Source organism: Pseudomonas sp. DSV-1, assembly GCF_035830915.1.
Classification (GTDB): domain Bacteria; phylum Pseudomonadota; class Gammaproteobacteria; order Pseudomonadales; family Pseudomonadaceae; genus Aquipseudomonas.
On sequence record NZ_JAYMYG010000001.1, the window covers coordinates 735253 to 963537 of the forward strand.

Here is a 228285-nt window from a genome sequence, read left to right on the forward strand (position 1 = left end):
GCTTATGGCATCGAGATAGCCAAGCAAGGTGCTGGCGCATTGCTGGGGTTGGGGCAGGACAGCCTGGGGCTGGCCGACACGGTGGTGAACTACAGCCTGACCTTGCCCAACAGTCGCAGCAATGAAAACGAAGCAGACCTGATCGGCCTGGAGCTGGCAGCACGTGCGGGTTACAACCCGAATGCGGCGATCACCCTGTGGCAGAAAATGGCTCAGCAATCACAGGATGCACCGCCTGAATTCATGAGCACTCACCCGGCCTCCAGCAGCCGGATTGCAGCGCTGCAAGGGGCGATTCCGAAGGTGATGCCGCTTTACCAGCAAGCCCCGAAAACCCAGTAACTTCGGGCGTTGCGCACTCCTGTAGTCGCTGCCGCAGGCTGCGATAAGGGCCAAAGGACCTTCAGGGTCGCTTCGCACCCCATCGCCGCCTGCGGCAGCGACTACAAGTCATTAAACCCAGCCGCTGATCTGCATCGCCTTGTACACAGCCACGATGGCCAGTACGACAAACGCGGTGGCTGCCAGGCGGCGGATCAGGGTCAGCGGCAGTTTGTCAGCGGCAAAGTTACCCGCCAGAACCACCGGCACGTTGGCAATCAGCATGCCCAGGGTGGTGCCGATAATGACCAGCCACAAGTCCGGGTATTGGGCCGCGAGCATCACGGTCGCCACTTGGGTCTTGTCGCCGATTTCGGCAATGAAGAATGTAATCAGGGTGGTAACGAAAGGCCCGTACTTGCGCGCGGTGCTGGCTTCGTCGTCGTCCATCTTGTCGGGCACCAGGGTCCACAACGCAGTAGCGGTAAAGCTAGCCGCGAGGATCCAGTGCAGCATGGCGTCACTGAAGAAGGTGCTGAACCAGGCGCCTACGGCACCGGCCGCGGCATGGTTGGCCAGGGTCGCGACCACGATGCCGGCGATAATCGGCCAGGGTTTGCGAAAGCGAGCGGCAAGAATGAGGGCGAGCAGCTGCGTCTTGTCGCCGATTTCGGCCAAGGCAACAATTGCGGTAGGAACGAGTAAGGAGTCGAGCATCATCAGGTGGCTTCCAGGGGCGGGTCGACACGGCTATGACACGTACAGCCTTCCCGCCCCGGGTAAGGTGTTCGTGTCATAGGTCTTGTCAAACCCCGGTCCGTCTGTGCGGACACCTGGGTCGCATACGCCATGGTCTGTTGACCAAGTATGTTGACGTATGCCGGACGAGCATGGCGCTCGTGGGAGACTACTCCCCTAGGACGGAGCGGATTCTGCCTAGGCAAATCCGATCCGGCAAGCCCTTATTTCACAATGTGTTTAACGGCGCTTGGCGCTGTAAATCCGGAAACCCTGACCTTCAGCCTTGACCGCACAGGCACCGAAATGCTCTTCGATCAGCGGTTGATAGCGCAGGAAGCTGTTGGCCACAATCCGAAGTTCGCCACCTGTTTTCAGATGTTTGACCGCTTTTTGCAGCAGGTTTTCGGTGGCGTGGTAATCGGTGTGCACCCCGACATGGAACGGCGGGTTGCTCAGGATCGAGTTCAAGCCCATGGGCGCTGCGTCGATACCGTTACCTGTAATCACGTCGCCTTCCAGGCCGTTGGCCGCAAGGGTCAGGCGGCTGCTGGCAGTGGCGAAAGCATCCACGTCGAGCAAGGTGACGGTGTTGTGCGGGTAACGCCGCTTGACTGCAGCGCCGAGCACGCCCGCGCCGCAGCCGAAGTCCAGCACGTGGCCGCTGGGCAGTTTGTCCAGATGCTCAAGCAGCAAGGCGCTGCCGCGATCCAGGCGCCCGTGGCTGAACACGCCAGGCAGGCTGACGACTTTCAGCGGGCCTTCGGCGAAGGGCAGTTCGTAATGTTGCGCCAGCTCTTGCAGCACGGGCACTGGCGGAGCGTTGTCCACCGTCACTTGCCACAGCTGGCAGTGCCGTGCGCTGTCGAGTTTGCGCGGCTTGCCGAACGGGATCAGTTGTTTGGAGGCACCTTCAATGCCGCCCTTTTTTTCGCCAACCAGAAACACATCGGCATTGGGCAAGCGAGCGGCCACGGCCTTGAGCACGTAGTCGCTCAGTTCCTTGGACTTGGGCAGAAAGACCACGGCGGTGTCGAATGCCCGTTCAGGGATTTCGACACCAAACTGCACACGGCCTTCAAAACGGGCGTCGAGCACGGCCTGGTCACCGGCATGCCAGCACCAGCCGTGGGCATCGGGCAATTCGCCGAGTAGTTCGTCAGCCGGCAAGCCGACCAACAGCACCGAACCTTGAAAGTATTCAGGCTGACGAAGCAGTACTTCACTGCGCGGATCCATAATCTGCTCCTCAAAAAGGGGCGCAGTCTATCAACTGACGACCCGCAGCGCTGTACCGTTGAAGAACGCTTCGGCGTTTTGTGCCAGTTGGCCGACGATGCGCTGGCGCGCCTCGCGGCTGCCCCACGCGCTGTGCGGGGTAATGATCAGGCGCGGGATGTCGGCTGACAGCAACACGTTGCCGTCGCGGGGAGGTTCGACGCTCAGCACGTCGGTCGCCGCACCACCCAGATGGCCGCTGCGCAGGGCGTCGGCCAGTGCCTGTTCGTCGATGATGCCGCCGCGTGCGGTGTTGACCACAAAGGCACCGGGCTTGAGCAGTGCCAGCTCGCGGGCACCGATAAAGTTGCGCGTGTGTTCAGTGAGCGGGCAGTGGAAGGTCAGGGCGTCGACCTGGGGCAGCAGTTCGTCCAGCGTAAGGCGGTCGGCATGGGCCGGGCGGCCCGGGATCTGGCCGATCAATACGCGCATGCCGAAGGCTTCGGCCAGCCTGGCCACCGCACTGCCCAGCTCGCCATGGCCGAACAGGCCCAGGGTCTTGCCTTCCAGCTCCACAATCGGGAAGTCCAGCAGGCAGAACTGTTTGGCTTGCTGCCACTGGCCGTCGGCCACGGCCTTGTTGTAGTCGACCAGGCGTGTCGCCAGTGCCAGCAGCAGGCCCAGGGTGTGCTGTGCCACCGAGGGCGTGCCGTATCCCTGGCAGTTGGCGACGGTAATCCCCTGGGCGCGGGCGGCTTCAAGGTCGACGTTGTTGGTGCCGGTGGCGGCTACCAGAATCAGCTTCAGCTCCGGGCACGCGGCGAGGGTGTGGGCGTTGAGCTGGACTTTGTTGCTGATGGCTACACTGGCGCCTTGCAGACGCTCGATCACATTCCCGGAGGTGGTGTCCGACCACACCTGCAGATCGCCGAAGCTTCGGCGCAGCGGGTCAAGATCGAGGTCGCCCAGATCCAGTGAGGTGTAATCAAGGAATACGGCGCGCTGAGTGTTAGTCATCAACTGTACCTTTTGTGCTGTGAAATGAAGGCGTAATGTGGCGAGCCTAACAGAAGAAACAATTTGTAATGGAGCCGTGCATGTACTGGACAGAATTTTTGACCGTTGCCCTGATTCACCTGTTGGCTGTGGCCAGCCCCGGGCCGGATTTTGCTGTGGTGGTTCGCGAGAGCGTGACCCACGGTCGCCGCGCCGGCATCTTTACCGCCTTTGGTGTAGGCACGGCGATTTTCGTCCATGTCGGTTATTCGCTATTGGGCATCGGGATCATTGTGTCGCAATCCATTGTGCTGTTTAACGCCCTGAAGTGGCTGGCGGCGGCTTACCTGCTGTACATCGGCTTCAAGGCGCTGCGGGCCAAGCCGGCCGATCCGGCAGCACTGGCCGCCGCCTTGCCGGTGGGCGAGCGTACGGCTCGCGGGGCGTTCACTTCGGGTTTTGTCACCAATGGCCTGAACCCCAAGGCGACACTGTTTTTCCTGTCGTTGTTCACCGTGGTGATCAACCCGCATACGCCGCTGTCGATCCAGGCGGGCTATGGCGTGTACCTCGCGGTTGCCACCGGGCTGTGGTTTTGCATGGTCGCCATGCTGTTCAGCCATCAGCGCGTACGCACCGGCTTTGCCCGCATGGGCCACTGGTTTGATCGCACCATGGGCGCAGTGCTGGTGGCGCTGGGCGTGAAGCTGGCGTTTACCGAGATGCACTGATCGCTATGCGTAGTCGCTGCCGAAGGCTGCGAGCTTTTGATCTGATAGCGATTAATTAAAAGCTCGCAGCCTTCGGCAGCGACTACGGGGGCGGGAGTGTTCTTGTCAAAATCTGGATTTGCTTCATCCTTGCGGGCTAATTGCAGTGTGCCCACGGAGAAGTATCGATGTCCTCAGTCAACCGGTCCTGGCGCCGCGCCAAGCTGGCGCTGGCAGTCAGCCTCGCGTCGACGTCCGCCTGGGGCGTAAGCTTCAATATCGGCCCGGTCGAGGGCCAGATCGATTCCGAGTTGTCCATCGGTGCCAGTTGGTCCACCGCCAAGGCCGACCGTAACTTGATTGGCGCCAACAATGGCGGCAAGGGGCAATCCGAAATCTCGGATGATGGCCGCCTCAACTTCAAGCGCGGCGAAACCTTCTCAAAGATTTTTACCGGCATGCACGCGCTGGAGCTGAAGTACGGTGACAGTGGCCTGTACGTGCGCGGCAAGTATTGGTACGACTTCGAACTGCAAGACGACAGTCGCCCCTTCAAAGCCATCAGTGACCGCGGACGAAAAGCCAGTGCCCAATCTGCCGGTACACAACTGCTGGATGCCTTCGTGTATCACAACTACGCGATTGCCGATCAGCCTGGCGCGGTGCGTCTGGGCAAGCAGGTGGTCAGTTGGGGCGAAAGCGAATTTATCGGTGGCGGGATCAATGGGATCAACCCCACTGACGCGTCTGCCTATCGGCGTCCCGGTACTGAATACAAAGACGGTCTGGTGCCGGTCAACCTGTTCTATATCTCGCAAAACCTGACCGACAATCTGTCGGCCGACGCTTTTTATCAACTGGATTGGGAGCAATCGGAAGCGGATAACTGCGGGACGTTTTTCTCCCGGTCCGACGTGATGGCTGACGGTTGCAGCGGCAACTATCGCGTGATGAGCAAGCGCTCAGCGCTCGATGTGGCGGACCTCGCGGCCCTCACCGGCGCGGGTGTCGACGTGAACGGCGAGGGCGTTCTGGTGCGTCGCGGAGCCGATCGCAATGCGCGCAACAGCGGCCAGTTTGGCGTGGCCATGCACTATGTGTTTGAGCCGCTGGACACCGAGTTTGGTGCCTACTTCATGAATTACCACAGCCGCGACCCGATCCTCAGCGCGGGCGCTGCGCCGCAGTCGGCCTACAACGCGGCATCAGGTGCAGGGGCGCTGGCGCCGATGATCGTCGCCGGTAACTCCAGCTACTACGTTGAATACCCCGAAGATATCCGTCTGTATGGTTTGAGCTTCGCCACGACGTTATCCACAGGCACGCGCTGGAAAGGCGAGTTGAGCTATCGCCCCAATGCGCCGGTGCAACTCAACAGCAATGACCTGCTGTATGCGAATGTCACGCTGCTGCCCGGGCTTGCAGGCGCATCGCCATTGACCGTGACTCCCGGCGCGGATGTGCAGGGCTATCGGCGCAAGGAAATTACCCGGTTCCAGACCTCGCTCAGCCATGTTTTCGACAACGCCATGGGGGCCAATCGCCTGACCGTGACCGGTGAAGTGGGTGTGACGTATGTGGGCGGACTGGATAGCCCCTCAGACCTGCGTTATGGCCGGGACCCGGTGTTCGGTTCAGGCGGCAACGACGGCTTCACCACTGCCACTTCCTGGGGCTACCGTGGCCTGGCGGTGTGGGAATACAACAGCGTCCTGCCCGGTGTGAACCTCAAGCCCAATCTGGGCTGGTCCCATGACATCAGCGGCTATTCCCCTGGCCCCAATGCCAACTTCGAAGAGGGTCGCAAAGCCATCACCTTCGGTCTGGACGGCGAATACCAAAGCACCTACACCAGCAGCCTGTCGTACACCAATTTCTTTGGCGGGCGCTACAACACCCTCAGTGACCGGGATTTTGTAGCGTTGACGCTGGGCGTGAAGTTCTGACACCCCCTCTCTTTTTTGTGTGAGCGGGCTTGCTCGTGATTCAGACGACGCGGTCTGCCTGCATGACTGCGTGATGCCATCGCGAGCAAGCCCGCTCCCACAAGGAGAGATGTTGTCTGCAGGTGATATATTTATTTTCACGATATTGATTTATGAAATAATACGTGTCACTTATAGGCGCACACCCTCATGGGTTTTAACCACCGAGCCAGCCCGGATGGCGCCCCTTCAGGAGTCAATAATTTGAAAAAGACAGAACTTCTAGGTGTATTGGCACTTTGCGCTGCGAGCCTTATGGCTCACGCCGATGAAGCGCCGCTGCGCATCGGCATCGAGGCGGCCTATCCGCCATTCTCCTTCAGAACCCCTGAGGGTGAAGTCAGTGGTTTTGACTACGACATCGGCAATGCGCTGTGTGAAGAAATGAAGGCCAAATGCACCTGGGTCGTCCAGGAGTTCGACGGCATGATCCCTTCACTTAAGGTGCGCAAGGTTGATGCGGTGCTGTCTTCGATGTCGATTACCGAAGACCGCCTCAAGTCGGTGGACTTCAGCAAAAAGTACTACCACACCCCCGGCAAGTTCGCGATGAAGGCGGGCAATGTGCTCACCGACCCCAAGGTCGACCTCAAGGGCAAGCGTCTCGGCGTGCAGCGTTCTTCGACGTATGACCGCTTTGCAACCGAACAGCTGGAGCCGGCGGGCGTCGTGGTCGTGCGCTACTCCACCCAGAATGAAGCCTTCCTCGACCTGGCCTCGGGCCGTCTGGACGCCACCCTGGCGGACATCGTCTACACCGACGAGAGTTTTATCAAAACCCCGGCTGGCAAGGATTACGCCCTGGTTGGCCCGGACATCAACGACCCGAAATACTTCGGACGTGGCGCCGGTATTGCGGTGCGCAAAGGCGACACCGCCAACGCTGCACGCCTGAGCGCAGCCATTGATGCGATTCGTGCCAACGGTAAATACGACCAGGTCATGGCCAAGTACTTTACGTACGACATCTACGGCCAACGCTAAGTAACCCCGCAACCTTCAAGTCGCCTCCTTTCAGGGGGCGGCAGGGGTTGGTCTCGCGCTTTTTTTGGCGCTCGCCTGAGGAATTTCATCATGCTCCACGGCTACGGATCGAGCATTCTCGATGGTGCCTGGCTGACCGTGAACCTTGCCCTGACGTCCATGGCCCTGGCGATTGCCCTGGGTCTGGTGGGTGCGGCCTTTCGCCTGTCTCCGGTCAAATGGCTGGCGCGGCTGGGGGAGGGCTATACCACGGTGATTCGGGGTATCCCTGATCTGGTGCTGATCCTGCTGATCTTTTATGGCGGCCAGGACCTGATCAACCGCATCGCGCTGGCGCTGGGCTACACCGGCTACATCGATATCAATCCCTTTATCGCCGGTGTCTGCACGATGGGCTTCATTTTCGGCGCCTATCTGTCGGAAACCTTTCGGGGTGCCTTCATGGCCATCCCCGCAGGTCAGGCCGAGGCGGGACAGGCGTATGGCATGAGCCGTTCACAGGTGTTCTGGCGAATTCTGGTGCCGCAGATGATCCGCTTCGCCCTGCCGGGGTTCACCAACAACTGGCTGGTGCTGACCAAGTCCACGGCGTTGATTTCGGTTATCGGCTTGCAGGACATGATGTTCAAAGCCAAGAACGCAGCGGATGCGACCCACGAACCGTTTACGTTTTTCCTCGCCGTGGCGGTGTTGTATCTGATGCTGACCAGCGTGTCCTTGCTGGTGCTGCGTTATCTGGAAAAACACTTTTCGGTCGGCATAAAAGCCGCCGAACTGTGATTGGGAGTCCCTCATGATGCTCGACTACAACCTGATCTGGGAAAGCCTGCCGCTGTACTTCAGTGGCGCCCTGGTGACTCTCAAAGTTCTGCTGATTTCACTGTTCTTCGGGCTGATGCTGGCCATTCCGCTGGCCTTGATGCGGGTTTCGCGCTCGCCCCTGATCAACTTTCCGGCCTGGGTTTACACCTACGTTATCCGTGGCACGCCGATGCTGGTGCAGTTGTTTTTGATCTATTTCGGACTGGCGCAGTTTGAGGCGGTACGCCAAAGCGTGCTGTGGCCCTACCTTTCCAGTGCCACCTTTTGCGCGTGCCTGGCCTTTGCAATCAATACCAGTGCCTACAGCGCGGAACTGTTGGCGGGCAGCTTGAAATCAACCCCCCACGGCGAGATCGAGGCCGGTAAAGCAATGGGCATGTCACGGGCGACCCTGTTTCGCAGGATTCTCCTGCCGTCGGCCCTGCGCCGTGTGTTGCCGCAGTACAGCAACGAAGTGCTGATGATGCTGCAGACCACCAGCCTGGCGTCGATTGTCACCCTGGTCGACATCACCGGCGCCGCGCGTACGGTCAGTGCGCGCTACTACCTGCCGTTTGAGGCCTTTGTGACCGCGGCCATTTTTTATCTGGTCCTGACGTTCATTCTGGTTCGTCTGTTCAAGCTCGCCGAGCGCCGCTGGTTGGCGTATCTGGCACCGCGCAAGCACTAAGGAATATTCATGGAACACATCAAGTACCTTTTGCCGTGGACTGCTTCGGGCACCGAACGCCATTTGTCCCTGTTTCGTTTTGGCCAGGGGCAGCGCAAGGCTTATATCCAGGCCTCTTTGCATGCCGACGAGTTGCCGGGGATGCGGGTTGCCGTTGAGCTCAAGCGCCGTCTGCTCGAGCTTGAAGGGCAGGGCCGTCTGAATGGGGTGGTCGAATTGGTGCCCATGGCCAATCCCATCGGTATTGGCCAGATGTTCCAGGCCACCCATCAGGGGCGTTTCGAGTTTTCCAGCGGCAAGAATTTCAATCGTGACTTTCCGGCCCTGGCCGACGCAGTGGCAGACAGGCTGGAGGGGCAGTTAGGTGCGGATGCTGGCACCAATATCGCGCGGGTGCGCAGCGCCATGCTCGCTGTCCTGGATGAGTTGCCGGCTCCGGCTTCTGAGCTGGATGCCTTGCGTTGCCTGCTGATGCGCCATGCCTGTGACGCTGATGTGGTGCTGGACCTGCACTGTGACTTCGAGTCGATCATGCTGCTGTACGCCATGCCGCAAAACTGGCCGCGCCTGCAGTCACTGGCTGCCCGGCTGCAGGCCGGTGCCGCATTGCTGGCGGAAGATGCAGGCGGCAGCGCGTTTGATGAGGCGTGTGCGATCCCCTGGCTGCAGCTCGCCGGGCGCTTTCCCGAAGCGGATATTCCGTTGGCGTGTGTGGCTGCAACCATTGAGTTGCGCGGCATGGCGGATACCGAGGCCGAGCCGTGTGCACAGAGCGCCGAGGCAATTTTGGGGTATCTCGCCGATCAGGGTTTGATCAATGGTGATTGGTCGACGGCTCCAACCGACTGTTGCGAGGCGACGCCGTTTGCAGGCGCGCAGTACGCCTATGCACCCCATCCAGGGGTGGTGAGTTTTATTCAGCCACTGGGGGCTCGGGTCACGGTGGGCGATCCACTGTTTGAAGTGATCGACCCGATCACTGACCGTCACAGCGTGGTGCGTGCCGACACTGACGGCATCCTCTATGCCCGCGAGCGCCTGCGCTTTGCCCAGCCCGGGTTGTGGCTGGCCAAAGTCGCTGGCAGCACCCTTATTCGCCAAGGCCGCCTGCTGAGCGACTGATCCTGGAGAGTGGACATCATGTACAAACTTGAAGTGCGCGATTTGCACAAAAGCTACGGTTCCCATGAAGTGCTCAAGGGCGTGTCTCTGGAGGCAAAGGCGGGGGATGTGATCAGCATCATCGGCCCCGGCTTGCGGGCTGCGCACCCGGGGTGGGCTTGGGATACACTCGGTCGGCCCACGCAAGCCCGCTCGCACCATTGATTGGGCACAGCCCCTTCTTTTATCCACAGGAAATGTTGAGCCGGACATGCCAAGCCCATCCAAAAACACCACTATTTATGCGGCTCCGGTCATGCGCAAGCTGGCAGAGGTCGCGCCCCACTTGCAGCCTTCATTGCGCAAGGTCGCGGACTTTATCCTGCGTCACCCGCTGCGGGCCGCAACGCTGACGATTGAGGAAATGGCCCAGGAAACGGCCACATCCCCGGCCGCGGTCAACCGGTTGGCCAAGGCCATGAACCTGGGGGGGTACACCGGCATGAAGGCCGAGCTGGTGGCGACGTTGCAGCAAGTGGTGTCGCCGGTAGACAAGCTTCGCAACGAACTGGCCCATCGTCCTGACGGCGCATTTGGCCTGCATGAGCAAATCCAGAGCGCCAGCAGCAACCTCGCCACCGCGGCGACCAACAATCATCCGGATACGTTTGAAGCCTTTGTCACGAGCCTGATCAAGGCGCGCAAGATCTACATCCTGGGCTTTGGCAATAGCGTCTACTTCGCGGGCCTGGCAGCTTCGACCCTGATGCCGTTCTGTGCCGATGCGACGGCCATCAGCATGGAGGGCGGTAATGAAAACGCCGCGTATCGCCTGGCTGCGATCACCGATCAGGACGTCATGCTGGCTATTTCCCTGCCGCGCTACTCCATCGACACCCTGCAGCTTTCACGCTTTGCCAGGGAGCGGGGCGCCTGTGTGCTGGCGATCACCGACTCACCGGCCTCGCCGTTGGCCAGTATTGCCGAGCACGTACTGTTTGCGCCTGCCGATCATCCGGTGATGACCAGCTCCAGCATTGCGGTGCTCGCTTTGATCGAAGGGCTGGTTGCAGGGGTGATGGCGCGTAATAAAGAAGCCGTCAAACTGGCAACCGAACTGACCGAAAGCGTGATGTCTTACCTGCATATTCCGGTGAGCAGCAAAGCGTCGAAAAAGTAACTGCAAGAGCGGGTACATGGATTTGTGAGGTGGCGTTCGGGCGGCTATTGTTCGTTGAGTGCGAATGTTTGCGGCCAAAGGAATTTTTACCGTTGGTCGTGTTCCAAGGCTTATAAAGGTCTAACGCCAATGGCCTTTGCCCCCTCAGAAAGTTTGATCAGGAGCGTCACCATGTTCATCTCGCGTCGTTTGATTGTTGCAGCAAGCGCTGTTGCCTTGCTGGCCGGCTGCGCTACGCCTAACCCGTATGACAATCAGGGCCAGGCCTCTTCGGGGACGGGCTTGAGCAAAACGGCCACCTACGGCGGCCTGGGGGCCTTGGCCGGTGCTGTGGCCGGTGCTGCCATCGACCACAACAACCGTGGCAAGGGTGCGCTGATCGGCGCCGCCGTGGCGGGTCTGGGTGCTGCGGGTTATGGCTATTACGCTGACAAGCAAGAAGCGGCACTGCGTGCAAGCATGGCCAACACGGGCGTAGAAGTTCAGCGTCAGGGTGACAACATCACACTGGTGATGCCGGGCAACATTACCTTCGCCACCAACTCCGCCAACATCGCCCCAAGTTTCTATCAGCCGCTGAACAACCTGGCGAACTCGTTGAAGCAGTTCAACAACCAGAACCAGATTCAGATCGTGGGCTATACCGACAGCACCGGTAACTACAACTACAACATGCAGCTTTCGCAGCAGCGTGCGCAAAGCGTGGCGAGCTACCTGACGTCCCAGGGTGTCAGCGGCCAGTACCTGTCGGTACGTGGCGCAGGCCCTGCCGACCCGATTGCCAGCAACGCAACGGCTGACGGCCGTGCGCAAAACCGCCGCGTTCAAGTCACCCTGGCGCCGATCCCGGGCATGCAATACCAGCAGCCAGGCCAGGTGCAGCAGTACCCGTAAAGGCAAGGCACTTCGTAGCAGCTGCTACGGGTTAGTCGCAAGCCGTACAAAAAAAGCCCCGCGATCCTTGCAGATCGCGGGGCTTTTTATTGAGCGCACTGTTTACTTTTTCAGACCGTAATGCTCATCGAGCATGCCCGGGCCGTTGGGGCTTTTTGGGGCGTAATCCAATGGCGGCTCGGTGCTGTGCGGCGGGGTGATGCGCTCGCGATGCGGTTGTGGCACATCGGAGTGCAAAGCAGCCAGCAGGCGTTGGCGAGTTTGCTCGTCCAGGGCCAGACGGTTGGCGCCCTCGGCGAGGTGTTCTTGCACTTCCTGATAGCTCTGGGTGAGCTTTTTCACCAGATTGGCGGTGGTGTTGAAGTGGGTAACCACTTCACTTTGGTAACTGTCAAAACGTTCCTGGATGTCGTCCAGCTGACGCTGCGTGCGGTTAGGCACGGCATTTGGCAACAGACGGGCAACCAGAAAACCAATGGCGACACCGGCAACCAGGGCTAGAGTCGGCAACAACCAAATCAAGAGCGAGTGTTCCACGAGTCCTTCCTCTATAAACGGCTTTGCTTTACGTTAACGGCTCGGACCTGCGCTGTATACCGCGATGCACTCGCAAATATGTCAGACAGAATCTATCAGCTAGACGAGTCGACCCAATTTGAGGTCACGGAGTTCCTTCTTGCTTACCCGCGAAACCCCCGTAGTAATTGATGGCCCGGTCGGCCAACTGGAAGCCTTGTACCTTGATTCTGCTGAGCCACGGGGCCTTGCGCTGCTGTGCCACCCTAATCCGGTGCAGGGCGGAACGATGATGAATAAAGTGGTTTCGACCCTGCAACGCACTGCCCGTGATGCTGGCCTGATTACCTTGCGATTTAATTACCGTGGTGTCGGCGCGAGCGCTGGCAGTCACGATATGGGCACTGGCGAAATCGACGACGCACTGGCTGCGGCTCATTGGTTGCGCGCCAAACACCCTGAATTACCCATCACCCTGATCGGTTTTTCGTTTGGCGGCTTTGTCGCGGCCAGCCTGGGCGGGCGACTTGAGGCCGAGGGCGAAAAGCTGTCGCATCTGTTCATGATCGCTACAGCGGTCTCGCGTTTGCGTGACGACTACCCCTTGCCGCAAGGGTGTCCCTTGACGGTTATCCAGCCTGAAGCCGACGAAGTGATTGATCCGCAGTTGGTCTATAACTGGTCAAACCACCTGTCGCGCCCCCATGAGCTGCTGAAAGTGGCAGAATGCGGACACTTTTTTCACGGCAAGCTGCCCGAGCTCAAAGAGTTGGTAGCGCCACGCCTTTCGAATTGATTGCAGCCTGATAAGCGATTACCCATGACCTCTCGTACTCGTATCCTCACCGGTATCACCACCACCGGTACGCCGCACCTGGGCAACTACGCCGGGGCCATTCGCCCTGCGATCGTGGCCAGCCGCGATCTCAATGCCGACTCGTTCTACTTTCTGGCCGACTACCACGCCCTGATCAAATGCGATGACCCGCTGCGCATCCAGCGCTCGCGTCAGGAAATCGCTGCGACCTGGCTGGCTGCCGGTCTTGATGTTGATCGTGTAACGTTCTATCGCCAGTCAGATATCCCGGAAATCCCGGAGCTGACCTGGCTGCTGACCTGCGTCGCTGCCAAAGGCCTGCTCAACCGTGCCCATGCCTACAAGGCTTCGGTCGACAAGAACCTGGAAAATGGCGAAGACCCGGATGCGGGCATCACCATGGGGCTGTACAGCTATCCGGTGTTGATGGCGGCGGACATCCTGATGTTCAACGCCAACAAGGTGCCGGTCGGTCGTGATCAGATCCAGCACGTTGAAATGGCCCGTGACATTGGCCAGCGCTTTAACCATCTTTTCGGCAATGGCAAAGAGTTTTTCGCCATGCCTGAAGCGCTGATCGAAGAAAGCGTGGCCACCTTGCCGGGCCTTGATGGTCGCAAGATGTCCAAAAGCTACGACAACACCATTCCGTTGTTCAGCAGCGCCAAAGACATGAAAAGCGCTATTTCGCGCATCGTTACCGACTCCCGTGCGCCGGGCGAGCCGAAAGATCCGGACAACTCGCACCTGTTCACCCTGTACCAGGCATTCTCCACGCCTGAGCAGGCGGCAGAGTTGCGCAGCGAGCTGTTGCAGGGGCTGGGCTGGGGCGAGGCGAAAGAGCGCCTGTTCAAGCAGCTGGACGCCGAACTGGGTGAGTCCCGCGAGCGTTATCATGACTTGATGTCGCGACCTGCCGATATGGAAGACATTCTTCTGGCTGGCGCGCAAAAAGCCCGTAAAACCGCGAGTCCATTCCTTGAGCAACTGCGTGAGGCGGTGGGTCTGCGTTCATTTGTCAGCGTGGCTCAGACCGCCACCGCCAGCAAAAAGAAAGCCGTCAAGGGCCCGCGCTTTGTAAGCTTTCGCGACGAAGACGGCAGTTTCCGTTTCCGCTTGCTGGCCGCAGATGGCGAGCAATTGTTGCTGTCACGCAGTTTTGCCGATGGCAAAGCCGCAGGTCAGGTGACCAAGCAGTTGCAATCCGGTGAACCGCTGGATGTGCGCACTGATGAGCTGAGCTTCAGCGTCTGGCTGGACGACGCCTGTGTGGCCGACAGCCCGGCGTTTGCCGACAGTTCGTCACGTGATGGGGCAATCGAAGCACTGCGAGTGGCACTGCTGCCCGCGCAAGACTGAGAAAGTGCGACGTTTCGTCTCAGGTTTGATTGCCATTCCCAAGGGCCGTCGCTACAGTGTCGGCCCGTTTTTGTTGCCTTGCTAACGAATTATGACGCCTCTAGAACGATATCAAGTTGATCTGAAACGCCCGGACTTCTTTCACGATGCCGCACAGGAAAACGCCGTGCGCCATCTGCAGCGCCTGTACGACGACCTGGTGGCGGCTTCCCAAAGCAAGCCGGGCCTGTTCGGCAAGCTGTTCGGCAAAAAAGAGCTGACGCCGGTCAAGGGCATCTACTTCTGGGGTGGCGTAGGCCGGGGCAAGACGTATCTGGTCGACACGTTCTTCGACGCGTTGCCGTTCAAGCAGAAGATGCGTACTCACTTCCACCGCTTCATGAAGCGCGTGCACGAAGAGATGCGTACCCTCAATGGCGAAAAGAACCCGTTGACCATCATTGCCAAGCGCTTCTCGGATGAAGCACGGGTGATCTGCTTTGACGAATTCTTTGTGTCGGACATTACCGATGCAATGATTCTGGGCACCTTGATGGAAGAGCTGTTCAAAAACGGCGTTACCCTGGTTGCGACGTCGAACATCGTGCCGGACGGTTTGTACAAGGACGGCTTGCAGCGCGCGCGCTTCTTGCCTGCCATTGCACTGATCAAGCAGAACACCGAGATCGTCAACGTCGACAGCGGCGTCGACTACCGTCTGCGTCATCTGGAGCAGGCCGAACTGTTCCACTTCCCACTGGACGAGGCTTCCGAGAAAAGTTTGCGCGAGAGCTTCAAAGCGCTGACGCACAACTCTACCCGGGCGATTGAAGGCGATGACCTGATCATCGAAAATCGTACCATTCGCGCCCTTCGCACTTGCGATGACGTTGCCTGGTTCGATTTTCGCGAGTTGTGCGACGGCCCGCGTAGCCAGAATGACTACATCGAGCTGGGTAAAATCTTCAACGCTGTGATCATCAGCGGTGTGGAGCAGATGGACGTTAAAACCGACGACATCGCCCGACGCTTTATCAACATGGTCGACGAGTTCTATGACCGCAACGTCAAGCTGATCATCTCGGCTGAAGTCGAACTCAAGGACTTGTACACCGGCGGGCGCCTGAACTTCGAGTTCCAGCGTACCCTCAGCCGTTTGCTGGAAATGCAGTCTCACGAATACCTGACCAGGGCGCACAAACCCTAGTCGAAAAAAAGGCCTGCATTGCAGGCCTTTTTTTTGCTCTCAAGAACCCGGAAGGCGTCTTCAGCATCGGGCTATCAAGCCCGTCACCTGGAATTCAAGCCACCTGTTTTACGCCCGCCTGCAGGAACTGTTGCCGATATTGGTTCGGTGACAACTCAGTGTGCTGGCGAAACAGTCGCGCAAAGAAACTCGCGTCGTCATAGCCCACGTCGTAGCTGATGGTCTTGATGCTTTTGCGCGAGGCCGAAAGCAGTCCCTTGGCCGTTTCTATACGCAGGCGTTGCAGGTAGTGCAGGGGTTTGTCACCCGTGGCCAACTGAAAGCGACGCATGAAGTTGCGGATGCTCATGCCATGATCGCGAGCGACGTCTTCAAAGCGAAACTTGTCGGCAAAGTGGTCTTCGAGCCATTGCTGGATTTGCAGAATGATCACGTCCTGGTGCAGCTTCTGGCCGCCAAAGCCAATGCGTCCGGGGGTGTAGTTGCGCTGCACCTCGTAAAGAATGTCGCGGGCCACGGCCTGGGCAATGTTGGCACCGCAGAAACGTTCGATCATGTAGATGTAGAGGTCGCAGGCAGAGGTCGGCCCGCCGGCGCAGTAGAGATTGTCTGCGTCAGTGAGGTGCTTGTCCTGATTGAGGTGAACCTCAGGGTAGCGCTGGGCAAACGTGTCGAAAAAGCGCCAGTACGTGGTTGCTTCCTTGCCATCCAGCAGCCCGGCTTCTGCGAGCCAGAATACCCCGGTGGCTTCCGCGCACAGGACTGCGCCGCGAGCATGCTGCTCGCGCAGCCACGGCAGGACTTGCGGGTAACGCTGGCAGATTGTGTCGAAGTCTTCCCCGAAAGCCGGGAGGATGATGATGTCGGAGTCCTCCAGGCCGCCATCGACGGGGAGCACTACATTGCTGAAGCTGACTGCGGGTTTGCCGTCGGGGCTCACCAGCCGCGTCTCGAAGGTGGGGGTAAGGCCGCGGCCCAATTGCTTGCCATGACGCAGGCTGGCGAGATGAAAAAAGTCCTTGGCATGCATCAGGGTCGAGGCGAATACCCGATCGATGGCCAGGATGCTGACGCGCCGCAAGGGCGTTGAGAGTTGATTAGACATAGACATATTTTGATTATTCTTATAGGTGAAATTGGTCAACTTACGGCTGGATCGTCTTATTTTTTTTCCTGTGTGTCTAGGGGGGAGGTCAAGGAAGAAACCTGTAGCCGCTGCCGTAGGCTGCGATAAGGCCCGAAGGGCCTTCATTTGGGGCTGCTGCGCAACCCATCGCAGCCTGCGGCAGCGGCTACAGGATATTTTTTGATCAAGGCGCCGGGTTTGGCTGGTCCTTGTGAATCGCTTCGATGCCCGCCAGCACCTCATCCGACAATTTCAGGTCGTGGCTGGCGATATTGCTTCGCAACTGCTCCAGCGTCGTCGCCCCAATGATGTTGCTGGTGACGAACGGTTGCTGGGTGACGTAGGCCAGTGCCATTTGTGCCGGATCCAGACCGTGTTCGCGGGCCAGAGCCACGTAGCGCTCACTGGCAGCCACCGCTTGCGGGTTTGAATAGCGCGAGAAGCGGCTGTAGAGGCTCAGGCGACCTTTTGGCGGTTGGGCGCCGCCACTGTACTTGCCCGACAGCATGCCGAACGCCAGGGGCGAGTAGGCAAGCAGGCCGCACTGTTCGCGAATGGCAATTTCCGCCAGGCCCACTTCAAAGCTGCGGTTGAGCAGGTTGTAGGGGTTCTGGATCGATACCGCACGTGGCCAGCCACGGCTCTCGGCCAGTTGCAGGAACTTCATGGTGGCCCACGGCGTTTCGTTGGACAGGCCTATGTGGCGGATCTTGCCGGCCTTGACCTGCTCGTCCAGCGCCTGGAGGGTGTCCTCCAGCGGTGTGAAATCCTCGTCGGCGTTGTGCTTGTAGCCAAGCTGGCCGAAAAAGTTGGTGCTGCGCTCGGGCCAGTGCAACTGGTAGAGGTCTATCCAGTCGGTTTGCAGGCGTTTGAGGCTGGCGTCCAGGGCTTGCACGATGTGGGTGCGGTTGTGTTTGAGGTTGCCGTCGCGGATGTAATCGATACCGTTGCCGGGACCGGCGATCTTGCTTGCCAGCACCCAGTCGGCGCGATCCCCGCGTTCCTTGAACCAGTTGCCGATGTAGCGCTCGGTGCTGGCGTAGGTTTCGGCCTTTGGCGGCACCGGATACATCTCGGCGGTGTCGATGAAATTGATGCCGGCATTTTTTGCGTATTCGATTTGCTCGAAGGCTTCAGCCTGGGTGTTCTGCTCGCCCCAGGTCATGGTTCCGAGGGCGATTTCGCTTACTTTCAGATCGGTTCGGCCTAGCTTGCGGTAGTCCATCGGGTGCTCCTTCGGGTAAACAAACATAAAAGCAGGTTGTAATTTTTTGCGCAATCTGGATAATTGCCGACCTCTTTCTGCAGTGGAAGTGATGCGCCGCCTGCCGAAGAATCTTGCCGTTGAACGGACGCGCTGACCCGAGCCCCCGATAGCGTCTGTATCCGGCTGCCTTTGACTTGTCAAAGTACGCACTATTCAGTAAGATCTGCCGTCTAATTTACAGGGCGGCCCCTGAGGCTATAAAGAATGAAAACTTTTACTGCTAAACCAGAAACAGTAAAGCGCGACTGGTTTGTCGTCGACGCTGCTGGTCAGACCCTGGGTCGTCTGGCCACCGAGATCGCGAGCCGTCTGCGTGGCAAGCACAAGCCGGAATACACTCCGCACGTTGACACCGGTGACTACATCGTTGTTATCAATGCTGAGCAGATCCGTGTCACTGGTGCTAAAACCACTGACAAAATGTACTACTCTCACTCCGGTTTCCCGGGCGGGATTAAGTCGATCAACTTCGAAAAGCTGATCGCCAAAGCTCCTGAGCGCGTGATCGAGACCGCGGTTAAAGGCATGCTGCCTAAAAACCCACTGGGTCGCGACATGTACCGTAAGCTGAAAGTCTATGCGGGCGCTGCTCACCCTCATACTGCTCAGCAGCCCCAAGAACTGAAGTTTTAACGGAATAGTTCATTATGTCGGCGACTCAAAACTACGGCACTGGCCGTCGTAAAACCGCAACTGCACGCGTTTTCCTGCGTCCAGGTACCGGTAACATCTCGATCAACAACCGCACTCTGGAGAATTTCTTCGGTCGCGAAACTGCCCGCATGGTAGTTCGTCAGCCGTTGGAACTGACTGAGACTGTCGAGAAATTCGACATCTACGTCACCGTGATCGGTGGTGGTGTAAGTGGTCAAGCTGGCGCAATCCGCCACGGTATCACTCGCGCACTGATGCAGTACGACGAAACCCTGCGTGGCGCTCTGCGCAAAGCTGGCTTCGTAACTCGCGATGCTCGTGAAGTTGAACGTAAGAAAGTCGGTCTGCGTAAAGCGCGTAAGCGTCCGCAGTACTCGAAGCGTTAATTCGCAGCTTCGTTCAAAAAAGCCCAGTCTCCTTCGGAGCTGGGCTTTTTTTATGGGTGATGAATTATTGGTGTGACAACTTGCCACATCCAGCAAACGCCTATACTACAAGGCTTGTAGCCGCCCGAGAGCGGTAATTACCTTGTCAGAGTAGGGGCTTTTCATTACCATTCTGCAAAATTTTTATAAGTTCAGATGCAAATTTAGTAGATGCCTGATTTAACAGGCCACAAAGCTGATGGGAGAGGACTGAATGAGCAATGACGGCGTAAATGTCGGCCGGCGTCGCTTCCTCGTAGCAGCCACATCCGTGGTGGGTGCTGCAGGAGCGGTGGGGGCGGCGGTCCCGTTCGTGGGGTCGTGGTTTCCCAGTGCCAAGGCGAAAGCCGCTGGCGCACCGGTGAAAGTGAATATTGCAAAGGTCGAGCCAGGTCAGCAAATGATTGCTGAATGGCGTGGTCAGCCAGTATTCATCGTACGTCGCACCGAGGAAATCCTGGCAAATCTGAAGAAGATTGAAGGGCAGCTTGCTGACCCTGATTCCAAGCAATCTGATCAGCCTGCTTATGTGAATCCGGAGTTGCGGTCGATCAAACCAGAAATTCTGTTGTTGATCGGTATTTGCACCCACTTGGGTTGCTCGCCTACGTTCCGTCCTGAGGTCGCGCCTGTTGATCTTGGCAAGGATTGGGTAGGTGGATATTTCTGCCCTTGTCATGGTTCGCACTATGATCTGGCCGGCCGCGTTTACAAGTCGCAGCCAGCCCCGCTGAACCTGCCAGTACCGCCCTACTATTATGAGTCGGACAACATTGTTGTCGTTGGCCTCGATGGGGAGAACGCGTAATGAGCAAGTTCATGGATTGGGTAGATGCCCGCTTCCCTGCCACCAAGATGTGGGAAGACCACCTCAGCAAGTATTACGCCCCGAAGAACTTCAACTTCTTCTATTTCTTTGGCTCCCTCGCATTGCTCGTTCTGGTTAACCAGATCGTGACCGGCGTGTGGCTGACCATGAGTTACACGCCGTCGGCAGAAGAGGCCTTTGCTTCTGTCGAATACATCATGCGTGACGTCGAATACGGCTCCATCTTGCGTTATTTGCACTCAACAGGTGCATCGGCGTTCTTTGTTGTCGTCTATCTGCACATGTTCCGCGGCTTGCTCTACGGCTCGTATCAGAAGCCCCGTGAGCTGGTGTGGCTGTTCGGCATGATGATTTACCTGGCCCTGATGGCAGAAGCCTTCATGGGTTATTTGTTGCCTTGGGGTCAAATGTCCTACTGGGGCGCCCAGGTGATCATTTCGCTGTTTGGTGCGATTCCGGTTATCGGCAACGACCTGACTCAGTGGATTCGTGGTGACTACCTGATCTCCGGGATTACCCTGAACCGCTTCTTCGCCTTGCACGTAGTGGCCTTGCCGATCGTGATTCTGGGGCTGGTGGTACTGCACATTCTGGCGTTGCACGAAGTCGGGTCCAACAACCCGGACGGTGTGGACATCAAGAAGCACAAAGACGAAAACGGCATACCGCTGGACGGCATTCCCTTCCATCCGTACTACACCGTGAAAGATATCGTCGGCGTCGTGGTGTTCCTGTTCATCTTCTGCTCGATTGTGTTCTTCTTCCCGGAAATGGGTGGTTACTTCCTGGAAAAACCGAACTTTGAACAGGCTAACGCCTTTAAAACGCCGGAGCACATTGCCCCTGTCTGGTACTTCACACCGTTCTACGCGATCTTGCGTGCAATTCCGGACAAGCTGCTTGGCGTGATTGCCATGGGCGCCGCGATTGCAATGCTGTTCGTGCTGCCGTGGCTTGACCGCAGCCCTGTTAAATCCATGCGCTACAAGGGCTGGATGAGCAAGGTGTGGCTGTGGGTGTTCTGCATCTCCTTCGTGATTCTGGGTGTGCTGGGTGTATTGGCACCGACCCCGGGTCGCACGCTGCTGTCGCAGGTGTGTACGTTCCTGTACTTCGCCTACTTCATTCTGATGCCGTTCTACACCAGGCTTGAGAAGACCAAACCGGTTCCGGAAAGGGTGACTGGCTGATGAAAAAGCTATTTGCTGTATTGATGCTCGCAGTTATGCCTGTGTTCTCCTTTGCGGCTGAACAAGGTGTGCAGCTCGACAAGGTCGACATCGATGTTTCTGACAAGGCTGCCATGCAGGATGGCGCGCGCACGTTCGCCAACTACTGCATGGGCTGTCACAGTGCCAAGTTCCAGCGTTACGAGCGCGTGGCGGACGACCTGGGGATTCCCCATGACGTCATGCTCGACAATCTGGTGTTTACCGGTGCCAAGATTGGCGACCACATGAACATCGGCATGCAGCCTGCTGATGCCAAGGCCTGGTTCGGTGCTGCACCGCCAGACCTGACGCTCGTAGCCCGTGTCCGTGGTACTGACTGGCTTTACAGCTACCTGCGCGCTTTCTACGAAGACCCGTCTCGCCCTTGGGGTGTGAACAACAAGGTCTTCCCGAACGTGGGTATGCCTAACGTTCTGGCGCCGCTGCAAGGTCGTCAGGTTGTGGGTTGCAAGCAAGTACAGATCGTCGAAGACGGCAAGAAGCAGTATGATCCGCTCACCGGTACGCCTTTGACGCATGAAGCGTGCGACCAACTGACAGTGCTGCCAAAAACCGGCGCACTGACTGAAGAGCAGTTCGATGAGAAGATCAAGAACCTTGTGACCTTCCTGGCCTACTCGGCCAACCCGGTGAAGCTGGAGCATCAGCGCATCGGTACTTACGTGCTGATCTACCTGGCCTTCCTCTTTGTGTTCGCTTATCTGCTCAAGCGCGAATACTGGAAGGATGTGCACTGATATAGTTACACGCAATGCTGTTAATCGTGCGCGCCCGAGGGTGTCTCTGAAAAGGTAACAGTGCAGGACGGGTGGCAAGCGGGGTCCAACGACCCGGCTTGCCCAGGTTCTGCGGTTATCAGAGGCGTTCCTTGGGCGCGTTCGTTTTTCCGCTCCCGATAATTTCAACAAGCGAGGAGGACCGCCATGGGCGTGACCAATCGGTTGGCCTGTTACTCCGACCCCGCCGACCACTATTCCCATCGAGTACGCATTGTGCTCGCAGAGAAAGGTGTCAGCGCCGAGATCATCAGTGTGGAGGCGGGCCGTCAGCCGCCGAAGCTGATCGAAGTGAACCCTTACGGCAGCCTGCCAACCCTGGTCGATCGTGATCTGGCGTTGTGGGAGTCGACTGTGGTGATGGAATATCTGGATGAGCGTTACCCGCATCCGCCGCTGTTGCCGGTTTATCCGGTGGCGCGGGCCAATAGCCGTCTGCTGATTCATCGTATTCAGCGTGACTGGTGTGCGTTGGTTGATTTGATCCTTGATTCACGGACCAAGGAGCCTGCGCGTGTACAGGCCCGCAAGGAATTGCGCGAGAGCTTGACGGGTGTTTCTGCATTGTTTGCCGACAAACCTTTTTTCCTCAGCGATGAGCAAAGTCTGGTCGACTGCTGCCTATTGCCGATACTCTGGCGCTTGCCTGTTTTGGGTATTGAATTGCCGCGGCCAGCCAAGCCGCTGCTCGACTATATGGAGCGCCAATTTGCGCGTGAGGCTTTCCAGGCGAGTTTGTCTGGTGTCGAACGCGACATGCGCTAAGGCTTTAGGAGCCCTCGATGAATTCAAGTCGACCTTATCTGGTGCGTGCGCTCTATGAGTGGATCGTTGATAACGACTGCACTCCGCACATGCTGGTTAACTCTGACTACCCGAAGGTGCAAGTGCCTGCGGGTTTTGCCAGTGACGGGCAGATTGTCCTGAATGTTTCGCCAACCGCCGTGCGTCAATTGCACATGGACAACGAAGCAGTAAGCTTTGAAGGGCGTTTTGGTGGTGTACCTCACACGTTGTACGTGCCTATTGCAGCAATCCTGGGCGTTTACGCCCGCGAGAACGGCCAGGGCATGGTGTTCGACCTGGAAGAGCCTCTTGAGGCTGATGACGAGGTTGAGCCGGATGACGATGGGCCGCCGCCAGGCACCGAGCCGCCGCGTCCTACGGGCCGGCCAAGCCTGAAAGTGGTGAAGTGATAAAAAAGGCGACCTGAGAAGGTCGCCTTTTTTGTGTCTGGCAGTTGGGAGCTGTCAGTCGATGTACTCGAACAGTTTGACGATTTTCTGCACCCCGGAAACCCCTTGCACCAAGCTGGTGGCGCGGGCGGCTTCCTGCTTGGTCACGAGGCCGAGCATGTAGACGATGCCGTTTTCCGTGACGATTTTGATCCGTGAGCCAGGGATCGCGTTGTCGGTCAGCATCTGGGTCTTGATCTTGGTGGTCAGCCAGGCGTCGTTGTTGCGCGCAAGGATCGATGACGGTGCCATGACTTGCAGTTCGTTGTTGACCTTCTTCACGCGTTGAACGGCGGCGGCAGCTTGTTCGGCCTGGGCCTTGAGGTCTGCGCGCGGGGTCTGGCCGGCCAGCAGCACGATGCCGTTGTAGCTGGTGACAACGATATGCGAGCCGGTGTCCAGGTCCGGGTTGGCCTTGGCCACGTTCACGGCGACTTTGGTTTCAATCAGGGAGTCATCGATTTTGCTGCCGAAGGTGCGGGTGCCGCGATCATCCTCAATGGGCTTGTCGCGGGTGGCGGTCAGTACCGAACTGCAACCGGCAGTCAGACCAAGACACAGGGTCAGGGCTATCAGGCCAAGGCGATTAAAAGTCATTCTTCACTCCCGAACAGTTGGCTGTCGATCAGATCGCACAAGCAGTGGATCGCCAGCAGGTGGACTTCTTGAATTCGTGCTGTGACATTGGAAGGTACGCGAATCTCCACGTCCTCGGGCAGCAGCAGTGAGGCCATGCCGCCGCCATCACGGCCAGTCATTGCGACGACGATCATCTCGCGATCGTGGGCGGCTTGAATGGCCTGGATGATATTGGCCGAGTTGCCGCTGGTGGAAATGGCCAGCAGCACATCGCCAGGTTGGCCGAGTGCGCGGATCTGCTTGGAGAAAATCTCGTTGAAGCTGTAATCGTTGGCGATCGAGGTGATCGTCGACGAGTCGGTGGTCAGTGCAATGGCCGGCAGGCTCGGGCGCTCTCGCTCGAAGCGGTTGAGCAGTTCGGACGAAAAGTGCTGGGCGTCACCTGCCGATCCGCCATTGCCGCACGAAAGCATTTTGCCCTCATTGAGCAGGGCATTGACCATTACCTGGCTGGCTTGCTCGATGTGGGGGGCAAGCACTTCCATCGCCTGCTGCTTGGTGTCGATGCTGGCTTGGAAAAGCTGGCGAATACGGGATTGCATGTCCATCTATGTGACCTTAAGTAGGGCGGCTGGTCGGGCGTGATCCAGGTGTTCCTGAGTGACTTCCCGGCACAAGAATGTGCAGCCAGCAAAGCAAAGCAAAATCGTTTAAAAAAGGGTGCTGGAATCGGTCTGGCAGCGTTATTGGCTGTCAAAGGCATTCCGTAGCCAGTTCAATTGGGGTGTTGCGCTGTCCATTGTCACCACGTCAAACCGGCACGGGTGATCAGCCCAGCGTGCCTGGCGCTGCAAAAAATGCTGGGCGGCAAGTATCAGCTTTTGACGTTTGCGTGCGTCAATGCTGGCCAGTGCGCCACCCCATTGCGCGTGTTGTCGGTAACGAACTTCGACGAATACTACTGTATCGCCGTCAAGCATGACCAGATCCAGCTCGCCGCGCTTGCATGACCAGTTTTGCGCCAGCAGGCGCAAACCCTGTTGCTCAAGATGCCGTAGCGCCATGCGCTCGGCATCCTTGCCAATGTCCTGGCTTGAGCGCTCGGGCATCAGTTGGGAGTAGCAGGCAGGCGTTGAGGCTGGCCATTGACGAACTCGGCCCACGGCAGCCGACGCTCGACACGCTGTGCCGGGCTCATGCTCAGGCTGCCGGACAAGCCGTCAATCCGGGTGTCGGGCAGTGCTTTCAACTGACCCAGGCTCGGTGCCAGGCGATAGGCGTCGATGCCCATCGCGTACAGGCGCCCCAGGCTGCCACCCGCTTGTGGCCATTGTGCGGTGACTTGTTGGCGCAGCGGGTTGGTTGTATCGAGCAACCAGGGTGTTTCACAAAAACGGATGCCGTTCATGTCGTTGTACTGGTTCTGGTCGCCACTGGCGCTGAATACATGGGAAGTCGCGTAAACCGGGAGGTCGCCGGCGTACTGGTAGTTCAGGGTCGGTTTGATCTGCTGTGCCTGCTGAGGGGTCGCGGCCAGGAAGATGAACTCCATGTCCTGGCGGCGCGTCGGTTGCGCGGAGCCGCCGCCTTTGCGCAATTGCACCAGGTCGGCGACTTGCTGGGCCAGTGCTACGGGCTTGTCGATGTGTTCCGTGCCGACAATGGTGCCGCCGTGTGCTTCCCACTCCTGGCGGAATGCCTTGAGCACCCGGTCGCCCCATTCGCCGACTGGCACCATGGCGCCAGCACGGGTCAGGCCGTCGGCGCGTGCGCGTCGAGCCACTTCGCGGGCTTCATCTTCCGCTGCCAGACCAAACTGGAACAGTTGCGCCGGGCCTTGAGCGCCCTCGTTATAGTTCAGGGCCAGCGTCGTGATCGGTAATTGCGGGCGAGCACTGAGTTGTTTGACCAGGTTTTTTTCCAGTGGTCCAACGACCAGTTGCACGCCGTCGGCTTGTGCCTGGCGATAGAACTCGTCCAGGGACGTCAGGCGCGAGCTGTTGTAGAACTGAATGCTTGGCGGGTTTTGCCCTGCTTGCTGGGCCTGATAGTGCGCAGCCATAAAGCCGTCGCGCAGCGCTTTGCTCACGGAGGCCAGCTGGCCGTCCTGCGGCAGTAGCAAGGCAATTTTGGTCAGGGGTTGGCTGGCCAGTTCCTTGAGCTTGATCAGGGGGGCTGGCAACTGGATGGCGGCAGGGTGAGCTGGGTTCTGCGCGCGCCACTGATCAATGGCGTTCTGCTGATCCTGCAGGGTGCCCGCGCTCTTGATGGCCAGGGCCAGGGACATCCAGCCACCCAGCACGTCGTTGTTTTGCGCGTGCAACTGATCGACCGGCAAGGCGGCCACCAGTGCCCAAATGGCTTCATTGTTGCTATTGGCAGCGTCGCCGGTCAGGTTCGGGCTCATTGCTGTACGTTCGCGTGCGGCCGCCAGCGTTTGGCCGTCAGCTTCGAGGGCAAGGGCATGGACGGTATGCGTGCGCACCTGCAGGTCGGCTGGCAGTTGGCCCAGGATCGACAGGCTTGGGTGGTTCAAGGCGGCCAGCGCGGACTTGTGGTCATTGCGGCTCATCGCCAGCTCGGCTGCCAGCGTGCTGGCAAACACTTGCTGGGCAGGCTTGAGTTGATCCATTGGTACCAGAGCCAAAATTTGCGCTGCACGCGCAGTATTCTGCTGGCGCTGGGCGAGGTCGGCTGCCGAAAGGCGCAACAGGGCGGCCTTTTCCGGATTGGTGGTTTCGGATGCCTGCTGGAGCAACTGCTCGAGACTGGCGTCCGGGGTCCGTGGAAGTTCGCCAAGGCTGGACGAGGGCGAGCTGGCGCAAGCCGCCAACAGGGCAGCGAGGCAGAGGGCAGTGAACAGCCGCAGGCAAGCGATCATGTAGTGTTCCTGATACTCGATCAAATGAGTGGGGAAGTGTACCCAAGCACTGGCCGGGGCGCGATGTTAGAGGCAATAAAGCCTGAATTTAGATGTGATCTGTACGTTGTGCAGGTGAAAGTTTGCCTGCATGGCGTTCTGCGGCCTGCAGGGTGGGTGCGTTCAAGAGGGCTCTACGCGCTACAATGGCGCCTTTAACTCTTATGAGGTGTGCGTTTTGACTGCTCCAGGTGATTTGAATTCCGTTCTTGGCTCACTTTATGTGGTGGCCACGCCCATCGGTAACCTGGACGACATCAGTGCGCGTGCGCTCAAGGTATTGCGTGACGTGTCACTGATTGCGGCCGAAGACACGCGCCACTCCCTGCGCCTGCTGCAGCATTTTGGTATTTCAACGCCGCTGGGCGCCTGTCACGAGCACAACGAACGTGATGAGGGCAGCCGCTTTATCCAGCGTTTGCTGGCCGGTGAAGATGTTGCACTGATTTCTGATGCGGGTACGCCGCTGATCTCCGACCCGGGTTATCACCTGGTGCGTCAGGCGCGAGCGGCGGGGGTCAAGGTTGTGCCTGTACCGGGTGCCTGCGCCTTGATCGCGGCCCTGTCTGCGGCAGGGCTGCCTTCTGATCGCTTTATTTTCGAAGGGTTCCTGCCTGCCAAGGCTGTCGGACGTCGTTCGCGTCTGGAGTTGCTGAAGGAAGAACCCCGCACGCTGATCTTTTACGAGGCGCCGCACCGCATTCTTGAATGCCTGCAAGATCTTGAGCTGGTATTCGGGCCAGAGCGCCCGGCATTGCTGGCGCGCGAGTTGACTAAAACGTTCGAAACACTCAAGGGTTTGCCCCTGTCCGAGTTGCGTGCATTTGTTGAAGGCGACACTAATCAGCAGCGCGGCGAGTGCGTAGTTCTGGTTGCCGGCTGGACTGCGCCAGAAACAGATGAAGTGGTCAGTAGCGAGGCGATGCGTATTCTCGACTTGCTGCTTAAAGAAATGCCACTCAAGCGTGCGGCTGCACTTGCCGCTGAAATAACCGGTGAACGCAAAAACGTCTTGTACCAAGTTGCACTTGAAAAGCAGAAAGCGGAGTAACAATTGATATCGGGTGATGGCGTTTTGATATCTTTGTATGTATTGCCCCGTGACTAAAGGCCGCAACTCAGGCAATTCAACCTGCCTTGCGGCGTTTAACGCTTGTTCTATACGCTCTGTACAGTTAATCTTCGCGCCGGAGAGTCGATTGGACAGTCGCTGCCCTCTATGAAAATTAGGGGGGGGAGGAAAGTCCGGGCTCCATAGGGCGAAGTGCCAGGTAATGCCTGGGAGGCGTGAGCCTACGGAAAGTGCCACAGAAAATAACCGCCTAAGCGCTTCGGCGCCGGTAAGGGTGAAAAGGTGCGGTAAGAGCGCACCGCACGACTGGCAACAGTTCGTGGCTAGGTAAACCCCACTTGGAGCAAGACCAAATAGGGTCCCAAGGTGTGGCCCGCGCTGGGACCGGGTAGGTTGCTAAAGATGTCCAGTGATGGCCATCGTAGACGAATGACTGTTCACGACAGAACCCGGCTTACAGATCGACTCTCCACCTTTTTTCTCTTCTGCTTGCCCTGCAAGCAGATTGCTACACTCGCAATCGGTTTATCCCCCGCTATTTTTCGTAAGACAATTTTCCGACGTAATGCAGAAAAGCTCTTGCTCTTAACAAACTACTTTAAGTTTGAAGTCCAGGGCTTTGAATTTGCAGCGCGTCGCTAGTCAAAATACCTCTCCGCTTACTGTTCTACGTCTATTTACCCTCCTAAATCTCAGTTATGTAAGGCTTTTCCTGTGGACCGCTCCTTGACGGTGTGGTGGGCGCATTCCTATAGTGTGCATAAGTGGTGGAAAGTGGCATAAAGTGGGTTTTCTAGACGTAAAACGCTAATATTTGGAGATGCGATCAGTGTTTCGCGGAGCCAACGCAATCAGTCTCGATGCCAAGGGCCGTCTCGCAATGCCGAGTCGGTACCGTGACGAGCTGATTTCGCGAAGTTCCGGGCAATTGATCGTGACCATTGATGCGGTAGATCCCTGCTTGTGTGTGTACCCGCTTGATGAGTGGGAATTGATTGAAACCAAGCTTCGGGCGCTGCCTTCGTTGCGTGAAGAAAACCGCCGTTTGCAACGTCTGTTGATTGGTAACGCCGTCGATCTTGAGCTCGATGGCAGCGGTCGTTTTCTGGTGCCACCACGTTTGCGTGAATATGCCAAGTTGGATAAGCGCGCGATGTTGGTAGGCCAGCTAAACAAGTTTCAACTGTGGGACGAGGATGCCTGGGAAGCTGTTTCTGCCGCTGACCTTGCAGCCATTCAACAACCGGGCGCGATGCCTGACGAACTGCGTGATTTAATCCTGTGACTATAGATAGCGGCTTCAACCACATCACCGTACTGCTTGACGAAGCCGTAGAGGCTCTCGCCGTACGTCCTGATGGATGCTATCTGGATGGCACCTTCGGTCGCGGCGGACATAGCCGCCTGATACTCCAGAAGCTGGGCCCCGAGGGGCAATTGCTCGGGTTCGATAAAGATCCACAGGCGATTGCCACAGGGCAAGCGCTAGCGGCCGAAGACGGCCGCTTTGTTATTGTGCAGCGTAGTTTTGCTGAAATGGGATCCGAAATTGCCGATCGCGGTCTGGCCGGCAAGGTCGACGGTGTACTGCTCGACCTGGGCGTGTCTTCGCCTCAGCTTGATGATCCGGAGCGCGGTTTCAGCTTCATGAATGACGGCCCGCTGGACATGCGTATGGACCCGGACCGCGGCATCAGCGCTGCCGAGTTCGTCAACACGGCATCCCAGGAAGAAATTGCCCGCGTATTCAAGGAATATGGCGAAGAGCGCTTTTCCGGTCGTATGGCTCGCGCGGTGGTAGAGCGTCGAGACATCAAGCCGTTTGAGCGCACCGGTGATCTGGCTGAAGTCTTGAAAGTGGCCAATCCGGCCTGGGAAAAGGGCAAGCACCCTGCAACCCGTACCTTCCAGGGTTTGCGTATTCACGTGAACAACGAACTGGGTGACCTTGAGGCTGGCCTTGAGGCTGCATTGGAGTCCCTGGCAATCGGCGGCCGTCTGGTGGTGATCAGCTTTCACTCCCTGGAAGACCGTATCGTCAAATTGTTCATGCGCAAACTGGTCAAGGGCGAGCCTGACAACCTGCCGCGCGGCTTGCCCGTTCAGCACGTCGCTTTTGTTCCGAAAATCAAAATTCACGGCAAGGCCCAGACCGCGTCCGATGCCGAACTCAAAGCCAATCCACGTTCGCGCAGCGCTGTAATGCGCGTCGCGGAGAAGCTTCGTTGAACAAGCTCTTCGCCAAACCACTTCCCGGCGGAAGTTTTTTCATGCTGCTGCTATTTCTTGGCGTGCTGGTTTCGGCTGTGGGCGTTTCTTACAGTGCCCACTGGAACCGTCAGTTGCTCAACACCCTGTACGGGGAGCTGAGTGTGCGGGACAAGGCGCAGGCAGAATGGGGGCGTTTGATTCTCGAACAAAGCACCTGGACCGCCCATAGCCGTATCGAGTCATTGGCCAGCGAACAACTGAAAATGCGCATTCCAGGCGCAGCAGAAGTTCGAATGGTGGCGCCATGATCAAACTCGAAGGCGCGCTCTACCCGTGGCGTTTTCGTGTGGTGCTGGCATTGCTGGCACTGCTGGTAGGCGCGATCGCGTGCCAGATCGTTTACCTGCAAGTGATCGACCATGACTTCCTCAAGGGGCAGGGCGATGCTCGCAGCCTGCGGCATATCCCGATTCCTGCACACCGTGGCCTGATTACCGACCGCAATGGTGAGCCGCTGGCCGTGAGTACGCCGGTGACGACCCTGTGGGCCAACGCCAAGGAAATGCAGGTTGCCAAAGACCGTTGGCCAGCCTTGGCGCACGCGCTTGGGCAAGACCCCAAAGTGCTGACGGCGCGCCTGGAGCAGCAAGCCAATAAAGAATTTATCTATCTGGTTCGGGGCCTGACCCCAGAGCAGGGCCAGGTTGTGCTCGACCTCAAGGTGCCGGGTGTTTATGGCATTGAAGAGTTCCGCCGCTTTTACCCTGCCGGTGAAGTGACGGCGCACATGGTCGGCTTTACCGATATCGACGATAAAGGTCGTGAAGGCGTCGAGCTGGCCTATGACGAGTGGCTGGCCGGGGTTCCGGGCAAGCGGCAAGTGATCAAGGACAGGCGCGGGCGTCTGATCAAAGACGTGCAAGTGACTAAAAACGCCAAGGCAGGTAAGACCTTGGCGTTGTCGATTGACCTGCGCCTGCAGTATCTGGCCAACCGCGAACTGCGCAATGCGCTGGTCGAGAACGGCGCCAAGGCTGGCAGCCTGGTGATCATGGATGTGAAGACCGGCGAGATTCTGGCCATGGTCAACCAGCCCACCTACAACCCCAACAACCGTCGCAACCTGCAACCGGCGATGATGCGTAACCGCGCCATGATCGATGTGTTCGAGCCGGGCTCGACGGTCAAGCCGATCTCCATGAGTGCTGCGCTGGAAACCGGGCGCTGGAAGCCTACCGACAAGGTAGAGGTTTATCCGGGCACCCTGCAGTTGGGCAAGTACACCATTCGTGACGTATCCCGTTCCGAAGGTCCGGTCCTCGACCTGACCGGCATCCTGATCAACTCCAGTAACGTGGGCATGAGTAAGGTTGCCTTCGATATCGGTGGCGAAGCGATCTTCCGCCAGATGGCCAAGATGGGCCTGGGGCAAGACACCGGCCTGGGTTTCCCGGGTGAGCGTGTCGGCAACCTGCCCAACTACCGCGAGTGGCGCAAGGCTGAAACCGCGACCCTGTCTTACGGCTACGGCGTGTCCGTCACCGCTATCCAGCTGGTTCACGCGTTTTCGGCATTGGCCAACAACGGCAAGCTTGCCCCGCTGACCCTGCTCAAGACTGACAAGGACAAGCCTGTAGATGCGACTCAAGTCATGCCCGAACAAGTCGCCAAAACGGTGCAGGGCATGCTCCAGGAAGTGATCGAAAACCCTCGCGGTGTATGGCGTGCCAAGGTGCCGGCGTATCACGTTGGCGGCAAGTCGGGTACAGCGCGTAAAACATCTTCCGGCGGCGTCAAAGGCTACGCAGTGAACTCTTATCGTTCCCTGTTCGCCGGCTTCGGCCCCATGAGCGACCCGCGTTACGCGATCGTTGTAGTGATCGATGAACCGAGCAAGGCGGGCTACTTCGGTGGTCTGGTTTCCGCTCCGGTATTCAGCAAAGTCATGTCCGGCACTCTGCGTCTGATGAACGTGACCCCGGATAACCTGCCGACGGCAGCGGAGCAACAAGCAGCCGCTGCTGCGGCAGCAGCCAAAGGAGGGCGCGGCTAATGTCCCTGAGCCTGAACAAGATTTTTCCTCACGCCGGCCACGATCTGCTGATTCGTGAATTGACTCTCGACAGTCGCAATGTACGCGCAGGTGATCTGTTCCTTGCGGTACCCGGCGGCAAGCTCGATGGTCGTGAACATATCGCTGACGCGTTGAAACGCGGCGCAGCTGCGGTTGCCTATGAAGTAGAGGGGGCAGATGTACTGCCAATCACTTCTGTTCCACTGATTCCGGTCAAAGGTCTGGCGGCTCAGCTATCTGATATCGCCGGGCGCTTTTATGGTGAGCCGAGCCGTCACCTCAATCTGGTTGGCGTGACCGGCACCAACGGTAAAACCAGCGTCACCCAGTTGGTAGCGCAAGCACTGGACCTGCTGGGCCAGCACTGCGGCATCGTCGGTACGCTGGGCACGGGTTTTTATGGCGCGCTGCAAAGCGGTCGCCACACCACGCCAGACCCTATTGCCGTTCAGGCCATGTTGGCCGACCTGAAAAAGGCCGGTGCCAAGGCTGTCGCGATGGAAGTTTCCTCCCATGGCCTGGATCAGGGGCGTGTCAGCGCATTGGCGTTCGACGTTGCCGTGCTGACCAACCTGTCCCGTGATCACCTGGATTACCACGGCACAATGGAGGCTTATGCCGCTGCCAAGGCCAAGCTGTTTGCCTGGTCGGACCTGCGTTGCCGCGTACTGAACCTGGATGATGAGTTCGGTCGCCAGCTGGCCGCTGAAAAGCACGGTTCGCGCCTGATCACTTATAGCCTTGAAGACAGCAGTGCCACGCTGTATTGCCGCGATGCGACCTTCGATGACGACGGCGTTCGCGCCACCGTGGTGACGGCCCAAGGCGAGCACCTACTGCGCAGTTCCTTGCTCGGGCGCTTCAACCTGAGCAACGTACTGGCCGCTGTAGGTGCCTTGCTGGGTCTGGATTACGCGCTGGATGAAATTCTGGCCGTGCTGCCGAAACTTGAAGGTCCGGTCGGGCGCATGCAGCGCCTGGGCGGCGGCACCAAACCGCTGGTGGTGGTCGACTACGCCCATACCCCGGATGCTCTGGAAAAAGTATTGCTGGCTCTGCGCCCACACGCCAAAGGCAAATTGCTGTGCCTGTTCGGCTGCGGCGGCGATCGAGATCGCGGCAAGCGTCCATTGATGGCGCAAGTGGTTGAGCGTCTGGCTGACGGTGTGTTGGTCACAGACGACAACCCGCGCTCAGAAGCGCCCGCGCAGATCTTTGATGACATTCGTGTTGGTTTTACCGCGCCACAAAGCGTCACCTTTGTCGCTGGTCGCGATGATGCCATTGCTCAATTGATCGCCGCTGCCAGCGCCGAAGACGTGATTGTGCTGGCCGGTAAAGGCCATGAGGACTATCAGGAAATCAACGGCGAACGCCATGATTTTTCTGACCTGGTAGAAGCCGAGAAAGCCCTGAATACCTGGGAGGCTGCCCATGCTTAAGCCTCTGTTGCTGAGTGAAGTGGCTACTGCCCTGCAGGGGCGCCTGGTTGAAGCGGACTGCCGCTTCAATGGCGTCAGCATCGACAGTCGTGCAATTACCAAGGGGCAGCTGTTTATTGCCCTGACCGGTCCACGCTTTGATGGCCACGATTATTTGAATGAAGTGGCTGCCAAGGGCGCCGTTGCCGCCCTGGTCGAGCGCGAAGTGCCTGAGTCGGCACTGCCTCAGCTGGTGGTCAAAGACACGCGAGAAGCGCTGGGTCAGTTGGGCGCGCTCAATCGTGCCGGCTTTGACAAACCGGTTGCGGCCATTACCGGCTCCAGTGGCAAGACCACCGTCAAGGAAATGCTCGCCTGCATTCTGCGTACCCGTGGTCCGGTACTGGCGACCAAAGGTAACCTGAACAACGATCTGGGTGTGCCGCTGACGCTGCTTGAACTGAGCACCGAACATACGGCTGCAGTCATTGAGCTGGGCGCTTCGCGTGTTGGCGAAATCGCCTACAGCGTGGCCTTGACCAAACCTCATGTTGCCGTGCTCAACAATGCCGGCACAGCCCATGTGGGCGAGTTTGGCGGTCCGGAAAAAATCGTTGAAGCCAAGGGCGAGATCATTGAAGGCCTGGATGCTGACGGTATCGCTGTACTGAACCTGGATGACAAGGCATTCGCCATCTGGAAGAACCGTGCAGCGGGGCGCAAAGTGCTGAGCTTTGCCCTGGAAAACCCCCAGGCCGACTTCCATGCCAGCGATCTGACCCGTGACCCACGGGGTTGCCCGGGCTTCAAGTTGCACAGTCCACTGGGGGTCGAACCGGTTCAACTCAACCTGCTGGGCAACCATAACGTGGCCAACGCATTGGCGGCCGCAGCGGCTGCCCATGCCCTGGGTATCTCGTTGTTTGGCATCAAAACCGGCCTTGAAGCCGTGTTGCCGGTCAAAGGTCGCGCGGTTGCGCAACTGACCGCTGATGGCCTGCGAATTATTGATGACACTTACAACGCAAACCCCACCTCAATGTGCGCTGCCGTTGATATACTCGCCGCCTTTTCCGGCCGCACCGTCCTGGTGCTCGGAGATATTGGCGAACTGGGTGAGTGGGCGGAGCAAGGACATCGTGAAGTAGGCGCTTATGCCGCCGACAAAGTTTCAGCGCTCTATGCGGTGGGACCCATGATGGCTCATGCCGTCACAGCATTTGGACACCAGGCTCGTCACTTCGCCAATCAGGCTGACCTGATCAAGGCGCTTCGCGCTGAGCACGAAACAAACACCACTATTTTGATCAAGGGCTCGCGCAGCGCTGCGATGGAAAACGTCGTTGCGGCTTTGTGCGGTTCCAGCGGGGAGAAACATTAATGCTGCTGCTGCTAGCGGAGTATCTGCAACAGTTCTACAAAGGCTTCGCGGTCTTCCAGTACCTGTCCCTGCGGGGGATTTTCGGGGTGCTGACCGCGCTGACCTTGTCGCTGTGCCTGGGGCCGTGGATGATCCGCACCCTGCAAAACCGTCAGATCGGCCAATCGGTCCGTAACGACGGCCCGCAATCCCATTTGTCCAAATCCGGCACCCCGACCATGGGTGGCGCGTTGATTCTGTCTGCGATCACTGTCAGTACCCTGTTGTGGGCTGACCTGAGCAACCGTTATGTGTGGGTCGTGATGATCGTGACCCTGCTGTTCGGCGCCATTGGCTGGGTCGATGACTATCGCAAGGTCATCGAGAAAAACTCCCGGGGCCTTCCGAGCCGCTGGAAGTATTTCTGGCAGTCGGTGTTTGGTCTGGGTGCAGCGATCTTCCTGTACGTGACGGCACCAAGCGCAGTCGAAACCACCCTGATCCTGCCCATCCTCAAGGACGCCAGTATCCCGCTGGGTATCGGCTTTGTTGTACTGACCTACTTCGTGATCGTCGGGTCCAGCAACGCGGTCAACCTGACTGACGGCCTGGATGGCCTGGCGATCATGCCGACCGTGATGGTGGGCGGTGCGCTGGGTATCTTCTGCTACCTGTCGGGCAACGTGAAATTTGCCGACTACCTGCTGATCCCGTATGTCCCGGGCGCCGGTGAGTTGATCGTATTCTGCGGTGCGCTGATTGGCGCCGGTCTCGGATTTCTGTGGTTCAACACCTACCCGGCACAAGTGTTCATGGGTGACGTCGGCGCACTGGCGCTGGGCGCGGCACTGGGCACCATCGCGGTGATCGTGCGTCAGGAAATCGTGCTGTTCATCATGGGCGGTGTGTTCGTGATGGAAACCCTGTCCGTGGTGATCCAGGTAGCGTCCTTCAAGTTGACCGGCAAGCGGGTGTTCCGCATGGCGCCGATTCATCACCACTTTGAACTCAAGGGCTGGCCCGAGCCTCGCGTGATCGTCCGCTTCTGGATTATCACCGTGATCCTCGTGTTGATCGGTCTTGCCACGTTGAAGCTGAGGTAGAACCTGTGTCTCTGATCGCTTCTGACCACTTCCGCATCGTTGTCGGCCTCGGCAAGAGCGGCATGTCCCTGGTGCGCTTTCTAGCGCAGCGGGGCGTGTCGTTTGCCGTGGCAGACACGCGGGAAAATCCACCGGAGCTGGCCACGCTGCGCCGTGACTACCCGCAAGTGGAAGTGCGTTGTGGCGAACTGGATGTCGAATTCCTGTGCCGTGCCGACGAGCTTTACGTGAGTCCCGGCCTGGCACTGGCAACCCCGGCCCTGCAAGCAGCGGCGGCCCGTGGCGTGAAACTGTCGGGTGACATCGACCTGTTCGCGCGTAACGCAAAGGCGCCTATCGTTGCAATCAGTGGCTCCAACGCCAAAAGTACAGTGACCACGCTGGTCGGTGAGATGGCTGCAGCAGCCGGCAAGCGCGTGGCGGTCGGTGGCAACCTCGGCACGCCGGCACTGGATCTTCTGAGCGATGACATCGAGCTGTACGTGATGGAGCTGTCGAGCTTCCAGCTGGAAACCACCAACCAGCTGGGCGCTGAAGTGGCCACCGTGCTCAACGTCAGCGAAGACCACATGGACCGCTACAGCGGCCTGCCTGCCTATCACCTGGCCAAGCACCGGATTTTTCGTGGTGCCAGGCAAGTGGTGGTCAATCGTCAGGATGCGTTGACGCGCCCACTGATGAGTGAAGGTCAGCCGTGCTGGACCTTCGGCCTCAGTGCGCCGGATTTCAAGGCTTTTGGCCTGCGTGAAGAAAACGGCGAAAAATACCTCGCCTTTGAATTTCAGAACCTGATGCCGGTTCGCGAACTGAAGGTGCGTGGCGCTCACAACCAGGCCAATGCACTCGCGGCATTGGCACTGGGTCACGCCGTGGGCTTGCCGTTCGATGCCATGCTGGAAAGCCTGCGCAATTTCACCGGCCTTGAACACCGCTGCCAGTGGGTACGCGAGCTCGATGGCGTGAGCTACTACAACGACTCCAAGGCCACCAACGTCGGTGCAGCACTGGCTGCCATCGATGGCTTGGGCATGGACATGGACGGCAAGCTGATCCTGATCGCTGGCGGTGACGGCAAGGGTGCCGACTTCAGCGGCCTGCGTGATTCGGTCGCCAAGTACTGCCGTGCCGTCGTGCTGATGGGCCGTGATGCCGACTTGATCGCAGAGGCGGTGGGCGACTCGGTGCCACAAGTGCGGGTCAGTTCCCTCGACGAAGCGATCGAGCAAAGCCGTGCGCTGGCCCAGCCTGGCGATGCGGTACTGCTGTCGCCTGCCTGCGCCAGTTTTGACATGTTCAAGAACTATGAAGAGCGCGGCCATTTGTTTGCCCGTGCCGTGGAGGTGTTGGCATGATTTTCGGCATCCTCAAGCCTTATCCTTCGCCGCTGATCACGGGCCGTGGCATCGATCTCGACTTTCCGTTGCTGGCCGGTTGCCTGACCCTGCTCGGTCTTGGGCTGGTGATGATTACTTCGGCGTCGTCCGAAGTTGCCGCCTTGCAGTCGGGCAACACGCTGTACCACATGATCCGCCACCTGTTTTACATCGTCCTCGGTCTGGGCGCGTGCATCATGACCATGATGGTGCCGATTGCGACCTGGCAACGCCTGGGCTGGTTGTTGCTGATCGGTGCGTTTGGCTTGCTGGTGATGGTGCTTATTCCAGGTATCGGGCGTGAAGTGAACGGCTCCATGCGCTGGATCGGGTTCAGCTTCTTTAACGTGCAGCCTTCCGAAATCGCCAAAGTTTTCGTGGTGATCTACCTCGCGGGCTACCTGGTGCGCCAGCAGAAAGAAGTTCGCGAGAGCTGGATGGGCTTCTTCAAGCCTTTCATCGTTTTACTGCCTATGGCTGGCCTGCTGCTCATGGAGCCGGACTTCGGTGCCACGGTTGTAATGATGGGCGCGGCGGCTGCCATGTTGTTCCTGGGTGGTGTCGGCCTGTTCCGCTTCGCCCTGATGGTGGCGCTGGCGGTGGGTGCGGTGTTTGTTCTGGTCCAGGCGCAGCCTTACCGGATGGCGCGCTTGATCACGTTCACCGACCCGTGGTCCGACCAGTTCGGTTCCGGCTACCAACTGACCCAGGCCCTGATCGCGTTCGGTCGCGGGGAGTGGCTTGGCGTCGGTTTGGGTAACAGCGTGCAAAAACAGTTCTACCTGCCTGAAGCGCACACCGACTTCGTGTTCTCGGTGCTGGCTGAAGAGCTGGGCGTAGTCGGCTCGTTGCTGACCGTGGGCCTGTTTGTATTCGTCTGTGTTCGCGGCATGTACATCGGCTTGTGGGCCGAGCGCGCCAAACAGTATTTCGCGGCCTATATGGCGTACGGCTTGTCGTTCCTGTGGATCGGCCAGTTCCTGATCAATATCGGGGTAAACGTCGGTTTGCTGCCCACCAAGGGCCTGACCCTGCCATTCCTCAGTTATGGCGGCAGCTCGCTGGTGATTTGCTGTGTGTGCATGGGCTTGTTGCTGCGCATCGAGTGGGAGAGTCGAACCCACCTGGGTAGCGAAGAGACCGATTTCAAAGAAAGCGACTTCGATGAGGAGCCGACCCATGGGCGCTAATGTGCTGATCATGGCGGGCGGCACCGGCGGCCACGTGTTCCCGGCGCTGGCCTGCGCCCGCGAGTTCGAAGCTCGGGGCTACACCGTGCACTGGCTCGGTACTCCCCGTGGCATCGAGAACGAACTGGTTGAACCTGCTGGTTTCAAACTGCACCTGATCAATGTCGCGGGCTTGCGGGGCAAGAGCAAACTGTCGCTGATCAAAGCGCCCTTTGTGCTGCTCAATGCGCTGTTTCAGGCGCGCAAGATCATTCGCCAGCTCAAGCCGGTGTGTGTGCTGGGCTTTGGTGGCTACGTGACCGGACCTGGCGGTCTGGCAGCCAAAATCTGCGGTGTGCCGGTGATCATTCACGAGCAGAACGCGGTAGCCGGCACGGCCAATCGTCTGCTTGTGCCCATGACCCGTCGCGTGTGCGAAGCCTTCCCTGAAACCTTCGCGGCCTGCGACAAACTGCGTACCACCGGCAACCCGGTACGTCCTGAACTGTTCTCCCTTGCGCCACGGGCCGCACTGGAAGGGCGCAAGGCGCGCCTGCTGGTGCTGGGTGGCAGCCTGGGCGCTGAGCCGCTGAACAAATTGTTGCCTGAAGCCTTGGCCAAAGTGCCGGCTGACGTTCGTCCTGACGTGTTCCATCAGGCAGGCAAGCAGCATGACCAGATTACAGCCGAGCGCTACACCGCGGTCGGTGTCGAGGCTGATGTGCAGCCTTTTATCAAAGACATGGCCCATGCCTATGGCTGGGCCGACCTGGTGGTTTGTCGCGCAGGCGCGCTGACCGTCAGTGAACTGGCTGCGGCCGGTCTGCCTTCGCTGCTGGTGCCTTTGCCCCACGCGATTGACGACCATCAGAGCCGTAATGCCGACTTTTTGGCACGCGAGGGCGCAGCCTTCCTGATGCCGCAAGCGACAACTGGCGCAGCCGAACTGGCTGCACGCCTGACAGAGGTTTTGATGCAACCGGAACGACTGAACAGCATGGCGGCCAATGCCCGCCACCTGGCCAAACCTGATGCGACCCGCAACGTTGTAGATATCTGCCTGGAGGTGGCCAATGGTTGAGAATCAAAAAGCTATGCCACAACCCGAGATGCGTCGCATCCGTCGTATCCACTTTGTCGGTATCGGCGGTGTGGGCATGTGCGGCATTGCCGAGGTGTTGCTGAACCTGGGTTATGACGTGTCGGGTTCGGACTTGAATGCATCACCTGTGACCGAGCGTCTTGAGTCGTTCGGTGCGCAAATTTTTATCGGTCACCGCGCCGAAAACGCCGCCAACGCCGATGTGCTGGTGGTGTCGAGTGCCGTTAATACCTCCAACCCTGAGGTCGCGACTGCCCTGGAGCGCCGTATTCCGGTAGTGCCTCGGGCCGAGATGCTGGCTGAGCTGATGCGCTATCGCCACGGCATCGCCGTTGCCGGTACACACGGTAAAACCACCACGACCAGCCTGCTGGCTTCGGTGTTCGCGGCCGGTGGCCTGGACCCGACGTTCGTGATCGGTGGTCGCCTGAATGCAGCTGGCACCAATGCACAGCTGGGCACCAGCCGTTACCTGATTGCCGAAGCTGACGAGAGCGATGCCAGCTTCCTGCACCTGCAGCCAATGGTTGCAGTGGTCACCAACATCGACGCCGACCACATGGCGACCTATGAAGGTGACTTCAACAAGCTGAAGAAGACCTTCGTAGAGTTCCTGCACAACCTGCCGTTCTACGGTTTGGCCGTGCTGTGCCTGGACGATCCGGTGGTGCGTGAAATCCTGCCGCTGGTCAAGCGTCCGACCGTCACCTACGGCTTCAGTGAAGCGGCTGACGTGCGCGCGATCAATGTTCGCCAGCAAGGCATGCAGACGTTCTTCACTGTGCTGCGCCCGGACCGCGAGCCGCTGGACGTGTCGGTGAACATGCCGGGTAACCACAACGTACTCAATGCCCTGGCAACCATCTGCATTGCCAGCGATGAAGGCATCAGCGATGAAGCCATCGTTCAGGGCTTGTCGGGTTTTGAGGGTGTGGGTCGTCGCTTCCAGGTGTACGGCGAGCTGCCTGTTGAAGGCGGCAGCGTGATGCTGGTCGATGATTACGGTCATCACCCGACGGAAGTCGCAGCGGTCATCAAGGCCGTACGCGGTGGCTGGCCGGAGCGCCGTCTGGTGATGGTTTACCAGCCGCACCGTTTCAGCCGTACCCGTGACCTGTACGACGATTTCGTCCAGGTGCTGGCCGATGCCAACGTATTGCTGTTGATGGAAGTCTACCCGGCCGGCGAAGAGCCGATTCCGGGCGCTGACAGCCGCCAGCTGTGCCACAGCATCCGCCAGCGCGGTCAGTTGGACCCGATCTACATCGAGCGCGGCGTTGAGCTGGCGCCGATCGTCAAGCCGCTGCTGCGCGCCGGCGACATCCTGTTGTGCCAAGGGGCAGGCGATATAGGCCGTCTGGCACCGCAACTTATCAAGAGCCCGCTGTTCGCCGGTGCTGTTGTTGCTACCAGTGAAGGAAAGTTGAAATGACTGCTGCCTACGCCAACCTGTTCTCGACCATTGCCCCTGCCGATTTTGGCCGCGTGGCGGTGCTGTTCGGCGGCAAAAGCGCTGAGCGTGAAGTCTCGTTGAAATCGGGCAATGCCGTACTGGGTGCGCTGCAAAGCGCCGGTGTGGATGCCTTCGGTATCGATGTGGGCGATGACTTCATCACCCGCATCACCCACGAAAAGATCGACCGTGCGTTCATCATCCTTCACGGCCGTGGCGGTGAAGACGGCAGCATGCAAGGCCTGCTGGAGTGCCTGGGCATCCCCTACACCGGCAGTGGCATCCTCGCGTCGGCCCTGGCCATGGACAAGCTGCGTACCAAGCAGGTGTGGCACAGCCTGGGTATTCCAACGCCGCGTCACGCCGTGTTGAGCAGCGAAGCCGACTGTATTTGTGCAGCCAAGGAACTGAGCTTCCCTTTGATCGTCAAACCGGCACATGAAGGTTCAAGTATCGGTATGGCCAAGGTGAATAATGTTGACGAGTTGATCGTCGCCTGGGCCGATGCCAGCAAGTACGACTCGCAAGTGTTGGTTGAACAATGGATCTCGGGTCCTGAGTTCACCATCGCCACCCTGCGTGACCAGGTGTTGCCTCCTATTGCCCTGGGTACGCCGCACACCTTTTACGACTACGACGCCAAGTACGTGGCCAACGATACCCAGTATCGAATCCCGTGCGGCCTCGACAGTGCCAAGGAACAAGAGCTCATGGACCTCACGGCGAAAGCCTGCGAGGCGATCGGCATTGCCGGTTGGGGCCGCCTGGACGTGATGCAGGACACCGCAGGCCAGTTCTGGCTGCTGGAAGTCAACACCGCGCCGGGCATGACCGATCACAGCCTGGTGCCGATGGCGGCCAAGGCGGCGGGTCTGGACTTTCAACAGTTGGTGCTGTCGATTCTGGCGGCAAGCTTAGAGGCGCGGGGTTAAGTCCATGCAAGGTGCATCGCTTCGTCATCAACCACCTGCTCCCGGCCGCAAGCCGGTGCCGCGTGGCGCCAGCCGGATGGTGGCGAAAGAGCCGATGTCGGTGCGTTTGCCAAAAGCCAATTTTGGTTTTTTGAAAGCCTTGTTCTGGCCGGTACTGCTGGTGGCTCTGGGTTATGGCACCTACGAAGGTGCACAGCGTTTGATGCCGTATGCAGATCGGCCGATCACCAATGTCAACGTGCAGGGTGATTTGACTTACATCAGCCAGCAAGCCGTGCAGCAGCGTATCGCTCCGTATGTGGCGGCGAGCTTCTTCACAGTAGACCTGGCAGGCATGCGCACCGAGCTTGAGCAAATGCCCTGGATCGCCCACGCCGAAGTTCGTCGTGTATGGCCCGACCAGGTGGTGATTCGCCTTGAAGAGCAACTGCCGGTCGCTCGCTGGGGTGATGAAGCACTGCTCAACAACCAGGGCCAGGCGTTCACCCCGCGTGAGCTGGCCAACTATGAGCATTTGCCGCAGCTGTTTGGTCCACAACGGGCTCAGCAGCAAGTGATGCAGCAGTATCAGGTGTTGAGCCAGATGCTGCGTCCGATGGGTTTTTCAATTGCCCGGCTGGAATTGCGTGAGCGCGGTAGCTGGTTCCTGACCACCGGAGCCGGCAGTGCAGGGCCAGGGATCGAGTTGCTGTTGGGGCGCGATCATCTGGTAGAAAAAATGCGTCGCTTCATAGCCATCTATGAAAAAACGCTGAAAGAACAGATTACAAACATAGCGCGCATCGATTTGCGTTATGCCAACGGATTGGCCGTCGGCTGGCGGGAACCTGTGGCACCCACGATAGCCCAACCCGCTGTCGCGAAGAATTAAGAAGAGGCAGGACCCATGGCAAATGTGCAAAGCGGAAAAATGATCGTCGGCCTCGATATCGGCACCTCCAAGGTGGTTGCGCTGGTGGGCGAGGTCGGTGAAGACGGCGTTATCGAGATCGTCGGTATTGGCACGCATCCGTCCCGGGGCCTGAAGAAAGGCGTGGTGGTGAACATCGAGTCCACCGTGCAATCGATCCAGCGCGCCATCGAAGAAGCGCAGCTGATGGCCGGTTGCCGGATTCACTCGGCGTTTGTCGGCGTTGCCGGCAACCACATCCGCAGCCTGAACTCCCACGGCATCGTGGCGATTCGGGATCGCGAAGTCAGCTCGGCCGACCTTGAACGCGTACTCGACGCTGCCCAGGCCGTCGCGATTCCGGCTGACCAGCGCGTGCTGCATACCCTGGCGCAGGACTACGTGATCGACAACCAGGAAGGCGTTCGTGAGCCACTGGGCATGTCGGGCGTGCGTCTGGAAGCCAAGGTTCACGTAGTGACGTGCGCCGTGAATGCTGCACAGAACATCGAGAAATGCGTGCGCCGCTGTGGCCTTGAGGTGGACGACATCATCCTCGAGCAACTGGCGTCGGCTTACTCGGTGCTGACCGATGACGAAAAAGAACTGGGCGTTTGCCTGGTCGATATCGGTGGCGGTACCACCGACATCGCGATCTTCACCGAAGGCGCGATTCGCCACACGGCAGTGATCCCGATTGCGGGTGATCAGGTGACCAACGACATCGCGATGGCGCTGCGTACACCGACCCAATATGCCGAAGAAATCAAGATTCGTTACGCCTGTGCACTGGCCAAGCTGGCTGGCGCCGGCGAAACCATCAAGGTGCCGAGCGTAGGCGATCGTCCACCGCGCGAGCTGTCGCGTCAGGCGTTGGCCGAGGTGGTCGAACCGCGTTACGACGAACTGTTCACCCTGATCCAGGCGGAGCTGCGTCGCAGCGGCTACGAAGACCTGATCCCTGCAGGCATCGTTTTGACCGGTGGTACTTCAAAGATGGAAGGCGCGGTCGAACTGGCCGAAGAGATCTTCCACATGCCGGTTCGCCTGGGCGTGCCGCACAGCTTCAAGGGCTTGACCGACGTTGTGCGCAATCCGATTTACTCCACCGCTGTGGGCTTGTTGCTGTACGGACTGCAAAAGCAGTCAGACGGTATTTCCATATCGGGTATCAGCAACCGCGACAACTACAGCAGTGACGAACAAAAAGCCCCTGTGCTTGAGCGCCTGAAGCGCTGGGTGCAGGGCAACTTTTAAAGCTTGAGCTGTAAAAAGATTCAAAGCGGTAGAAGTAGGCGAAAAAAACTAGAGAACTGAAAGGAGAGGGACCATGTTCGAACTCGTAGACAACATCCCGCAAAGCCCGGTAATCAAGGTTATCGGTGTTGGTGGTGGCGGTGGCAATGCTGTTAACCATATGGTTAAGAGCAACATCGAAGGCGTGGAATTCATCTGCGCCAACACTGACGCGCAAGCGCTGAAAAGCATTGGCGCTCGTACCATCCTGCAACTGGGCACTGGCGTGACCAAGGGCCTGGGTGCCGGCGCGAATCCAGAGGTGGGTCGTCAGGCTGCTCTGGAAGACCGTGAGCGCATCGCTGAAGTGTTGCAGGGCACCAACATGGTGTTCATCACCACGGGCATGGGCGGTGGTACCGGTACCGGTGCTGCGCCGATCATTGCCGAAGTGGCCAAGGAAATGGGCATTCTCACCGTTGCGGTGGTGACTCGTCCGTTCCCGTTCGAAGGTCGCAAGCGCATGCAGATCGCTGACGAAGGTATTCGTCTACTGTCCGAAAGCGTCGATTCGTTGATCACGATTCCGAACGAAAAACTGCTCACCATCCTGGGCAAGGACGCAAGCCTGCTGTCGGCTTTCGCCAAGGCCGATGACGTGTTGGCCGGTGCCGTGCGCGGTATCTCCGACATCATCAAGCGTCCGGGCATGATCAACGTCGACTTTGCCGACGTGCGTACCGTGATGAGCGAAATGGGCATGGCAATGATGGGCACTGGCTGCGCCAGCGGTCCGAACCGTGCACGTGAAGCGACCGAAGCGGCTATCCGCAACCCGTTGCTTGAAGACGTAAACCTGGAAGGCGCTCGCGGCATCCTGGTCAACATCACCGCCGGTCCTGACCTGTCCCTGGGTGAGTACTCCGACGTGGGTAGCATCATCGAAGCCTTTGCTTCCGAGCACGCGATGGTGAAGGTCGGTACCGTTATCGATCCGGACATGCGCGACGAACTGCATGTGACCGTGGTTGCTACCGGTCTGGGCGCAAAAATCGAGAAGCCGGTCAAGGTCATCGACAACAGCGTTCAAGCCTCGTACGCAGCTTCTGCGGCACACAACGCACCTGCTCGTCAGGAAGCGCGTACCGAGCGTCAGGAACAGCCGGTAGTCAACTACCGTGACCTGGACCGTCCGACCGTGATGCGTAACCAGGCACAGCAAGGCGCGACGACCGCTGCCAAGCTCAATCCTCAAGACGATCTGGATTACCTGGACATCCCGGCTTTCCTGCGTCGACAGGCTGATTAATGAAATCAATCAGGGCTATTAAGGTGATTGGTGTTCAGCAAAGGCTCGGTCTGCTATTATCGCCAGCCTTTGTTGATACCAGTTCGCAATTTGCGCTGAAGCGGCCAATGCCATGATTAAACAACGCACCCTGAAAAATATTATCCGTGCCACAGGTGTCGGCCTGCACTCCGGTGAGAAGGTCTACCTGACCCTCAAGCCTGCGCCTGTGGATACCGGCATCGTGTTTTGTCGTGCAGACCTTGACCCTGTTGTGCAGATCCCTGCGCGCGCGGAAAACGTCGGCGAGACGACGATGTCGACCACGTTGGTCAACGGCGATGTAAAAGTAGACACGGTAGAGCACTTGCTCTCGGCCATGGCTGGCCTGGGGATCGATAACGCCTACGTCGAACTCTCCGCGTCTGAAGTCCCGATTATGGACGGTAGCGCCGGGCCTTTCGTGTTTCTGATTCAATCTGCCGGCCTGGAAGAACAGGACGCGCCGAAGAAGTTCATCCGTATCCTGCGTGAAGTGACAGTGGAAGATGGCGACAAGCGCGCCACTTTCGTCCCTTTCGAAGGGTTCAAGGTGAGCTTCGAGATCGATTTCGATCACCCGGTTTTCCGTAACCGCACCCAAAGTGCAACCGTGGATTTCTCAAGTACTTCGTTCGTAAAAGAAGTCAGCCGCGCACGTACCTTTGGTTTCATGAGTGACATCGAGTACCTGCGCAAGCACAACCTCGCACTCGGCGGTAGCGTAGAAAACGCGATCGTGGTCGACGCGGATGGTGTACTGAACGAAGACGGCCTTCGCTATGAAGACGAATTCGTGAAGCACAAGATCCTCGACGCCATTGGCGACCTTTACCTGTTGGGCAACAGCCTGATCGGTGAATTCAAGGGCTTCAAGTCTGGCCATGCACTGAACAACCAGCTGATTCGCAAGCTGCTTGAGCAGACCGATGCGTGGGAAGTCGTGACCTTTGAAGATGCCAGCACTGCACCGATCTCGTACATGCGTCCGGTTGCGGCAGTTTAAGTAAAACTTCTTTCTCTAGTTTTTGAAGGCCACCCTCGGGTGGCCTTTTTTTTGGTTGCGATTACGTCGTGTACCGGTGTTATTCCGTGGTTTTAGGCTTCAGGGCATTGAGCCCGGTTTCATTGATATCCATGACCCGGTTTCTGCCGCGCTTCTTGGCTTGATAGAGGGCTTTATCGGCAGTGCTGATCAGTTGGTCCTGAGCGTCACCCGGTTTTGCGTAGCGGGTGCAGGCACCCAGGCTGACAGTGAGCTTGTGGGTTGCCAGGTTGGCAGGCTCCATGTGCTCCACCGCGCTGCGAATCTTTTCAGCCAGCAGGCGAGTACCCGCGGCGTCGGTCTCGGTCAGGACAACGGCAAATTCCTCGCCGCCATAGCGGGCAGCCAGATCGGCTGGGCGGCGCACGTGGGCCTTGATTGCCTGTGCGACCTGGCGCAAGGCTTCATCACCGGCCTGATGACCATAGCTGTCGTTGAAGGCCTTGAAATGATCGATATCAATCATGATCAGTGACAGCGGCGCGCCCGTGCGTTGCGCCCGTCGCCATTCCATATCCAGTGTTTTGTCCAGCATGCGCCGATTGGCCAGCCCGGTAAGCGGGTCGGTGGAGGCCAGGGTTGCAAGCTCCAGCTCGGCGCGTTGGCGCAGGCGCAGTTCGCGGACCAGGAGCCAGGTGAGCCATAGCAGGCCCATGCAGAGCAGCAGGGTGGCGCTGCCGATCAACAGGGCCGTGTGCTGCCAGTTACTGAAAATGTGCTCGGTCGACAAGGCAACCACGACCACCATGGGCAGTTCGTTGACCTGTGCGAAGTTGTACAGGCGTTTCAGGTTGTAGGCACCGGACATGGCGGTAAAGCTGCCGTAGCGTTCGGTGAGAAAGCGCAGAAAGGTTGGCGACTGGCTCAGGTCCTGGCCGGTGTAAAACTTGGTCGCCGCCGGAGACTGGCTCAGCAGGATACCGTCCGTGCTGATCAGGCTGATGTTTCCTGTCGGTCCAAGGTCCAGCCCGCGAAACAGATTCTGAAAGTAGCTTATTTTCATCTGGGCGACGGCAACGCCGCCAAAACGCCCGTCGGGGGCTGTAATTCTACGGCTCAAAATCAGGTTCCAGTCATTGGGGCTCTCGCTGACAAGCAGGGGGCGACTGATGTAGAGCTCATCATTTTTTGCAGTGAGGTGGACCTTGAACCAGGGCTGCTGGCGGGCGTCGTCCAGCGAGGCCACCGGAGGGCGAGAGCTGGCAATCAGTTTGCCTTCGGCATCGAGTACAAAGAACCCGGCGTTGGAGGGCGCCTCAATAGCCCTGTCGAAGAGCACCGACTTTTGAGTCTGTGGCGAAAGAGGGGCCAATGCCTGGCTTTGCATCAAGTTGATCAGGTTGCTCAGGGAGGTGTCGTAGATCGAGAGCGTGTTGCGAATATCCCGGCTGATCAGTTGCACAATGTTCAGCGCAGCGCGTGCAGCGTCTTGCTCGGTGTTGCGGTACTCCCTGACCAGCAAATAGCCAACGATGCTGAGGATGGCCAGCACCGAGAGGGCGCTGGCCCCGACCAGCATGCGTCGGGTGATGATGTGTGAACGCGGGGAAAAAGGAATGGGCTTACCCTCACAGATACGATTTTTGCCCTGCCGTAAGGGGATGCCTTACAGAGATAAGGCCAGCTAAAAAGCTGGCCTTATGGTCAAGGATTAAAACACATCAATAGGATAGTCGATGATTACCCGGTACTCATCGACATCATTGTCGACGCTCTGGTAAGCCGTGTTGCCGCGGTTGGTTGCCCAGCGCAGGCTCACTGCCAGATCCTTGGCCTTGCCTTCCTGAAGCACATACTTGAGCCCCAGGTCGCGCTCCCAGTGGTGGGCATTCTTGCCTTCGGGGTTGTACCAGTTGCTGTAGCCGATGCTGTTGGCGTCAGCCTTGGTCAAATCCAGTTCGCCGCGAGAGTACGAGGCGCTGGCCGTCAGCCCGGCAAGGCCAAGCCCGGCGAAGTCATATTCGTATTGCAGCTTCCAGGAGCGCTCATTCGGGCCGTTGAAGTCCGAGTACTGCTGCGAGTTGTCGAGGTATACGCTGTCACCTTGATAGAGATAGTCAAAAGGTGTGTTGCCGTTGACCCGCTGGTAGACCGCCGTCACCTTGTGTCCGTCTACTCCGACTGCAAAGTGCAGGCTGAAGGTGTTGTTGTCGATATCACCCAGCAGCGCCTTGCCGGTGTCCTGGGTGTGATAGAAGTGCAGGCCGGGATTGAGGCTGATGCTCTCGGTCAGTGCATAGGTGTAATCCAGGTCGTAGTAGTACTGGTTCCAGATGTCCTGCAACTGCGCCGCATATAAATTGCTGGTAACGCCGGGCACGCCGCTCCAGGAAGTACCGGCCCAGGTGATGTGCTTGCTGCTCTGATCGCCAAGGTTGCCGTAGGTGGTAGTCAGGCGGCGCATGCCGCTCTGGTTGTAGGGCTTTTCAAAACTGACCTGGCCGCCTTCGAACATCCAGCCATCGACACTGTTGTTGGTCAGGCTGACACCGCGAAAGGTCTGGGGCAGCATGCGGGTTTCGCCGCCGGCAATCACCGGGTTGGTCAAAAACAGGTCGCCTGCCTTGAGCTCGGTATCAAAGGCACGGATTTTCAGTGCCGCTCCGGCAGACGAGAAAGAGGTGGGCGCTTTGCCATTGCCATCACTGACCGGCAGGATGCTGCTGCCATCCGTTCCGCCACCGCCATCGAGCTTGAGCCCAAGCAGGGCGTAGGCATCCAGGCCGAAACCGACCGTGCCCTGGGTGAAGCCCGACTCAAATTTGCCAATAAAACCCTGGCCCCATTCCTTGCTGTCTTCAGCATGGGGGCTGCGGATATCGTGGTTCATGTAGTAGTTGCGAGTGTTGATTTTCAGGCTTGAGCCTTCGATAAAACCGTCTTTTGCGGCGTCGTCACCTGCATGGGCGAAAGGGGGGATCGTTGCAGCCAGGGCAATGAATAACGGACTGAGTTTGAGTGAGTACTTCACCAGTGAGTTGCTCCTTGAAAGTGGCGGCAGTTGTTATTTTGATCAAAAAACAGGTTGTCCCTGATCGCACTCCAGAGAGGCAGTGCTTTTTTTTAAAACAAAAAAAAGCCGCTATGGTAGCGGCTTTTGAAACAATCAGTCATATGCTTGGCAAATGACTGACTGGGTCGGGAAGTCTGGAGGGGGGGAGTCAGCTGTCTTTGGCTTCATCCGAAACGCTGGTTTTGGCTTGTGTTTGCGAGTGGTCGGCGTCGTTTTGATGGCGTGCCGTCAGCTCTGCCTGGTTCTGTTCAAAAGAAGCTGCACGTGCCGCATTTTGTGCGACGAATGCCGGTGATTCTTCCGCCATGGCCAAAGGCGACAACAACAAAGACGACAAAACGAAAACGCTGGCCATACCCATACTGCTGGACATTTCAAAGACCTTCTTGCTTAGCAAGTGCTGTGTGATGGGCTAAATCTATAGTGGCAGGCGGGGTCGAAAAAGCCTTGTTTTAGACAAGGACTTTTGCGTTTTAGGTAACAAATGTGAGGAGTGCGGGCTAGACGCTTTGCCACTGTTGGAGCGGGCTTGCTCGCGATGGCATCACCTTGATTGACCTGGTTGACCTAGGCGTTTGCATCGCGAGCAAGCCCGCTCCCACAAGGTTAAATCGGTAGATAAATCCCGAACGTATTGCGTCCACCGCCGCTGCGTACAAACACTTCGCCACCGTGCATTTGCGCAATGGCTTTGACGATGGCCAGCCCCAGGCCGTGGTTGGCACCACTGTTATAGCGGGCCGCATCTACCCGATAAAAACGCTCGAACAGCCGTGGTAAATGTTCTGGCGCAATCGGCTCCCCAGGATTGCTGACACTGATGGTCACCTGATCCGCCGTGTGGCTGATCTGAACGTCAATCGATTGCCCGGCTTCGGTATGTTGCACGGCATTGTTCAGCAAGTTGATCAGCGCCCGACGCAGGTGGGCTTTTTCGATATTGACCTGGGCATCGCCGCTGACCTTCACCTCAACCTGCGCATCCTCAAGAATGAACTCCAGGTAATCCAGGGTCGTGGCCACTTCGTCTGCCAGGGAGGCGTGGATCAGTTTGTTCGCTTTGCTCCCTTGGTCGGCGCTGGCCAGAAACAGCATGTCATTGATGATGCTGCGCAGGCGCTCCAGTTCCTCGAGGTTGGATTGCAGCACCTCGAAGTAGTGCTCGGCCGAACGTCCCCGCGTCAGTGCGACCTGGGTCTGGCCAATCAGGTTGGTCAGCGGGGAGCGCAGTTCATGGGCCACGTCGGCATTGAATGACTCCAGGCGGGTGTAGGCCTGCTCGACCCGGTCCAGGGTGGCATTGAAGGCACTCACCAGTTGGTCCAGCTCCGGCGCCAGCGGCGCAAGGTGCAAGCGCCCGGACAAGCGCGGCGGAGCCAGTTTTTGCGCTTCCTGGGATAAATCGTTCAACGGTTTGAGACCAATGCGCGCCACCCAATAGCCGAGCAGCGAGGCCAGAAGCACGCCAACAGCCGCCAGGCTGACCAGCGCGATGAGCAGGTGGTGCTGGGTCTGGCGAAAGGTGTGCGTATCGATGGCAATCAAAAAGCGCAGTGCCGGGCGCTGTTCCTTGGCTGCAATCTCGCTGATGAGTACCTTGAACGGGTCAGCCTGGCCAGGCAGCCGCAAGTCCCGCACGCCGATCGGGCCTTGGGCGAATTCGCGCACTGTGGCCTCGGGGTTGCCGTATTCATAGGACGGGTCAGCGCTGATGGCCCAGAACCGGATGCGTTTGTCCTCTTCACTGAGCAGCTTGAGCTTGGCGCTGATCTTGGCCCAGTGTTCGGGCGTGCCGTAACGATTGACGGACGATTCCAGCACGCTGTATCGCGCATCCAGTTCCGCTTCGGGCAGGCGCCCGATGCTTTTGTCGACCTGCTGGTAAAGCGCTCCGCCAATCAACACAAACACCAGCAGTGCGACGAGGGCGAACATCGCACTCAAGCGCATGGCGATGGAGTCCAGGGCTTTGATCCGCTTAATCACCGCGCCGCTCCAGCACATACCCCATGCCACGGATGGTGTGCAGCAACTTGTGCTCGAACGGTCCGTCGAGCTTGGCGCGCAAGCGCTTGATCGCCACTTCGACCACGTTGGCATCGCTGTCGAAATTGATGTCCCAGACCATCTCGGCAATGGCCGTCTTGGACAGGATTTCACCCTGGCGCCGCGCCAGTACGCTAAGCAACGAAAACTCCTTGGCGGTCAGGTCCAGGCGGGTTCCGGCGCGACTGGCCTTGCGGCTGATCAGATCTATCCACAGGTCGTCGACAGTGACCTGCACCGGTTCGTGACCACCACCGCTGCGACGGGTCAGGGCTTGCAGGCGGGCCACCAGTTCCAGAAATGAAAACGGTTTGCCCAGATAGTCGTCGGCGCCTTCACGCAATCCGCGAATCCGGTCTTCGACCCGCTCCCGTGCCGTCAGCATGATCACCGGGGTTTGCTTGCGCCCGCGCAGGGCCCTCAGTACCCCGAAGCCATCGAGGCCGGGCAGCATGACATCGAGCACGATCACCGCGTAATCGCTCTCCATCGCCAGGTGCAGACCTTCGATGCCGTCGCGGGCAACATCCACCGTATAACCTTGCTCGGTCAGCCCGCGGTGCAGGTAGTCGGCGGTTTTCTCTTCATCTTCAACGATCAGAACGCGCATAACCTGCCTCAGTGATCGGTTTGGAACGATGGAACAGCCGCTCAAGCCACAAGTATATGACCGGCGTGGTAAACAGGGTCAGGGCCTGGCTCACCAGCAGCCCGCCAACCACGGCAATCCCCAGGGGCTGGCGCAGTTCTGCGCCGGTGCCATAGCCGAGCATCAGCGGCAAGGCGCCGAGGAGGGCGGCGAGGGTGGTCATGATGATCGGCCGGAACCGGGTGATACAGGCTTCATAGATGGCATCTTCCGGGCTCAGGCCGCGATTGCGCTGGGCATCCAGGGCAAAGTCGATCATCAGGATGCCGTTTTTCTTGACGATACCGATCAGCAGCACCAGCCCGATCAACGCCATGATTGAAAAGTCCTGCCCGCATATCCACAGCATCAGCAGCGCACCGAGCCCGGCTGATGGCAGGGTCGAAATGATCGTCAACGGGTGTACAAAGCTTTCATAGAGCACCCCCAGAATGATGTACACCGCCACCAGCGCCGCCAGGATCAGCCACGGCTGGCTGGCCAGCGAGCTCTGGAACGCCTGTGCGGCGCCCTGGAAGTTGCCGCTGATGGTGCTCGGCATGCCGATTTCGTTTTTCGCCTGATTGAGCATCAGCACGGCATCGCCCAAGGCCACGCCGGGCGCGAGGTTGAACGACAGGTTGGCTGCCGGGAACATGCCGTCATGACTGATCGAAAGCGGCCCGCTGGCAGGCGCGTCTACCTTGGCCACGGCAGACAGGGGCACCATGTCCCCGGTCAGCGGCGAGCGCAGGTAGAAGTAGCCCAGGCTTTCGGCTTTGCCTCGCTGCTGCGCGTCCACCTCCAGAATGACGTTGTACTGGTTGGTCTCGGTCTGGAATTCATTGACCTGGCGTTGGCCGAACGCGTCGTACAGCGCTTCATCGACATCGGTGGCGGTCAGGCCGAAGCGGGCTGCAGCGTTCCGGTCGATGCTGATGTGGGTGATGCTGCCGCCCAGTTGCAGGTCGTTGGACAAGTCGCGAAAGGCCGGGTTGGCGCGCAGTTTTTCGGTCAGGCGCTGGGTCCAGGTGGTGAGCGTCGGGCCGTCGTTGCTTTTGAGCACGTATTGATACTGGCTGCGGCTTGGCCCCGAACTGAGGTTGATGTCCTGGCCTGCGCGCAGATACAGCACGATGCCCGGCACCTTGGCCAGTTGCGGGCGAATCCGGTCGATAAATTCGCTGGCCGACACATCGCGCTGGCTCCGGTCCTTGAGGGCAATCCAGAAGCGGCCGTTGGCGATGGTCTGGTTGCTGCCGGTGACGCCCACGGAGTGGGAAAAAGCCTGGACCGCAGGGTCGTTGCTGATGATGTTGGCCAGCGCCAGATGCTTTTGTGTCATGTCAGGGAACGAAATGTCGGACGCCGCTTCGCTGGTGCCGAGCACGAAGCCGGTGTCCTGTACCGGGAAGAAACCCTTGGGGATCAGCACGTACCCGGCGATGGCCATGGCCAGCGTCACGCCAAAAATGCCGAGCATCAACCGCTGGTGCGCCAGGGCGCGCTTCAAGATCTTTTCGTACCCCGCCAGCAAGCGTTCGCCAAAGCCCGGCCTGGCATCTGGCTTGTGCACCGGCGAGCGCATAAACAGGGCCGCCAGCGTCGGAGCGAGGGTCAGTGACACCAGTACCGAAATCAGGATGGTCGAGGTCGCTGTCAGGGCGAACTCCTTGAACAGCCGCCCGACCACGCCGCCCATAAACAGCAATGGAATAAACGCGGCCACCAGCGAAAAGCTGATGGAGACCACGGTAAAACCAATCTCGCTGGAGCCCTTGATCGCGGCGTCGCGCATGCTTTCGCCTGCTTCCAGATGGCGGTGAATGTTCTCCACCACCACGATCGCATCGTCGACCACAAACCCCACGGCGACCACAATCGCCACCAGTGTCAGGTTGTTGAGACTGAAGCCCAGCACATACATCAGGGCAAAGCTTGCGATCAGCGAAACCCCGAGCACCGCCGACACAATCAGGGTGGCGGACCACTGGCGCAAAAACAGCGCCATCACCGCAACCACCAGCAGCACGGCAATCAGCAGGGTGATTTCAACCTCATGCAAGGACGCGCGAATGGTCTTGGTGCGGTCACTCAGCACGGTCACTTCGACGGAGGCGGGGAGCATGGCTTGCAGGCCGGGCAGGGCGGCCTGGATGCGGTCTACGGTTTCAACGATGTTCGCCCCCGGCTGGCGGGAGATCACCAGATTCAGGCCCGGCTGGTGCCCGGACCAGGCTTGTACGTAATCGTTTTCTGCACCGTTGACCACTCGCGCCACGTCGCGCAGTTGCACGGGCGCGCCGTCCTTGTACGAGACGATCAATTGGCCGTATTCGTCCGCATCAAACAACTGATCGTTGGTCGACAGGGTGGAGATGCTCGACGGGCCGTACAGCGCGCCCTTGGCCAGATTGAGGCTGGTTTGCTGGATAGCCAGGCGAATATCGGCCAGGGTCAGGCCAATGGCAGCCAGCTTGTCGGCCGAGGCCTGGACCCGGATCGCCGGGCGTTGCTGGCCGGTGATGTTGATCAGGCCCACGCCATCAATCTGGCTGATCTGGCGTGCCAGCAGGGTTTCGACGTAATCGCTGAGTTCTGTGCCGGGCATGTTCAATGAACTGATGCTCAGTATCAGCACCGGGCTGTCGGCCGGGTTGACCTTCTTCCAGGTCGGCAGGGTCGGCATGTCCTTGGGTAACTTGCCGGACGCGGTGTTGATGGCCGCCTGAACCTCTTGCGCGGCGGTGTCGATGCTTTTGTCGAGGGTGAATTGCAGGGTCAGGGTGGTCGAGCCCAGCGCGCTGCTGGAGGTCATCTGGGTCATGCCGGGGATGGCGCTGAACTGCACTTCCAGCGGCGTGGCCACGGACGATGCCATCGTGTCCGGGCTGGCGCCCGGCAGCTGTGCCGACACCTGGATGGTCGGAAACTCGGCTTCGGGCAATGGCGCGATTGGCAGGCGTGGAAAGGCAATCAGCCCCACGAGCACCAGTGCAAACGTCAGCAGCACCGTGGCGACGGGGTGGTCGACGCACCAGGCGGACAGCGAGCGGCTGTTGGTCATGGCTGCACCTGAGCGGGCGTTGGCTCACTCAATATTTCAACCCGCGAGCCTGGCTTGAGCCGCGACTGGCCATCGCTGACCAGTGTGTCCCCGGGATTGACGCCGGTGATGATGCTCTGCTCGGTGTCTTGATAGACCAGCAGCACAGGCACCGTTTCGACCTTGTCGGCCTGGACCCTGTACACGAAGTAGTTGTCCAGCCCGCGCTGCACCACCTGAGGCGGGACCACCAGCGCATTTTTTGCCAGCCCTGACTGGATCTGGACATTGACCAGCTGGCCGGGCCAGAGGGTTTGTTTGGGGTTGTCGAACTGGGCTTTGACCTTGATCGTGCCAGTGGTTGCCGAGACCTGATTGTCGATCAGGCTCAAGCGGCCCTCACCCAGCGGCGTGCCGGTGCTGTCGGCGTTGCCGATAAAGGCTTTGACCCGGGCCGGGTCTTTGGCCGTGAGCAAGTCGTGCAACAGGGGGAGCTGTTGTTGGGGCAGCGAAAACTCTACGGCGATGGGGTCGATCTGGGTGACGGAAAACAGCCCCTGAGAATCACTGACCCGCAGGAAGTTGCCCGCGTCTACCGTTCGAATCCCCACGCGGCCGGTGACGGGTGATTGAATTTGCGTGTACGACAACTGCACCTGCGCCGCCGTAATAGCCGCCTGATTACCTTGCGCCGACGCCTTGAGCTGGTTGACCAGCGCTTGTTGCTGATCGAGGGTTTGCCTGGATACGCCGTTGTCCACGCTCAACAACTGGTAGCGCTTGAGGTCGACCAATGCCACTTGCAGCTGCGCCTGATTCTGTCCCAGTTGGGCCCTGGCCTGGTCGAGGCTGGCCTTGATCGAGCGGTCATCCAGGGTTGCCAGAAGATCGCCAGCCTTGACCTCCTGGCCTTCCTTGACCCGTATCTCGGTGAGAATGCCGTCGATTTGCGGGCGGATCATCACGCTGTGCAGTGACAACACTGCGCCAATCCCGCTGATATAGCGCGGTACGTCTTGTTGCAGCACTTGAACAACCCGTACCGGCACTGGAGCTGCGCCCGCGGACTTGCCGGGTGTGGGGCGGTTGAGCCAAAAGAGTGAAGCACCGATCAGGGCTACAACGAGGGTGCCCAGCAAGATTTTTCTAGTTGTGGTCGGCATGCCGGATAGACGCCATGTGCGTGGAGTGGGGGCTGATCATTCAGTTATAGCGCGTCGACCCGGTCAGCACGGTGACGGCAAACTGACAGTGCTGACAGTTAGCCCTGGGTAAAACACCCTGCTGGTCATTTTGGTGGGAGCAGATTGATGATTTTTACGACCAGTGAGTGCAACGCACAGGGGGCGCGCAGGTATACTGCGCGGCATTGCGCCACTTGGCCTGACTTTTTACCGCATTTCGGAGCTTTCATGACTACTCCTACACAATCGACGGCTCCTGATGCCTTGGACGCTGAACTGGTTGAGAATGAAACCACTGTGGAGACCCCGAAAAAACCGGTCATCCCGGCGTTCACTTTCCCGTTCAAGCCTTCCGAGTTTGCCAAGGCCAAGTCCCAGGGCAAGGCGTACTACCAGAAAAGCGGCCTCGGCGGCCACGACACAACCCCGGGCGCACCGCCACACGGCACCCGTAAAACCATGGGCAAGCGCTGATTTATAGCTCGATGCGCTGTACCTGAATCATCCCGGCCCGTTCGTACAAACGGCGGGCCCTGGTGTTGCCCTCCATGACCTTCAGGTCAACCCAGGGCTCACCGCGATGTGCGTACACCGCAAACACCTTCGCCAGCAGCGCCTGGCCAATGCCTTGCCCTTGATGCCGGGCATGCACCACCAAATCCTTCAGATAAGCGCTGGTCCAGCCTTGCGCAACCCCCACCACAACGCCTGAACGCAGTGCGATCAAGCACAGCTGCGGGTCGAATTCGGCGTCGTGCAGCAGGCTATGGCTCCACTCCCCGAACGAATCAACATGGCCACTGCCGTCGCTGTAGCCCTGGCTAAGCAAGGCATGCACCGGTTGCAACAGGTCATCGCTCAGGGGCACAAGGCTTACATCTTCAGGTCCGGGCGCGGCTGCCAGCGGGCGGGTCAGGTCTTTGCGCAACAGCAGGCAGTAATCGCTCATGTCCCTCAGTAACCTTGCTCGGCAACGGTGCGCGCCGCCAGGATCAGGCACTGTGTCAACTCGGGTGACGAGAACTTGGTCAGCACCGCATTGGCCCCGGCCAGACGGGCTTTTTCGCTGTTCATCGAGCTGTTGAGCGAGGTGTGCAGCAGCACATAAAGGTGTGCAAAGTCCGGGGTGTCGCGCACGGTGCGGGTAAAGGCATAACCGTCCATTTCCGACATCTCGATATCGGACACCAGCACATTGATCTGGTCCGGTGTGCCTTGCAGTTCCAGCAGGCGTTCGATGGCTTCCTTGGCGCTGCGCGCCGTGTGGCAATGCAGGCCAAGATTGCGCAGGGTAATGACCGATTGTTGCAAGGCCACCTGACTGTCATCGACGACCAGGATCCGGGCGTTGGCCAGCAGTCTGGAGTCTTCCTTGCTGAGGTCCTGGTCGGCGTCTTCGACTTTTGCCGGAGCGATGCCGTGGATCACCTTTTCGATATCCAGCACCTGCACCAGCACGCCGTCGACCTGGGTGACACCGGTGATGTACGAGCGTTTGCCGGAGCCATAGGGCGGCGGGCGAATGTCCGTGCTCAGGCAATGCACGATTTTGCTCACGGCTTGAACATGCAGGCCCTGCTTGGAGCGGCTGACATCGGTCACGATCAGGCAGCCGCCATCCGGGTCGAGCAGCGGTTGCTCGCCGATGGCCCGGCTTAGATCAATCACCGACAACGCCGTGCCACGCAACACCGCAATGCCTTTCACGTTGGGGTGCGACTCGGGCATTTTGGTCAGCGGCGGGCAGGGAATGATTTCACTGACCTTGAGCAGGTTGATCGCCAACAACTTGCCGCTGCGCAGAGTGAAGAGCAGAAGGGAAAGTGAGTCTGCGCGGGCATTGTTCGATGACATAAAAACCTTCTGTGGTGGGAGCGATACAGGGTTATCGACCTTAACGCAGTTTCCTGTAGCCGCTGACGAGGTACGAGGCTGCGATGTGGGCCGCAGGACCACCGCTTAGGGCCGCTGCGCAGCCCATCGCAGCCTCGTGCCTCGTCAGCGACTACAGGTTCAGCGGCTTACTTGAGGCCCAGTCGTTTGGCCATGCGCCCCAGATTCGCCCGGTCCAGGCCCAATTCCCGCGCAGCACTGGCCCAGTTGTGTTGATGGCGTTCAAGGCAGGCGCTGATCAGCTGGCGCTGGTAGTTCTCTGTCGCCAGGCGCAAGTCGCCAATGGTCTGCAGTGCGCCCTGAGGCTCAATCACCGCAGCGCTTGGCGGGGTGGTTGGCAAGTCCAGGTCGGCGGCGGTCAGGGTCAGAATGCGTGGTCGCGTGCTGCAACTGCCCAGGGCTTTAAGGGCGCTGCGGCCAATCAAGTGCTCCAGCTCGCGCACATTGCCAGGCCAGGAATACTGCACCAGTGCAGCTTGCGCGTCCGGGCTCAGGCGCAGGCTGCCAAGGCCCATGCGCGAACGGTTTTGTTCCAGGAAAAAACCGCTCAACAACAGCACATCCCGCCCGCGCTCACGCAATGCCGGCACCCTGATCGGGTAAACACTCAGGCGGTGATAAAAGTCCGCCCGCAGGCGCCCGCTGCGCACTTCTTCGGCCAGGTCGCGGTTGGTTGCCGCGATCAGCCTCACGTCGACCTGGTGCTCCTGATCCGAGCCCAGGCGCTGCAACTGCCCGCTTTGCAGCACCCGCAGCAACTTGGCCTGCACGGTCAGTGACAGCTCGCCCACTTCATCCAGAAACAGGGTGCCACCGTTGGCCAGTTCGAATTTTCCGCGCCGGTCATTGGTTGCCCCGGTGAAGGCGCCGCGCACATGACCGAACAGTTCGCTTTCAACCAGGGTGTCGGGCAGGGCGGCGCAGTTCAGGCTGATCAGCGGTTTATCCGCCCGTGGCGAGGCGGCGTGAATGGCCTGTGCCACCAGCTCCTTGCCGACACCGGTTTCGCCGGTGATCAGCACCGTCAGGTCACTGCCGCCCACCAGCGCGATTTCTTCAAGCAGGCGTTTGTGAATCTTGCTCTGGCCGATCAGTTCTTTATTGGGTGAACCGTTGGCCTGTCGATAGAGTTCGGCTTTCTGTTGTTCATCTTCCACCCGCAATGCCAGGCGCTCGATGCGTTGAGCTACGTTGACCGTGGCTGCGGCCAGACTGGCAAAGGCCTGCAGGTCGTCCAGCTCGATCGGCTCAAAGCGTTTTGGGTCCAGGGCATCAAGCGTCAGCAGTCCCCAGGGACGCTCGTCCACGAACAGCGGGCAGCCCATGCAGTCGTGAACCTCCAGGTGCTCCGCCAACCCGTCTACCAGCCCGTCATAGGGATCTGGCAGTTCGCAATTACTGGGGAAGCGTGTCGGGCCAGGGCTGGCGAGCAGTGCTTCAAAGCGCGGGTGCTCGCTCACTTTAAAGCGCCGCCCCAGGGTGTCCAGGCTCAAGCCGTCGACCGCCAGCGGCACCAGCCATTCACCGTCCAGGCGCAGCAGTGCCGCCGCATCGCAGGGGAGCAGGGCGCGCAAGGCTTGCAGCAGGCGTCTATAGCGTTCGCTTTCGGGCAGATCGCGGGACAAGTCGGCCACAAGCGGTAGCAAGGTGGTGAGTAGCAGTTTTGCAGTCATTTTGACCTCGTATAGTCGTTATGACTATAAATCAGATTGAGTCAAAATGACTATATGTGTTCTAACTCATTGATTTTAAACGGTTTAAATGTTGGCACGAAAGCTGATAGGTAAAGGGTAATTGCTAAAGCCTACGTGCCCAGGAGTTACCTTATGCTTACTGCTCAGGATCGTGCCATCGTTAAATCCACCGTGCCATTGCTGGAAAGCGGCGGTGAGGGGCTGATCACTCATTTCTATCGCATGATGCTGTCGGAGTACCCGCAGGTGCGCTCGCTGTTCAACCAGGCCAACCAGGCCAGTGGCGACCAGCCCCGTGCATTGGCCAACGGCGTATTGATGTATGCACGGCACATCGACCAGCTCGACCAGTTGGGCGATCTGGTGGCCAAGATCATCAACAAGCATGTTGCGCTGCAAATCCTTCCTGAGCATTACCCGATTGTCGGCAGTTGCTTGCTGCGGGCGATTGAGGAAGTTCTGGGCAGCGATATCGCGACCCCTCAAGTATTGAGTGCCTGGGGCGCGGCCTATAACCAGTTGGCCGATATCCTGATCGGTGCGGAAGCCGCCATCTACGACGAAAAAGCGGCTGCCCCCGGCGGCTGGCGCGGCGGGCGAGCGTTCAAGCTGGCGGCCAAGATCCAGGAAAGCGCTGAGATCACCTCGTTTTACTTCCGTCCGGTCGATCAGCAGCCAATCCTTGAATTTGCTCCGGGTCAGTACATCGGCCTCAAGCTGATGATTGATGGTCAGGAAGTGCGCCGCAATTACTCACTTTCTGCGCTGGCCCAGGTCGGTCGCTACCGCATCAGCGTCAAGCGCGAGAGCGGCGGGGTCGTCTCCAGCTTCCTGCATGACCGGATGAACGTAGGCGACACCCTGGAACTGTTCCCGCCTGCGGGCGACTTCACCCTGACCGACAGCGAAAAACCGCTGGTGCTGATCAGCGGTGGCGTGGGTATTACGCCGACCCTGACGATGCTTGAGGCTGCGTTGGCGACTCAGCGTCCGATTCACTTTATCCACTGTGCCCGCAATGCCGATGTGCACGCCTTCCGCACCTGGGTAGATGAACTGGCCGATCAGCACCCTCAATTGAAGCGTTTTTACTGCTACGACGAGCAGGGCGATTCTGCAAATCATGTAGGGCTTTTGACTGAGGAAGTGCTGGCGCAATGGTTACCGCAAGAGCGCGACCTGGATGCATATTTCCTGGGGCCCAAAGGCTTCATGGGGGCGGTCAAGCGTCACCTCAAAGCACTGGGTGTGCCTGAGAAGCAAAGCCGCTACGAGTTCTTCGGCCCGGCGGCAGAGCTGAAGTAACCTTAATCCCCCATTAATCCCCTTGCGCGACCTTTCCGGTAACGTTCAGATACATCCAGGCATCAGGTCTGGGTGTAAACTGCGCGGCTTACACACAATCAGGCTAAGGGACGCGGGATGACGAATGACATGTTGCAACTGGGCCGGGAGAAGCGCTTCCTGGTTCTGCTCGGGCTGATTTGCCTGGCGCTGATCGGCGGCGCCCTCTATATGCAGATCGTGCTCGGCGAGGCGCCTTGCCCGCTGTGTATCCTGCAGCGCTATGCCCTGCTGCTGATCGCGATCTTTGCCTTTATCGGCGCCGCGATGCCTACCCGGCGCAGCCTTACGGTGCTGGAAGTGCTGGTGGTGTTGAGCGCCATTGGTGGAATCGCCGCTGCCGGACGTCACGTCTACATCCTGGCCAACCCGGCAGTCAGCTGCGGTCTTGACGCGCTGCAGCCGATTGTCGATGGCTTGCCGCTGGCGGCGATCTTCCCGCTGGGGTTTCAGGTGGACGGCTTTTGCTCAACCCCTTACCCCCCAGTGCTCGGCCTGTCGCTGGCGCAGTGGGCACTTGTGGCCTTTGTGATGACTGCCGTGTTGGTGCCTCTGGGCATTTACCGCAACCGTCAAAAAGCCAGCTAAGCAAAGCGTTAAATTTGGCATGAGGCGCCTCGTTCTTCCTCTGGATGTGCGGGGCGTTTTTTTGTCCGCGCACAAATGTAAAGAGGGTGTTATCCGGGGGGCGAAAATGGGTGCGCAGCACTGCGACATATTGTCACGGAGAGTTTGTCGCAGGGCGTGTCTTCGTCTGACAGACGGTCTTTTAAACGTATGACTTCGTGTAACGGCTCTGAGGCGTTTTGACGCTGATGACGGGGTTGAAAAGTACGTGGCGAGACTCAACGCAAATCGGCTGTAGCCCTTTTTATTTGGGCGTTCAGGAGGGGTAGGGGGGTGGTTGTCGTGCGCTAAAAAGGGGCGTTGAAATCGAGGGGTAATGGCGTGCTACAGCCGCGAGTAAGGGGGGTGTCAAAGCGCGGGGCGTAATAATAGGTAGGGATTGTTACCGGTGCCGAGATGAATTATTTCCGGATGAGACATGGTTTATAGAGAGCTACCTAACTACAATCGCCCGCACTGAACGTCCAGCCTGCTCATCCCTGAGCCAAAGCGGGAAGTTGAAGGCCGACTGGGTTGTTCAATACAGGCGTCCCATGCGACTCCCAGGTACTGGCAACCCTTCTAAGTTCCGCACCAAATGGAATTGGTCGACAAGGCCATTGACCACGTATCGAATAAGAAATCACTGCTAACCCGGAATTTGCCCGTTCGCCTGATGGTGATAGAGCAGGCTTTTATTCAATTCCGGAAAAGAGCCAACCCTTGGCAGGGCGAAGTGTTGGCGAAAAAAACCAACTGCATTGTGCAAGCTGTTTTAGAGGTCGTGAGATGACTAAAAAAAGGTACCCCAGACTCCTTGGCTTTTTGCCACTTTTCGGCATGTTGCTGCTGGGAGGTTGCAAATGGACACTACTGGATCCGGTGGGGCAGGTCGGGGTCGAAGAACGTAATCTGATCATCACTGCAACATTGCTGATGCTTCTGGTCGTAGTGCCGGTCATCATTATGACCCTGGTTTTCGCATGGAAATACCGTGCGTCGAACACCAGCGCTACCTACACACCGAAGTGGTCGCACTCCACCAAGATCGAAGTTGTGATCTGGACCGTGCCGATTTTGATCATCATCGCCCTGGGCGTGATCACCTACAAATCGACCCACGCGCTGGACCCGTATCGTCCGCTCGAATCTGACGTCAAGCCGATTACCATCGAAGTGGTGGCAATGGACTGGAAGTGGATGTTCATCTACCCGGAACAGGGTATCGCCACCGTCAACAAGATCGTGTTCCCGGCCAATACCCCGGTCAATTTCCGTATCACCTCTGACACGGTCATGAACTCGTTCTTCATTCCGGGCCTGGGCGGTCAGATCTACGCCATGGCCGGTATGACGACCAAGTTGCATCTGATTGCCAACCGCAACGCTGAAATGGAAGGCATCTCTGCCAACTACAGCGGCGCTGGTTTCACCGGCATGAAATTCAAAGCGATCGCGACTACTCAGGCTGACTTTGATGCCTGGGTCAGTGAAGTCAAAGCATCACCTAAACAGCTTGACCAAGCTGAATACGAAGCCTTGAGCAAACCAAGCCAGAACAACCCGGTTGAGCTGTTCTCCTCGTACACACCGAACCTGTTTCAGAAAATCGTCGACAAGTACGAAGGTATGACGCCAGGCAAGCCGGTCAAGCACGAGAAGAAAGAAGTAGCCGTGATCGATGGCGTGGACACAAGTTCGCATTCAGCTGCCGGGGCAGAGGAGTAAACGATGTTTGGTAAATTAAGTTGGGAAGCGGTCCCGTTCCACGAGCCGATTGTCATGGTCACCATTGCCATGATCGCGCTCGGTGGTCTGGCGCTGTTTGCGGGAATCACCTACTTCAAGAAGTGGACTTACCTGTGGACCGAATGGCTAACGTCAGTCGACCACAAGAAAATCGGCGTGATGTACATCATCGTTGCCATGATCATGCTGCTGCGCGGCTTTGCCGATGCCGTCATGATGCGTACCCAGCTGGCCATGGCCACCGAGGGTTCACCTGGCTACCTGCCACCTGAACACTATGACCAGATCTTCACCGCTCACGGTGTGATCATGATCATCTTCATGGCGATGCCATTCTTCACCGGCCTGATGAACCTTGCAGTGCCGCTGCAGATCGGCGCCCGTGACGTGGCCTACCCGTTCCTGAACTCCCTGAGCTTCTGGCTGCTGGTGTCCGGCGTTGTACTGATCAACCTGTCCCTGGGCGTCGGCGAATTCGCCAAGACCGGCTGGGTTGCTTATCCGCCGCTGTCGGGCTTGCAGTACAGCCCTGGCGTGGGGATGGACTACTACATCTGGGCACTCCAGCTATCGGGGCTAGGTACGACGTTAACCGGGGTTAACTTCCTGGCGACCGTACTGAAAATGCGTGCTCCTGGCATGAAGCTGATGGACATGCCGATCTTCACCTGGACCTGCACCTGGGCAAACGTTCTGATCGTGGCTTCGTTCCCGATCCTGACCGCTACCCTGGCGCTGCTGACACTTGACCGCTACATGGATTTCCACATTTTCACCAATGAACTTGGTGGCAATCCAATGATGTACGTCAACCTGTTCTGGGCGTGGGGTCACCCTGAGGTATACATCCTCATTCTGCCGGCGTTCGGTATCTTCTCCGAAGTTATCTCCACGTTCACCGGCAAGCGTCTGTTCGGTCACCACTCGATGGTCTACGCCTCCGGCGCGATCTCGGTACTGGGCTTCATGGTTTGGCTGCACCACTTCTTCACCATGGGTTCGGGTGCAAGCGTCAACGCCTTCTTCGGTCTGGCGACGATGCTGATTTCGATCCCGACAGGGGTCAAGCTATTCAACTGGCTGTTCACCATCTACCAGGGCCGTCTGCGCTTCACCAGCCAGGTTCTGTGGACCCTGGGCTTTATGGTGACCTTCGCTATCGGCGGCATGACCGGCGTACTGCTGGCCATCCCGGGTGCTGACTTCGTACTGCACAACAGCCTGTTCGTAATTGCTCACTTCCATAACGTGATCATCGGCGGCGCGGTATTCGGTTACATCGCAGGCTTCAGCTTCTACTTCCCTAAAGCGTTCGGCTTCAAACTGAACGAGAAGTGGGGCAAGGCAGCGTTCTGGTTCTGGTGCGTCGGCTTCTTCGTAGCCTTCATGCCGCTCTACGCGCTGGGCTTCATGGGCATGACCCGTCGTCTGAACGCCAGCACCAACCCTGAGTGGGTGCCTTACCTGTACGTTGCCCTGTTCGGCGCAGCACTGATTGCTATCGGTATTGCCTGCCAGCTGATCCAGCTGTACGTCAGCGTGCGTGACCGCAAGCTGCCAGAGAACGCCTGCGAGCACGGCGATCCGTGGAATGGCCACACCCTGGAATGGTCGACTTCGTCGCCACCTCCGTTCTACAACTTCGCTGTAGTGCCACGAGTCGACACCATCGACGCGTTCACCGAAGCCAAGGAAAACGGTACTGCGTACAAGGCCCCGGCCAAGTACTCGCCGATCCACATGCCTAACAACACCGCAACCGGTGTGTACATGGGTGCTTTGCTGACCGTGTTCGGTTTCGCAATGATCTGGCACATCTGGTGGTTGGCTATCGTGGGTCTGGTCGGCACTGTCGTGGTCTTCGTTGCCCACGCTGCCCGTGATGACCAAGGCTACATGGTGCCGGTTGAGACCATCGAGCGTATCGAGGCTGAGCAGCACAAGCGTCTGGTAGCCGCAAAAGCAATCCCGGCTTCCCGTGTTGAAACCAAGTTGGAACAGGCTTAAACCATGTCGAACTTAGCGACCACTGCTGGACACGCTCATGGTCACGACCATGAGCACGAGGAACACCACGACGCGGGCGAGACAACCATATTTGGTTTCTGGCTCTACCTGATGACCGACTGCATTTTGTTCGCGTCGATCTTCGCGGTATATGCAGTTCTGGTTAACAACGTAGCGGGTGGCCCGTCGGGCCACGACATCTTCGAGCTGCCATACGTACTGGGTGAAACCGCCCTGTTGCTGTTCAGCTCGATCACCTACGGCTTCGCCATGCTGGCGTTGTTCAAGGGCAAAAAGCAGCAAGTGCTGTTCTGGCTGGGCATGACCTTCCTGCTCGGTGCAGGCTTCATCGCCATGGAAATCAACGAGTTCCACCTGTTGATCTCCGAAGGCTACGGCCCTAGCCGTTCGGGCTTCCTGTCCGGGTTCTTCACCCTGGTAGGTACCCACGGTCTGCACGTGACCAGCGGTCTGATCTGGATGGCGATCATGATGTATCAGGTGCAGAAAAATGGCCTGACTTCGACCAACAAGACCCGTCTGAGCTGCCTGAGCCTGTTCTGGCACTTCCTGGACGTGGTCTGGATCTGCGTATTCACCGTTGTTTACCTGATGGGGACTTTGTAATGGCTAACGCACATTCCGACGGCGCCAATCATGGCAGCGTGAAGTCCTATGCAATCGGCTTCATCCTGTCGGTGATCCTGACCGTTATTCCGTTTGGGCTGGTGATGTATCCATCGCTGCCAAAATTCACCACGCTGGCGATCGTACTGTTGTTCGCCGTGGTGCAAGTAGTTGTTCACCTGGTGTACTTCCTGCACCTGGACCGTTCGCCTGCTCAACGCAACAACGTCACGGCGCTGGTATTCGCGGCCCTGGTTATTGTGCTGCTGGTGGGCTTGTCCCTGTGGATCATGTTCAGCATCCACACTGAAATGATGGCGAAGTGAGGTAAGACCCGATGTCCTTTAAGCACTTTATCCAAATCACCAAACCGGGGATCATTTTCGGTAACGTGCTTTCTGTGGCAGGCGGGTTTTTCCTGGCCTCGAAGGGGCATTTCGATCTTGCCCTCTTCCTGGCCGCGGTAATCGGCACCTCCCTGGTGGTAGCGTCCGGTTGTGTGTTCAACAACTGCATCGACCGCGACATTGACATCAAGATGGACCGCACCAAGAACCGCGTACTGGTCCAGGGTCTGATCTCCCTCAAGGTGGCACTGGTGTACGCCACCTTGCTGGGGGTCGCCGGCCTTGCCCTGCTGTATCGCGTAGCCAACCCGCTGGCGGCTCTGTTCGCAGCGATCGGCTTTGTGATCTACGTCGGTTTGTACAGCCTGTACTTCAAGCGCAAGTCGGTTCACGGCACGCTGATTGGCAGTCTGTCGGGTGCGATGCCACCGGTTATCGGCTACGTCGCAGTGAGCAACAGCTTCGACATGGCCGCACTGACCCTGCTGGTGATGTTCAGCCTGTGGCAGATGCCGCATTCCTACGCCATTGCGATCTTCCGCTTCAACGATTACCTGGCTGCATCGATTCCGGTGTTGCCAGTGAAGCGCGGGATCAAAGTTGCCAAGAAGCACATCCTGCTCTACATCCTCGCGTTCCTGATCGCGACCCTGATGCTCACCCTCGGCGGATACGCCGGCATGAGCTACATGGCCGTGGCTGCTGCGATGGGCATGTACTGGCTGTACATGGCGTGGACGGGCTACAAGGCCGTCGACGACAAGGTCTGGGCACGCAAGCTGTTCGTGTTCTCGATCTTCACCATTACCGCACTGAGCGTCATGATGTCCCTGGATTTCAAAGCGCCCGCCGAGTTGCTGCTGACTTACGCGCACTAAGATAGCCAGACTGAAAAACCCCCGCCTTCGAGAGGAGCGCGGGGGTTTTTTTATGCGTGCAAATGATCTGCGTGAAATTCGTTGTGGTGGCTATGCAGTTTCTGAGTGAGGTGTTTAATAATAGTCGGTAGCAAGTAGTTTGCTGTGTTATGCGCTAATTAGGAATAATCCTACTTCGCCAAGTAATTTATCCTGTGTTTTGTAATGTCAGCGGCATGTATTAATTGCGGCGCTTAGATTTACTGATAAGCCAAATTTAGATATTTACTTATGAGGGTGAGCGTCATGTTTAAACTTCCAGTGCGGATTGGCTTGATTGCATTGTCTGTGATGAGTTTTTCTGCAGTTGCAGCTCCGTTAAAAGAGATCCCCTTTCAATTGTCCTGCAAGCCTTCCTCAGGCAAGTTTCTGGGCGAAGTGAGAGGTCATTACTACATGGGCGCTGGTGGGCCTGAAAGTATTTATGCAATGGACTACAAGATCACAAAGCTCAATGGTCAGAGTGGCGGTAATAAAGCCAATTTGAAAATGGGGCATAGCAAGGTGCCCATGCTGGGTTGGGAAAATCAAATCAAATCCAACGATGACTTGAAGCAGGACGGTCAGTGGCATCAGTTGTCCAAGATTTTGGCCAAATACTTTAATGGTCGGGACAACATAGAAGTCGGGTTCGAGTTTGTATTCGACAAATCCGGTGCGGACCCTAGCTGTAATGTGTACAAGGTTTTGAATCCTTAAGTATCTGGACTTACACCTGCACACAGGCATTGCAGTGTAATGCCTGTGTGCTTTTAGTTCTGTGCGCAGACCGGGTGTGTTTTACGGTTGCCTGTGTGGATGAACAGATGAAAGTTATCGGTGAGGGCTATTTATGGGGGTGATACTCAACCCTTGCATCTCTTTAAAAGGCATCGGTAAAAGTTATGTTCATGATGGGCAACCAAGTCGCGTTATAAGTGGCATTGATTTCAGTGTCGATGTTGGAGATGCCTGTGCCGTCGTCGGGGCATCCGGGTCCGGTAAAAGTACGTTGTTGAATATTATCGGCCTGCTGGATTTTGCCGATGAGGGTGAATACCTGTTTATGGGACGCCCGGTCACACAAGCACAGAGTGACGAACTGGCAAGCCTTCGGAAGATGAACATTGGTTTTATCTTTCAGAACTTCAATCTGATCCCCCGTTTGAACGTGATCGAAAATGTAGCCTTGGCGCTTCGATATCGCTGGTTCGACCGCGCACGCTCTTTGGAGCAGGCGATGGTGATGTTGCAACGCGTCGGGATGGCGCATCGTGCTTGCTACAAGCCTGCAGATTTGTCCGGAGGGCAAAAGCAGCGCGTGGCGATTGCCCGGGCCCTGGTAGGGCAACCCACCTTGATCTTGGCCGATGAGCCAACCGGCAGCCTGGATGGCCAGACGGCCAGCGAAATTCTTGAACTGCTGTTGTCGATCCAGAAAGAACAGGGCGTCACGTTATTGATCGTCACCCATGACCCCTTGGTTGCGCGCCTCATGCGCCGACAAGTCAGGGTACACAGCGGCCGGGTTGAAGAGGTTGGCCAGTGCGACCTTTGATCTCCTTGATCGCCCCCTCACTGGTTAACGCGGCCGGGGACGCAATTGACAGCTTTCGTACTCTGGGCAAGCGCTCGACGCTGGCGTTGCTGGGCATCGTCATAGGCAGTGCTTCGATTATCGCGGTCATCAATATTGGGCATAACGCCCGGGAGGATGTGGCCAAGGTCTTCCATGACATGGGCGTCGATACAATGGCGGTCAGATTGCAAGTCAAACAGGGGGGGCAAGCCTCACCTTTGTCCATTGAGGCTGAAACCATCAAGGGGCTGGGATTTGAGGGGCTGCTGATCGCCCCCACCGCCATGTCTGTTGCCCAGGCCGGATTCAATCGTCAGAGCAGCGATATCCGCCTTGTCGGCACCGAACCTGTTCTGCTTGACGTGATGAAGCTGTCGTTGGCGCACGGACGCTTTTTGCACCCCTTTGATCAGGACGAGAATGTGGTGGTACTCGGCCATGAAGTCGCGGCATCACTGAGCCGCAGTGGGGCCATGATCCAGACCGGTGACTGGCTCAAGATCAACCACTATCTGTTCAAGGTGATCGGGGTGCTGCAACCGCGAACCGAATCACTGATCAGCCCGGTCTACGCCAACCTGTCGGTATTTGTGCCCCTGCAGGGCATGGCTCGTGTGTCGGGTAACGCGAGGATCGATGACCTGGTTGTTCGCTTCCCCCTCTACAACACGAGTGAACGCGTAGCGTCGAGGTTGCGCGAAGTATTGGCCCGTGCCTTCAAGTCCCGCACCGTTGAGGTGGTGACTCCGCTGCAAATGATCGAGGGCATGAACCGGCAAACCCGTACTTTCCATAGCCTCTTGCTGGCCTTGGGCGTTATCACCCTGGTCGGTGGCGGTGTGGCGGTGATGAATGTCATGTACATGAATGTTTCTGAACGCCGTACGGAGATCGGGCTGCGCCTGGCCATTGGCGCCCGCCGCCAGGACATCCGCAATCTGTTTCTGATCGAAGCCGTGACGCTCAGTTTTTTTGGGGCTGTGCTGGGTGCAGGCCTGGGCATGGCGCTGGCTTACCTCTATGCCCGATTCTCGGATTGGGCGTTTACCCTGGCCGTGAACGCTATCCCTTTGGGGATCACCAGTACTGTTCTGGTGGGCGTGTTCTTTGGTTTGAAACCTGCCATCACGGCTTCTCGCCTGACCCCGGTGGAGGCCCTGCGTGAATATTAAAACAGCGGTGATGCTAGGTGCTGCATGTGCGATTTCCATTCCGTCATCGCTGACGCTTGCACAGGCAGGCGTCCCGCACAGTGAGGCGCAAGGCGCAGTCTTGAAGAGCCAGCATTCAATCGATCTGTCCTTGGCCGAAGCCGTCGCGCTGGGGCTGCGGCGCAACTACAGCATCCGCAGCCTCAAGCTCCAGCGCGTGCGGGAAAAGTTTGAGTTGCGGGTGGTGGACAACATGTTCAACCCCAAACTCAAGCTCACGGGGACTTATACGTTTGCGAGGGGCAGCAGCGATCGTAGCCGCGCTTCGGACCTTACGCCTTCGGTGAGTGTGCAGGGGGAGTACGGGACCAGTCTGGATCTGAGCTGGAACCAGCAACTCAATGCCACGAAGAACTCAGGTGATCTGAGCCGTGAGGGCCTGGGGCTGACATTGACCCAGCCGTTGCTAAGGGGGGCAGGCAAAGAGGTCACGACGGCGCCCCTGCGCCTGGCCAAATTGACCGAGCAAGTCAACCAGCTGAATGTGCAGGCGAGTGTGTCGCAAACCATTTACGAGATCATCGCGGCCTATCGCACGCTGATGAAATCCCAAAACCAGGTGACCCTTGCCACGGAGGCACTCAAACGGGCCGTAGCATTACTTGAGGTCAACCAGTTGCTGATCGTTGCAGGGCGAGTGGCGCAATTTGACGTGATTCAGATCGAGGCGGATATCGCGACCCAGGAATTGGCCGTAGAAGAGGCGAAAAATCAGCTGCAGGCCAGTCGATTGCAACTGCTCAAGTTGCTGGCCCTCGACCTGGCGACCCCCGTGCTGGCCAGTGACACTCTGCACGTGACCCCGCTTGAGATTGACCAGGGGACAGCGTTGCAGATGGCGCAGGCCAAGCAGCCGCAATACCTGGCAACATTGCTACAAAGCGAGCAGGCGGCCATCAACCTGTTGGTCGCGCAAGACCGCGCTCGGTGGGATGTATCGTGGGTGGCGGGGGTCAATCAGCAGCGGGACCAGCACAGCATCAATGGCTCCAGTCGGGCGTGGGACAGTTACACCGGTCTGAAACTGGAGATCCCCATTGGCGACATGAGCATCCGACAAGGCCAGGTCAACGCCCGGAGCATGCTGGAGCAACAGCAGTTGCTCCAGGAAGAGGCGCGCATTGATTTGCAGCGCCAGATCACCGATGCGGTTCGCGGCCTGAACACCCTGTGGCGTCAGCTTGGAATTTCGCAGCGGGTCATGGATCTGTCCAGGCGCAAGCTGGCCATCGAGCACGACAAGCTGAACGCCGGCCGATCCAGCAACTTTCAAATCATCAGTTTTGAAGCCGACCTGCGTGCGGCTGAAGATGCCGATTTGAGTGCGCAGATTTCATATCTGGACGCCCGAGCCCAGCTTGATCTGCTGCTGGGTGTCATGCTGGAAAACTGGGAGATTTCACTTGAGCGTTTTTGATCCCGTCAAGGCCATGACCGCTCGCAGTAAATGTCTGGCCGCAGGAGGGCTGGTGCTGGCCTTGGTGTTGCTGACAGGCCTGCCCCGTACGCCGGACGAAGCGGTTGACTGGGTGGCTGTGCGCAGCCAGAAACTGGAACATGAAATCGGCCTGGTCGGCAAAATCGAGCCGCTTGAGACCGTCATTGTCAGTGCGCCTTTTGAGGGGGTTGTGTCCGCCAATGACTTGAGCCCGGGCATGCCGGTAGAAAAGGGCCAGGCTTTGCTCGCGCTCGATACGGCCCTTCTTGAAATCAAGGTCAGGGACGCCTTGGCCAGCAAGTTGAAAGCGCAGCAGGTAGTTGAAACCTATCGCACCTGGGCAACGGGCCAGGAAGCGATGCAAGCACGGCAGATGCTCAGGCTGGCAGAACTGTCCATGCAGACTCTTGACCTTGAGTTATCTCAGGTCGAAGCGTTGTATCAAAAAGGTATTGTTGCGCGTAACGAACTCGATGCCTTGAAGCAGCAACGCCAGTTGCAATCCCTGGAACTGGCGTCTACACGGGCGCAGCTCAAGTATGTGCTGGCTTCGGGCAAGAGAGAGGCCCGCACCATTGCCGAGATGGAATATCAGAATGCATCAATCGTTCACCAACAGCTCAGTGCCTTGCTGGAGCACAAGACGCTTGCGGCTCCGTTTTCGGGGGTTGTGTTGTCAATGGGGGGGCCGCAGCCGGCAGGAGGGGAAGTGAGCGCGCTGCATAAGGGCGTGCTTGTTGCCAAGGGCCAGCAACTGATGAAACTGGCTGATATGGGTGGGCTCAAGGTTGTCGCTCAGGTTTCGGAGGCAGACGTGAACACGTTCTCCCTGAAGCAGAAGGTCGCTTTGTCCGCAGGAGGCTTTTCGGGGCTTCAGCTAAGCGGTCAGGTGAGTGCTATCAGTCAGATCGCCACACCGGATGAAAGTGTCGAGAGTGCGGCGACATTCCCGATCACCATCACCGTGAATGCCCCCGAGAACGGGGACTTCAAGAACGTCCGGTTGGGCATGAGTGTCCACATGACCATCGTGACATACCGCAACGAGAACAGTTTCATCATCCCCCACGCAGCCGTGGAACAGGCCGGTGATGCCATGTTCGTGGAGCACCGTGAAAACCTGGGCGCGCCAGTGGTGCGGCGGGAGGTCACGATTGGCCAATCCACTGCCCAGGGGGTTGAGGTGTTCGGGCTGAACTCCGGGTTTGTGAGTGTGAGAAGCCTGTGAGAACACAGCGCTTCACACGGCCCCTTTTGGGAGCGGGCTTGCTCGCGATGGCATCACTCGGAATCTGACGTCGCAGGGGGCTTGAGTCCGGCTTTCCAGGGCGAGTACTCGATTCTATGGAATGCGCTGCCTATCCCTCTGGCGTTCGCTTCAAAGCCCGGCATGGTGCTCAGGTTCATTTGCTTGCAGCGCTGGACCAGGCTGGCAAGCAAGGTATCGTCCTGCTTGAACTCAGCGGGACGCAGGGCATGGGGATCCAGACTGGCCGCACATTCAAGCACCTTGCCTGTGCTGTCGCTCATCATCATGAGCGTGGCGACACCGATGCTGTCGATGGGCAGCGGGGCAAGCAAGTGCTTGAACAGAAAGTTATTTTGCGCCTTGTCCAGCAACGCTGCCGCACGTTGTTCGCGGTCTTCGGCACTGAGCCCGGTGAGGGGATAAACCGCGACCGGAGCGACGACTTTAGCCGTCCTGGTCCTGGTACTGATCAGTGATGAAGGCAACTCGGGGAACACCGCGGTCCAGCAGATTGACACCAGATCGGTCGCCAGTGTGCGGTTGTAGGGGTAGATCCGGTTATCCAGTTTCGTGTTGGGTTGAGTGTCGCAACCGATGATGCGGTTCTTGTCGTCAACGGTCATTACCAGGTTGAAGCTGCCATTGCGGCCCTGGGCGTTAGCCAGATCAGCCTCTCGGGCAAGCACCTTGCTGATCAGCTTTTCATAAACCCCGCGTTGCAGGGCCTGCTCCTTTTCCTGGGCTGGGGTGAGCCTGGACGGTTTGTCCGGGGTGCGGGTGCTGGATTGGCAGCCGGCCACCAGCAGGGCGGCAAGGACGAGGGGGAATGAGGGTTTTAACATGACGATCCTTGTGCGAGAGGCAGGCCGGGTAGAGTCCTTGCCGACTTTTAAACGGCGGGCAGTTTATCGCATTCAAGGAGCTTGTTGCAGTTGTGTTTTATTCGCGTTAGAGGCAAGTGCTGCACTTTCCTGCGCAGCGCTGCAGCCCCTTGCTTCACCCTTACGGATGCCAGCCCAACTGACTTGAAACCTGCTGCGAAGCCACCATCAGCTGTTTCACATAGTCCTGTTTCAGTTCTTCGCGAAAGCGAAAGCACGGGAACGACACGCTCATGCCGCCAATCACATGGCCGAAACGGTCGCGGATGGGGGCTGCTAGACAACGCATGTTGTCTTCGAATTCTTCATGGTCTTCGCCATAACCCTGCTCGCGAACCAGCGCCAGTTCCTGCAGGTAGGCGTCGATGCTGGTGAGGGTGTTGGCGGTGCGTCGCTCGAAGCTTTCTTCACGCAGGAGCGCAAGCAGTTCGTCTTCTTCCAGCCAGGCCAGCAGTACCTTGCCGATGCCGGTGCAGTACAACGGCGCCCGGCGCCCGATGCGCGAGTACATGCGCAAGTTGTATTTGGAGTCGATCTTGTGCACGTAGACGATGCTGCCTTCGTCGAGGATGCCCAGGTGCACGGTCTCGCCAGTCAGTTCGTTGATGCGGCGCATGCCAGGTTCGGCTTCACGCACGATATCCAGATGGGGCAGGGCCTGGGCCCCCAGCTCGAACAGCCGCACGCTCAGGCGGTAGCGGTCTTCCGCATCCTGAACCACATAACCACGCGCCTTGAGTGACTGCAAAAAGCGATAGACCGTGCTCTTTGACATGTCCAGCTTCTGTGCAATTTCGGAAACGCCACTCTCTTCCGGGTGTTCGGCCAGGGCTTCAAGCACAGCCATGGTCCGGCCGACGGCAGAGACGAGATCGTTGTTCTGGGTGGTGCTGTTGTCCATGAAGGCTCCAACGCAATTTAAAAAAACAAGGATATACCGTAGAGAATCGAAACGCTGTTTCATTTTTCTTGACGGTGTTCGGATTTTGATTAAACTCGGCCTCAAGCGAAAAAATGAAACGCCGTTCCAAAAATAATAATCAGCTCGACGCACTGTCACCCTCCGGTGCCTGTGTCGACGCAAAGCGACCCATAAAAACAAGGCGCGCAGAGATGACGGTAACCCTCGGGCATTGCCCACAGGCCAATTTGACCCAGCCCCTGCGGGTGGCACTGGTGGGCGAGTGCATGATTGAGATGCGCGGCCAGCCGGGTGCCGTGTTCAGCCAGACCTTCGGTGGCGATACGCTCAATGCGGCGGTGTACTTGTCCCGCCTGGGCGCCGGTAACGGAATTGTTGCCGACTATGTAACCGCCATTGGCGCGGACGCTTTCAGCACGGCCATGCGTCAGTTGTGGCGCGATGAAGGTGTCGGCGATCAGCATGTGCGGGTGATCAAGGATGCGCTGCCGGGCCTGTACTTCATTCAGACCGATGACCAGGGTGAACGCCGTTTTGCCTACTGGCGTGGCGAAGCCGCCGCCCGGCGGGTTTTCGACGGGCCTGAGGCGGATGCCGTTCTGCGTGCTCTGGCCGATTACGACTATGTCTACCTGAGCGGCATCAGCCTGGCGATCCTTACCCCCGGCGGCCGCGAACGCCTGATGCTGGCCCTGCGTCTGGCCCGCGAGAGCGGCACGCGCATCGTCTTCGACAACAATTACCGCCCCCATTTATGGTCCGATGCGCCTTCAGCGCGCCAGGCATACAGCGACATGCTGCGCCTGACCGATCTGGCCCTGATCACCTGGGAAGATGACGCCGCGTTGTTCGGTTATGCCGATCACGAGGCCTTGTTTCGCGCTTATGCCCAGTTTGGGGTGGGCGAAGTGGCACTCAAGCGTGGTCCGGATTCGTGCTTGATCCAGTGCGCCGCCGGCCGTTACGAGGTGCCCGCCGAGAAGGTGCAGCGAATCGTTGATACCACGGCGGCAGGCGACTCATTCAGTGCGGCTTACCTTGCCTGCCGCTTGCAAGGCGGTACGCCACAACTGGCCGCGCGCTGGGGGCACCAACTGGCGGCGGAGGTGGTGCAGCACCCCGGCGCACTGATCCCGGCAGGCGCCATGCCGAACCTGCACATGCCTGTCTTTTCTTCTGTCGCCGAGGCCTGAACCCATGAAGATTGTTGAAGCGCGCGTGATTGTTACCTGCCCGGGTCGCAACCTGATCACCCTGAAAATTGTCACCGATTCCGGGGTCTACGGCATCGGCGATGCCACCCTCAATGGCCGCGAAATGGCAGTCGTTGCCTACCTCGAAGAACACGTGCTGCCTGCGCTGATCGGGCGGGATGCCCAACGCATCGAAGATATCTGGCAATACCTGTATCGCGGTGCCTACTGGCGCCGTGGCCCGGTCACCATGACCGCGATTGCCGCTGTCGACGTGGCGCTGTGGGATATCAAGGCCAAGGCCGCCAATATGCCCCTGTACCAGTTGCTTGGCGGCAAGAGCCGCGAGCGGGTCATGGTGTACGGGCATGCCACCGGCAAGGACATCGAAGGTTGCCTGGACGAAGTCGCCCGTCATGTTGAACTGGGCTACAAGGCGGTGCGTGTGCAATGCGGTATACCCGGCATTGCCACCACCTATGGCGTAGCCAAGCGCAGCGGCGAACGCTATGAACCAGCCGACAGCGACCTGCCAGCAGAGCATGTGTGGGACACCGCCAAATACCTCAACCATGTGCCCAAGCTGTTTGCCGCCGTGCGCGAGCGCTTTGGTGACGACCTGCACATCCTGCATGACGTCCACCATCGCCTCACGCCGATTGAAGCGGGGCGCTTGGGCAAGGCGGTGGAGCCGTTCAATCTGTTCTGGCTCGAAGACTGTACGCCGGCCGAGAACCAGGAAGCCTTCCGTTTGATCCGCCAGCACACCACCACACCGCTGGCGGTGGGCGAGGTGTTCAACTCGATCCACGACTGCCGCGAGCTGATTCAGGAGCAGTTGATCGACTATATCCGCGCCACCCTGGTGCACGCGGGTGGCATCACTCATGTACGGCGGATCGCTGATTTTGCCGCGCTGTATCAGGTGCGTACCGGCTTTCATGGCGCCACCGACCTGTCGCCGGTGACCATGGGCGCGGCGCTGCATTTCGATACCTGGGTGCCCAATTTCGGCATCCAGGAGCACATGCCTCACGACCCGCTGACCGATGAAGTCTTCCCCCATGCCTATCGCTTTGAGGACGGTCATTTCACGCCAGGTGAAACACCGGGCCATGGCGTCGACATCAACGAAGAACTGGCTGCCAGATACCCCTACAAACGCGCCAGCCTGCCGGTCAATCGTCTGGAAGACGGCACGCTCTGGCACTGGTAATACCGCTTAAAAGCTTATTGCTCGACTGTTTAATAACTATAAAAAACGGGGCGTCATGCCCTGGCAGGAGTTACCCGATGAAAGCGTTTCAAGTAAGAGCTCCCTTTGAGTTCGGCCTGGCCCAGGTCGACGCCCCGCAACTGGCGCGCAATGAGGTCAAGGTCGATGTGGCCTATGCCGGTATCTGCGGCTCTGACCTGCATATCATCCACGGCCAGAACGCTTTTGTGCGCTTCCCGCGGGTAACCGGCCATGAGTTCTCCGGAGTGGTCAGCGACGTGGGTGCGGATGTGGCCCAGATCAAGGTCGGTGATCGCGTGTGCATCGACCCGGTGATCAGCTGCGGCACCTGCTACCCCTGCCGGATCAATCGCCCCAACGTCTGTACCAAGCTGCAAGTGATCGGCGTACACCGTGACGGCGGTTTCAGTGAGCAGGTCTGCGTGCCGGCGAGCAATGTTCATCGCTTGCCGGACGGCATGTCACTCAGCCATGCGGCTTTAGTGGAGCCGTACTCCATCGCCCTTAACGTGCTTGACCGTATGCAGCCGCAGCCGGGTGACAGCCTGCTGATTTACGGCGCTGGTGTGATCGGCCTGACCCTGGTGCAAATGGCGCGGGCACTGGGCCTGACCGACATCACCGTGACCGATGTGATTGACGAACGCCTTGAAACCGCCCGTGCCTTTGGGGCCAGCCGCACCCTGAACGGCAAGGACGTGGACGTCGAAGCGACGATGCGCGAATTGACCGCTGGCGAAGGTGTGCCGCTGATTGTCGACGCCGCTTGCATTCCCGCATTGATGCCGCAAATGGTGCGCATTGCCTCAGCGGCGGGGCGTATCGGGCTGCTGGGGTTCAGCACCACGCCAACCGATCTGGTGCAGTTGGAAATGATCAAGAAAGAATTGACCCTGGTGGGTTCGCGGCTGAACAACCGCAAGTTCGCCCGGGTGATCGAGTTGATCGCCAGCGGCAAATTGCAGGTTCAGGAAATGATCAGCCACCGCATCCATTTCGATGAAATGCCGCAGGCGATTGCCTTGATCGAGAACCATCCCGAGCAGACGCGCAAGGTGCTGGTGCAACTCAACCCCAAGGAGATCTTGTAGCAGTTGCCGCAGGCTAAGTCCGATCGCGCAGCCATCGTAAACCCGGCGTTTCAGGTTTGCCTGGCACACCGAAGAACCTGACCTTACGACAGCTTCGCTGCCGGACGCAGTCTTCGGCAACTGCTACGAGTTTTGCGTACCGCACACAGTTTCACGTGCTCCCAGCGAGCACCCTCACCGAATAAAACAACAAGCGGGAGGTTCCAATGTTTGGTCAAGGTCGTACCTTAGTCATCATCATGCTGTTCCTGGCAGGCGTCATTAACTACCTGGATCGCTCGGCATTGTCCGTCGCCGCCCCCTTCATCCAGAAAGACTACGGTCTGACCACGGGTGAGATGGGCATGATCTTCAGTAGTTTCTTTGTCGGTTATGCGGCATTCAACTTTATCGGCGGCTGGGCGGCCGACCGCTACGGCGCAAAAACCACGCTGCTGCTGGCCATGGTGCTGTGGTCGCTGTTCAGTGGCCTTACGGTGCTGACCGTGGGCTTTATGTCGCTGGTGTTTATCCGCATCCTGTTCGGCATGGGTGAAGGCCCGCTCAGCGTGACCACCAGCAAGATGGTCAACAACTGGTACACCCCCAAGCAGCGGGCGCGGGCACTAGGCTCGTCCATGTCCGGTACCCCTTTGGGTGGTGCGATTTCCGGGCCGGTAGTGGGCTTTATCGCCATCAGCTACGGCTGGAAAGTGTCGTTTATCATCATCATGCTGATTGGTCTGGTATGGGCCGCGGTCTGGTACAAGTTCGTCAAGGACAAGCCAACCGGCAAAATCGCTGAAGAGATCGCTCAGGGCGAAGGCCAGAGCGAGTTGGCGGCCCAGCCGGTTCATCCATTGCGCTACTACCTCAAGCAACCGACAGTACTGTTCACTTCGCTGGCGTTCTTCTCGTACAACTACACGCTGTTTTTCTTCCTCACCTGGTTCCCCAGCTACCTGACCATGGCTCACGGCCTTAACGTCAAGGAGATGAGTATCGCCACGGTTATTCCTTGGGTACTGGGCTTCCTTGGCCTGGCGTTGGGCGGCTTTATCTCCGACTTCGTGTTCAAGAAAACCGGGCGCATGATGTTTTCGCGCAAGGTAGTGCTGGTGACCTGTCTGTTGGCGTGTGCCGTGTGCATCGGCTTTGCCGGGATCGTCAAAACCCTGTATCCGGCGGTCGCTCTGGTGGCGCTGGCGGTGTTCTTCCTGTACCTCACCGGTGCCATTTACTGGGCAATCATCCAGGACACGGTGCCTGCCGCCCGCGTCGGTGGTGTCAGCGGCTTCATGCACTTCCTGGCCAATACCTCGGGCATCATCGGCCCGACCCTGACCGGTTTTCTGGTGCAGTTCACCGGCTCGTTCACCAGCGCCTTCCTGCTGGCGGGGTTGCTGACCATCATCGGTGCAGTGTGTGTGGCGCGCTATGTCAAACCGCTTCCGGTCATCGATGAAGCCCTGCCGCCAGCAGGCAGCGTCTTGCCTGCTTCGGCGTGAGGAGAAGGTCGATGCCTGTCGTTGAACGAGTACCTTCGGTGGCCACAGCGGCTGATATCGGGATTGTGCACCTGGGCCTGGGGGCGTTTCATCGCGCCCACCAAGCGGTCTATTTGCAGCGCCATCTCAATCGCCACGGTGCAAGCCCGTGGGGGGTGTGCAGTGCCAACTTGCGCTCCAATCGCACGCTGGTGGAGCAACTGCGCGAACAGCAATGCCGCTATACGGTGGCTGAATACCGTGACCGCGAACAGGTGACATTGCGCGATATCAGGGTAATGCGCGAAGCCCTGTATGTCGGTGATGGCGGTGAGGAGCTGCAGCAACTGTTGCAGCGTATGGCCGACCCGCGCACGCGGATTGTCACCCTCACTGTCACCGAAAAAGGCTACTGCCTGAACCCGGCTACGGGGCAGTTGCGCCTGCAGGATCCGGCGATTGTCCATGACCTTGCCCACCCGCAGACACCGCGTACGGCACCGGGAATTGTGCTGGAGGCCTTGCGCCGCCGACATGCGGCAGGCATCCCGGCTTTTACTGTGCTGTGTTGCGACAACATGCCGGATAACGGTCAGCGTACCCGTCAGGCCGTTATGGGGCTGGAGGAGCCAGGCAGCGAGCTGGCACAGTGGATCGAGCAGCAGGTGGCGTTTCCCGGTTGCATGGTCGACCGCATCGTTCCGGCCATGGACGCGCAGGCGTTCAGCGGTCTGCAGCAGCTCGGTTGCCAGGACCCCGCGGCAGTGGTGTGCGAAAGCTTCAGCCAGTGGGTGATCGAGGACCACTTCCCTCAGGGCCGCCCCGACTGGGAAGTGGAGGGCGTGCAGATGGTCGCTGATGTGCGGCCGTTCGAAACCATGAAGCTGCGCATGCTCAACGGCAGTCACTCGTTGCTGGCCTATATCGGCTTGCTTGCGGGGTACGAGACGGTGTTCGATGCGATCAGCGATCCTGATCTGCTGCGGTTTATCCAGTGTTACATGGGCGAGGAAGCAGCGCCGACCCTGTCCATGCCCGTGGGTATTGATACCGCAGGTTACGCCCGTGATCTTTGCGCGAGGTTTGCCAACGACAGCCTGCAACATCGCCTGCGCCAGATCGCCATGGATGGCTCGCAAAAACTGCCGCAGCGGTGGTTGCAAGGCGCGCAGCAGCTGCTTGATGCCGGGCGTGACATTGACTGCATCGCATTGGGGATTGCGGCCTGGATCCACTACTGCACGCAGCCTTTGCCGCATGTCGTTGATGACCCGTTAAACGCCGTTTTCGCCGACTTGGCGGGCAGCCTGGAAGGTGCTCAGCGAGTCGACGGGTTTCTTGATCTGCAGCAGGTATTTGCGGCCGAACTGTCGGCGCGTCCAGCCTTTCGTGATGCGGTTCACCGCGCGTACAGCGCCATTGAACACACCGGCATGGCTGGCCACTTAAAAAACTTTGCAGCACACAACTAACAAGAAGGGAGATAGACATGGAACAGACTTGGCGCTGGTTTGGCCCCCAGGACCCGATTTCGCTGGCAGATGTGCGCCAGACCGGAGCGACCGGTATTGTCACTGCATTGCACGACATCCCCAATGGTCAGGTATGGCCAGTGGCAGCGATTGCCGCACGCAAGCAAATGATTGAAGACGCCGGCCTGACCTGGTCGGTGGTGGAAAGCATTCCGGTGCATGAGGACATCAAGCGCGGTTGTGGCCGTCGTGACGAGTACATCGCCAACTACCAGCAGAGCGTGCGCAATCTGGCGAGCTGCGGCATCGATATTGTCTGCTACAACTTTATGCCCGTGCTGGACTGGACCCGTACCGACCTGGCCTGGGAGATGGAAGATGGCGGCTGGGCGCTGCGTTTCGACCAGACCGCCTTTGCCGCTTTCGACCTGTTTATCCTCCAGCGCCCGGGAGCACAGGCCGAGTACAGCACTGAAGATATCCAGCAAGCCCAGGCCTATTTCGACGCACTCACCCCCGAGCAGAGCGAGAAGCTGGTCAACACCCTGATTGCAGGCCTTCCGGGTGCCGAAGAGCATTACACCCTGGAAGATTTCCGCGCCTTACTGCGCACCTACGCCGATATTGACGAAGCGAAATTGCGCGAGCATCTGGGGCATTTCTTGCGTGAAGTGATCCCGGTCGCGGAAGAGGCGGGAGTGCGCATGGCCATTCACCCGGACGATCCACCGCGGGCGCTGCTGGGCCTGCCGCGTATCCTGTCCACCGCGGCAGACGCGCAATGGCTGCTGGATGCTGCGCCAAGCCCGGCCAACGGTCTGACCTTCTGCACCGGCTCCTATGGCGTGCGTGAAGACAATGATCTGGTGGCGATGGCCAAACAGTTTGCGCCCTTCATTTACTTCACCCACCTGCGCTCGACCCGCCGCGAAGCGGATCCGCGCAGCTTCCACGAAGCTCATCACCTGGGTGGCGATGTGGACATGGTCGGGGTGATTGGTGCGCTGGTTGCTGAGGACCTGCGCCGTGAACGTGAAGGCGGCCCGCGCTTGCCACTACGCCCGGACCACGGCCACCAGTTGCTCGATGACCAGCACCGCAAGAGCAACCCCGGTTATTCGCTGATCGGTCGCCTCAAAGGCCTGGCCGAGATTCGCGGGGTTGAACTGGCGATGCGTCAGCAACTGGCGTAACGCCCTGCGGCCTGCATCACAGACCCTTTAGCCACTGCCTGTGGCAGCGGCTAAAGGGCTGTATCAATAGGCAAAAACCTTGCGGTGCTTTTGCACAAAGTCTTCCCAGCGCACCGGCTGGCGGCCCGTGATTTCGAAGAAGTTGTCAAAGGTCTCGTCGGCCCCGGGAATCTTCCCGGCAGCCATCCGTGCGAAGTTGTCTTTTACGCACGTCATGTAGGCCATTTCGGCTCCGGCTGCGCGCATGTTGTCCAAAAATACGTCCGGTGACTGGGCGTTGTAGCTGAACGGCTGCTCCAGCACCCGGGTCATGATGGCCGCGATATTGCCATAGGATTGCACGTCGTAGCCCAGGCGGTAGGTCTTGCCCCCATGTCTGGCCGGGTTGAGCAGTGCTTGTGCCGCTACTCGGGCAACGTCTTCGCCATCTACCCAACTGAATGGCGTATCACCGGTGTATTGCTCGATGACCCCGGCTTTTACGGCCTGGGTGCCATCGTAGCTGAGCAGGTTTTGCATGAAACACTCGGGCCGCAAGTGGGTGAACGAAAAGCCCGACCATTCAATATAGCGCTCCACGAACTGGTGCCAGGCCCAATGGCCGATGGTGGTGTCGTCACGCCCGCAGGCGCCCAGATGCACCATGTGCTGCACCCCGGCTTGTTTTGCCTGATCGAGAAACGCCTTGCTCTGGCGCAGCATGTCCACGGTATAGCCGGTCACGAGCAGGGCGCGATCGATGCCTTGCAGCGCCGGGGCCAGGGTCTCTTCTTTATCGAAGTCCAGGATCACGGTGCGAATGCCCTGGTCTTCAAAGGGCTTGGCCTTGGCGGGGGAGCGTACTGCCGCGACCAGCGTGATGGTGTCGTCGGCCATGAGGTTGCGCAGGGTGTCGCCGCCGATCTGGCCCGTGGCGCCGGTGATTAAAACGGTGGGTTTGTGCGAGGTCATAAAAAGTGCCTGATGCTTGGGTAAGGGCTTGGTGTCAAGCTTACTGGGGAAGTGCAGGCGTATTTGCGATACATTTTATCGAATGAGATGAACTGAATTCACTAATGGCGGGGCGTGCATGTTTTCTTCCGAGCGCTTGAAGGGTATCGATGTCTTTGTCTGTGTTGCGGATTCAGGCAGTTTTAGGGCGGCTGCCGAGCGCTTGAACCTGACCGCTTCGGCGATCAGCAAGGCCATCGCACGCCTGGAAAACAGGCTTGGGGTACGTGTGTTTCAGCGCTCTACCCGGCGCTTGGCATTGACTGATGCCGGGGCGGCATTCTATCGCACGTGCACCGGGGTGCTGGCCGAGCTGGAAGAAGCCGAGCTGGCCATGCAGGCCGATAATGCCGAGCCGCAAGGCAGGATCCGCATCGACTTGCCTGCAGCCTTTGGGCGGTTGCAGGCGTTGCCGGTCATTTTGCAGTGTGTCCAGAAACATGCCCTGTTGCTGCCGCACATTTCGTTCTCAGACCGCTTTATCGATCCGGTCGAAGAGGGTGTGGATATCGTCGTGCGGGTGGGTGGGCCGGATATTTGGCCTGCTGCGCTGGAACACCGTTTTCTGGGCCGTGAGCGCCATGTGTTCTGTGCCGCGCCAGCTTATCTGAGCATTCACGGCACGCCTTTGACCGACCGCGATCTGGAGCATCACCAGTGTGTGGCCTATGGGCGGGCCGACGGCACGGTCAGCCCCTGGAACTTTGCAGGCAGCCGCCCCGGAGACATAGAGCGCCGGGTGATGCCCGCCAGGTACATCGTAGGAGATGGGGAAGGGCAAGTGATGACGGTGCTGGCGGGGTGCGGCATCGCCCAGTTGCCCACCTGGCTGATCAAGCAGCATTTGGCCGATGGTTCATTGGTCGAAGTGCTGCCCCACCTGGCGAGCGAAGGTTTGGCGATCAATCTGGTGTGGCCAAAAAGCCGTCAGGCATTGCCCAAGGTCCGTGTTTTGCTGGATGCCCTGGCAGCAGGGTTGATGCCGTTGGCGGATTAATGTTCGGGTTGCACTCGCCCTGTGGGAGCGGGCTTGCTCGCGATTGGATCACTGCGGTTTTGCAGTGACAGCGCATCGTCTGCATCGCAGGCAAGCCAGCTCCCGCATGTTTTTATGCGGCCTCACAGCGGCAGCATGCGGTCCTGAATGACCCGCTTCATCACCAGCGTTGAGGTCAGTCGCTGGACGTTGGGCAGCGAGGTCAGGCGCTCGTCGTAAAGCTGCTGAAAGGCTGGCAGATCGGCTGCGACCACATGCAGCAGATAATCCGGGTCGCCGAACAGCCGTTGGGCATCGACGATTTGTGAGGTTTCGATGACCGCCGTTTCAAAGTCAGCAATCGCCTGACGGGTCACTTCACGCAGGGTAACGAACACCATCGCGGAAAAATTCAGGCCCAACTCGCTGGGGGCCAGCAGGGCCCGATAGCCCAGGATCACGCCTGAGTCTTCCAGCGCCCGCACGCGGCGATGGCAGGGCGAGAGGCTAAGGCCAACCCGTTCTGCCAGTTCGGTAACCGAAAGTCGGCCGTCGGCTTGTAGCTGCGCAAGAATCTTTCTGTCTATTCGGTCCACGTGGAAGAACCTTCCCTTGTGATGGCTATAGGTTGGGATAAACGAAAGATAATCCTACCAGCATTTCCTTATTCTTCTTTTACTCGCTGGCGCTTTTAACGCTGGCAGAGGCAGGGGGCTGCGGCGCCTGAAAAACCATCACGATTCCAGCGTAGAAAGGAAATCCCTTTGACTCTCAGCGTCTTGGCCGCTTTTTGGGCGGTGTCATTTTTGTTCATCATTACTCCCGGCGCCGATTGGGCTTACGCCATTTCTGCGGGCATGCGAGGACGGTTGGTGACGCCTGCGGTGGCGGGGATGTTGTCGGGGCATCTGCTGGCCACGGTGATTGTAGCGGCGGGTGTGGGGGGCCTGGTGGCGCGCAATCCGATGATTCTTACCGGGCTGACAGTTGCCGGGGCCGTGTATTTGCTGTGGTTGGGGGTTTGCATGCTCAGAGACCCCGCGACACCTCAGTCGGGGCAGGGGCAGGTATCCGACTCGTGGTCGCGCTGGGCCTGGAAAGGTTTGTGCGTGAGCGGCCTGAACCCCAAGGTGCTGTTGTTGTTTCTTGCCCTTTTGCCGCAATTTACCGACCCGCTGTCGACCTGGCCAATACCCACGCAAATCATTGCCCTGGGTGCATTGCATGCGGTCAGTTGCGCGGTGGTGTATCTCATGGTCGGCTTCAGCGCCCGGGCCGTGTTGCAGACCCGGCCTGCTGCTGCGAAAAACGTCAGCCGGGTGTCCGGCGCGGTGATGGTCCTGATTGCAGTGGTGTTGCTGGCGGAGCAGACCTACAGTTGAGGCTTGGTCAACTACTGAGGATAAGACCGTGGCAACCACCGAAAACAATGGGCAAACAACGCCGGGTGCGGTGATTGAATTCTGGAAGCAGGCAGGGCCAAAGCACTGGTTCGCCAAGGATGAGGCGTTCGATGCTGTATTTCGCGAGACCTTCTACCGGGCTCATTTTCAAGCCGCCAGGCGCGAGCTTGAGCACTGGATGGCGCAGCCCGAAGGCGCGCTGGCCTTGCTGTTGTTGCTGGACCAGTATCCGCGGAATTCATTTCGCGGCACCGCGCACATGTTTGCCACCGACCCGCTGGCACGCTTTTACGCCCGGCACATGATCGATGGCGGCATGGACAAGGCGCTTGAAGCAGACTTGCGGCTGTTCTGTTATTTGCCGTTCGAGCACTCCGAAGACGCTGCCGACCAGCAGCTGTCGTTGCAACTGCATCACAGCCTTGGCCCGCAAGCCAGCGTATGGGCGCAAGAGCACGCCGAGATCATCCGCCAATTCGGGCGCTTTCCCCATCGCAATGATGTGCTTGGGCGCGAGACCACCGGGCAGGAGCGCACGTTTCTGGATGAAGGCGGATTTGCGGGGTAAGAGCAGATTTTGACCGCCAGCAAGGTGTCGGCGCAGCCGTACAGGCATAATTGCCGCCTGAGCCTGAACACCCTCACCTGATGGAGCTGCCGATGAAGTACCCAGCCGTGTTGACCCTGAGCTTCTGTGCCGTTTTTTTGAGTAACGGTGCGATAGCCGCGGGGGATGCTGAAGCGGGGGGCAAGCTGTTCACTAAAACCTGTGGCGGTTGCCACAGCATCGGGCTTAACGCGCGCAATGGTTTTGGCCCGCAGCTTAATGGCGTGATCGGACGTCAGGCGGGCACCAGCGAGGGCTACCTGTACTCCGACGCCATGAAAAATTCAGGCGTGGTGTGGAGCCGGGAAAAACTGGCCGCCTACATAGAAGCCCCGAAAAAAGTGGTGAGCGGCACGCGGATGATCTTCTGGGGCATCAGCGACCAGGAGAAGATCGACAACCTGCTGGCCTATATTGAGTCCGTCCAGGGGCAATTCCATCGGCAAGATCCTCCACATTGATGCCGGGCCGCGATCATCGCTTTTCTGCTGGCTAAAAAAAGGCCAAGGGGCAGCACGAGAGGCTTTCAGCATTTATGTTGATGCGGTGATACCCTCCGGTTTTTTCAGGGAAGGAAGATGAACATGCGCAAGACAGCGTCAGCCCTGGTAGCTGCAATGGGCTTGCTCGTAGCGGGCGGAGCCGGGGCCTGGACCATGAAGGACGGCGTTATCCAGTTCAGTAACGGCGAAGTGTCTTATTGCGACGGCTGGGCACTTGATGCGGCCTCAATCATGTTGAGTCGACAGGAGGGCAGGCCCGTTGATTATGTTTACGATGCCTACCATGAGCCTTCGGACATCACCAGGAAAATGCGCGTGCGATTTTTACGCGAAGCCCAGGCATACCCGGTAGAAGATACAAAAGAAAAACAATGGGCTGCTGCAGAAAAGTTCAGCAACAAGGTGAAGGGGCAGTGTTTCAAGTCTTATATCGAGCGCGTTCCGCAATCTTGAACGCCATACCTGTGGTGGTTGTCACAGCATCGGGGAAAACGCCCGGAACGGTTTTGGCCCGCAACTCAATGGCGTGATCGGGCGGTTGGCGGGCACGAGCGCGGGCTATCAGTATTCTGATGCCATGAAGAACTCCGGCGTGGTGTGGACGCGGGAAAAACTGGCGGCGTATATCGAGGCACCCAAAAAGGTGGTGAGCGGTACACGGATGATCTTCTGGGGGATCAGTGACTCCGAGAAAATCGAGAACCTGCTGGCCTACATTGAGACACTCCAGGGGCAGTGATCACTGCACCTCTTTCAGGTAACCCTTGAGCGTCAGCAGCGCGGGGTGCATCTGTTCCAGGGTTTGGGCCTGTGTGAAATCGCCGGACAGCTTGAGCAGCTCTCGTCCCATGGCCGTATGCGCACCGCCCAGCGCCTCAAGCGCCAGGTTCAGGCATCGCTCGACTTTAAGCTGGATGGCGTCGAAGTTGCCCTTGTTCAGCTCAAAGGCAAAGACGTCCCGCTGGTAGTCGCTCATGGCCGGATCGTCGCGCAAAATCGGGCTGCCACCGTCTGTCTCATGCATCAGTTTGAGAGAGAAAAGGGCGACTGCCTCCAGCGTCAATTCCATAGTCCGGGTCCTTTAGTCAGTTCAGTGTTTGATCAGGGGAGTGTGGGCTGGCGCGATTGTACAGGGCACCACACGAGCCGGGATACACGGCTCCAGACGCAGTTCGGCGCACAGGCCACCCTGGGGGCGATTATAGAGTTGCAGGCTGGCGCCTATTTTACGGGCAATCATTTCCACTATGGCCAGCCCCAGACCTGCGCCGTTGGCGTGGCCCTGACTGTAAAAGCGTTCGAACAGCCGCTCGACGCACTGTTCCTCGATACCCGGGCCGCAATCTTCAACCCGCAAATGGATGCCCCCGCAGGGTTGTGCGCAGACCAGGACCTTGACCTCGCTACCCGCTGGCGAGAAGTTCAGCGCATTGGTGACCAGGTTCTGCAACGCAATGGCCAGGGCCACAGGGTCGGTTTCAACCCGGCACTCCTCATCACCTTCCAGTATCAGCTCAACGCCTTTTTCCATCGCCAGGGGTGTCAGTTCTGCCAGCTCTTCGCGCACCAATACGGTCAACTGCACGGTACTGCGAGTCGTGGTGTTCAGGCTCGGCTCAATGCGTGCCATGGTCAGCAACTGGCTGCCAATTCGTGTGGCCCGGTCAACGCCGCTCACCAGGAAATCAAGGGCTTCCTGGCGCTGTTCCAGGGTGGCGGCGCCTTGGGCGTTCTGGGCATGTATGCGCAGTATGGCCAGTGGTGTACGCAGCTCATGAGCGGCATCGGCAATGAATCGCCGTTCTCGCTCCAGCAGGTTGTCCATCTGCACCAGCAACTGGTTCAGCGCGGTTTGCATCGGCTCCAGGTCCCTTGGCAACGGCTTGAGATTCAGTGCTTGCAAGGTGTTGGTATTGCGCCCTCGAATGGCGCTGGCCATCGCGCGCAGTGGGGTGAGGCCCCAGCCGATGGTCAGCCAGATAAAGATGGTCAGCAGGGGAACGCCAATGAGGGTGGGCCACAGGGTGTGGCGCACGATGCGCTGGATCAGGTCCTGGCGAATGTCATCGCGCTCGCCCACCCAGATCAGCAAGCCCTGTTGCGGGTCGGCAAGCAGAAAGGCGCACCAGTCATTGCCGTTTTCGATGATGTCGTGGGAGCCCAGCGTGGTGGGCGGTGACTCCAGGACTGGCGCTTGGGCAGAACGCACGAGCAGTTGGCCGTCGCTACGCCAGACCTGGAAGGTCAGGCGAGTTTCGTAAGGATGGGCCGGACCGTCCTCGCCTACCCGACTCATGGCGTCGTCAAAAGCCCGATAGAGGCGGTCCCAGTTGTTTTCGCCCGGCTCGTGCTGGTTCAGTACGCCTTGCAGCAGACGGGCGGTTTGGGCGAGCTGGGCGTCATAGACTTCTTCGATTTCATGGTGGCTGTCGCGCAACACCAGCCAGCTGATCAGGGCATCGCCCAGCAGGATCAGGATCAGTACCGGGATGAGAATGCGCGCACGCACCGAGTTCATGGCTTGAGCTCCATCACATAACCGACACCACGCACGGTGCGGATCAGTTCGACGGACAGCTTTTTGCGCAGGTTATGAATCAGCACTTCCAGGGTGTTGCTTTCGACCCGGTCCTGCCAGCCATAAAGGGCGCGGGACAAGCGTTCGCGGGTGATCACTTTGCCGGGGCGCACCATCAGTTGATGAAGCAACTGGTATTCCATCGGGGTGACGATGATGTCCAGGCCCAGGTAGCTGACTTGCTGGGTCGCCGGGTCGAGGCTGATACCGGTGTGCTCGAGCAGCGGTTGTGCCCGACCCTGGCTGCGGCGCAACAGGGCGCGGACACGGGCCTTCAGCTCTTCAACGTCGAAGGGTTTGATCAGGTAATCGTCTGCGCCTGCATCGAGGCCGGCGATACGTTCCCCGGTACCGTCGCGGGCCGTGAGGATCAGCACCGGAATGTCGTGTTGCTCGGCGCGCAGTTGTTGCAGCAGCGTCAAGCCATCGAGGCGCGGCAAGCCCAGGTCGAGCAGCAGCAAATCGAAGCTTTCGCTGCGCAGGGCATGCAGGGCACTGACGCCGTCTTGCAGCCAGTCCAGGGTATAGCCTTCGGCGCTGAGCGCCACGCGAATGCCTTGGCCCAAGGCGCGATCATCTTCGACGAGGAGCAGGCGCATAGCACAATCTCTGTAGGAAACGGCGGCATCATGCCGTGTTCAGGCCGGGGCTATTCCCGGAAAGATGTTACAGCTCGTTGCCAACTAAGCTTTTCCTAAGGTTGGTTTTGCACAGTGGATTTCCTACGTCTACTGAGGGTATTTCCATGCGCAAAATTCTCCTGCTGTCCTTGGTGATTACCAGCCCCCTGGCAATCGCCGGCCCGCAATGTACCTCTGCCGAGCGCTCGCAATGGCAGGACCCGAAGGCTTTTCAGGAACAACTGAAAGCCCAGGGTTACGAGATCAGCAAGTTCAAGATCACCGATGGCAATTGCTACGAGATCTACGGTTTTGACAAAGGTAAACGCAAGGTCGAGATCTATCACGACCCTGTGACGGGTAAAGCCGTGAAGACCGAGATCAAGGGCTGATGCCGGAGCAATTCCTGCGCCTCTGGGACCCGCTGGTGAGGGTGTTTCATCTCTCCATCGCGGCAGTCTTTGTCGCCAATTACTTCTTCAGTGAAGCGGGTGACGACTGGCACGTCTGGCTGGGCTATTACGCCGTGGCCTGGCTGCTGGTGCGGCTGGTGTGGGGATTTGTTGGCCCGCGCAGTGCGCGTTGGGCTGACTTTTGGCCAACACCTGCGCGATTGAGTGGCCATGTGCGTTCGCTGCTCAATGGCCGTGCGCAGCATCGCCTTGGCCATTCGCCCTTGGGGGCGCTGGTGATGATCCTGATGTTGCTGGCCCTGCTGACCCTGGGTGTCAGCGGTTTTCTGATGCAGGAAGTCGACGCCTTGTGGGGCGTCGACTGGCCGCTGCTTTTGCATGAAGCCACGGCCAATGTGCTGCTGGCCCTGGTGATCATTCATGTGCTGGCGGCGTTGTTTGAAAGTATCCAGGTGCGGGACAACCTGCCGTTATCCATGCTCACCGGCCGCAGGAGGCGATTGCCGGATGACCCTGTTCAGTAACTCTCTTTTCAACAGGTTTTCTATGCGCCCGTTTTTACTGATCAGCTGCCTGCTACTGGTGTTTTCTGCCGCATGGCTCAGCCATCCGCCCCATGTGCTGGCGCCTTTTGCCCTGGTCGACAAGGAAGGGGGGTCCACTACGGACGCCCCGCAATTCAACAGTCGCTTTGTATCCTCCCATCTCAATGACTTTGTCCATTCGTCCTCCGTCACGGCCCTGCCAGGCGGCGACCTGATGGCGGTATGGTTTGCCGGTTCCCGGGAGGGCGCTGCCGACGTGCAGGTACGCATTGCACGTTTTGATGCCAAAACCACCGAGTGGGGCCCGGAGCAAATACTGGTTACCCGTGAGACAACCCGCGACGGCACCCGGCGTTATATACGCAAGCTGGGCAACCCGGTCATCGCCCTGGGACCTGACAATCGACTGTGGATGTTTTATGTCTCGGTGTCGGTGGGCGGCTGGGCCACCAGCGCGATCAATGTGATGGTCTCGCAAGACATGGGCGCGAACTGGTCGGCGCCCCGGCAGTTGGTGACGTCACCGTTCTTCAACATCAGCACCCTGGTGCGTGCTGCCCCTGTGTTTCATGCCGATGGCTCGATTGGCCTGCCGGTGTACCACGAGTTCATGGGCAAGTTTGCCGAGTACCTGTACTTGAGCGCCGACGGTGCAGTCATCGATAAATTCCGCATCAGCCGTGGCAAGCACTCACTGCAACCGACCATCGTTGCTCAGGATGGCCAGCGTGCAATCGCCATGTTGCGCTACGCCGGTGAAACCCATCACCGGGTGCTCGCCAGCCGCACGCAAGACGCCGGGCAGACCTGGAGTGAGCCGTATCCGCTGGAACCTTCCAACCCCAATTCGTCGTTGTCGGCAATCGGTACGGCGGACGACGGTTTGCTGGTGGCCCTCAATGACCTTGAGGACGGGCGCTTCAAACTCAGCCTTTACGGCACCGATGCGCAGCTTGATCAGTGGCGCACCCTGGTGGAACTGGACCAGTCCCCCGACCCGCTGGGTCAACCGTTCTCCCCTGAGGCTTACAAGGAAATCATCGGCGAAGGGTTTCGTGCGTCCAGCGGCGCCCGCCGTTTGGGCCTGGCGCAGCGTTTTCTGAGCAACCTGGATTACCGCGTGTGTAAACCCCGTGGCTGTGAATTCGAATACGAGTATCCGTACTTCAGTCGCAGCCCGGATGGCATGTACCACCTGGTGTACTCGTGGAATAACACGTTTATCAAACATGTCAGCTTCAATGAGGCCTGGCTGGCGGAGCGACTGTGATGTTTTCAATGTGGCAAGCCCATTTGAGTTTTGTCCTGCTGGGTTTTGTACTGATAAGTACTGTGCGCTTCGGTGCGCGCTGGCGTCCCTGGTTGCTGCCGGTACTGGTGGTGGTGAGTTTCATTCCGGTCAATGAGCTGGCGCTGGCGGGTTATGTGCGCAGCTTTACCGATGACCTGGCAATCACCACCCTGGTGTTATTGGCGTGGGTCTGCTTGCACCGCCTGGGTGTGGTGCAGCCACTCAAGAGCGCGCAGCGACTGCAGGTGGTGCTGCTGTTTGGCGCCCTGAGTCTGGTTCTGTATCCGGCCACTCTGGGGCTGACTTATTTCGATCCTTACCGCTGGGGCTTCAACCCCCGGCCGATGATTGTGCTGGTGGGGGCGGTGGCCCTGCTGATGCTGGCGCTGCGCAATAGCCTGGCGGTGTGGATGCTGGCGGCGGCAACCGTGGCTTTTACCCTGCGGCTCAAGGCTTCGGAAAACTACTGGGACTATCTGATCGACCCGTTGCTGACAGGCTACTGCCTGGTGGTCGGGTTATGGATGCTGGTGATGGCTGGCTGGCGTCCTCTTTTAAAACTGCAGCGAGGTCAATGATGGGAGGGTTGTACTCACGGCGCCTGCGTTACGGCATATGCGCCATCGGGTTGGTATTTGCGTTGCTGGTCTGCCTGCGGCTGATTTTTGTGCTGGGCTTTTCCGGTGTGGACCTGCAAGAGGCCGCGCTGCTGGAAACCCTGGGCATTGGCCTGCGTTTCGACCTGCGCCTGGCCGTACTGATGTTGCTGCCGCTGGCTCTGCTGGCATGGCTGCCGCGCTGGAACCTGCTGAACACGCGAGCATTGCGCTGGCTGGCGCGCGGCTACTTGTTGCTGGTGTTGGGCGTAGTCGGATTGGTGTACATCATCGACTTTGGTCATTACGCCTACCTGGGCGTACGTCTTAATGCCACAGTGCTGCGTTACCTGGAGGACGCGCAGATTTCACGGCAGATGGTCTGGGAAACCTACCCGGTGCTGTGGATAACCCTGAGCTGGCTGATGGCCGTTGTGCTGTGGACCTACGCGCTGATTCGTCTTGAGCGGATCACCCTGGATCGTGAAAAGCAGTCTGCAGGCGTCGTTGCCATAGCGTCCGTGGCCGTGATCGGCGTCGTTGCCATCCTGCTTTCACTGTTGGGACGCGTGGCCAATCTCAACCTGGAAAACCCGGTGCCTCTGCGCTGGAGCGATGCTTTCTTTTCCGGCAATAACCAGACCGCCGCCGTCGGCCTTAACCCGGTGCTGTTTTTGTTCGACACCCTCAGGGTCGGGCAGTCGCAATTCGATGAAGCCAAAGTCCGAGAGCATTACCCCCAAGTGGCGCACTACCTGGGTGTAACGCGGCCCGATGCCGAGCAATTGAGCTTTGTGCGTGAGCAAGCCGTGCAGCCTTACCGATTTGCCGGTGAGCGTGCGCCCAACGTCATGTTCGTCATGCTTGAATCCCTGGGAACCAGCGCCGTGGGTGCTTACGGCAACCCCCTCAACCCCACGCCGAATCTGGACCGGCTGGCCAGTCAGAGCTGGTTCTTCAAACACTTCTACGTGCCGGTCACCGGCACTGCGAAAACGGTCTGGGGCAGCATTACCGGTGTGCCTGACGTCACCCGCCAGGAAACCGCAACCCGTAACCCCCTGATTACCCGCCAACACACATTGATCAATGCCTTCGAGGCGTACCAGAAGTTCTACATGATCGGCGGCAATGCCGGTTGGGCCAATATCAATGGATTGATCCGGCAGAGTATCGAGGGTGTGAAGCTTTATGATGAGCGTCACTGGCGCTCGCCGCGGGTGGATGTGTGGGGCATCTCCGACCTGGACCTGTTCAAGGAGAGTGACGACATCTTGCGCGCCGTAGCCAGGGACCAGCCGTTCTTTGCTTACGTGCAGACTTCCGGCAATCACCGGCCATTTACCATACCCGCCAGCAACGACAATTTCGTGGTCAAAGATCTTTCCCTGGAACAGGTCCAGGCCGCTGGTTCGCGCAGTGTCGAGCAATACAACGCCGTGCGTCTGCTGGACTACAACATTGGTCGGCTGATGGAAATTGCCAAGGCGGGGGGTTACCACGACAACACCATTTTTGTGTTCTTCGGCGACCATAACACCCGCATCAGCCAGATACCGTACATGGCGCCGGCCTTTGAACAGCTGGGGCTTGAAAGTAACAACGTGCCGCTGTTGATCTACGCGCCAGGCAGGTTGCAGCCCAAAGTGATCGAAGAAGCGGTTGGTCTGTCGGACCTGCTGCCGACCGTGGCGGGCATGGCCGGTATTCCCTTTCTCAATGGTGCGATGGGCAGGGATATCCAGCAGCCTGTGCCGGAGGGAGAGCGAATGGTGCCGTTGGTACTGAGCGAAGGGACCTTTCCGGTGATCGGAGGGGTGACCAAGGACTTCCTGCTGCAAATGCAGCACGACGGCAGCTCACCGACGCTGCATGACCTGGCGTCGCAAACTCCCAGGGAGGATGTGGCGCAGCAGCACCCTGAAGAGTTTCAACGTCTGCAAGCCTTGACCCTGGGATTGCATGAAAGTGCGCGCCTGATGCTTTACCGCAATGTTCGCGAGCGTTGATGTCCTGGAGGCGATCGTGCGCAACAAAGGTCACTCGTCACCGTAAGCCCCGAGGGGCGGGTGGTCTTCTAAACTATAGAGCCGAGATATCCGATAACTTCAGGAGTTGTCATGGCCACGCATGTGATCCGGCTTCACCGCGTCATCAAAGCAACACCAGAGCGCGTCTACCGTGCATTTCTGGATGCCGATGCCCTGGTCAAATGGCTGCCCCCGAACGGATTCACGGGCAAGGTCCACCACCTGGAAGCAAAGGTGGGCGGGACGTACAAAATGTCGTTTACCAACTTCAACAGCGGTCAGGTCCACTCGTTTGGCGGGGAGTACGTTGAATTGGTGCCCCATGAAATGATCCGCTACACGGACACCTTTGATGATCCTGACCTGCCGGGAGTGATGCAGACAACGGTAACTTTGCGAGAGGTCTTTTGCGGAGTTGAATTGAGCGTGGTGCAAGAGGGCATCCCCGGGATCATTCCACCCGAGGCGTGCTATCTCGGGTGGCAGGAATCCCTGGTATTGCTGGCCAGGCTAGTCGAGCCAGAGATCCCGTAACGCTGGTTGGTGCGGTTGCTTGTATCCCGAATTCAATGGGTTTGTTTGGGATACAGGCCGGGGTGCCCGAGGTGTTTTTCAGGCACAAAAAAACCGGCTCGGGGGCCGGTTTCTCTGTGCTGCAAGTCCTGGTAGAGACTTGCAGGTACTGCTATATGGTGCCCCGAGGGAGACTCGAACTCCCACTCCTTTCGAAAACGGATTTTGAATCCGCCGCGTCTACCAATTCCGCCATCAGGGCTCAATGGCGGCGAAGTATAGAGATGAGGTTTAGGTCGGTCAACAACTTATTGGTCTATTTTTACTAAGTCCGTTAAACTCCCCGGCCCTGCTAGACGAAACCTATCATGCGCGTTGCTGACTTTACTTTCGAACTCCCTGATTCGCTCATCGCACGCCATCCTTTGGCGGAGCGCCGCAACAGTCGCCTGCTGACCCTTGATGGGGAGAGCGGAGCACTGGCACATCGTCAATTCACTGATTTGCTTGAGCATTTACGCCCGGGCGACTTGATGGTGTTTAACAATACCCGGGTGATTCCGGCTCGCTTGTTTGGCCAAAAGGCGTCGGGCGGCAAGCTGGAAATTCTGGTTGAGCGGGTGCTCGACAGCCACCGCGTGCTGGCCCATGTGCGCTCCAGCAAGTCGCCAAAACCAGGGTCGAAAATCCTGATTGACGGTGGTGGCGAAGCCGAGATGCTGGCACGTCACGATGCGTTGTTCGAACTGGGCTTTGCCGAAGAGGTTTTGCCCCTGCTGGACCGTGTCGGGCACATGCCATTGCCGCCCTATATCGATCGTCCGGACGAAGGCTCTGACCGCGAACGGTATCAAACCGTGTACGCGCAGCGCCTGGGTGCCGTGGCTGCGCCAACGGCAGGCCTGCATTTTGACGAGCCGCTGATGCAGGCTATCGCTGCCAAGGGCGTCGAGACGGCATTTGTGACCTTGCACGTGGGCGCGGGTACTTTCCAGCCGGTGCGGGTTGAGCGTCTTGAAGATCACCATATGCATACCGAATGGCTCGAAGTGGGCCAGGATGTGGTTGATGCCGTGGCCGCATGCCGTGCCCGTGGCGGGCGGGTGATTGCCGTGGGCACCACCAGCGTGCGTTCGCTGGAGAGCGCCGCCCGTGATGGCGTGCTCAAACCGTTCAGTGGTGATACCGATATCTTTATTTTCCCGGGCCGACCGTTTCATGTGGTCGATGCGCTGGTGACCAATTTCCATTTGCCGGAATCCACGCTGTTGATGCTGGTTTCGGCGTTCGCCGGTTATCCCGAAACCATGGCGGCCTACAAGGCTGCGGTTGAGCATGGGTACCGCTTCTTTAGTTACGGTGATGCAATGTTCATCACCCGCAATCCTGCGCCGACGGCTCCTGCCCCGGCCCCTGAGGATCAAGCATGAGCAACTGTCGTATGTCTTTCGAGCTACTTGCCACTGATGGCAAGGCTCGTCGCGGTCGTTTGACCTTCCCCCGTGGCGTGGTCGAAACCCCGGCATTCATGCCGGTCGGTACTTACGGCACGGTCAAGGGCATGTTGCCGCGCGATATCGTCGATACCGGCGCGCAGATGATTCTGGGCAACACCTTTCACTTGTGGCTGCGTCCTGGCACTGAAGTGATCAAGAAGCACGGCGACCTGCACGACTTCATGAAATGGCAGGGGCCGATCCTGACTGACTCGGGTGGTTTCCAGGTGTTCAGCCTGGGCGCCATGCGCAAGATCAAGGAAGAGGGCGTGACTTTTGCTTCGCCGGTAGATGGCGCCAAGGTGTTCATGGGGCCGGAAGAGTCGATGCAGGTACAGCGTGACCTGGGCTCCGACGTGGTCATGATTTTTGACGAGTGCACGCCGTACCCGGCGGATGAAGATGTGGCCCGCGTTTCCATGGAGCTGTCGTTGCGCTGGGCGCAGCGCTCCAAGAATGCCCATGGCGACAACACGGCGGCTCTGTTCGGTATCGTTCAGGGCGGCATGCACCAGAACCTGCGCGAGCGCTCGCTCGAAGGTCTGAACAAGATCGGTTTTGACGGCCTGGCCATCGGCGGTTTGTCCGTAGGCGAGCCCAAGCACGAAATGATCAAGGTGCTGGATTACCTGCCCGCGATGATGCCCGCTGACAAACCTCGTTACCTTATGGGGGTTGGCAAGCCGGAAGATCTCGTTGAGGGTGTTCGCCGCGGTGTGGACATGTTCGATTGCGTGATGCCAACCCGCAATGCCCGCAATGGGCATCTGTTTATCGACACCGGTGTCATCAAGATCCGCAATGCGTTCCATCGCCATGATGATTCGCCGCTGGATCCGACCTGTGATTGCTATACCTGCCAGAACTTCTCTCGCGCTTATCTGCATCATCTGGACAAGTGCGGCGAAATGCTGGGTAGCATGCTCAATACCATCCATAATTTGCGGCACTATCAGGTGCTCATGGCTGGTTTGCGCGAGGCTATTCAACAGGGTACATTGGCCACCTTTGTCGACGCCTTCTATGCCAAGCGCGGGCTTCCTGTGCCGCCTTTGGACTGAGTTTCGGACCTTTAAGAAACAACATTGCAACTGGAGTGCTTAATGAGCTTTTTCATCTCTTCCGCTTTCGCGGACGCTGCTGCACCTGCCGCTGCTGGCCCTATGGGTGGCGGTTTTGAATGGATTTTCCTGGTCGGCTTCCTGGTCATCTTCTATCTGATGATCTGGCGTCCACAGGCCAAGCGCGCCAAAGAGCAGAAAGCCCTTCTGGGTAACCTGCAAAAAGGCGACGAGATCGTGACCACTGGCGGCATCGCCGGCAAGATCGTCAAGGTTTCTGACGCTTTTGTTGTTATCGAAGTGTCTGACACTGTCGAGCTGAAAATTCAGAAAGGCTCTGTTGCAGCCACGTTGCCTAAAGGCACGCTGAAAGCGATCTAAGTTTCAACTTTTAACAATCGACGGGGCGCGCAAGGCGCCCCGCGTTTTAAGCGGGCGGCGTGATTGATGCTGAACAAATACCCTCTGTGGAAATACATACTGATCCTGGCGGTGCTGGCGATCGGTTTTATTTATTCCGCTCCCAATCTGTACCCTGATGATCCGGCCATTCAAGTGTCGGGTGCGAGCACGGCCCTGCAGGTCACTCAAGCTGATCTGGATCGCGCCACCAAGGCGCTGACGGATGCTGGCATTGCCGTGAAGGGCGCCACTCTGGCCCAGAATGGTAAAGGTGGCTTGCTGCGTCTGGTCAAGAAAGACGACCAGTTGCCAGCCAAGGATGTCGTACGCAAGGCCCTGGGTGACGACTATGTCGTAGCGCTCAACCTGGCGCAGACCACGCCGCAATGGTTGCGTAGTCTGGGTGCTCACCCAATGAAACTGGGTCTGGACTTGTCGGGTGGTGTGCACTTCCTGTTGGAAGTGGACATGGACAAAGCTGTCGATGCACGCATGAAAGTGTACGAAGGCGATGTCAAAAGCCTGCTGCGCAAAGAGAAAGTGCGTTATCGCAGTCTGCCGCAACTCAACGGTGCCATTCAGTTGGGCTTCACTGATGAAGCTACCCGTGAGCAAGCGCGTGGCCTGATCCGCAAAAGCTTCAATGACTTTGACATTACTGCTGCAGACCTCAATGGTCAGCCGGTTCTGCGTCTGGTGATGACCCCGGCCAAGCTGGCGGAAATCCGCGAATATTCCATCAAGCAAAACCTGACAACCGTCCGTAACCGGGTTAACGAGTTGGGTGTTGCCGAGCCTTTGGTTCAGCGTCAGGGTGCCAACCGCATCGTGGTTGAGCTGCCAGGCGTACAAGATACTGCCGAAGCCAAGCGTATCCTGGGCAAGACGGCCAACCTTGAGTTCCGTCTGGCTGCTGAGCCGGGTGCTTCCAAGGCTACGTCCGAGACCTTTGAGTTCCGTGAGGGCAATCGTCCGACCGCGCAGATCGAGCGTGGCCTGATCATCACCGGTGACCAGGTAACCGACGCTCAGGCCGGCTTTGACGAGCACGGCCGTCCGCAGGTGAACATCAAGCTTGATGGTCATGGCGGCGAGTTGATGAGCCGTTCGACCCGCAGCAACGTTGGCCGCAGCATGGCGGTAATCTTCATCGAGCAGAAGCCGGTGACGACTTACACCAAGAAAGTGGTTGATGGTGTTGAGAAGGACGTGCCGGTCCAGGCGTTCAAGGAAGAGAAAAAGATCATCAGTCTGGCGACTATCCAGTCGCCGCTGGGCAGTCAGTTCCGCATCACCGGCCTGAATGGCCAGGGTGAGGCTTCCGAGCTGGCACTGCTGTTGCGTGCCGGTGGTCTGGCGGCGCCAATGTACTTCGCTGAAGAGCGCACCATTGGTCCTAGCCTGGGTGCTGACAACATCACCAAGGGTATCGATGCTTCGCTGTGGGGGATGCTGTTCGTGTCCCTCTTCATCATTGCCATCTACCGTTTCTTCGGTGTGATCGCGACGGTGGCGCTGGCGGGCAACATGGTCTTGCTGCTGGCTCTGATGTCGGTGCTGGGTGCAACCCTGACCCTGCCGGGTATTGCCGGTATCGTGTTGACGATGGGTATGGCGGTCGATGCCAACGTACTGATCTTCTCGCGTATACGTGAAGAGATTGCCAATGGCATGACACCGCAGCGGGCGATCAACGAAGGTTTCAACCGTGCCTTTACCGCCATCGTTGACTCCAACCTGACGACCCTGCTGGTCGGCGGGATTCTCTTTGCCATGGGTACCGGGCCGGTCAAGGGCTTCGCGGTCACCATGTCGCTGGGTATCTTTACCTCGATGTTCACGGCCATCATGGTCACCCGCGCACTGGTCAACCTGGTGTATGGCGGTCGGGACTTCAAGAAGTTGTGGATTTAAGGGGCTGCCATGTTACGTACAATCAACTTCATGGGCGTTCGCAACGTAGCGTTCGGCGTCACTGTGCTGCTTACCGTGCTGGCTTTGTTCAGCATGTTCCACAAGGGCATGAACTACGGCCTGGACTTCACCGGCGGTACGCTTATCGAGCTGACCTACGAGAAGCCGGCTGACCTGACCAAGGTGCGTACGGAGCTGGCTTCGGCCGGCTTCCATGACGCCGTGGTGCAGAGCTTTGGTGCAACCACCGACTTGTTGGTGCGTATGCCGGGCGACGATCCGCTGCTGGGAAACAAGGTAGCGGCTGCGCTGGGCCAGGCCGACACGTCCAACCCTGCGGTCATCAAGCGCGTTGAATTTGTTGGGCCGCAAGTAGGTGAAGAGCTGCGTGACCAGGGCGGCCTCGGCATGCTGATGGCACTGGGCGGCATCATGCTTTACCTCGCGTTCCGCTTTCAGTGGAAGTTCGCGGTCGGCGCGATTGTGTCCCTGGTTCACGACGTGATCGTGACCATGGGTATCCTGTCCTGGTTCCAGATCACCTTCGACCTGACGGTGTTGGCGGCGGTGCTGGCGATCATTGGTTACTCGCTCAACGACACCATCGTGGTATTCGACCGGGTTCGGGAGAACTTCCGGGTGTTGCGCAAGGCCAGCCTGATCGACAACATCAACATCTCGACCACGCAAACCCTGTTGCGCACCGTGGCGACTTCGGTCTCCACATTGCTGGCGATTGCGGCGTTGCTGATCTTCGGTGGCGATAACCTGTGGGGCTTCTCGATTGCGCTGTTCGTTGGTGTGATGGCGGGTACTTACTCGTCGATCTATATCGCGAACGTGGTGCTGATCTGGCTGAACCTCAGTGCAGAGGATTTGATTCCGCCTGCGGCGACTGAGAAAGAGATCGACGACCGTCCATAACCTCTGGTTATAAGCAGGTTGTCACCCAAAAGGCGCGAGTATTGAACTCGCGCCTTTTTTTGTGCTCCAAGGCTGGGATTGATGTGGGATTTTCCTACGTATGATGGTCTGGAGGTTCACGTGAACAAGTCATTGCTGGTAGGTGCTGTACTGGGTGCTGTCGGTGTTACAGCCGGTGGCGCTTTTGCCACTTACAGCTTGGTTAAAGGCCCTGAGTCTGCGCAGGTGCTGGCAGTTGTGCCGGTCAACCAGCAGGTCAAAACGCCGCGTGAGGTGTGCAAGGATGTGACTGTGACGCGTCAGGCGCCGGTCAAGGATCAGCATCAGATCGTCGGTAGCGTGATCGGCGCTGTTGCGGGCGGTTTGCTGGGTAATCAGGTGGGCGGTGGCACCGGCAAGAAGATTGCTACGGTTGCCGGTGCTGTCGGTGGCGGTTACGCCGGCAACAAGGTTCAGGAAGGCATGCAGGAGCGTGATACCTACACCACGACGCAGACGCGCTGCAATACGGTCAATGACATCAGCAGCAAGGTTGTCGGGTATGACGTGCGTTATTCGCTCAACGGCAAGGAAGGCAAGGTGCGAATGGATCGCGAGCCTGGCAATGAAATTGCCGTGGACAAGGAAGGCAAGCTGATCCTGAATTAAGTTCTTGTGGGGGTGGGCTTGCTCGCAATGCGGGCGGCGCGGTCTGTGAGGCAAATCGCGGTGATGCCATCGCGAACAGGCCCGCTCCTGCGGGGAGTAATTTCAAGGCCAAAAAAAAGCACCCCGAAGGGTGCTTTTTTTTGTCTGCGGGTTTCGCTTAGCGTTTCAGCGAAGCCGGCAGGTGCGGCTGGATTGCAGTCAGTACAGCTTTGAAGCACTTGGTGTTACCGGCAACGATATGGCCTTTTTCAAGGAAATCGTGGCTACCGGTAAAGTCGCTGACCAGGCCGCCTGCTTCTTGAATCAGCAGTGCGCCTGCAGCCATGTCCCACTCGGACAGGCCCGACTCCCAGAAGGCGTCGAAACGGCCTGCAGCCACGTAAGCCAGATCCAGGCTGGCTGCGCCTGCACGGCGGATGCCGGCAGTCTGGCCAACCAGGCTGCGGAACATGCCCAGGTAGTTTTCCAGGTTGTCCATCTGGTTGTCGCGGAACGGGAAGCCGGTGCCCAGCAGGGCGCCTTCGAGGCTGGTGCGACCGCTTACACGCAGGCGGCGACCGTTCAGTTGGGCGCCACGGCCACGGCTGGCGGTGAACTCTTCCTGGCGAACCGGATCGAGAACCACTGCGTGCTCAAGGCGGCCGCGGTATTTGCAGGCGATGCTGACGGCGAAGTGTGGAACGCCGCGCAGGAAGTTGGTGGTGCCATCCAGCGGGTCGATGATCCACAGATAGTCTTCACCTTCACCGCTGCCTGGGTGCATGCCGGTTTCTTCACCGAGGATGCCGTGCGTCGGGTAAGCCTTGCGCAGGGCGTCGATGATTTTCTGTTCAGCAGCACGATCGACTTCAGAGACGTAATCCTTGGCGTCTTTTTCGTCAACCTTGATGGTATCCAGGCGCTCGATGGAGCGGAAAATCAATTCACTGGCGCTGCGGGCGGCGCGCAGCGCGATATTCAGCATGGGCTGCATGGACGTTTCACCTAAGGTTGTTAAAGAAAGCCGAATATTCTATCAGAAAACTTTGGCAGATGAAGGTTTGCGTTAGCTTTCGTAGCTTATGGCGTTTTGCTTAGGTAAGATTTGCTCCCTTTTGCTGGTCTGTGAGCGCTTCCTTTGTTGCCTAATATTCGTGTCGTTCTGGTCAATACCAGCCATCCCGGGAACATCGGCGGTGCTGCGCGTGCCATGAAAAACATGGGGTTGTCGCGGCTGGTTCTGGTGGAGCCAAGGTTGTTTCCTCACCATGAAGCCGATGCGCGGGCGTCAGGTGCGGGTGACATTCTCGAAAATGCTCAAGTAGTCGCGACCCTTGAAGATGCCTTGGTGGGCTGCAATCTGGTTCTGGGTACCAGTGCCCGTGATCGCCGCATCCCCTGGCCGCTGCTGGACCCGCGCGAGTGTGGGCAGAAAGTGGTTCAGGAAGCGGCTCAAGGCGCTGAGATTGCGTTGGTGTTTGGTCGTGAAGACTCCGGCCTGACCAATGAAGAGTTGCAGCGCTGTCACTTTCACGTGCATATCCCGTCCGACCCTGAGTTCAGTTCTCTGAACCTGGGCGCGGCCGTGCAGGTATTGAGCTATGAAATCCGCATGGCCTGGCTCGCGAGCCAGGGGCAGCCGAGCAAGATCGAGAAAGAGGAAGTGGCGTCCACTAAAAGTGGCGAGTTGGCGACCATGGATGAGCTGGAGCGCTTTTACGAGCACCTGGAGCAAACCCTGGTGGCCATTGAATTTATGGATCCCGAAAAGCCGCGCCACCTGATGGCGCGCCTGCGTCGGCTCTACGGGCGCAGTGCGGTCAGTCGTGCAGAGATGAACATTCTGCGCGGCATTCTCACCGAAACCCAGAAAGCAGCCCGTGGCGAGCTGCTCAAGCGCAAGGATTAATGATGTTTGAGCGTCTGCGTGAAGATATCCAAAGTGTGTTTCATCGTGATCCCGCGGCGCGTAACGCTTTCGAGGTGCTGACGTGCTATCCGGGGATGCATGCGATCTGGATTCACCGTTTGTCGGCGCTGTTGTGGCTGGCCGGCTGGAAGTGGCTGGCCCGTTTGGTGTCGAATTTCGGGCGCTGGCTGACCGGGATTGAAATTCACCCGGGGGCCAAGGTGGGGCGTCGTTTTTTCATCGATCACGGCATGGGTATTGTGATTGGGGAAACCGCGGAAATCGGTGATGACGTAACCCTGTACCAGGGTGTGACCCTGGGTGGCACAAGCTGGAACAAGGGCAAGCGCCACCCGACGCTGGAAGATGGTGTTGTGGTCGGGGCGGGCGCCAAGGTGCTCGGGCCGTTCACTGTAGGGGCGGGTGCCAAGGTCGGTTCCAATGCGGTGGTGACCAAGGCGGTGCCGCCGGGTGCGACGGTGGTGGGTATTCCGGGGCGCATTATTGTCAAAAGTGACGATGAGGCCGAGGCTAAGCGCAAAGCGATGGCCGAGAAGATCGGTTTTGATGCCTACGGCGTCAGTGAAGACATGCCCGACCCGGTTGCCCGTGCCATTGCTCAGTTGCTGGATCACTTGCAGGCGGTCGACGGCAAGCTGGATGGCATGTGCGGTGCGCTGAAGGATCTGGGTAGTCCTTATTGTGCGAAAGATCTGCCTGAGCTGCGCGAAGAAGACTTTGCCTGTGTAAAAGACAAGGATGAAAGCAAGGCGGTGTGAGGGTTGTGGGCTGAGTGATGGGCGGGAGGGGGGCTTGCTCGCGATGGCATCGATGCCGTTGCGAGCAAGTCCGCTTCCACAGGATGCGTGTCGTGTGCCATTACGCCGCATACCCTGCTACAATGCGCGCGCTCTTTTGCGGGTAATCCCGACTAAAGTACTAGGTCTAATAGTTGACTTAAATAGTCGGGAATAGCATACTCGCCCCATTCCGAATTCCGTGGTACCTGTCCATGAGACTGACTACAAAAGGCCGTTACGCCGTAACTGCGATGCTCGATTTGGCGTTGCACGCACAGCACGGGCCCGTGTCCCTGGCCGATATTTCCGAGCGCCAAGGCATTTCTCTTTCCTACCTTGAGCAACTGTTTGCCAAATTGCGCCGCAGCAGCCTGGTTTCCAGTGTGCGTGGCCCGGGTGGCGGCTATCAGCTGTCGCGCGAGATGCAAAGCATTCAAGTGGCTCAGGTAATTGATGCCGTGAACGAGTCGGTCGACGCAACGCGTTGCCAGGGTCTTGGCGATTGCCATGCCGGCGATACTTGCCTGACCCACCACCTGTGGTGCGACCTCAGCTTGCAAATACACGATTTTCTCAGTGGTATCAGCTTGGCTGATCTTGTCACTCGCCGTGAGGTACAAGAGGTAGCCCAGCGTCAGGATCAGCGCCGCTGTAATGGCAAGGTGCCGCACCTGGATAAGATCGAAGCGTCCGCCGTCGAGTGATTGCTTAAAAACGACGGTGCGCCAGCCAGCCTGATTTAGGAGATAGTCCATGAAGTTGCCAATTTACCTCGATTACTCAGCCACTACCCCGGTTGATCCGCGTGTTGCTCAAAAAATGAGCGACTGCCTGCTGGTTGACGGGAACTTCGGTAACCCGGCGTCGCGTTCCCACGTATTTGGCTGGAAAGCTGAAGAAGCGGTAGAGAACGGTCGTCGTCAGGTTGCTGATCTGGTCAATGCCGACCCCCGTGAAATTGTCTGGACCTCTGGTGCGACCGAGGCCAACAACCTGGCAATCAAGGGTGCTGCGCATTTCTATGCCACCAAAGGCAAGCACCTGATCACCGACAAGATTGAACACAAGGCCGTTCTCGACACCATGCGTCAGCTGGAGCGTGAAGGCTTTGAAGTGACCTACATCGAGCCGGGTACAGATGGTCTGGTTACGCCAGCCATGGTTGAAGCGGCCATGCGCGACGACACCATTCTGGTTTCGATCATGCACGTGAACAACGAAATCGGCACCATCAACGACATCGCTGCCATTGGTGAGCTGACTCGCTCGCGCGGCGTGTTGTTCCATGTTGATGCTGCACAGTCTACCGGCAAGGTTGAAATCGACCTGGCCAAGCTCAAAGTCGACATGATGTCGTTCTCGGCACACAAAACCTACGGCCCTAAAGGCATTGGCGCGCTGTACGTAAGCCGCAAGCCTCGGGTCCGTATCGAAGCTGCCATGCACGGCGGCGGTCACGAGCGTGGCATGCGTTCGGGCACCTTGGCCACCCACCAGATCGTGGGCATGGGCGAAGCGTTCCAGATCGCCAAAGAAGAAATGGCGGCCGAAAACGTCCGTATCAAGGCGTTGAGCGACCGTTTCTTCAAGCAGGTTGAACACCTTGAAGAGCTGTACGTCAACGGCAGCATGGTCCATCGCGTACCTCACAACCTGAACCTGAGCTTCAACTACGTTGAAGGCGAGTCGCTGATCATGGCGCTCAAGGATCTGGCTGTGTCGTCCGGTTCGGCCTGTACTTCCGCTTCCCTTGAGCCGTCCTACGTATTGCGTGCCCTGGGCCGCAATGACGAGTTGGCACACAGCTCGATTCGTTTCACGTTCGGTCGTTTCACCACCGAAGAAGAAATCGATTACGCCGCGCAGAAGGTTTGCGAGGCCGTTACCAAGCTGCGCGCACTGTCGCCGCTGTGGGACATGTACAAAGACGGCATCGACATTTCGAAAATCGAATGGGCGGCGCACTAACAATTTAAGTCGCCGTAAAGTAGACGCTGTAAGCGCAGCGAGCAGCAGCATTTACAGCGTCTCAAGAGCGACTCTCTGATGAGTGAGGATTAGTACCATGGCTTACAGCGAAAAGGTCATTGACCACTACGAGAACCCGCGCAACGTCGGCAAGATGAACGCGGAAGACCCGGATGTCGGCACTGGCATGGTCGGCGCTCCAGCATGCGGCGACGTGATGCGTTTGCAGATCAAGGTCAACGAGCAGGGCATTATTGAAGATGCCAAGTTCAAGACCTATGGTTGTGGTTCGGCAATCGCTTCCAGCTCCCTGGCTACCGAGTGGATGAAAGGCAAGACTCTGGATGAAGCAGAGACCATCAAGAACACTCAGCTGGCTGAAGAACTGGCTTTGCCGCCGGTAAAAATTCACTGCTCGGTACTCGCTGAAGACGCCATCAAGGCGGCTGTTCGCGATTACAAGCAGAAGAAAGGTTTGATCTGATCCTCGCTGCGTGTGCCTGTTAATGGCGCAGGCGGGGTGAAGAAACTGGCAAAAGGTAAGGAGTCACGATGGCTATCAGCATGACAGAAGCGGCTGCTCGACACATTCGCCGCTCCCTTGACGGGCGCGGCAAAGGTGAGGGGATTCGTCTGGGTGTTCGCACAACAGGCTGTTCCGGTCTTGCCTATGTGCTGGAGTTTGTCGACGAAGTGGGTGAAGAAGACCAGGTCTTCGAAACCCATGGCGAAAAAGTGATCATTGATCCAAAAAGCCTGACCTACCTTGACGGCACCGAACTGGATTTCGTCAAGGAAGGCCTGAACGAAGGCTTCAAGTTCAATAACCCTAACGTGCGCGGTGAATGTGGCTGCGGCGAAAGCTTCAACATCTGAGGCTAGTCGTGGGTACTCCTTGTCATTTTGCTTTGTTTGAGCTGCAGCCGAGTTTCAATCTGGATCTCGATCAGCTGGCTGTGCGTTATCGAGAGTTGGCGCGCGGTGTTCACCCGGATCGATTTGCCGATGCTTCCGAGCGCGAGCAGCGTCTGGCGCTGGAGCAGTCCGCCAGCCTCAATGAGGCTTACCAGACGCTCAAAAACCCTCCCAAGCGTGCGCGTTACCTGCTCGCGCTACAGGGTGGCGAATTGCCGCTGGAAGTCACGGTGCACGATCCCGAGTTTCTGATGCAGCAGATGCAGTGGCGCGAAGAACTTGAAGATTTGCACGACAGCGCCGATATGGCCGGTATTGCAGCATTCAAGCGTCGACTGAAAGTCGCTCAGAACGAATTGAACGACAGCTTCGCTGCTTGTTGGGATGATGCTGCGCAACGCGAGCAGGCCGAGCGCCTGATGCGGCGCATGCAGTTCCTCGACAAGCTCAACTACGAAGTGCGCCAGTTAGAAGAGCGCCTCGACGATTAACTCCGTGCTTCCCAGATTGCACGCCTGATTACAGATAAGTCCTGATTACGATGGCCCTACTGCAGATCGCCGAACCCGGCCAAAGTCCTCAACCGCACCAGCGACGTCTGGCTGTGGGGATTGACTTGGGCACTACCAATTCGCTGGTTGCTGCATTGCGCAGCGGCCTTTCCGAGCCTTTGGCTGACGCAAATGGCAACGTTATTTTGCCGTCTGCCGTGCGCTATCACGCTGATCGCGTCGAGGTGGGTGAGTCGGCGCGTCTGGCGGCTTCCAGCGATCCTTTCAATACCGTGCTGTCGGTCAAGCGCTTGATGGGTCGTGGTCTTTCCGACGTCAAGCAATTGGGTGAGCAGCTGCCTTACCACTTTGTAGGTGGTGAGTCGCACATGCCGTTTATCGACACTGTGCAAGGCCCGAAAAGCCCGGTTGAAGTGTCTGCCGAAATCCTGAAAGTGCTGCGTGAGCGCGCTGAAAAGACCCTGGGTGGCGAGTTGGTAGGTGCGGTGATTACCGTTCCGGCCTATTTCGATGATGCCCAGCGTCAGGCCACCAAAGACGCTGCCAAGTTGGCCGGTCTGAATGTCTTGCGTTTGCTCAACGAGCCGACAGCGGCTGCCGTGGCCTATGGTCTGGACCAGTCGGCTGAAGGTGTGGTGGCTATCTATGATCTGGGCGGGGGCACGTTCGATATTTCGATCCTGCGCCTGACCGGCGGTGTGTTTGAAGTCTTGGCTACCGGCGGCGACAGTGCGCTGGGTGGCGATGACTTCGATCATGCAATTGCCAGCTGGATGGTAGAGCAGGCCGGTTTGTCTGCTGACCTCGATCCGGGCACGCAGCGCACCTTGTTGCAGGCAGCCTGTGCCGCCAAAGAAGCGCTGACCGATGCGTCCTCTGTGGCCGTTGCCTTCGGTGACTGGCACTCGGAGCTGACCCGTGAAGCCTTTAACGCAATGATCGAACCCATGGTTGCACGCAGTCTGAAGGCATGCCGCCGTGCCGTGCGCGACGCCAATATCGAGATTGAAGATGTCCAGGCAGTGGTCATGGTGGGTGGTTCTACCCGCGTGCCCCGTGTGCGCGAGGCCGTTGCCGAGATGTTCGGCCGTCAGCCGTTGACCGATATCGACCCTGATCAAGTGGTCGCCATTGGTGCGGCGATTCAGGCTGATACCCTGGCAGGCAACAAGCGTGACGGTGGCGAACTGCTGCTGCTTGACGTGATTCCGTTGTCTCTGGGTCTTGAGACCATGGGTGGGCTGATGGAGAAGGTCATCCCGCGCAACACCACGATTCCGGTGGCCCGTGCTCAGGACTTCACCACCTATAAAGACGGCCAGACGGCCATGATGGTTCATGTGCTGCAGGGCGAGCGCGAGCTGATCAGCGATTGCCGTTCTCTTGCACGCTTTGAGTTGCGCGGTATCCCGCCGATGGTTGCCGGTGCTGCGAAAATTCGCGTGACCTTCCAGGTGGATGCCGATGGTTTGCTGAGTGTGACTGCACGTGAGCTGGGTTCAGGCGTTGAAGCCAATATCCAGGTCAAGCCGTCATACGGTCTGACCGACGGCGAAATCGCCAAGATGCTCAAGGATTCGTTCCAGTACGCCAGCGACGACAAGGTCGCTCGCGTATTGCGTGAGCAGCAAGTGGATGCCCAGCGTCTGATCGAGGCTGTGCAAGCGGCCCTTGAAGTCGATGGTGAGCGCTTGCTGGATGCTGAAGAGCGCATGGTCATCGAACTGCAAATGCAGGAATTATCCGAATTATTGAAAGGCACCGATGGTTACGCCATTGAGCTGCAGACCAAGCGTCTGTCGCAAGTGACCGATGCCTTTGCTGCCCGCCGCATGGACTTGACCGTCAAGGCCGCCCTGGCGGGTCGCAACCTGAATGAAATCGAGGAATAACTGATGCCGCAGATCATTTTTCTGCCACACGCCGAGCATTGCCCGGACGGTATGGTTGTAGAGGCTGAGACCGGCAAGACCATTCTCGAAGTGGCTCACGACAATCACATCGAAATCGAAAGTGCCTGCGGTGGCGTTTGCGCCTGCACCACGTGTCACTGCGTGATTCGCGAGGGTTTTGACTCGCTGAACGAAGCTGACGAGCTGGAAGAGGACTATCTTGACAGGGCTTGGGGTCTGGAAGCCACTTCGCGCCTGAGCTGTCAGGCTCGCGTCGGCACCGAGGACATCACTGTCGAGATTCCGAAGTATTCGCTTAACCATGCTGCCGAAGCGCCGCACTGATAAGGGGTTGTCATGAGCCTTAAATGGGTTGATGTGCAGGAAATCGCGATTCAGCTGGCTGAAGCTCACCCGGACGTCGATCCGCTTTCGGTGAATTTCGTCACGCTGCGCAATCTGGTCATGGCGCTGCCTGAGTTCGACGATATCCCTGATCGTGGCGGTGAGAAGGTCCTCGAAGCGATTCAGGGTTTGTGGATCGAAGAAGCCGACTAAGCTTGTAATCGACGTAATTATGAAATACCCAAGAACCCGCGTATAATTCGCGGGTTTAATTTTTCGCTTAAATCACTGTTTCTGGAGTTACACCATGGCTGTTCAACGCACTTTCTCCATCATCAAGCCTGACGCTGTTGCAAAAAACGTTATCGGCGAGATCACCACTCGTTTTGAAAAAGCCGGCCTGAAGGTTGTAGCTTCCAAACTGAAGCAACTGTCCAAAGCCGAAGCTGAAGGCTTCTACGCTGAGCACAGCGCTCGTGGCTTCTTCGGCGACCTGGTTGCTTTCATGATCTCCGGTCCGGTTGTTGTTCAGGTTCTGGAAGGCGAAAACGCTATCGCTCTGAACCGCGAACTGATGGGCGCTACCAACCCTAAAGAAGCAGCTGCCGGCACTATCCGTGCTGACTTCGCTGAATCCATCGACGCTAACGCTGTTCACGGTTCCGACTCTGAAGCTGCTGCAGCTCGTGAAATCTCGTACTTTTTCGCAGCTACTGAAGTAACCACTCGCTAAGTATTAGCTTGTGAGTGAGGGTGAAGACATGATTGCAACGACTGGCAAAACCAACCTGCTGGGACTGACTCAGCCGGAAATGGAGAAATTCTTCGACTCAATCGGGGAGAAGCGTTTCCGTGCCGGTCAGGTCATGAAGTGGATTCACCACTTTGGCGTCGATGATTTCGACGCCATGACTAACGTCAGCAAGGCCTTGCGCGACAAGCTCAAGGCCATTGCTGAGGTTCGTGGACCTGAAGTCGTCAGCGAGGACATTTCTACCGACGGCACCCGCAAGTGGGTGGTACGTGTAGAGTCAGGCAGCTGCGTCGAGACCGTTTATATTCCCTCGGGCAAGCGTGGCACATTGTGCGTTTCGTCCCAGGCTGGCTGTGCCCTGGATTGCAGTTTCTGCTCCACCGGCAAGCAAGGCTTCAACAGCAACCTCACCGCCGCCGAAGTCATTGGCCAGGTGTGGATTGCCAACAAATCCTTTGGCAGCGTCCCGGCAACCATCGACCGTGCCATCACCAACGTGGTGATGATGGGCATGGGTGAGCCGCTGCTGAACTTCGACAACGTTATCGCCGCCATGCATCTGATGATGGATGATCTGGGCTATGGCATCTCCAAGCGCCGGGTGACACTGTCCACCTCGGGCGTGGTGCCGATGATCGATGAGCTGGCCAAGCACATCGACGTCTCCCTGGCGTTGTCGCTGCATGCACCCAATGACGCATTGCGCAGTCAATTGGTGCCGATCAACAAGAAGTACCCGCTGGCCATGCTGCTTGATTCCTGCCGCCGCTACATGGCGACCCTGGGTGAAAAGCGCGTGCTGACCGTGGAGTACACCTTGCTCAAGGACGTGAACGACCACGTCGATCACGCTCGCGAAATGATCGAGCTTTTAAAAGACACGCCGTGCAAGATCAACCTGATCCCGTTCAACCCGTTCCCGCATTCCGGTTATGAGCGTCCAAGCAACAACGCCATTCGCCGTTTCCAGGAGCTGTTGCAGCAAGCTGGCTATAACGTGACCGTGCGCACCACCCGTGGTGAAGACATCGACGCGGCATGCGGCCAACTGGTGGGGCAGGTCAATGACCGCACGCGCCGCAGCTCGCGCCTGATTGCGGCACGTGAGCTCAGCGCCGATGCCGATTCGGCACAAAGCGCTGCGTCCGCGCCCTGAGAGAGGACATCCATGATCCTGCGCGCCGCGCTCTCCGTCGTTTTGGTCGGCTTTTTGGCTGGCTGTGCATCATCGGGCGATTCAACCTCGATGATGGGCGACAAAGGGCGTAACGAGGCGCGTCAGGCTTATGTTCAGTTGGGCCTGGGTTATCTGCAGCAGGGCATGGTCGAACAGGCCAAAGTTCCTTTGCGCAAAGCCCTGGAACTCGACAAGGCGGACCCGGACACCAACGCCGCACTGGCATTGGTGTTTCAGTCCGAAATGGAGTTCGAGCTGGCCGAAAAGTCATTTCGTACCGCATTGAACGGGCGGCCTGGCGATGCGCGAATCCTCAATAATTACGGCAGTTTCCTGTTTGAGCGTCAGCGCTATCAGGAAGCCAGTGTCCAGTTTCAAAAGGCTGCGGCTGATGACCTTTATCCTGAGCGTTCCCGTATTTTCGAGAACCTGGGTATAACGTCGCTTGAGTTGGGGCAGCGAGAGAGAGGCCGCCAGGAACTTGAAAAAGCCCTGCGCCTGAACCCTCGGCAACCGCGCGCGCTACTCGAAATGGCTCAGATGTCATACCAAGACAAGCAATATGTATCAGCACGTGACTTTTACGATCGTTTTAGCCTGCTTAGCGGGCAAAATGCACGTAGTCTATTGCTCGGTGCGCGACTGGCGAGTGTTTTCGACGACCGCACCCCAACTGCCAACCATGGCCAGCAACTACAACGACTCTATCCCGGCACGCCGGAATATCAGCAATACCTGTCGGAGCAATGATGAAAGCGGCGCAACCCGAAGTTCTAGCAGCGACTCGTGTCAATCCCGGTGAGACCCTGCGTCAGGCCCGTGAAAACAATGGCTGGACGCTGGCTGAAGTCGCCTTGAAACTCAACCTCACGGCCAGCTCCCTGAGCAACCTTGAGACGGGCGCTTTCGACAAGCTGCCAGGGCATACCTTTGCTCGCGGCTATATCCGGACCTATGCCAAATTGCTGGGCATGGATCAGGCCAGCCTGGTACGTGAATTTGACCTGTATACCGGCACTGATGCCAACGGCAGCAACGTGCACAGCCTGGGCCGTATAGAAGAGCCAGTGCGGGTGTCCCATACCATTTTGCGTATTGTCAGCCTGTTGTTGCTGATTGCCGTGATCGGTGGCGGTTTTATCTGGTGGCAGGATCAAACGTCCATGCGTGCCAAGGACTTGATTGGCCTGACCCCGGAACACGTTGAAGTTGAAGGTGCAGACGGCACAACCCGCATCCATCCGCTCGACGAGCCTGAAGACCAGGCCGTCGCCGAGGCCAAGGCTGAAGGTGAAACTCCGGTTGTAACCGAGTCTGCTCCAGAGCAGGCGGCAAGCATTGCATTGGCACTGCCTGCGGCGGCTCAAGCGCCAGCAGCGGCCCCCGTTGTGGCAGCCCCGGTGCCTGCACCTTCTGTTGTCGCTCCTGCAGTCGCCCCGGCTGTCGCACCTGTAGCCACGCCACCGGCGGCCACAGTGGCTCCGGTCGCGGGTGCAGGCAAAGTGGCAGTGCAATACACCGCTGATTGCTGGACGCAGGTAACCGACGCTACGGGTAAAGTGCTGTTCGGTGGACTGAAGCGCAAAGGCGAAAATCTAGAAGTGAGCGGCAAGCCTCCACTGACCCTGCGCCTGGGCTTTGCCCGTGGCGCACAGGTGACCTACAACGGTCAGTCTGTGGATGTGGCTCCTTTCACCAGTGGCGAGACTGCTCGCCTGAAGTTAGGTCAATAAGTCATGCACGGCGAATCACCAATTAAACGTCGCGAATCGCGCAAAATCTGGGTCGGCAATGTACCCGTAGGTGGCGACGCCCCTATCGCTGTACAGAGCATGACCAACAGTGACACCAATGATGTCGCTGCAACCGTAGCCCAAATCAACCGCCTGGAGGCAGCAGGCGTTGATATCGTACGGATTTCCGTACCGGATATGGACGCTGCTGAAGCTTTTGGCCGGATCAAGCAGTTGGTCAAGGTGCCATTGGTTGCCGACATCCACTTCGATTACCGGATCGCCCTGCGCGTAGCGGAACTGGGTGTGGATTGCCTGCGGATCAACCCGGGCAACATCGGTCGTGAAGACCGTGTGCGTGCGGTAGTTGATGCGGCACGGGATCGCGGTATTCCGATCCGTATCGGCGTCAACGCGGGATCGCTCGAAAAAGACCTGCAAAAGAAATATGGCGAACCGACACCTGCTGCTCTGGTCGAGTCGGCTCTGCGCCACGTAGAGCATCTTGAACGTCTGAACTTCAAGGACTTCAAGGTCAGCGTGAAGGCTTCCGACGTGTTCATGGCTGTTGAGGCCTACCGTCTTCTGGCCAAGGAAATCGTTCAACCGCTGCACCTGGGGATCACCGAAGCCGGTGGTTTGCGTTCAGGCACAGTGAAATCTGCCGTGGGCCTAGGTATGCTGCTCGCCGAAGGCATTGGCGATACCATCCGTATCTCGTTGGCGGCAGACCCGGTAGAGGAAGTAAAAGTCGGCTACGACATCCTCAAGTCCTTGCACCTGCGCTCGCGTGGCATCAACTTCATTGCGTGCCCAAGCTGCTCTCGGCAGAACTTCGATGTGGTGAAAACCATGAACGAACTTGAAGTTCGTCTTGAAGACCTGCTGGTGCCGCTGGATGTGGCGGTGATCGGTTGTGTGGTCAACGGTCCTGGCGAAGCCAAGGAAGCCCATGTGGGGCTCACCGGTGGTACACCCAACCTGATTTACATTGACGGCAAGCCGTCGCAGAAACTGACGAATGACAATCTGGTGGACCAGCTCGAAAGACTGATCCGGCAGAGGGCGGCCGAAAAGGTCGAAGCTGACGCTGCAGTTATCGCGCGCGGCTAACCAGACGAATAAAGGATTTATTGTGAGCAAGTCATTGCAAGCCATTCGTGGCATGAACGACATCCTGCCGGAGCAGACGCCTCTGTGGCGTTACTTTGAGGGCAAGGTTTCGCGTTTGCTGGATAACTACGGTTACAAGCAAATCCGTATGCCAATCGTTGAGTTCACCGAGCTGTTCAAGCGATCTATCGGTGAAGTGACCGACATCGTCGAAAAAGAGATGTACACCTTCGAGGACCGCAACGGCGATTCGCTGACCTTGCGCCCTGAAGGTACTGCGGCGTGCGTGCGTGCGGTGCTTGAGCACGGCATCACCGGCGGCGGCCAGGTACAAAAGTTGTGGTACATCGGTCCGATGTTCCGCCACGAGCGTCCGCAAAAAGGGCGCTATCGCCAGTTTCATCAAATTGGTGTCGAGGTGTTCAACCTTGATGGCCCGGACATCGATGCCGAACTGATCGTGCTGACCTGGCGCCTGTGGGGCGAGCTGGGTATCCGCGATGCGGTCAAGCTCGAACTTAACAGCCTGGGCACCAGCGAAGCCCGTGGGCGCTACCGTGCAGCTCTGGTCGAATACTTGTCCTCGCGCCTGAGCGAGCTTGACGAAGACAGCCAGCGTCGTTTGAAATCCAATCCGCTGCGCGTCCTCGACACCAAAAATGCCGATACTCAAGCTGTTCTGGTCGACGCGCCGAAGCTGGTTGACTATCTGGACGAAGAATCCCGTGTGCATTTCGAGGGGCTCAAGGCACGCCTCGATGCAGCGGGCATTCCCTACACGATCAATCCAAAACTGGTTCGTGGCCTGGATTACTACAGCAAAACCGTATTCGAATGGGTCACCGACAAACTGGGCGCCCAGGGTACCGTCTGTGCTGGCGGCCGTTATGACGGTCTGGTCGAGCAAATGGGCGGCAAGCCTACTACGGGTGTCGGTTTCGCCATGGGCATCGAGCGCTTGATCCTGCTGCTCGAAACCCTTGAACAGATCCCCGAAGAAATCGCGCGTCAGGTCGATGTCTACCTGTGTGCTTTCGGTGAGGCTGCCGAGTTGGCTGCCCTGACTTTGAGCGAACGTGTTCGCGATCAGCTACCGAACCTGCGCTTGCAGATCAATGCCGGTGCAGGCAGTTTCAAAAGCCAGTTCAAAAAGGCTGACAAGAGCGGCGCACTGTACGCGCTGATCCTGGGTGACGACGAATTGGCCCAGCAAGTGGTAGGTTTAAAACCCCTGCGTGGCCAGGGCGAACAACAAACGATTGCCTGGGATGCTCTTTCCGAGCACCTGGCCACCTGCGTCGTGCAGGGTTGAAGCTGTAAAACAGCCGATTTATCGAATTAAGGAGTGTTGGGGTGTCGAGTAACGATGATGATCAGCTGGGCGAGTTGAAAGACTGGTGGCAGCGTAACGGCAAACCCCTGGTCACTGGCGGCATGCTGGCGCTGGTGGTGGTGTTCGGCTGGCAGTTTTGGCACAAGTATCAGACGAATCAGTCGCAGGGTGCGTCGATTCTCTACCAACAGTTGCTAGAGACCACACTCACGCCTGACGGTCAGCCCGATGTGGCCCGTGTGGCTGATTTGGCCAACAAGTTGAAAAGCGAATACGCAGGCTCTGCCTATGCGCAATTTGGCGGTCTGTTCGTGGCCAAGGTCGCAGTGGACAACGGCAAACTCGATGACGCGGCCGCAGAGCTGAAAGCCATTGTCGAAAAACCGGCCAATGCCACCCTGGCTGAAGTGGCGCGTCAGCGTCTGGCCCAGGTTCTGGCGGCACAGGGCAAGGTCGATGATGCCCTGAAACTGCTTGAAGGTGATTCGGACAAAGCATTCCTGGCCAGCCGCGAAGAGCTCAAGGGCGACTTGCTGGTGCAGCAGGGCCGTGCCGACGACGCACGTGCAGCCTACGAAAAAGCCAAGGCCGCCTTGTCGGATGAAGCAGCGGTAGGTGGCTTACAAATCAAGCTCGATGACCTGGCCAAAGGGGATGCGTGACGTGATGCGTTGGAAACATGCGGCATTGCTGGCTCTGGTCGTTTTGGCCGCGGGTTGCAGCAGCAACAGCAAAAAAGAACTGCCACCGGCCGAGCTGACCGACTTCAAAGAAGAAGTCGTGCTGCAAAAGCAGTGGAGCCGCTCGATCGGTGACGGTCAGGGCAAAACCTACAACATGCTGGTTCCAGCGGTTGAAGGTAACAACATCTACGCCGCAGACGTAACGGGTGTTGTGATGTCTCTGGACCGCATGAACGGCGACGTTGAGTGGAAAAAAGACCTCGAACTGCCGGTTTCAGGCGCAGTTGGCCTGGGCTATGGCCTGGTCATGCTCGGCACCTTGCAAGGTGACGTGGTTGCCCTGGATTCCAGTACCGGCGAAGAAAAATGGCGCTCTCGCGTCAACAGCGAAGTGCTTGCACCTCCTGCGACCAACGGCGATATCGTTGTGGTACAGACCCAGGACGATCGCCTGATCGGCCTGGATGCTTCCACCGGCAATCAGCGTTGGACGTATGACAGCACGCCGGGCGTGCTGACCTTGCGTGGCACGGGCGCACCACTGGTGACCAATCACCTGGCCATTGCCGGTCTGTCGACCGGTAAAGTGGTTGCCCTTGATACGCGCAACGGCGTACCTGTGTGGGAGCAACGTGTTGCCATCCCGCAAGGTCGCTCCGAGCTTGAACGCATTGTCGATATCGACGGTGGCCTGCTGATGTCTGGCGGTACACTGTATGTCGCCAGCTACCAGGGCCGTATGGCCGCGCTTGAAATGGAATCGGGTCGCGTGCTCTGGCAACGCGATGCTTCCAGCTATTCAGGTGTCGCTCAGGGCTTTGGCAGCGTCTACGTCAGCCTGGCGTCGGGCACTGTAGAAGGCGTTGACGAGCGTTCGACCACCTCACTGTGGAGCAATGATGCTCTGGCTCGCCGTCAATTGTCGGCACCGGAAGTCTTCTCCAGCTACGTGGCGGTCGGTGACATGGAAGGCTATCTGCACCTGCTGAGCCAGGTCGATGGTCGTTTCGTGGGCCGTACCCGCGTTGACAGTGATGGCCTTCGGGCGCGTCCGCTGGTGGTCGGTGACATGATTTACGTGTTTGGTAACAGCGGCAAACTGGAAGCCCTGACCATTCGCTAAGGCGTCTATGCTTGAGGCTTCAGGGCCTCGGGCAGCCTTGCTCTGGCAAGGTTTGCGGCACATTTGTGCTGTTCCGAACTCTGGCCGCTGCCTTGCAGCGGCTTTTGTATTTTCTGAAATAACGAAGTGGAGAGCCGCATGGTTCCCGTAATCGCCCTGGTGGGCCGACCAAACGTCGGCAAGTCCACCTTGTTCAACCGCCTGACCAGGACTCGTGACGCCATCGTTGGCGACTTGTCCGGTCTGACCCGTGATCGCCAATACGGTGAGGCCAAGTGGCAAGGGCGTTCCTACATTCTGGTCGACACCGGCGGTATCTCCGGTGACGAGCACGGTATGGACGAAAAGATGGCCGAGCAGTCGCTGCTGGCTATCGAAGAAGCTGATGTCGTTCTGTTCCTGGTAGATGCAAAAGCAGGCTTCACCGCCGCTGACCAGATGATCGGCGAACACCTTCGCAAACGTAACAAGCGTTCCTACGTAGTAGCCAACAAGGTCGACAACATCGATCCGGACATGGCTCGCGCGGAGTTCGCGCCACTGGGCATGGGCGACGCGATTCCAATCGCCGGTGCTCACGGTCGTGGTATTACCCAGATGCTGGAAATTGCCCTGAGCAACTTCCCGCGTGACGAAGAAGAGCCTGAAGACGGCGAAGAAGAAGTCGTTCTCGAAGGTGAGGAAGCCAAGCGCATTCCTGGCCCAAGCGAAAAAGACGGCATCAAGATCGCCATCATCGGTCGTCCTAACGTTGGCAAGTCGACTCTGGTTAACCGCATGCTCGGTGAAGACCGGGTAATCGTGTATGACCAGCCAGGCACTACCCGCGACAGTATCTACATCCCGTTTGAGCGTAACGACGAGAAGTACACGCTGATCGACACCGCCGGTGTGCGCAAGCGCGGCAAGATCCACGAAGAAGTTGAAAAGTTCTCCGTGGTCAAAACCCTGCAAGCAATCAAAGACGCCAACGTGGTGATCTTTGTGATGGACGCCCGTGAAGGCGTGGTTGACCACGACCTCAACCTGTTGGGCTTTGCGCTGGAGGCCGGTCGGGCTCTGGTCATCGCGATCAACAAGTGGGACGGCATGACCCCGAGCGAGCGCGACTTCGTTAAAGTCGAGCTGACGCGTCGCCTGTTCTTCGTCGACTTCGCCGATATTCACTTTATCTCGGCGCTGCACGGCACTGGCGTGGGCAACCTGTACCAGTCGGTGCAGAACTCCTTCAAGTCAGCGGTTACTCGCTGGCCGACCAACCGTCTGACCCAGATCCTGGAAGATGCGGTCAGTGAGCACGCGCCACCGATGGTCAACAGCCGCCGGATCAAGCTGCGTTATGCCCACTTGGGTGGTGCTAACCCGCCGATTATCGTGATCCACGGTAACCAGGTTGAGAAGGTTCCGAAGTCTTACGTCCGTTATCTCGAAAACACCTACCGTCGTGTCTTGAAGTTGGTCGGTACGCCGATCCGCATTGAGTTCAAAGGTGGCGAGAACCCGTACGAAGGCAACAAGAACTCGCTGACCGACCGTCAGGTCAACAAGAAGCGCCGCATGATGTCGCACCACAAGAAAGCCGAGAAAAACCGCAAAGACAAGCGCTGATAGCGCAAGGTTCTAGCGCATTGAGAAAGGGTCCGAAAGGGCCCTTTTTCGTGTCTGACGTTTGGGCTATTCTCGGAGGGTCCTGCGCCGTAGTCAGTGCCGGGAACTCAACAGGGAACGGCCATGATCACCAGCAAGTTGCCGAATGTAGGCACCACTATTTTCACGCGTATGTCGCAGCTCGCGACAGAAACCGGCGCACTTAACCTGTCTCAGGGGTTCCCCGATTTCGACGGCCCGCAGGCATTGCGTGACGCGGTCGGCAAGCACATTGCCAGTGGCCATAACCAGTACTCACCCATGACCGGCTTGCCTGCCTTGCGTGAGCAGGTGGCAGCCAAAATTTCCCGCAGCTACGGGGTCAAGGTGGATGCTGACACCGAGGTGACGATCACGCCTGGCGCGACCCAGGCCATTTTCTGCGCAATCCAGGCCGTGATTCATGCCGGCGATGAAGTGATCGTCTTTGATCCGTGCTACGACAGCTACGAGCCCTCGGTTGAGCTGGCGGGTGGCCGTTGCGTGCATGTGCAACTGGGGCTGGAAGACTTCTCGATAGATTGGCAACAACTTGAAGATGCCCTGAGCCCGCGCACGCGCATGATCATCCTGAATAGCCCGCACAATCCAAGCGGTGCCCTGATCAGTCGTGCCGAACTGGACCAGTTGGCCCGCCTGATTGCCGACCGCGATATCTACCTCATCAGCGATGAGGTGTACGAACATCTGGTGTTCGATGGCGTGCCCCACGTCAGTGTTTTGTCCCACCCTGAGTTGTACCATCGCGCATTCGTTGTCAGCTCATTCGGTAAGACCTACCACGTGACAGGCTGGAAAACAGGCTACGTCGTTGCGCCGCCTGCCTTGACCGCTGAACTGCGCAAGGTTCACCAGTACGTCAGCTTTTGCGGAGTAACGCCCTTGCAGTATGCGTTGGCAGACTTCATGGCCGATCACCCGGAGCACGTTGAAGAGTTGCCAGGGTTTTACCAGGCCAAGCGCGACCTGTTCTGTGATTTGCTCAGCCCGTCGCGTTTTACCTTCAAGCCGGTGGCAGGTACGTATTTTCAGTTGGTGGATTACTCCCGGATTCGCCCGGACCTCAACGATGTCGACATGGCGGTATGGCTGACCCGCGAACACGGGGTGGCCACTATCCCGGTGTCGGTGTTCTACCAGACCCCGCCTGAAGGGCAGCGGCTGGTTCGTCTATGTTTTGCAAAACGCGAGGAGACGCTGCGCGAAGCAGCAGAAAAACTATGCGTGATCTGAAGGGTTTACCCGATTTAACCGTGGCACTGGTGCAAACCACGCTGGCCTGGCATGACCGTCAGGCCAATTTTGAACATTTCGACGAGCTGCTTGAGCATGCTCGGGGCGCCGACCTGGTGGTGCTGCCCGAAATGTTTACCACCGGCTTCAGCATGGAATCCAAAACCCTGGCTGAACCTGAAGGCGGCCCAAGCACCGAGTGGCTGCGCAAGCAGGCAAAAAGGCTTGATGCCGTGGTCACAGGTAGCGTGATTGTGCGTGCGGCAGATGGCAGCCACCGTAATCGATTGTTGTGGGCCCGCCCTGATGGCGAAGTGCTGCACTACGACAAACGTCACCTGTTTCGTATGGCCGGTGAGCATGAGCATTTCACCCCGGGTGAGCGTCAGGTTCAGTTCGAGGTCAAAGGCTGGCGTATTCGCCCTTTGATTTGCTATGACCTGCGCTTCCCGGTGTGGAGCTGCGACCCTCACGACACCGACTTGTTGCTGTATACCGCCAGTTGGCCAGGGGCGCGTCGATTGCACTGGAACCGCTTATTGCCTGCACGGGCCATCGAAAATCTCTGTTACGTCGCAGCGGTGAATCGGGTGGGCACGGACGGCAAAGGGATGGTCTACACGGGCGACAGTCATATCTTCGACTTCCAGGGCGAGTCACTGCTCAGTGCCGGGGAGGCGGACGGGGTGTTCACCATGAGCCTCAACGCGGCCGATCTGGGCGCCTATCGTGAGCGGTTCCCGGCCAACCTGGATGCGGACGATTTCGAGCTGCGCTGATGTGTGGAAGCCGTTATCAGACCGTGTGCGACTTAAAACCTGTGGGAGCGTGGCTTGCCCGCGGCGGCATCACTGCGGTCTGTCTGCCAACCCGCGCCGCCTGAATTGCGAGCAAGCCCGCTCCCATAGAGGCTAGTCATTGCCGGTCCTGGGCATCGATGAAATAAAAAGCCCCCAAGGCGTTCACCTTGGGGGCTTTTTCGTTTCGGGCCAATGCTTACGCCGCTTTAGCCTCGGTTTCGGTCAGCGAGCGGTTCAGGGCGCTGAACACGGCCTTGAAGCTTGCCGTGGTGATGTTTTCATCAATGCCCACGCCATGTACGGCACGCCCGCCATTGACCCGCAGTTCAATGTAAGCCGCAGCCTTGGCGTTGGTGCCCGCGCCAATCGCGTGTTCGTTGTAGTCCATTATTTCGGCGTTGACCGGCAGGCCAGCGACCAGCGCTTCCAGCGCGCCGTTGCCCTTGCCGCTCCAGCGCAGGTTGGTTTCGCCATCGCCTTTGGCCGACACTTCAACCTCGACTGCGCTATGGCCGTTCTCTTCCTGTAAACGATGGCTGACCAGCGCGTAAGGCGTATTGGCCTGCAAGTACTCAGTGCGAAGCAAGTTGTGAATCTGCTGAGCCGTCATTTCCAGACCCAGGCGATCGGTTTCGCGCTGAACGACCTGGCTGAATTCGATCTGCATACGGCGTGGCAAGCTGATGCCGTATTCCTGCTCCAGCAGGTAAGCAATTCCGCCTTTGCCCGACTGGCTGTTAACCCGGATCACGGCTTCATAGCTGCGGCCAATATCCGCCGGGTCGATTGGCAAGTACGGCACTTCCCACAGGGCGTCCGGTTTTTGCTGGGCGAAGCCTTTGCGGATAGCGTCCTGGTGCGAGCCGGAGAACGCGGTGTGGACCAGGTCGCCCACATACGGGTGACGAGGGTGAACCGGGATCTGGTTGCACTCTTCGACCACTTTGCGCACACCGTCGATGTCCGAGAAGTCCAGTTGTGGATCCAGGCCCTGGGTGTACATGTTCAAGGCCACCGTCACCAGGTCGACGTTGCCGGTACGCTCGCCGTTGCCAAACAGGCAGCCTTCGACACGATCGGCGCCAGCCATCAGGCCCAGTTCGGTTGCGGCAACACCGGTGCCACGGTCGTTGTGGGTGTGCAGGCTGATCAAGACGCTGTCACGGCGGTTGATGTTGCGGCCGAACCACTCGATCTGGTCGGCGTAGATGTTAGGGGTGGCGCACTCAACAGTGGCAGGCAAGTTGAGGATCATCTTGTGCTCAGGTGTCGGGTTCCAGACCTCGATCACTGCGTCACAGACTTCCTTGGCGAACTCCAGCTCAGTGGCGCTGAACGTCTCTGGCGAGTACTCGAATGTCCAGTGGGTTTCGGGCTGCTGGGCGGCGTATTTGACGAACAGCTTGGCGGCGCTGACCGCGATTTCCTTGATGCCGTCCTTGTCCTGATTGAACACGATGCGGCGAAACGCAGGGCAGGTGGCGTTGTACAGGTGAACGATGGCTTTTTTCGCCCCACGCAACGACTCGAAAGTGCGTGCGATCAAGTCTTCACGGCCCTGGGTCAGCACCTGGATGGTGGTGTCGTCCGGGATGTGGCCGTCTTCGATCAGGGTGCGCACAAAATCAAAGTCGGTCTGCGACGCAGCCGGGAACGATGCCTCGATTTCCTTTACGCCAACACTGACCAGGGTCTTCCAGAAGCGCAGCTTTTTTACCGCATCCATCGGCTCGATCAGCGACTGGTTGCCATCGCGCAGGTCGGAGCTGCACCAGACAGGCGCGCTGGTGATGGTTTTTGATGGCCAGGTACGATCAGGCAAATCAATGACCGGGAAGGCGCGGTATTTGGAAGACGGGTTTTTGAGCATGGTCATCAGGCAATCCTTAATATGCGTGCCGACTATTCAGACGCGGCCAGCCGGAAAAATACAAAGCAGAGGGCGAGGCACCGCAATTAGCTTTGCAGTCGTGCGCTGACGAGGCAAAGGCTGCGATGTTGGCGGAGCAGGATGAGGGTGTGAGAGGTTTTCATAAGCTCAACCCTAACCATTGGGCTGAGAGATGGCAAGCGCATAAAAAACATTGAGATAAATGCTCGTATATGAAGAAAATACGAGTTTTAATTGCTGTATTTTGTTTTGTGTAAATCTAATATTGCGCAACTTCAAGGAATGACATACCTCGAGTGCTGCGAGGCATGCCCTGTTTTTATGGCGTAATCAGGGTTGGAAGGCCCCGATGAAAATTGCCGGGTCAACCCTGGCGTCATTGAGGCTGACGTTCCAGTGCATATGGGGGCCTGTGGCGCGTCCGGTGGAGCCGACCTTGCCCACTACGTCGCCACGAGCCAGTTGTTGGCCAACCTTGGTGTCAATTTTCGACATATGGCAAAACATACTGATGAAGCCTTGGCCGTGATCCACGAACACCGTGTTGCCATTGAAGAAGTAGTTGCCGATCAGGATCACCTTACCGGCCGCCGGGGTTTTGATGGGCGTACCTGCAGGTACGGCAAAGTCGAGACCAGCGTGGGGGTTGCGTTCTTCACCGTTGAAAAAGCGGCGCACGCCAAACTTGCTGGACAGCGGTCCGTTGACCGGTTTGTCCAGCAGCAGGTTGCTCGGAGTGTTGGGGCTGAAAGTACGGTAAGCCTTGATCTGAATCGCCAGCTCGTTGTCGATTCGCTTGATGTCAGCCGGGTTGGGGTTGACCTGGCGCTGGTTCTTCAGCGTGATGCGCTGCTCGGGGTATTTCTTGTTGCCCACCGTGAAGCTCAGTTCCCGCGAGCCGCTGATGATTGACTGGGGGCCCGGTTTTACCGTCAGCGGGATGCCGACAATCGCCCGCCAGGTGTCCTGCTCCTTGATCACCAGCACCGGTTTGCCATCGTAGGTTGCCTTGGGTGCTTGCGCGCCGGTCCCCAACTCAATCACGGCAACACCGCCCGGCACCGGTTTATTCAATAAGCGCGTGATGTAACTGTCAGCTGCGTGCGCGTTGAGGGTCAGGCACAGCAACAGGACGGCAGAAAGAAAGCGTGACATCAGTTAATCCAGTAAGGAAAGGGTGACGGGCGTGAGGTGATTGTCCTCGACCCGGACTTGCAGTTCGCCTTCGCCCAGCCTGGCCTTCAAGCGCTGGCCGTTATGGGTTTGCCCGGCGCTGCGAATGGCATTGCCACGCTCATCCAGCAAAATGCTGTAGCCGCGCCCAAGGGTCGCCAGCGGGCTGACCACGTGCAAGGTTTGCATCTGGCTTTGCAGCTGCATGCGGCGTGCCTTGAGGCCTTCGCGCATGGCCCGTGGCAAGCGTTCCGCCAGACTGTCCAAGCGCTGGCGCAACATGGCCAGTTGGCGCCCCGGATGCTGTGCCGCCAGTCGGGTTTCGAGGCGGATCAGACGCTCGCGGCGGGTATTGAGGCTGCGCTCGAACGCACGGCGCATGCGCATGTCCAGGTCATCCAGGCGCTGGGCCTGCTGGCGCAGGCGTTCACCAGGGTGGCGCAAACGGCGTGCCAGGCCATCCAGACGCAAGCGGTCGCGCATCAAACGGTCGCGAATGCGCATCACCAGACGCCGGTGCAGGCTGTCGATTCGGCGTTGCAGGTCACTTGAGTCCGGTGCCAGCAATTCAGCAGCCGCAGAGGGCGTGGGTGCGCGTACGTCCGCTACAAAGTCGGCGATGGATACATCGGTTTCATGACCGACAGCGCTGACAATCGGCGTCACACAGGCATCGATGGCACGGGCTACGGCTTCTTCGTTAAAGCACCACAGGTCTTCCAGGGATCCGCCGCCTCGGGCCAGGATCAAGGCGTCGAAACCCCGGGCATCAGCCAGTCGCAATGCCCGGACAATTTGCGCCGTGGCTTCGCGACCTTGCACGGCGGTGGGGATCAGTGTCAGTTCGACCTGAGGCGCCCGGCGACGAAAGACGCTGATGATGTCGCGAATCACCGCTCCGGTGGGCGAGCTGACAATACCGATGCGCTGCGGGTGAGCAGGCAGGGCAACCTTGCGCTCGGGGCTGAACAGGCCTTCGGCGCTGAGTTTTTCTTTCAGAGCATCGAAGGCCAGGCGCAGCGCGCCATCACCCGCGGGCTCCACCGTATCGAGGATCAGTTGATAGTCACCGCGGCCTTCAAACAACGACACCTTGCCCCGGACCTTCACCGCCAGGCCGTCCTTCAAGGCCTGGCGCACCCGCGCCGCGTTGTTGCGAAACAGCGCGCAACGCACCTGGGCGCCACTGTCCTTGAGGGTGAAATACACGTGGCCGGAAGCGGGGCGGGCGAGGTTGGAAATTTCGCCTTCTACCCAGATGTTGCTGAACACGTCTTCGAGCAACACCCTCGCCCGGCCATTGAGCTGGCTGACGGTCAGGACTTCTCGGTCGAGGTTGAGTCTTGCAAAGGGGTCTTTAATCATGCGGGTCATCATAAGGGCGGATTGTTCTGTCTGCACCTGCCCGGTTAAAGTCCGCGCACAAAAATACAAGGATGCAGTGCAATGGATTTGCCTTTTACGGGTAGCGAGTGGGTGTTGCTGGAGCTGGCAATTGCGCTGGCGTATATCGTGTTTGGCGTGGCCGGGTTCGGCACCGCACTGGTGGCGGGGCCGCTGCTGATTCTGTGCCTGCCTTTGTCCAAAATCATCCCGTTGCTGGTGTTGCTGGATTTTGTCGCGGCATTTGGCAACTGGCTGCCTGCCCGGCGAGATGTGGCGCGCCCCGAGTTGTTGCGCTTGCTGCCTTGCATGGCGATCGGCTGCGTGGTCGGCGTGACATTTTTGCTTAGCCTCAAGTCAGACCTGTTGTTGCTGTTGATGGGGCTTTTTATCACCGCTTACGCCTTGTACAGCCTGGCGGTAAAGGTGAAACCGACACAGGTGGCAGCCGGCTGGGCCATCCCCACGGGTATCACGGGCGGCTTGTTCGGCGCCCTGTTTGGCAGTGGCGGCTTTTTGTATGCGCTGTACCTCAACGCGCGATTGCCCAAGGAAGCGGCGCGGGCGACCCAAAGTGCGTTGATCAGTTGCAGTACCGTGGTGCGCCTGAGCCTGTTTGTGATCGCAGGCGTATATGCCGACGGCGAGCTACTGTTGCTGGGTGCCTGCTTGTTGCCTGCCATGGCACTGGGGTTATGGGTCGGGCGTCGGCTGACGCGCAAATTGTCCCGTGAGGCTTTTGTGCGACTGGTGACGTGGCTGGTACTGGCCAGCGGGATTGCGCTGATTGCGCGCTATCTGAGCGCTTGACCTCGCGGTGTGAGGCTTTAAGCTGCGCGCCCGCTCCCACCGTTTCAGTGTGTTGCCCTTATCCCCACGTATATGTGCCGTCCCCATGAACTCGCAAAGCATCATCGTTCCCAAAATATCCACCTTGCCGGTGCATGAGCCCCGTGCCAGGGCCATCGTGCGCTGGCTGGTGCGCAAGAACATCATTGAAGAAGAACTGACCACGTGCGGACGTACGGGCAACGGCATGGCGTATGCCATCGCTCCGGGTGCCCGGGAGGTGGTGCTGCACCCTGAGGCGCTGCCATTTGGTCAGCCGGTCAATGGCCTGGAGATCATTACCAAGCGCTGCATCTACACCCCGTCCAAGGGCTTTCTCGAAGAAGCCGGCTGCGCCGAGTGCCGCAAGGAAGTGGGGGAGGCGTTGTTCGACAGTCTCGAAGACTGGATGCCGGGGCGAACCGACAATTTCATTTGCCCGTTGTGCGCCCATGAAGACGACATCAACGGCTTTCTGTTTTTGCAGCCGTGCGCGTTTTCCAACCTGGGCTTTATTTTCAACAACTGGGCCGAGGCGGGTTTCAAGCAAAGCTTCCTCGACGAGTTTGCCGACTGGCTTGATCAACCGGTGGCGTGGGTGCAGGTCGAGCTGTGAACCTGTAGTCGCTGCCGAAGGCTGCGAAGGGCATCGCGCGGCTTCCAGTTAACGGGTTGCTCCGCAACCCTTCGCAGTCTTCGGCAGCGACTACACGACTGTTTTTCTGCCTTCAAAGTCAGCTAATCATTGGCCCTTAGCGCAAAACTCTCTAAAGGTTTCCGTTGAGAGACTCAGGTGTTTTGAGTACAATGGCGCGCTTCCATTTTCCCGCTCGGGAGCCCCAGCGATGCTGCGTATCAGCCAAGAAGCACTCACATTCGATGACATCCTTCTCGTCCCCGGTTATTCCGAGGTTCTCCCGAACGAAGTCAGCCTAAAGACTCGTTTGACCCGTGGCATTGAACTGAATATTCCGCTGGTTTCCGCCGCAATGGACACCGTGACTGAAGCCCGTCTGGCAATCGCCATGGCTCAGGAAGGCGGTATCGGCATCATCCACAAGAACATGACCATCGAGCAGCAAGCTCACGAAGTTCGCAAGGTCAAGCGCTTCGAAGCCGGTGTGGTTAAAGAGCCCATCACCATCGAGGCTGATGCCACGGTACGTGAGCTGCTTGAACTGACCCGCCAGCACAACATCTCCGGCGTTCCTGTACTGCACAATGGCGACCTGGTCGGCATCGTGACGTCCCGTGACGTGCGCTTCGAAAACCGTCTGGAAGCTACCGTTCGTGACGTGATGACGCCTAAAGAACGTCTGGTCACGGTCAAGGAAGGCGCCGACAAGGAAGAAGCCCGCGAACTGCTGCACAAGCACCGCATCGAGCGCGTGCTGATCGTCGACGACAAATTTGCCCTCAAAGGCATGATGACCGTTAACGACATCGAAAAAGCCAAGGCTTACCCGCTGGCCAGCAAGGACGATCAAGGTCGTCTGCGCGTTGGCGCTGCGGTAGGTACCGGCAAGGACACCGCTGATCGTGTGGCCGCCCTCGTGGCTGCTGGCGTTGACGTGGTTGTTGTCGACACCGCTCACGGTCACTCCAAAGGCGTGATCGACCGCGTTCGTTGGGTCAAGCAGAACTTCCCTGAAGTTCAGGTGATCGGCGGCAACATCGCCACCGGCGCTGCTGCTCTGGCCCTGGCTGAAGCTGGCGCTGACGCGGTTAAAGTCGGTATCGGCCCAGGCTCGATCTGCACCACCCGTATCGTGGCCGGTGTAGGCGTTCCGCAAATCAGCGCGATTGCCAATGTTGCTGCTGCCCTTGAAGGCACTGGCGTACCGTTGATTGCTGACGGCGGCATCCGTTTCTCGGGTGACCTGTCCAAGGCCATCGTTGCCGGTGCGTCCTGCGTGATGATGGGTTCGATGTTTGCCGGTACTGAAGAAGCGCCGGGCGAGATCGAGTTGTACCAGGGCCGTTCGTACAAGGCCTACCGCGGCATGGGTTCGCTGGGTGCGATGTCGCAATCCCAGGGCTCCTCCGACCGTTACTTCCAGGACTCCTCCGCGGGTGCCGAGAAGCTGGTGCCGGAAGGCATCGAAGGTCGCGTGGCGTACAAGGGTTCGTTGACCGCAATCGTTCACCAACTGATGGGCGGTCTGCGTTCCTCGATGGGTTACACCGGCTGTGCCGACATCGAGCAAATGCGTACCAAACCCGAGTTCGTGCGCATCACCGGTGCCGGCATGGCTGAATCCCACGTCCACGACGTGCAGATCACCAAAGAAGCTCCAAACTATCGCGTAGGTTGATAGTGGTCGCACCCGGGCTCATGCACGGGTGCGATACGAATTAAGTCACCGGGGCTGTTTGATTCAGCCCCGTGTCGTTTCTGTAATTAATCGAGATTTTGTCATGGCCCTCGACATTCACGCTCACCGCATCCTGATTCTGGACTTCGGTTCCCAGTACACCCAGCTGATCGCCCGCCGCGTGCGCGAAATCGGCGTTTACTGCGAACTGCACCCGTTCGACATGGATGACGCAGCGATCCGCGAATTCGCACCCAAGGGGATTATCCTCGCCGGTGGCCCGGAATCCGTGCACGAAGCCGGCAGCCCTCGCGCGCCGCAAGCTGTATTCGACCTGGGCGTACCGGTTTTCGGTATCTGCTACGGCATGCAAACCATGGCTGAACAGCTGGGTGGCAAGGTTGAAGGTTCCGAGCTGCGTGAGTTTGGTTATGCCCGTGTAGACGTGGTCGGCAAAAGCCGCCTGCTGGACGGCATCGAAGACCATATCGACGCTGACGGCCTGTTCGGTCTGGACGTGTGGATGAGCCACGGTGACAAGGTCACCAAAATGCCATCCGACTTCCACGTTCTGGCCAGCACCCCAAGCTGCCCGATTGCTGGCATGTTCAGCGACGAGCGTGGCTACTACGGCGTGCAGTTCCACCCGGAAGTGACCCACACCAAGCAGGGCGGTCGCATCCTGTCGCGCTTTATCCTCGACATCTGCGGCTGCGAAGCCTTGTGGACGCCGTCGAAGATCGCGGAAGACGCCATTGCCAACATCCGTGCCCAGGTTGGCACCGACAACGTTTTGCTGGGTCTGTCCGGCGGCGTTGACTCCTCGGTGGTTGCAGCGTTGCTGCACAAGGCGATCGGCGATCAGCTGACGTGCGTATTCGTGGACAACGGCCTGCTGCGCCTGCACGAAGGTGAGCAAGTGATGGCCATGTTCGCCGAGAACATGGGTGTCAAAGTGATCCGTGCCAACGCGGCGGATCAGTTCCTGAACAACCTGGCTGGCGAAAGCGATCCAGAGAAGAAGCGCAAGATCATCGGCCGTACCTTCATCGACGTGTTCGATGCCGAATCCTGCAAGCTGGACAACATCAAGTACCTGGCCCAGGGCACCATCTACCCGGACGTGATCGAGTCGGCTGGCGCCAAGAGCGGCAAGGCTCACGTCATCAAGTCGCACCACAACGTGGGCGGCCTGCCGGACGAGATGAACCTCAAGCTGGTTGAGCCGTTGCGCGAACTGTTCAAGGACGAAGTCCGTCGTCTGGGCCTGGAACTGGGTCTGCCGTACGACATGGTCTACCGTCACCCGTTCCCGGGTCCGGGCCTGGGTGTACGTATCCTGGGTGAAGTGAAGAAGGAATACGCCGACATCCTGCGTCGTGCTGACCACATCTTCATCGAAGAACTGCGCAAGGCCGACTGGTATCACAAAGTCAGCCAGGCATTCGTGGTGTTCCAGCCGGTCAAGTCGGTTGGCGTTGTAGGCGATGGCCGTCGTTACGCCTGGGTTGTAGCCCTGCGTGCCGTAGAAACCATCGACTTCATGACCGCACGTTGGGCGCACCTGCCTTACGAGCTGCTTGAAACCGTCAGCGGCAGGATCATCAACGAAATCGAAGGCATCTCCCGCGTGACCTATGACGTGTCGAGCAAGCCGCCGGCAACGATTGAGTGGGAATGATTGGACGTCCGGCGCTGACCGGCACCAAGCAGCACTGAACACCCTGAAGCCCGCGTAATTGCGGGCTTTTGGCTTTTTGGGTCTGGCAATCCGTTGGCTGACGGGTTACCGACGGCCTTCGCACACCGGTGATTCGCCGATGCGTCCTTGCTTGCACAGGTCGAGATTATCCCTGCGCTTGAACCCTGCATCTTTCATGCAGTAGAACCGCGTCAGCACAACATCAATTGGCGACTTGTCGCCCACGCCATCAAGATTGGTATACCCGCAAGCACGCATGGCGTTGTCGACGCCCGATTGGGTTACCCCCTTTTTGTACCATTGCGTGTAGTCTCCTGGCGGCGGTTGAAAGCCCCTTCCCGTGCAACCAATCAGTAGCACAGCGCAAAAACCCAGCAGCAGGCTCCTCGTGAGCATGTCGTTATTCCTTATGGTTTGACCTGCATAAAGTGAGTGGCGCCGTCGGGTGAATCTCTCCAGAAAGGCTGCGCGTAGTCCTCCTCGATTCCGGCACATTTTCGGCGCCAATTATTTGAACTCCCTGGTTGCTCAAAAAGCAATTGGGCTTAGTTCGATTGATTCATACGCGTTATTAAATTGTCAGCCATAAGTAATACAGCGACCCACTAAAACAAGCAGTTAGGAGCGCTATTCTCTGTGCTGTCAAAATACTGACAATAACAGCCAGTTGCATTCTTCCTATAAGTCGGTGATTTATCATGATCAAGATCATGGCCTTCTTGTTAATAGGAGTTGTCACTGCAGGATGCAACGGATTCGTGAAGCCCGACTTGTCGGGGCCCGTTAATGACGCGTACTTTACGGTCTTTTCAGGCTTTCCCATGCCGTTTATGTACATGGCCTCGGCCGTGCAATGGAACGAGGAGTATGCCGTCACGACAGCGCACACTCCGTTTATCCCCAATGTCGCATACCGTTGTAGCACGCATTGCGATCTGGTCTTTATCAAGCACAAGGCAAGCGGCCACTTTCCATCCTGGCGGGCCCCGCGTGTGGGTGAAAGTATTACCGCAGTGGGGGTGAGCCCTTATCTGGTGACCACCACGGGCAAAGGCAAGGTGTATCAAACCCCCTTTCGCAATATCGAAGAGCATAGCGGTGATCTTTATGGCATCCACGACGCACCGCTGGTCAAGGGAATGTCGGGCGGGCCGGTCATCGCCAGTGACGGCAGCATTGTGGGTATCAATGAAGGGTTCTACTCGACCACATTGAACGATGTGATCACTCAGTCCGGCTTGAAAGGCGCGCAGAGGGTGAGCATCTTTATCCCGTATTCGATTATTCAGCGCGAGTGGCTGATGTTGCAGGCCCAGCTGGATGGCCCGCGTGGTTCGAAGTATGCGGTGAAGTAAATCCGGAGCACTTCGCCCTCTCTCTCAAAGGGAGAGGGTGAGGGCGGATTGGCTCTAGCGCCGTGCCACATCCGAAAAGTAGAACTTGTCCAGTGTATGCCGCGACTCGGTGTACTCGAACTGGCGCCCATCCTGCAGAAACGTCTGGTTGCTCACCACGATGACATGGCTCTGACCGTCCAGGTCCAGATGCTGCTGATCGTCCTTGCTGCGCGGCACCGCTTCGATGGTGCGCTGGGCATAGCTGATCTGCAGGTTCAGGGTTTGCTCGATGTAGGCATAAATCGAGTGCTGGGCAATGTCTGGATTGAGTCCCGGAATCAGGTCGCTCACGAAATGGTTGATGTCCAGGATCACCCGTTTGCCATCAATGCGGCGTACCCGTTTGATTCGGGTGATGAGGCTGCCTGCTTCCACATCAAGCTTTTCGCACAACCCACTCTCCAGTAGCGCAAATTGCGTGAATTCAACGACGTCCGTGCTGACGTTGTCGCCCAGGCGCGGGTAAGTTTCCTGGAAGCTGACAATGCCACCCAACTGAAACTCGATCGGGCTGGATGACAGCACAAAAGTGCCTTTGCCGTGGATCTTTTGCGCAAAACCGCGTTCCTGAAGTTGCTCGATGGCCTTGCGCACCGTGCCACGGCTGGCGTCATAACGGGCCATCAACTCGGCTTCGGATGGCAGGCGTGCGCCGCGGGCCAGGCGTTCAGTGGTAATGCTGGCAAGCAGATCGGTGTAGATCTGATTGTATTTAGTCATGGCGAGGGCTCTATGCCGTTGGGGCTCTGGGCCCGAACCTTAAGGGCAGGGGGTAGGCAGCGCAAGTGCAGACCCGGGGGAGCAAGTAAAAAAATGCAAACTCGTCTGTACCAGTTGTTGCTTTAACTCGTACAGACGAGTATTTTTCGCTTCGGCGTGCTGCCAAAACGACGCTCCATAATAAAAATTCAAGCGGAAGACAACGCATGAGCCACGACTATTCCAAGATCGCCAGCGAGTTGCTGCACAGCCTCGGTGGCGCCGATAACGTTGAGCAGGCCGCACACTGCGTCACGCGTTTGCGTCTGGCGCTCAAGGATCCAAGCCGGGTCGACAGCGCAACCCTTAACCAGATCGATCTGGTCAAAGGCTCCTTTTTTACCGGCGGCCTGTATCAAGTGGTGATCGGCCCCGGTGAAGTCGAAAAGGTCTATGCCGCCCTGCGGGAACAGACCGGCCTGGCCGCAGCCACCATCGCCGATGTCAAACAGACGGGCGCCGACAAGGCCAACGCCATGCAGCGTCTGGTGCGGGTGTTCTCCGATGTGTTCATGCCCATCCTCCCTGCACTGATCATTGCCGGCCTGTTGATGGGGGTTAACAACCTGCTGGGCGCCAAAGGCATGTTCATTGCCGACAAAACCCTGCTCGATGCCTACCCGTCACTGGACGGTGTATGGAGCCTGATCAACCTGATGGCCAACACGTCCTTTGTGTTCTTGCCTGCTTTGGTGGGCTGGTCGGCTGCCAAGCGTTTTGGTGGCAGCGAAATTCTCGGCATCGTGCTGGGCCTGATGCTGGTCCACCCCGACCTGCTCAATGCCTGGAACTACGGCAAGGCCGTGGCCGGGCTGGACGGTCAAAGCCTGCCGTACTTCAATATCCTGGGTCTGTTCCAGATCGAGAAGGTGGGCTACCAGGGGCAAATCCTGCCGATCCTGATGGCGGCGTATGTCATGAGCGTGATCGAGAAATGGCTGCGGGCGCGGGTACCCAATGCCATTCAACTGCTGGTCGTGCCCATCACCACCATCGTCATCACGGGCGTACTGGCGCTGGCAATCATTGGCCCGGTGACTCGCCACCTCGGAATCCTGATCACCGAAGGCGTGGTCATGCTGTTTGACCTGGCGCCGGTGCTCGGCGGGATGATTTTCGGCCTGCTGTACGCACCGCTGGTGATCACCGGCATGCACCACATGTTCCTTGCCGTTGACCTGCAACTGATTGCTACCCAGGGCGGAACGTTTATCTGGCCGATGATCGTCATGTCCAACCTGGCCCAGGGCAGCGCCGCGCTGGGCGTGTTCTACATGAGCCGCAATGTGCGTGAACGCAGCATGGCCTCGACCTCCGCGGTATCCGCGTATTTCGGCATCACCGAGCCGGCCATGTTCGGGATCAATCTGCGCTACAAATTCCCGTTTTATGCGGCGCTGATCGGTTCGGCCCTGGGCAGCATTTTCCTGTCGCTGAACAAGGTCCAGGCCTCGGCCATTGGCGTCGGTGGCTTGCCGGGCTTTATCTCGATCATTCCGCAGTACATCCCGATGTTTGTGATCGGCATGCTGGTGGCCATTGTCGTGCCGTTTGTCCTGACTTGCGCCCTGAGCCTGAAAATCATTCGTCCCGGTTATCGCGTCGTTTAAACCCCTATCCCGTAGTCGCTGCCGAAGGCTGCGAGCTGTCGAACTTTTACCGGCTCGCAGTCTTCGGCAGCGACTACAGAGCCCATTGAGCAGGATTCTTTTATGCAAGACTGGCAGCGCTCGGTGATCTATCAGATCTACCCAAAAAGCTTTTACAGCCACGCGGGCAACCCGACCGGTGACTTGCTGGGCGTGGTCGACAAGCTCGATTACCTGCAATGGCTGGGCGTTGACTACCTGTGGCTGACCCCGTTCCTGCGCTCGCCCCAGCGTGACAACGGCTATGACATCAGCGACTACTACGCCATCGACCCGAGCTACGGCAGCATGGCCGATTGCGAGTTGCTGATCAGCGAGGCCAAGGCCCGGGGCATCAAGCTGATGCTCGATATCGTGGTCAATCACACCTCCATTGAACACGAGTGGTTCCAGCAGGCGCGCAGCAGCCTCGACAACCCGTACCGCGACTATTACATCTGGCGCGACCAGCCGAACAACTGGGAATCCAAGTTCGGCGGCTCGGCCTGGGAATACGAGGCGCAAACCGGCCAGTACTTCCTGCATCTGTTTGATCATACCCAGGCCGACCTCAATTGGGACAACCCCAACGTGCGGGCGCAAGTGTACAAACTGATGTGCTTTTGGCGGGACAAGGGCGTGGGCGGATTTCGCCTGGACGTGATCAACCTGATCTCCAAGCCGGCTCACTTCCCCCAGGACAACAGCGACGGGCGCCGTTTCTACACCGACGGCCCGAAGGTGCACGAGTACTTGCAGGAGATGCACCGCGAAGTGTTCGAGGGCCACGATCTGGTCAGTGTCGGCGAGATGTCGTCCACCAGCCTTGAGCACTGCATCCGTTACTCGCGACCCGAGAGCAAAGAGCTGTCGATGACCTTCAATTTTCATCACCTGAAAGTCGATTACCCGAACATGCAGAAGTGGGTACGGGCCGATTTCGACTTTTTGCAGCTCAAGGGCATCCTCTCGGACTGGCAAGTCGGCATGCAGGAGGGCGGAGGGTGGAATGCCTTGTTCTGGTGTAATCATGACCAGCCGCGTGTGGTCTCGCGCTTTGGCGATGACGGTGAACACCGTGTGGTCTCAGCCAAGATGCTCGCCACCGCGCTGCATTGTTTGCAAGGCACGCCGTATGTGTATCAGGGCGAGGAGATTGGCATGACCAATCCCGGGTTCGAGGCTATCGAGCAGTACCGGGATGTGGAAACCCTGAACATCTATCGACTCAAGCGCGAAGCAGGCGTGTCTCACGATGAATGCATGGCCGCGATCAAGCAAAAGTCGCGGGACAACAGCCGCACTCCCATGCAATGGGATCACCAGGCGAATGCCGGTTTCAGCAGTGCCGAACCGTGGATCGGTATTCCCGCCAATGCGCACGCCATCAACGTTGAAGATCAGCTCAATGACCCGTCGTCGGTACTGCATCACTACCGGCACTTGATCGCCTTGCGCCGCGATGAGCCATTGCTGCAACACGGTGAGTATCGCCTGTTGTTGCCTGAGCACTCCCAGGTGTGGGCGTATCTGCGTCAGGGTGACGGCGAGTGTTTGCTGGTGATCAACAACTTCTACGGCACACCCTGCGCCATCGAACTGCCGCAAGGCGTGATTGACGCGGGCATGGACCAACGGCTGCTGGTCAGCAACTACGACGACTGCCCGGTGCGCAGTCACAGCATCTCGCTGCGCCCGTATGAGTCTTTCGTGCTGCACCTGAACACCTGAAGCTGGATTCCACAAAAATATGGCTTTAATCACATAAAAATAAAAAAGGTCGTCCCATGAAATCTTCACTCAACCACAGCATTTGCATCGCCAGCCTGTGCCTGCTGGCGCCACTGTCAGCCAGCGCACTGGAGTTCGCCGGTTACCTGCGCAGTGGCGTGGGCAACTCGCTCAATGGCGGCAAGCAGTCGTGCTTCAAACTGCCCGGTGCCGAGGCCAAATACCGGCTGGGCAATGAATGTGAGCAGTACGCCGAGCTTGAACTGCGCCAGGACGTGTACAGCTTCGACGACGGCTCGGTGCTGAGCGTCGATGGCATGGCTTCGTTGTACAACCAGTACGACCGTCAGCTGACTTTTCAGGGCGACAACGGGGCGGCTCGCCTGCCGCAGTTGTACGCGCAGTGGTCCAGCCTGCCGAGCCTCAACGGCGGCTCGCTGTGGGCCGGGCGTCGCTACTACAAGCGTAACGACATCCATATCTCTGACTTCTACTACTGGAACCAGAGCGCCACCGGTGCCGGTGTCGAAGACGTGCTCATCGGCGGCCTGAAATACAGCTACGCCCTGTCGCGCAAAGACAATCTCTACCAGGAAAACTACGTGACCCGTCACGACTTCAACGTGGCCGGTTTCAACACCAACCCCGGCGGCGAGCTGGAGTTGGGCCTCAGTTATCTGGACAAGCCCGAGCGCACCGACGCCCACAGCGGCTGGGCCATTACCGCGCAGCATGTACAGAGCGAGTTTCTGGGCGGCAAAAACAAGTTTGCCGTGCAGTATGGCGAAGGCTCCGGCACCGGGCTGGGTTACACCGGTGACTTTCGGCTGGATAACAGCAGCAAGCGCTATCGCATCGTCGAGTTTTTTGACTGGCAAGTGACGCCGCGTTTCGGCGGGCAGATCGAGGCGGTGTATCAGAAGGATTTTCGCCCTGACGGCGGCAATCAGGAATGGCTGTCCCTGGGGGTGCGCCCGGCCTACGCAATCAGCGAGCAGTTCAAGCTGGTCACCGAGCTGGGGCATGATCAGGTCAAGGCTGCGGACGGTACGCGCAAGCTGAGCAAGTTCACCTTCGCGCCTACCTGGTCGCCAAAGGGGCCGGGCTTCTGGACGCGTCCTGAAGTGCGCTTGTATTACACCTATGCCAGTTGGAACGCTGCCGCACAACGGGCGGCCAATGAGCTGGACGCGGGCTCGGCCTTGTCCGATACCGGCGCGTTCGGCACGGCGCGGCACGGCTCAAATGCCGGTTTGCAAGTCGAATACTGGTGGAAATAAGCGGGCTGTCGGAGCTCGCGCTCCATCGGCATTTAACCGAATCAACTGCAGGTGAAGTCATGGTCACATCCCAACAACTCCAATTGCTGGCGCCACTGTCCGGTGTGCTGATGGCGCTGGATAACGTGCCTGACCCGGTATTTGCCAGTCGCCTGATTGGCGACGGCCTGTGTATCGACCCAACGTCGCAGGTACTCTGCGCGCCGCTGGCCGGAGTGATCAGCAACCTGCAGCACACCGGGCACGCGGTCAGCATCACGGGCGACAATGGCGTGCAGGTATTGCTGCACATCGGGCTGGATACAGTGAGTCTGGGCGGCAAGGGGTTCACCGCGCTGGTCGAGGAAGGCCAGCAGGTGACTGCGGGACAGGCGCTGATTGAGTTCGATGCGGACTACATCGCGCTGCATGCCCGCAGCCTGTTGACGTTGATGCTGGTGGTGAGCGGCGAAACCTTTGTTTCTACGTGTTTAGGCCGCGAGCTGGTTGAAAGTGGCCAGCCGGTGTTGAGCGTGCAGCTGGCGCAGGCTGAAGCCGTGGCCGTGGCAGACGATTTGAGCACGGCCGCACACCGTTCAGCGCCCCAGGCCTTGCCCAATGCCAACGGCCTGCACGCCCGCCCCGCAGCGGTGTTCGCCCAGGCGGCGAAAGGCTTTGCGTCAACCATCCATCTGCACAAGCAGGGTGACAGCGCCAACGCCAAGTCGCTGATAGCGATCATGGCCTTGCAGACGGTGCACGGTGACAGTGTTTACCTCAGCGCCGCTGGCGCCGATGCCGATCAAGCCCTCAAGGTGTTGTCCGAGTTGCTGGCGTCCGGTTGCGGCGAGACGGTTGCGGCCCTGCCGGTCGAGCCGTCGCCAGCGGTCGCGTCTGAGCAGGCTGCAACCGATGTGTTGCGCGGGGTTTGCGCTTCACCGGGCTCGGCCTTCGGTCATGTGGTGCAGCTCAACGAAAGCGCGCTGCAGATTACGGAGTTCGCGCCGCATCCCGCCATCGAGCGCGACCATTTGGAGCAGGAGCTGGCAGAGGCCGCCCACGCGCTGAAAACCCTGTGTGACAACGCCCCGGGCAAGGCTCAGGCCGACATTTTCAAGGCGCATCAAGAGCTGCTTCAAGACCCGGGTTTGCTGGAGCAGGCGTTTGGGCTGATCGATCAGGGCAAGAGCGCAGCTTTCGCCTGGCAAAGCGCCACGCAGGCCACTTCGACACTGTTCAAGGGACTGGGCAGCCACTTGCTGGCCGAGCGCGCGCTGGATCTGGAAGACGTTGGCCAGCGGGTGCTCAAGCTCATGCTGGGCGTGCAGGACCATGCCCTGGAATTACCCGACCACGCCATCCTGATTGCCGAACAACTGACCCCATCACAGACCGCCTCGCTGGATACCCGCAAAGTGGCGGGCTTTGCCACCGTCGGCGGGGGCGCCACCAGCCATGTTGCGATTCTGGCCCGGGCGCTGGGCTTGCCCGCGATGTGCGGGATGCTGCCCCAGGTGCTGGCGCTGGCCAATGGCACCCCGGTCCTGCTCGATGCTGATCGGGCAGAGTTGCACCTGAACCCGGACCCTGAACGCATCCAGCAGCTCACTCTCCAGCGTGCCCGGCAGCACGAGCGTCAGCAACGGGACCTGCAACAGGCCACTTTGGCGGCCTGCACCCGGGACGGGCGGCATGTTGAGGTCAGCGCCAATATCGCGTCCCTGGCCGAGGCCGAGCAGGCTGTGGCCCTTGGAGCGCAAGGGGTGGGCTTGTTGCGGTCCGAATTTTTGTATCTGGAGCGCAGTAGCTCCCCCAGCCACGATGAGCAAGTAGCCACCTACAGCGCTATCGCCCGCACCGTGGGTACAGAACACAATCTGGTGGTGCGCACACTGGATGTGGGCGGCGACAAACCGCTGGCCTACGTACCGATGGAGCACGAGGCCAATCCATTCTTGGGCATGCGCGGGATTCGTTTGTGCCTGGAGCGTCCACACCTGCTGCGTGAACAGTTGAGCGCGATCCTGGCCAGTGCCGACCTGACACGGTTGCACATCATGTTGCCGATGGTCACCCAGTTGTCTGAACTGCGCATGGCCCGCCAGATGCTCGAAGAGCAGGCGCTGGCGCAGGGGATCAGCACACTGCCAAAGCTTGGGATCATGATCGAAGTGCCGGCGGCGGCCTTGATGGCGGATCTGTTTGCGCCGCTGGTCGACTTCTTCTCGATTGGCACCAACGACCTGACTCAGTACACCCTGGCGATGGACCGTGACCACCCGCGTCTGGCCAGCCAGGCGGACAGCCTGCATCCGGCGGTATTGCGCCTGATCGCCAGCACGGTCAAGGCCGCCCACGCTCATGGTAAATGGGTTGGCGTGTGCGGTGCGCTGGCCTCCGAGTCGCTGGCGGTGCCGGTGTTGCTGGGGCTGGGAGTTGATGAGTTGTCAGTGAGCGTGCCGCTGATTCCGACAATCAAGGCCCGGGTTCGCGAGCTTGAGTTCTCGGCGTGTCGAACTCTGGCCCAGCATGTGCTGGGGCTGGAAAGTGCCGATCAGGTGAGAGCGGCATTGCAATCACGGGTGCAGCCCATGACCGCGTTGGAGTACTGAACATGTTCGATAAAATGCAAAAAGCATTCTGGAAAGCCCTGACCCCTGATCTGGTGGCTGATGAACCAGGCCAGTCGGCATCGATTTTGGGCGAAGCCGTATTGGCGGCGCTCGGCGGTGCCCGTAACGTCAAGTCCGGGCGGCGGGTGGCCTTGACCCGTATCCGCGTGGAGCTGGCGGATGTCACGCGCATGGACCCACAGGCTCTGCGCGCTGCGGGCGTACCGGGGATCTTGAGCCTGCCGGGCGGTCTGGTGCATTTGGTGGTGGGGTTGTAAGCCCGCTCCCACAGGGTGTGTGTTTGCCTGGCAACTGTGACCCTTCGCCACCCCGCCCTTACTGTTTCGCAATTGCAGGTGTATCGTATTCGCCTTTTGCGGGCTTCACGCCCGCGCCGGATACGAGAGGTAGTTGAATCCATGTCCTTTACCCGTCGACAAATACTCGGTGGTTTGGCCGGCCTGGTAGTGGTGGGTGTTGGCGCAGGAGGCGCTTCGCGTTACTGGCTGGGCAAGGTGGCTGCCGAGAACGCAGGTCACGATTACGAACTGATTGCCGCGCCACTGGATGTCGAGCTGGTGCCCGGTCATCAGACCCAGGCCTGGGCCTTCGGCCCTTCGGCACCCGGTACCGAGTTGCGGGTACGGCAGGGCGAGTGGCTGCGGGTGCGGTTTATCAACCATCTGCCGGTCGCCACCACCATCCACTGGCACGGCATCCGCCTGCCGCTGGAAATGGACGGCGTGCCTTACGTCTCCCAATTGCCGGTACTGCCCGGTGAATATTTCGATTACAAGTTCCGTGTGCCGGATGCGGGCAGCTACTGGTATCACCCGCACGTCAACAGCAGCGAAGAGCTGGGTCGTGGCCTGGTCGGGCCACTGATCGTTGAAGAGCGCGAGCCCACCGGTTTCAAGCACGAACGCACCCTGAGCATCAAGAACTGGCATGTGGATGAAGAGGGCGGCTTCCTGCCGTTCAGCATTACCCGCGAAGCGGCGCGTGGCGGTACGGCCGGGCGACTGTCGACGATCAATGGCAGCCATGTGCCGACCATTGAGTTGCCGGCGGGGCAGATCACTCGCGTGCGCATCCTCAACCTCGACAACACGCTGACCTACCGCCTGAATATTCCCGGCGCCGAAGCCATGATCTATGCGCTGGACGGCAATCCCGTCGAGCCAAGGCCGTTGGGCAAGGATTACTGGCTGGGCCCCGGCATGCGTATTTGCCTGGGCATCAAGGCCCCGGCTGCGGGCGAGGAGCTTTCGTTGCGTGATGGCCCGGTACGCTTGGGCACCTTGCGTTCGGTCGCCAGCAATGACACGCCGACGCAGTGGCCGCCGGCATTGCCGGCCAACCCGATTGCCGAGCCCGACGTTGCCAGCGCCGAGAAGATCAACTTCAACTTTGAATGGGTCGGTTCGGTGTCCGAGGACCTGGGCCCCGATCAGCCACCCAGCTTGTGGCAGATCAATGGTGTTGCCTGGGACATCAAGGACAAGACCTGTGCCGACCGTCCCATTGCCAGGCTCAAACTGGGCCAGAGCTACATCTTTGAGCTCAAGAACATGACCCAGTACCAGCACCCGATCCATTTGCACGGCATGAGCTTCAAGGTGCTGGCGTCCAACCGCAAAAAGATCATTCCGTACTTCACCGACACTTACCTGTTGGGCAAAAACGAGCGTGCCCGCGTGGCGCTGGTGGCGGATAATCCCGGGGTGTGGATGTTCCACTGCCATGTGATTGACCACATGGAAACCGGCCTGATGGCCGCTATTGAGGTTTTCTGATGCGACAAGGGCGTCAACCCCAGATCATCGACCGCAGTCGCGATCAAGACTTTATGCGCGAAGCGCTGGCCCTGGCCGCCCAGGGAGCAGCGTTGGGCGAAGTGCCGGTGGGTGCGGTGCTGGTGCAAAACGGTGAAATTATCGGTCGCGGGTTCAATTGCCCGATCAGCGGCAGCGACCCCAGCGCCCATGCCGAGATGGTTGCCATCCGTGACGCCGCCACAGCCGTAAACAACTATCGGCTACCGGGCAGCACGCTGTACGTGACACTGGAGCCATGCAGCATGTGTGCGGGGTTGATCGTGCATTCGCGGGTGGCGCGGGTGGTGTATGGCGCGCTGGAGCCCAAGGCCGGGATTGTACAAAGTCAGGGGCAGTTCTTTACCCAGGGCTTTCTCAACCACCGGGTAGTGTTTGAAGGCGGAGTATTGGCGCAAGAGTGCGGGGCGGTCTTAAGCGAGTTCTTCAAGGCCAGAAGAGCCAAGCCGACATCGTAGTCATGTAGTCGCTGACGAGTAGTACGAGGCTGCGATCGGCGGCGAAGCCGTCGTAAAGTCAGGTAGCGCGGTGTTCCAGTTAATCCGCGCATTCAGGTTTTACGACGGCTGCATCGGAGTGCTGCATCAGGCCGATCGCAGCCTCGCTCCGCTCCTCAGCGACTACAGGTAGGGGTTACTTTTTGGCGATGATCACCGCCCGCATCGGCGCAGGCAGGCCTTCGATGGTTTTGCTGTGGTCGTTGGGGTCAAGGTAGTCGCTCAGTGACTGGAACTTCATCCACTCGGTCGCGCGCTGTTCCTCGACCGTGGTGACGCTCACGTCCACGCAGCGCACGTCGCTGAAACCAGCACGGCGCAGCCAGCGCTCAAGCGCCGGAATCGAAGGCAGGAACCACACGTTGCGCATCTGTGCGTAACGGTCTTCAGGCACCAGCACCTGATTCACATCGCCTTCAATCACCAGGGTCTCCAGCACCAGCTCACCGCCTTTGACCAGGCAGTCTTTCAATGCCAGCAAATGCTCGATGGGCGAACGACGATGGTAGAACACGCCCATGGAAAACACCGTGTCGAAGCCTTCGAGGTTCGGCGGCAGGTCTTCGAACGGGAAGGGCAAGTGCCACGCGGCCTCTTGCTGCAAGAATCGCTGTACAGCCTGGAACTGGCAGAAAAACAGCCAGTTGGGGTCAACTCCGATCACGCTGTGAGCACCGGCGCCGAGCATGCGCCACATGTAGTACCCATTGCCGCAACCCACATCGAGGATGCGCTTGTGCTTGAGGTCGATATGGGGTGCAACGCGTGACCATTTCCAGTCCGAGTGCCATTCGGTATCAACGTGCACTCCAAACAGGTCGAACGGGCCTTTGCGCCACGGCGACAGCCCCATCAGCGCCTGGCGCATCTGCGCACGGGTTTCGTCGTCGCAATCGGTGTCCAGGGTCAGGCCGTCAAGCAGGTCGACTTCACTGGGTTTGACGTTGGGCAACGCATCCAGCGCGCTTTGCCAGCGCTCCAGATCGCCGTGGCCTTTCTCCATTTTGACGTCGAGCTGGGCCTGCAGGGTGTTGGCCCATTCAGCCAATGGAGTGCCGGCCAGACGCCGGGCAAGTGGGGACAGATCAATCATGGCAAGGCAATCAACGAGGCAAAGTTAAGACACTGGAACCACGGCACGACTTTCGAGAACCCGGCCGCCAGCAGGCGTTCACGGTGTTCTTCGAGGCTATCGGGCTTCATGACGTTTTCGATGGCACTGCGCTTTTGCGCAATCTCCAGATCGCTGTAGCCATTGGCACGTTTGAAGGCAACGTGCAGCTCGGTCAACAGCGCGTGCTCTTCGGGATCACTGAAGCGCAGTTTTTCCGAGAGGATCAAGGCGCCGCCCGGCAGCAGCGACTGTCGAATCCGTCCAAGCAGCGCCAGGCGCTCATCGGGGGCGATAAATTGCAGGGTGAAATTCAGCGCAACCACTGACGCGGGCTCAAATTCCAGCGCCAGGATGTCACCTTCGATCACTTCAACGGGCAACAACTCCTGAAACATCGAGTTCTGCCCATTGAGGTATTCGCGACACCGCTCGACCATCGCCGCCGAGTTGTCTACCGCAATGACCTTGCAGCCTTCGGTGCGCACGTGTCGGCGCAGGGCCTGGGTCACCGCACCCAGCGAACTGCCCAGGTCGTACAGGACGCTGTTGGGCTGGGCAAATTGTGCCGCGAGCACGCCGAGGTTTTCGACAATCGTCGGGTAGCCGGGCACCGAGCGCTTGATCATGTCCGGGAACACCCGCACCACGTCTTCGTTGAAGGCGAAGTCCGGCACCTGTGCCAGGGGCTGGGCGAAAATACGGTCGGGTTCTTTGCTCACGGCGGTTCCGGCGATGGGAAATTTTAAAGGGGCGGCATTTTAGCCAAGTTAGCGCCCGGATGCGCGCTCTGTCTGATAAACCGTTCAGCGACTGCTCTGTGAATGCACTGAGGCGCCAATGCCCCATTGTCCGAGCCAGTAAGTGAGAATGATCAGGTAGGGCGCTGCGCTGAAAGGCAGCACAAAGCGGTCGATGCCGATCAGGCTGTCCGAGACCACGAACGCCACCGCGCCCGCGGCTGCCAGCCAGGCCGAGCGCCCGGGTACGTGTGTGCCCAGGCGGGCGAGGGCGCGCCACAGCATGGCGCTGATGGCCAGGGCGTAGACACACACCGGGATCAGCAAATCCCCAAGGCCCCTGGAGGCCATTACGGTCAATAAGCTGCCTCCGGCGAGCAGCGCCAGCCCCAAAGGCAACAAGGCCGGACGCCGGCAGTCCACAAGGTAGGCCTTGAGATAGGCCAGGTGGGCGAACAGAAACGCGCCCAGGCCAAACACAAACAGGTCCTGGGGCCATGCCAGCAGAATGTCACCCAGCAAGGAAAACAGCAGGCCGATGCTGATCCAGCGTCGATACGGGCTGGCCGGGGCGTCCTGGAGCCAGCCGAGCAGCATCAGCACGGGCACCGGTTTGCTCAGTAAACAGAGCAACGTGTCATGGGTGCTCAAACCGTAGAGGTAAGTGCCCGCGCCGATCACCGCCAGGATCAGCCAGGTCATATCAGTTCACCGTGATCGCGCAGTCGAATACGTGTGCGGGCTCGGCTTCGGGCTCCCATGGCTGTTGCGAGGTCAGGCGCAGGCGCCCGCTGCCTGCGGCAAACACCTGGAAGCGCCAGGTCGAGAGCCCGCCACTGCCCAGCAACTGGCCATCGTCGCTGCTTGTGTAGACCTCAGGGCCCAGGCTGCGCAGTACGCCGCCCGCGGAGTCCTGAATGGCCCAGCGATAACCGGTGGTGGGGTTGCTGGGCAGGGACACAATCAGATGCTGCCCTACGTGCAGTTGCTTGGGGCAATCACTTTGTGCTTCGACGGTAACGTTGTGTGCAGGCTGTTGAGCACAGGCCGCCAGCAGGCTGAGGCCGAGCAGAGGGATAAGGCGGGCAGAAAGCATTGAAGGCTCCGGTCAGACAAACTCAATGACTCAGCATAACCCATGACGGGGGCTGCGCCATTTGTCGGCTACCGGTCAGAGACAGGCATGGGGTGGGCTGATGGTGAAATCGCCACACATTTCCATGCTGTTGCCGTTGTGGTCCAGGCCTTCCATTGTGAACAGCCGTGCGCTGTAGCAACTCTCGACCACGCTCAGGTGCAAGGTGCCGACGTCGGCCTGGTTCAAGTGATAAACCTGGCGGCCATCGACTTCAATGCATTCGATGTAGGACATCGATTTGATGGGGCCGTGTTCGTCTTTTTTAAACCCATAAATGCCGGACTGGATATTGATGTCCAGGGTCAGGGACACAGCGCGATAGCGGGTTGAGCCGAAGTCATCGAACTCGGCCGTGATGACAATTTTCTTTTGGCTGCTGGCGAATGTCATTTCCTGGGCAGCAAAAGCCGGGCGGTCGAGCAACTCGGCCTTGAGCTCTCCCCGGGTTCTAGGGTTGAAAACCTTTTGCCCTGGTTCGTTCTGCCTGAGGACATCCGGATTTTCATACACAGGATGATGAAGTGGCATAGTCGGTTCCAGCGTTATTTTTGTGTGATTGGGCTCTATTAACGATAGAAAGTGTGCAGGTGTCTACTGTCAGAAATGACAGTAGACATGTCTAGAATAGATCTCACCGACGTGTTGCAGGCAAAAAATGTGGGAGCGGACTTGCTTGCGATGCAGGCAGCGTAGCTTGTCAGGCAAACCACGCTGCTGCCATCGCGAGCAAGCCCGCTCCCACCTGGGTCAGGCAGCTACAAAAAACAGCCTTTAAAACAGCACCTTGGCCACATCGGTAAAGCGCTTGGCAAAGTGCACGGTGATGCCTTCTTTCAGGTAATCGGGCAGTTCTTCAAAGTGACCGCGGTTAGGTTCGGGCAGGATCAGCTCGTTGATTTTTTGCCTGCGCGCCGCGATCACTTTTTCACGCACACCGCCGATCGGCAAAACATGCCCGGTCAGGGTCAGTTCGCCGGTCATGGCGATGCCTTTTTTCGGCGGCTGATTGCGCGCCAGTGACAGCAGGGCACTGGCCATGGTGACGCCTGCACTCGGGCCGTCTTTGGGCGTGGCGCCTTCAGGGACGTGCAAGTGCACAAATGCCTCATCGAAAAACTTGGGGTCGCCGCCAAACTGTTTCAGGTTGGAACTGATATAGCTGTAGGCGATTTCGGCAGACTCTTTCATCACTTCCCCCAGTTGCCCGGTCAGCTTGAAGCCGCGGTTGAGGGTGTGAATGCGGGTGGCCTCAATGGGTAATGTCGCGCCGCCCATGCTGGTCCAGGCCAGGCCGGTAATCACGCCGGTGCCGCTGATCACCTGCTCGTTACGGAACACCGGCATGCCCAGTGAAGCTTCGAGGTCTTTGGGGCCTATCTTGATCACAGCCTTCGGGTCTTCCAGCAACTTGACCACCGCCTTGCGCACCAGTTTGCCCAGCTGCTTTTCAAGCTGGCGCACCCCGGCTTCGCGGGCATAACCGTCGATCACTGCGCGCAGGGCACTGTCGCTGATGCTCAGGCTGTTTTTGGACACGCCCGCCTTCTCCAGCTGTTTTGGCCACAGGTGGCGCTTGGCGATCGCGACCTTTTCCTCAGTGATGTAGCCCGAGAGGCGAATGACTTCCATGCGGTCGAGCAACGGGCCGGGGATCGAGTCCAGGGTGTTGGCCGTACAGACGAACAGCACTTTGGACAGGTCCAGGCGCAGGTCCAGGTAATGATCGAGGAAATCGACGTTCTGTTCCGGGTCCAGGGTTTCAAGCAAGGCTGACGCCGGGTCGCCCTGGAAGCTTTGGCCCATCTTGTCGATTTCGTCGAGCATGATGACCGGGTTCATCACTTCAACATCCTTGAGCGCCTGCACCAGCTTGCCCGGCTGGGCGCCAATGTAGGTACGGCGATGGCCCTTGATCTCGGCCTCGTCACGCATGCCGCCGACGCTGAAACGGTAGAACGGGCGCCCCAGGGATTCGGCAATCGACTTGCCGACACTGGTTTTACCCACACCCGGCGGGCCTACCAGCAACACAATCGAACCGCTCACCGAGCCTTTGTAAGCGCCCACCGCCAGGAATTCGAGAATCCGGTTTTTGATGTCATCCAGCCCGGCATGGTGGGCATCAAGCACTTTGCGTGCGTGCTTTAGGTCGAGTTTGTCCTGGCCGAACACGCCCCACGGCACCGACGATGCCCAGTCCAGGTAGTTGCGGGTAACGGCGTATTCCGGCGACCCGGTTTCCAGGATCGACAGCTTGTTGAGTTCTTCATCGATGCGTTTTTGCGCCTGGGCCGGCAGCGTCTTGCCTTCAAGCCGCTGCTTGAACTGCTCGATATCGGCGCTGCGATCGTCCTTGGTCAGCCCCAGCTCCTGCTGGATCACCTTGAGTTGTTCCTTGAGGAAGAACTCGCGCTGATGTTCGCCGATCTTGAGGTTAACTTCGGCTGAAATCTCTTTTTGCAGCCGCGCGACTTCGACTTCCTTGCGCAGCATGGGCAGTACTTTTTCCATGCGCTTGAGCATGGGCACGCAATCGAGCACTTGCTGCAGCTCGTTGCCCGTGGCCGAAGTCAGCGCCGCCGCGAAGTCGGTCAGCGGCGACGGATCGTTGGGGCTGAAGCGGTTGAGGTAGTTTTTCAACTCTTCGCTGTACAGCGGGTTGAGCGGCAACAACTCTTTGATCGCATTGATCAGCGCCATGCCGTACGCCTTGACTTCGTCAGTGGGCTGCTTGGGCTGCTGCGGGTATTCAACTTCCACCAGATACGGCGGGCGGTGATGCTTGAGCCACATGCTGATGCGCACGCGGGTCAGGCCCTGGGCCACGAATTGCAATTTGCCGTTTTCGCGGCTGGCGTGATGAACCTTCACCAGCGTCCCGTATTCCGGAAGGCTTTTGGTGTCGAAATGGCGAGGATCTTCAGGTGGCGTGTCGACAAAAAACAGCGCCAGAGAGTGATGCGGTGACTTGCTGACCAATTCGAGGGTTTCAGCCCAAGGCTCTTCATTCACGATGACCGGCAAGACTTGTGCCGGGAAGAACGGGCGATTGTGAATCGGGATGATGTACACCTTGTCCGGCAGATTTTGCTCGGGCAATGCCAGCTCAGTCCCGCCTGAGTGGGGGTGGTGTTCGGATTCGGAGTGTTCTACATCGGTGTACTCAGTGGTGTTGTCCGGAAATTCTTGCTGGTCGCTCATGGGGCACCTGCACAATTGGGTATGGGTGTTAGATGGGGCGCAGTGCCAGTGGTTTCAATGGTGAACAGATTTTCATCGTCAATTGGCGTGTAGCCGCTGAGGAGCGAAGCGAGGCTGCGACGGGTTGCGCAGCGACCCTGTTTGAAGGTCCTTCGACCCTTATCGCAGCCTGCGGCAGCGACTACACGTGGTGTTCAAGGCTTGGAAAGGCATCATTCCGGGAGAGCGTTTTTAAGTGAAAAACGCCCACAAAAAAGGCGGCTATCGAGAGATAGCCGCCTTTCTTAAAACCCGCTGAAAAACTTACTCAGCCAGTTTGAACGCCATGACATAGTCACCTTTTTTGGTGCCCAGACCGCCATGACCGCCCGCCATGACCAGCACGTATTGGGTGCCGTCCTTGCCGGTGTAGGTCATTGGGGTGGTCTGGCCGCCAGCAGGCAGGCGACCTTCCCACAGCATTTTGCCATTGCTTACATCGTAAGCACGCAGGTACTGGTCAAGGGTACCGCTCAGGAAAGCTACGCCACCCGCCGTGGTGAATGTGCCACCCAGGCTTGGAACGCCCATCGACAGCGGAATTGGAACCGGCGAGCTGTCACGCACGGTGCCGTTCTTGTGTTTCCAGATCAGGTTGTTGTTGGTCAGGTCGACCGCAGCAACATAACCCCACGCCGGTGCCTGGCAAGGCAGGCCGAGTGGCGATAGCAGAGGCTCCAGGATCACGCCGTAAGGCGAACCTTTGTTCGGTTGAACGCCGGAAGTTTCGCCTTTGCGCGGGCCCATTGCAGCCACGTCGGCCTGCGGAACCAGCTTGGAGGTGAACGCCATGTAGCTCGGGTTCAGGAACGCGATCTGACGAACCGGGTCAACCGAAATGCCACCCCAGTCGAACACGCCGAAGTTGCCTGGATACACGATCGAACCTTGCAGCGATGGCGGGGTGTACATGCCGTCGTAACGCAGGGATTTGAACTGGATCCGGCACAGCATCTGGTCAAACGGGGTCACACCCCACATGTCACGCTCGGTCAGGACCGGCGGGATCATGTTCAGGTCCGAACGAGGCTGTGTCGGTGCGGTGTGGTCGCCTTCTACAGCGCCGCCAGGAGCCGGGATCTCGTTGATCGGCACGATGGCTTCGCCAGTGCGACGGTCAAGCACGTAGATGCTGCCTTGCTTGGTGGAGGCCAGCAGAGCCGGTTTCACGCCATCAGCGGTTTTGAGGTCCATCAGGGTCGGTTGACCACCCACGTCCATGTCCCACAGGTCATGGTGAGTGAGCGGACGGTACCAGCGGACTTTACCGGTGTTGATGTCCAGAGCGGTGATGCCAGCGGCATAGCGCTCGGAATCTTCGGTACGGTCGCCGCCGTACTGGTCAGGCGTCTGGTTGCCCATCGGCAGGTACAGCATGCCGAGGTCTTCGTCGACAGCGAACATCGACCACATGTTAGGCGAGTTACGGGTGTAGGTTTCGCCTTCAGCAATCGGTGTGGTTTTTTCCGGGTTGCCGCTGTCCCAGTTCCAGACCAGCTTGCCGGTACGTACGTCGTACGCACGGATCACGCCAGAAGGCTCGTCCGTGGAGATGTTGTCGGTCACGTGGCCGCCAATCACAACCAGGTCTTTGGTCACGGCAGGTGGCGAGGTGGAGTAGTAGCCACCGGGTGCGAAGTTACCGATGTTGTGACGCAGATCGACTGCGCCGTTCACACCGAAGTCTTCACACACTTTACCGGTGTCGGCGTTCAGTGCGATCAGGCGGGTGTCCGCAGTCGGCAGGAACAGGCGACGTGGGCACGAGTTGCTCGAAGTGGCAGCAGCAGGCTCGGCAGCGCTTTGTTCAGTGCTGGCTTTGGTGTAGGCGTTTTCGTCGTGATAAGTCACGCCGCGGCAGGTCATGTGTGCCCAACCTTTGAAGTTTTCAGCGTTCTGAGTGCTGATCTTCGGGTCGTAGCGCCAGATTTCCTTGCCGGTATCCGGGTCAAGGGCAATCACCTGGCTGTGGGGAGTACACACATACAGCATGCCGTTGACTTTCAGCGGGGTGTTCTCGGCGGTTGTTTCGCCGGGATCGCCTTCACCAGGAATGTCACCGGTGCGGAATGTCCAGGCTGGAACCAGCTTGTGGGCATTTTGCGGGGTGATTTCTTTGAGTGGCGAATAACGGTCGCCATAGGCGGTACGACCGTATGACTGCCAGTCACCTTCCGGCATGGCCGGTGCGGTGTTGGTCATGCCAGGTACGGCATCACGGTCCAGTTGGCCTTTGACTTCACCCGGGCTGGTGAACTGGCTGGCCAGTGCTGCCAGGCCTGCCAATACCACGGCAACGCTCAGCGCGCCGGTAGCCACAGGTGCCGACTGACCGCGCAGAACCGGGCGACGGAACCAAGGCAGCAGCAGAACGATACCGATGGCGAACCACACGGCCAGGCGTGGCACCAGTTGCCACCAGTCCAGACCGACTTCCATCAGTGCCCACACGGTGCTGGCGAACAATACCAGCGCGTACAGCGTCAGTGCCGCACGGCGCCCGGCAATCAGCAGCGCGCCCGACAAGCCAAAACCGATACCGGCCAGCAGGTAGTACCACGACCCGCCCAACGTGATCAGTTTGATACCCCCGGCCAACATGGCCAGGCCCATTAGCAGCAGCAAGATACCGAGAAGGCTCGGTAGCAGGCGGCTTCGACTGAAAGCACCATCAGTGCTCATAGTGTGGTTCTCCGTTACGTTAGAGGTGTTCCCGCGAGGGTGTGTCTTGAAAGGACGAACCGGCGCGGGAGTGAATCAGCTAAATAGGTGTTTGATTGCAACCTTCAAGGTTGCCGTTGCAGTCCGCTCGTCAGAACGAACTTTGAATTTTCAGACCGCCAATCAGCGCGTCATCCAGCTGGCTGACGCCACCCGGGTGGCGGATGTATTGCAGGTTCGGTCGAATGGTCAGCCAGTTTGTGACGTGGACGCCGTAATACAGTTCGGCGCTGTACTCTGTGTCCTGAGGCGGCAAGTAGGCCGGGTTGTCGAAGTCGTAGACGGCACGGGCCTGATTGGTGGCCTGGGCATTCTTGCGATAAGCCGGATTGACGTGAACCCGCGCCATGGCAAAGCCGATGTCGTCCTTGGGCCGCGCATCGAACACGCCTTTGTAGACGACACCTGCCTGGACATAGTTGTCCACGGCGTTGGTTTTCTTGTCATGCATAGTGGCATTGGCGAACACACTCAAGCCCCTCGACTGATCGCTGGCGCGGGTAGTGAGCTGTTGTTGCACGCCCAGCCACATCCCGTGTTTGCTCGAACTGCTGCGATACGCTTCACCCGTCAAGGCGGCAGGCTGGCCGTTGGCATCTTTGTAAGCATCTGTTGCCTTGGCATTACTGTAGTAGTAACCCGCGCGGTATTCCCCTGGCAGGCCATTAATTTTTGGCGTCCACACCAGTTCAATCGGCAGTACCGCGCCCTGGGTACCGCTACCGCTGAGTTTGAATCCGTTTCCGCGATCCAGGTTCGACGGGTTTTGCTCATAGGCGCCGACCTGAGCGTACAGCTCGGGCGTCAGGTGATATTTGACCCGCAGTGCCCACTGGCTGACGGGCCAGTTGTACCAGATGCTGCCAGCCCAGTTGCCCACCTGGGAGCCGCAGAACGCCAGGTTCTGGAAGTCGCACGGGAAGCTGTTGAAGTCTTCGCCCTGACCAAAGCGGCCGACCTTGATGTCGAGCTTCTGATCAAAGAACTTCTGCTGGTACCACATCTGCGTCAGGCGGGTGGTTTGACCGCGACCCCAGACTTCCTGGGCCGAGGTGAAACCGCCAACCCGTGGATCGTTGATGCGATCGTTGCTGATGTTGTTGCCGCTGCGATGAGTAATCGTCAGTTGGAACTCGGCGTCGTCCCAGCCCAGAATTTTTTGCAGGTCCAGGTGCGTGCCCAGGCCGAACTGGTCGCTGTAGCGCGCCGTACGGTCATGGTCATAGCCGCCATGCAGGTTCGAGCCCACTTCGCCCACGTAATCGAGAGAGAAGGCATAGCCCTGTTTTTCCAGTTCGCTGCGGGTGCCGCCCCAATCGCCGAGCATCCACTTGGAGTCGGTGTCAAAGGCGGGTGCTGCCTGCACGCAGGTGGCCAGGCCAAGAGCGGTCATGCCGCCGATCAATGCCAGGGCTTTTTGCCCGGCAACAGGAAGCAGCGCGCTGTGTTTGCGCATATTCAGGAGTGTGGACATAAGTCGAGATGCGAGTCTTTATAGGTATGGCTGTGGCTGTGGGTAGCGCTGTCTTTGGGGGCAGGGCATGCACTTCAGATTTAAGGGAGAATGAATCGTTTCAGCCCTTTGTGCGGAAATGATAAAGCCCTGAATCGTTTAGAAACAGCACTTTAAGTGACATGGATCATTTCTGATTCTGTAACAGTGTGCTGCGACCCATCGTCCCAGGGGCTTTTTGTCTCATGTTCGGTGCTGTTGGCAGGTAGTTACGACCAAAGACGGTATTGAGCACAGAGTGCCACGTTGACAGGTAATGGGGTGCCAGCAAACGCCAGAAGGGCAGGAGCAGTGTGGGAGCGGGCTTGCTCGCGATGCTTTCGGCGCGGTCCGGCAGGAACACCGGGGCGTCTGCATCGAAGGCAAGCCCGCTCCCACAGGTTGTGTCGTGTGCTGGGAGTTGCTTGCTTAGAACGTGGTGCGCAGGCCGACCTCGATACCGCGCCCGGGGGCGGGTGCTATGTCGCGCAAAATCGAGCTGGCATAGCGCACGGTCTGGTTGGTCAGGTTGTCGCCTTTGACGAACGCCAGCCACTGACTGCTGCCCACATCGAAGTGATAACCGGCGCTGGCGCCCAGGGTTGTGTAGCCATCGGTCCCCGATTCGTTGGCCGGCACACGGCCCTGATTACTGGCGTGCTCGACGTCAATACGCGCCTGCCAGCGGTCAAGTTCCCATAGCAGGCCACTGCTCAGGCGCAGTGGGGCAATGCGGGGCAACGCTTCGCCTGTGTCGAGGTTGGTGGCCCGGGTGTAGTCACCGGACAGCTCCAAAGCAAATTTGCCGTAGGCGCTTTCACCCAGCTTCCAGTGATCTTTGGCTTCAAAGCCTGTGAAGCGTGCCCGAACTCCGGAATAGGTGTATTCCGGAATACCATCGGCGTCGGGTTCTCCTTCGTCATTCAGCGTACGACCTGTGCCCAGCAGGCCGATGTAGTTGGAGAAGTGGCTGTAGAAAACGCCAACGCTGCCCTTGTGGGTGCCATTGTCAAAGCGCAGTGCCAGATCGCTGGACACGGCTTTTTCCTTCGACAGAGTGGGACTGCCCACTTCGTAGGTGCCGGTGGCGACGTGGGCGCCATTGGCGTACAGCTCATAAAACGTCGGGGCGCGTTCGGTGTAGCCCAGGGTGGCGGCCAGCGACCAGACAGGGGTAAGGGTGAACACAGCGCCCGAAGACAGGCTGCCTGCAGTGAAACTTTTGGAGCGGTCGGCCGCAGAAAAGCGCTCATTGCCCTTGGCGTTCGGGTCGACCACGGTGCGCTCCAGGCGCCCTCCGAGGCTGAGTTTCAGTCGCTCGGTGGCTTGCAGCTCTTCGAGAATAAACAGCGCGCCGCTGTTGGTATCGGTCTGCGGCACGAAGGCTTCTTCGCCCAGGGCCGAGAACTCGTTGCGATTGACCTGTGCGCCGACCACCCCTTCCAGCGGGCCGATCGGCACATGGCGGGCTTCGACGCGGGCTTCGTAACCCTTGTTCTTGAACGTAGTGCCGACTTCGCCGCCCTCGATTTCGCGGTGCTCGTAATCGGTGTAGCCGGCATCCAGTTTCAGCGAGCTGAAAGGGCCCTGCAGGTTGCGTATCTCGGAGGCGAACGCGTAGTGATCCTGTTTCATGCGGATACGCACGTCCTGCTCGGCCGGTGAGCCGTAGTTGGCGTCGTAAGTGCTGTAGGACAGACCTGCGTAGCCATCATCCCACGTGTAGGAACCGCCCACTGCGCCGCCGTCCTGGCGGCCGTTGCTGTTGCCTAAACGGCCTTTCTTTTCGACGCCATCTTCGCTTTCGGGTGCATGACGGCTACGGGCATAACCCGGGATTTTCAGGTCATTGAATTCGCGAGCGTTGGCATCCAGGTGCAGGGCGAAGGTGCCATCACCGGCTTCCAGTTTGCCAGCACTGCTTCGGGTGGTGGCTGCGCCGCCGTAGCGCAGTTCGCCCGCGCCGTGAATGCCTTCGATGGCTTCGGTGGGGATGCGGTTGTCGAAGGTGTTGACCACGCCGCCGATGGCGTTGCCGCCGTACAGCAAGGCCGCCGGGCCGCGCACGATTTCGATGCGCTCAACGTTGACCGGGTCCAGTGGCACCGCGTGATCGTAAGACAGTGACGAGGCATCCAATGCACCGACGCCGTTGCGCAGGATGCGAATGCGGTCGCCATCCAGCCCGCGAATGATCGGGCGGCTGGCGCCGGGGCCGAAGTAGGAAGAAGAAACACCCGGCTGTTTGTTGAGGGTTTCGCCCAGGCTGCCTTGCTGTTGCAGGGTCAGATCGTCGCCTTCAAGCACCGTGGTGGGTGACGCTGATTGGCTGTTGCCCAACGGGTTGCCGGTAATGACCTGCGGTTGCAGTTCGAGGGCATAGGCAGGGGAGGCGAGCAGCAGTGCGGTGGCGAGCGGTGTCAGGTGAAGACGTCGTAGATGACGTGGGAAGGCAGGGGAGGACATTGCAAGTTCCTTGGCAAGGTGACGAATGAAAGCGGCGCTGAGCGCTCTTTGAATTGAAAGCTATAGTTACAATATAACATCACTTTAATGGTGTCCAAGCGGAACTTTCATTTGGGTGCCGGGTCACGGCTAGACTTGCTCCGTACCGAATGCACTTCCCCCTGAGCAGGTGCTCGGCTAAGGTGCGCGGCTTTCTCTCTATTGCTTTAAAGGTCCGGCATGACTGAATCCAACAACAACCCATTGCACGGCGTGACGCTGGAACAGATCCTCACTGCGCTGGTGGCGCATTACGAGTGGGAAGGGCTGGCCGAGCGTATTGATATTCGTTGCTTCAAGAGCGACCCGAGCATCAAGTCGAGCCTGACGTTCTTGCGTAAAACCCCGTGGGCGCGGGAAAAGGTCGAGAAGCTGTACGTGAAATATGCCCGTACCAAACGCGAAATTTGATCGGCCAATGAGTGTCGCGTCACGCACGCTGTGCACCGTGATGGCAATCCTGGGCTGGAGCGGCCTGGCCATTCAGCTTGAGCTGGTACTGTTCGCCCGCTGGATGAGCGGAGCGAATGTGGTAGGCGGGCTGGTGAGCTATTTCAGCTTTTTCACCATTTTGACCAACACCCTTGCCGCCTGCGTGTTGACGTATACCGCAGACGCCCGCAGCTCAAAGGGCAGGACGTTTTTCTTGCAGCCGTGGGTCAGTAGCGGCATTGCCGTCAGCATTATCCTAGTGGGAGCGGCATATAGCCTGTTGCTGCGCCAGCTCTGGCAGCCTGAAGGCTGGCAATGGTTGGCCAATGAACTATTGCATGACGTGATGCCGGTGCTGTTTGCGTTGTACTGGTGGTTTTACGTGCCGAAAGGGGTGTTGCGGGTGAGCCATATAGGGCTCTGGATGCTGTACCCGGTCCTGTATTTCGCTTACATCCTGCTGCGCGGGCACCTGTTGGGTGTGTACCCGTATCCGTTTATCGATGTCGAGAAATTGGGCTACGGGCAAGCGTTTATCAATGCAGGCGGGATTCTGGCAGGATTTGTTGCGGTCGCGCTGGCGGTGGTGGCAGTGGATCGTTACAGGGGCCAGCGGGCCTGATCCCGGCCTGGCTTTTGTGGGAGCGGGCTTGCTCGCGATAGCCTCATTCAGGCAATTCAGACAAACCCCCGTTGCTAGCATCGCGAGCAAGCCCGCTCCCACCGGATTTTGCCGTGAGTCCTACTCTTCAGCACCACCTTCCAGGCGCCAATACCCCACGGCCTTGACGAACTCTTCGTTCAAACCGTGGGTGTCGAGCAGTACCCGGCGCACCTTGCGCGACAACGCGCTTTCGGTCGCAACCCAGGTGTAGAGCTCTCCTGAAGGCATGCTTAACCCGGCAACAGTCTTGAGCACGTCCTGCCCAGGCACATCGCGATGTACCCAGATCACCTCGACCGACGCGGCACTGTGCAGGGGCTGTTCCTCAAGGGCGTTTTCCACCTCGACCACCACTAAGGCGCGGCGATTGGCAGGCAGCTCTTCCAGTCGGCGGGCGATGGCAGGCAGTGCGGTTTCGTCACCGATCAGCACATAACTGTCGAAGATGTCCGGCACTACCATCGAGCCTCTTGGGCCACCAATATGCAAGTACTGACCAGGCTCGGCCTGAGCGGCCCAGGTGGCAGCGGGACCGTCACCGTGCAGTACAAAGTCGATGTCCAGCTCAAAGGTGTTCAAGTCATAGCGGCGCGGTGTGTAGTCGCGCATCGGCGCCATGACGTTGCCTTTCAGACCGGCACTCAATTCCAGATTTTCCAGCGCTGCCAGCTCTTGCTCGGTTTGCGGGAAAAACAGCTTTACGTGATCGTCGCTGCCAAGACTGATGAAGCCCGCCAGCTCTGGTCCACCCAGGGTAATACGGCGCATGCGCGGGGTCAGGTCGACGACCCGCAGCACTTCAAGCTTGCGACGTTTGATTTCATGCATGACACGGTGAATGGTCTGGGGAGTAGCGGCATTCATTCAGCGTTCTCCTGTGCAGGCTGGGCAGTGACAGGGCCATCGACGATGGCTTTGGCGGTGTTGTTGAGTAAGTCCCGTACCCGCAGGATTTCTTCGGGGCTCCAGCGACCATGGTGCATCTGCAAGGCATGGCGCAGGTTGTGTACAGCCTCGTGAATCTCGGCGGGGCGATCATGGCCGCGCAAAGAGCGCTTGCTGACATCGATGCGCATGCGCACGCCGTCCAGGGCAATGGCTTGATCACTCAGGGACTGGCGACCAAGGTCGGTCACGCAGTAGCGTTTTTTCCCACCCTCAGCGTCGCCCTGAATCAGTTCGCTTTCTTCAAGGAAGGTCAGGGTGGGGTAGATCACGCCGGGGCTCGGGCTGTACGCGCCGTCGAATAAACCTTCGATCTGGCGGATAAGGTCGTAGCCGTGGCAAGGCTGTTCGGCAATCAGTGCCAACAGCAGTAATTTCAAATCGCCTGGGGCGAATACTCGGGGTCCGCGTCCGCCGCGTTCGCGACCGGTGCGTTTCTCGAAGCCGTCTTGACCCGCGCCATGTTCGCGGTGGTGGGGATGATGTTCGCTCATTTTCTCTTCGCTCTCGTTAAGTTAGATACAACTTAAGATATATCTTAAGAAATGTAAAAACTCACTCGACGAACGGTAATGATTCTCATCGGTCGACAGGGTTCTGGTTCAGACGGATGCCATCGCGAGCAAGCCCCGTTTTGCCAGACAGGCCGCGGTGTTTTGCTATTTCGCTGCGGTTTGTATCGACGCTGGCGCCAGGCACAAGGTGTTGGTACCCGGTTGCAGATAGGGCGTGAGTATCGGTGCCATGCCCTTGAGCACTTGCACCGGCAGTGCGGAGGTGAATTTGAACGCCTCGGCCGAGCGCCCCGGAACGAAGGCAGTCAGGGTGCCGAAGTGATGCTCGCCGATATAAAACACGAAGGTTGCTGTGCGGTTGATCGACTTGGAACTGAGAATCCGTCCACCCGCCCCCATGCTTTCGATACGGTTGTCGCCGGTGCCGGTCTTGCCGCCCATGGCCAGCGGTGAGCCGTCATCAAGCTTGAAACTGCCCGAGACCCGACGCGCAGTGCCGGCATCCACCACTTGGGACAAGGCTTCGCGCAGTGCCGTGGCAACCTCGCTGGGCATGACCCGCACGCCTTTGTCCGGGTCGTTGATCAGGCGGGTTTCATAGGGGGTATCGGCGGCGAAATGCAGGGTATCAATGCGCAACACCGGCAAACGCACGCCATCGTTAAGAATGATGCCCATCAGTTCGGAAAGTGCCGCCGGGCGATCCCCGGAACTGCCCAGCGCGGTGGCAAGGGAGGGCACCAGATGGTCGAACGGGTAGCCGACTTTTTGCCAGCGTTGATGGATGTCCAGAAAAGCTTCGATTTCCAGCATGGTGCGGATGCGGCTGTCGCGGGCGCTCTTGTGCCGGCTTTTGAACAGCCAGCTGTAAACTTCCTGACGTTCGTGCTCGCTGGCGCCGACGGCTTGCTGGAAGGTGGCCTGCGGGTTATTGAGCAAATACCCCAGCAACCACAGATCCAGTGGATGGACTTTGGCGATATAGCCCTGGTCAGGCAGGTTATAGGCACCGGGGCCGTAGCCCTCATACAGCTTGGTCAGCCGCTCATCGGTGATTTTGTCGCTGCTCAAATGGGAGCGCACAAAGCGGTTGAAGGTGGCCTGGTCTGAGTTCGGGAACAGATAGCGATGCACGGCCGCCATTCTGATGGCGGTGGGGTGCATGCTGTCCAGGAAGGTGTCGAGGCGGGCCTTGGAGTCTTTGCCCCGGTATTTTTTCCAGAACTTGAGCATGAATGTCGTGCCTTCACGGTCGGCGAAGCGGCTCAGATACTCCTGGCGAAGCGGGTTGCTGTCATCGCGCAGCAACTCGACGTTGTTGCTGGGAGACTGGTAGCTGGTGTAGCGCACCACATCACGCATCAGGCGCACAAAAGGCAGGTTGATCGACTCACGTATCGAGTCGCGCAGCGTCGCCGTCCGGTTGTTGTCCTGGCTGCGGAAGTTGTGGAAGTGATGCATGCCACCGCCGGTAAAAAAGCCTTCGCCGGGGTTGGCGGAGTATTGGCGGTTGAGTGCTGCATCGAGCATCGGTGCAAGGGTTGAGCCGGGATTTTCGATCAGGTAACCCAACGCCCAACGGGTCAGGGGGTCTTGATCGGTGATCGGGATTTTTCTCAAGACGACGCCGGGCTGAGTGGCATAGCGATCATGCAGTTCTGAAATGATTTGCAAGTAGGTGGTCAGGACTCGCAGTTTGGCCGTTGAGCCCAGCTCCAGTTTGCTGCCTTCGTTGATGTCGAAAGGCTGGTCGGTGCTGTCGGTTTGCACCCGTGCTCGCGCACCGTCCGGAGTGAGTTCGAACAAGGTAAAGCTGTAACGCACTTGCGCGGTGCTGGTGGGGGTCAGCAGGTAGGGGCCAAGCAGGCCGATCTTTGCGGCAAAGGCCGGGTCTGCCAGTTGACGCAGATACTCACTGACCTGACGTTGCAGATCGCCCTGCAAGGTACTGGTGGCAGACAGGTCCAGACGGTCAAGGTCATACAGCGGACGCTTGAGCAGCACTGAAAGGCGGCTGCGGGCCACGCTGATGCCCTTGTTGGTTTCGTTCGGTTGCATCGTCGGCGCCAGGGCCCAATCGCGGTAGGTCACATGGCTGGCCAGTGCGGCCTCAGTGAGTGCCGGATCAATCACATTGTTTTGTGCCAGCAGGCGTATATGGCTGTCGGTCAATTGCGCCAGTTCGTCACGGCCTCGGGCCAGGTAGTGGGAGGGTCTGCGCTGGGCGATCATCAGTGACAGCACTTCGCGCAATGCCAACCCTCTCTGGGCGAGGCTTTTTGGGTCTGTGGCGGTACTGTTCAGCATCTGGTTGACCTGATTGAAGTCGGCGCCGTACCACACCCGCAAACCTTCGGCCATGCCGTGGACTTCGCCGTGACCGGGCACTGCCGACAGTGGCACGCTGTTGAGGTAGTCGCGCACCACCTTTTGCCGGGCGGTCAGTGTCTGTGGACCGTCCTGATAGGCTCGCACGCTGGCCGAGACCATCTGGCGCAGTTTTTCGCTGCCCGACAACGTCAGTCCATCGGGTGAATGACGATATTTTTCAAGTTGGGTGGCCAGGGTGCTGCCACCTGCAGACTGCCCCGGCAGATGCAGCATCTTGGCAACCTGCGAGTAAGCGGCCATGGCGAATCGCGGCCAGTCCACGGCAGGGTTCGCTTGCGGCTGCGCAGGGTCAAGCAGGTCGCGGTTTTCGATAAACAGCAAACTGTGAACCACCAGCGGGGGAATGCTCGCAAAGCTTGAATACAACTGCTGCGGGTAGTTGTACTGATACAGGGCGCTGCCCGCACAATCGGTGATCGAGAGTCCTGTCTGAATTTTTTCCGAATAGGGTACGAAAAACCCTTTCTCGCTGTAGCCCAGTAACTCTGGGGAAAAGCGGCTTTGTTGAGTGATTACGTAGTCACGTTTTAGCAGGCGTGGAAGGAAGTCGCCTAATGCGCTGTAGCCTAAACGCTTGTCGAAAGGCCCATCCCCTGGATATTGAATCGCGTCGGACGGTCCCGCATGCATCGAATAGCTCAATGAGGCGGCAAAGCGGCTGAATTCACGGGCTTGCAGCTTGGAGCTGCGCACCTCCTGTGCAATGGCAAACCCCAGTACAACCAGTCCTGCCAACACCACTAGGCCGAACACGAGCCACCCATAACGCTTGGGTTCAGGCGAGGGTGGCGGGGGTGCAGCATTGTCCATTGCTGCTGATGGCACCGCCGTTTTTCTGGAGCTTGAGTTCCACAGTACGCCCATAGTCGACAGTTCCAGGTACGCATCTTGGTTGCGCTTGATTGAAGCGTAGACGCTGGCGGATTCGGGTGAAAAATTTGTGAGGGTAATCTGATAATCCTATCGCCGCAGAGGAGAGGGCTTGTCGTGATGCAAGCGTCCCGCGTGACGCAAAGCGAAGGAATAGAGCCCTTGCAAGTGGTAAATACGATCTGTGTAGGGGAATGACTGTGCACCAACCCTGTGCAATACTCGCCGCCGATCTCAGTAGGGCATTTCCCTTCTGGTCTAACGGCCTACAAAGCCCGGGCTGATCAGGAGGTTGGACAGGTGACCCGCCCGTCTTTTCGAGCGCTCTATTGATGCATATCCAATAACAATATGAGGTTGTATTTTTATGCCAGTCGGCAACCACCCGCCCCACGGTGAAACCGTTCAAGGCGGCCCGCTCAAACGCGAACTGGGCGAACGCCACATTCGCTTGATGGCGCTTGGCGCCTGTATCGGCGTAGGCCTGTTTCTGGGCTCGGCCAAAGCCATTGAAATGGCCGGTCCGGCCATCATGCTGTCCTACATCATCGGTGGCCTGGCCATTCTGGTGATCATGCGTGCACTCGGCGAAATGGCCGTACACAACCCTGTGGCCGGTTCGTTCAGCCGCTACGCCCAAGACTATCTTGGCCCATTGGCCGGTTTTCTGACGGGCTGGAACTACTGGTTCCTGTGGCTGGTGACCTGTGTCGCTGAAATCACTGCCGTGGCGGTGTACATGGGCGTCTGGTTCCCCGATGTACCACGCTGGATCTGGGCCCTGGCGGCGCTGATCAGCATGGGCTCGATCAACCTGATCGCGGTGAAGGCGTTCGGTGAATTCGAGTTCTGGTTTGCCCTGATCAAGATCGTCACCATCATTGCGATGGTCTTCGGTGGTATTGGCATCATCGCGTTCGGCTTTGGCAACAACGGCGTTGCGCTGGGTATTTCGAACCTCTGGACCCACGGCGGCTTTTTGCCCAATGGCATCCAGGGTGTGTTGATGTCCCTGCACATGGTGATGTTCGCTTACCTGGGCGTCGAGATGATCGGCCTGACTGCCGGTGAAGCCAAGAACCCGCAAAAGACCATCCCGAGTGCGATTGGCTCGGTGTTCTGGCGCATCCTGCTGTTCTACGTCGGCGCGTTGTTCGTGATTCTGTCGATCTACCCGTGGAACGAAATCGGCACGTCGGGCAGCCCGTTTGTGATGACCTTTGAACGCTTGGGTATCAAGACGGCGGCAGGCATCATCAACTTCGTGGTGATTACCGCAGCACTGTCGTCATGCAACGGTGGCATTTTCAGTACCGGTCGCATGCTCTATAGCCTGGCGCAAAACGGTCAGGCGCCAGCCAACTTTGCCACCACCGCGAAAAACGGTGTGCCGCGTCAGGCATTGCTGCTGTCGATTGCCGTCCTGCTGCTGGGTGTAGGTCTTAACTACATGGCTCCCGAGAAAGTGTTCGTCTGGGTGACAGCCATTGCGACCTTTGGCGCGATCTGGACCTGGTTGATGATCCTGCTGGCGCAACTGCGCTTTCGCAAGAACCTGAGCCCGCAAGAAGCCGCCGCGCTGAAGTACCGCATGTGGCTTTACCCCTACAGCTCGTACGCGGCGCTGGCGTTCTTGTTGATGGTGGTCGGTCTGATGGCCTTTTTTGAAGAAACCCGAATCGCCTTGTTTGTAGGCCCAGGATTTCTGATCCTGCTGACTGTGCTGTTCTATGTGTTCAAGTTGCAGCCAACGCAGGGCTCACCGGCCAAGGTCAACTAAACGCCTGTGGGAGCGGGCTTGCTCGCGATGAGGACGCCGAGGTCTGTCAGACTGATCTCGGGATCCCGTCGCGAGCAAGCCCGCTCCCACTCAGCAGCCACTATTTGCGCGACAGGCGCTTGTTCCAGTCCAGCCAGGCCGCCAGTACGGCCATCATCCCCACGCCCATCAGGGCGCTGAATACTTGCATCACAACCCCGTCACCGCCCAGTGCATTGAGCATGTCGGCCAGCGGTGCCAGGACTACCCCCAGGCAGAACACTTCCAGCGAATAGCGGCCCATGCGGCAGGCCTGACGGGTGAGCCAGTTGTTCAACCAGTCACCCTGAGGCACCACTTTGGCCGCTACATAAGCCAGGGCCAAAAAGTGCAACAAACGCACCGGCGACAGGTTGGTCTTGCTGATCGGGTAGAGATGCTCGCCCAGCCAGAGCGGCATGACGGCGTCGTGGAACTGCGGCCATTTCCATGACAGCGCCAGTAACCCGGTGATCAACAGATAGGCCGCCGCCCCCACAAACACAGGCTGACGGGATAACGGCCGGGTTTCAGGGGCCTTGTCCCGCTGCCCGTGAAGCGCCGCAGCACCCCCCAGGATAAACAGGAACTGCCAGGCCATCGGGTTGAAAAACCACACCCCGCCTTCCTGTGCCGCCAGGTTCCAGACGGGGGCCAGCAGGTACAGCGCCAGGGACACACCTACCACATACACGGCTTTGCGCAGCAGCATCGGCAGTACCAGCGGCAACCCGAGCAACAGCACGATATAGAGTGGAAGCGGGTCCATCAGGTTGGGTTTGAAGCGCAGCAGCAACTCGTCGGTCAGGGCCTGTTGCGGGTTGCTCAAGAAGTATTGCAAGCCCATTTCCTGCACCAGGTCGCGGGTTTCGACGTGGCTGTTGGCATAAAAAACGATGCCCATCAGCACCGCCAGCAGGAAGATATGCACCACGTACAGCACCCAGGCGCGGCGCAGGATTTTCACGCTGGCGATCAGGAATCCATCCCGTTGAGCGATTTTGCCGTAGGCCAGCACCGCGGCATAACCGGCGAGGAATACAAAGATCTCAGCCGCATCACTAAGGCCGAAATTTCGTACCGTCAATTCGGCCAGCGGGTTGTGGGGGATGTGATCCCAGAAGATAAAAATCAGCGCCAGCCCGCGAAAGAAATCGATGCGGTGGTCGCGTCCGTTAAGTATCACGGCGAGTACTCGAAAAAATGAATAAAAATGGGCGCAGCTCAGAGTGCACGCCACTTGTTGGCGGCGCGCAGGGTGACGCTAATAGCGTTTAAATGCAAAGGCTGTGGATAGCTGCCGTGTGTGACCTGACAGCAGCTATCACTTCGCTTGAATGGTCTACCGGGTTTTTGTATCAAGGATGTTCTGGGTAATACGTTTCAGGGTTTTATTCTGACGAGGTCGCGAATGACCCTGAAGAAGTTTTCAGCGTCAGGCGCTGCTTGCAATGCCGTCCAAAACTCCGTTTTCAGGGCTCGATCGGGCTCTGTCAGCCCGTGATCGAGCCAGAGTTCATTTAAAACTCATGCATCATGATAAACGTGCAGGCTTTTGACTGATGGGCATTGATCAATGGCACCAGCCGGCGGAAATGTTCGCTTTGGCAATGGGCATCCAGTGCGTCCTGATCCGGCCATTGTTCGATAAAGATGAAGTGCCCGGGGTCCGTGTGGTCCACATACAAGTCATATGCAATGCACAGGGGCTCCTGTCGGGTTTTTTCCACCAGTTCGGCGTACCACGGGCGTACGGTTTCCAGATGTTCAGGCTTGATGAAGTCTTCAGCGATCACTTTCAACATGTTGCTCAGTCCTTGTATGCGTCAGGCAGCGGCGATTTCGTTGGGCTCGAAGCTGTCAGCCCGTGCCATTTGCCACATGCGCGAATAGAACTCGCCATTGACTTCTCCGGTGAGCAATTCGCCGGGCTTGAGGAACACATGCAGTTGCGAGAACAGTTTGATTTCGGTCGCGGACATGCGTCGCACCAGGTGCTTGGCCTTGAGTTGCGCCGGGTGTTCCAGGCCCGCCGCGGCCAGCATTTCGGCCAGGGCCTTGAGGGTGTTGCGGTGGAACTGAAAAACCCGCTGGGCCTTGTCCGGCACCACAAGCGCCCGCTGGCGCAACGTGTCCTGGGTGGCCACGCCGGTAGGGCATTTGTTGGTATGGCAGGACTGCGACTGAATGCAGCCAATGGCGAACATAAAACCCCGCGCCGAGTTGGCCCAGTCGGCACCAATGGCCAGTACGCTGGCAATGTCGAAGGCGCTGACAATCTTGCCACTGGCTCCCAGCTTGATCTTGTCCCGCAGATTCAGGCCCACCAGGGTGTTGTGCACGAACAGCAAACCCTCGCGCAGCGGTGCGCCGATATGGTCGGTGAACTCCACGGGTGCGGCGCCTGTGCCGCCTTCCTTGCCATCGATCACGATAAAGTCCGGCAGGATGCCTGTTTCGAGCATGGCCTTGGCGATGCCCATGAACTCCCACGGATGGCCCAGGCAGAACTTGAAGCCGACAGGTTTACCGCCAGACAACTCGCGCAACTGCGCGATAAAGAGCATCAGTTCGATGGGCGTCGAAAACGCGCTGTGACGCGAAGGTGAGATGCAGTCTTCGCCCATGGGTACACCGCGTGTTTCGGCAATTTCCAGGGTCACTTTGTGCTTGGGCAGAATACCGCCGTGGCCCGGTTTTGCGCCCTGGCTCATCTTGATTTCGATCATCCGCACTTGTGGCGTTCGGGCCTGGGCGGCAAAACGTTCAGGGTCGAATCGCCCGTCCGAGGTGCGGCAGCCGAAGTAGCCACTGCCCAGCTCCCACGTCAAGTCGCCACCGTTCTCACGGTGATAGGAGCTGATGCTGCCTTCTCCCGTGTCGTGGGCAAAGTTACCGAGCTTTGCACCCTGATTGAGGGCGCGGATGGCATTGGCGCTCAGAGAGCCAAAACTCATGGCCGAAATGTTGAAGATCGACGCCGAGTACGGCTGGCTGCATTGCGGGCCGCCCACCACGACTCGAAAGCTGCTGGGGTCGGTCAGCGGGGCCGGGCGCATGGAGTGGCCGATAAATTCAAAGCCTGGCTGATACACGTCCACCAATGTACCGAAGGGTTTGTCGGCACTTTCATTCTTGGCCCGTGAATACACCAACGAGCGTTGAGAGCGTGAGAAGGGCAGCGCGTCGCTGTCAGATTCCAGCAGGTATTGGCGGATTTCCGGGCGGATGGCCTCCACCAGATAGCGAATGTTGCCCAGGATCGGGTAGTTGCGGCGCACGGCGTGGGGGCTTTGCAGCAGGTCGAAAATCCCCAGCAGGCTTAACGCCAGGGTGACGGCAGTAAAGGGCCATAACCATTCATGGTGCATGAACGGCAGGCTGGCGAGGGTGAAAATGACGCAGCATGCAAAAAACGCATAACGGCTTAACAGTGACAGGCTCATACGGTTTCCTGTTTCAGGCTGATCTGTTCCCTCAGGCGGTTGCGCCTCAAGAGGTCGAGAACAGAAAAAGGACAATAGAACCCTCTCTTTGAGTCGGAGGTTTGCAGGGGAGTGTTGGTCATCCATCACGCAAATGCCAACTCCCTGTCTGAATATTCATTGAACGGGATTTCCTTTGCGGCAGCATCCCTACCAAAGTCGGGCATTTCATACAGAAGGCTCGGGTAAAAATGTCATCTGTATATTTTCAGGTTTGCCGGGGCGTGTGATCCTGCGCGCACCTTTTATCGTGTCGGCCCCTGAACGTGACCTCTCCAGAACCCATGACATCCAACATCATCCGTATCGCTGCTGCGGTATTGATCGGCCCTGATGGCCAAACCCTGCTGGTGCGTAAGCGTGGCACCCAGGCGTTCATGCAGCCCGGCGGCAAGATCGAAGCCCACGAGCAACCTGTGACGGCATTGGCCCGGGAGCTGGAAGAAGAGTTGGCTTTGGTGATTGATCCGGCCACCGCCACCTGGCTGGGCCATTTCGCGGCCCCTGCGGTCAACGAACCGGGCTTTGAGGTGCAGGCCGAGCTGTTTTTGCTGCATATCAGCGAGCCGGTCACCCCTGCCGCGGAAATTGAAGAAGTGCAGTGGATCGACCCGCAGGGGGATGGTGGCCTGGTCTTGGCGCCCCTGACTCGCGATCTGGTCTTGCCGTTTTATCGCAATGCGTTGCTGACCAGGACTGCCTGATGATTCCAGCCCACGACCTGCTGATTTTTGCCGCGGCCTGCCTGCTGATGGTGCTAACGCCGGGGCCGAACATGATTTACCTGATTTCGCGCTCCATCTGCCAGGGGCGCCAGGCCGGGGTCACGTCTTTGCTCGGGGTTGTGGCGGGGTTCTTTGTGCACATGTTTGCCGCCGCCGCGGGCCTGACGGCTGTGTTTCTGGCGGTGCCAATGGCCTATGAAGCACTCAAGTGGGCAGGGGCCCTGTACCTGCTGTGGATGGCCTGGCAAGCGGTGCGGCCCGGTGCCCGGTCACCGTTTGAAGCCCGGGAGCTGGCGCCGGACTCATCGTCAAGATTGGTGCTGATGGGGTTCATGACCAGCGTGCTGAACCCCAAGGTAGCGGTGTTCTACCTGTCGGTTTTCCCGCAGTTCATCAACCCGGAGCACGGTTCGGTGTTCACTCAGAGTATCGTGTTGGGCCTGACGCAAATCAGCGTCAGTTTCACGGTTAACTTGCTGATTGCGCTGTTCGCCAGCGGCATTGCCGTGTGGTTTGTGCGTAATCCGTTGTGGCTGGCAGTGCAGCGCTATGTGATGGGCTGTGTGCTGGCTGCACTGGCAGTGAGGCTGATGCTGGAACAACGTAAAACCGTATGACCTGGACCTGTAATGGCTATAGAACTGCTTGAACCCTCAAACGCCAAGGCCTATCGCCAGTTGATGCTTGAGGCTTACGCGCTGCACCCCGAGGCTTTTGTATCCACCATCGCCCAGCGTGAGAAATTGCCGCTGAGCTGGTGGGAAGCCAAATTGGACGATGAACTGAGCGCCCTGTTTGGTGCTTTTGTCGATTCCCGGCTGGTGGGGATTGTCGGCCTGGCGTTCGAACCCTGGGAAGATGCCCGGCACAAGGCCACGCTGTTTGGCTTGTATGTGTCCGGGGATTTTCGTGGGCAAGGGCTGGGTGAACATCTGGTACAGACCGTGCTGTCACTGGCCGAGCAAGAGCCTGAAACCAAGGTGATTGAGCTGACCGTCAGCGCCGGCAGTGATGCTGCGCTGGCGTTGTACACACGCTGTGGATTCGAGCAGTCGGGGTTGGAAGACTGCGCGATTCGTGTGGGTGAGGCGTATTACGACCGGGTGCATATGCGCCGGCTGGTGAACGTCGAAGACATCTGAAACCGTGTAGCCGCTGCTGAAGGCTGCGAGGGAATGCTGTTCACTCAAGAGCAAGCCCGCTCCCACAGAGGCAGAAATCGCTTGAGTGAACAACATTGAAGGTCCTGCGGCCCTTATCGCACCGCGCTCACCCCGTCCAGGGTCGAGAACGACGTGTCTTTGGCCGTCAGCAAAAAGTCGCGCATGTACGGTGCATCCAGCATGTCGGCGCGAATCCCGGCGTACAGCGTGGCAAACAACCCCTTCTCGCCAAGGCGCTTGGCCTTCACATAACCCCGCGAGCTGTATTCATGCAGCGCCCAGTGCGGCATCCCGCAGACGCCTCGGCCGCTGGCGACCAGTTGCATCATCATGACCGTCAGCTCCGAGGTGCGTACCTGAGCGGGTTCGACGTCGGCAGGTTCCAGAAAACGGGTAAAGATATCGAGCCGATCACGCTCCACCGGGTAGGTGATCAAAATCTCGCTGCTCAGATCCTCCGGCACGATAAACGGTTTGCTGGCCAGCGGATGCTGGTTGGCCACGGCCAGCATGGCTTCGTAGGTAAACAACGGTACATAGGTCAGGCCGGCAATTTCCTGCGGGTCTGACGTCACCACCAAATCCAGATCACCCCGGGCCAATGCCGGCAGCGGTGCGAAAGCAAAGCCGGAGGCCAGGTCCAGCTCGACTTCGGGCCACGCATCACGGAACTGATCGATGGTGGGCATCAGCCATTGGAAGCAGCTATGGCACTCAATCGCCATGTGCAGACGCCCGGCCGTACCGCCTACCAGACGGGCGATATCCCGCTCTGCACCGCGCAGCAGTGGCAGCATGGCATCGGCCAGTTGCAGCAGGCGCAAGCCGCCGCTGGTGAAGCGAACCGGTTTGGTTTTACGTACAAAGAGCGGCATGCCCATGCGCTCTTCCAGCTCTTTGAATTGGTGAGATAAAGCGGACTGAGTCAGGTGCAGGCGCTCTGCCGCTTCGACCAGGCTGTCTGACTCGCGCAACGCGTGCAGGGTTTTGAGGTGACGAATTTCCAGCACAGTGGCTCCATGAGTAAATTTGATGTTCAACACGAAAACATTGAGTTTGTCTCATGTTTGGGCGGGTGTCGATAATAGAGCCATTACTTACACGAAGGAATGCTGTCATGGCCCTGGCCCACACTCTTGGTTTCCCCCGCATTGGCGCAGACGGCGAGCCGAAAAATGCACTCGAAGCCTACTGCAATGGCGACAGCAATCAGGCGGCACTGCACAGCGTGGGTCACCCGTTGCGCGCCAGGCATTACTGCCTGGCCTCGGAATTCAGCCTGGACCAGCCCTTTGAGCTGAACTGGGAGCCGTTGTTTGAAGAGACCGCCCAAGCGCTGGCGCAGGGCCACAAGGTCAAGCCCGTCATACTCGGTCCACTGTCCTATCTGTGGCAGGGCAAGGCAAAGGGCAACGAATTCAACACACTCGACCTGCTGGAAAACCTGCTGCCGGTGTACGCGCAAACGCTTTCCAGCCTGGCTGAGCAGGGCGTGGAGTGGGTACAGATCGACGAGCCGATCCTGTCGCTGGACTTGCCACAGGAATGGAAAAGCGCCTTTGAGCGCGCTTATCACATTCTTCAATACTCGCCGCTGAAAAAGCTGGTTGCCACTTACTTCAGCGGCCTTGAAGGCAACCTCGGCCTGGCCGTTGGCTTGCCGGTAGACGGGTTGCATGTGGATCTGGTGCGCGCTCCCGACCCGTTGCATGCAATCCTGGATCGTTTGCCGATCTACAAAGTGCTGTCCCTGGGCTTGGTCAACGGTCGCAACGTATCGCGCTGCGACCTTGAAAATGCCCTGACGCAATTGCAGGAAGCCCGGGAGCGTTTAGGTGACAACCTGTGGGTTGCAGGTTCGTGCTCGCTGCTGCACTGAGCAGTTGGCTAAACACCTTTCAAGCTGCAAGCGCGGGTCTTGCGGCTATCCCCCCCTTCCTTTTTTTATCGTCAGATACATTGCTTTTTGCATATGTGAATTCTGATGAAAGGAAGTCGTCTCTGTCATTTCTGACAGTAGGCAGTCTCTCGATCCAAGTGCGTAATTGACCTCAACAGAGTCAGTTCCTGACTTAAAAACCGATGTGCTGGCGGTGGCTTTGGCGGATAGCCGGGGTTGCTCCTGTTAATTCGGATCTTGAGGGTATGGTCATGACAACGCAAAACACTTCAGACAGCTCCACCCCCCCGCCAGCTGGCCTGGAAGAGAGGGATCCGGACACCGCGGGGCATGAGGTCACAACCTCTGAAAGCGACCTGCTTGCCCTCGAATCCCTGCAGGTGTTTCAAGCAGAGCTCGAACAGTCCGGTTACAGCTCGGTGTTTGAAGTGGCAGACAGTGGCCCCGAGGTCGGAACCCCGATGGTGCAGGGATTTGCGCGTAATCTAGAGCTCAACCAAACGGTGGATTTTTATGAGCAGGCGCAAGACCGTGCGGCATCTCTGTCCCGGCTCTATGCTCAACTGTGCTCACGCAGCGATCCGGCCATGCAGGCTGTGTCCAGGCTGGGTGTGCAATACGACAGTGCCTGGATGCAGCGTTCCCTTGGCGGTACTGGCAGCTATGACAGTTGGTTCGCGCCAGCCAGTGGCACCCGGTTTGCTCATCCGGACTCGGTCGGCTCATTGTTTTCCCCCGCCAGCTACTTGACCGACCTGTATCGCGTCGCCAAGCCGCTGCATCCGCCAACCCACGGCTTGCAGCTGAACCGACGGCGCCCGGACCTTGCCAATCTCGCCCTCAGCGAAGCTAACGTGCATGAAGAAGTCAGCACCCTGGCGCTGACCCTTGAGGTACTTGAGGCGGGTGTAGATGGCGATGTTGATGAATTGCTGCGCACCTCCTTGTATCCGATGAACCTGCCGTATAACCATGCCAGCGAACAGATCCTGCAAGGCATGGCTGCACGTAAATCTAGCCCGGCCGAACTTTGGTCGGTATTTGGCGATTACGAAGATCAGGCATTGCGGCTGGATAGCACGCTGGCAAGTTGGGCAACCAGGATGCCGGCGGCTTATGCCCGTGATGCACTGGGCATGTCGCCGGACTTGTTAAAGATACTCACGGAAGCCAGGAATACCTCTGATTCAGGGGTTGCTAAATATTTTGGCCACTCTGGCCTAGTGTATTTGAGTTATGTGTCATCTCTGGAAAAAGCGCTTAAAATGCCAACGGAAACTATGTTGGTCGCGCTGGGAGCCGGACCGTTCTATGCCGTTACAGATCTGGGCAAGTTAGAACTTAAAGTTGATCCCGATCAGGTGTTGGAAGTTTCATATGCCGGCCCGCTGGGTGGCGGTCCGTTTCGCTGTAAATTCACAGACATGTCAATAACTGTTCGTAATGGAAATGAACTTTGGCTGTCGTTCACCTCAGTGTGCCTTGAAGGGAATGCGGACTATGTGATGTGGCTTGTGCAAACGGGTAATACCCAAGCGCATGCAACAGAACAACCCTCGACTGTGGAAACATCTCTGGCTCCAACCGAGGATCGTTATTGGAGTCAGTCACTGTCCATGACGACCGATCAGTACCAATTGCAGCCAGAGCCTTTTTATATACAGGGAGTCAATACAAGCACGGATGGTGTTGACATACCATTGAGCGCTCCGATTAGAGTATTGGTCACTTATATACCGAGGATCATTCCACCTCAGATATACGGTGCTCGCTATATCAACGGCTGGGAAGACGGTACTGCTGCTCCCGCCAAGCCCTTATATATTTATATGGGCGCCGCCCTTGGGCATCCGGTTCCGGCGCCACCCAACGATCCGGCGACGAGTGGGCTATACAACCGTAATGGTCGTGCCTTTGAGCGTCTTAATCGCCTTGTTCGGCTGCAACGCCATGTGAAAGTTCTGTCCTTTGAACAACTGGACTGGCTCATCAGTCAGGCCAGCGACGATATTAGCGCTCACCCGCTTACGCAACCGTTGCAGGCGCTGGCGATCTATTTGCCATTGCGTCAGCGCTATGGCATGACCGTCGACAGCTTCGCCGCTTGCCTGGGTGTGCTTAATACCTTCAATGCCAGCGGCAAGACCTCGTTTTATACCAGCCTGTTTGGCGCAGATGACTTGATTGGTCAGCTCAATGTCGACTTCCAGCGCTCAACAGTAGATCAGGCCTCGCTGCGTGCTCGCGCCCGTTTGTGCCAGGGCCTGCAGATCGATGACGCCAGCCTTGTCCTGCTGGCACAGAACCTGCCAGGCATGGCCGGCAACATCTTGCCAGTATTGGGGCTGGAGCAGATTTCAGCGTTGTACCGGTTGGTGGCGATCCCACGCGTGTTTGGCCTGCGCGTGGTTGAGGCTGTGCATCTATGGGAGTTGCTGGGCGCACCCAATGCCATAGTCAGCGCTCTGGCCCAGCCCAGACCGAACCAGACTGCCCTTGCAGTGATGATTCGCACCGGCTACCTGGTCGACTGGATGCGAGCCCAACAGCTGGATGCCGCGCAGGTGATCGCCCTGACCAGTCGGCGTTATCCGGTGCAGAAAACACCTGAGCTGCAAGCCTTTATCGAAAATATCTACAGCACCCTGACCGGCCGTGAACCCGTGCCGTCGCAACTGCTGGCGGCAGAGGACGTGGTATTGCGGGCGCAATTGGCGCGCCATATCGGTGCCGAGTTCGGCCTCAAGCCCAACATCGTCGATGCCATGCTGGTCTGGGTCGATGCGGTGGCCAAGGACATGGCCCCCACCCTGGATGGCTACGGCCTGTTGAGGTTCTGGGAAGACATCGAGCGTATCTGCCAGGGTTTGATCACGCTGGAGAACGTGCCTCAAGTGGTGCAGTACGCACACCTTTTGCGTCAGTTCGCCCAGGTCTGCAACTGGGCCCAGCTCGGTGAGCAGGATCTGGAGCTGCTGATGCCGGTGGCACAGAGCAGGCCTTCGGCGCTGACCGGCGCCAGCGTTGCGCCTTCGTTGACCCTGAACTTTTTGCTGTTGCTGTCACGCTATCGCCAGTGGCAACGCCAACTGGTGGGGCCTGTGGCCGAGGCACGGGGTTATTTGCAGCGCGCTGCCCAGGACCCGGTACTGACCCCGCAAGTCGCCGCGCAATTGCTTAGCGATCTGCAAGGCTGGGATTTGACCCAAACCCTTGAATTGATGGGCACCAGCGCACCGCGCCATTTTGTAGCGCTACAGCCCCTGCTGCAAAAAATGCAATTGAGCCGGCGCCTTAACCTGTCACCGACGGATTTGCTGTGGGCCGCAAAATTAACCGAAACCAACGCGCCTGCTCAGCCCATCCTCACCTTGATTGCCGCCAAAGTCATAGCCGCCGCACACGGCTAACCCGGGAGATAGCACCATGAACGAGAAACTGCTGGCCAGCCTGAACCAGTCCCGGCGCGATGCTTTGGTGCCTTATTACCTGAGGTATGTGATCCCCACCCGCGACCTCGGTGCATTGGCTGACAAAGTCGTGACCGCCGAAGATCTATACGAGTACCTGTTGATTGACCCGCTGGTATCCGGCCAGATGAAAACCAGCCGTATCGCCGAAGCGGTGGCAAGCACCCAGCTGTATTTGCACCGTTGCCGCGAACAGCTGGAGCCGGGCACCGATTTAGCCAAGATGGCACAGGCCTCGCGTCCAAACGGTTATTTCAGTCGCTGGAGCGCCTATAACAAACGTTATTCCACCTGGTCCGGCCTGCAACGGCTGCTCTGCTACCCTGCCAGCTTTATCGACCCTGAACTGCGTTACAACAAGACGCAGTTGTTTCAGGAGATGGAGTCGGCAATCAATCAGGGGCGTATTACCGAGCAGCGCGTCGAGCAGGCGTTCAATCAGTACGTCAGCGGCCTGCGCACCGTACTGGATATTCGTTATGACAGTGGTTATCAGGTGGAACCGGCTGGCGAGCAGGGCGAAGCGTATTTTTGCGGCAGCATTCCCGGCACGCCTGGCGAATACTATTGGCGCAGGGTCGAGAAAACCGACTTGGGCACCACCGCCAAAGTCCGTAACCCGTCGTCATGGGGTGAATGGCTGAAGATTGATGCACCGCTGCAACCGCTTGAGGGGACGGTCCCTTCGATTGTGTACTTTGCCAATCGACTGCATGTGCTGTGCGTGCATGAATATGCCAAAGACGCCACGACGCGAGAAAGTGGCGGGGTGTTTGAAACTCAAGTTCAGATGGTTCGGGAGCTGCAGATCGCAACTCTGCGGCCCAGTGGGCAATGGCGCCTGCGTACCTGGCCTTTGGATAACGGACCCACAGGGGTTTTTGCTGCCGAATTAAGGCGCCAATCGCCCACGACGGTTGTACCGGAGTTGGGGGTTTTTCTTGTGACCCCGACGGGGATCAGCGTGTATCGATTTAGCAAGCTTTTACAGCTGATGGATTCAGCTGGGGAAGGCGCGACATTAAACTTTATTCACAATGATAAGAGCTTCAGTTATTGCACGGATATTCCCGTGCGCCAGCCGTTAATATTTACCCCCGGCATTCCAGCCGCTCAATATTCAGCAACCAGTACGTTCGAATACAATTACTCATCCACTAATTCGTTTATCTATTATGGGAATGTAAGGTTTACAAATGTGGATGGTAAATTAAGAGTGTCGATAGATGCCAAGGCAAGCAGAAATGCTCTTGGGGGGTACAGGCTTGTCATTAAAAAATTTGATGAGACCTATTTTGGTAAAGAGTGCACGCCTAGTGAAAGTTTGACAACTTTCGTGTTTGATACGTCTTTATTGTTTGCCAACTTTGTGTCGGATTTTTCGTATGATGTACAGCTTGTAAACTCGTCGTACACCCGCAATGTAGATGTGGTGAGGAGTGCTCCAAGCACACCTGCCCAAATAACCAACTTCGACGCCACCCAACATTTGTGGATACCCACGGCTTTCAACAGCGTCGGCCGCACACAAATGCTCTACACAAAACCCAGCAATTCCAGTGAGTTCGTATTGACCACACTGGCCGGGCCAATGCTGGAACAAAAAATGCTGGAAGGTGTGGAGGCACTGCTTGCATGGGATGTGCAGACGCTCTTGGTCGACCCCAGTGATTACGGTGGGAATACTATTGCCCGAACAATCACATTCAATGGTGGGGTGGGGCTTTATACCTGGGAGCTGTTCTTCCACGCTCCGCTGTTGATTGCCAATCGTCTGTTGGCGGAGCAGCGCTTCGATGAAGCCGAGTTATGGTTCAAGCGCATTTTCGACCCGGCGGGCTATCGCAACGCCAACGGCGATTTGCAGATGGCCGGCAGTCAACCGCGCTACTGGAATGTACGGCCGTTGCAGGATGATACCAGTTGGAACCCGTCGTCCCCGGTGGATACCGATGACCCGGACGTGATCGCCGCCGCTGATCCCATGCACTACAAACTGGCGGTCTACCTGCGATCCCTGGAACTGTTGGCAGCTCGGGGTGACCAGCTGTATCGCCAGCAAACCCGCGACAGCCTGGGCGAGGCCCGTATGTGGTATGTACAGGCCCTGCAAATGCTCGGTCAGCGCCCGACTCTGCCGCTGGCCCTGGCGTGGGAATCGCCGACGCTGGAGGCCGCCAGTACTGCCGTCAATCAGCAATTGCGCCAGCTTGAGCTGTTGGTCGAGCAGCAGCCTGTACTGCTGGCATCTGCCTCGCGTCTGCAAACTGCGGTGCTTAACGGGCCGTTTCGTCCCCCGGTTGATACCGCGGTGCTGGACTGCTGGAGCCGTTTTGAAGGGCGTCTTTACAACCTGCGCAATAATTTGTCCATCGATGGTCAACCGTTGGTGCTGGCGTTGTTCGAGAAACCGACCGACCCTAGGGAGCTGCAGCAGGCGCGTCTGGCCGGCGATGGTGCTGGAGGCATGCAGGTGGGTGTTACGCCGCCATTGTGGCCGCAACGTTTCCTGATGCTGCTGGATCGGGCGCGCAATGCCGTGCAGCAAGTCATTCAGTTTGGCGCCAACCTGCAAGGTGTACTGGAGCGCCGCGACGCGGATGCGTTGAATGTGCTGCAACAAACACAGCAGGGCGGCCTGCTGGCCATGATGGGCGAAGTGCATGTGGCCAACCTGGCCTCCCTGGAACATACCCTGGCCGGGTTGCAAGGTAGTCATGCAGCGACCCTGGCGCGTCAGCAACATTATGATGCGCTGTCTGAGGAGAATATTTCCGCGAGTGAACAGCTTGCAATGGACCTGCGCAGTGAAGCGGTCTTTCTTGAAAGCAGCGCGGGCGTTCTACGCGTGACTGCCGGGGGGCTCAATCTGCTGCCCAATGTTGCGGGCATGGCAGTGGGCTGGGGCGAAGTCGGCGGCCTGGTCGATGCGTTCAGTGATGTGTTGCGCGTGAGTGCAAATGTGAAGAACGGCGAAGCGGTCAAGCTGGATAGCTCCGAGCAATATCGTCGTCGGCGTCAGGATTGGGATTTGCAACGTGAGCAGGCGCGGCTAGAGGGTGAGCAGATAACCACCCAGATCGCATCCCTTAACGAACAGATTGCGATGGCTAAAAAACAGCAACAACAGACTGAGCTGGAGCAAGCCTACAGCGCAGCGATACTGGAAATGCTGAGCACCCGGTTCACTGGCCAGGCCCTGTTCAACTGGCAGGCTGCGCGTCTGGCGACACTCTATTACCAGCTCTACGACACGGTGTCCGGGCTGTGCGCCCAGGCGCAAATCAGCTTGCGTTGGGAAACCCGGGACAATCGCAATTATCTGCGCCCCGGCAATTGGAACGACCTGTACCAGGGCCTGTTGGCCGGTGAGAGCCTGCTGCTGAGCCTGCAACAGATGGAGGCGGCTTATCTGCGCTGGGATCAGCGCACCCTGGAAGTGCGTAAAACGACCTCGTTGCTGGCGCTGGAGCCCTCAATGCTGCTGAGGATCAAGCAGGCACTGGCTTCGGAGACTGCGGGCATTGAGGCCGCAGGCACAAGCGCTGACAAGGTGCAGGTGGAGTTGGGCAGTGACAATAGCCTGACATTGACCTTCAGGCTGGATGACATGCAGATTCAGAACGATTATCCGGCCACCCTGAACCTGGGCACTGTGCGTTTGATCAAGACGCTTAGCGTGTCGCTTCCTGTCTTGCTGGGGCCGTATCAAAACGTGCAGGCGTTGCTGCGCTACGACAGTTCCCAGCAGTTGGCCGCGGGTTGCAAGGCGGTGGCGTTGTCCCATGGTCTGGATGACAGCGGCCAGTTCCAGTTGGATTTCAACGATGGGAAATACCTGCCGTTTGAAGGCTTGCCGATTGAAACGGGTACGTTCTCGCTGGTGTTTCCGAATGCAACCAGCAGCCAGCACGCGCTATTGCTAAGCATGAGCGATGTGATTCTGCATGTGGGTTATACGATTCGTTAACCACAACAGGCGCGGGGGGAGGCTGCGTTCCAATCGCGGGCAAGCCCGCTTTAATGGGCTAGCGGACGATTTTATCGACATGGATGTCGAGCTTTTTCAGGCGATACCAGAAGCTGCGTTCTGATATCCCGATCAACTGCGCCGCCGCTGCCTGCACGCCATTGGCTTGTTGCAGGGCGGCAAGGATATACGCTTTTTCGACCTCGGCCAGTGCCGCTTCCAGATCGGGCGGCACATTCGGCCCCGGTGCGGGCAGGGTGCTGTTCTGGCCGGGCTGGGCGCTGAACAGGTAGGGCGGCAAGTCGCTGTCCTGAAGGATGCTGCTGTTGGCCACGATGGTGGCGCGCTCGACACAGTTTTGCAGTTCGCGAATATTGCCCGGCCAGTGATAGGCGGCCATTGCTTGCAAGGCGCCGGGGCTGAAACCGGTGATGCGTTTACCTGCGGTGGCACCCAGATTGTGGGCAAAGTGCCGCGCCAGCGGTGCGATGTCTTCAACCCGTTCGCGCAAGGAGGGCAGGGGGATCGGAAATACATTCAGGCGGTAGTACAGGTCTTCGCGAAACGTTTTATCGGCCACGGCTTGCAGCAGGTTTTTGTTGGTCGCGGCGATCACCCGCACATCCACCTTGCGCTCTCGCGGATCCCCCACCGGCTCAATCACCCGCTCTTGAAGCGCCCGCAGGATCTTGGCCTGCAAGGCCAGGGGCATGTCCCCCACTTCATCGAGAAACAGCGTGCCCTTGTCGGCCTGCATAAAGCGCCCCACACGGTCGGCCACGGCGCCGGTAAAGGCGCCCTTGCGATGGCCGAACATCTCGCTTTCAAGCAGCCCTTCGGGAATCGCCGCACAGTTGACCGCGACAAAGGGTTTGTCTGCGCGACTGCCGTGTTTATGGATGGCGCGGGCGACCATCTCTTTGCCCGTGCCGCTTTCGCCGGTCAACAGGATGGTGGCGCTGCTCTCGCGCACCGAGTCGATGGCTTGCAGCACCCGACGAAAACTGGGGCTGTCGCCAATCAGGCTGTCGATGTGCTGGTGCTCGTCCAGCTCGGCACGCAGGCGCGCGTTGTCGCGCAAAATGTCGCGAAATTGCAGGGCCTTGCTGACGGTAATGTCCAGCTCGTCGATATCGAAGGGTTTGGCGATGTAGTCGTAGGCGCCGTTACGCATGGACTGTACGGCGTTTTTCACCGTGCTGTAGGCGGTCATGACGATGACCGGCAGCTGCGGGTAGCGCAGTTTGACCTCCGCCAGTAACTGCGGGCCGTCCATGCCGGGCATTCGCCAGTCGCTGATCACCAGGTCGATGTCTTCCTGCTCCAGAATCGCCAGCGCCTGCAGGCCGTTGCCCGCGGTGAAGACCTGAATGTCGTTTTGACTCAGTGCCGAGCTGAGCAGGTCGCAGAGCTTGGGTTCGTCATCGACCACCAGCACGTTATGACTCATGTCTTGCTTGCTCCGTGGGCAGGAATGTACAGATTGAAGGTGGCACCGGCGTCTTTTTCGCTGATGCATTCGATGCGCCCATCGTGGCTGTCCATGATGGAGAACACCTTGGCCAGGCCCAGCCCTGTACCTGAGGCTTTGGTGGTTACAAAGGGCGTGAAAATACGTTCGAGCATGTCCGGTGCGATCCCTTCCCCTGTGTCGGCAATGCCTATCACGGTGTAATCGTTTTCGCGGGAAATGTGCACTGTCAGGCAGCCGCCTTCTGGCATGGCGTCGATGGCGTTGATGATCAGGTTCAGGCACGCCTGTTTCAGTTGCCCGGCATCGGCATACAGGGTGGCCCCGGGTGCTTGATCGTCGATGCGGGCATCGATGTTATGGCTTTCCAGTTCCGGTTTGCAGAAGCCCAGGATGTCTTCAACCAAAGGTCGTGCAGCCTGTTGCGCGCGTACGGGAGCGCTGGGCTTGGCGAAGTCGAGGAACTCGGTGATCAGGTCGTTGATCCGCGAGACTTCGCTGACCACGTATTCCAGGTGGCGCTTGTCGGTCTCGCCCAGGTCGGCGCGGCGGTGCAGCAGTTGGGTCGCGGTTTTGATAATGCCCAGGGGGTTGCGGATTTCGTGGGCCAGGCCCATTGCCACTTCTCCCAGGGCATGCAAGCGGTCGCGGCGGCGCAGTTGTGCTTCGAGATGATGCAACTGGTCCAGCCGTGCCGTCATGTGGTTGAAGGTGCTGCTCAGCTCGGCCAGTTCGTCGTTGCCTGATACGCCAACGCGCTGGTTGTAGTCCCCGGCAGTCACGGCGCGTACGCCTTCGGACAAGTCTCGTAGCGGTCGGGTCAGGCGCTCGGAGACCAGCCAGCCAACGGTCAGTGACAGCACTGAACCGAGCAGGAAGATAAGGGCGAACAGGTTGCTCTGGTTGACCAGCCCCACCAGGCTGGCATGGCGTAGCAGACCGCTGTAGATCACGCCTTGCAGTTCGCCGTTGTCGTTGAGAATGGGCCAGTACAAACCGCTGTAGCGGCTGGTGAACTGCTCGGTGGGCAAGCGGGTTTCGCGCAATATTTGCTCGATGGCCGGGGGCACCATCGGCTGGCGGTCTTCGAAGCGCTGGCTGGAGAAGATCTCGGCAAACCCTGCGGAATTAGACAGGTACAGGCGCAGGTCCAGGGAGTGAACATTGGCCACGCTGGTCAGAAAGCTGCTGTCCATGTAGGTGGCTACCAGCAGTTGGTAATCCGCCCCGTCCTGGCTGGTGGCAAAGGTCGAGACAACGGTGCCGGTGGGTACGCCGCCGACGTCGATGGTTTGCAACACCGCATTGGGCGCCAGGCTGATCTGGTCGACGATGGTGTCACTGGCGGTGCTGAACACCACTTTGTGGTCGCTGTCGCGGATCAGGGCGACCACGTCTATGCCCATCGCGTCGGCGATGTCGGCAGTCAGCCGGTCATGGCGGATGGCCTTGCTCGAAGACGGCGGGTGGGTGTATTGCAGGAACAGCTTGGCGGCCCGGGCGTTGTCCGCCAGGATTTCGCTGATCTCGTCCTTGACGATTTTGGTCGACTCCTGCAACCAGACCCGCACGTTGCTATCGAAAATCTGCGACAGGGTGGTGGCGGCCAGTTCGGCGGCGATCATGGTCGGGATGACGCTGACCAGCCAGAACGCCAGCACCAGTTTGCGTTGCACGGTCCAGCGCGACACTTTGAAGGGGTGGGGCTGGCGCGGTGAGTCAGGCGTGGTGGGCATTAATACTCGCTTATCGCAGCCGCCAGGGCAGGGTCGTGGCGGTCAGGGCGGATGAACAGTTTGACCAGCTTGAGCAGGTTGTTGATCAGCCAGTTGCGATGCCGGAAATACAGTGTGTTGCCCTGAAAGGTACAGCCCAGGCGGATCTTGCTGGCGTAACCGGCCTGGCCGCATTCGTACAGGGCAATGTTGTGGTTGATGCAGTAATCGACATTGACCAGCCAGCTCCTGAAATACAGATTGTAGTCGCGGGTCAGTTCAAGGTCGTGGCCAAAAAACTTGTCGATCAGGCGGTGTTCATCGATCAGCACCAGATTGAACGCCACCAGTTGCTCGTCGAGCCAGTACAGCACGCACACTGCCCGGTCGCCCAGTTGTTGGAGGATACCCGTGAAATAAGTCGCGGGTAAGCGCTCCAATTGCAGGTCGCTGCGTGCCAGGCTGGCCGCGTAAAGGCGCATGACATCTGGCAAAACGTCGTCGATGGTGCTGCGCCACTCCACCCGCGGGCCGGGGTTGCGCAGTTTGCGGCGCATGTCTTTGCGGGTGGACTTGCCCAGTGAGCCAAGGTAGCCGTCCACCGAGCCGAAGGGCACCGCCAGGGTTGCGCTGGGCAGCCCCGGCATCGACTGAAAGCCTGCCGTCTTGCAGAGGTTGGCCCACTCATGGTCGTCGCTGGGCACGTCCTTGACCGCAATCAGGCCGATGCCCAGGCGGGCAGCGTCAGCCTGGGCCAGGGTCAGCAGCCGGGCGAGCAGGGCAGGGCGCTGCGCTGCCTGGATAACGCTGGCCGTCCCTGCACTGCATTGTTCGGTCAGCGGCGAGCCGATGGCGTACAGCTGCAGCTGCACCAGCCCCGGCAGCACGCGGTTGAGCCGTTCGGTAAAGCGCTTGGCGAGCCCTTGAACGGTGGTGTCGAGGCGATAGCAGGTGGTAAATGCGGTTGCCACGGCCAGCAGGGTGGGGCCTTCGAACAGCGTCAGATAACGCCATTCAAAGCCTTCAATCCCGGCTTTTTCGACGGCCACGATGTAGTCCCAATCCTCCAGAGCATCTGGAAAACAGTCATTCCAGGCTTCGCGGTCGATAGCCTGGATGGATGAAAAGGTGTGGGCGGTAATCATGGGCGTCCTTTGGCTCAGGCCTGCTGTCGATAGTCGACAGGAACCGGTGCCGCGCGGCTGTTTTTCTTGATAAAGGCGTCACTGAGTTCGATCACGCGGCGGTACTGCAGGTCGACGGTGATCATGTGGTAGCAGTTGTCGAGCAGCACTTTGGTCACTGGCCCGCCCAGATGGCGCTCCACGTAATCGGCGTTCCAGCGGCTGGTGATGTCGTCCTCGATGGAGTGCAAAACCAGGGCTTTAGTGGTGATCGACGGCATGCGCTTTTTCACCACGGCATTCATCCGGTGCAATTCGCGCACGGTGATGCCCTGCATCGTCAACAGCCCGGCATTCGCGCTTTCTCCAGCGTGCATCTGGCGCTCGACAATGGCGCGCAAACGTTCGTTCTTGATGCCGTAAGGGGGTTTTTCTTCAAAATTGCACAGGTGTACGCCAAAGGGGATCGCCATCAGCAACGGGGTCAAAAAGGCCAACTTGTGGATGCTCCAGCCGTCGTAACGCAAGGTGGTGGAGTACATCAACAGCCCGGCGACCTGGCCCGGGTGTTCGGAGGCCACGTACATCGACATGACCGCCCCCATCGACAAACCCCCGACAAAAACCTGCGAGTGACGCTGGCGGATCCCGGCGAAGGTTTTGCGCACGCCTTCGTACCAGTCCAGCCAGCCGGTGGCTTGCAGGTCGTCGTTGTCACCGCAGTGCCCGGCCAGGGTGGGGACGTACACCGTGCACGTCCCGTCCTTCGCCAGGCCCTGGGCCACCCGACGCAGTTCCGTCGGAGTGCCGGTGAGGCCGTGGATCAACAAGACCCCGACCTCACCCGTGCCGAGAACGAAACCGGCGTCGCCTTCGCCCAGATCGATCTCTGCCCCGTTCACCGTTTCATGGCCCGAGCCAGCAGGCGGTCGAGCAGGGCGATGCCCAGATCGATTTCGGCGTAGCTGATTTCCAGGGACGGCGCCAGGGTGATCACGTTCTTGTAGTAGCCGCCCACGTCCAGAATCAGACCCAGACGCTTGCCGTCGATTTCAATGTCGCCCTTCATGCCTTCCTCAACCATGTAGTCGAGGGTGGCCTTGTCCGGGGTGAAACCGTCCGGGCCGCAGATTTCGCAGCGCAGTGCCAGGCCCAGACCGTCGACGTCGCCGATGATCGGGTAGCGTTTTTGCAGGTCTTGCAGACCGTCCAGGAAGTACTTGCCCTTGGCCATGACCATCGCGCCGTAGTCGACTTCGCTGGTCATCTTGAACATTTCCAGGCCCACGGCGGTGCCCAGCGGGTTGGAGGCGAAGGTGGAGTGGGTCGAGCCCGGCGGGAAGATCTTCGGGTTGATCAGCTCTTCACGGGCCCAGATGCCGCCCAGCGGATTGAGGCCGTTGGTCAGTGCCTTGCCGAAGACGATCACGTCGGGTTTGACGTCGAAGTGCTCGATGGACCACAGCTTGCCGGTGCGCCAGAAACCCATCTGGATTTCGTCGACCACCATCAGGATGCCGTGCTGATCCAGCACGTGCTTGAGTTCGCTGTAGAAGTTCATCGGCGGGATGACATAGCCGCCGGTGCCCTGGATCGGTTCGACGTAAAACGCGGCGTATTCGCTCTGGCCGACTTTGGGGTCCCACACGCCGTTGTATTCGGTCTCGAACAGACGGGCGAATTGCTGCACGCAGTGGCTGCCGTATTCTTCCTTGGTCATGCCTTTTGGCCCACGGAAGTGGTACGGGAACGGGATAAAGTTGGCGCGCTCGCCAAAGTGGCCGTAGCGGCGACGGTAGCGGTAGCTGGAGGTGATCGACGAGGCGCCGAGGGTGCGGCCGTGGTAGCCGCCTTCGAAGGCGAACATCAGGCTTTTGCCGTTGCTGGCGTTACGCACCACCTTCAGCGAGTCCTCGATGGACTGCGACCCGCCGACGTTGAAGTGCACGCGGCCGTCGAGGCCGAACTTGTTTTTGGCGTCGACCGCGATGCGTTCCGACAACTCGATCTTGCCCTTGTGCAGGTACTGGCTGGCGATTTGCGGCAAGGTGTCGATCTGTTGTTTCAGGGCGTTGTTCAGGCGCGGGTTGGAGTAACCGAAGTTGACCGCCGAATACCACATTTGCAGGTCGAGGTAGGCCTGGTCTTCGGTGTCCCAGACGTAGGAACCTTCGCAGCGGCTGAAAATGCGCGGTGGTTCGATGTAGTGAACGGTGTCGCCGTAGGAGCAGTACTTGGCTTCTTTTTCCAGAAGGATCTGGTCTTCAGGGGTAGCGATTCGGTTATCAGACATGATTGAAGAGTTCCTGCTGTTCACGAGAATAGTGGGGAGCGTTGGCGGCCGGGTTCGGCAATTTGGCGAGCAAGGCCGGCAGTTCGGCGAAAGAGTCAAAGCGTGCGTAGGGGATACCGTTGCGTTCGCAGTGTTCGGCCAGGCTGTCCTTGGCGAAGACGAAGTCGGCGCTGGAGGCCACGCACATGTCGGAGCGGCCATCGCCAATCACCAGCACGCGTTTGCCGCCGGGGGTGGATTTGCATTTGCAGTTGCCCGAGGCGGCCCGGCAGGTGTCGCTGGAGTACGGGAAGTCGATGCGCCAGCGGTTCTGGTCGACCTGACGCAGGCGGTTGGCAAGGATCGGCAACAGGCTCACGTAGTGGCGGGCCAGGATGCGGGCAATGCCTTGTTCGATGCCGTCACTGACCACCTCGATGGAGGCGCCCAGGCCGATGACGTGGTCAACGAAGTCGGGAAAGTGAGGGTCAATCTCAACGCTGTCGAAAAAAGCCAGCAGTTCGGCTGGCGTGGCCTTGACCAGCGACAGCTGGCGGCTCAGGCATTCACGCGAACCGATTTCACCCTGCACCCATTGATCTTCGATCGCTTCCCAGCTGGGGTCGGCGAAGCGTTGAAGAATGTTGTCGATGACGTCGGTGCGGGTAATGGTCCCGTCGAAATCACACACGATATGCCATTGCATCATCTGCATTGTCCTGTCGAAAAGACGCGCTTTTTGCGCTTGCCAGAGGACATAGCATTGACTGTGCCAATTATTAAAAGCCCCGTGGGCTATGGCTTTGCGCCGATTCGAAGGTGGCTTTCGAGTTTGAAGCTACAATTTTTGTAGCTTGCTACAAACAACATGAGTGCTTGCACAGGGCGAGCGAAAAAGGGATTGATGCGCCCATGAACCTCTATGGAACCTTCGTCATGAAAGCCCCGGTCCGTACTTTATTGCTGCTCACATTGTTGGGTGTCGGCGTGGGTGCCCATGGGGCAGACGGCCCGAGCGGGGAAGTGGGCGTGGGGATTGGCTATCAGCCCAATGATCCAAGCGCCAGCCGCTATCAGGTGGTGCCGTTGCCGTATTTCGATGTGGACTGGGGCGATGTCAGTCTCAATACCGATGACGGTCTGACCTGGAGTGCCTTCAAGGCTGACGGCTGGAGCGCGGGCCCCTTGCTCAACTACGTCTCGGGACGCAATGCCAATGGTTCGTTGCGGGGCCTTCGCGATGTGCCGGACATGGCCCTGCTGGGCGGTTTTGTGCAGTACAGCCCGGCCGACTTCTGGCGCGTGTATGCACAACTCGGGCAGGCGGTGGGCGGCGCGGGCGGTCAGGGCGGGGTGCTGGGTCAGGTCGGGGGCGAGCTGGGTTATCCGCTGGGGCTGGGGATTATCGGCAGCAGCCAGTTGGCGGTACATTTTGCGGATGGCCGACAGATGTCGACGTTCTTTGGTGTCAGCGACAGTGAAGCCCAGGCGTCGGGGATTTCCGCATACAAGGCCAGTGGCGGGTTGCAGAATGTCACCCTGACCCAGAACTTCGAGTTTCCCCTGGCGCAACACTGGTCGCTGGTGACCAGCGCCAGTTGGGTTCATCTGCTGGGCTCGGCGGCGGACAGCAGTATCGTGCGCGAGCAGGGAGATGTGAATCAGGGCTCGGTGCAGGTCGCGGTGAGTTACAAGTTCTAGACCCCATCCCCTGTATCGCGGGCAAGCCCGCTCCCACAGAGGGCTGAGCTATGGCTCACCCTCCGCCAGCAGCGCAATCCCGCCAATGATCACGGCAACGCCGAGCCAGTGCAGGGCGCTGATATGTTCGCCCAACCCCAGCCACGACCCCATCAGAACCCCCACAAATACCAGCGAGCTGAGCGGGAACGCCAGCGACAGGCTGCTGCGGCGCAGTATCAGCATCCACACAAAAAACGCCCCGATGTAACAGGCAATAGCCACCCACACGCCGGGGTTGAGCATCACGGCTTGCAGCCATTGCAGGCTGAAATCCATCTGCCCCAGTTGATCGCCGCCGACCTTGGTCGCAATCTGCCCGCTGCTTTCGAGGGCAATTAACAGCGCCCACAGCACCACAGTTCCCAGACGGCCATGCAGCCAGCCGTTGTCTGCGATTTTCAGGGTTTCAGTGTTGTCCATTGTTCTTCTCCTCAAGCCCCGGCGATGCAGACCAGCATCACGCCTAGGGTAATCACCAGGGTGCCCAGCCAGCGCCGACGGCTCACGTGTTCGCCCAGGAACACCTTGCCGGCGAACACCGCGCCGCAGTACGCCAGTGCGGCAGCCGGGAACAGCACACTCAGGGGCGCCCGTGACAGGGCCTCCAGCCAGACGAAAAACTCGATGACGTAAGCGCCGATACCGACCCACAACATGGGGGCATTGAACACCTGGCCCCAGAATGCGTTGAGGCGAAAACCGCCTTCCAGTTCCGGCAGGCGGTCCAGGCCGATCTTGAAACACAGTTGGCCCATGACATCGAGCACGATGGAAAACGCCACCAGGGCAATCACGGTCAAGGTCACGGGAACAGTTCCTCAAACAGAGCGATCAGCGCCTCATTGGTGGTTGAGTTGCGCAGCAAGTCGCTCTCGCTCCAGCGTTCAGGGGCTGGCTGATCGGACCTGGCCTCCCAGCGCTTGAGCAGGTTGCGGTGCGGTGCCCTGGCGAATTCGCCGCACACATCGATGCCCAGCACCCGCTTGCTGGCGGCCAGGGCCCGGATGGCCTGGAGCAGGTGGGTCAGGCGCATGCCGCCCTGATCCCAGTTGGTGGCGGCGTCTTCGCTGGCGAGAACATCCTTGTCCAGTGTGATCCAGATCGCGTCGGTGGGCAGGCTGCGGATCAGCTCGGCGAGAAAGGTTGGCCAGTCCTGATCGGCAAGATTGCGCCAGTGCAACAGGTTTTCGTGCTGCTCGTGCCCCGCGCCGTCGCCGATTCGGCCCCAGACTTTGGTGGGGGGATGCTGCCAGGGGAATAGCTGCAAATCACCACGGCGCAGGGCCCCGAGGTTGCCGCCCTTGAATTGCGGGTTTTGCAGGTCGTCGCTGCATGGGCCGAGGGTGACGATGCGTTTGATATTCGGCAGTTTCAGGGCGCGATTCACCCACGAACCGCAATGGCGACGGGGGGCAAAGCGTACCCAGTCAGGGTGGTTGTCGAAGTGGATCAGAGTGACAGGTTCGGGCAAGTCGGCGAGCAGGGCCGGGGTCAGGTGATGATAGTCGCCGGAGCCGATGAAGAAGATTTCAGGCCGCAGGGCCTGGCGTCTCGGCCTTTGCTGCAGGCGCTGGGCGAAACGCCGGTAATTGCGTTCGGTGGACCACAGGCGCAATTGCGGGCCCAGTTCGAGCAGGTCCAGGCGTGTAGCGCGACCATCGGTCAGACGCTGCATGATCGGTGTTTGTGAGGTCAGGCTGTGATCAAGATCGAGAATATTCAACGTGTCATTTACCCCATTCAATCGCCGCCGATCCAGGCAGGGCGGGCTTCAGGGGGTAAATGCAAGGGGCGGGCCAGCGGCGCGCTGATGATCTTTAGGTGGGAGCGGGCTCAGTGCAGGCGCACCCACACGCTGACCAGTACGGTGGCAGCCATCAGCCAGGCCACGGCGGCCAGCGCCAGTGACGCTTCAAGACGCATGCGGTCGACCAGTACGTACAGCGTTGCGAGGTAGACGAAGTAGGGAATGATCGACCACATGCCAAACACAATGGTGGTTTTCAGGTCGTCCACCGAGCGCCCTTTGCCGACGATGTAATGCGCAATCAGGGCAAAGGTCGGGAACAACGGGACCAGGCCCGCGATGTAGTAGTTTTTGGTCTTGGCCAGCATTGCCAGAATGATGACCACTGCGGCACCCAGAGCCGCTTTGAGTATCAGATCCATCAGTGCGCGAGCCCGTATTTTTTGACTTTATCGAAGAGGGTGGTCTTGGCCATGCCCAGTTCCTGGCTGGCCTGGGTCAGGTTGCCGCCGCTGCGCTGCAAGGCGTCACTGAGCAGGTTGCGCTCGAACGCCTCGACTGCCTCGGAAAAGCCCAGCCCCTGCGCCGCGTTGCTCCCGGATTTTTTGAAGGCAGGCAGACCCAGGGCGAAACGTTCGGCCACGTTGCGCAGTTCACGCACGTTACCCGGCCAGTCATGGCTCATGAGGCTGGACACGGTCTGGTTGTCCAGTTCAGGGGCGGCACGATCGAAACGCAGGGATGATTGCTGCAGGAAGTATTCGAACAACTGCAGGATGTCTTCGCGGCGTTCGCGCAAGGGCGGCAGTTCAAGTGTCACCACGTTCAGGCGGTAGTACAGGTCGCTGCGAAACTGGCTGGCCTTGCTCAGTTGATCAAGGTCGGACTTGGTGGCCGCGATGACCCGGCAATCAACGTCGATGCTCTGGTTGGAACCCAGGCGCTCCAGGGTGCGCTCCTGCAATACCCGCAGCAGTTTTATTTGCAGGTTGATCGGCATGCTCTCGACTTCGTCCAGAAACAGCGTGCCGCCATGGGCGTGTTCGATTTTACCGATGCGGCGTTTGCCAGCACCGGTGAAGGCGTTGGCTTCGTGGCCGAAAATCTCGCTTTCAAACAGGTTTTCCGGCAGGCCACCGCAGTTGAGGGCTACAAACTGCTGGGGATGGCGCCGGCTGAAGTCGTGCAGGCATCGGGCGACCAGCTCTTTGCCTGTGCCTGTCTCGCCTTCAATCAACACGTTCGCAGAGGTATCGGCGACGTTGGCGATCAATTCGCGCAAGTGCTGCATGGCCGGGGAACGCCCGATGATTCGCCCCTCGAGCGAGTCGCGTTCTGCCAACTGGCGACGCAGCGACCAGACTTCTCGGGCCAGGCTGCGTTGTTCCAGCGCACGGCGGGCCACATCCACCAGGCGCTCCGGGGAAAAGGGTTTTTCCATAAAGTCATAGGCGCCGTCACGCATGGCCCCCACCGCCATGGAAATATCGCCATGCCCGGTGATCAGCACCACCGGCAGGCTGCGGTCGCGGGCCTTGAGGCGCTTGAGCAACTCCAGGCCATCGATTCCGGGCAGGCGAATGTCACTGATGACGATGCCCGGGAAGTTGTCGCCCACCAACGCCAGTGCCTGTTCGGCACTGCTTACGCCTTCGCTGCGAATGTCTTCAAGTGCCAGCGCCTGCTGGCATCCGAGCAGGACATGGGGGTCGTCTTCAACAATCAGGACGGTCAGGTCGTTATTCATAGGGGCTCGGTCCTGGCGGGTTGCACCAGCGGTAAAAGAAGGACAAATGCGACACCACCACTGGCCGGGAACTCGGCGCTGAGGCTTCCGCCAGCGGCGGCTGCCAGGCTGGCTGACAGGGTCAAGCCCAGGCCCAGGCCCTGTTCGCCGGGTTTGGTGGTGAAGAACGGTTCGAAGAGATGCTTGCGGGCTTCGGGGTCGATGCCGGGGCCGTTATCGCGCACCAGCAGGCGGTATTTGCTTTCGCTGACCTCGCCCTCCAGCCAAAGCTCTTGCGGTGTTGACTGGCCCTGCATGGCGTCCAGCGCGTTGCCGATCAGGTTGACCAGGATTTGTTCCAGTCGGGTCTGATCAATCTTGAGCGCTACATCGCCGAGTGCTCGATGAAGTTGCACCCCGGACTCCTCCATGCGGCTGGCGAGCAATTGCAGGGCCGCATCGACGGCTTTGCCCAGGCTGGCCTGGCCCTGATCATCTCCACGGCGGGCAAACGAGCGCAGGTTGGCGGTGATGCGGCCCATGCGGTCGACCAGGTTGTTGATGGTACTGAGATTGTCGGCGGCGACCTTGAGGTCTCCGCGCTCAAGAAAACGCACGGTATTGCCCGACAGGGTGCGCAATGCGGCCAAGGGTTGATTCAGTTCATGGGCAATGCTGGTGGACATCTGCCCGATGGCGGCCAGTTTGCCCGCCTGTACCAGTTCATCCTGGGCACGGCGCAAGGTGTCTTCAGCCTGGCGTCGTTCACGGATCTGGCCTTTGAGTCGTTCGTTACTGGCCCGCAAGTGAGTGGTGCGCTCGGTGATCTTGCGCTCCAGCTGATTGTTGGCTTCTTGCAGGGCTTCGCGTGCCGCCAGCCGGGTGGCGATCACTTTGCGCCGTTCATTCCAGGCAATCAGCAGAAAGGCCAGCAAGGCAAATGCAACGGCGACCAGCGTCCCCTGATTCGCCGCTTCACGGCGCAGGTCCTGCAGTGGCGTGAGCAGGGTGATGTCCCAGGGTGTGTCATTGAGCTTGCGGGTTTGCGCCAGATAGCTGACTTCCTGCTGGTCGGTAACGATCTGGTTGTTATTGGCAAAGGTGACTTTTTCTACGCCGTCGGCCAGGTTTTCCCGTTCCAGCGGTACGAGTTCATTAAGCGGCCACCAGTAGTATTGAAGGCTGCGTGCCAGTCGCTCTTTGGTTTCGGCGCTGAGCGGGCGGATTGACTTGAGGCGTCTGGTGGGATCGCTGGACAGGATGATGATGCCGTTCTCGTCGCTCACATAGGCTTCGAGGCGAGCGCGCTGCCAGCGTTCTTCAAGGGCTTCGAGCCGGACCTTGATCACCGCTACGCCAATGATCTTGCCTTGTTCTTCGAGGCCGTGAGCCAGGTAATAGCCCGGTTCACCCGACGTGCTGCCGATCCCGTAGAAGCGCCCCGGTTGACCGCGCACGGCGTCCTGGAAGTAGGCGCGAAATGACAGGTCCTCTCCCAGGTAGCTGTCGGTATCTCGCCAGTTGCTGGTGGCCATCACGCGGCCAGTGGTGTCGAGCACATAAATGGCCCGGCTGCGGCTGCGACGGTTAAGGCCTTCCAGATACTGGTTGACGGTGACCCGGTTCTGCACGCTTGGGTCGGCCAGCAACCTGGAAACACTGGACTCCAGTTCCAGCAGGCTGGGCAGGTAAGTGTATTTGCCCAGTTCGCTTTCGACGGTACGGGCGTGGAGTTCGAGCTGGCGTTCGCCGGTTTCGCTCAGGGTGCGAATACCGAAGTGTTCACTGATGCGATAGCCCGCGTAGCCCAGGCCGATCGTCAACAGGATGATCAGCAGAGGTAGCAGGAAGTGGCGCAGTAGACGAGGTTTCACGGCAAGTGAGGGCGGAGCACCGCGGTAAAGAGTGGGGTCGCATTTCATCACAGATGCCTTGTCGCGATAAGAGGCACGCGAAAACTGTAGTCGCTGCCGCAGGCTGCGAAGAATACCCTGTGGTATCCAGAAAACGGGGGCTTTGGCCCCCTTCGCAGCCTGCGGCAGCGACTACAGGTATTTGGTTTGCACCAAATTTAGTGCTGCAGGATCTTGGCGAGGAAGTGCTGCGCACGCTCGGAGCGGGCTGATACGTCACCGAAGAACTCTTCTTTCTCGCAGTCTTCGACGATTTTGCCCTGGTCCATAAAGATCACACGGTCGGCCACCTTGCGTGCAAAACCCATTTCGTGGGTTACGCACATCATGGTCATGCCCTCGTTGGCCAGTTGCACCATCACGTCGAGTACTTCGTTAACCATTTCCGGGTCGAGCGCAGAGGTCGGTTCGTCAAACAGCATGACGATCGGGTCCATGGCCAGGGCGCGGGCAATCGCCACACGCTGTTGCTGACCACCGGACAACTGGCCCGGGTGCTTGTGGGCATGGGCCGACAGACCAACGCGCTCCAGCAGTTCAAGGCCTTTTTTAGTGGCTTCGGCCTTGCTGCGACCCAATACCTTGACCTGCGCAATCGTCAGGTTTTCGGTGATGGTCATGTGCGGGAACAGTTCGAAATGCTGGAACACCATGCCAACCCGCGAACGCAGTTTTGGCAGGTTGGTCTTCGGGTCGGCAATGGAAGTGCCGTCAACCGTAATGTCACCTTTCTGGAACGGTTCAAGGGCGTTGACGCACTTGATCAGGGTCGACTTGCCCGAGCCGGACGGGCCGCATACTACGACCACTTCGCCCTTTTTGACTTCAGTACTGCAATCGGTCAGTACCTGGAAGTCCCCGTACCACTTGTTGATGTTCTTGATCGAGATCATACGGCAAACCTTTTTTGCAGACGCTTGACCAGCAGCGAGGCGGAAAAGCTGATGATGAAATACACCAGACCGGCGAAGATCAGGAACTCATTGGAGCGGCCGATGATGTCGCCACTGGAGCGCGAGGCATTGAGGAAGTCAACCAGGCCTACGGTGTAAACCAGCGACGTGTCCTGGAACAGGATAATGCTCTGTTGCAGCAGCAAGGGGGTCATTTTGCGAAAGGCCTGGGGCAGGATGATCAGGCGCATGGCCTGGCCGTAACTCATGCCCAGTGCTTTGGCTGCACCCATCTGGCCTTTGGGAATGGCCTGCACGCCAGCTCGTACGATTTCGCAGAAGTAGGCGGCTTCAAACATCACGAAGGCCACCAGGCACGACTCGAAAGCGCCGATCGGGGTGTCTTTGCCGGTGATCCAGCGCAGCACGAAAGGTACGGCCAGATAGAACCAGGTAATGACCAGCAGGAGCGGGATCGAGCGGAAGTAGTTCACGTAAGCGCCGGCCAGATTGGCCATCCACTTGCTTGACGACAAACGCATCAATGCCAGCACTGTGCCCAGGGCCACGCCACCCACGACGCCCATGACCATGAGCTTCAAGGTCATGACCATGCCGTTCCACAGGCCTGGCAGGGCAGGGACGATGCCGCTGAAATCGAAGAAGTCCATTATTTACCCCCCAGAGACATCAGGCCGGGCACTGCTACTTTTTTCTCGATCAGGCGCATCAGCAACATCAGGCTCATGTTCAAGGTGAAGTAGATCAGGGTGGCCAGGGTGAAGGCTTCAAACAGGTTGGCGGAAAATTCAGCGGTCTGTTTGGTTTGTGCCAGCAGTTCCATCAAGCCGATCAACGAGGCCACGGAGGAGTTCTTGAACACGTTCAGGAACTCGGAGGTGAGCGGTGGAATGATGATCCGGTAGGCTTGCGGCAGCAGCACGTTCCAGTAGATCTGCGACATGCTGAAGCCCATGGCGCGGGCGGCAGCTTCCTGACCTCGTGGCAGTGCCTCGATACCGGTACGAACCTGTTCGCAAACCCGTGCAGCGGTAAACAGGCCCAGGCACACGACAACGCTCAGGTAAGCCGAGGTCGTCGGATTGAGGTCTTGCTTGTACCACTCCTGCAAATCAGGCGGCAGCAGGTCGGGTACCAGGAAGTACCAGATAAACAGCTGCACCAGCAGCGGCACGTTACGGAAGATTTCAACGTAAACCGTGGCGATGCCCGCGATGAAACGGTTCGGCAGTGTGCGCATGACACCCAGCAGCGAACCCAGGATCAAGGCGACAATCCAGGCGACAACAGCGATAGCGATGGTCCAGCCCAATCCGGAAATAAACCAGTCGAGATACGTCTCGCTGCCTACGCCGGTGGACTTGAAGAACACGCTCCAGTCCCAGTTGTAATTCATGCAGGGTCTCCCCTCAGATGGGTCTATAAACAAGCACTTGCTTCAGGGAATCCGTTCTCACCCGACAGGGTCGTCGGGCACACAAAACCCGCTCGATAACCAGCGGTTCGAGTGTTCTCTAATGCAATAAGAAGCTTAGTACAAAGGTGCTCGACAACTCCTCGAGCGTGATGACCCACGCTCGGGAGTATCAAAGGTCAGAAATCAGGATTTCTTTTCTTCTGCTGGCTTGTCGTCTGCTGCTTTGTCTGTCGGGTTGGCGATCAGTGCCTTGAGCTCATCGCTCATCGGGAACATCAGGTTCAGGCCTTTTGGTGGAATAGGCGATTGGAACCAGGTGTTGTAGGTGTCGTTGATTTTGCCCGACTTGTAGTAGGCAACGATGGCGTCATCCACTGCTTTTTTGAACTCAGGGTCGCCTTTACGAACCATGCAGCCGTAAATTTCGTACGACTGTGGAGTACCGGTAACAGCCCAGTCAGTTGGCTTCTTGGCTTTAGCCATTTCGCCGGCCAGCAGGGCGTCGTCCATCATGAAAGCAACAGCACGGCCCGACTCAAGCATGTTGAAGGCTTCGCCGTGGTCTTTTGCCGAGATCACGTTCATGCCCATCTGCTTGTCAGCGTTCATCGCCTTGAGGATGCGCTCGGAGGTGGTGCCAGCCGTGGTTACGACGTTCTTGCCTTTCAGGTCAGCGAAGTCCTTGTAAGGCGAGTCCTTTTTGGACAGCAGGCGGGTACCGATTTCGAAGATGCCGACCGAAAAGTCGACTTGTTGCTGGCGTTCCACGTTGTTGGTGGTGGAGCCGCACTCAACGTCAACCGTGCCGTTCTGCACCAGCGGGATACGGGTCTGGGAAGTAACCAGGTTGTATTTGATTTTGAGGTCCGGCATGTCGAGCTGTTTTTTCAGCCCTTCAACGATTGCCAGCTGTACATCGTGGGAGTAACCAACCGGTTTGCCGGAAGCGTCCGCGATGTAGGAGAACGGAATGGAGGAGTCACGATGCCCAAGGGTGATGGTGCCGGATTCTTTGATTTTCTTCAGTGTGCCGGTCAATTCGGCTGCAAAAACTGGAGTGCTAATCAGAGCTGCAGCAATTGCTGCGCCCAAAAGTTGCGGAACGATGCGCATCGGTGTTTCCTCGACATTGTTTTTTTTATTGAGCCCGTTTGTGGGCCCTTTTGTACTTCGAATGTCTCAACAGACTAAACGCTCTGTTAAAGCATTCGGTCCAGAGTGTAGAGCATGAGTCGTGCCAGACATTGAATTTATGCCTAATGCTTTGATTTATAAGGGATTTAATTTTATTGATGGCGGGCTTTAAAAGCGGTCTCGCCCGGAAAGCCGAATGATACAGGGGTGAGCGTTCGGAAAACCGAATGAAAGATGGCGCAGGCAGTTCGCGATTCAGGTAGTCAGGGTTTTCTGGCAAACCGTTCCGATTTCATCGCGAGCAAGCGGGATCGTCATGCCCTCACCCCACAAGCAATTGAGACCTGTGGGGCGGGGGAGCAGGTTTAAGCCGCTTCTACCTTGCGGTTTTTCAGATTCAGGGTGGCCATGTACTGGGACAGATGCGCCTGCTCTTCAGCGGTGGTAAACAGGCCCAGCTTGGTCCGGCGCCACAGAATGTCCTGTGCATCCAGTGCCCATTCCTGGCTGCACAGGTAATCGACTTCACGGCTGTAGAGGCCACTGCCGATATGCTCGCCCATGTCGCTCAGGCCTTGTACGCCGTCCAGCAAGCGCCACGAGCGGTTGCCATAGGTGATTGCCCAGCGCTTGGCAATCGCGGCATCCAGCCAGCTGTGTTTGCTGATCAGGGCGGCGCTCAGGGCTTTTGGCGTGGTCATGTCTTCGCCGCCCGGCAATGTCGCGGTGGCGGTCCAGCTCGGCTTGATCTGGGTGAAGTAGGGCGTCAATTGGGCCATGGCCGACTCGGCCAGCTTGCGGTAAGTGGTCAGTTTGCCGCCGAACACTGACAGCAGCGGGGCTTCGCCCGGTGCGCCGGACAATGCCAGGGTGTAATCCCGGGTCACTGCTGAAGGGTTGTCGGACTCGTCGTTACACAGCGGGCGCACGCCGGAGTAAGTGCGCAGGATGTCGCTGCGGGTTACTTGTTGCTTGAAGTGGGCATTGACTACATTCAGCAGGTAGTCGGTTTCTTCTTCCGTGATGCTTACTTTGGCCGGATCGCCTGTGTATTCACGGTCGGTGGTGCCGATGATAGTGAACTGATCCATGTAGGGAATGGTGAACACAATCCGCTGATCTTCGTTTTGCAGAATGAACGCATTGGGCGCGTCATACAGCTTGGGAACGATGAGGTGACTGCCCTGGATCAGGCGGATGCCGTAAGGCGAATCCAGCTTCAAGTCGTCTTTGATGAATTTGGCTACCCAAGGGCCAGCGGCATTGACCAAAGCTTTGCTGCGAATCGAAAACAGGCTGCCGTCAGCACGTTCCAGGTTCAATTCCCACAGCCCTTTGTTACGGCGCGCACCCACGCAGCGAGTCTGTGTATGGACATGGGCACCTTTTTCCCGTGCGGCCATGGCGTTAAGTACTACCAGGCGAGCGTCATCGACCCAGCAGTCGGAGTACTCGAAGCCTTTGGTGATTTCTGCTTTCAACGGGCTGTCTGCACCAAACTTGAGGCTGGTGGAGCCCGCGAGTTTTTCGCGCTTGCCCAGATGGTCATACAGAAACAACCCGGCACGGATCATCCACGCCGGGCGCAGGTGCGGGCGATGGGGCAAGACAAAACGCATGGGTTTGACGATATGCGGCGCTTTGGACAGCAGCACTTCACGCTCTGCCAGTGCTTCTCGTACCAGGCGGAACTCGTAATGTTCGAGGTAGCGCAAGCCGCCGTGGATCAGCTTGCTGCTGGCGGATGAGGTGTGGCTGGCCAGATCGTCTTTTTCGCAAAGGAACACAGACAAGCCGCGACCGGCTGCGTCTGCCGCAATCCCGACGCCATTGATCCCGCCGCCAATCACAGCAACGTCGTAAACCTCAGCGAGGGGGGTGGCAGGCAAGGTGGTCAGGGACATAAATGGGCCTCGCGTTCTTTACGCATATTTGAATGTGAACACTAATGTTCATTTTCGAAAATATTAGCGGATAAAGGCGAGGGTAGCCAGCACCCTTCGATTGAAAAAACTCATCGAAGGGGGGTTAAAAGAAGAATATCGAACATTTTGAATGGGCAGATGAACCTGCGGGCCGGTTACACCACTTCCAGGCGGATCTTGTTTTGAGCCAGGAGTTGCGCGAGTTCGGGCACGGGCGGCTGGTCGGTAACCAGGCAATCAATCAGGGTGATCGGGCCCAGCCGTACCATCGCATTGCGGCCGAACTTGCTGGAGTCGGCAGCCAGGATCGTTTGTCTGGCGTTGGCGATAATCGCCTGTGAGACGCGAACTTCCTGATAGTCGAAGTCCAGCAGGCTACCGTCGGAGTCGATGCCGCTGATACCGACCAGTGCAAAGTCGAACTTGAACTGGTTGATGAAATCGACACTGGCCTGGCCAACGATACCGCCATCGCGGCGTACGTTGCCGCCTGCGATCAGGACTTCAAAGTCATCCTTGGCACTCAGGATTGAAGCCACGTGCAGGTTGTTGGTGATGATTTTCAGGTGGTTGTGATTGAGCAGCGCCCGTGCAATCGACTCGGTGGTGGTGCCGATATTGATGAAAATCGAGGCGTGATCAGGGATCTGGGCGGCAATGGCTTCGCCAATGCGGCGCTTTTCGTCGCGCATCTGGTCTGCGCGCATGGCGTAGGCAGTGTTTTCAACGCTGGAGTCATAGGCGGCTCCACCGTGGTAACGGCGTAGCAGATCGGCTTCTGCCAGTTGATTGATGTCGCGACGAATGGTCTGCGGTGTGACGATGAACAGCTGAGCCATTTCCTCGATGCTGACATAACCGCGCTCGCGTACGAGTTCGAGGATCTGCTGCTGGCGTGGAGGCAGATTCATTGATTTTCCTTTGGGCGGCGAAGCAAATTCGCCCATGATGCCGCAGGAAAGCGCCGCCTGCTACTCGCAGGTGCCATCAAATATTGAAGCGACTGCGGGCGCCAATGGCGCCCGCAGCAGTTATTGCCCGGCAGGCTTAGTTGCTTTCTTCGTGGGGTTCCCAGTCGCGAGTGCGGCTGACGGCTTTTTTCCAGCCGGCATAGAGCTTCTCTTTGCTGGCTTCGTCCAGCGCAGGTTCGAATTCGCGCTCGATCACGGCCTTGCCGCGCAATTCATCCAGACTGCCCCAGAAACCGCAGGCCAGACCAGCCAGGTAGGCCGCGCCCAATGCAGTGGTTTCGCGCATTTGCGGGCGTTCAACCAGGGTGCCGAGAATGTCGGCCTGGAATTGCATCAGGAAATTGTTGGCTACGGCGCCACCGTCCACACGCAAGGCTTTGAGGCGTTCGCCAGAGTCCTGCTGCATGGCATCCAGCACGTCGCGTGTCTGGTAGGCGATCGACTCCAGTGCTGCACGAATGATGTGATCAACGCGTACGCCGCGAGTCAGGCCGAATAATGCGCCACGGGCATACGGGTCCCAGTAAGGGGCGCCCAGGCCAGTGAAGGCAGGCACCAGGTAGACGCCGTTACTGTCCTTGACCTTGTTGGCGAAGTATTCGGTGTCGTGTGCGTCGTTGATGATCTTCAGTTCGTCACGCAGCCATTGAACGGTGGAACCACCATTGAAGACGGCGCCTTCCAATGCGTAGGCAACTTCGCCACGTGGGCCGCAGGCGATGGTAGTCAGCATGCCGTGGGTCGATTTGACGGCGTTTGCGCCGGTGTTCATCAGCAGGAAGCAGCCGGTGCCGTAAGTATTCTTGGCCTGCCCCGGCTCGACACACATCTGGCCAAACAGTGCGGCCTGTTGGTCGCCTGCAATGCCGCCAATGGCAATACCGCTTTTGGTGCGGCCGTAGATTTCTGAAGATGACTTCACTTCTGGCAGCATTTCGCGCGGGATATCCAGTACCTCCAGCATCTTGGTATCCCACTCCAGAGTGTGGATGTTGAAGAGCATGGTGCGAGAGGCATTGGTGTAGTCGGTGACGTGGGTTTTGCCGCCGGTAAATTTCCAGATCAGCCAGCTGTCGACGGTGCCGAACAACAGTTCGCCATTGCGTGCGCGCTCACGGCTGCCTTCGACGTTATCGAGGATCCACTTCAGTTTGGTACCCGAGAAGTACGGGTCGGTCACCAGGCCAGTGGTGTCGCTGATGTATTGCTCGTGGCCATCGCGCTTGAGCTGCTCGCAGATTTCGGTGCTGCGGCGGCACTGCCATACGATGGCATTGTAGATCGGACGACCGCTGACCTTGTCCCACACAACGGTGGTTTCACGCTGGTTGGTGATGCCGATGGCGGCCACCTGATCGTGATGCAGGCCGGCTTGTGCAAGGGCCTCGACCATCACGGCGCTTTGGGTGGCGAAAATTTCCATCGGGTCGTGTTCAACCCAGCCCGGTTGCGGGTAGTGCTGTTGAAACTCACGTTGCGCCGTGCATACCACGTTGGCGTCACGATCGAAGATGATCGCTCGCGAACTGGTTGTGCCTTGGTCCAGCGCAATGATGTAGTTCTTATTCTGAATGTCGGTCATTTGAAAGTGCCTTGCAGAATGAGGGAGGTTGGGGGCGCGAGAAAGGTAACGGGCAGTAGGTCTCGTGCGCCCCGTTTCATAAGTCGATATCAGGAAGCTTGGGTTTTCACTTGCGCTGCAGCCTGGGTGTCGGCGGCTACAGGGGCAGCGTCAGGCAGGTGGCGGGCAATCAGGCCGCGATAAATGGCTGCGCCCAGGCAAGCGCCCACGATCGGTGCAAATATTGGAATCAGGAAGTAAGGGATGTCGCGTCCACCGGTGAACGAAATTTCACCCCAACCCGCCAAGAATGTCATCAGTTTAGGCCCGAAATCACGCGCGGGGTTCATCGCAAAGCCGGTTAGCGGCCCCATCGAGCTACCGATGACAGCAATCAGCAAGCCGATCAGCAGGGGTGCCAGTGCGCCACGTGGCAAACCGTTCTTGTCGTCGGTAAGCGCCATGATCACGCCCATCAGGATAGCGGTAATCACCACTTCGACGAGGAAGGCTTGGAGCGTTGTAAGCGAGGGGTGCGGGTAGGTCGAAAAGACCGATGCCAACTCCAGGCTGGCCTGGCTGCCTCGAACCATTTGATGTGCTTGTTCGTAATCGAAGAAGAGATTGCTGTAGAGCGTGTAAACCAACGCTGCAGCGCAGAAGGCGCCTGCGACTTGGGCAAGGATGTAAAAGGGCAGCTTACGTTTTTCGAAATCGGTGAACAGGCACAGCGCGATGCTGACTGCCGGGTTCAGGTGTGCGCCTGAAACGCCTGCTGTCAGGTAAATCGCCATGCTGACGCCAATGCCCCAAATGATGCTGATTTCCCATAAGCCAAAACTGGCACCCGCGACTTTGAGAGCCGCAACGCAACCGGTACCGAAAAATATCAACAGTGCGGTACCGAGAAACTCGGCCAGGCACTGACCTGAAAGTGTGGGGTGTTGCGATGCAGTCGTCATCTGAAGCCTCGTTATTGTTGTTTTTAGACGTTATCAATCAGGGTGGCGGCGCGCCTTGGTCTGATCGGGTAATTGCGTGCCATTGATTTCAGCATGTAGGTAAAGTCGTACAAAAGTTGAATGCTAGTATTCAGATTCGAAAAAATATAGACAAGAAACGCTGCTGTCAAAGGTCGAAAGTGAACGGGTATTCACATTCTGACTTTAGAACGGGGGTGTGGTACTGGTTTTTCTGTAAGAAAACACTACGAATTGGTAGGTTGGCGTGTAACGTTTCAGCTAAATGCATGGCGCAAAGCCCCGTGCCAGCGCGTTTTTTACGGGCCAATAGCCTAAAATCGGCCATCAGTTTTCTTTTCCTCATTCAAGACTGGAGCTGTCATGACGCCTGCATTGGACCTGCTGAAAAAAGTTCGCGCCGAACATCGTGTGCATAGCTATGAACATGATCCAAAAGCGGCATCCTATGGGTTGGAGGCCGCAGAAAAGCTTGGCCTGGAACCTGCTCAGGTGTTCAAGACGTTGCTGGCCAGCAGTGAGAAGGGGGAGTTATTGGTCGCTGTGGTACCGGTCGTCGGAAGCCTTGATTTAAAAGCCCTCGCACACGCTGCCGGGGTCAAAAAAGTCGAAATGGCGGACCCGGCGGCAGCTCAGCGTTCAACAGGGTATTTGTTGGGAGGCATCAGTCCGCTGGGGCAGAAGAAGCGACTGCGCACCTTTATCGATAAAAGTGCTGAAGGTTTTGCGACTATTTTTGTCAGCGCCGGACGACGCGGGCTGGAAGTGGAACTGGCGCCTGGGGTGCTGGCAGAGCATACGCAGGCGCAGTTTGCAGAGGTAGGTCGGGTGTAAGCGCGAATTGTTGTGGTAAGGGATTACTGAGCGGTGCTGAAACGCCTTACACCTGATTCGGAGTGCGGGATTTGCGCAGCAACGCTGCCGCTGGTTTGAAACATCACCAGATGCTCGGCTGCTACGCGAATGCCCACTTGTGCCCCAGGCAAGTGATCGGCGTGGCTCGGGAAAATCGATTCCAGCTGGCTTCCTGTAGGCAGTTGCAGGCGGTACAGGGTGGAGGCGCCGAGGAATGTCTTGCCAATAATCCGGGCTTTCAAATCGCTGTCCGGCGCGTAGACGATATCGTCCGGACGCAGCAACACATCGACTGCGCCGCCAGTCGGCCAGGTGTATGCGCGGTTGCCGCGTAAAACCCCCAGCTCGGTTTGCACCGACTCAGGGCTTAGTAACTGGCCCCGAATGAAGTAGCCCTGACCGATAAAACTCGCCACAAAAGGTGTCTGAGGTTCGTGGTACAGGTTGTAGGGCGTATCCCACTGTTCAAGACGGCCTTCCTTGAATACGCCGACATGGTCGCTGACAGCGAAGGCTTCTTCCTGGTCATGTGTCACCAAAATCGCACTGGTGCCCCGTGCTTTCAGGATATCTCGTACTTCATGGCTGAGTTTGCGTCGCAACTCGCCATCGAGGTTGGAAAACGGCTCATCCAGCAGGAGTAATTGAGGTTCGGGTGCCAATGCACGTGCAAGGGCGACACGTTGCTGCTGGCCGCCGGAAAGCTCGTGGGGGAAGCGTTTGCCGAGCTGCTTGAGATTGACCAGTTCAAGCAGCTCTTCGGTCACGCGATCCTTGTTCGGATGTTTGCGAATCCCGAACGCAATGTTGTCGGCCACGCTCAGGTGCGGAAACAGGGCGTAGTCCTGAAACACCATGCCGATACGACGTTTCTCTGGGGCCAAGGTAAAGCCAGCACTTGAAATGACCTCCCCGGCCAGCCTGATTTCACCCTGATGCACCGGCTCAAAACCGGCAATAGCGCGCAGTGTGGTGGTTTTGCCACAGCCCGATGAGCCCAGCAAGCAGCCAATATCTCCAGCATTGAGGTGCAGGTTGAGGTTTTGTACGACGCTCTGGCCCTGATACCCACAGGCCAGATCGCTAAGGTTGAGCAATAACGGCTGACTCATGCGGGTTGGTACGCCGGTTGGACAAGGAATTCGAGCAGCGCTTTTTGCGCATGCAGGCGGTTTTCAGCTTGATCCCATGCCACGGAGCGGGGGTCATCCAGCAAATCGAGGCTGATCTCTTCGCCACGGTGAGCGGGAAGGCAGTGCATGAACAGCACGTCGTCGGCAGCCAGGTCGAGCAGGGCCCGGTTGACCTGGTACGGAGCAAACAGCTGCAGGCGCTTGGCGGTTTCTTCTTCCTGGCCCATGGAGGTCCACACGTCAGTGCTGACCAGATGGGCGCCAATCACGGCATCACGAGGATCGCGAACGATAGTCACGCGATCACCGGCTTGAGCCACGAACTGCGGGTTGGGCTCATAGCCTTCAGGGCAGGCAACACGCAGCTTGAAGTCAAACTGGATGGCCGCTTCTATATAGCTGTTGCACATGTTGTTGCCATCACCGATCCAGGCCACGGTTTTGCCTTTGATCGATCCGCGATGTTCCTGAAACGTTTGCATGTCGGCCAGCAACTGGCAAGGGTGCAGATCGTCTGACAGACCATTGATAACAGGTACGCGGGAGTTGGCCGAAAACTCGGTCAGGGTGCTGTGTGCGAAGGTGCGGATCATGACGGCGTCAAGCATGCGCGACATCACGATGGCGCAGTCACCGATTGGCTCGCCACGGCCCAGTTGGGTGTCGCGAGGGGACAGAAAAATGGCCTGGCCACCCAGCTGGATCATGCCTGCTTCAAATGACAGACGGGTACGGGTCGATGATTTCTCGAAAATCATGCCCAGCACGCGACCTTTCAGAGGTTCGAAGAGAACGCCGCGTTGACGCAGGTCCTTCAGCTCGATACCGCGACGAATCACGCTGACTAGCTCTTCGGGCGTGCAATCCATCAGGGAGAGAAAGTGCCTTGCGCTCATCATTAACTACCTTTTTTGCAACGACCGCAGATGCTCAAAGCCGGGGTTTTCGGAAAAACGGGCGAGACCTGCGGCGAAAGCCGCACGGGGCGACGAAATAGGGGAAGGCGCGATCTTATAAGGAAATGTCGCGTCTTGCCAATAAGGGTCACGTGTATAGAGGTTTGAGCGAGTCTTGCGCTGCACGAGCCACTCAGGTGGTATGCCTCACCTCAGCTGTCCATTTGTACACTGCCGTGGCGTTGCTTGGCAATTGCGCGGGGCATTTGGAGAGGCGTGAGGGGCCGACTATTGTCTGTCGGGGAGACCGAGCGTCACGCTCGGCTTTCCGTTACAATGCGCCACCGTGCCGACATCTGAGTCGGAAAGTTCAGCCGAGGTGCTCCATGGATATCATCGAAACTATTAAAGACCAGATTGCGAACAACACCATTCTGCTCTACATGAAAGGCTCCCCGAATGCCCCGCAGTGCGGCTTTTCGGCCAAGGCTGCCCAGGCAGTCATGGGTTGTGGCGAGAAGTTCGCTTACGTGGACATCCTTCAGAACCCGGAAATCCGCGCCAATCTGCCGAAGTACGCTAACTGGCCAACTTTCCCGCAACTGTGGGTCGGTGGTGAGTTGGTGGGTGGTAGCGACATCATGGCTGAAATGGCCGCCGATGGTTCTTTGCAGGCTTTGATCAAAGAAGCTGTCGAGAAAGCTGCTGCAAACAAGACTGAAGCCTGATGTCAGTCGCGTAGTTACAGTTGTTATGTAACACGCATAAAAAAGCCCCGCCCCGTGATAAACAGGGCGGGGCTTTTTAATGGCTGTTAGTTACTCACCCATTTGAGATTGCAGGTAATTCTCAATCCCTACTTTATCGATCAGGCCCAGTTGAGTTTCCAGCCAGTCGATATGTTCTTCTTCGGATTCCAGGATATCTTCCAGCATTTCGCGGCTGCCAAAGTCACCGACAACTTCACAATGGGCGATAGCAGCTTTGAGGTCGGCGTGGCCGGTCTTCTCAATACGCAGGTCGCACTCGAGCATTTCCTTGGTGTGTTCGCCGATGTGCAGCTTGCCCAGATCTTGTACGTTCGGCAGGCCTTCCAGGAACAGGATGCGCTTGATCAGCTTGTCCGCGTGCTTCATCTCGTCGATGGACTCGTGGTACTCGTGAGCACCCAACTTTTCCAGGCCCCAATCCTGATACATACGTGCATGCAGGAAGTATTGGTTGATAGCGACCAGTTCGTTGCCGAGAATTTTGTTGAGATGCTGGATAACTGAAATGTCGCCTTTCATGGCTGGGGCCTGCCTTAATTAACTGTATATACGGCAGAGTTTGATCCGCACGTTGCAGACTGTCAAACCTAAGTATTTGAATAATATATGAAAATTAATCGGAATAAGAATGTTTGTGTTCCGCGTCTCGGGGCTAACCACTTGAATTTTAGGCATAAAAAAACCGGACACTAAGTCCGGTTCTTTGAAATCTGTACATTACGCAGCTGAAAATTCAACCGGGAAACTCATTGCAGCCTGACTGGTTTGCAGTGAAGCCAGGGTTTCGCGAACCACTTGCTTGGCCAGGCATGCACATTTACCGCATTGGCTAGCGACACCTGTTGCTTCGCGCACTTCGCGGTAGCTGCAGCAACCCTCGTAGATTGCGTCGCGAATTTTTCCATCGGTGACGCCAGTGCAAAGGCAAACGTACATAAATAAGAACCATCGCTGGTTGGGATTCAATTCAAGGATCTTAATGTTAACGAGAATGATTGTCAAAGTACCTTGAGTCTCAATTGAGGCTTGTGGGCGCTGTGCTGACGAACGGTCTCGATGATTCTGCTTTCAGGGCCTGAAAAAGGGTTAAGGCCCGTCCAGACGGGCGGTGTATGATGACCGGTCATTTTCACGCAGGAGCGGGTCGGCTGAGTACCATTAACCGATGGTGGCACCGACCGGACCCTGTTTTTCACGCAGCACACCAGGAGATATCCAATGAGCGTACTCGTAGGCAAACAAGCCCCTGACTTCACCGTCGCAGCCGTACTTGGCAATGGCGAAATCGTTGACAGCTTCACACTGTCCACCGCCATCAAAGGTAAATATGGCCTGGTGTTCTTCTACCCGCTGGACTTCACTTTCGTTTGCCCGTCCGAGCTGATCGCTCTGGACCACCGCATCCCTGAGTTCCAGGCGCGTAACGTTGAAGTGGTTGCCGTGTCGATCGACTCCCATTTCACCCACAACGCATGGCGCAACACTCCAGTGAACAATGGCGGCATTGGCCAGGTGAAATACACCATGGCTGCCGACATCAATCACGCAATCTGCAAGGCCTATGACGTTGAAAACGAAGGCGGCGTGGCACTGCGCGGCGCGTTCCTGATCGACGACAAGGGCGTTGTACGCTCCCAGATCGTCAACGACCTGCCACTGGGCCGTAACATGGACGAGCTGCTGCGTCTGGTTGACGCTCTGCAATTCCACGAAGAGCACGGCGAAGTTTGCCCTGCCAACTGGAAAAAAGGCGACAAAGGCATGACCGCTTCGACCGCAGGTGTTGCAGCGTACCTGACCGAGAATGCTGACCAGCTGTAAGCGTCAGTTTCAGGCATAAAAAAACCGGACCCAGTGTCCGGTTTTTTTTAGGGCGCGATGAAAGCCTGAACGACAGGATCAGTCGTTGAAGTCTTTCCAGCCGCCCATTTGCTTCCAGCGGTTAACGATGCCACAGAACAGCTCAGCGGTTTTCTCGGTGTCATAACGAGCCGAGTGCGCTTCACGCCCATCAAAATCGATATCAGCTGTCTGGCAGGCTTTGGCCAATACTGTCTGACCATACGCCAGGCCTGCGAGGGTAGCGGTGTCAAAGCTTGAGAACGGGTGAAACGGGTTGCGTTTCATGTCCAGGCGAGCGACAGCGGCGTTGAGGAAACCCAGGTCAAAGCTGCTGTTATGGCCCACCAGGATGGCACGCTTGCAACCGTTGGCTTTCAAGGCCTTGCGCACGCCACGGAAGATGTCGGTCAGGGCCGTCTCTTCGCTGACAGCCATGCGCAGTGGGTGGTCGAGCTTGATGCCTGTGAATTCCAGCGCTGCAGCTTCGATGTTGGCGCCTTCAAACGGCTCAACACGGTGGAAGTAGGTGTGCTCCGGGAACACAAAGCCTCTTTCGTCCATGCCGATCGTGACGGCTGCGATTTCCAGCAAGGCATCAGTAGCGCTATTAAAGCCACCGGTTTCAACATCGATTACGACCGGTAGATAGCCGCGAAAACGCTCGGCCATCGGGTGGCGCGATCCGCCGCCATGGCCGCCTTCGTGTTCGTCATCATAATGGTCGTCACTCACAGCTGTTCCTCCAGCAGGCGCCAGCGCAGTGTTTCACCGGCGCGCAGCGGAATTACGGTCAACTCGCCGAAAGGCAGGCTGTTTGGGGCGGTCCACTCCTGGCGAACCAGGGTGATGTGTTCGGTGCTGGCGGGCAATCCGTAGAAGCGCGGGCCGTTCAGGCTGGCAAAGGCTTCCAGCTTGTCCAGGGCATTGCGTTGCTCGAAAGCTTCGGCGTACATCTCGATGGCCGCATAAGCGGTGTAGCAACCGGCACAACCGCACGCCGCTTCTTTGGCGTGCTGGGCGTGGGGTGCAGAGTCTGTACCCAGGAAGAATTTCTCGCTGCCACTGGTGGCCGCATCCAGCAGGGCTTCCTGATGGGTGTTGCGCTTGAGAATCGGCAGGCAATAGAAGTGCGGGCGGATTCCGCCAACCAGTATGTGATTGCGGTTGTACAGCAGGTGATGAGCCGTAATGGTTGCGCCGACGTTGGCCGAGGCCTCGTTGACGAACTGCACCGCGTCAGCGGTGGTGATGTGCTCAAACACGACTTTGAGTGTCGGGAAGCGATCTACAACGCGGCGCATATGCTCGTCGATGAAGATTTTTTCGCGATCAAAGACGTCCACACCGGCGCGGGTGACTTCACCGTGGATCAGCAAGGGCATGCCAACTTCAGCCATGACCTCGAGGACCGGGAAGATCGCGTCGATGCTGGTAACACCTGAGTCGGAGTTGGTCGTTGCCCCAGCCGGATACAGCTTGGCTGCATGGACGAATCCGCTGGCCTTGGCCGTACGAATGTCTTCTGGCTGTGTTCGGTCAGTGAGGTAAAGCACCATCAGCGGCTCGAAACGGCTACCGGCCGGGCGCGCAGCCAGAATGCGCTGGCGATAGGCATCGGCTTCGGCAGCATTACGCACCGGAGGTACCAGGTTGGGCATGATGATGGCGCGGCCAAAAGTGCGCGCTACATCCGCAACCGTGTGAGGCAACACAGCACCATCGCGAAGATGTATATGCCAGTCGTCGGGACGCAGCAGGGTCAGGCGGTCAGACATTGGGAATTCCAGGCGGGTCAAACTGATGTGAATGCTACCGGAAAAGACTCTATCAGGCACTCGCTATCAAGTTTTGTGATTGCTGACCGATATCTCATCAATCTGTGGACTGTTTTTTTGCAGTGCAAGCCTGTGGAGCCTCCCGTGCGCCAGCATTATTTCATCCTGCTCAGTATGTTTGCCAGCCTGCCTGCCATGGCTCTGACCTTTCAGACTCGGCTGGAGAATATCGAGTGGAAAGTGGAAGGCGACAAATTCGAGTGTCGGCTGATCCAGCCCATTACTGATTTCGGCTCCGGGGCCTTTGTGCGTCGAGCCGGGGAGCAGGCCGTTTTTCGTCTCAATGCCTACAACTCGATGCTGGGGGAGGGGTCTGCGAAGCTATTGGCCGCCGCCGCACCCTGGCAGCCGGGCCGCGGCGACATTGACCTGGGCTCGGTGCGAATTGGCCGTGGGCAGATATTGTTCAACAGTTCCCAGGCCCAGGCCGCCAGCTTGTTTCGTGGGCTGATTGAAGGGCGTAGCCCGTTGGTCAGGCACTACTCGCGCGATGGCAATGTTTCGGAGGTTCGCCTGTTACCGGCCAGATTTCGCCAGGCCTACGGGGATTACGAGGCGTGTACCACCAAGTTGTTGGCGAAGAACTTTGAGCAGGTCAGGCAAAGCCAGGTCGGCTTTCCTGGCGGGGGTACCGAGCTGGATGCGAAGGCTCGGATCAACTTGCAAGTCATGGTGGAGTACTTGAAGGCAGACCCTACGGTCAACCGCGTCATCCTGGACGGTTATTCCGATAATCAGGGCAATCGCTTGACCAACCGCGAACTGTCACGGCGACGGGCATTGGCGGTGATGGACTTCTTCAAGGAGAAGGGGCTCCAGGAGTCTCAGATCACAGTCCGTTTTCATGGCGAACAATACCCCTTGGCACCCAACACGACCCGGGCAAATCGTGAGAGAAATCGTCGGGTCAGCGTGCGTTTGGAGCGTGTACCAGAGCCAGAAAAGTCTGTGCCTTCTGTAGGTGTCAGCAATTCTGCGGCGATTTCCTGACGTGACCGTCTGGTCGCTCCTTTGACATTATCTGTCGCTTTGTCGTCTTAAGCTGTCGCGCCTCTGTAAATTCATGGATATGGGCGGTAGACTGTTCGGCTTTTCGAACAACCCGTGGAGTGATGGCATGGCGGACGTAAACAAGGTCGTTCTGGCTTATTCGGGCGGCCTGGACACTTCGGTGATCCTGAAGTGGCTGCAGGATACTTATAACTGTGAAGTCGTAACCTTTACCGCTGACCTGGGTCAGGGCGAAGAGGTCGAACCTGCACGTGCCAAGGCGCAAGCCATGGGCGTCAAGGAAATCTACATTGATGACCTGCGTGAAGAGTTTGTTCGAGACTTCGTTTTCCCGATGTTCCGTGCCAACACCGTTTACGAAGGCGAGTACCTGCTGGGTACTTCCATTGCTCGTCCACTGATCGCCAAACGCCTGATTGAAATCGCCAACGAAACAGGCGCAGACGCCATTTCCCACGGCGCAACGGGTAAAGGTAATGATCAGGTTCGTTTCGAACTGGGTGCCTATGCCTTGAAGCCAGGGGTGAAAGTGATTGCTCCTTGGCGTGAGTGGGACTTGCTCTCCCGTGAAAAGCTGATGGATTACGCTGAAAAGCACAATATCCCGATCGAGCGTCACGGCAAGAAGAAGTCTCCGTACTCGATGGATGCCAACTTGCTGCACATCTCTTACGAGGGCGGTGTGCTGGAAGACACGTGGACTGAGCACGAAGAAGACATGTGGCGTTGGACCAAGTCTCCAGAAGACGCGCCGAACACGCCGACTTATCTGGAATTGACTTACCGCAACGGCGATATCGTCGCTCTGGACGGCGTCGAAATGACCCCGGCCACTGTGCTGGCAACACTCAACCGTATTGGCGGCGAGAACGGTATCGGTCGTCTCGATATCGTTGAAAACCGTTATGTCGGAATGAAGTCCCGTGGTTGCTACGAGACTCCGGGCGGCACCATCATGTTGCGTGCTCACCGTGCCATTGAGTCGATCACTCTGGACCGTGAAGTTGCTCACCTCAAAGACGAGTTGATGCCCAAGTACGCGAGCCTGATCTACACCGGCTACTGGTGGAGCCCTGAGCGCATCATGCTGCAGCAGATGATCGATGCTTCGCAGGCTCACGTTAACGGTGTTGTTCGCCTCAAATTGTACAAAGGCAATGTGATCGTTACAGGTCGCAAGTCAGACGAGTCTTTGTTTGATGCCAACATTGCAACGTTTGAAGAAGATGGCGGTGCTTACAATCAGGCCGATGCTGCCGGCTTCATCAAGTTGAATGCATTGCGTATGCGGATTGCCGCGAATAAAGGCCGCAAGTTGTTCTGATGCGTGCCGAATAAAAAGCCCCGGCCATGTGGTCGGGGCTTTTTTATGTCTTGAATTCAATGTATTACAGCGCTCTTAAAGTCAGTTGAATAGTTCCAGTACTGCCAGTGCTGGGGTGGTAAGTGATAAATATTTTAGCACCGTAGGGAGACGTATTTTTATAACGTTCGATATCCTGTTTTGACATCTCTGGCGTGATATCTGGCGGAGTACTGGTCAGCAATAAAAGCACGTCGCTCTTGCGGTTGTTAATCTTGGACTTTCGCACGGACGTCGAGCGGCTATTCAGTATTTCGTGCGCAGCGCTTTTGTATAAGCGTGGGTTTGGCGGGTTGTTCAGTTCAGGCGTTTCTTTCGTGTCAGAGTCATAAATTCGGTGGCCTTGAGGCAGGAATGTGAAGTTTTGAGGAGGGAACGAACTGAGTGTTATACCGGGTTGGTATGGGGGCGTGGCAAGTGATGTGCCTGTGCGGTTATGAGGGTAGGTACGAGGCGTATAGGAAGTCATAGTTAAAGGCAACGCTGCCTTGGATAAATCAGCCGGGGTGTAGAGTGTTTTGTTGTTGAAGTTCAGAGTCAGGAAAAATAACGTAATCAGTAGTAAGGGGAAGATAATTAAAAACCAAACATACTCTTTCTGATGTGCACTGTCGATGTACGGCAATGATACCGCTGCCGATGCTTCGGTCAGCATCGAAAAAACAGCAATTATGGTCAGAGGGTTATTGATTTTTAAAGTGTTCTTTATCATGGGATAACCTTTCTGGGGGGTAGTTGAAGTAAAAGGCTGGCGCACAGCGCTGGAGGGGGCTCCTGTAACGGAGGGAACTGATGCTTTGCTTTAGGGGCCTGTTTCTATAAATTTAGACACTGGATATTGAAGCTGCAAACCCAGTCCAGGTTTTGAGTGTGACGTCTATAAGGTGGATCTTTCGGTTTTTTAGTTTGCTTCAATTGTTTGTAGGAATGCTGCAGTTATCTATAGTGAATCCCATAGGTGTTGTTGTTTATCTGGCGTAATTACATGTAGGTTTTTTATCTTGAGTTTGAATAAGCTGTAAGATATAGCGCCAAATGATTTTTGTTGGGCTTTTTTAAACGGTTTTTTCGTTGTGTGTCTTTTTGGAAGGTAAGCAGGGTTTGGTATTCTTTTGATATGGATTCATATTTGGGTGGTTTCTGAATGATCTGTAGTCCTATTCTGTAAGTACAGATTTCTGATATTTTCTCCTGAAAACAATAGTAGATTCCATCGGGTGAGTATTTAGTAGGTTGGATTATTGTGTTTTATGGTTTTTGCGTGAGGGAGGATGTGTTGTTTTGATTGGTTTGGATAATGGTTGGGTGTTGGGCGGGCTTTACCAATGCTGGGTTTAAATTTTGGATTTAACTGAAGAGTGTTGGCTGTGCAAAGGTGCTGCTAATATTAAATGTGTATGTGCTTTTAATGTGCCGGTGGGTGTTGCTGGTGATGTGTGTGCATCTGGGTTTGCTTGGAATGTATTGATTGAATGTTTAATGTTTGAAGGCTATTTCTGTAGGTTAAATCTTCAATATTTGTAGGAAATGTCTTTGGATGCGGATGCGTGAGGGGGCGCTATGCCCAGTTTGTTATGACTAGGCTATGGTGCTGGTTCTAAAAATTCGAACAGCGATAAATTGGAATTGCCCATGAATAAAGTGCTGATCGTGGATGATCATCCTGTAATTCGTCTTGCTGTGCGTATGCTCATGGAACGACATGGCTATGAAGTCATCGCAGAGACGGACAATGGTGTGGATGCTTTGCAACTTGCGCGTGAACACGCGCCAGACATTGTGATTCTGGATATAGGAATACCTAAACTTGACGGGCTTGAAGTTATTGCGCGGCTGTCCACACCAGCAGTGCTTATCAAGGTGCTGGTGCTGACCTCGCAAGCTCCCGGTCATTTTTCCATGCGCTGCATGCAGGCAGGTGCAGCGGGTTATGTTTGCAAGCAGCAGGACTTGACCGAGCTGTTGAGTGCAATCAAGGCTGTGCTGTCGGGTTATAGCTATTTCCCTAATCAGGCGCTGCACTCAGTGCGTTCAAGCCTGGGCAATGCGAGTGAGGCTGATATGGTCAATCGCCTTTCGGGTCGGGAGATGATGGTGCTGCAGCAGCTGGCACGGGGGAAAAGCAACAAGGAAATAGCCGATGGCATGTTCCTTAGCAACAAAACGGTGAGTACCTACAAAACCCGACTTCTCTTGAAACTCAATGCCCGCTCGCTGGTAGATTTGATCGAACTGGCCCAGCGTAATGGCTTGGTGTGAGGGGGAGGGAATAGGGAAGTGACACCCAAAGCCCCCCCAAGAAAAGCCTCCGCTAAGGAGGCTTTTGATATTGCGTGATGGAAGTTAAAGATCGTATCCATAATCTTCGAGCTCTTTCCTGAGCCGTTTTTCTTCCAGAAGCGCGTCAATGGTACGGCGTTTGGCCAAATTGGTTTTTGCCACCTCGACGACAGGCTCCACTGCATCGTCTGGATCGACGACTGCAAAATCTTCTTCTACTTCCAGTTCTTCTTTGCCAGTGCTCATTTAGTTCACTCCAGGCCAAGACAGTCAATGGCGCCCCTTATAGCGATAATCGCCGCTCGGGTAAAAAAGATTTTCTCAATCGATCAGCCCATAAAATATCTATTACTCAATCATCAGAGGTTTTTTGCTTGAATTCGCACAGATCCTCTATGCGGCAGCTTCCGCACCGGGGCTTGCGTGCCTGACACACATAGCGCCCATGCAAGATGAGCCAGTGGTGGGCGTCCAGCAAATACGGTTTGGGCACGTGCTTCATCAAGTTCTTTTCGACCTCGACCACGTTTTTGCCCGGCGCAATCCCGGTTCTGTTGCTGACCCTGAAAATATGGGTGTCTACGGCCATGGTCAGTTGCCTGAAGGCGGTGTTGAGCACTACATTTGCCGTTTTTCTACCCACCCCAGGAAGCGCTTCAAGCTCTTCTCGCGTCTGCGGAACCTGGCTGCCATGGCGTTCAATCAATAAACGGCAGGTCTCAATCACGTTTTTGGCCTTGCTGTTATACAGGCCAATGGTCTTTATGTACTGCGACAGTCCTTCTACTCCGAGAGCGTAGATGGCTTCTGGTGTGTTGGCGACTGGAAACAGTTTGGCCATCGCTTTGTTCACGCTCACATCTGTGGCCTGGGCGGACAGAATCACCGCAATCAGGAGTTCGAAAGGAGATGAATAGGCCAGCTCGGTCTTTGGCTCAGGATTGTCTTCGTGAAATCGGCGGAATATTTCAAGGCGCTTTGCGGCGTTCATGGGTAAAACACTTCCTGGATAGCTGTCCGTTAAACGAAGAGGCGCTTGCTTGTGGTGGGAAAATCTATCAGGCCTTGGCCGGCTCCAGCGCGTTGAGTGTTAATTCTGCCTGAGTGACAGCATCGGATAAAAGGTTCAACTGCGCGGTGGACTGCTCCTGGGTTATGGCCTTTTTAAGTTCGGCGCGGCGCATGGCCAGCTGGATTTTTGCGCGTTTGAGTTCTGCGGTATTTGCAGCGGGCACAGTCACTGACACCTCGGCAGCAGGCTCCAGTTGTGCCAGTGCGTGTTCGGCAGATTCAAACTGTTGCTGCAGGGTTACAAGCTGGGATTGCTGTTGTGCCGTTGGAGGGTGGCCGAACGCCTTGAGCGACTTGTTCAGTTGGGCGCGTGCCATGGCGAGTGTGACCTTGGCTTTTTTAAGCGCTGCGTCATTGAGGTTGGACAGTTCTGCCCCCGGGCTATCCGGGCGTGTGCCACTGGCAGTTACTGCTGGTGGGCGCTGGGCCCGCGCGAGGCGTTCAGCCTGTCTGTGTTGCTCTTCGCGGCGCAGACGCTCGTCACGTACTTCATAGCGTCCGCGGGCATGGTCACGCTTTTGGTTGCGGGCGTTGTATTGCACTGAGTCGTGAGCGAGGCCACCGACAATCGGGATTACATTTGCAGGCAGGGGGCGCATTTCTATGCAGTCAACCGGGCAAGGGGCTACACAGAGGTCGCAGCCGGTGCATTCGTCGACAATGACGGTGTGCATGAGTTTGGCCGCGCCCAGTATGGCGTCAATCGGGCAGGCCTGAATGCACTTGGTGCAACCGATACATTCTGCTTCGCGAATGTAGGCCACTTGCGGTGGGGCTTCACCGCGATCGGTATCCAGTTGCAGCACAGGAATGCTGAGCAAGTGGGCCAGTGCGGCAATGGTTTCGGTTCCACCAGGGGGGCACTTGTTGATTGCCTCGCCTTGGGCAATGCCTTGCGCATAAGGTTTGCAGCCGGGATGGCCGCACTTGCCGCATTGAGTTTGCGGTAATAAAGCATCAATACGTTGAATCAGGCTCATGGTGTGATCAGTCCAGCTACAGCGGGTCGCATCTGGGCGACACTCAACATGCGCAGAAAAAATAAGGGCGTGCGGTCAAGGTCGGTCGGCTCAAGCGAATGCGGCTGATTATCCGACATGACGGGGAGGGCGGCTACTGATGATCAGCGTCTGGTGGCCTGCTGGCCGCCAGACGCTGCGAGGGGGGCGGTGTTACTTGATACGTTGACCTGGTTTTGCGCCGCTATCCGGGCTCAGCAGGTAGATTTCTTCCCCGCCAGGGCCGGCAGCCATCACCATGCCTTCGGACATGCCGAAGCGCATTTTGCGTGGCTTGAGGTTGGCAATCATCATGGTCAGACGACCTTCGAGTTCGGCCGGATTCGGGTACGCACTTTTGATCCCCGAGAACACGTTGCGTTGCTCGTCACCAATATCCAGCGTCAGGCGCAGCAGTTTGTCGGCGCCTTCAACGGCCTCTGCCTTGAGGATCAGCGCCACGCGCAAGTCCACTGCGGCGAAGGTATCAAACTCGATCTCTGCGGCCAGCGGTTCCTTGACCAGTTCGCCGTTGCCCTGCGGGGCAGCGCTACCGGTGTCGGTCTGGCTTGCAATCAAATCTTCTTTCGAGGCATCTGTCATGGCTTGAACCTTGACCGGATCGATGCGGGTCATCAGCGGCTTGAAGGCGTTTAGCTGATGATTGGCCAGCAACACGTTGTGATCGTTCCAGATCAAAGGCTCAACGTTCAGGAACGCCTCGGCATCGGCTGCGAGCACGGGCAATACCGGCTTGAGGAAGATGATTAGTTGGCGGAACAGGTTGATGCCCAGGGCACAGACAGCCTGAACTTCATCTTGCTTGCCTTCGACCTTGGCCATTGCCCAAGGTGCCTTGTCGGCAATCCAGGCGTTGGCGCGGTCAGCAAGCGCCATGATTTCACGCATGGCGCGCGCAAAGTCGCGGGCTTCATACGCTTCGGCAATGCTGGGTGCGGCGGCCAGGAACGCTTCGGTCAGTTCGGGTGCAGCATTGCCCTCGACCATTACCCCGGCGTTGCCCTTGTGAATGAAGCCTGCGCAACGGCTGGCAATGTTGACCACTTTGCCGACCAGGTCGGAGTTGACCTTCTGAACGAAGTCTTCCAGGTTCAGGTCCAGGTCATCGACGCCGCGGCCCAGTTTGGAGGCGTAGTAGTAACGCAGGTATTCCGGTGCCAGGTGGTCCAGATAGGTGCGGGCCTTGATAAAGGTGCCGCGGGATTTGGACATTTTCTGGCCGTTGACGGTCAGGTAACCGTGAACGTTGATGGCGGTTGGCTTGCGATAGCCTGCGCCTTCGAGCATTGCCGGCCAGAACAGGGCGTGGAAATTGACGATGTCCTTGCCGATGAAGTGGTACAGCTCGGCGGTGGAATCCTTGGCCCAGTACGCATCGAAATCCAGTTCAGGACGGCGTGCGCAGAGGTTCTTGAAGCTGGCCATGTAGCCGATTGGCGCATCCAGCCATACGTAGAAGTATTTGCCTGGGGCGTCCGGAATCTCGAAACCGAAGTACGGCGCATCACGGGAGATATCCCACTGTTGCAGGCCGGCATCCAGCCATTCGGCGATCTTGTTGGCTACTGCATCTTGCAGGGCGCCGCTACGGGTCCAGCTTTTGAGCATGGCATCGAAGTCGGGCAGCTTGAAGAAAAAGTGTTCGGAGTCCTTGAGCACCGGAGTGGCGCCAGAGATTGCCGATTTCGGGTTTTTCAGATCCGTGGGTGCATAGGTTGCGCCGCACTTTTCGCAGTTGTCGCCGTACTGATCATCCGTGCCGCATTTAGGGCATGTGCCCTTGATGAAGCGATCGGCCAGGAACATTTTCTTTTCCGGGTCGAAGTACTGGGTGATCGAACGGGTAGCGATATGCCCGGCTTCGCGCAGCTTGATGTAGATCGCACTCGACAGCTCACGGTTTTCTTCGGCGTGGGTCGAATGGAAATTGTCGAAGTCAACGAGGAATTCGGCAAAGTCGGCGCTGTGTTCAGCCTGGACGTTGGCGATCAGTTGCTCGGGGGTGATGCCTTCTTTCTCGGCGCGCAACATGATGGCCGAGCCGTGGGCGTCGTCCGCGCAGACATAAGTGCATTGATTGCCGCGAAGTTTCTGGAAGCGCACCCACATATCGGTCTGGATGTACTCAAGCATATGGCCAAGGTGAATTGAACCATTGGCATAGGGCAGGGCGCTGGTGACGAGGATCTTGCGTGGCTCGGACATGGGGCTCGGCTACTTGATGAGACGGTGGTCGGCCACTATAAAGCGCCGAGCGATATATTTCACCCCGTGGCGGTGTATCTGATCGTTTACGCTGATTTTGACTGTTTCGAAAGCCTGCTTCCGTTGGTCTATTACAGGTACGATAGCGACCTGTTTTACTCAGTCTTTACGGGAGTTGCCCATGAGCGCAGTCAATCGCGCAGCGGTGGAGGCCGTCCTTCGCCAATACACCGACCCTTATTTGAATCAGGACCCGGTCAGTGCCGGATGCATTCGTACCATCGAGATTCAGGGCAAGCGCGTCAGTGTTCAGCTTGAGCTGGGCTATGCCGCTGGCTTGTTCAAGAGCGGTTGGGCGCAAGTGTTGCAAACGGCTATCGAGAATATGGATGGCGTTACCTCGGTCAAGGTCGATATCAGCTGTGTGATTTCGGCGCATAAGGCGCAGGCGCAAATCCCGGGTCTGGCCAATGTGAAGAACATTGTGGCAGTGGCCTCCGGTAAAGGCGGTGTGGGCAAATCTACGACCGCTGCCAATCTGGCTCTGGCGTTAGCGCGAGAAGGTGCGCGGGTGGGGATCCTGGATGCGGATATCTATGGTCCGAGTCAGGGAGTCATGTTCGGCATTGCCGAAGGTACTCGGCCAAAGATCCGTGATCAGAAGTGGTTTGTGCCCATTGAGGCTCACGGTGTTGAAGTGATGTCGATGGCTTTTTTGACTGACGACAACACGCCGATGGTCTGGCGTGGCCCGATGGTGTCGGGTGCGCTGTTGCAGCTTGTGACGCAAACGGCCTGGAATGACCTCGATTACCTGGTCATTGATATGCCGCCGGGTACCGGCGATATCCAGCTGACGCTGGCGCAAAAAGTCCCAGTGACCGGTTCGGTGATCGTGACTACCCCGCAGGACCTGGCTTTGCTGGATGCACGCAAGGGTGTCGAGATGTTCCGCAAGGTGAACATTCCGGTGCTGGGCGTGGTGGAGAACATGGCGGTCCACATTTGCTCGAACTGTGGTCATGCAGAGCATCTGTTTGGCGAGGGCGGTGGCGAGAAGCTGGCGACGCAATACGGCGTTGAGGTATTGGCCTCGTTGCCGCTGTCGATGGAAATTCGCGAGCAGGCCGATAACGGCAAGCCAACAGCGGTTGCAGATCCCAATAGCCCGATTGCGTTGATCTATCAGGAATTGGCTCGCCAGGTAGGGGCGCGGATTGTTCTGCATGAAGCGGCTTCGCAGGCCATGCCGACCATTACTACCACTGACGACTGAATTGTGACGCAATACCTGTAGTCGCTGACGAGGTACGAGGCTGCGATAAGGCCTGCAGGGCCTTCAAAAATGGGGGCCGATACGCAGCCCATCGCCGCCTCGTGCCTCGTCAGCGACTACAAAATCGTGCCCGGGTTTATTGCAGGCATAAAAAAACCCCGCTTTTAAGGGCGGGGTTTTTTACTGGATCAGTACAAGTTAGATAACTTGAACTTCCTCAGCTTGCATGCCTTTCTGACCGCGGGTAGCGATGAAAGAAACCTGTTGGCCTTCTTTCAGGCTTTTGAAGCCGTCGGATTGGATTGCTTTGAAGTGAACAAACAGGTCGTCACCGGATTGTGGAGTGATGAAGCCGAAGCCTTTTTCATCGTTGAACCACTTAACGGTACCAGTTTGGCGATTAGACATGGTGTAACTCCTTGAACAAAGATAACTGCGACGCAGGAAAAGCCCTGGCCGAGACTGAGTGCAAAGAGCAGGAAAAATTCTTGGAGATGGTTGGATCGAAATTCAACATATCGTGTAGAGATTCTCAGTGACACAAGCAGCACAGTGGCGCCACCTTAACGCTTTTTTCCGAGCGTGCAAAGGGTCTTTGCGAAGGTTTCTCTAAAAACGTGACTGACGGTTGCCCTCACAGCCTGTATTCACGGCATCTACAGCTATTTTCGATATTTTTGCCCCAGACTTTTGAACCGGGCCCTAGGGGGCGGTAAGATGCCCGACAGAATTTTCTACCTCGCTATTCAGGACACCCGCCATGAGCATCAAACCAGACAAGTGGATTCGCCGCATGGCGCAAGAGCACGGCATGATCGAACCTTTCGTCGAGCGTCAGGTGCGTGAAGAAGGCGAGAACCGTCTGATTTCCTACGGCGTATCGAGCTACGGCTACGACGTTCGTTGTGCAAACGAATTCAAAGTGTTCACCAATATCAACTCGGCGACCGTTGATCCGAAGAACTTCGACGCGGGCAGCTTTGTTGATGTCACCAGCGACGTCTGCATCATTCCGCCCAACTCCTTCGCTCTGGCACGCACGGTTGAATACTTCCGTATCCCGCGCAACGTGCTGACCATCTGCCTGGGTAAAAGCACCTACGCTCGTTGCGGCATCATCGTTAACGTGACGCCGCTTGAGCCTGAGTGGGAAGGCCACGTAACGCTGGAGTTTTCGAACACCACGACATTGCCTGCCAAGATCTACGCCAACGAAGGCGTGGCACAAATGCTGTTCTTCGAGTCCGATGAAGAGTGCGAAGTGTCGTACAAGGACCGTGGCGGCAAATATCAGGGCCAGCGCGGCGTGACCTTGCCACGCACCTGACGAACAGAGGGAATTCTTGAGCGATAAAGCACTCTATTGAGTGTATTTCCGGTTACGCATCCAGCGAGCCGGATCATCGCTCAGGAGTGCCTCATGAAGATTGATCCGAGTATCCGCGCCCAACTGGCAAACCTTGAGCCTAATCAGGTAGGGGTGCTGGCGTGGTCTCTGCTTGCCTTCCCACAGTTGCATGCAGGTGGCATCCCCGGCCAGCCTGATCCCGATTCCCCGCAACCGATCGAACCCGAACCGGGCGTGCCAACGCTGCCTGACGAGCCACCGCCTGCCCCGATTGCGTGAATATTGACTTGCCCTGAACCGGTCGGCTCAAGGCGAAAGCAGATAGCCGCTGCGGTAAGTGTCGCGGCCCGCCACGTGGGCTATCACCATACCTGCAGTGGCCATTCGCCGAAGTGAACGGGCGTAGAGCAACCCCGGGTGGGTGCAGTAGACCGGTGTGAGCCGGTCGCTGATCGGGTCAATGATTTCGGCAATCAACTGCCCAGCGCTCAGGTAGTCGCCTGGCTTGGCACTGAATACCAGCAAGCCGCCCACAGGTGTCGCCACGGGCTCCACGCCGCCCAAGGGGGTTGCGGGGTAGAGCAGGGGCGGCAAAGGCCCGGGTTCGCCGTCAATCGCGCCAAAATCGATCATGTAGTCAATCAGTGCCTGACAGTCGTGCTCTGCATGCTCGTGGCTGACGTCACCCAGGCCGCGCAATTCCAGGGTCACGGAGATGCTGCCCTGCGGAATCGCGAAGCAGTGCTCGAAGCGCTTCTGTAGCTGCCACCACAGCAGGGTGAAGCACTCGTCGAACGACAGTCCGCCGGAGTCTGTCGCCAGCAAGCTGGCTTGAGCGCCGAGATAACGGGCCAGCGGTTCGAACTGCAACCAGGCCTCTGGCGTGGTGTAAAGGTGGGGCACCGCCTCATAGTCGCAGTGCAGATCCAGCACCACATCGGCATCGCAGGCCAGGGTCTGCAGAATCAGGCGTTGCGAGTGCAATTGCGTTGTTGGCACCTGGGCCGCCAGCGACTTGCGCAAGTGACAACGAATCAGCTGCAGGTTATGTGCAGGGTCATTGGTTAACTGACCTTCAAGCTCGTCACCGATTTGCTCACTGAGATCGAGGAAGTTGCGGTTGAAGTTCTGCCCGCTTTGCAGTTCGTAACGGCCCAGCGGGATATCCATCAGCACTTGGTCCAGACCGGCCGGATTGGCCATCGGTACCAGCACGATTTCACTGCGCAATCGTCCTGCTGCTTCCAGTTCAGCCAGGCGCTGCTTGAGGTGCCACGCAACCAGCATGCCGGGCAGTTCATCAGCATGCAGCGAGGCCTGGATATAGATCTTGCCCCGAGGGTGGGCGGGGCCGTAATGAAAACTGTGGATATGCCGTTCAGTGCCCGGAACAGGTGCCAGCAATGGGTGAATTTGATGTCGCTGCATGGTGACGTCCTTGTAGACCGGGTGAGAAGGTCAGGCAGTAGCGTTGTGTCCCGTCAGTTCAATCCAAGCACATTCCAGCTGGCCTACAGATTATTTTTGCGCCTGTGCCATCAAGCATAAGCCCTCTCCAGCTGTGTGCAGGAGAGGGCTGCTTCGCAGCAATTACTTGCCCGGAACCAGGGTAAGGCGGGTTTTACCGTAGGTTTTTTCGAAGTTCTGCGGTTGCATGGGGAAGCCGAGGTACTGGCCCTTTAGCCACGGGTCTATGCCGTCCGTGTAGTGCGCACTGGCCGGGTTACTGGATTGGCCCGTACTGTTTTGCCCCATCATCGGTTCGATTTGCCCGAAGTCGACGATCATGCGCATGGCAGGGATCAGCGTAACGTCGAAATTTGATCCGGCGACGCTGTAAGCCGCGGTGTTGAGCGTGGTGTGATCGCCCCCTGCCATGACCGGCCCGCGAACCGTCTGGCCATTGGCATTGCGCCACTGATATTGATGCAGCTTGCCCCACTGCCATGCCCTGCGATCGCTGCCCATCAGGCTGTCACCGGCGTTGATGGCGCCCACCAGGGTGCGGGCCAGAATGGCCGGCTTGTCTTCTTTTGGCGGGGTCCGAATATCGTCCCAGAAGGGGCTGTCTTCACGGCCCAGCAAGTGGTCTGCCACCGCCGAGTAGGACAGGTTGCTGTTGGCAATGAATGCCTTCCAGCTGGCGCTGCTCTCTGGCCCCAATTCATCAAGGAAGAGCTGGCGGGTACTTTCCTGCAAAAACAGTTCATACAGCGCCGCATCGGCCGAGGTCGGGCTGAGTTTGCCGTCAAAGGCCATCAGTCGGCCGAGGGCTTCGCGGGCCTTGGCCTGATCGGTCGCGGGCAACCCTGCGATCGCCTGCTTGAGTGGCAGCGCCATCCCGGGGGCGGTCAGCATGGTCTTCAGCTTGGTCGCGAACAGCGTGGTTTGGTCGTATTGCATCGCGATCATGCTGCGAGCGTCCTGTTTGCCGCTGCCTGCCAGTTGCGCAAGGCGCTCACTGCGTTCAGGTGACAGCCACGAGTTGGAAAGTTGCATGCCGTAGCCATAGGCGGCAGTTCGCTGGTTGGCCGTACCCAGCCAGCCCTGGGCCGGGTCCTGGTCGTAGGGGTGCAGCATCGGGTCGGCGTAACCCTCCCAGTCGTAGCGGCTGTCCCAGCCCGGTGACGGGAACAGGCCAAGGCCCTCGCGTCGGTTCGGATAGAGACCGGTCACCTGCCAGCCAATGTGACTGGCGTCGGCGTACAACAAATTCAGGGCCACAGCGCGTATTTCGCGGCTGGCATCCGAGGCTTTTTCGCTGTTCTGGGCGCGGGACAGGTCAAAGAACGCATCCAGGGTTTTGTCACCCTTCAAGTCCGGGGTTTGCAGGGCAAGGCCAAGGCTGCTGTTCAGCGCATTGGGTGTGCCTACCGCGCTGTTGAGCAGCGGCCCGTGGCGGGTTTCGTAAATGACCTCGCGTACCGGGCGCTGGCCTTTGACGAAAAACGTTTCGTTGCGCACCGTCGCCGGCAGCCATTTGCCGTCAGCAAGGTAGTACAGGCTGCTGCCTTGGCGTTTGAGCTTCTCCAGGAACACGTCCTGGTTATCCCCCATCGCCATGCTCATGCCCCATGCCACTTTGCCATTGAAACCGGCAAACAGCGTCGGCAAACCCGCGATGGTTGCGCCCGCAGCCTGATATTTCGGAGCGCGAATCTGTACGTAGCTCCACGCCGAAGGGACGCCGATGGGCTGGTGAATATCGTTGGCCAGCAGGCTTTTGCCGCTGCGGCTGCGTTGCGGGCCAATCGCCCAGCCACTCGACGCCGTGACGCCGGGCAGGCTCAGTTGGGTGATCTGCTCCAGAGTCTGGGTCAAGGGGCTCAAACCTTGCAGTTGGCTACCCAGGGCAAGGCCTTTGAGCTTGTCTGCTTCGCTGGTGGGCAGGGCTTCGTTGGGGTAGGTCGGCATCAGCCACGGGAGTTTGTCCGTGCCGACTTTTTGTGCAAGCGCCAGGGAGTTGAGTTCTTCTTGCAGATTGGTCGACATCCCGAAGTTCAGCAGGCTGAAAATCAGCGCCGAGTCTTCGGGTTTCCAGTACTCGACTTTATAGCTGGCGTGCGCCAGATCGGCCGGGAGCTTGTCGCGATAGCGGAACAGATAGGCGTTGACCCCGCGGGCATACACCTCGAAAAACTGCTTAAGGCGCGGGGATGCACTCTTATAGAGTTCGTCAGCGTTCTTTTTCAGATTGATGGTGCGCATCAGCCGGTCGGTTTCCAGGGCGTCGGCACCGTTCAGCTCGGCCAGTCGACCCTGTGCCAGCAAGCGCAGGCGCACCATCTGGCTGATACGGTCACCGGCGTGCACATAACCCAGGGTGAACAGGGCGTCATGAAAGCTGCTGCTTTCGATCAGCGGCATGCCCTGGCTGTTGCGACGAACCGACACATTCTGCGCCAGCCCTTTGAGCGGCTGCATGCCAGAGGTAGGTACCAGGCTTTGAGTGGTCTGATTGTTAATCTGGCAACCGGTCAAGCCCAGCAGGCTGACCACTGCCGCGGCAACGCCGAACCGGGGTAGAAAATGAGTAAGGGCTGGCGAGGCCATGGCAAAGCTCCTGCGGGGGGATGTGTCATCGAAAGCCGCTACGTTAGTGAGGCCGATGACACCGTGCAAGCGCTATCTGTAGCCGTTTCCGCAGGCTGCGATAAGGCCCGCAGGGCCTTCAAATTCATAGAGCCGCTGCGCGGTCCGTTGCAGCCTGCGCCAGCGGCTATGCAAAGCCTGATCGGGTTACTTGGGCGGGTTGATTTTATCCACCAGCGCGTAGGCCCGTTCAGTGGCCGGGCGTGCCTTGATGCGCTGGAACCACACCTTCAGGGCAGGGAAATCGTCCAGGTTCTGGCCTTGCCACTCATGGGGCACGATCCACGGGTAAATCGCCATGTCGGCAATGCTGTACTCGGCCCCGGCCACAAAGTCCCGACCCTCCAGTTGTTTGTTCAAGACACCGTACAGGCGGGCCGTTTCATCGGTGTAGCGCTTCATCGCGTACGGGATTTTTTCCGGTGCGAAACGATTGAAGTGATGATTTTGCCCGGCCATGGGTCCCAGGCCGCCCATTTGCCAGAAAAGCCATTGCAGGGCCATCTGCCGACCGCGCAGATCCTTGGGCAAAAATTGCCCGGTTTTTTCCGCGAGGTACAACAAGATAGCGCCGGACTCGAACAGCGACAGCGGTTCGCCGCCGTCGGCCGGAGCCTGGTCGACAATGGCAGGGATGCGATTGTTTGGGGCGATCTTCAGGAAGTCCGGAGCGAACTGTTCATTTTTACCGATGTTGATCGGGTGAACCTTGTAGGGCAGGCCAGCTTCTTCAAGAAACAACGAGACTTTGTGGCCGTTGGGCGTGGTCCAGTAATAAAGATCGATCATGAAGGGCTCCAAAAGGAAATAATCACGCAGCAAGCAATGGCCGTCAGAGGTGGCCGTTGGCTGTGGGTTGTCAGTTTTACTCCCAAAAGAGCGTCGGATGAAAGCCGGTGATGGATTCTTGATCTGAATTTTCATTGCGCAAAAACACAAACGCCGCACATGCCCAAGGCAGGTGCGGCGTTTGCAGAGCGCCCCGTGGGATCAGGCGCCGTGGCACTTCTTGAATTTTTTGCTGCTGCCGCACGGGCAAGGGTCGTTGCGGCCAACGTCTTTCAGTTCGTTGCGCACAGGCTCTTGAGGTGCATGGCCGCAATGCGGGCCATGTACATGACCATTGTCGTGGTCATGGGTGTGGCCATGATCATGATCGTGGTTGCAGTCGGGGCCATGAACGTGGGGTTGTTGGGTCATTGCTCAATCACTCTGGAATAAAATCACCGGGGATTATCTCGCCTTTACGCGTCACGTGCACGTCGTAACCGTAGAACAGGCCGGTTTCAAGTGTGCCCTCAAACCGGTAGGGGATGGGCCGGTCGGGTGTTTCGAGCAATTTGACCAGGGGACGCACCTGTGGCCAGAGGTTGGTGCGAACCGGGATCGTGAATTCTGCCTGGCTGTTGGGTTCCACGCTGAACCAGTGTTCTCGTTCACCTTCAGTGAGTTTTATCGTGCCCAGGTACACGGTATAGCTCAGGCCCCGCACGGTGAGTGTGGAGTCATTGGGGTTATCGATCATGAAATGCAGCTTGAAGCGTTGTTCCAGTAATTTGGCCTGAACCAGTTCAACCCTGACCAGGCGTACGTCCGGGTCCTTGTCTGCGGAGTCAAACCAGGAGACGCATCCCGACAGCATCAGGACCATCGCCAGGGCAGTTGCTTTTATTATTCGAGCCCGAGCATCCATTCCTTACCCCTCAAAGTGCCAGAATCCGGTCAGCCTATTGACTGAAAAAGCCGGCACAGCATTTTTTGAATTTAAGGCCGCTGGTGCATGGGCATGCATCGTTGCGCCCAACCTTCAGCGGTACCGTGGGGTCGATGAAATACCAGCGGCCACAGCTTTGTACAAATGACGAGCGCTCGCGGTGGCTGTGCTCACCGTTGGCGTCATGCCAGCGTGCAGTAAAGGTCACAAATGCATGTTCAGGCTGACCGCCGAACACTTCGCTGACTTCGACCGTCAGGCCCAGCCAGGTACTTTGCGCGCTCCAGTCGGCAATGGACAGCCGATCGAGCCCGGTCTGCTGCACGGGCAAGGTGGTCGCGACCAGATAGTCGATCAGTCCCAGCACATAGGCGCTGTAACGCGAGCGCATCAGTGTTTCGGCGCTTGGGGCCGGATGACCGTCATGATAGTGCCCGCAGCAGGCGTCCAGAAGGTTGCCGCTGCCACAGGGGCAAATGGATGTACTCATCGGGTTACCACCAATACTTGCCAAAATTTTCCGGATTGGCCCAAAACCTGGCGTTGAGCCAGTCGGGTACTTGTTTGTACTCGCGAAGATCGTAAGTGAAAAGAGTCAGTACCTGCTCGTCACGCTGAAAGCGCTCATTACTTTGCAGGGCGAGTGCGAAAAAATCGGTTTCTTTCCAGTCGCAGGCCGTCAGATCCGCCAGCACGGCGATGCGGCTGGCATTGAGGTTGCGAATCCCTCCCAACAGCTCCAGACCTGTGCGTTTGGGCAGGTGTTCCAGGCAATCGATCACCAGGGCGAGGTCAAAGCGCTGTGCGCCAAGGTCCTGGGGCAGTGGGCCGGGCGCTGCGTGAGCGACCAGTGCCTGAGGGTGCGCAGCCTGAAAAGCGGCCAGTGCCGGGAAGCTGCTGGCGCCGACCACGAGCAAGCGTTGCGGCGCATAACGATCAAGCAGTGCTGCCAGCGCTTGCTGGGGCGTGCGTGTAGAAATACCGAGCGTCATCGAAAGTCCTCACTTAGAGCGTCCAAGACTAGCCTGCGCGAGCCTTGCGGCCTAGGGGTGCTGTCACGATGCTGGCGCATACCCCAACCGAGGTCTTTACTTTGCGGTGCATCGGCCAGACGCCGACCCTCAGGAGTGATCCCCTTATGAGCCTCATCAGAACAGCGTTACCTTTGGTTGTTCTCACCAGTGTTTTAACGGGCTGTGCCGGGTTGCAGAAAACCGATTGGCCCACCTGTGCCGCCGTCGGGGGTGTGGGCGGGGCGGCGTTGGGCGCGATAAACAGTTCAGCCTGGGCCGGGGGCGGTGCCCTGTTCGGCGCGGGCATGGCTGCCGCTTATTGCTGGGTTCACGGCGATGGCGATGCGGATGGCGATGGTGTACTGGATAGTCGCGACAAGTGCCCTGACACACCCAAGGGCGTGAAAGTCGATGACGTGGGCTGTCCGATTGTGGCCGTGGTTGTGGTGCAGGAAGTGGTCGTGGTCAAGGAAGAAGCGATTGTGGTGCGTGATGTGAATTTCGAATTCAACTCCGCCAAACTGACCGCGTCCGACAAGGACAAGCTCAATGTGATTGCTGCCCGCCTGAAAAAAGACGCAGCCAATGCGCAGCTCAAGGTCACCGGCTACACCGACAGCGTGGGTAATGAGGCATACAACCTCAAGCTGTCCAAACAGCGTGCGCAGTCAGTGGTCGAGTACTTGATCGAAAGCGGCGTGCCGCGCAGTCAGTTTGTCTCTGTGGCAGGTGCCGGCGAGGCGAACCCGATTGCCAGTAACCAGACCCCTGAAGGTCGGGCCCAAAACAGACGTACCGAGATCCTGATCGTTCGCTGAGCAGGCACCGGGTACTGAGGTTCGCCGCAGGTTTGATCACCAGGGTCAATTCTGCGGCGAAACTTTTTGTAAAGGTATCTGGCGCCGTGCTCCTGCAAGCCGTTACTGTGCGTCCAAAGAAAATCTGAAGGCGGATGTATGAAGATGCTTTGGGGGCTGGGTAAGGCATTGACGCTGGTGTTTTGGGGCGTGGTACTGATCAACCTGTACGATCCCTTGATCTACCCGTTCGATGTGTTGATTAACGCTGCTGGCAGTCTGTTGCTGCTGACCCACGCGCTTGAAATGCTGCTGTTCAAAGCCCGTCTGCAAGACCGGCCCCATCCCTGGCGTGATCGCCTGCTGATTATTGTGCTTGGAATTTTCCACGCCTACACCCTTGCTGAGCGAGAGCCCCGTCATGCGTAAGTTATGTTTGCTGGCTGCCCTGTGCAGCCCTTTTGCCCACGCTGACGTGGTACTGGTTGAAGCCAACTCGCTGATGCGCCTGCCCGCCAACGCCAGCGTGTTGCACCTGGAAAAACTCGACGTTGCAGATTACGGCACGTTATTGATTCCGGCCGGTGTCACTCAGGTCAACATCGACCAACTGCATTTGGGCCGCGAGGCGCGCATCACCCTCGTGCCGGCCGAACGCGGCATAGAGCTGCGGGTGGTCCGTGCCGAACTGGGCGAAGGCAGCCAGATCAATGCCCGCGGTGCCGCGGGCACCTTCGAAAAACCGGCACGGCCAGCACGGGACCTGAGCCTGCGCATCGAGTCACTGCAAGCGCCGCAACTGTCCATCGACGCCCGTGGTGGTACGGGGGCGCCGGGTTTTGTCGGGCTGGATGGCGGCAACGGTGAAAATCCGGGTTGTACCTGGGGTTCGGCGGGCTCAGGTGCCAATGGCGACAACGGTGGCAATGGCCAGCCGGGTGCAGCAGGGGGGCAGGTGCGGGTCGAACTGCCTCGTGACTACCCTGGCGAGCAGATCAACGTGCGGGTAGACGGTGGTGCGGGTGGCAAGCCCGGGGAAGCCGGACGCCCGGGCTCAGGCGGTAAATCCAAGGGTTGCATCGTGTACCGCACGGACGGCGGCAAATCGGGCCGTCCCGGTCT

The 228285-nt window shown here is 58.2% G+C and carries 216 protein-coding genes, 1 tRNA gene, 1 other RNA gene, 3 pseudogenes and 1 riboswitch (2 of these 222 cut by a window edge); of the genes and pseudogenes, 132 read left to right on the forward strand and 89 right to left on the reverse strand.

Annotated elements, in window-relative coordinates:
- Nucleotides 1-342, forward strand: partial view of a M48 family metallopeptidase gene (locus VSQ83_RS03470; protein WP_326425296.1) — the 3' end only. The gene continues 480 nt to the left of window position 1, outside the view; 342 of the gene's 822 nt are visible here — the last part of the coding sequence; its start codon lies beyond the left edge, outside the window; the stop codon is at nt 340-342.
- 111 nt (nt 343-453) lie between these two features.
- Here VSQ83_RS03470 and VSQ83_RS03475 read toward each other — a convergent pair whose 3' ends face one another.
- The 3 genes from VSQ83_RS03475 to VSQ83_RS03485 all read right to left on the reverse strand — a co-directional run bounded on the left by VSQ83_RS03475 (nt 454) and on the right by VSQ83_RS03485 (nt 3294).
- Nucleotides 454-1038 (reverse strand): TMEM165/GDT1 family protein, encoded by a 585-nt coding sequence (locus tag VSQ83_RS03475; protein WP_133078943.1) that lies wholly within the window; start codon nt 1036-1038, stop codon nt 454-456.
- Nucleotides 1039-1128: 90 nt separating this feature from the next.
- A riboswitch (yybP-ykoY riboswitch) is annotated at nt 1129-1250 on the reverse strand.
- A 49-nt stretch (nt 1251-1299) separates the two neighbouring features.
- The gene (locus VSQ83_RS03480) at nt 1300-2298 is read right to left on the reverse strand and encodes a class I SAM-dependent methyltransferase (RefSeq protein WP_326425298.1); all 999 of its coding nucleotides are present in this window, start codon (nt 2296-2298) and stop codon (nt 1300-1302) included.
- Between the two features lie 30 nt (nt 2299-2328).
- A complete protein-coding gene (locus VSQ83_RS03485; RefSeq protein WP_326425300.1) occupies nt 2329-3294 on the reverse strand; it encodes a 2-hydroxyacid dehydrogenase in 966 nt (321 codons plus the stop codon).
- Between the two features lie 80 nt (nt 3295-3374).
- On the opposite strand from VSQ83_RS03485, the gene VSQ83_RS03490 reads away from it, so the two are divergent.
- The 9 genes and pseudogenes from VSQ83_RS03490 to VSQ83_RS03530 all read left to right on the forward strand — a co-directional run bounded on the left by VSQ83_RS03490 (nt 3375) and on the right by VSQ83_RS03530 (nt 11619).
- Nucleotides 3375-4004, forward strand: a complete 630-nt coding sequence (locus VSQ83_RS03490; RefSeq protein WP_133078898.1) for a LysE family translocator — start codon at nt 3375-3377, stop codon at nt 4002-4004.
- 167 nt (nt 4005-4171) lie between these two features.
- Nucleotides 4172-5929 (forward strand): DUF1302 domain-containing protein, encoded by a 1758-nt coding sequence (locus VSQ83_RS03495; protein WP_326425302.1) that lies wholly within the window; start codon nt 4172-4174, stop codon nt 5927-5929.
- Nucleotides 5930-6172: 243 nt separating this feature from the next.
- Entirely contained in the window at nt 6173-6952 is a 780-nt protein-coding gene (locus VSQ83_RS03500; protein ID WP_133078900.1) for an ABC transporter substrate-binding protein, read from the forward strand.
- 90 nt (nt 6953-7042) lie between these two features.
- Nucleotides 7043-7732, forward strand: a complete 690-nt coding sequence (locus VSQ83_RS03505) for an ABC transporter permease (protein WP_326425304.1) — start codon at nt 7043-7045, stop codon at nt 7730-7732.
- Between the two features lie 13 nt (nt 7733-7745).
- Entirely contained in the window at nt 7746-8444 is a 699-nt protein-coding gene (locus VSQ83_RS03510; protein ID WP_133078902.1) for an ABC transporter permease, read from the forward strand.
- Between the two features lie 9 nt (nt 8445-8453).
- Nucleotides 8454-9566, forward strand: a complete 1113-nt coding sequence (locus tag VSQ83_RS03515; RefSeq protein ID WP_326425306.1) for a succinylglutamate desuccinylase/aspartoacylase family protein — start codon at nt 8454-8456, stop codon at nt 9564-9566.
- Between the two features lie 18 nt (nt 9567-9584).
- Nucleotides 9585-9692: pseudogene (locus VSQ83_RS03520) on the forward strand (histidine/lysine/arginine/ornithine ABC transporter ATP-binding protein); the annotation flags it as partial.
- 124 nt (nt 9693-9816) lie between these two features.
- Nucleotides 9817-10725, forward strand: coding sequence for a MurR/RpiR family transcriptional regulator (locus tag VSQ83_RS03525; RefSeq protein WP_133078905.1), 909 nt, complete (start codon nt 9817-9819; stop codon nt 10723-10725).
- Between the two features lie 171 nt (nt 10726-10896).
- Nucleotides 10897-11619, forward strand: a complete 723-nt coding sequence (locus VSQ83_RS03530; RefSeq protein ID WP_133078906.1) for an OmpA family protein — start codon at nt 10897-10899, stop codon at nt 11617-11619.
- A 102-nt stretch (nt 11620-11721) separates the two neighbouring features.
- On the opposite strand, the gene VSQ83_RS03535 is transcribed toward VSQ83_RS03530, so the two are convergent.
- Nucleotides 11722-12156 carry a YhcB family protein gene (locus VSQ83_RS03535; protein WP_133078907.1) on the reverse strand — a complete coding sequence of 145 codons (435 nt, stop codon included), beginning with the start codon at nt 12154-12156 and terminating at the stop codon, nt 11722-11724.
- 139 nt (nt 12157-12295) lie between these two features.
- On the opposite strand from VSQ83_RS03535, the gene VSQ83_RS03540 reads away from it, so the two are divergent.
- The 3 genes from VSQ83_RS03540 to zapE all read left to right on the forward strand — a co-directional run bounded on the left by VSQ83_RS03540 (nt 12296) and on the right by zapE (nt 15497).
- Nucleotides 12296-12931 (forward strand): alpha/beta hydrolase, encoded by a 636-nt coding sequence (locus VSQ83_RS03540; RefSeq protein ID WP_133078908.1) that lies wholly within the window; start codon nt 12296-12298, stop codon nt 12929-12931.
- Nucleotides 12932-12955: 24 nt separating this feature from the next.
- On the forward strand, nt 12956-14311 hold the full coding sequence (locus tag VSQ83_RS03545) for a tryptophan--tRNA ligase (RefSeq protein WP_133078909.1): 1356 nt from the start codon (nt 12956-12958) through the stop codon (nt 14309-14311).
- 91 nt (nt 14312-14402) lie between these two features.
- Nucleotides 14403-15497, forward strand: a complete 1095-nt coding sequence (gene zapE / locus VSQ83_RS03550) for a cell division protein ZapE (RefSeq protein WP_133078910.1) — start codon at nt 14403-14405, stop codon at nt 15495-15497.
- Between the two features lie 94 nt (nt 15498-15591).
- On the opposite strand, the gene VSQ83_RS03555 is transcribed toward zapE, so the two are convergent.
- Nucleotides 15592-16527: a GlxA family transcriptional regulator gene (locus VSQ83_RS03555; protein ID WP_219261008.1), complete on the reverse strand. Its 936-nt coding sequence runs from the start codon at nt 16525-16527 to the stop codon at nt 15592-15594.
- A gap of 280 nt (nt 16528-16807) precedes the next feature.
- A complete protein-coding gene (locus VSQ83_RS03560; protein WP_326425309.1) occupies nt 16808-17848 on the reverse strand; it encodes an NADP(H)-dependent aldo-keto reductase in 1041 nt (346 codons plus the stop codon).
- Nucleotides 17849-18094: 246 nt separating this feature from the next.
- Between VSQ83_RS03560 and rplM the strand changes: the two genes are divergently transcribed.
- The 7 genes from rplM to VSQ83_RS03595 all read left to right on the forward strand — a co-directional run bounded on the left by rplM (nt 18095) and on the right by VSQ83_RS03595 (nt 23002).
- Nucleotides 18095-18523, forward strand: coding sequence for a 50S ribosomal protein L13 (rplM, locus tag VSQ83_RS03565; protein WP_007917032.1), 429 nt, complete (start codon nt 18095-18097; stop codon nt 18521-18523).
- A 14-nt stretch (nt 18524-18537) separates the two neighbouring features.
- Nucleotides 18538-18930: a 30S ribosomal protein S9 gene (gene rpsI, locus VSQ83_RS03570; RefSeq protein ID WP_003216038.1), complete on the forward strand. Its 393-nt coding sequence runs from the start codon at nt 18538-18540 to the stop codon at nt 18928-18930.
- A gap of 253 nt (nt 18931-19183) precedes the next feature.
- Nucleotides 19184-19777 (forward strand): ubiquinol-cytochrome c reductase iron-sulfur subunit, encoded by a 594-nt coding sequence (gene petA, locus VSQ83_RS03575; RefSeq protein WP_019823829.1) that lies wholly within the window; start codon nt 19184-19186, stop codon nt 19775-19777.
- Nucleotides 19777-20988, forward strand: a complete 1212-nt coding sequence (locus VSQ83_RS03580; RefSeq protein WP_019823828.1) for a cytochrome b — start codon at nt 19777-19779, stop codon at nt 20986-20988. Before petA ends, VSQ83_RS03580 begins: the two co-directional genes overlap by 1 nt.
- On the forward strand, nt 20988-21767 hold the full coding sequence (locus tag VSQ83_RS03585) for a cytochrome c1 (protein ID WP_019823826.1): 780 nt from the start codon (nt 20988-20990) through the stop codon (nt 21765-21767). The genes VSQ83_RS03580 and VSQ83_RS03585 overlap by 1 nt, the downstream gene beginning before the upstream one ends.
- Nucleotides 21768-21953: 186 nt before the next feature.
- Nucleotides 21954-22571: a glutathione S-transferase N-terminal domain-containing protein gene (locus VSQ83_RS03590; RefSeq protein WP_016779514.1), complete on the forward strand. Its 618-nt coding sequence runs from the start codon at nt 21954-21956 to the stop codon at nt 22569-22571.
- 17 nt (nt 22572-22588) lie between these two features.
- Complete coding sequence (locus VSQ83_RS03595) at nt 22589-23002, forward strand: ClpXP protease specificity-enhancing factor (protein ID WP_326425312.1); 414 nt, start codon at nt 22589-22591, stop codon at nt 23000-23002.
- Between the two features lie 54 nt (nt 23003-23056).
- Here VSQ83_RS03595 and VSQ83_RS03600 read toward each other — a convergent pair whose 3' ends face one another.
- From VSQ83_RS03600 to VSQ83_RS03615, 4 genes are all read right to left on the reverse strand, one after another.
- A complete protein-coding gene (locus VSQ83_RS03600; protein WP_133078914.1) occupies nt 23057-23638 on the reverse strand; it encodes a BON domain-containing protein in 582 nt (193 codons plus the stop codon).
- Nucleotides 23635-24228 (reverse strand): phosphoheptose isomerase, encoded by a 594-nt coding sequence (locus tag VSQ83_RS03605; RefSeq protein ID WP_019408589.1) that lies wholly within the window; start codon nt 24226-24228, stop codon nt 23635-23637. Before VSQ83_RS03605 ends, VSQ83_RS03600 begins: the two co-directional genes overlap by 4 nt.
- 135 nt (nt 24229-24363) lie before the next feature.
- Nucleotides 24364-24729, reverse strand: coding sequence for a YraN family protein (locus VSQ83_RS03610; RefSeq protein WP_133078944.1), 366 nt, complete (start codon nt 24727-24729; stop codon nt 24364-24366).
- Complete coding sequence (locus tag VSQ83_RS03615; RefSeq protein ID WP_219260913.1) at nt 24729-26501, reverse strand: penicillin-binding protein activator; 1773 nt, start codon at nt 26499-26501, stop codon at nt 24729-24731. The genes VSQ83_RS03610 and VSQ83_RS03615 overlap by 1 nt, the downstream gene beginning before the upstream one ends.
- Nucleotides 26502-26709: 208 nt before the next feature.
- On the opposite strand from VSQ83_RS03615, the gene rsmI reads away from it, so the two are divergent.
- The 18 genes from rsmI (at nt 26710) to lpxC (ending at nt 46268) form a co-directional block, all read left to right on the forward strand.
- Nucleotides 26710-27591, forward strand: a complete 882-nt coding sequence (rsmI, locus tag VSQ83_RS03620) for a 16S rRNA (cytidine(1402)-2'-O)-methyltransferase (protein ID WP_374105684.1) — start codon at nt 26710-26712, stop codon at nt 27589-27591.
- A 140-nt stretch (nt 27592-27731) separates the two neighbouring features.
- Nucleotides 27732-28085, forward strand: an RNA gene (gene rnpB, locus VSQ83_RS03625) — RNase P RNA component class A.
- 356 nt (nt 28086-28441) lie between these two features.
- A complete protein-coding gene (gene mraZ / locus VSQ83_RS03630; RefSeq protein ID WP_019408593.1) occupies nt 28442-28897 on the forward strand; it encodes a division/cell wall cluster transcriptional repressor MraZ in 456 nt (151 codons plus the stop codon).
- Nucleotides 28894-29841, forward strand: a complete 948-nt coding sequence (rsmH, locus tag VSQ83_RS03635) for a 16S rRNA (cytosine(1402)-N(4))-methyltransferase RsmH (protein ID WP_019823810.1) — start codon at nt 28894-28896, stop codon at nt 29839-29841. Before mraZ ends, rsmH begins: the two co-directional genes overlap by 4 nt.
- Nucleotides 29838-30131, forward strand: coding sequence for a cell division protein FtsL (gene ftsL, locus VSQ83_RS03640; protein ID WP_133078916.1), 294 nt, complete (start codon nt 29838-29840; stop codon nt 30129-30131). Before rsmH ends, ftsL begins: the two co-directional genes overlap by 4 nt.
- On the forward strand, nt 30128-31876 hold the full coding sequence (locus tag VSQ83_RS03645; RefSeq protein ID WP_133078917.1) for a peptidoglycan D,D-transpeptidase FtsI family protein: 1749 nt from the start codon (nt 30128-30130) through the stop codon (nt 31874-31876). The genes ftsL and VSQ83_RS03645 overlap by 4 nt, the downstream gene beginning before the upstream one ends.
- Entirely contained in the window at nt 31876-33339 is a 1464-nt protein-coding gene (locus VSQ83_RS03650) for a UDP-N-acetylmuramoyl-L-alanyl-D-glutamate--2,6-diaminopimelate ligase (RefSeq protein ID WP_326425317.1), read from the forward strand. The genes VSQ83_RS03645 and VSQ83_RS03650 overlap by 1 nt, the downstream gene beginning before the upstream one ends.
- Nucleotides 33332-34699: a UDP-N-acetylmuramoyl-tripeptide--D-alanyl-D-alanine ligase gene (locus VSQ83_RS03655; RefSeq protein WP_326425320.1), complete on the forward strand. Its 1368-nt coding sequence runs from the start codon at nt 33332-33334 to the stop codon at nt 34697-34699. The genes VSQ83_RS03650 and VSQ83_RS03655 overlap by 8 nt, the downstream gene beginning before the upstream one ends.
- Nucleotides 34699-35781, forward strand: coding sequence for a phospho-N-acetylmuramoyl-pentapeptide-transferase (gene mraY / locus VSQ83_RS03660; RefSeq protein ID WP_133078920.1), 1083 nt, complete (start codon nt 34699-34701; stop codon nt 35779-35781). The genes VSQ83_RS03655 and mraY overlap by 1 nt, the downstream gene beginning before the upstream one ends.
- A gap of 5 nt (nt 35782-35786) precedes the next feature.
- Nucleotides 35787-37133 (forward strand): UDP-N-acetylmuramoyl-L-alanine--D-glutamate ligase, encoded by a 1347-nt coding sequence (gene murD, locus VSQ83_RS03665; protein ID WP_133078921.1) that lies wholly within the window; start codon nt 35787-35789, stop codon nt 37131-37133.
- Nucleotides 37130-38344 carry a putative lipid II flippase FtsW gene (ftsW, locus tag VSQ83_RS03670; protein WP_133078922.1) on the forward strand — a complete coding sequence of 405 codons (1215 nt, stop codon included), beginning with the start codon at nt 37130-37132 and terminating at the stop codon, nt 38342-38344. Before murD ends, ftsW begins: the two co-directional genes overlap by 4 nt.
- Nucleotides 38334-39404, forward strand: a complete 1071-nt coding sequence (gene murG, locus VSQ83_RS03675; RefSeq protein ID WP_326425322.1) for an undecaprenyldiphospho-muramoylpentapeptide beta-N-acetylglucosaminyltransferase — start codon at nt 38334-38336, stop codon at nt 39402-39404. The genes ftsW and murG overlap by 11 nt, the downstream gene beginning before the upstream one ends.
- A complete protein-coding gene (gene murC, locus VSQ83_RS03680; RefSeq protein WP_133078924.1) occupies nt 39397-40857 on the forward strand; it encodes a UDP-N-acetylmuramate--L-alanine ligase in 1461 nt (486 codons plus the stop codon). Before murG ends, murC begins: the two co-directional genes overlap by 8 nt.
- Entirely contained in the window at nt 40854-41810 is a 957-nt protein-coding gene (locus tag VSQ83_RS03685; protein WP_133078925.1) for a D-alanine--D-alanine ligase, read from the forward strand. Before murC ends, VSQ83_RS03685 begins: the two co-directional genes overlap by 4 nt.
- A gap of 4 nt (nt 41811-41814) precedes the next feature.
- Complete coding sequence (locus tag VSQ83_RS03690) at nt 41815-42681, forward strand: cell division protein FtsQ/DivIB (RefSeq protein ID WP_019823789.1); 867 nt, start codon at nt 41815-41817, stop codon at nt 42679-42681.
- A 15-nt stretch (nt 42682-42696) separates the two neighbouring features.
- Nucleotides 42697-43956, forward strand: a complete 1260-nt coding sequence (ftsA, locus tag VSQ83_RS03695) for a cell division protein FtsA (protein WP_133078926.1) — start codon at nt 42697-42699, stop codon at nt 43954-43956.
- Nucleotides 43957-44029: 73 nt separating this feature from the next.
- Nucleotides 44030-45244 (forward strand): cell division protein FtsZ, encoded by a 1215-nt coding sequence (gene ftsZ, locus VSQ83_RS03700; protein ID WP_019823786.1) that lies wholly within the window; start codon nt 44030-44032, stop codon nt 45242-45244.
- A gap of 112 nt (nt 45245-45356) precedes the next feature.
- Complete coding sequence (gene lpxC / locus VSQ83_RS03705) at nt 45357-46268, forward strand: UDP-3-O-acyl-N-acetylglucosamine deacetylase (RefSeq protein WP_019823785.1); 912 nt, start codon at nt 45357-45359, stop codon at nt 46266-46268.
- A 79-nt stretch (nt 46269-46347) separates the two neighbouring features.
- Here the strand turns inward: lpxC and VSQ83_RS03710 are convergent, their stop codons facing one another.
- Nucleotides 46348-47826 carry a sensor domain-containing diguanylate cyclase gene (locus VSQ83_RS03710; RefSeq protein ID WP_219260908.1) on the reverse strand — a complete coding sequence of 493 codons (1479 nt, stop codon included), beginning with the start codon at nt 47824-47826 and terminating at the stop codon, nt 46348-46350.
- Nucleotides 47827-47958: 132 nt separating this feature from the next.
- Nucleotides 47959-49278, reverse strand: a complete 1320-nt coding sequence (locus tag VSQ83_RS03715; RefSeq protein ID WP_219260907.1) for an OprD family porin — start codon at nt 49276-49278, stop codon at nt 47959-47961.
- A 14-nt stretch (nt 49279-49292) separates the two neighbouring features.
- Between VSQ83_RS03715 and VSQ83_RS03720 the strand changes: the two genes are divergently transcribed.
- Nucleotides 49293-49436, forward strand: coding sequence for a hypothetical protein (locus VSQ83_RS03720; protein ID WP_326425326.1), 144 nt, complete (start codon nt 49293-49295; stop codon nt 49434-49436).
- Nucleotides 49437-49468: 32 nt separating this feature from the next.
- Here the strand turns inward: VSQ83_RS03720 and VSQ83_RS03725 are convergent, their stop codons facing one another.
- The 5 genes from VSQ83_RS03725 to VSQ83_RS03745 all read right to left on the reverse strand — a co-directional run bounded on the left by VSQ83_RS03725 (nt 49469) and on the right by VSQ83_RS03745 (nt 56203).
- Nucleotides 49469-49693 carry a hypothetical protein gene (locus VSQ83_RS03725; RefSeq protein ID WP_133078929.1) on the reverse strand — a complete coding sequence of 75 codons (225 nt, stop codon included), beginning with the start codon at nt 49691-49693 and terminating at the stop codon, nt 49469-49471.
- Between the two features lie 233 nt (nt 49694-49926).
- Nucleotides 49927-51270 carry a heavy metal sensor histidine kinase gene (locus VSQ83_RS03730; RefSeq protein ID WP_326427677.1) on the reverse strand — a complete coding sequence of 448 codons (1344 nt, stop codon included), beginning with the start codon at nt 51268-51270 and terminating at the stop codon, nt 49927-49929.
- Nucleotides 51271-51298: 28 nt separating this feature from the next.
- Complete coding sequence (locus VSQ83_RS03735) at nt 51299-51976, reverse strand: heavy metal response regulator transcription factor (protein ID WP_133078930.1); 678 nt, start codon at nt 51974-51976, stop codon at nt 51299-51301.
- Nucleotides 51957-55061 (reverse strand): multidrug efflux RND transporter permease subunit, encoded by a 3105-nt coding sequence (locus VSQ83_RS03740; protein WP_326425328.1) that lies wholly within the window; start codon nt 55059-55061, stop codon nt 51957-51959. Before VSQ83_RS03740 ends, VSQ83_RS03735 begins: the two co-directional genes overlap by 20 nt.
- Nucleotides 55058-56203 carry an efflux RND transporter periplasmic adaptor subunit gene (locus VSQ83_RS03745; RefSeq protein ID WP_326425330.1) on the reverse strand — a complete coding sequence of 382 codons (1146 nt, stop codon included), beginning with the start codon at nt 56201-56203 and terminating at the stop codon, nt 55058-55060. Before VSQ83_RS03745 ends, VSQ83_RS03740 begins: the two co-directional genes overlap by 4 nt.
- A 249-nt stretch (nt 56204-56452) precedes the next feature.
- Here VSQ83_RS03745 and VSQ83_RS03750 point away from each other — a divergent pair, with 249 nt between their 5' ends.
- Entirely contained in the window at nt 56453-56698 is a 246-nt protein-coding gene (locus VSQ83_RS03750) for a hypothetical protein (RefSeq protein ID WP_219260904.1), read from the forward strand.
- Nucleotide 56699: 1 nt separating this feature from the next.
- On the opposite strand, the gene VSQ83_RS03755 is transcribed toward VSQ83_RS03750, so the two are convergent.
- The 3 genes from VSQ83_RS03755 to norR form a co-directional block, all read right to left on the reverse strand.
- On the reverse strand, nt 56700-57173 hold the full coding sequence (locus VSQ83_RS03755; RefSeq protein ID WP_326425332.1) for a GNAT family N-acetyltransferase: 474 nt from the start codon (nt 57171-57173) through the stop codon (nt 56700-56702).
- Between the two features lie 5 nt (nt 57174-57178).
- On the reverse strand, nt 57179-58078 hold the full coding sequence (locus tag VSQ83_RS03760) for a chemotaxis protein (protein WP_326425334.1): 900 nt from the start codon (nt 58076-58078) through the stop codon (nt 57179-57181).
- 167 nt (nt 58079-58245) lie between these two features.
- Nucleotides 58246-59790, reverse strand: coding sequence for a nitric oxide reductase transcriptional regulator NorR (norR, locus tag VSQ83_RS03765; RefSeq protein WP_219260902.1), 1545 nt, complete (start codon nt 59788-59790; stop codon nt 58246-58248).
- A gap of 153 nt (nt 59791-59943) precedes the next feature.
- Here norR and hmpA point away from each other — a divergent pair, with 153 nt between their 5' ends.
- From hmpA to VSQ83_RS03830, 13 genes are all read left to right on the forward strand, one after another.
- A complete protein-coding gene (gene hmpA, locus VSQ83_RS03770; protein ID WP_133078936.1) occupies nt 59944-61116 on the forward strand; it encodes an NO-inducible flavohemoprotein in 1173 nt (390 codons plus the stop codon).
- A gap of 117 nt (nt 61117-61233) precedes the next feature.
- Entirely contained in the window at nt 61234-61743 is a 510-nt protein-coding gene (locus VSQ83_RS03775; protein WP_046808694.1) for a disulfide bond formation protein B, read from the forward strand.
- 616 nt (nt 61744-62359) lie between these two features.
- Entirely contained in the window at nt 62360-62554 is a 195-nt protein-coding gene (locus tag VSQ83_RS03780; RefSeq protein WP_019823758.1) for a hypothetical protein, read from the forward strand.
- Entirely contained in the window at nt 62551-63489 is a 939-nt protein-coding gene (cyoA, locus tag VSQ83_RS03785; protein ID WP_133078937.1) for a ubiquinol oxidase subunit II, read from the forward strand. The genes VSQ83_RS03780 and cyoA overlap by 4 nt, the downstream gene beginning before the upstream one ends.
- Before the next feature lie 3 nt (nt 63490-63492).
- On the forward strand, nt 63493-65517 hold the full coding sequence (gene cyoB, locus VSQ83_RS03790; RefSeq protein WP_133078938.1) for a cytochrome o ubiquinol oxidase subunit I: 2025 nt from the start codon (nt 63493-63495) through the stop codon (nt 65515-65517).
- Nucleotides 65518-65520: 3 nt separating this feature from the next.
- Nucleotides 65521-66144, forward strand: a complete 624-nt coding sequence (locus VSQ83_RS03795) for a cytochrome o ubiquinol oxidase subunit III (RefSeq protein WP_037031938.1) — start codon at nt 65521-65523, stop codon at nt 66142-66144.
- Nucleotides 66144-66470: a cytochrome o ubiquinol oxidase subunit IV gene (gene cyoD / locus VSQ83_RS03800; RefSeq protein ID WP_016779556.1), complete on the forward strand. Its 327-nt coding sequence runs from the start codon at nt 66144-66146 to the stop codon at nt 66468-66470. The genes VSQ83_RS03795 and cyoD overlap by 1 nt, the downstream gene beginning before the upstream one ends.
- 11 nt (nt 66471-66481) lie before the next feature.
- Nucleotides 66482-67369 carry a heme o synthase gene (gene cyoE, locus VSQ83_RS03805; protein WP_133078939.1) on the forward strand — a complete coding sequence of 296 codons (888 nt, stop codon included), beginning with the start codon at nt 66482-66484 and terminating at the stop codon, nt 67367-67369.
- 285 nt (nt 67370-67654) lie between these two features.
- Nucleotides 67655-68107 (forward strand): hypothetical protein, encoded by a 453-nt coding sequence (locus VSQ83_RS03810; protein WP_326425338.1) that lies wholly within the window; start codon nt 67655-67657, stop codon nt 68105-68107.
- A 133-nt stretch (nt 68108-68240) separates the two neighbouring features.
- Nucleotides 68241-68945 carry an ABC transporter ATP-binding protein gene (locus VSQ83_RS03815; RefSeq protein WP_219260897.1) on the forward strand — a complete coding sequence of 235 codons (705 nt, stop codon included), beginning with the start codon at nt 68241-68243 and terminating at the stop codon, nt 68943-68945.
- Nucleotides 68933-70138, forward strand: coding sequence for an ABC transporter permease (locus VSQ83_RS03820; RefSeq protein WP_326425341.1), 1206 nt, complete (start codon nt 68933-68935; stop codon nt 70136-70138). Before VSQ83_RS03815 ends, VSQ83_RS03820 begins: the two co-directional genes overlap by 13 nt.
- A gap of 10 nt (nt 70139-70148) precedes the next feature.
- Nucleotides 70149-71594, forward strand: a complete 1446-nt coding sequence (locus tag VSQ83_RS03825; RefSeq protein ID WP_442800246.1) for a TolC family protein — start codon at nt 70149-70151, stop codon at nt 71592-71594.
- A complete protein-coding gene (locus VSQ83_RS03830) occupies nt 71581-72843 on the forward strand; it encodes an efflux RND transporter periplasmic adaptor subunit (RefSeq protein WP_326425345.1) in 1263 nt (420 codons plus the stop codon). Before VSQ83_RS03825 ends, VSQ83_RS03830 begins: the two co-directional genes overlap by 14 nt.
- Before the next feature lie 53 nt (nt 72844-72896).
- Here the strand turns inward: VSQ83_RS03830 and VSQ83_RS03835 are convergent, their stop codons facing one another.
- Both VSQ83_RS03835 and kdgR read right to left on the reverse strand, forming a co-directional pair.
- Nucleotides 72897-73706, reverse strand: coding sequence for a hypothetical protein (locus tag VSQ83_RS03835; RefSeq protein ID WP_326425347.1), 810 nt, complete (start codon nt 73704-73706; stop codon nt 72897-72899).
- A gap of 160 nt (nt 73707-73866) precedes the next feature.
- Complete coding sequence (gene kdgR / locus VSQ83_RS03840) at nt 73867-74646, reverse strand: DNA-binding transcriptional regulator KdgR (RefSeq protein WP_133079520.1); 780 nt, start codon at nt 74644-74646, stop codon at nt 73867-73869.
- 212 nt (nt 74647-74858) lie between these two features.
- Between kdgR and VSQ83_RS03845 the strand changes: the two genes are divergently transcribed.
- The 6 genes from VSQ83_RS03845 to uxuA all read left to right on the forward strand — a co-directional run bounded on the left by VSQ83_RS03845 (nt 74859) and on the right by uxuA (nt 82319).
- Nucleotides 74859-75860: a sugar kinase gene (locus VSQ83_RS03845; protein ID WP_133079521.1), complete on the forward strand. Its 1002-nt coding sequence runs from the start codon at nt 74859-74861 to the stop codon at nt 75858-75860.
- Nucleotides 75861-75864: 4 nt separating this feature from the next.
- Nucleotides 75865-77076 (forward strand): D-mannonate dehydratase ManD, encoded by a 1212-nt coding sequence (gene manD / locus VSQ83_RS03850; RefSeq protein ID WP_133079522.1) that lies wholly within the window; start codon nt 75865-75867, stop codon nt 77074-77076.
- A gap of 77 nt (nt 77077-77153) precedes the next feature.
- On the forward strand, nt 77154-78188 hold the full coding sequence (locus tag VSQ83_RS03855) for a Zn-dependent oxidoreductase (protein ID WP_133079523.1): 1035 nt from the start codon (nt 77154-77156) through the stop codon (nt 78186-78188).
- Between the two features lie 206 nt (nt 78189-78394).
- Nucleotides 78395-79675, forward strand: a complete 1281-nt coding sequence (locus tag VSQ83_RS03860; RefSeq protein ID WP_095035982.1) for an MFS transporter — start codon at nt 78395-78397, stop codon at nt 79673-79675.
- A gap of 11 nt (nt 79676-79686) precedes the next feature.
- A complete protein-coding gene (locus VSQ83_RS03865) occupies nt 79687-81126 on the forward strand; it encodes a mannitol dehydrogenase family protein (RefSeq protein ID WP_326425351.1) in 1440 nt (479 codons plus the stop codon).
- Between the two features lie 17 nt (nt 81127-81143).
- On the forward strand, nt 81144-82319 hold the full coding sequence (gene uxuA, locus VSQ83_RS03870) for a mannonate dehydratase (RefSeq protein ID WP_133079525.1): 1176 nt from the start codon (nt 81144-81146) through the stop codon (nt 82317-82319).
- 63 nt (nt 82320-82382) lie between these two features.
- Here uxuA and VSQ83_RS03875 read toward each other — a convergent pair whose 3' ends face one another.
- Entirely contained in the window at nt 82383-83270 is an 888-nt protein-coding gene (locus tag VSQ83_RS03875; RefSeq protein WP_133079526.1) for an SDR family oxidoreductase, read from the reverse strand.
- A 118-nt stretch (nt 83271-83388) separates the two neighbouring features.
- Between VSQ83_RS03875 and VSQ83_RS03880 the strand changes: the two genes are divergently transcribed.
- Nucleotides 83389-84306: a LysR family transcriptional regulator gene (locus tag VSQ83_RS03880; protein ID WP_326425354.1), complete on the forward strand. Its 918-nt coding sequence runs from the start codon at nt 83389-83391 to the stop codon at nt 84304-84306.
- Between the two features lie 122 nt (nt 84307-84428).
- On the opposite strand, the gene VSQ83_RS03885 is transcribed toward VSQ83_RS03880, so the two are convergent.
- Nucleotides 84429-84881 (reverse strand): Lrp/AsnC family transcriptional regulator, encoded by a 453-nt coding sequence (locus VSQ83_RS03885; protein ID WP_133079528.1) that lies wholly within the window; start codon nt 84879-84881, stop codon nt 84429-84431.
- 168 nt (nt 84882-85049) lie between these two features.
- Here VSQ83_RS03885 and VSQ83_RS03890 point away from each other — a divergent pair, with 168 nt between their 5' ends.
- The 5 genes and pseudogenes from VSQ83_RS03890 to VSQ83_RS03910 form a co-directional block, all read left to right on the forward strand.
- A complete protein-coding gene (locus tag VSQ83_RS03890; RefSeq protein WP_219260885.1) occupies nt 85050-85667 on the forward strand; it encodes a LysE family translocator in 618 nt (205 codons plus the stop codon).
- A gap of 28 nt (nt 85668-85695) precedes the next feature.
- Nucleotides 85696-86256, forward strand: coding sequence for a DUF924 family protein (locus tag VSQ83_RS03895; protein WP_326425356.1), 561 nt, complete (start codon nt 85696-85698; stop codon nt 86254-86256).
- Between the two features lie 92 nt (nt 86257-86348).
- On the forward strand, nt 86349-86756 hold the full coding sequence (locus VSQ83_RS03900; protein ID WP_133079531.1) for a c-type cytochrome: 408 nt from the start codon (nt 86349-86351) through the stop codon (nt 86754-86756).
- Nucleotides 86757-86879: 123 nt separating this feature from the next.
- Nucleotides 86880-87251, forward strand: coding sequence for a hypothetical protein (locus VSQ83_RS03905; protein WP_133079532.1), 372 nt, complete (start codon nt 86880-86882; stop codon nt 87249-87251).
- A gap of 7 nt (nt 87252-87258) precedes the next feature.
- Nucleotides 87259-87537, forward strand: a pseudogene (locus tag VSQ83_RS03910) (c-type cytochrome); the annotation flags it as partial.
- Here the strand turns inward: VSQ83_RS03910 and VSQ83_RS03915 are convergent.
- The 3 genes from VSQ83_RS03915 to VSQ83_RS03925 are packed head-to-tail and all read right to left on the reverse strand — an operon-like array spanning nt 87538 to nt 89975.
- Complete coding sequence (locus tag VSQ83_RS03915) at nt 87538-87867, reverse strand: hypothetical protein (RefSeq protein WP_326425359.1); 330 nt, start codon at nt 87865-87867, stop codon at nt 87538-87540.
- Nucleotides 87868-87888: 21 nt separating this feature from the next.
- Nucleotides 87889-89316, reverse strand: a complete 1428-nt coding sequence (locus VSQ83_RS03920) for a sensor histidine kinase (protein WP_326425361.1) — start codon at nt 89314-89316, stop codon at nt 87889-87891.
- The gene (locus VSQ83_RS03925) at nt 89313-89975 is read right to left on the reverse strand and encodes a response regulator (RefSeq protein WP_133079535.1); all 663 of its coding nucleotides are present in this window, start codon (nt 89973-89975) and stop codon (nt 89313-89315) included. Before VSQ83_RS03925 ends, VSQ83_RS03920 begins: the two co-directional genes overlap by 4 nt.
- Nucleotides 89976-90121: 146 nt before the next feature.
- On the opposite strand from VSQ83_RS03925, the gene VSQ83_RS03930 reads away from it, so the two are divergent.
- The 6 genes from VSQ83_RS03930 (at nt 90122) to VSQ83_RS03955 (ending at nt 95405) form a co-directional block, all read left to right on the forward strand.
- Complete coding sequence (locus tag VSQ83_RS03930; RefSeq protein WP_326425363.1) at nt 90122-90388, forward strand: PepSY domain-containing protein; 267 nt, start codon at nt 90122-90124, stop codon at nt 90386-90388.
- Nucleotides 90388-90933, forward strand: coding sequence for a cytochrome b/b6 domain-containing protein (locus VSQ83_RS03935; protein ID WP_326425365.1), 546 nt, complete (start codon nt 90388-90390; stop codon nt 90931-90933). The genes VSQ83_RS03930 and VSQ83_RS03935 overlap by 1 nt, the downstream gene beginning before the upstream one ends.
- A gap of 22 nt (nt 90934-90955) precedes the next feature.
- Nucleotides 90956-92224 carry a sialidase family protein gene (locus tag VSQ83_RS03940; protein WP_326425367.1) on the forward strand — a complete coding sequence of 423 codons (1269 nt, stop codon included), beginning with the start codon at nt 90956-90958 and terminating at the stop codon, nt 92222-92224.
- A complete protein-coding gene (locus VSQ83_RS03945) occupies nt 92224-92823 on the forward strand; it encodes a hypothetical protein (RefSeq protein ID WP_133079539.1) in 600 nt (199 codons plus the stop codon). Before VSQ83_RS03940 ends, VSQ83_RS03945 begins: the two co-directional genes overlap by 1 nt.
- Entirely contained in the window at nt 92823-94850 is a 2028-nt protein-coding gene (locus VSQ83_RS03950; protein WP_326425369.1) for an LTA synthase family protein, read from the forward strand. Before VSQ83_RS03945 ends, VSQ83_RS03950 begins: the two co-directional genes overlap by 1 nt.
- 111 nt (nt 94851-94961) lie before the next feature.
- Nucleotides 94962-95405, forward strand: coding sequence for an SRPBCC family protein (locus VSQ83_RS03955; protein ID WP_326425371.1), 444 nt, complete (start codon nt 94962-94964; stop codon nt 95403-95405).
- A 156-nt stretch (nt 95406-95561) separates the two neighbouring features.
- On the opposite strand, the gene VSQ83_RS03960 is transcribed toward VSQ83_RS03955, so the two are convergent.
- A tRNA-Leu gene (locus VSQ83_RS03960) sits at nt 95562-95646 on the reverse strand.
- Between the two features lie 106 nt (nt 95647-95752).
- Here VSQ83_RS03960 and queA point away from each other — a divergent pair.
- From queA to VSQ83_RS03990, 6 genes are all read left to right on the forward strand, one after another.
- Entirely contained in the window at nt 95753-96814 is a 1062-nt protein-coding gene (gene queA / locus VSQ83_RS03965) for a tRNA preQ1(34) S-adenosylmethionine ribosyltransferase-isomerase QueA (RefSeq protein WP_095001476.1), read from the forward strand.
- 11 nt (nt 96815-96825) lie between these two features.
- The gene (tgt, locus tag VSQ83_RS03970) at nt 96826-97941 is read left to right on the forward strand and encodes a tRNA guanosine(34) transglycosylase Tgt (RefSeq protein WP_133075983.1); all 1116 of its coding nucleotides are present in this window, start codon (nt 96826-96828) and stop codon (nt 97939-97941) included.
- Nucleotides 97942-97983: 42 nt separating this feature from the next.
- Nucleotides 97984-98322, forward strand: coding sequence for a preprotein translocase subunit YajC (gene yajC / locus VSQ83_RS03975; RefSeq protein WP_003443398.1), 339 nt, complete (start codon nt 97984-97986; stop codon nt 98320-98322).
- Nucleotides 98323-98388: 66 nt separating this feature from the next.
- The gene (secD, locus tag VSQ83_RS03980; RefSeq protein ID WP_219260869.1) at nt 98389-100257 is read left to right on the forward strand and encodes a protein translocase subunit SecD; all 1869 of its coding nucleotides are present in this window, start codon (nt 98389-98391) and stop codon (nt 100255-100257) included.
- Nucleotides 100258-100266: 9 nt separating this feature from the next.
- Nucleotides 100267-101181, forward strand: a complete 915-nt coding sequence (gene secF / locus VSQ83_RS03985) for a protein translocase subunit SecF (RefSeq protein ID WP_133075961.1) — start codon at nt 100267-100269, stop codon at nt 101179-101181.
- 120 nt (nt 101182-101301) lie between these two features.
- The gene (locus tag VSQ83_RS03990) at nt 101302-101829 is read left to right on the forward strand and encodes a glycine zipper 2TM domain-containing protein (RefSeq protein WP_133075960.1); all 528 of its coding nucleotides are present in this window, start codon (nt 101302-101304) and stop codon (nt 101827-101829) included.
- A 157-nt stretch (nt 101830-101986) separates the two neighbouring features.
- Here VSQ83_RS03990 and suhB read toward each other — a convergent pair whose 3' ends face one another.
- Complete coding sequence (gene suhB, locus VSQ83_RS03995) at nt 101987-102802, reverse strand: type III secretion system regulator SuhB (protein WP_019823692.1); 816 nt, start codon at nt 102800-102802, stop codon at nt 101987-101989.
- A 144-nt stretch (nt 102803-102946) separates the two neighbouring features.
- Here suhB and trmJ point away from each other — a divergent pair, with 144 nt between their 5' ends.
- The 21 genes from trmJ to VSQ83_RS04100 all read left to right on the forward strand — a co-directional run bounded on the left by trmJ (nt 102947) and on the right by VSQ83_RS04100 (nt 121724).
- Nucleotides 102947-103717 (forward strand): tRNA (cytosine(32)/uridine(32)-2'-O)-methyltransferase TrmJ, encoded by a 771-nt coding sequence (gene trmJ / locus VSQ83_RS04000; RefSeq protein ID WP_133075959.1) that lies wholly within the window; start codon nt 102947-102949, stop codon nt 103715-103717.
- A 2-nt stretch (nt 103718-103719) separates the two neighbouring features.
- Nucleotides 103720-104496 (forward strand): serine O-acetyltransferase, encoded by a 777-nt coding sequence (gene cysE, locus VSQ83_RS04005; RefSeq protein WP_326425375.1) that lies wholly within the window; start codon nt 103720-103722, stop codon nt 104494-104496.
- Between the two features lie 233 nt (nt 104497-104729).
- Nucleotides 104730-105221 carry a Fe-S cluster assembly transcriptional regulator IscR gene (gene iscR, locus VSQ83_RS04010; RefSeq protein WP_133075957.1) on the forward strand — a complete coding sequence of 164 codons (492 nt, stop codon included), beginning with the start codon at nt 104730-104732 and terminating at the stop codon, nt 105219-105221.
- Between the two features lie 49 nt (nt 105222-105270).
- Complete coding sequence (locus VSQ83_RS04015; RefSeq protein ID WP_133075956.1) at nt 105271-106485, forward strand: IscS subfamily cysteine desulfurase; 1215 nt, start codon at nt 105271-105273, stop codon at nt 106483-106485.
- Between the two features lie 97 nt (nt 106486-106582).
- The gene (iscU, locus tag VSQ83_RS04020) at nt 106583-106969 is read left to right on the forward strand and encodes a Fe-S cluster assembly scaffold IscU (protein ID WP_007929523.1); all 387 of its coding nucleotides are present in this window, start codon (nt 106583-106585) and stop codon (nt 106967-106969) included.
- Between the two features lie 68 nt (nt 106970-107037).
- On the forward strand, nt 107038-107361 hold the full coding sequence (gene iscA, locus VSQ83_RS04025) for an iron-sulfur cluster assembly protein IscA (RefSeq protein WP_016779604.1): 324 nt from the start codon (nt 107038-107040) through the stop codon (nt 107359-107361).
- 8 nt (nt 107362-107369) lie between these two features.
- Nucleotides 107370-107891, forward strand: a complete 522-nt coding sequence (hscB, locus tag VSQ83_RS04030) for a co-chaperone HscB (protein ID WP_133075955.1) — start codon at nt 107370-107372, stop codon at nt 107889-107891.
- Nucleotides 107892-107941: 50 nt separating this feature from the next.
- Entirely contained in the window at nt 107942-109804 is a 1863-nt protein-coding gene (gene hscA, locus VSQ83_RS04035) for a Fe-S protein assembly chaperone HscA (protein ID WP_326425377.1), read from the forward strand.
- 3 nt (nt 109805-109807) lie between these two features.
- Nucleotides 109808-110149, forward strand: a complete 342-nt coding sequence (fdx, locus tag VSQ83_RS04040; protein WP_003443365.1) for an ISC system 2Fe-2S type ferredoxin — start codon at nt 109808-109810, stop codon at nt 110147-110149.
- A 12-nt stretch (nt 110150-110161) separates the two neighbouring features.
- The gene (iscX, locus tag VSQ83_RS04045) at nt 110162-110362 is read left to right on the forward strand and encodes a Fe-S cluster assembly protein IscX (protein WP_016779607.1); all 201 of its coding nucleotides are present in this window, start codon (nt 110162-110164) and stop codon (nt 110360-110362) included.
- A gap of 94 nt (nt 110363-110456) precedes the next feature.
- Nucleotides 110457-110882 carry a nucleoside-diphosphate kinase gene (ndk, locus tag VSQ83_RS04050; protein ID WP_003443361.1) on the forward strand — a complete coding sequence of 142 codons (426 nt, stop codon included), beginning with the start codon at nt 110457-110459 and terminating at the stop codon, nt 110880-110882.
- 28 nt (nt 110883-110910) lie between these two features.
- Complete coding sequence (gene rlmN / locus VSQ83_RS04055; RefSeq protein ID WP_133075953.1) at nt 110911-112059, forward strand: 23S rRNA (adenine(2503)-C(2))-methyltransferase RlmN; 1149 nt, start codon at nt 110911-110913, stop codon at nt 112057-112059.
- A 12-nt stretch (nt 112060-112071) separates the two neighbouring features.
- Nucleotides 112072-112830, forward strand: coding sequence for a type IV pilus biogenesis/stability protein PilW (gene pilW / locus VSQ83_RS04060; protein WP_133075952.1), 759 nt, complete (start codon nt 112072-112074; stop codon nt 112828-112830).
- The gene (locus VSQ83_RS04065) at nt 112830-113813 is read left to right on the forward strand and encodes a RodZ domain-containing protein (RefSeq protein ID WP_133075951.1); all 984 of its coding nucleotides are present in this window, start codon (nt 112830-112832) and stop codon (nt 113811-113813) included. The genes pilW and VSQ83_RS04065 overlap by 1 nt, the downstream gene beginning before the upstream one ends.
- Nucleotides 113814-113816: 3 nt before the next feature.
- The gene (ispG, locus tag VSQ83_RS04070) at nt 113817-114926 is read left to right on the forward strand and encodes a flavodoxin-dependent (E)-4-hydroxy-3-methylbut-2-enyl-diphosphate synthase (protein WP_019823663.1); all 1110 of its coding nucleotides are present in this window, start codon (nt 113817-113819) and stop codon (nt 114924-114926) included.
- A 22-nt stretch (nt 114927-114948) separates the two neighbouring features.
- Entirely contained in the window at nt 114949-116238 is a 1290-nt protein-coding gene (gene hisS, locus VSQ83_RS04075; protein ID WP_219260863.1) for a histidine--tRNA ligase, read from the forward strand.
- A gap of 41 nt (nt 116239-116279) precedes the next feature.
- Complete coding sequence (locus VSQ83_RS04080; protein WP_326425382.1) at nt 116280-116921, forward strand: tetratricopeptide repeat protein; 642 nt, start codon at nt 116280-116282, stop codon at nt 116919-116921.
- Nucleotides 116914-118065 carry an outer membrane protein assembly factor BamB gene (bamB, locus tag VSQ83_RS04085; protein ID WP_133075948.1) on the forward strand — a complete coding sequence of 384 codons (1152 nt, stop codon included), beginning with the start codon at nt 116914-116916 and terminating at the stop codon, nt 118063-118065. The genes VSQ83_RS04080 and bamB overlap by 8 nt, the downstream gene beginning before the upstream one ends.
- Nucleotides 118066-118203: 138 nt before the next feature.
- Nucleotides 118204-119673, forward strand: a complete 1470-nt coding sequence (gene der, locus VSQ83_RS04090) for a ribosome biogenesis GTPase Der (protein WP_019823656.1) — start codon at nt 118204-118206, stop codon at nt 119671-119673.
- A gap of 123 nt (nt 119674-119796) precedes the next feature.
- The gene (locus tag VSQ83_RS04095) at nt 119797-120945 is read left to right on the forward strand and encodes a pyridoxal phosphate-dependent aminotransferase (protein WP_326425384.1); all 1149 of its coding nucleotides are present in this window, start codon (nt 119797-119799) and stop codon (nt 120943-120945) included.
- Entirely contained in the window at nt 120933-121724 is a 792-nt protein-coding gene (locus VSQ83_RS04100) for an amidohydrolase (RefSeq protein ID WP_326425386.1), read from the forward strand. Before VSQ83_RS04095 ends, VSQ83_RS04100 begins: the two co-directional genes overlap by 13 nt.
- 217 nt (nt 121725-121941) lie before the next feature.
- On the opposite strand, the gene leuA is transcribed toward VSQ83_RS04100, so the two are convergent.
- The 3 genes from leuA to xseA all read right to left on the reverse strand — a co-directional run bounded on the left by leuA (nt 121942) and on the right by xseA (nt 126174).
- Complete coding sequence (gene leuA / locus VSQ83_RS04105) at nt 121942-123621, reverse strand: 2-isopropylmalate synthase (RefSeq protein WP_133075945.1); 1680 nt, start codon at nt 123619-123621, stop codon at nt 121942-121944.
- A 345-nt stretch (nt 123622-123966) separates the two neighbouring features.
- On the reverse strand, nt 123967-124791 hold the full coding sequence (locus VSQ83_RS04110) for a M23 family metallopeptidase (RefSeq protein WP_133075944.1): 825 nt from the start codon (nt 124789-124791) through the stop codon (nt 123967-123969).
- 3 nt (nt 124792-124794) lie between these two features.
- Nucleotides 124795-126174, reverse strand: a complete 1380-nt coding sequence (gene xseA, locus VSQ83_RS04115) for an exodeoxyribonuclease VII large subunit (RefSeq protein WP_133075943.1) — start codon at nt 126172-126174, stop codon at nt 124795-124797.
- Between the two features lie 81 nt (nt 126175-126255).
- Here xseA and VSQ83_RS04120 point away from each other — a divergent pair, with 81 nt between their 5' ends.
- The 4 genes from VSQ83_RS04120 to guaA all read left to right on the forward strand — a co-directional run bounded on the left by VSQ83_RS04120 (nt 126256) and on the right by guaA (nt 131016).
- The gene (locus VSQ83_RS04120) at nt 126256-127002 is read left to right on the forward strand and encodes a sulfite exporter TauE/SafE family protein (protein WP_133075942.1); all 747 of its coding nucleotides are present in this window, start codon (nt 126256-126258) and stop codon (nt 127000-127002) included.
- Between the two features lie 85 nt (nt 127003-127087).
- Entirely contained in the window at nt 127088-127636 is a 549-nt protein-coding gene (locus VSQ83_RS04125) for a sugar ABC transporter ATPase (protein WP_326425389.1), read from the forward strand.
- Nucleotides 127637-127865: 229 nt separating this feature from the next.
- The gene (gene guaB / locus VSQ83_RS04130; RefSeq protein WP_133075940.1) at nt 127866-129335 is read left to right on the forward strand and encodes an IMP dehydrogenase; all 1470 of its coding nucleotides are present in this window, start codon (nt 127866-127868) and stop codon (nt 129333-129335) included.
- Between the two features lie 103 nt (nt 129336-129438).
- Nucleotides 129439-131016 carry a glutamine-hydrolyzing GMP synthase gene (gene guaA, locus VSQ83_RS04135; RefSeq protein ID WP_019823631.1) on the forward strand — a complete coding sequence of 526 codons (1578 nt, stop codon included), beginning with the start codon at nt 129439-129441 and terminating at the stop codon, nt 131014-131016.
- A gap of 105 nt (nt 131017-131121) precedes the next feature.
- On the opposite strand, the gene VSQ83_RS04140 is transcribed toward guaA, so the two are convergent.
- The gene (locus tag VSQ83_RS04140; protein ID WP_219260856.1) at nt 131122-131433 is read right to left on the reverse strand and encodes a hypothetical protein; all 312 of its coding nucleotides are present in this window, start codon (nt 131431-131433) and stop codon (nt 131122-131124) included.
- A 302-nt stretch (nt 131434-131735) separates the two neighbouring features.
- Here VSQ83_RS04140 and VSQ83_RS04145 point away from each other — a divergent pair, with 302 nt between their 5' ends.
- Complete coding sequence (locus tag VSQ83_RS04145) at nt 131736-132392, forward strand: serine protease (protein ID WP_219260854.1); 657 nt, start codon at nt 131736-131738, stop codon at nt 132390-132392.
- Nucleotides 132393-132446: 54 nt separating this feature from the next.
- On the opposite strand, the gene treR is transcribed toward VSQ83_RS04145, so the two are convergent.
- Nucleotides 132447-133154, reverse strand: a complete 708-nt coding sequence (treR, locus tag VSQ83_RS04150; RefSeq protein WP_219260853.1) for a trehalose operon repressor — start codon at nt 133152-133154, stop codon at nt 132447-132449.
- Between the two features lie 206 nt (nt 133155-133360).
- Between treR and treP the strand changes: the two genes are divergently transcribed.
- The 7 genes from treP (at nt 133361) to tadA (ending at nt 142716) form a co-directional block, all read left to right on the forward strand.
- The gene (gene treP, locus VSQ83_RS04155) at nt 133361-134803 is read left to right on the forward strand and encodes a PTS system trehalose-specific EIIBC component (protein ID WP_326425393.1); all 1443 of its coding nucleotides are present in this window, start codon (nt 133361-133363) and stop codon (nt 134801-134803) included.
- A gap of 102 nt (nt 134804-134905) precedes the next feature.
- On the forward strand, nt 134906-136552 hold the full coding sequence (gene treC, locus VSQ83_RS04160; protein ID WP_326425395.1) for an alpha,alpha-phosphotrehalase: 1647 nt from the start codon (nt 134906-134908) through the stop codon (nt 136550-136552).
- A gap of 56 nt (nt 136553-136608) precedes the next feature.
- Entirely contained in the window at nt 136609-137832 is a 1224-nt protein-coding gene (locus VSQ83_RS04165; protein WP_326425397.1) for a maltoporin, read from the forward strand.
- A gap of 59 nt (nt 137833-137891) precedes the next feature.
- Complete coding sequence (ptsP, locus tag VSQ83_RS04170) at nt 137892-140423, forward strand: phosphoenolpyruvate--protein phosphotransferase (RefSeq protein ID WP_326425399.1); 2532 nt, start codon at nt 137892-137894, stop codon at nt 140421-140423.
- A gap of 2 nt (nt 140424-140425) precedes the next feature.
- A complete protein-coding gene (locus tag VSQ83_RS04175) occupies nt 140426-140701 on the forward strand; it encodes a PTS glucose transporter subunit IIB (RefSeq protein ID WP_326425401.1) in 276 nt (91 codons plus the stop codon).
- A 141-nt stretch (nt 140702-140842) separates the two neighbouring features.
- Nucleotides 140843-142219: a multicopper oxidase family protein gene (locus VSQ83_RS04180; protein WP_326425402.1), complete on the forward strand. Its 1377-nt coding sequence runs from the start codon at nt 140843-140845 to the stop codon at nt 142217-142219.
- Entirely contained in the window at nt 142219-142716 is a 498-nt protein-coding gene (gene tadA / locus VSQ83_RS04185) for a tRNA adenosine(34) deaminase TadA (RefSeq protein ID WP_219260844.1), read from the forward strand. The genes VSQ83_RS04180 and tadA overlap by 1 nt, the downstream gene beginning before the upstream one ends.
- A 175-nt stretch (nt 142717-142891) precedes the next feature.
- Here tadA and cmoB read toward each other — a convergent pair whose 3' ends face one another.
- From cmoB to VSQ83_RS04230, 9 genes are all read right to left on the reverse strand, one after another.
- Entirely contained in the window at nt 142892-143848 is a 957-nt protein-coding gene (gene cmoB, locus VSQ83_RS04190) for a tRNA 5-methoxyuridine(34)/uridine 5-oxyacetic acid(34) synthase CmoB (protein ID WP_133075929.1), read from the reverse strand.
- Nucleotides 143845-144588, reverse strand: a complete 744-nt coding sequence (cmoA, locus tag VSQ83_RS04195) for a carboxy-S-adenosyl-L-methionine synthase CmoA (protein WP_133075928.1) — start codon at nt 144586-144588, stop codon at nt 143845-143847. The genes cmoB and cmoA overlap by 4 nt, the downstream gene beginning before the upstream one ends.
- An 84-nt stretch (nt 144589-144672) precedes the next feature.
- On the reverse strand, nt 144673-145308 hold the full coding sequence (locus VSQ83_RS04200) for a lysoplasmalogenase (protein WP_326425405.1): 636 nt from the start codon (nt 145306-145308) through the stop codon (nt 144673-144675).
- A 1-nt stretch (nt 145309) separates the two neighbouring features.
- The gene (locus tag VSQ83_RS04205; RefSeq protein WP_219260839.1) at nt 145310-145702 is read right to left on the reverse strand and encodes a protease inhibitor I42 family protein; all 393 of its coding nucleotides are present in this window, start codon (nt 145700-145702) and stop codon (nt 145310-145312) included.
- A gap of 75 nt (nt 145703-145777) precedes the next feature.
- Nucleotides 145778-146272, reverse strand: coding sequence for a hypothetical protein (locus tag VSQ83_RS04210; RefSeq protein WP_326425407.1), 495 nt, complete (start codon nt 146270-146272; stop codon nt 145778-145780).
- A 243-nt stretch (nt 146273-146515) separates the two neighbouring features.
- Complete coding sequence (gene lon / locus VSQ83_RS04215; protein WP_326425409.1) at nt 146516-148945, reverse strand: endopeptidase La; 2430 nt, start codon at nt 148943-148945, stop codon at nt 146516-146518.
- A 303-nt stretch (nt 148946-149248) separates the two neighbouring features.
- Nucleotides 149249-151666 carry a glucose/quinate/shikimate family membrane-bound PQQ-dependent dehydrogenase gene (locus VSQ83_RS04220; RefSeq protein WP_219260835.1) on the reverse strand — a complete coding sequence of 806 codons (2418 nt, stop codon included), beginning with the start codon at nt 151664-151666 and terminating at the stop codon, nt 149249-149251.
- Nucleotides 151667-151796: 130 nt separating this feature from the next.
- Nucleotides 151797-153161: a carbohydrate porin gene (locus VSQ83_RS04225; protein ID WP_326427679.1), complete on the reverse strand. Its 1365-nt coding sequence runs from the start codon at nt 153159-153161 to the stop codon at nt 151797-151799.
- Nucleotides 153162-153626: 465 nt separating this feature from the next.
- On the reverse strand, nt 153627-155663 hold the full coding sequence (locus tag VSQ83_RS04230) for a TonB-dependent receptor (RefSeq protein ID WP_326425411.1): 2037 nt from the start codon (nt 155661-155663) through the stop codon (nt 153627-153629).
- Nucleotides 155664-155882: 219 nt separating this feature from the next.
- Here VSQ83_RS04230 and VSQ83_RS04235 point away from each other — a divergent pair, with 219 nt between their 5' ends.
- The gene (locus VSQ83_RS04235; protein WP_019823597.1) at nt 155883-156113 is read left to right on the forward strand and encodes a VF530 family DNA-binding protein; all 231 of its coding nucleotides are present in this window, start codon (nt 155883-155885) and stop codon (nt 156111-156113) included.
- A gap of 7 nt (nt 156114-156120) precedes the next feature.
- On the forward strand, nt 156121-156756 hold the full coding sequence (locus tag VSQ83_RS04240; protein WP_219260833.1) for a Pr6Pr family membrane protein: 636 nt from the start codon (nt 156121-156123) through the stop codon (nt 156754-156756).
- 120 nt (nt 156757-156876) lie between these two features.
- On the opposite strand, the gene VSQ83_RS04245 is transcribed toward VSQ83_RS04240, so the two are convergent.
- The 3 genes from VSQ83_RS04245 to VSQ83_RS04255 all read right to left on the reverse strand — a co-directional run bounded on the left by VSQ83_RS04245 (nt 156877) and on the right by VSQ83_RS04255 (nt 161513).
- Nucleotides 156877-157662 (reverse strand): siderophore-interacting protein, encoded by a 786-nt coding sequence (locus tag VSQ83_RS04245; protein ID WP_219260832.1) that lies wholly within the window; start codon nt 157660-157662, stop codon nt 156877-156879.
- On the reverse strand, nt 157659-158237 hold the full coding sequence (locus VSQ83_RS04250) for a PadR family transcriptional regulator (RefSeq protein WP_219260831.1): 579 nt from the start codon (nt 158235-158237) through the stop codon (nt 157659-157661). The genes VSQ83_RS04245 and VSQ83_RS04250 overlap by 4 nt, the downstream gene beginning before the upstream one ends.
- Nucleotides 158238-158402: 165 nt before the next feature.
- Nucleotides 158403-161513: a transglycosylase domain-containing protein gene (locus VSQ83_RS04255; RefSeq protein ID WP_326425417.1), complete on the reverse strand. Its 3111-nt coding sequence runs from the start codon at nt 161511-161513 to the stop codon at nt 158403-158405.
- A gap of 373 nt (nt 161514-161886) precedes the next feature.
- On the opposite strand from VSQ83_RS04255, the gene VSQ83_RS04260 reads away from it, so the two are divergent.
- Nucleotides 161887-163299 (forward strand): amino acid permease, encoded by a 1413-nt coding sequence (locus VSQ83_RS04260; protein ID WP_326425419.1) that lies wholly within the window; start codon nt 161887-161889, stop codon nt 163297-163299.
- A 100-nt stretch (nt 163300-163399) separates the two neighbouring features.
- On the opposite strand, the gene VSQ83_RS04265 is transcribed toward VSQ83_RS04260, so the two are convergent.
- The 3 genes from VSQ83_RS04265 to VSQ83_RS04275 form a co-directional block, all read right to left on the reverse strand.
- Complete coding sequence (locus tag VSQ83_RS04265; protein WP_326427680.1) at nt 163400-164500, reverse strand: OpgC family protein; 1101 nt, start codon at nt 164498-164500, stop codon at nt 163400-163402.
- 337 nt (nt 164501-164837) lie between these two features.
- Nucleotides 164838-165122: a putative quinol monooxygenase gene (locus tag VSQ83_RS04270; RefSeq protein ID WP_219260828.1), complete on the reverse strand. Its 285-nt coding sequence runs from the start codon at nt 165120-165122 to the stop codon at nt 164838-164840.
- A gap of 21 nt (nt 165123-165143) precedes the next feature.
- On the reverse strand, nt 165144-166763 hold the full coding sequence (locus VSQ83_RS04275; RefSeq protein ID WP_219260827.1) for an FMN-binding glutamate synthase family protein: 1620 nt from the start codon (nt 166761-166763) through the stop codon (nt 165144-165146).
- A 323-nt stretch (nt 166764-167086) separates the two neighbouring features.
- On the opposite strand from VSQ83_RS04275, the gene VSQ83_RS04280 reads away from it, so the two are divergent.
- From VSQ83_RS04280 to VSQ83_RS04290, 3 genes are read left to right on the forward strand one after another with little or no spacing between them, the layout of a single operon-like run.
- Nucleotides 167087-167506: an NUDIX hydrolase gene (locus VSQ83_RS04280; RefSeq protein ID WP_326425423.1), complete on the forward strand. Its 420-nt coding sequence runs from the start codon at nt 167087-167089 to the stop codon at nt 167504-167506.
- Entirely contained in the window at nt 167506-168144 is a 639-nt protein-coding gene (locus tag VSQ83_RS04285; RefSeq protein ID WP_133075913.1) for a LysE family translocator, read from the forward strand. The genes VSQ83_RS04280 and VSQ83_RS04285 overlap by 1 nt, the downstream gene beginning before the upstream one ends.
- Nucleotides 168145-168156: 12 nt before the next feature.
- Complete coding sequence (locus tag VSQ83_RS04290; RefSeq protein ID WP_326425424.1) at nt 168157-168669, forward strand: GNAT family N-acetyltransferase; 513 nt, start codon at nt 168157-168159, stop codon at nt 168667-168669.
- A 113-nt stretch (nt 168670-168782) separates the two neighbouring features.
- Here VSQ83_RS04290 and metR read toward each other — a convergent pair whose 3' ends face one another.
- On the reverse strand, nt 168783-169700 hold the full coding sequence (gene metR / locus VSQ83_RS04295; RefSeq protein ID WP_219260824.1) for a transcriptional regulator MetR: 918 nt from the start codon (nt 169698-169700) through the stop codon (nt 168783-168785).
- 107 nt (nt 169701-169807) lie between these two features.
- Between metR and VSQ83_RS04300 the strand changes: the two are divergent.
- The 3 genes and pseudogenes from VSQ83_RS04300 to VSQ83_RS04310 form a co-directional block, all read left to right on the forward strand.
- Nucleotides 169808-170566: pseudogene (locus VSQ83_RS04300) on the forward strand (5-methyltetrahydropteroyltriglutamate--homocysteine S-methyltransferase); the annotation flags it as partial.
- Between the two features lie 275 nt (nt 170567-170841).
- Nucleotides 170842-174000: a Tc toxin subunit A gene (locus VSQ83_RS04305; RefSeq protein ID WP_326425427.1), complete on the forward strand. Its 3159-nt coding sequence runs from the start codon at nt 170842-170844 to the stop codon at nt 173998-174000.
- A 16-nt stretch (nt 174001-174016) separates the two neighbouring features.
- Nucleotides 174017-178030 (forward strand): neuraminidase-like domain-containing protein, encoded by a 4014-nt coding sequence (locus VSQ83_RS04310; protein WP_326425430.1) that lies wholly within the window; start codon nt 174017-174019, stop codon nt 178028-178030.
- Between the two features lie 58 nt (nt 178031-178088).
- Here the strand turns inward: VSQ83_RS04310 and VSQ83_RS04315 are convergent, their stop codons facing one another.
- The 6 genes from VSQ83_RS04315 to VSQ83_RS04340 are packed head-to-tail and all read right to left on the reverse strand — an operon-like array spanning nt 178089 to nt 185321.
- Nucleotides 178089-179480 carry a sigma-54-dependent transcriptional regulator gene (locus tag VSQ83_RS04315; protein ID WP_326425432.1) on the reverse strand — a complete coding sequence of 464 codons (1392 nt, stop codon included), beginning with the start codon at nt 179478-179480 and terminating at the stop codon, nt 178089-178091.
- Nucleotides 179477-181237 carry a sensor histidine kinase gene (locus VSQ83_RS04320; protein ID WP_219260817.1) on the reverse strand — a complete coding sequence of 587 codons (1761 nt, stop codon included), beginning with the start codon at nt 181235-181237 and terminating at the stop codon, nt 179477-179479. Before VSQ83_RS04320 ends, VSQ83_RS04315 begins: the two co-directional genes overlap by 4 nt.
- Nucleotides 181237-182361 carry a GNAT family N-acetyltransferase gene (locus VSQ83_RS04325; protein ID WP_326425434.1) on the reverse strand — a complete coding sequence of 375 codons (1125 nt, stop codon included), beginning with the start codon at nt 182359-182361 and terminating at the stop codon, nt 181237-181239. The genes VSQ83_RS04320 and VSQ83_RS04325 overlap by 1 nt, the downstream gene beginning before the upstream one ends.
- A gap of 14 nt (nt 182362-182375) precedes the next feature.
- Nucleotides 182376-183242, reverse strand: a complete 867-nt coding sequence (locus VSQ83_RS04330; protein WP_326425436.1) for an alpha/beta hydrolase — start codon at nt 183240-183242, stop codon at nt 182376-182378.
- Complete coding sequence (locus tag VSQ83_RS04335; protein WP_326425438.1) at nt 183239-184633, reverse strand: aspartate aminotransferase family protein; 1395 nt, start codon at nt 184631-184633, stop codon at nt 183239-183241. The genes VSQ83_RS04330 and VSQ83_RS04335 overlap by 4 nt, the downstream gene beginning before the upstream one ends.
- Nucleotides 184626-185321: an MtnX-like HAD-IB family phosphatase gene (locus VSQ83_RS04340; protein WP_219260812.1), complete on the reverse strand. Its 696-nt coding sequence runs from the start codon at nt 185319-185321 to the stop codon at nt 184626-184628. The genes VSQ83_RS04335 and VSQ83_RS04340 overlap by 8 nt, the downstream gene beginning before the upstream one ends.
- A 227-nt stretch (nt 185322-185548) precedes the next feature.
- On the opposite strand from VSQ83_RS04340, the gene VSQ83_RS04345 reads away from it, so the two are divergent.
- Complete coding sequence (locus VSQ83_RS04345) at nt 185549-186313, forward strand: MipA/OmpV family protein (RefSeq protein ID WP_326425441.1); 765 nt, start codon at nt 185549-185551, stop codon at nt 186311-186313.
- A 48-nt stretch (nt 186314-186361) separates the two neighbouring features.
- Here VSQ83_RS04345 and VSQ83_RS04350 read toward each other — a convergent pair whose 3' ends face one another.
- From VSQ83_RS04350 to VSQ83_RS04415, 14 genes are all read right to left on the reverse strand, one after another.
- A complete protein-coding gene (locus VSQ83_RS04350; protein WP_326425443.1) occupies nt 186362-186775 on the reverse strand; it encodes a transporter in 414 nt (137 codons plus the stop codon).
- An 11-nt stretch (nt 186776-186786) separates the two neighbouring features.
- Nucleotides 186787-187161 (reverse strand): EamA family transporter, encoded by a 375-nt coding sequence (locus VSQ83_RS04355; RefSeq protein WP_133075901.1) that lies wholly within the window; start codon nt 187159-187161, stop codon nt 186787-186789.
- Nucleotides 187158-188078: an arginase gene (locus tag VSQ83_RS04360; RefSeq protein ID WP_133075980.1), complete on the reverse strand. Its 921-nt coding sequence runs from the start codon at nt 188076-188078 to the stop codon at nt 187158-187160. The genes VSQ83_RS04355 and VSQ83_RS04360 overlap by 4 nt, the downstream gene beginning before the upstream one ends.
- Nucleotides 188079-188188: 110 nt before the next feature.
- Nucleotides 188189-188515, reverse strand: coding sequence for a GlpM family protein (locus tag VSQ83_RS04365; RefSeq protein WP_219260995.1), 327 nt, complete (start codon nt 188513-188515; stop codon nt 188189-188191).
- 8 nt (nt 188516-188523) lie between these two features.
- Complete coding sequence (locus VSQ83_RS04370) at nt 188524-189849, reverse strand: sigma-54-dependent transcriptional regulator (protein WP_133075899.1); 1326 nt, start codon at nt 189847-189849, stop codon at nt 188524-188526.
- On the reverse strand, nt 189846-191750 hold the full coding sequence (locus VSQ83_RS04375; protein WP_326425445.1) for a sensor histidine kinase: 1905 nt from the start codon (nt 191748-191750) through the stop codon (nt 189846-189848). Before VSQ83_RS04375 ends, VSQ83_RS04370 begins: the two co-directional genes overlap by 4 nt.
- A 149-nt stretch (nt 191751-191899) precedes the next feature.
- Nucleotides 191900-192634, reverse strand: coding sequence for an amino acid ABC transporter ATP-binding protein (locus VSQ83_RS04380; protein ID WP_019823566.1), 735 nt, complete (start codon nt 192632-192634; stop codon nt 191900-191902).
- On the reverse strand, nt 192631-193305 hold the full coding sequence (locus VSQ83_RS04385; RefSeq protein WP_016779682.1) for an amino acid ABC transporter permease: 675 nt from the start codon (nt 193303-193305) through the stop codon (nt 192631-192633). Before VSQ83_RS04385 ends, VSQ83_RS04380 begins: the two co-directional genes overlap by 4 nt.
- Nucleotides 193305-194051 (reverse strand): amino acid ABC transporter permease, encoded by a 747-nt coding sequence (locus VSQ83_RS04390; RefSeq protein WP_133075897.1) that lies wholly within the window; start codon nt 194049-194051, stop codon nt 193305-193307. Before VSQ83_RS04390 ends, VSQ83_RS04385 begins: the two co-directional genes overlap by 1 nt.
- Nucleotides 194052-194255: 204 nt before the next feature.
- Nucleotides 194256-195185, reverse strand: coding sequence for a glutamate/aspartate ABC transporter substrate-binding protein (locus VSQ83_RS04395; protein ID WP_133075896.1), 930 nt, complete (start codon nt 195183-195185; stop codon nt 194256-194258).
- 386 nt (nt 195186-195571) lie between these two features.
- Nucleotides 195572-197110 carry a glycerol-3-phosphate dehydrogenase gene (gene glpD, locus VSQ83_RS04400; protein WP_326425447.1) on the reverse strand — a complete coding sequence of 513 codons (1539 nt, stop codon included), beginning with the start codon at nt 197108-197110 and terminating at the stop codon, nt 195572-195574.
- 176 nt (nt 197111-197286) lie between these two features.
- A complete protein-coding gene (locus VSQ83_RS04405; RefSeq protein WP_133075894.1) occupies nt 197287-198042 on the reverse strand; it encodes a DeoR family transcriptional regulator in 756 nt (251 codons plus the stop codon).
- A 136-nt stretch (nt 198043-198178) separates the two neighbouring features.
- Entirely contained in the window at nt 198179-199684 is a 1506-nt protein-coding gene (gene glpK / locus VSQ83_RS04410) for a glycerol kinase GlpK (protein WP_326425450.1), read from the reverse strand.
- A gap of 89 nt (nt 199685-199773) precedes the next feature.
- Entirely contained in the window at nt 199774-200625 is an 852-nt protein-coding gene (locus VSQ83_RS04415) for an MIP/aquaporin family protein (protein WP_133075892.1), read from the reverse strand.
- 381 nt (nt 200626-201006) lie between these two features.
- On the opposite strand from VSQ83_RS04415, the gene ybaK reads away from it, so the two are divergent.
- Complete coding sequence (gene ybaK, locus VSQ83_RS04420; RefSeq protein ID WP_133075891.1) at nt 201007-201477, forward strand: Cys-tRNA(Pro) deacylase; 471 nt, start codon at nt 201007-201009, stop codon at nt 201475-201477.
- A gap of 23 nt (nt 201478-201500) precedes the next feature.
- Here the strand turns inward: ybaK and VSQ83_RS04425 are convergent, their stop codons facing one another.
- Both VSQ83_RS04425 and argF read right to left on the reverse strand, forming a co-directional pair.
- Nucleotides 201501-202610 (reverse strand): ABC transporter ATP-binding protein, encoded by a 1110-nt coding sequence (locus VSQ83_RS04425; protein ID WP_133075890.1) that lies wholly within the window; start codon nt 202608-202610, stop codon nt 201501-201503.
- Nucleotides 202607-203527, reverse strand: a complete 921-nt coding sequence (gene argF, locus VSQ83_RS04430) for an ornithine carbamoyltransferase (protein ID WP_133075889.1) — start codon at nt 203525-203527, stop codon at nt 202607-202609. The genes VSQ83_RS04425 and argF overlap by 4 nt, the downstream gene beginning before the upstream one ends.
- 386 nt (nt 203528-203913) lie before the next feature.
- Between argF and grxD the strand changes: the two genes are divergently transcribed.
- A complete protein-coding gene (grxD, locus tag VSQ83_RS04435) occupies nt 203914-204255 on the forward strand; it encodes a Grx4 family monothiol glutaredoxin (protein ID WP_016779691.1) in 342 nt (113 codons plus the stop codon).
- Between the two features lie 90 nt (nt 204256-204345).
- Here grxD and bfr read toward each other — a convergent pair whose 3' ends face one another.
- On the reverse strand, nt 204346-204816 hold the full coding sequence (gene bfr, locus VSQ83_RS04440; RefSeq protein ID WP_016779692.1) for a bacterioferritin: 471 nt from the start codon (nt 204814-204816) through the stop codon (nt 204346-204348).
- A gap of 198 nt (nt 204817-205014) precedes the next feature.
- Nucleotides 205015-205233 (reverse strand): bacterioferritin-associated ferredoxin, encoded by a 219-nt coding sequence (locus tag VSQ83_RS04445; protein WP_133075888.1) that lies wholly within the window; start codon nt 205231-205233, stop codon nt 205015-205017.
- Nucleotides 205234-205515: 282 nt separating this feature from the next.
- On the opposite strand from VSQ83_RS04445, the gene VSQ83_RS04450 reads away from it, so the two are divergent.
- Nucleotides 205516-206118 (forward strand): peroxiredoxin, encoded by a 603-nt coding sequence (locus VSQ83_RS04450; protein WP_133075887.1) that lies wholly within the window; start codon nt 205516-205518, stop codon nt 206116-206118.
- A 78-nt stretch (nt 206119-206196) separates the two neighbouring features.
- Here the strand turns inward: VSQ83_RS04450 and rnt are convergent, their stop codons facing one another.
- Both rnt and pyrC read right to left on the reverse strand, forming a co-directional pair.
- Nucleotides 206197-206871 (reverse strand): ribonuclease T, encoded by a 675-nt coding sequence (gene rnt / locus VSQ83_RS04455; protein ID WP_019823542.1) that lies wholly within the window; start codon nt 206869-206871, stop codon nt 206197-206199.
- Complete coding sequence (gene pyrC / locus VSQ83_RS04460; protein ID WP_326425453.1) at nt 206868-207914, reverse strand: dihydroorotase; 1047 nt, start codon at nt 207912-207914, stop codon at nt 206868-206870. Before pyrC ends, rnt begins: the two co-directional genes overlap by 4 nt.
- A 144-nt stretch (nt 207915-208058) precedes the next feature.
- Between pyrC and VSQ83_RS04465 the strand changes: the two genes are divergently transcribed.
- A complete protein-coding gene (locus VSQ83_RS04465) occupies nt 208059-208964 on the forward strand; it encodes a flagellar protein MotY (RefSeq protein WP_326398398.1) in 906 nt (301 codons plus the stop codon).
- Nucleotides 208965-209091: 127 nt separating this feature from the next.
- Nucleotides 209092-210309, forward strand: a complete 1218-nt coding sequence (locus tag VSQ83_RS04470) for an argininosuccinate synthase (RefSeq protein WP_133075884.1) — start codon at nt 209092-209094, stop codon at nt 210307-210309.
- A 64-nt stretch (nt 210310-210373) separates the two neighbouring features.
- On the opposite strand, the gene VSQ83_RS04475 is transcribed toward VSQ83_RS04470, so the two are convergent.
- Nucleotides 210374-211060, reverse strand: coding sequence for a hypothetical protein (locus VSQ83_RS04475; protein WP_133075883.1), 687 nt, complete (start codon nt 211058-211060; stop codon nt 210374-210376).
- A 920-nt stretch (nt 211061-211980) separates the two neighbouring features.
- Here VSQ83_RS04475 and VSQ83_RS04480 point away from each other — a divergent pair.
- The gene (locus VSQ83_RS04480; RefSeq protein WP_219260806.1) at nt 211981-212607 is read left to right on the forward strand and encodes a response regulator transcription factor; all 627 of its coding nucleotides are present in this window, start codon (nt 211981-211983) and stop codon (nt 212605-212607) included.
- Between the two features lie 84 nt (nt 212608-212691).
- Here VSQ83_RS04480 and VSQ83_RS04485 read toward each other — a convergent pair whose 3' ends face one another.
- The 4 genes from VSQ83_RS04485 to metG all read right to left on the reverse strand — a co-directional run bounded on the left by VSQ83_RS04485 (nt 212692) and on the right by metG (nt 216923).
- Nucleotides 212692-212874, reverse strand: coding sequence for a PA3496 family putative envelope integrity protein (locus VSQ83_RS04485; RefSeq protein WP_133075882.1), 183 nt, complete (start codon nt 212872-212874; stop codon nt 212692-212694).
- Nucleotides 212875-212980: 106 nt separating this feature from the next.
- Entirely contained in the window at nt 212981-213619 is a 639-nt protein-coding gene (nth, locus tag VSQ83_RS04490; RefSeq protein ID WP_133075881.1) for an endonuclease III, read from the reverse strand.
- Between the two features lie 67 nt (nt 213620-213686).
- The gene (gene rsxB / locus VSQ83_RS04495) at nt 213687-214679 is read right to left on the reverse strand and encodes an electron transport complex subunit RsxB (RefSeq protein WP_133075880.1); all 993 of its coding nucleotides are present in this window, start codon (nt 214677-214679) and stop codon (nt 213687-213689) included.
- A gap of 192 nt (nt 214680-214871) precedes the next feature.
- Nucleotides 214872-216923, reverse strand: coding sequence for a methionine--tRNA ligase (metG, locus tag VSQ83_RS04500; protein WP_133075879.1), 2052 nt, complete (start codon nt 216921-216923; stop codon nt 214872-214874).
- A gap of 181 nt (nt 216924-217104) precedes the next feature.
- On the opposite strand from metG, the gene apbC reads away from it, so the two are divergent.
- Nucleotides 217105-218199, forward strand: coding sequence for an iron-sulfur cluster carrier protein ApbC (gene apbC / locus VSQ83_RS04505; RefSeq protein WP_326425457.1), 1095 nt, complete (start codon nt 217105-217107; stop codon nt 218197-218199).
- Nucleotides 218200-218397: 198 nt separating this feature from the next.
- Here the strand turns inward: apbC and VSQ83_RS04510 are convergent, their stop codons facing one another.
- Nucleotides 218398-218607, reverse strand: coding sequence for a cold-shock protein (locus tag VSQ83_RS04510; protein WP_002554837.1), 210 nt, complete (start codon nt 218605-218607; stop codon nt 218398-218400).
- A 352-nt stretch (nt 218608-218959) separates the two neighbouring features.
- On the opposite strand from VSQ83_RS04510, the gene dcd reads away from it, so the two are divergent.
- Nucleotides 218960-219526 (forward strand): dCTP deaminase, encoded by a 567-nt coding sequence (dcd, locus tag VSQ83_RS04515; RefSeq protein ID WP_016779707.1) that lies wholly within the window; start codon nt 218960-218962, stop codon nt 219524-219526.
- Between the two features lie 93 nt (nt 219527-219619).
- Nucleotides 219620-219826 carry a hypothetical protein gene (locus VSQ83_RS04520; protein WP_133075877.1) on the forward strand — a complete coding sequence of 69 codons (207 nt, stop codon included), beginning with the start codon at nt 219620-219622 and terminating at the stop codon, nt 219824-219826.
- Nucleotides 219827-219853: 27 nt separating this feature from the next.
- Here the strand turns inward: VSQ83_RS04520 and VSQ83_RS04525 are convergent, their stop codons facing one another.
- The 7 genes from VSQ83_RS04525 to VSQ83_RS04555 all read right to left on the reverse strand — a co-directional run bounded on the left by VSQ83_RS04525 (nt 219854) and on the right by VSQ83_RS04555 (nt 226345).
- A complete protein-coding gene (locus VSQ83_RS04525) occupies nt 219854-220975 on the reverse strand; it encodes a succinylglutamate desuccinylase/aspartoacylase family protein (RefSeq protein ID WP_133075876.1) in 1122 nt (373 codons plus the stop codon).
- A 162-nt stretch (nt 220976-221137) separates the two neighbouring features.
- Nucleotides 221138-223600 carry a penicillin acylase family protein gene (locus VSQ83_RS04530; RefSeq protein ID WP_326425460.1) on the reverse strand — a complete coding sequence of 821 codons (2463 nt, stop codon included), beginning with the start codon at nt 223598-223600 and terminating at the stop codon, nt 221138-221140.
- A 186-nt stretch (nt 223601-223786) separates the two neighbouring features.
- Entirely contained in the window at nt 223787-224428 is a 642-nt protein-coding gene (locus VSQ83_RS04535) for a glutathione binding-like protein (RefSeq protein WP_133075874.1), read from the reverse strand.
- Nucleotides 224429-224629: 201 nt separating this feature from the next.
- Nucleotides 224630-224839 (reverse strand): SEC-C metal-binding domain-containing protein, encoded by a 210-nt coding sequence (locus VSQ83_RS04540; protein WP_019823514.1) that lies wholly within the window; start codon nt 224837-224839, stop codon nt 224630-224632.
- Between the two features lie 7 nt (nt 224840-224846).
- Entirely contained in the window at nt 224847-225332 is a 486-nt protein-coding gene (locus tag VSQ83_RS04545) for an LEA type 2 family protein (RefSeq protein ID WP_219260802.1), read from the reverse strand.
- A 34-nt stretch (nt 225333-225366) separates the two neighbouring features.
- A complete protein-coding gene (locus VSQ83_RS04550) occupies nt 225367-225843 on the reverse strand; it encodes a YchJ family protein (protein WP_219260801.1) in 477 nt (158 codons plus the stop codon).
- A 4-nt stretch (nt 225844-225847) separates the two neighbouring features.
- Entirely contained in the window at nt 225848-226345 is a 498-nt protein-coding gene (locus VSQ83_RS04555) for a DUF6231 family protein (protein ID WP_326425464.1), read from the reverse strand.
- Nucleotides 226346-226491: 146 nt separating this feature from the next.
- Here VSQ83_RS04555 and VSQ83_RS04560 point away from each other — a divergent pair, with 146 nt between their 5' ends.
- From VSQ83_RS04560 to VSQ83_RS04570, 3 genes are all read left to right on the forward strand, one after another.
- Nucleotides 226492-227184, forward strand: coding sequence for an OmpA family protein (locus VSQ83_RS04560; protein WP_133075870.1), 693 nt, complete (start codon nt 226492-226494; stop codon nt 227182-227184).
- Between the two features lie 138 nt (nt 227185-227322).
- Nucleotides 227323-227592, forward strand: coding sequence for a DUF1145 domain-containing protein (locus VSQ83_RS04565; RefSeq protein ID WP_133075869.1), 270 nt, complete (start codon nt 227323-227325; stop codon nt 227590-227592).
- Nucleotides 227585-228285: the 5' portion of a collagen-like protein gene (locus VSQ83_RS04570; protein WP_133075868.1), read on the forward strand. 58 nt of this gene lie beyond the right edge of the window; the window shows 701 of its 759 coding nt (coding positions 1-701); the start codon lies at nt 227585-227587; its stop codon lies off the right edge, out of view. The genes VSQ83_RS04565 and VSQ83_RS04570 overlap by 8 nt, the downstream gene beginning before the upstream one ends.

Coding starts and splice junctions, on each gene's coding strand:
- glpD (WP_326425447.1), bottom strand. CDS start 197,110: ATGTCCCTGACCACCTTGCCTGCCACCCCCCTCGCTGAGGTTTACGAC.
- cmoB (WP_133075929.1), bottom strand. CDS start 143,848: ATGATTGATCTGTCCCCACTTGCCCGGCGTCTGGCCGGCACTCCATTG.
- VSQ83_RS04530 (WP_326425460.1), bottom strand. CDS start 223,600: ATGGCCTCGCCAGCCCTTACTCATTTTCTACCCCGGTTCGGCGTTGCC.
- VSQ83_RS03930 (WP_326425363.1), top strand. CDS start 90,122: ATGCGCAAAATTCTCCTGCTGTCCTTGGTGATTACCAGCCCCCTGGCA.
- murC (WP_133078924.1), top strand. CDS start 39,397: ATGGTTGAGAATCAAAAAGCTATGCCACAACCCGAGATGCGTCGCATC.
- VSQ83_RS03600 (WP_133078914.1), bottom strand. CDS start 23,638: ATGACTTTTAATCGCCTTGGCCTGATAGCCCTGACCCTGTGTCTTGGT.
- VSQ83_RS03945 (WP_133079539.1), top strand. CDS start 92,224: ATGTTTTCAATGTGGCAAGCCCATTTGAGTTTTGTCCTGCTGGGTTTT.
- VSQ83_RS04380 (WP_019823566.1), bottom strand. CDS start 192,634: ATGATCTCGATCAAGAACATCAACAAGTGGTACGGGGACTTCCAGGTA.
- VSQ83_RS03775 (WP_046808694.1), top strand. CDS start 61,234: ATGACGAATGACATGTTGCAACTGGGCCGGGAGAAGCGCTTCCTGGTT.
- pyrC (WP_326425453.1), bottom strand. CDS start 207,914: ATGTCTGACCGCCTGACCCTGCTGCGTCCCGACGACTGGCATATACAT.
- ybaK (WP_133075891.1), top strand. CDS start 201,007: ATGACGCCTGCATTGGACCTGCTGAAAAAAGTTCGCGCCGAACATCGT.
- VSQ83_RS03940 (WP_326425367.1), top strand. CDS start 90,956: ATGCGCCCGTTTTTACTGATCAGCTGCCTGCTACTGGTGTTTTCTGCC.
- VSQ83_RS04145 (WP_219260854.1), top strand. CDS start 131,736: ATGATCAAGATCATGGCCTTCTTGTTAATAGGAGTTGTCACTGCAGGA.
- der (WP_019823656.1), top strand. CDS start 118,204: ATGGTTCCCGTAATCGCCCTGGTGGGCCGACCAAACGTCGGCAAGTCC.
- VSQ83_RS03725 (WP_133078929.1), bottom strand. CDS start 49,693: ATGTCCAGCAGTATGGGTATGGCCAGCGTTTTCGTTTTGTCGTCTTTG.
- VSQ83_RS03815 (WP_219260897.1), top strand. CDS start 68,241: ATGGGGGTGATACTCAACCCTTGCATCTCTTTAAAAGGCATCGGTAAA.
- glpK (WP_326425450.1), bottom strand. CDS start 199,684: ATGACCGACATTCAGAATAAGAACTACATCATTGCGCTGGACCAAGGC.
- VSQ83_RS03880 (WP_326425354.1), top strand. CDS start 83,389: ATGTTTTCTTCCGAGCGCTTGAAGGGTATCGATGTCTTTGTCTGTGTT.
- VSQ83_RS04335 (WP_326425438.1), bottom strand. CDS start 184,633: ATGTCTGATAACCGAATCGCTACCCCTGAAGACCAGATCCTTCTGGAA.
- VSQ83_RS04555 (WP_326425464.1), bottom strand. CDS start 226,345: ATGACGCTCGGTATTTCTACACGCACGCCCCAGCAAGCGCTGGCAGCA.
- treP (WP_326425393.1), top strand. CDS start 133,361: ATGAGCCACGACTATTCCAAGATCGCCAGCGAGTTGCTGCACAGCCTC.
- VSQ83_RS03690 (WP_019823789.1), top strand. CDS start 41,815: ATGCAAGGTGCATCGCTTCGTCATCAACCACCTGCTCCCGGCCGCAAG.
- VSQ83_RS03810 (WP_326425338.1), top strand. CDS start 67,655: ATGTTTAAACTTCCAGTGCGGATTGGCTTGATTGCATTGTCTGTGATG.
- VSQ83_RS04525 (WP_133075876.1), bottom strand. CDS start 220,975: ATGCAGCGACATCAAATTCACCCATTGCTGGCACCTGTTCCGGGCACT.
- VSQ83_RS04240 (WP_219260833.1), top strand. CDS start 156,121: ATGAGTGTCGCGTCACGCACGCTGTGCACCGTGATGGCAATCCTGGGC.
- VSQ83_RS03950 (WP_326425369.1), top strand. CDS start 92,823: ATGGGAGGGTTGTACTCACGGCGCCTGCGTTACGGCATATGCGCCATC.
- VSQ83_RS04260 (WP_326425419.1), top strand. CDS start 161,887: ATGCCAGTCGGCAACCACCCGCCCCACGGTGAAACCGTTCAAGGCGGC.
- VSQ83_RS03845 (WP_133079521.1), top strand. CDS start 74,859: ATGACGGTAACCCTCGGGCATTGCCCACAGGCCAATTTGACCCAGCCC.
- guaA (WP_019823631.1), top strand. CDS start 129,439: ATGGCCCTCGACATTCACGCTCACCGCATCCTGATTCTGGACTTCGGT.
- kdgR (WP_133079520.1), bottom strand. CDS start 74,646: ATGGACAACAGCACCACCCAGAACAACGATCTCGTCTCTGCCGTCGGC.
- VSQ83_RS04395 (WP_133075896.1), bottom strand. CDS start 195,185: ATGCGCATCGTTCCGCAACTTTTGGGCGCAGCAATTGCTGCAGCTCTG.
- bamB (WP_133075948.1), top strand. CDS start 116,914: ATGCGTGACGTGATGCGTTGGAAACATGCGGCATTGCTGGCTCTGGTC.
- VSQ83_RS03530 (WP_133078906.1), top strand. CDS start 10,897: ATGTTCATCTCGCGTCGTTTGATTGTTGCAGCAAGCGCTGTTGCCTTG.
- ftsZ (WP_019823786.1), top strand. CDS start 44,030: ATGTTCGAACTCGTAGACAACATCCCGCAAAGCCCGGTAATCAAGGTT.
- cyoB (WP_133078938.1), top strand. CDS start 63,493: ATGTTTGGTAAATTAAGTTGGGAAGCGGTCCCGTTCCACGAGCCGATT.
- VSQ83_RS03875 (WP_133079526.1), bottom strand. CDS start 83,270: ATGACCTCGCACAAACCCACCGTTTTAATCACCGGCGCCACGGGCCAG.
- VSQ83_RS04100 (WP_326425386.1), top strand. CDS start 120,933: ATGCGTGATCTGAAGGGTTTACCCGATTTAACCGTGGCACTGGTGCAA.
- uxuA (WP_133079525.1), top strand. CDS start 81,144: ATGGAACAGACTTGGCGCTGGTTTGGCCCCCAGGACCCGATTTCGCTG.
- metG (WP_133075879.1), bottom strand. CDS start 216,923: ATGTCCGAGCCACGCAAGATCCTCGTCACCAGCGCCCTGCCCTATGCC.
- secF (WP_133075961.1), top strand. CDS start 100,267: ATGTTACGTACAATCAACTTCATGGGCGTTCGCAACGTAGCGTTCGGC.
- cyoE (WP_133078939.1), top strand. CDS start 66,482: ATGTCCTTTAAGCACTTTATCCAAATCACCAAACCGGGGATCATTTTC.
- VSQ83_RS04280 (WP_326425423.1), top strand. CDS start 167,087: ATGACATCCAACATCATCCGTATCGCTGCTGCGGTATTGATCGGCCCT.
- VSQ83_RS04390 (WP_133075897.1), bottom strand. CDS start 194,051: ATGAATTACAACTGGGACTGGAGCGTGTTCTTCAAGTCCACCGGCGTA.
- VSQ83_RS03925 (WP_133079535.1), bottom strand. CDS start 89,975: ATGCGCCTGCTCCTCGTCGAAGATGATCGCGCCTTGGGCCAAGGCATT.
- rlmN (WP_133075953.1), top strand. CDS start 110,911: ATGATTGCAACGACTGGCAAAACCAACCTGCTGGGACTGACTCAGCCG.
- VSQ83_RS04180 (WP_326425402.1), top strand. CDS start 140,843: ATGTCCTTTACCCGTCGACAAATACTCGGTGGTTTGGCCGGCCTGGTA.
- apbC (WP_326425457.1), top strand. CDS start 217,105: ATGAGCGCAGTCAATCGCGCAGCGGTGGAGGCCGTCCTTCGCCAATAC.
- VSQ83_RS03760 (WP_326425334.1), bottom strand. CDS start 58,078: ATGTCATCGAACAATGCCCGCGCAGACTCACTTTCCCTTCTGCTCTTC.
- cyoD (WP_016779556.1), top strand. CDS start 66,144: ATGGCTAACGCACATTCCGACGGCGCCAATCATGGCAGCGTGAAGTCC.
- pilW (WP_133075952.1), top strand. CDS start 112,072: ATGATCCTGCGCGCCGCGCTCTCCGTCGTTTTGGTCGGCTTTTTGGCT.
- murG (WP_326425322.1), top strand. CDS start 38,334: ATGGGCGCTAATGTGCTGATCATGGCGGGCGGCACCGGCGGCCACGTG.
- VSQ83_RS03915 (WP_326425359.1), bottom strand. CDS start 87,867: ATGGAATTGACGCTGGAGGCAGTCGCCCTTTTCTCTCTCAAACTGATG.
- VSQ83_RS03905 (WP_133079532.1), top strand. CDS start 86,880: ATGCGCAAGACAGCGTCAGCCCTGGTAGCTGCAATGGGCTTGCTCGTA.
- ptsP (WP_326425399.1), top strand. CDS start 137,892: ATGGTCACATCCCAACAACTCCAATTGCTGGCGCCACTGTCCGGTGTG.
- VSQ83_RS03595 (WP_326425312.1), top strand. CDS start 22,589: ATGAATTCAAGTCGACCTTATCTGGTGCGTGCGCTCTATGAGTGGATC.
- VSQ83_RS03730 (WP_326427677.1), bottom strand. CDS start 51,270: ATGCGCTTGAGTGCGATGTTCGCCCTCGTCGCACTGCTGGTGTTTGTG.
- VSQ83_RS04230 (WP_326425411.1), bottom strand. CDS start 155,663: ATGTCCTCCCCTGCCTTCCCACGTCATCTACGACGTCTTCACCTGACA.
- lon (WP_326425409.1), bottom strand. CDS start 148,945: ATGAGCGACCAGCAAGAATTTCCGGACAACACCACTGAGTACACCGAT.
- VSQ83_RS04165 (WP_326425397.1), top strand. CDS start 136,609: ATGAAATCTTCACTCAACCACAGCATTTGCATCGCCAGCCTGTGCCTG.
- VSQ83_RS03580 (WP_019823828.1), top strand. CDS start 19,777: ATGAGCAAGTTCATGGATTGGGTAGATGCCCGCTTCCCTGCCACCAAG.
- VSQ83_RS03825 (WP_442800246.1), top strand. CDS start 70,149: ATGCTAGGTGCTGCATGTGCGATTTCCATTCCGTCATCGCTGACGCTT.
- VSQ83_RS03935 (WP_326425365.1), top strand. CDS start 90,388: ATGCCGGAGCAATTCCTGCGCCTCTGGGACCCGCTGGTGAGGGTGTTT.
- xseA (WP_133075943.1), bottom strand. CDS start 126,174: ATGATTAAAGACCCCTTTGCAAGACTCAACCTCGACCGAGAAGTCCTG.
- VSQ83_RS04405 (WP_133075894.1), bottom strand. CDS start 198,042: ATGAATCTGCCTCCACGCCAGCAGCAGATCCTCGAACTCGTACGCGAG.
- VSQ83_RS04450 (WP_133075887.1), top strand. CDS start 205,516: ATGAGCGTACTCGTAGGCAAACAAGCCCCTGACTTCACCGTCGCAGCC.
- rpsI (WP_003216038.1), top strand. CDS start 18,538: ATGTCGGCGACTCAAAACTACGGCACTGGCCGTCGTAAAACCGCAACT.
- argF (WP_133075889.1), bottom strand. CDS start 203,527: ATGAGCGCAAGGCACTTTCTCTCCCTGATGGATTGCACGCCCGAAGAG.
- VSQ83_RS04375 (WP_326425445.1), bottom strand. CDS start 191,750: ATGAAATGCGACCCCACTCTTTACCGCGGTGCTCCGCCCTCACTTGCC.
- treR (WP_219260853.1), bottom strand. CDS start 133,154: ATGACTAAATACAATCAGATCTACACCGATCTGCTTGCCAGCATTACC.
- petA (WP_019823829.1), top strand. CDS start 19,184: ATGAGCAATGACGGCGTAAATGTCGGCCGGCGTCGCTTCCTCGTAGCA.
- VSQ83_RS03485 (WP_326425300.1), bottom strand. CDS start 3,294: ATGACTAACACTCAGCGCGCCGTATTCCTTGATTACACCTCACTGGAT.
- hscA (WP_326425377.1), top strand. CDS start 107,942: ATGGCCCTACTGCAGATCGCCGAACCCGGCCAAAGTCCTCAACCGCAC.
- VSQ83_RS03865 (WP_326425351.1), top strand. CDS start 79,687: ATGCCTGTCGTTGAACGAGTACCTTCGGTGGCCACAGCGGCTGATATC.
- VSQ83_RS03740 (WP_326425328.1), bottom strand. CDS start 55,061: ATGACCAACAGCCGCTCGCTGTCCGCCTGGTGCGTCGACCACCCCGTC.
- VSQ83_RS04540 (WP_019823514.1), bottom strand. CDS start 224,839: ATGACCCAACAACCCCACGTTCATGGCCCCGACTGCAACCACGATCAT.
- VSQ83_RS04565 (WP_133075869.1), top strand. CDS start 227,323: ATGAAGATGCTTTGGGGGCTGGGTAAGGCATTGACGCTGGTGTTTTGG.
- iscU (WP_007929523.1), top strand. CDS start 106,583: ATGGCTTACAGCGAAAAGGTCATTGACCACTACGAGAACCCGCGCAAC.
- VSQ83_RS04140 (WP_219260856.1), bottom strand. CDS start 131,433: ATGCTCACGAGGAGCCTGCTGCTGGGTTTTTGCGCTGTGCTACTGATT.
- VSQ83_RS04110 (WP_133075944.1), bottom strand. CDS start 124,791: ATGTCACGCTTTCTTTCTGCCGTCCTGTTGCTGTGCCTGACCCTCAAC.
- VSQ83_RS04095 (WP_326425384.1), top strand. CDS start 119,797: ATGATCACCAGCAAGTTGCCGAATGTAGGCACCACTATTTTCACGCGT.
- VSQ83_RS03555 (WP_219261008.1), bottom strand. CDS start 16,527: ATGCATGCCAAGGACTTTTTTCATCTCGCCAGCCTGCGTCATGGCAAG.
- VSQ83_RS04270 (WP_219260828.1), bottom strand. CDS start 165,122: ATGTTGAAAGTGATCGCTGAAGACTTCATCAAGCCTGAACATCTGGAA.
- VSQ83_RS03585 (WP_019823826.1), top strand. CDS start 20,988: ATGAAAAAGCTATTTGCTGTATTGATGCTCGCAGTTATGCCTGTGTTC.
- VSQ83_RS04370 (WP_133075899.1), bottom strand. CDS start 189,849: ATGAATAACGACCTGACCGTCCTGATTGTTGAAGACGACCCCCATGTC.
- VSQ83_RS04200 (WP_326425405.1), bottom strand. CDS start 145,308: ATGACCTGGCTGATCCTGGCGGTGATCGGCGCGGGCACTTACCTCTAC.
- ftsW (WP_133078922.1), top strand. CDS start 37,130: ATGATTTTCGGCATCCTCAAGCCTTATCCTTCGCCGCTGATCACGGGC.
- rplM (WP_007917032.1), top strand. CDS start 18,095: ATGAAAACTTTTACTGCTAAACCAGAAACAGTAAAGCGCGACTGGTTT.
- VSQ83_RS03685 (WP_133078925.1), top strand. CDS start 40,854: ATGACTGCTGCCTACGCCAACCTGTTCTCGACCATTGCCCCTGCCGAT.
- VSQ83_RS03495 (WP_326425302.1), top strand. CDS start 4,172: ATGTCCTCAGTCAACCGGTCCTGGCGCCGCGCCAAGCTGGCGCTGGCA.
- VSQ83_RS03545 (WP_133078909.1), top strand. CDS start 12,956: ATGACCTCTCGTACTCGTATCCTCACCGGTATCACCACCACCGGTACG.
- cyoA (WP_133078937.1), top strand. CDS start 62,551: ATGACTAAAAAAAGGTACCCCAGACTCCTTGGCTTTTTGCCACTTTTC.
- bfr (WP_016779692.1), bottom strand. CDS start 204,816: ATGAAAGGCGACATTTCAGTTATCCAGCATCTCAACAAAATTCTCGGC.
- iscX (WP_016779607.1), top strand. CDS start 110,162: ATGAGCCTTAAATGGGTTGATGTGCAGGAAATCGCGATTCAGCTGGCT.
- VSQ83_RS03490 (WP_133078898.1), top strand. CDS start 3,375: ATGTACTGGACAGAATTTTTGACCGTTGCCCTGATTCACCTGTTGGCT.
- VSQ83_RS04480 (WP_219260806.1), top strand. CDS start 211,981: ATGAATAAAGTGCTGATCGTGGATGATCATCCTGTAATTCGTCTTGCT.
- ispG (WP_019823663.1), top strand. CDS start 113,817: ATGCACGGCGAATCACCAATTAAACGTCGCGAATCGCGCAAAATCTGG.
- VSQ83_RS03795 (WP_037031938.1), top strand. CDS start 65,521: ATGTCGAACTTAGCGACCACTGCTGGACACGCTCATGGTCACGACCAT.
- VSQ83_RS04350 (WP_326425443.1), bottom strand. CDS start 186,775: ATGGACAACACTGAAACCCTGAAAATCGCAGACAACGGCTGGCTGCAT.
- VSQ83_RS04285 (WP_133075913.1), top strand. CDS start 167,506: ATGATTCCAGCCCACGACCTGCTGATTTTTGCCGCGGCCTGCCTGCTG.
- iscA (WP_016779604.1), top strand. CDS start 107,038: ATGGCTATCAGCATGACAGAAGCGGCTGCTCGACACATTCGCCGCTCC.
- rsxB (WP_133075880.1), bottom strand. CDS start 214,679: ATGAGCCTGATTCAACGTATTGATGCTTTATTACCGCAAACTCAATGC.
- mraY (WP_133078920.1), top strand. CDS start 34,699: ATGCTGCTGCTGCTAGCGGAGTATCTGCAACAGTTCTACAAAGGCTTC.
- VSQ83_RS04015 (WP_133075956.1), top strand. CDS start 105,271: ATGAAGTTGCCAATTTACCTCGATTACTCAGCCACTACCCCGGTTGAT.
- cysE (WP_326425375.1), top strand. CDS start 103,720: ATGTTTGAGCGTCTGCGTGAAGATATCCAAAGTGTGTTTCATCGTGAT.
- VSQ83_RS04205 (WP_219260839.1), bottom strand. CDS start 145,702: ATGCTTTCTGCCCGCCTTATCCCTCTGCTCGGCCTCAGCCTGCTGGCG.
- VSQ83_RS03525 (WP_133078905.1), top strand. CDS start 9,817: ATGCCAAGCCCATCCAAAAACACCACTATTTATGCGGCTCCGGTCATG.
- VSQ83_RS04415 (WP_133075892.1), bottom strand. CDS start 200,625: ATGACGACTGCATCGCAACACCCCACACTTTCAGGTCAGTGCCTGGCC.
- dcd (WP_016779707.1), top strand. CDS start 218,960: ATGAGCATCAAACCAGACAAGTGGATTCGCCGCATGGCGCAAGAGCAC.
- leuA (WP_133075945.1), bottom strand. CDS start 123,621: ATGACCATGCTCAAAAACCCGTCTTCCAAATACCGCGCCTTCCCGGTC.
- VSQ83_RS04175 (WP_326425401.1), top strand. CDS start 140,426: ATGTTCGATAAAATGCAAAAAGCATTCTGGAAAGCCCTGACCCCTGAT.
- VSQ83_RS04245 (WP_219260832.1), bottom strand. CDS start 157,662: ATGAATGCCGCTACTCCCCAGACCATTCACCGTGTCATGCATGAAATC.
- tadA (WP_219260844.1), top strand. CDS start 142,219: ATGCGACAAGGGCGTCAACCCCAGATCATCGACCGCAGTCGCGATCAA.
- VSQ83_RS03610 (WP_133078944.1), bottom strand. CDS start 24,729: ATGCCCGAGCGCTCAAGCCAGGACATTGGCAAGGATGCCGAGCGCATG.
- norR (WP_219260902.1), bottom strand. CDS start 59,790: ATGACTGCAAAACTGCTACTCACCACCTTGCTACCGCTTGTGGCCGAC.
- VSQ83_RS03605 (WP_019408589.1), bottom strand. CDS start 24,228: ATGGACATGCAATCCCGTATTCGCCAGCTTTTCCAAGCCAGCATCGAC.
- VSQ83_RS04120 (WP_133075942.1), top strand. CDS start 126,256: ATGGATTTGCCTTTTACGGGTAGCGAGTGGGTGTTGCTGGAGCTGGCA.
- VSQ83_RS03860 (WP_095035982.1), top strand. CDS start 78,395: ATGTTTGGTCAAGGTCGTACCTTAGTCATCATCATGCTGTTCCTGGCA.
- VSQ83_RS03855 (WP_133079523.1), top strand. CDS start 77,154: ATGAAAGCGTTTCAAGTAAGAGCTCCCTTTGAGTTCGGCCTGGCCCAG.
- VSQ83_RS04210 (WP_326425407.1), bottom strand. CDS start 146,272: ATGCCACTTCATCATCCTGTGTATGAAAATCCGGATGTCCTCAGGCAG.
- VSQ83_RS03515 (WP_326425306.1), top strand. CDS start 8,454: ATGGAACACATCAAGTACCTTTTGCCGTGGACTGCTTCGGGCACCGAA.
- manD (WP_133079522.1), top strand. CDS start 75,865: ATGAAGATTGTTGAAGCGCGCGTGATTGTTACCTGCCCGGGTCGCAAC.
- yajC (WP_003443398.1), top strand. CDS start 97,984: ATGAGCTTTTTCATCTCTTCCGCTTTCGCGGACGCTGCTGCACCTGCC.
- VSQ83_RS03900 (WP_133079531.1), top strand. CDS start 86,349: ATGAAGTACCCAGCCGTGTTGACCCTGAGCTTCTGTGCCGTTTTTTTG.
- fdx (WP_003443365.1), top strand. CDS start 109,808: ATGCCGCAGATCATTTTTCTGCCACACGCCGAGCATTGCCCGGACGGT.
- VSQ83_RS03560 (WP_326425309.1), bottom strand. CDS start 17,848: ATGGACTACCGCAAGCTAGGCCGAACCGATCTGAAAGTAAGCGAAATC.
- VSQ83_RS04550 (WP_219260801.1), bottom strand. CDS start 225,843: ATGAGTACATCCATTTGCCCCTGTGGCAGCGGCAACCTTCTGGACGCC.
- VSQ83_RS04560 (WP_133075870.1), top strand. CDS start 226,492: ATGAGCCTCATCAGAACAGCGTTACCTTTGGTTGTTCTCACCAGTGTT.
- VSQ83_RS04310 (WP_326425430.1), top strand. CDS start 174,017: ATGAACGAGAAACTGCTGGCCAGCCTGAACCAGTCCCGGCGCGATGCT.
- VSQ83_RS04305 (WP_326425427.1), top strand. CDS start 170,842: ATGACAACGCAAAACACTTCAGACAGCTCCACCCCCCCGCCAGCTGGC.
- VSQ83_RS04485 (WP_133075882.1), bottom strand. CDS start 212,874: ATGAGCACTGGCAAAGAAGAACTGGAAGTAGAAGAAGATTTTGCAGTC.
- VSQ83_RS04065 (WP_133075951.1), top strand. CDS start 112,830: ATGAAAGCGGCGCAACCCGAAGTTCTAGCAGCGACTCGTGTCAATCCC.
- VSQ83_RS03645 (WP_133078917.1), top strand. CDS start 30,128: ATGATCAAACTCGAAGGCGCGCTCTACCCGTGGCGTTTTCGTGTGGTG.
- VSQ83_RS04475 (WP_133075883.1), bottom strand. CDS start 211,060: ATGATAAAGAACACTTTAAAAATCAATAACCCTCTGACCATAATTGCT.
- VSQ83_RS04340 (WP_219260812.1), bottom strand. CDS start 185,321: ATGATGCAATGGCATATCGTGTGTGATTTCGACGGGACCATTACCCGC.
- VSQ83_RS04255 (WP_326425417.1), bottom strand. CDS start 161,513: ATGGGCGTACTGTGGAACTCAAGCTCCAGAAAAACGGCGGTGCCATCA.
- ftsA (WP_133078926.1), top strand. CDS start 42,697: ATGGCAAATGTGCAAAGCGGAAAAATGATCGTCGGCCTCGATATCGGC.
- VSQ83_RS03475 (WP_133078943.1), bottom strand. CDS start 1,038: ATGCTCGACTCCTTACTCGTTCCTACCGCAATTGTTGCCTTGGCCGAA.
- VSQ83_RS03615 (WP_219260913.1), bottom strand. CDS start 26,501: ATGATCGCTTGCCTGCGGCTGTTCACTGCCCTCTGCCTCGCTGCCCTG.
- VSQ83_RS04510 (WP_002554837.1), bottom strand. CDS start 218,607: ATGTCTAATCGCCAAACTGGTACCGTTAAGTGGTTCAACGATGAAAAA.
- VSQ83_RS04290 (WP_326425424.1), top strand. CDS start 168,157: ATGGCTATAGAACTGCTTGAACCCTCAAACGCCAAGGCCTATCGCCAG.
- VSQ83_RS03735 (WP_133078930.1), bottom strand. CDS start 51,976: ATGCGCGTTCTGATCGTTGAAGATGAAGAGAAAACCGCCGACTACCTG.
- VSQ83_RS03505 (WP_326425304.1), top strand. CDS start 7,043: ATGCTCCACGGCTACGGATCGAGCATTCTCGATGGTGCCTGGCTGACC.
- VSQ83_RS03920 (WP_326425361.1), bottom strand. CDS start 89,316: ATGAACTCGGTGCGTGCGCGCATTCTCATCCCGGTACTGATCCTGATC.
- treC (WP_326425395.1), top strand. CDS start 134,906: ATGCAAGACTGGCAGCGCTCGGTGATCTATCAGATCTACCCAAAAAGC.
- VSQ83_RS03755 (WP_326425332.1), bottom strand. CDS start 57,173: ATGAGCGATTACTGCCTGCTGTTGCGCAAAGACCTGACCCGCCCGCTG.
- VSQ83_RS04225 (WP_326427679.1), bottom strand. CDS start 153,161: ATGCGCAAACACAGCGCGCTGCTTCCTGTTGCCGGGCAAAAAGCCCTG.
- ndk (WP_003443361.1), top strand. CDS start 110,457: ATGGCTGTTCAACGCACTTTCTCCATCATCAAGCCTGACGCTGTTGCA.
- VSQ83_RS03650 (WP_326425317.1), top strand. CDS start 31,876: ATGTCCCTGAGCCTGAACAAGATTTTTCCTCACGCCGGCCACGATCTG.
- VSQ83_RS04470 (WP_133075884.1), top strand. CDS start 209,092: ATGGCGGACGTAAACAAGGTCGTTCTGGCTTATTCGGGCGGCCTGGAC.
- grxD (WP_016779691.1), top strand. CDS start 203,914: ATGGATATCATCGAAACTATTAAAGACCAGATTGCGAACAACACCATT.
- VSQ83_RS04250 (WP_219260831.1), bottom strand. CDS start 158,237: ATGAGCGAACATCATCCCCACCACCGCGAACATGGCGCGGGTCAAGAC.
- guaB (WP_133075940.1), top strand. CDS start 127,866: ATGCTGCGTATCAGCCAAGAAGCACTCACATTCGATGACATCCTTCTC.
- VSQ83_RS03510 (WP_133078902.1), top strand. CDS start 7,746: ATGATGCTCGACTACAACCTGATCTGGGAAAGCCTGCCGCTGTACTTC.
- VSQ83_RS04545 (WP_219260802.1), bottom strand. CDS start 225,332: ATGGATGCTCGGGCTCGAATAATAAAAGCAACTGCCCTGGCGATGGTC.
- secD (WP_219260869.1), top strand. CDS start 98,389: ATGCTGAACAAATACCCTCTGTGGAAATACATACTGATCCTGGCGGTG.
- zapE (WP_133078910.1), top strand. CDS start 14,403: ATGACGCCTCTAGAACGATATCAAGTTGATCTGAAACGCCCGGACTTC.
- VSQ83_RS03750 (WP_219260904.1), top strand. CDS start 56,453: ATGACTACTCCTACACAATCGACGGCTCCTGATGCCTTGGACGCTGAA.
- VSQ83_RS03955 (WP_326425371.1), top strand. CDS start 94,962: ATGGCCACGCATGTGATCCGGCTTCACCGCGTCATCAAAGCAACACCA.
- suhB (WP_019823692.1), bottom strand. CDS start 102,802: ATGCAGCCCATGCTGAATATCGCGCTGCGCGCCGCCCGCAGCGCCAGT.
- VSQ83_RS03835 (WP_326425347.1), bottom strand. CDS start 73,706: ATGTTAAAACCCTCATTCCCCCTCGTCCTTGCCGCCCTGCTGGTGGCC.
- VSQ83_RS03655 (WP_326425320.1), top strand. CDS start 33,332: ATGCTTAAGCCTCTGTTGCTGAGTGAAGTGGCTACTGCCCTGCAGGGG.
- VSQ83_RS04445 (WP_133075888.1), bottom strand. CDS start 205,233: ATGTACGTTTGCCTTTGCACTGGCGTCACCGATGGAAAAATTCGCGAC.
- VSQ83_RS03480 (WP_326425298.1), bottom strand. CDS start 2,298: ATGGATCCGCGCAGTGAAGTACTGCTTCGTCAGCCTGAATACTTTCAA.
- VSQ83_RS03780 (WP_019823758.1), top strand. CDS start 62,360: ATGGAATTGGTCGACAAGGCCATTGACCACGTATCGAATAAGAAATCA.
- hmpA (WP_133078936.1), top strand. CDS start 59,944: ATGCTTACTGCTCAGGATCGTGCCATCGTTAAATCCACCGTGCCATTG.
- VSQ83_RS04385 (WP_016779682.1), bottom strand. CDS start 193,305: ATGGACTTCTTCGATTTCAGCGGCATCGTCCCTGCCCTGCCAGGCCTG.
- VSQ83_RS04345 (WP_326425441.1), top strand. CDS start 185,549: ATGAAAGCCCCGGTCCGTACTTTATTGCTGCTCACATTGTTGGGTGTC.
- VSQ83_RS04220 (WP_219260835.1), bottom strand. CDS start 151,666: ATGAGCACTGATGGTGCTTTCAGTCGAAGCCGCCTGCTACCGAGCCTT.
- VSQ83_RS04325 (WP_326425434.1), bottom strand. CDS start 182,361: ATGATTACCGCCCACACCTTTTCATCCATCCAGGCTATCGACCGCGAA.
- nth (WP_133075881.1), bottom strand. CDS start 213,619: ATGAACGCCGCAAAGCGCCTTGAAATATTCCGCCGATTTCACGAAGAC.
- lpxC (WP_019823785.1), top strand. CDS start 45,357: ATGATTAAACAACGCACCCTGAAAAATATTATCCGTGCCACAGGTGTC.
- iscR (WP_133075957.1), top strand. CDS start 104,730: ATGAGACTGACTACAAAAGGCCGTTACGCCGTAACTGCGATGCTCGAT.
- VSQ83_RS04425 (WP_133075890.1), bottom strand. CDS start 202,610: ATGAGTCAGCCGTTATTGCTCAACCTTAGCGATCTGGCCTGTGGGTAT.
- VSQ83_RS03590 (WP_016779514.1), top strand. CDS start 21,954: ATGGGCGTGACCAATCGGTTGGCCTGTTACTCCGACCCCGCCGACCAC.
- VSQ83_RS04235 (WP_019823597.1), top strand. CDS start 155,883: ATGACTGAATCCAACAACAACCCATTGCACGGCGTGACGCTGGAACAG.
- VSQ83_RS03710 (WP_219260908.1), bottom strand. CDS start 47,826: ATGCTGGTCGGGGCCAGCGCCCTCTCGGTGCTGGCCATCCTCAGCATC.
- VSQ83_RS04535 (WP_133075874.1), bottom strand. CDS start 224,428: ATGATCGATCTTTATTACTGGACCACGCCCAACGGCCACAAAGTCTCG.
- VSQ83_RS04320 (WP_219260817.1), bottom strand. CDS start 181,237: ATGCCCACCACGCCTGACTCACCGCGCCAGCCCCACCCCTTCAAAGTG.
- VSQ83_RS04125 (WP_326425389.1), top strand. CDS start 127,088: ATGAACTCGCAAAGCATCATCGTTCCCAAAATATCCACCTTGCCGGTG.
- tgt (WP_133075983.1), top strand. CDS start 96,826: ATGTCTTTCGAGCTACTTGCCACTGATGGCAAGGCTCGTCGCGGTCGT.
- VSQ83_RS04315 (WP_326425432.1), bottom strand. CDS start 179,480: ATGAGTCATAACGTGCTGGTGGTCGATGACGAACCCAAGCTCTGCGAC.
- VSQ83_RS03745 (WP_326425330.1), bottom strand. CDS start 56,203: ATGCCGACCACAACTAGAAAAATCTTGCTGGGCACCCTCGTTGTAGCC.
- queA (WP_095001476.1), top strand. CDS start 95,753: ATGCGCGTTGCTGACTTTACTTTCGAACTCCCTGATTCGCTCATCGCA.
- VSQ83_RS04520 (WP_133075877.1), top strand. CDS start 219,620: ATGAAGATTGATCCGAGTATCCGCGCCCAACTGGCAAACCTTGAGCCT.
- VSQ83_RS04275 (WP_219260827.1), bottom strand. CDS start 166,763: ATGAGCCTGTCACTGTTAAGCCGTTATGCGTTTTTTGCATGCTGCGTC.